168 protein-coding genes, 1 tRNA gene, 1 pseudogene and 2 riboswitches (1 of these 172 only partly in view) are annotated in these 181,603 nt (G+C 70.6%); of the genes and pseudogenes, 117 read left to right on the forward strand and 53 right to left on the reverse strand.

From position 1 onward, the window contains the following. The 12 genes from CWN80_RS02545 to proB all read left to right on the forward strand — a co-directional run. Positions 1-1,133 carry the 3' portion of a TIGR03960 family B12-binding radical SAM protein gene (locus CWN80_RS02545; protein WP_007925113.1) on the forward strand. 862 nt of this gene lie to the left of the window's left edge, so only the last 1,133 of its 1,995 coding nucleotides appear in the window; its start codon lies beyond the left edge, outside the window; its stop codon occupies positions 1,131-1,133. Between the two features lie 79 nt (positions 1,134-1,212). Next, complete coding sequence (locus CWN80_RS02550; protein WP_007925111.1) at positions 1,213-1,401, forward strand: hypothetical protein; 189 nt, start codon at positions 1,213-1,215, stop codon at positions 1,399-1,401. Positions 1,402-1,457: 56 nt separating this feature from the next. Next, on the forward strand, positions 1,458-4,319 hold the full coding sequence (locus CWN80_RS02555; protein WP_128276830.1) for an FAD-binding and (Fe-S)-binding domain-containing protein: 2,862 nt from the start codon (positions 1,458-1,460) through the stop codon (positions 4,317-4,319). A gap of 5 nt (positions 4,320-4,324) precedes the next feature. After that, entirely contained in the window at positions 4,325-5,056 is a 732-nt protein-coding gene (locus tag CWN80_RS02560) for a TIGR03936 family radical SAM-associated protein (RefSeq protein WP_051987817.1), read from the forward strand. A 162-nt stretch (positions 5,057-5,218) separates the two neighbouring features. Beyond that, positions 5,219-8,038: an Rne/Rng family ribonuclease gene (locus tag CWN80_RS02565; RefSeq protein ID WP_128276831.1), complete on the forward strand. Its 2,820-nt coding sequence runs from the start codon at positions 5,219-5,221 to the stop codon at positions 8,036-8,038. Positions 8,039-8,142: 104 nt separating this feature from the next. Then, on the forward strand, positions 8,143-9,630 hold the full coding sequence (locus CWN80_RS02570) for a WXG100 family type VII secretion target (RefSeq protein WP_007925096.1): 1,488 nt from the start codon (positions 8,143-8,145) through the stop codon (positions 9,628-9,630). A 10-nt stretch (positions 9,631-9,640) separates the two neighbouring features. Continuing rightward, positions 9,641-10,228: a hypothetical protein gene (locus tag CWN80_RS02575; protein ID WP_128276832.1), complete on the forward strand. Its 588-nt coding sequence runs from the start codon at positions 9,641-9,643 to the stop codon at positions 10,226-10,228. Further along, positions 10,225-10,803: a hypothetical protein gene (locus CWN80_RS02580; protein WP_007925091.1), complete on the forward strand. Its 579-nt coding sequence runs from the start codon at positions 10,225-10,227 to the stop codon at positions 10,801-10,803. The genes CWN80_RS02575 and CWN80_RS02580 overlap by 4 nt, the downstream gene beginning before the upstream one ends. 149 nt (positions 10,804-10,952) lie before the next feature. Beyond that, the gene (rplU, locus tag CWN80_RS02585; protein ID WP_007925089.1) at positions 10,953-11,261 is read left to right on the forward strand and encodes a 50S ribosomal protein L21; all 309 of its coding nucleotides are present in this window, start codon (positions 10,953-10,955) and stop codon (positions 11,259-11,261) included. A 30-nt stretch (positions 11,262-11,291) separates the two neighbouring features. Further along, positions 11,292-11,555, forward strand: a complete 264-nt coding sequence (gene rpmA, locus CWN80_RS02590; protein ID WP_040880683.1) for a 50S ribosomal protein L27 — start codon at positions 11,292-11,294, stop codon at positions 11,553-11,555. A 93-nt stretch (positions 11,556-11,648) separates the two neighbouring features. Next, positions 11,649-13,157, forward strand: a complete 1,509-nt coding sequence (obgE, locus tag CWN80_RS02595; RefSeq protein ID WP_128276833.1) for a GTPase ObgE — start codon at positions 11,649-11,651, stop codon at positions 13,155-13,157. Continuing rightward, a complete protein-coding gene (proB, locus tag CWN80_RS02600) occupies positions 13,157-14,275 on the forward strand; it encodes a glutamate 5-kinase (RefSeq protein WP_007925082.1) in 1,119 nt (372 codons plus the stop codon). Before obgE ends, proB begins: the two co-directional genes overlap by 1 nt. A gap of 3 nt (positions 14,276-14,278) precedes the next feature. Here proB and pdxY read toward each other — a convergent pair whose 3' ends face one another. Beyond that, positions 14,279-15,133: a pyridoxal kinase PdxY gene (pdxY, locus tag CWN80_RS02605; protein WP_007925080.1), complete on the reverse strand. Its 855-nt coding sequence runs from the start codon at positions 15,131-15,133 to the stop codon at positions 14,279-14,281. Between the two features lie 20 nt (positions 15,134-15,153). On the opposite strand from pdxY, the pseudogene CWN80_RS02610 reads away from it, so the two are divergent. From CWN80_RS02610 to CWN80_RS02645, 8 genes and pseudogenes are all read left to right on the forward strand, one after another. Continuing rightward, positions 15,154-16,452 (forward strand): annotated as a pseudogene (locus tag CWN80_RS02610) (glutamate-5-semialdehyde dehydrogenase); the annotation flags it as partial. A gap of 442 nt (positions 16,453-16,894) precedes the next feature. Next, positions 16,895-17,107, forward strand: coding sequence for a hypothetical protein (locus tag CWN80_RS02615; protein WP_128276834.1), 213 nt, complete (start codon positions 16,895-16,897; stop codon positions 17,105-17,107). A gap of 14 nt (positions 17,108-17,121) precedes the next feature. Beyond that, the gene (nadD, locus tag CWN80_RS02620) at positions 17,122-17,697 is read left to right on the forward strand and encodes a nicotinate-nucleotide adenylyltransferase (protein ID WP_259909008.1); all 576 of its coding nucleotides are present in this window, start codon (positions 17,122-17,124) and stop codon (positions 17,695-17,697) included. After that, the gene (gene rsfS, locus CWN80_RS02625) at positions 17,694-18,095 is read left to right on the forward strand and encodes a ribosome silencing factor (protein ID WP_007925417.1); all 402 of its coding nucleotides are present in this window, start codon (positions 17,694-17,696) and stop codon (positions 18,093-18,095) included. The genes nadD and rsfS overlap by 4 nt, the downstream gene beginning before the upstream one ends. Next, positions 18,092-18,766, forward strand: a complete 675-nt coding sequence (locus CWN80_RS02630) for a histidine phosphatase family protein (protein ID WP_007925416.1) — start codon at positions 18,092-18,094, stop codon at positions 18,764-18,766. Before rsfS ends, CWN80_RS02630 begins: the two co-directional genes overlap by 4 nt. An 80-nt stretch (positions 18,767-18,846) precedes the next feature. Beyond that, positions 18,847-18,922, forward strand: a tRNA-Ala gene (locus CWN80_RS02635). 62 nt (positions 18,923-18,984) lie between these two features. Further along, positions 18,985-20,157, forward strand: coding sequence for a benzoate/H(+) symporter BenE family transporter (locus CWN80_RS02640; RefSeq protein WP_040880759.1), 1,173 nt, complete (start codon positions 18,985-18,987; stop codon positions 20,155-20,157). A 7-nt stretch (positions 20,158-20,164) separates the two neighbouring features. Beyond that, positions 20,165-20,713, forward strand: coding sequence for a DUF488 domain-containing protein (locus CWN80_RS02645; RefSeq protein WP_007925414.1), 549 nt, complete (start codon positions 20,165-20,167; stop codon positions 20,711-20,713). A 3-nt stretch (positions 20,714-20,716) separates the two neighbouring features. Here CWN80_RS02645 and CWN80_RS02650 read toward each other — a convergent pair whose 3' ends face one another. Beyond that, positions 20,717-20,914, reverse strand: coding sequence for a carboxymuconolactone decarboxylase family protein (locus CWN80_RS02650; RefSeq protein ID WP_007925413.1), 198 nt, complete (start codon positions 20,912-20,914; stop codon positions 20,717-20,719). Between the two features lie 67 nt (positions 20,915-20,981). Between CWN80_RS02650 and CWN80_RS02655 the strand changes: the two genes are divergently transcribed. Next, positions 20,982-21,314, forward strand: a complete 333-nt coding sequence (locus tag CWN80_RS02655) for a cupin domain-containing protein (protein WP_040880718.1) — start codon at positions 20,982-20,984, stop codon at positions 21,312-21,314. Further along, positions 21,311-21,742, forward strand: a complete 432-nt coding sequence (locus CWN80_RS02660) for a hypothetical protein (protein WP_007925411.1) — start codon at positions 21,311-21,313, stop codon at positions 21,740-21,742. The genes CWN80_RS02655 and CWN80_RS02660 overlap by 4 nt, the downstream gene beginning before the upstream one ends. A gap of 18 nt (positions 21,743-21,760) precedes the next feature. Here CWN80_RS02660 and CWN80_RS02665 read toward each other — a convergent pair whose 3' ends face one another. Beyond that, entirely contained in the window at positions 21,761-22,606 is an 846-nt protein-coding gene (locus CWN80_RS02665) for an amidohydrolase family protein (RefSeq protein ID WP_007925410.1), read from the reverse strand. Between the two features lie 73 nt (positions 22,607-22,679). Here CWN80_RS02665 and CWN80_RS02670 point away from each other — a divergent pair, with 73 nt between their 5' ends. From CWN80_RS02670 to CWN80_RS02690, 5 genes are all read left to right on the forward strand, one after another. Next, positions 22,680-23,312, forward strand: a complete 633-nt coding sequence (locus CWN80_RS02670) for a SanA/YdcF family protein (RefSeq protein ID WP_128276835.1) — start codon at positions 22,680-22,682, stop codon at positions 23,310-23,312. A gap of 39 nt (positions 23,313-23,351) precedes the next feature. Beyond that, complete coding sequence (gene leuS, locus CWN80_RS02675; RefSeq protein WP_007925408.1) at positions 23,352-26,246, forward strand: leucine--tRNA ligase; 2,895 nt, start codon at positions 23,352-23,354, stop codon at positions 26,244-26,246. Positions 26,247-26,281: 35 nt separating this feature from the next. After that, positions 26,282-27,136, forward strand: coding sequence for a DegV family protein (locus tag CWN80_RS02680; protein ID WP_157986897.1), 855 nt, complete (start codon positions 26,282-26,284; stop codon positions 27,134-27,136). A gap of 128 nt (positions 27,137-27,264) precedes the next feature. Beyond that, entirely contained in the window at positions 27,265-28,095 is an 831-nt protein-coding gene (locus tag CWN80_RS02685) for a ComEA family DNA-binding protein (RefSeq protein WP_128276837.1), read from the forward strand. Next, the gene (locus tag CWN80_RS02690) at positions 28,092-30,548 is read left to right on the forward strand and encodes a ComEC/Rec2 family competence protein (RefSeq protein WP_007925404.1); all 2,457 of its coding nucleotides are present in this window, start codon (positions 28,092-28,094) and stop codon (positions 30,546-30,548) included. The genes CWN80_RS02685 and CWN80_RS02690 overlap by 4 nt, the downstream gene beginning before the upstream one ends. 38 nt (positions 30,549-30,586) lie before the next feature. Here the strand turns inward: CWN80_RS02690 and CWN80_RS02695 are convergent, their stop codons facing one another. Further along, positions 30,587-31,510: a LysR family transcriptional regulator gene (locus CWN80_RS02695; protein WP_007925402.1), complete on the reverse strand. Its 924-nt coding sequence runs from the start codon at positions 31,508-31,510 to the stop codon at positions 30,587-30,589. A gap of 46 nt (positions 31,511-31,556) precedes the next feature. On the opposite strand from CWN80_RS02695, the gene CWN80_RS02700 reads away from it, so the two are divergent. Next, positions 31,557-32,402, forward strand: a complete 846-nt coding sequence (locus tag CWN80_RS02700) for an NAD-dependent protein deacetylase (protein WP_007925401.1) — start codon at positions 31,557-31,559, stop codon at positions 32,400-32,402. Here the strand turns inward: CWN80_RS02700 and lexA are convergent. Continuing rightward, a complete protein-coding gene (lexA, locus tag CWN80_RS02705) occupies positions 32,377-33,132 on the reverse strand; it encodes a transcriptional repressor LexA (protein ID WP_007925400.1) in 756 nt (251 codons plus the stop codon). The genes CWN80_RS02700 and lexA overlap by 26 nt on opposite strands. A gap of 220 nt (positions 33,133-33,352) precedes the next feature. Between lexA and CWN80_RS02710 the strand changes: the two genes are divergently transcribed. The 10 genes from CWN80_RS02710 to CWN80_RS02755 all read left to right on the forward strand — a co-directional run bounded on the left by CWN80_RS02710 (position 33,353) and on the right by CWN80_RS02755 (position 44,934). Then, a complete protein-coding gene (locus CWN80_RS02710) occupies positions 33,353-33,727 on the forward strand; it encodes a LysM peptidoglycan-binding domain-containing protein (protein ID WP_007925399.1) in 375 nt (124 codons plus the stop codon). A gap of 305 nt (positions 33,728-34,032) precedes the next feature. After that, positions 34,033-34,497, forward strand: a complete 465-nt coding sequence (gene nrdR / locus CWN80_RS02715; protein WP_007925398.1) for a transcriptional regulator NrdR — start codon at positions 34,033-34,035, stop codon at positions 34,495-34,497. A 111-nt stretch (positions 34,498-34,608) separates the two neighbouring features. Then, positions 34,609-37,518: a vitamin B12-dependent ribonucleotide reductase gene (locus CWN80_RS02720; protein ID WP_007925395.1), complete on the forward strand. Its 2,910-nt coding sequence runs from the start codon at positions 34,609-34,611 to the stop codon at positions 37,516-37,518. Positions 37,519-37,645: 127 nt separating this feature from the next. Beyond that, on the forward strand, positions 37,646-38,506 hold the full coding sequence (locus CWN80_RS02725; RefSeq protein WP_007925394.1) for an HNH endonuclease: 861 nt from the start codon (positions 37,646-37,648) through the stop codon (positions 38,504-38,506). A gap of 52 nt (positions 38,507-38,558) precedes the next feature. After that, a complete protein-coding gene (locus tag CWN80_RS02730; protein ID WP_007925393.1) occupies positions 38,559-38,984 on the forward strand; it encodes a hypothetical protein in 426 nt (141 codons plus the stop codon). 24 nt (positions 38,985-39,008) lie between these two features. After that, entirely contained in the window at positions 39,009-39,431 is a 423-nt protein-coding gene (locus CWN80_RS02735) for a protein NO VEIN domain-containing protein (protein ID WP_128276839.1), read from the forward strand. 36 nt (positions 39,432-39,467) lie between these two features. Further along, the gene (locus tag CWN80_RS02740; RefSeq protein ID WP_128276840.1) at positions 39,468-41,141 is read left to right on the forward strand and encodes an HNH endonuclease signature motif containing protein; all 1,674 of its coding nucleotides are present in this window, start codon (positions 39,468-39,470) and stop codon (positions 41,139-41,141) included. A 67-nt stretch (positions 41,142-41,208) separates the two neighbouring features. After that, positions 41,209-42,903, forward strand: a complete 1,695-nt coding sequence (locus CWN80_RS02745) for an NERD domain-containing protein (protein ID WP_007925390.1) — start codon at positions 41,209-41,211, stop codon at positions 42,901-42,903. After that, positions 42,900-43,481: a DUF2510 domain-containing protein gene (locus tag CWN80_RS02750; RefSeq protein WP_007925388.1), complete on the forward strand. Its 582-nt coding sequence runs from the start codon at positions 42,900-42,902 to the stop codon at positions 43,479-43,481. The genes CWN80_RS02745 and CWN80_RS02750 overlap by 4 nt, the downstream gene beginning before the upstream one ends. 109 nt (positions 43,482-43,590) lie before the next feature. Beyond that, the gene (locus CWN80_RS02755) at positions 43,591-44,934 is read left to right on the forward strand and encodes a DUF2510 domain-containing protein (RefSeq protein WP_007925380.1); all 1,344 of its coding nucleotides are present in this window, start codon (positions 43,591-43,593) and stop codon (positions 44,932-44,934) included. Between the two features lie 73 nt (positions 44,935-45,007). Here the strand turns inward: CWN80_RS02755 and CWN80_RS02760 are convergent, their stop codons facing one another. Beyond that, a complete protein-coding gene (locus CWN80_RS02760; RefSeq protein WP_007925378.1) occupies positions 45,008-46,381 on the reverse strand; it encodes an L-serine ammonia-lyase in 1,374 nt (457 codons plus the stop codon). Positions 46,382-46,539: 158 nt separating this feature from the next. On the opposite strand from CWN80_RS02760, the gene CWN80_RS02765 reads away from it, so the two are divergent. Then, a complete protein-coding gene (locus CWN80_RS02765; RefSeq protein ID WP_128276841.1) occupies positions 46,540-46,977 on the forward strand; it encodes a hypothetical protein in 438 nt (145 codons plus the stop codon). 16 nt (positions 46,978-46,993) lie between these two features. Here the strand turns inward: CWN80_RS02765 and CWN80_RS02770 are convergent, their stop codons facing one another. Then, positions 46,994-48,478, reverse strand: a complete 1,485-nt coding sequence (locus CWN80_RS02770) for a carboxyl transferase domain-containing protein (RefSeq protein ID WP_128276842.1) — start codon at positions 48,476-48,478, stop codon at positions 46,994-46,996. 42 nt (positions 48,479-48,520) lie between these two features. Here CWN80_RS02770 and CWN80_RS02775 point away from each other — a divergent pair, with 42 nt between their 5' ends. The 8 genes from CWN80_RS02775 to CWN80_RS02810 all read left to right on the forward strand — a co-directional run bounded on the left by CWN80_RS02775 (position 48,521) and on the right by CWN80_RS02810 (position 58,682). After that, on the forward strand, positions 48,521-48,889 hold the full coding sequence (locus CWN80_RS02775; RefSeq protein ID WP_040880715.1) for a hypothetical protein: 369 nt from the start codon (positions 48,521-48,523) through the stop codon (positions 48,887-48,889). Continuing rightward, positions 48,876-49,277: a hypothetical protein gene (locus tag CWN80_RS02780; RefSeq protein WP_007925370.1), complete on the forward strand. Its 402-nt coding sequence runs from the start codon at positions 48,876-48,878 to the stop codon at positions 49,275-49,277. The genes CWN80_RS02775 and CWN80_RS02780 overlap by 14 nt, the downstream gene beginning before the upstream one ends. Positions 49,278-49,325: 48 nt before the next feature. After that, a riboswitch (SAM riboswitch) is annotated at positions 49,326-49,438 on the forward strand. Positions 49,439-49,450: 12 nt separating this feature from the next. After that, entirely contained in the window at positions 49,451-50,767 is a 1,317-nt protein-coding gene (locus CWN80_RS02785; protein WP_007925360.1) for a bifunctional o-acetylhomoserine/o-acetylserine sulfhydrylase, read from the forward strand. Between the two features lie 194 nt (positions 50,768-50,961). Next, positions 50,962-51,264, forward strand: a complete 303-nt coding sequence (locus CWN80_RS02790) for a hypothetical protein (RefSeq protein WP_128276843.1) — start codon at positions 50,962-50,964, stop codon at positions 51,262-51,264. Further along, the gene (locus CWN80_RS02795) at positions 51,264-52,505 is read left to right on the forward strand and encodes a hypothetical protein (RefSeq protein WP_128276844.1); all 1,242 of its coding nucleotides are present in this window, start codon (positions 51,264-51,266) and stop codon (positions 52,503-52,505) included. Before CWN80_RS02790 ends, CWN80_RS02795 begins: the two co-directional genes overlap by 1 nt. A 55-nt stretch (positions 52,506-52,560) precedes the next feature. Then, positions 52,561-53,829, forward strand: a complete 1,269-nt coding sequence (locus CWN80_RS02800) for a GNAT family N-acetyltransferase (RefSeq protein WP_128276845.1) — start codon at positions 52,561-52,563, stop codon at positions 53,827-53,829. Between the two features lie 91 nt (positions 53,830-53,920). After that, positions 53,921-57,703, forward strand: coding sequence for an ATP-dependent RNA helicase HrpA (hrpA, locus tag CWN80_RS02805; protein ID WP_007925355.1), 3,783 nt, complete (start codon positions 53,921-53,923; stop codon positions 57,701-57,703). A 67-nt stretch (positions 57,704-57,770) separates the two neighbouring features. Beyond that, positions 57,771-58,682: a proteasome assembly chaperone family protein gene (locus CWN80_RS02810; protein ID WP_007925347.1), complete on the forward strand. Its 912-nt coding sequence runs from the start codon at positions 57,771-57,773 to the stop codon at positions 58,680-58,682. Positions 58,683-58,686: 4 nt separating this feature from the next. Here the strand turns inward: CWN80_RS02810 and CWN80_RS02815 are convergent, their stop codons facing one another. Continuing rightward, positions 58,687-60,360: a DNA polymerase gene (locus tag CWN80_RS02815; protein WP_007925346.1), complete on the reverse strand. Its 1,674-nt coding sequence runs from the start codon at positions 60,358-60,360 to the stop codon at positions 58,687-58,689. A gap of 93 nt (positions 60,361-60,453) precedes the next feature. Between CWN80_RS02815 and CWN80_RS02820 the strand changes: the two genes are divergently transcribed. From CWN80_RS02820 to CWN80_RS02915, 21 genes are all read left to right on the forward strand, one after another. Continuing rightward, on the forward strand, positions 60,454-61,176 hold the full coding sequence (locus tag CWN80_RS02820; protein WP_128276846.1) for an EcsC family protein: 723 nt from the start codon (positions 60,454-60,456) through the stop codon (positions 61,174-61,176). A gap of 97 nt (positions 61,177-61,273) precedes the next feature. Further along, on the forward strand, positions 61,274-62,806 hold the full coding sequence (locus tag CWN80_RS02825) for an alanine/glycine:cation symporter family protein (protein ID WP_007925344.1): 1,533 nt from the start codon (positions 61,274-61,276) through the stop codon (positions 62,804-62,806). Positions 62,807-62,920: 114 nt separating this feature from the next. Then, the gene (locus CWN80_RS02830) at positions 62,921-63,325 is read left to right on the forward strand and encodes a YkvA family protein (protein ID WP_007925343.1); all 405 of its coding nucleotides are present in this window, start codon (positions 62,921-62,923) and stop codon (positions 63,323-63,325) included. Between the two features lie 86 nt (positions 63,326-63,411). Next, positions 63,412-64,470, forward strand: coding sequence for a DUF4192 domain-containing protein (locus CWN80_RS02835; RefSeq protein ID WP_007925342.1), 1,059 nt, complete (start codon positions 63,412-63,414; stop codon positions 64,468-64,470). 72 nt (positions 64,471-64,542) lie between these two features. Continuing rightward, positions 64,543-64,653: riboswitch (SAM riboswitch) on the forward strand. 13 nt (positions 64,654-64,666) lie between these two features. After that, a complete protein-coding gene (metX, locus tag CWN80_RS02840) occupies positions 64,667-65,851 on the forward strand; it encodes a homoserine O-acetyltransferase MetX (RefSeq protein ID WP_007925341.1) in 1,185 nt (394 codons plus the stop codon). A gap of 48 nt (positions 65,852-65,899) precedes the next feature. Then, the gene (locus CWN80_RS02845; protein ID WP_007925340.1) at positions 65,900-66,298 is read left to right on the forward strand and encodes a universal stress protein; all 399 of its coding nucleotides are present in this window, start codon (positions 65,900-65,902) and stop codon (positions 66,296-66,298) included. Positions 66,299-66,473: 175 nt separating this feature from the next. Next, the gene (locus tag CWN80_RS02850) at positions 66,474-68,039 is read left to right on the forward strand and encodes an RNA polymerase sigma factor (protein WP_083853624.1); all 1,566 of its coding nucleotides are present in this window, start codon (positions 66,474-66,476) and stop codon (positions 68,037-68,039) included. 114 nt (positions 68,040-68,153) lie between these two features. Further along, positions 68,154-69,077, forward strand: a complete 924-nt coding sequence (locus tag CWN80_RS02855; protein ID WP_007925338.1) for a tyrosine-type recombinase/integrase — start codon at positions 68,154-68,156, stop codon at positions 69,075-69,077. 35 nt (positions 69,078-69,112) lie between these two features. Further along, positions 69,113-69,616 carry a hypothetical protein gene (locus tag CWN80_RS02860; protein WP_128276847.1) on the forward strand — a complete coding sequence of 168 codons (504 nt, stop codon included), beginning with the start codon at positions 69,113-69,115 and terminating at the stop codon, positions 69,614-69,616. A gap of 152 nt (positions 69,617-69,768) precedes the next feature. Beyond that, on the forward strand, positions 69,769-70,062 hold the full coding sequence (locus tag CWN80_RS02865; protein WP_007925337.1) for a hypothetical protein: 294 nt from the start codon (positions 69,769-69,771) through the stop codon (positions 70,060-70,062). Beyond that, a complete protein-coding gene (locus CWN80_RS02870) occupies positions 70,055-70,369 on the forward strand; it encodes a hypothetical protein (protein ID WP_128276848.1) in 315 nt (104 codons plus the stop codon). The genes CWN80_RS02865 and CWN80_RS02870 overlap by 8 nt, the downstream gene beginning before the upstream one ends. Next, positions 70,366-70,620: a hypothetical protein gene (locus CWN80_RS02875; RefSeq protein ID WP_007925330.1), complete on the forward strand. Its 255-nt coding sequence runs from the start codon at positions 70,366-70,368 to the stop codon at positions 70,618-70,620. Before CWN80_RS02870 ends, CWN80_RS02875 begins: the two co-directional genes overlap by 4 nt. Continuing rightward, entirely contained in the window at positions 70,620-72,014 is a 1,395-nt protein-coding gene (locus tag CWN80_RS02880) for a DNA primase family protein (RefSeq protein ID WP_007925327.1), read from the forward strand. Before CWN80_RS02875 ends, CWN80_RS02880 begins: the two co-directional genes overlap by 1 nt. A gap of 274 nt (positions 72,015-72,288) precedes the next feature. Beyond that, positions 72,289-72,882: a hypothetical protein gene (locus CWN80_RS15305; RefSeq protein ID WP_157986898.1), complete on the forward strand. Its 594-nt coding sequence runs from the start codon at positions 72,289-72,291 to the stop codon at positions 72,880-72,882. Then, complete coding sequence (locus tag CWN80_RS15310) at positions 72,879-73,145, forward strand: WhiB family transcriptional regulator (protein ID WP_007925324.1); 267 nt, start codon at positions 72,879-72,881, stop codon at positions 73,143-73,145. Before CWN80_RS15305 ends, CWN80_RS15310 begins: the two co-directional genes overlap by 4 nt. Before the next feature lie 121 nt (positions 73,146-73,266). Continuing rightward, complete coding sequence (locus tag CWN80_RS02890; protein ID WP_007925321.1) at positions 73,267-73,944, forward strand: hypothetical protein; 678 nt, start codon at positions 73,267-73,269, stop codon at positions 73,942-73,944. Next, complete coding sequence (locus CWN80_RS02895) at positions 73,941-74,219, forward strand: hypothetical protein (RefSeq protein ID WP_128276849.1); 279 nt, start codon at positions 73,941-73,943, stop codon at positions 74,217-74,219. Before CWN80_RS02890 ends, CWN80_RS02895 begins: the two co-directional genes overlap by 4 nt. Further along, complete coding sequence (locus CWN80_RS02900) at positions 74,216-74,500, forward strand: hypothetical protein (protein WP_007925319.1); 285 nt, start codon at positions 74,216-74,218, stop codon at positions 74,498-74,500. Before CWN80_RS02895 ends, CWN80_RS02900 begins: the two co-directional genes overlap by 4 nt. 14 nt (positions 74,501-74,514) lie before the next feature. Beyond that, complete coding sequence (locus tag CWN80_RS02905) at positions 74,515-75,462, forward strand: hypothetical protein (protein WP_007925313.1); 948 nt, start codon at positions 74,515-74,517, stop codon at positions 75,460-75,462. Positions 75,463-76,270: 808 nt separating this feature from the next. Beyond that, positions 76,271-76,906, forward strand: a complete 636-nt coding sequence (locus CWN80_RS02910) for a hypothetical protein (RefSeq protein ID WP_128276850.1) — start codon at positions 76,271-76,273, stop codon at positions 76,904-76,906. 48 nt (positions 76,907-76,954) lie between these two features. Continuing rightward, positions 76,955-77,179 carry a hypothetical protein gene (locus CWN80_RS02915; RefSeq protein WP_007925309.1) on the forward strand — a complete coding sequence of 75 codons (225 nt, stop codon included), beginning with the start codon at positions 76,955-76,957 and terminating at the stop codon, positions 77,177-77,179. A 568-nt stretch (positions 77,180-77,747) separates the two neighbouring features. On the opposite strand, the gene CWN80_RS02920 is transcribed toward CWN80_RS02915, so the two are convergent. The 5 genes from CWN80_RS02920 to CWN80_RS02940 form a co-directional block, all read right to left on the reverse strand. Next, on the reverse strand, positions 77,748-78,020 hold the full coding sequence (locus tag CWN80_RS02920) for a hypothetical protein (RefSeq protein ID WP_007925307.1): 273 nt from the start codon (positions 78,018-78,020) through the stop codon (positions 77,748-77,750). Further along, positions 78,017-78,409, reverse strand: a complete 393-nt coding sequence (locus tag CWN80_RS02925) for a hypothetical protein (protein WP_128276851.1) — start codon at positions 78,407-78,409, stop codon at positions 78,017-78,019. Before CWN80_RS02925 ends, CWN80_RS02920 begins: the two co-directional genes overlap by 4 nt. A 444-nt stretch (positions 78,410-78,853) precedes the next feature. Beyond that, positions 78,854-81,151, reverse strand: coding sequence for a transglutaminase TgpA family protein (locus CWN80_RS02930; RefSeq protein WP_128276852.1), 2,298 nt, complete (start codon positions 81,149-81,151; stop codon positions 78,854-78,856). Continuing rightward, complete coding sequence (locus CWN80_RS02935) at positions 81,148-82,362, reverse strand: DUF58 domain-containing protein (protein ID WP_128276853.1); 1,215 nt, start codon at positions 82,360-82,362, stop codon at positions 81,148-81,150. The genes CWN80_RS02930 and CWN80_RS02935 overlap by 4 nt, the downstream gene beginning before the upstream one ends. A 10-nt stretch (positions 82,363-82,372) precedes the next feature. Further along, positions 82,373-83,335: an AAA family ATPase gene (locus CWN80_RS02940; RefSeq protein WP_051987848.1), complete on the reverse strand. Its 963-nt coding sequence runs from the start codon at positions 83,333-83,335 to the stop codon at positions 82,373-82,375. A gap of 354 nt (positions 83,336-83,689) precedes the next feature. Here CWN80_RS02940 and mraZ point away from each other — a divergent pair, with 354 nt between their 5' ends. From mraZ to CWN80_RS03045, 21 genes are all read left to right on the forward strand, one after another. Next, a complete protein-coding gene (gene mraZ / locus CWN80_RS02945) occupies positions 83,690-84,121 on the forward strand; it encodes a division/cell wall cluster transcriptional repressor MraZ (RefSeq protein ID WP_007925298.1) in 432 nt (143 codons plus the stop codon). A gap of 164 nt (positions 84,122-84,285) precedes the next feature. Then, positions 84,286-85,290: a 16S rRNA (cytosine(1402)-N(4))-methyltransferase RsmH gene (gene rsmH / locus CWN80_RS02950; RefSeq protein WP_007925297.1), complete on the forward strand. Its 1,005-nt coding sequence runs from the start codon at positions 84,286-84,288 to the stop codon at positions 85,288-85,290. A gap of 3 nt (positions 85,291-85,293) precedes the next feature. Next, positions 85,294-85,824 (forward strand): cell division protein FtsL, encoded by a 531-nt coding sequence (ftsL, locus tag CWN80_RS02955; RefSeq protein WP_007925296.1) that lies wholly within the window; start codon positions 85,294-85,296, stop codon positions 85,822-85,824. Positions 85,825-85,837: 13 nt separating this feature from the next. Then, entirely contained in the window at positions 85,838-87,964 is a 2,127-nt protein-coding gene (locus tag CWN80_RS02960) for a peptidoglycan D,D-transpeptidase FtsI family protein (RefSeq protein WP_128276854.1), read from the forward strand. A gap of 11 nt (positions 87,965-87,975) precedes the next feature. Beyond that, the gene (locus CWN80_RS02965; protein ID WP_007925294.1) at positions 87,976-89,514 is read left to right on the forward strand and encodes a UDP-N-acetylmuramoyl-L-alanyl-D-glutamate--2,6-diaminopimelate ligase; all 1,539 of its coding nucleotides are present in this window, start codon (positions 87,976-87,978) and stop codon (positions 89,512-89,514) included. Continuing rightward, complete coding sequence (locus CWN80_RS02970; RefSeq protein WP_040880710.1) at positions 89,511-90,917, forward strand: UDP-N-acetylmuramoyl-tripeptide--D-alanyl-D-alanine ligase; 1,407 nt, start codon at positions 89,511-89,513, stop codon at positions 90,915-90,917. Before CWN80_RS02965 ends, CWN80_RS02970 begins: the two co-directional genes overlap by 4 nt. Further along, on the forward strand, positions 90,914-91,996 hold the full coding sequence (gene mraY / locus CWN80_RS02975) for a phospho-N-acetylmuramoyl-pentapeptide-transferase (protein WP_128276855.1): 1,083 nt from the start codon (positions 90,914-90,916) through the stop codon (positions 91,994-91,996). Before CWN80_RS02970 ends, mraY begins: the two co-directional genes overlap by 4 nt. After that, positions 91,975-93,492 carry a UDP-N-acetylmuramoyl-L-alanine--D-glutamate ligase gene (gene murD, locus CWN80_RS02980; RefSeq protein ID WP_007925289.1) on the forward strand — a complete coding sequence of 506 codons (1,518 nt, stop codon included), beginning with the start codon at positions 91,975-91,977 and terminating at the stop codon, positions 93,490-93,492. Before mraY ends, murD begins: the two co-directional genes overlap by 22 nt. A 2-nt stretch (positions 93,493-93,494) precedes the next feature. Beyond that, positions 93,495-94,769: a putative lipid II flippase FtsW gene (ftsW, locus tag CWN80_RS02985; protein WP_128276856.1), complete on the forward strand. Its 1,275-nt coding sequence runs from the start codon at positions 93,495-93,497 to the stop codon at positions 94,767-94,769. After that, positions 94,766-95,878, forward strand: a complete 1,113-nt coding sequence (gene murG, locus CWN80_RS02990; RefSeq protein WP_007925280.1) for an undecaprenyldiphospho-muramoylpentapeptide beta-N-acetylglucosaminyltransferase — start codon at positions 94,766-94,768, stop codon at positions 95,876-95,878. Before ftsW ends, murG begins: the two co-directional genes overlap by 4 nt. After that, positions 95,871-97,313 carry a UDP-N-acetylmuramate--L-alanine ligase gene (gene murC, locus CWN80_RS02995; protein WP_128276857.1) on the forward strand — a complete coding sequence of 481 codons (1,443 nt, stop codon included), beginning with the start codon at positions 95,871-95,873 and terminating at the stop codon, positions 97,311-97,313. Before murG ends, murC begins: the two co-directional genes overlap by 8 nt. Further along, positions 97,310-98,053 carry a cell division protein FtsQ/DivIB gene (locus tag CWN80_RS03000; RefSeq protein WP_007925277.1) on the forward strand — a complete coding sequence of 248 codons (744 nt, stop codon included), beginning with the start codon at positions 97,310-97,312 and terminating at the stop codon, positions 98,051-98,053. Before murC ends, CWN80_RS03000 begins: the two co-directional genes overlap by 4 nt. 147 nt (positions 98,054-98,200) lie before the next feature. Next, positions 98,201-99,511, forward strand: coding sequence for a cell division protein FtsZ (gene ftsZ / locus CWN80_RS03005; protein WP_128276858.1), 1,311 nt, complete (start codon positions 98,201-98,203; stop codon positions 99,509-99,511). Positions 99,512-99,627: 116 nt separating this feature from the next. Beyond that, on the forward strand, positions 99,628-100,359 hold the full coding sequence (locus tag CWN80_RS03010) for a purine nucleoside phosphorylase YfiH/LACC1 family protein (protein WP_040880709.1): 732 nt from the start codon (positions 99,628-99,630) through the stop codon (positions 100,357-100,359). Continuing rightward, positions 100,356-101,060: a YggS family pyridoxal phosphate-dependent enzyme gene (locus tag CWN80_RS03015; RefSeq protein WP_007925272.1), complete on the forward strand. Its 705-nt coding sequence runs from the start codon at positions 100,356-100,358 to the stop codon at positions 101,058-101,060. Before CWN80_RS03010 ends, CWN80_RS03015 begins: the two co-directional genes overlap by 4 nt. Before the next feature lie 50 nt (positions 101,061-101,110). Beyond that, on the forward strand, positions 101,111-101,584 hold the full coding sequence (locus CWN80_RS15735; RefSeq protein WP_007925271.1) for a cell division protein SepF: 474 nt from the start codon (positions 101,111-101,113) through the stop codon (positions 101,582-101,584). 42 nt (positions 101,585-101,626) lie between these two features. Next, positions 101,627-101,902 carry a YggT family protein gene (locus CWN80_RS03025; protein ID WP_007925270.1) on the forward strand — a complete coding sequence of 92 codons (276 nt, stop codon included), beginning with the start codon at positions 101,627-101,629 and terminating at the stop codon, positions 101,900-101,902. A 72-nt stretch (positions 101,903-101,974) separates the two neighbouring features. Continuing rightward, positions 101,975-103,039 (forward strand): DivIVA domain-containing protein, encoded by a 1,065-nt coding sequence (locus tag CWN80_RS15925; RefSeq protein ID WP_007925269.1) that lies wholly within the window; start codon positions 101,975-101,977, stop codon positions 103,037-103,039. A gap of 194 nt (positions 103,040-103,233) precedes the next feature. Beyond that, positions 103,234-103,992 carry a TraR/DksA family transcriptional regulator gene (locus CWN80_RS03035; RefSeq protein WP_007925268.1) on the forward strand — a complete coding sequence of 253 codons (759 nt, stop codon included), beginning with the start codon at positions 103,234-103,236 and terminating at the stop codon, positions 103,990-103,992. Further along, entirely contained in the window at positions 103,965-104,579 is a 615-nt protein-coding gene (lspA, locus tag CWN80_RS03040) for a signal peptidase II (RefSeq protein WP_128276859.1), read from the forward strand. The genes CWN80_RS03035 and lspA overlap by 28 nt, the downstream gene beginning before the upstream one ends. Further along, positions 104,576-105,511, forward strand: a complete 936-nt coding sequence (locus tag CWN80_RS03045) for an RluA family pseudouridine synthase (RefSeq protein ID WP_007925264.1) — start codon at positions 104,576-104,578, stop codon at positions 105,509-105,511. Before lspA ends, CWN80_RS03045 begins: the two co-directional genes overlap by 4 nt. A gap of 129 nt (positions 105,512-105,640) precedes the next feature. On the opposite strand, the gene CWN80_RS03050 is transcribed toward CWN80_RS03045, so the two are convergent. Further along, complete coding sequence (locus CWN80_RS03050) at positions 105,641-107,173, reverse strand: AMP-binding protein (RefSeq protein WP_238148037.1); 1,533 nt, start codon at positions 107,171-107,173, stop codon at positions 105,641-105,643. Positions 107,174-107,345: 172 nt separating this feature from the next. Here CWN80_RS03050 and dnaE point away from each other — a divergent pair, with 172 nt between their 5' ends. Both dnaE and CWN80_RS03060 read left to right on the forward strand, forming a co-directional pair. Further along, entirely contained in the window at positions 107,346-110,945 is a 3,600-nt protein-coding gene (gene dnaE, locus CWN80_RS03055) for a DNA polymerase III subunit alpha (RefSeq protein ID WP_128276860.1), read from the forward strand. Next, a complete protein-coding gene (locus CWN80_RS03060) occupies positions 110,942-113,086 on the forward strand; it encodes a S9 family peptidase (RefSeq protein ID WP_238148038.1) in 2,145 nt (714 codons plus the stop codon). Before dnaE ends, CWN80_RS03060 begins: the two co-directional genes overlap by 4 nt. A gap of 15 nt (positions 113,087-113,101) precedes the next feature. Here CWN80_RS03060 and CWN80_RS03065 read toward each other — a convergent pair whose 3' ends face one another. From CWN80_RS03065 to CWN80_RS03085, 5 genes are all read right to left on the reverse strand, one after another. Next, a complete protein-coding gene (locus CWN80_RS03065) occupies positions 113,102-114,196 on the reverse strand; it encodes a DUF4185 domain-containing protein (RefSeq protein WP_007925258.1) in 1,095 nt (364 codons plus the stop codon). Between the two features lie 114 nt (positions 114,197-114,310). Next, positions 114,311-114,916: a response regulator gene (locus tag CWN80_RS03070; RefSeq protein ID WP_007925256.1), complete on the reverse strand. Its 606-nt coding sequence runs from the start codon at positions 114,914-114,916 to the stop codon at positions 114,311-114,313. Next, the gene (locus CWN80_RS03075; RefSeq protein ID WP_128276861.1) at positions 114,913-116,058 is read right to left on the reverse strand and encodes a sensor histidine kinase; all 1,146 of its coding nucleotides are present in this window, start codon (positions 116,056-116,058) and stop codon (positions 114,913-114,915) included. The genes CWN80_RS03070 and CWN80_RS03075 overlap by 4 nt, the downstream gene beginning before the upstream one ends. Next, positions 116,055-116,813 (reverse strand): ABC transporter permease, encoded by a 759-nt coding sequence (locus tag CWN80_RS03080; protein ID WP_007925255.1) that lies wholly within the window; start codon positions 116,811-116,813, stop codon positions 116,055-116,057. Before CWN80_RS03080 ends, CWN80_RS03075 begins: the two co-directional genes overlap by 4 nt. Beyond that, a complete protein-coding gene (locus CWN80_RS03085; RefSeq protein ID WP_007925254.1) occupies positions 116,810-117,808 on the reverse strand; it encodes an ABC transporter ATP-binding protein in 999 nt (332 codons plus the stop codon). The genes CWN80_RS03080 and CWN80_RS03085 overlap by 4 nt, the downstream gene beginning before the upstream one ends. Positions 117,809-117,970: 162 nt before the next feature. Here CWN80_RS03085 and CWN80_RS03090 point away from each other — a divergent pair, with 162 nt between their 5' ends. The 3 genes from CWN80_RS03090 to CWN80_RS03100 all read left to right on the forward strand — a co-directional run bounded on the left by CWN80_RS03090 (position 117,971) and on the right by CWN80_RS03100 (position 119,766). Further along, a complete protein-coding gene (locus CWN80_RS03090; protein ID WP_128276862.1) occupies positions 117,971-118,351 on the forward strand; it encodes a hypothetical protein in 381 nt (126 codons plus the stop codon). A 98-nt stretch (positions 118,352-118,449) separates the two neighbouring features. Beyond that, positions 118,450-118,899, forward strand: coding sequence for a hypothetical protein (locus tag CWN80_RS03095; protein ID WP_007925252.1), 450 nt, complete (start codon positions 118,450-118,452; stop codon positions 118,897-118,899). A gap of 39 nt (positions 118,900-118,938) precedes the next feature. Continuing rightward, positions 118,939-119,766, forward strand: coding sequence for an MOSC domain-containing protein (locus CWN80_RS03100; RefSeq protein WP_007925251.1), 828 nt, complete (start codon positions 118,939-118,941; stop codon positions 119,764-119,766). Positions 119,767-119,772: 6 nt separating this feature from the next. Here CWN80_RS03100 and CWN80_RS03105 read toward each other — a convergent pair whose 3' ends face one another. Together CWN80_RS03105 and CWN80_RS03110 are read right to left on the reverse strand one after the other, a co-directional pair. Further along, on the reverse strand, positions 119,773-121,215 hold the full coding sequence (locus CWN80_RS03105; RefSeq protein WP_007925250.1) for an HNH endonuclease signature motif containing protein: 1,443 nt from the start codon (positions 121,213-121,215) through the stop codon (positions 119,773-119,775). A gap of 131 nt (positions 121,216-121,346) precedes the next feature. Next, positions 121,347-121,727, reverse strand: a complete 381-nt coding sequence (locus CWN80_RS03110) for a hypothetical protein (RefSeq protein WP_007925249.1) — start codon at positions 121,725-121,727, stop codon at positions 121,347-121,349. Positions 121,728-121,818: 91 nt separating this feature from the next. Here CWN80_RS03110 and CWN80_RS03115 point away from each other — a divergent pair, with 91 nt between their 5' ends. Beyond that, positions 121,819-122,541: an alpha/beta hydrolase gene (locus tag CWN80_RS03115; RefSeq protein WP_007925248.1), complete on the forward strand. Its 723-nt coding sequence runs from the start codon at positions 121,819-121,821 to the stop codon at positions 122,539-122,541. A 3-nt stretch (positions 122,542-122,544) separates the two neighbouring features. On the opposite strand, the gene CWN80_RS03120 is transcribed toward CWN80_RS03115, so the two are convergent. The 3 genes from CWN80_RS03120 to CWN80_RS03130 form a co-directional block, all read right to left on the reverse strand. Beyond that, the gene (locus CWN80_RS03120) at positions 122,545-123,765 is read right to left on the reverse strand and encodes a kynureninase (RefSeq protein ID WP_007925247.1); all 1,221 of its coding nucleotides are present in this window, start codon (positions 123,763-123,765) and stop codon (positions 122,545-122,547) included. Then, positions 123,762-124,547, reverse strand: a complete 786-nt coding sequence (gene kynA / locus CWN80_RS03125) for a tryptophan 2,3-dioxygenase (protein ID WP_007925246.1) — start codon at positions 124,545-124,547, stop codon at positions 123,762-123,764. The genes CWN80_RS03120 and kynA overlap by 4 nt, the downstream gene beginning before the upstream one ends. 91 nt (positions 124,548-124,638) lie before the next feature. Next, positions 124,639-125,985, reverse strand: coding sequence for an MFS transporter (locus CWN80_RS03130; protein WP_007925245.1), 1,347 nt, complete (start codon positions 125,983-125,985; stop codon positions 124,639-124,641). A gap of 151 nt (positions 125,986-126,136) precedes the next feature. On the opposite strand from CWN80_RS03130, the gene CWN80_RS03135 reads away from it, so the two are divergent. Next, the gene (locus CWN80_RS03135) at positions 126,137-126,772 is read left to right on the forward strand and encodes a DUF6318 family protein (protein ID WP_128276865.1); all 636 of its coding nucleotides are present in this window, start codon (positions 126,137-126,139) and stop codon (positions 126,770-126,772) included. A 290-nt stretch (positions 126,773-127,062) separates the two neighbouring features. Further along, a complete protein-coding gene (locus CWN80_RS03140; RefSeq protein ID WP_128276866.1) occupies positions 127,063-127,698 on the forward strand; it encodes a hypothetical protein in 636 nt (211 codons plus the stop codon). A gap of 38 nt (positions 127,699-127,736) precedes the next feature. Here the strand turns inward: CWN80_RS03140 and fahA are convergent, their stop codons facing one another. The 6 genes from fahA to CWN80_RS03170 all read right to left on the reverse strand — a co-directional run bounded on the left by fahA (position 127,737) and on the right by CWN80_RS03170 (position 133,246). After that, the gene (gene fahA / locus CWN80_RS03145) at positions 127,737-128,969 is read right to left on the reverse strand and encodes a fumarylacetoacetase (protein WP_128276867.1); all 1,233 of its coding nucleotides are present in this window, start codon (positions 128,967-128,969) and stop codon (positions 127,737-127,739) included. A 16-nt stretch (positions 128,970-128,985) separates the two neighbouring features. Continuing rightward, positions 128,986-129,822: a hypothetical protein gene (locus CWN80_RS03150; RefSeq protein ID WP_128276868.1), complete on the reverse strand. Its 837-nt coding sequence runs from the start codon at positions 129,820-129,822 to the stop codon at positions 128,986-128,988. Next, entirely contained in the window at positions 129,819-131,030 is a 1,212-nt protein-coding gene (locus CWN80_RS03155) for a homogentisate 1,2-dioxygenase (protein ID WP_007925233.1), read from the reverse strand. The genes CWN80_RS03150 and CWN80_RS03155 overlap by 4 nt, the downstream gene beginning before the upstream one ends. Before the next feature lie 102 nt (positions 131,031-131,132). Continuing rightward, entirely contained in the window at positions 131,133-131,804 is a 672-nt protein-coding gene (locus CWN80_RS03160; protein WP_007925232.1) for an IclR family transcriptional regulator, read from the reverse strand. 40 nt (positions 131,805-131,844) lie between these two features. After that, a complete protein-coding gene (locus CWN80_RS03165) occupies positions 131,845-132,786 on the reverse strand; it encodes a MerR family transcriptional regulator (RefSeq protein ID WP_007925231.1) in 942 nt (313 codons plus the stop codon). Between the two features lie 22 nt (positions 132,787-132,808). Next, positions 132,809-133,246: an SRPBCC family protein gene (locus tag CWN80_RS03170; RefSeq protein WP_007925230.1), complete on the reverse strand. Its 438-nt coding sequence runs from the start codon at positions 133,244-133,246 to the stop codon at positions 132,809-132,811. A 140-nt stretch (positions 133,247-133,386) separates the two neighbouring features. Between CWN80_RS03170 and CWN80_RS03175 the strand changes: the two genes are divergently transcribed. Genes CWN80_RS03175 through CWN80_RS03205 form a run of 7 tightly spaced genes read left to right on the forward strand, consistent with a single transcriptional unit; the run spans position 133,387 to position 140,486 of the window. Continuing rightward, a complete protein-coding gene (locus tag CWN80_RS03175) occupies positions 133,387-134,676 on the forward strand; it encodes an NAD(P)/FAD-dependent oxidoreductase (RefSeq protein WP_238148039.1) in 1,290 nt (429 codons plus the stop codon). After that, positions 134,673-135,437 (forward strand): DUF1365 domain-containing protein, encoded by a 765-nt coding sequence (locus CWN80_RS03180; protein ID WP_238148040.1) that lies wholly within the window; start codon positions 134,673-134,675, stop codon positions 135,435-135,437. Before CWN80_RS03175 ends, CWN80_RS03180 begins: the two co-directional genes overlap by 4 nt. Continuing rightward, entirely contained in the window at positions 135,434-136,693 is a 1,260-nt protein-coding gene (locus CWN80_RS03185; RefSeq protein ID WP_007925227.1) for an SAM-dependent methyltransferase, read from the forward strand. Before CWN80_RS03180 ends, CWN80_RS03185 begins: the two co-directional genes overlap by 4 nt. After that, positions 136,690-137,442 (forward strand): SDR family NAD(P)-dependent oxidoreductase, encoded by a 753-nt coding sequence (locus CWN80_RS03190; RefSeq protein ID WP_007925226.1) that lies wholly within the window; start codon positions 136,690-136,692, stop codon positions 137,440-137,442. Before CWN80_RS03185 ends, CWN80_RS03190 begins: the two co-directional genes overlap by 4 nt. Beyond that, on the forward strand, positions 137,439-138,818 hold the full coding sequence (locus tag CWN80_RS03195; RefSeq protein WP_007925217.1) for a cryptochrome/photolyase family protein: 1,380 nt from the start codon (positions 137,439-137,441) through the stop codon (positions 138,816-138,818). The genes CWN80_RS03190 and CWN80_RS03195 overlap by 4 nt, the downstream gene beginning before the upstream one ends. Continuing rightward, positions 138,815-139,537 carry a CPBP family intramembrane glutamic endopeptidase gene (locus tag CWN80_RS03200; RefSeq protein WP_007925215.1) on the forward strand — a complete coding sequence of 241 codons (723 nt, stop codon included), beginning with the start codon at positions 138,815-138,817 and terminating at the stop codon, positions 139,535-139,537. The genes CWN80_RS03195 and CWN80_RS03200 overlap by 4 nt, the downstream gene beginning before the upstream one ends. 7 nt (positions 139,538-139,544) lie before the next feature. After that, positions 139,545-140,486, forward strand: a complete 942-nt coding sequence (locus CWN80_RS03205) for an NAD(P)H-binding protein (RefSeq protein WP_007925213.1) — start codon at positions 139,545-139,547, stop codon at positions 140,484-140,486. 28 nt (positions 140,487-140,514) lie between these two features. Here the strand turns inward: CWN80_RS03205 and CWN80_RS03210 are convergent, their stop codons facing one another. From CWN80_RS03210 to CWN80_RS03220, 3 genes are read right to left on the reverse strand one after another with little or no spacing between them, the layout of a single operon-like run. Then, positions 140,515-141,477, reverse strand: coding sequence for a hypothetical protein (locus CWN80_RS03210; RefSeq protein WP_128276870.1), 963 nt, complete (start codon positions 141,475-141,477; stop codon positions 140,515-140,517). Further along, entirely contained in the window at positions 141,474-142,103 is a 630-nt protein-coding gene (locus tag CWN80_RS03215) for a DUF6318 family protein (RefSeq protein WP_007925210.1), read from the reverse strand. Before CWN80_RS03215 ends, CWN80_RS03210 begins: the two co-directional genes overlap by 4 nt. Positions 142,104-142,160: 57 nt before the next feature. Continuing rightward, complete coding sequence (locus tag CWN80_RS03220) at positions 142,161-142,613, reverse strand: hypothetical protein (protein ID WP_007925208.1); 453 nt, start codon at positions 142,611-142,613, stop codon at positions 142,161-142,163. 9 nt (positions 142,614-142,622) lie between these two features. Between CWN80_RS03220 and CWN80_RS03225 the strand changes: the two genes are divergently transcribed. Further along, positions 142,623-143,084 carry a hypothetical protein gene (locus tag CWN80_RS03225; RefSeq protein WP_007925205.1) on the forward strand — a complete coding sequence of 154 codons (462 nt, stop codon included), beginning with the start codon at positions 142,623-142,625 and terminating at the stop codon, positions 143,082-143,084. 4 nt (positions 143,085-143,088) lie between these two features. Here CWN80_RS03225 and CWN80_RS03230 read toward each other — a convergent pair whose 3' ends face one another. Together CWN80_RS03230 and CWN80_RS15930 are read right to left on the reverse strand one after the other, a co-directional pair. After that, complete coding sequence (locus tag CWN80_RS03230) at positions 143,089-143,658, reverse strand: DUF6318 family protein (RefSeq protein ID WP_128276871.1); 570 nt, start codon at positions 143,656-143,658, stop codon at positions 143,089-143,091. Positions 143,659-143,846: 188 nt separating this feature from the next. Further along, on the reverse strand, positions 143,847-143,975 hold the full coding sequence (locus CWN80_RS15930; RefSeq protein ID WP_272948427.1) for a hypothetical protein: 129 nt from the start codon (positions 143,973-143,975) through the stop codon (positions 143,847-143,849). Positions 143,976-144,090: 115 nt separating this feature from the next. On the opposite strand from CWN80_RS15930, the gene CWN80_RS03235 reads away from it, so the two are divergent. Then, a complete protein-coding gene (locus CWN80_RS03235) occupies positions 144,091-144,684 on the forward strand; it encodes a hypothetical protein (protein WP_128276872.1) in 594 nt (197 codons plus the stop codon). A gap of 150 nt (positions 144,685-144,834) precedes the next feature. Here the strand turns inward: CWN80_RS03235 and CWN80_RS03240 are convergent, their stop codons facing one another. Continuing rightward, positions 144,835-145,524, reverse strand: a complete 690-nt coding sequence (locus tag CWN80_RS03240; protein WP_007925201.1) for an NUDIX hydrolase — start codon at positions 145,522-145,524, stop codon at positions 144,835-144,837. Positions 145,525-145,603: 79 nt separating this feature from the next. Here CWN80_RS03240 and CWN80_RS03245 point away from each other — a divergent pair, with 79 nt between their 5' ends. The 3 genes from CWN80_RS03245 to CWN80_RS03255 are packed head-to-tail and all read left to right on the forward strand — an operon-like array spanning position 145,604 to position 147,967. Next, positions 145,604-146,389, forward strand: a complete 786-nt coding sequence (locus CWN80_RS03245; RefSeq protein ID WP_040880700.1) for a T3SS (YopN, CesT) and YbjN peptide-binding chaperone 1 — start codon at positions 145,604-145,606, stop codon at positions 146,387-146,389. 20 nt (positions 146,390-146,409) lie between these two features. Further along, a complete protein-coding gene (locus CWN80_RS03250; RefSeq protein ID WP_238148045.1) occupies positions 146,410-147,702 on the forward strand; it encodes an ADP-ribosylglycohydrolase family protein in 1,293 nt (430 codons plus the stop codon). A gap of 46 nt (positions 147,703-147,748) precedes the next feature. After that, entirely contained in the window at positions 147,749-147,967 is a 219-nt protein-coding gene (locus CWN80_RS03255) for a protein-tyrosine phosphatase family protein (protein ID WP_051987832.1), read from the forward strand. Here CWN80_RS03255 and CWN80_RS03260 read toward each other — a convergent pair. Then, on the reverse strand, positions 147,951-148,595 hold the full coding sequence (locus CWN80_RS03260) for an NAD(P)-dependent oxidoreductase (RefSeq protein ID WP_007925199.1): 645 nt from the start codon (positions 148,593-148,595) through the stop codon (positions 147,951-147,953). The genes CWN80_RS03255 and CWN80_RS03260 overlap by 17 nt on opposite strands. 24 nt (positions 148,596-148,619) lie before the next feature. Beyond that, positions 148,620-149,669 carry an LLM class flavin-dependent oxidoreductase gene (locus CWN80_RS03265; protein WP_007925198.1) on the reverse strand — a complete coding sequence of 350 codons (1,050 nt, stop codon included), beginning with the start codon at positions 149,667-149,669 and terminating at the stop codon, positions 148,620-148,622. Positions 149,670-149,846: 177 nt separating this feature from the next. Between CWN80_RS03265 and CWN80_RS03270 the strand changes: the two genes are divergently transcribed. Together CWN80_RS03270 and CWN80_RS03275 are read left to right on the forward strand one after the other, a co-directional pair. Beyond that, on the forward strand, positions 149,847-150,914 hold the full coding sequence (locus CWN80_RS03270; RefSeq protein WP_128276874.1) for an NADH:flavin oxidoreductase: 1,068 nt from the start codon (positions 149,847-149,849) through the stop codon (positions 150,912-150,914). A 135-nt stretch (positions 150,915-151,049) separates the two neighbouring features. Then, the gene (locus CWN80_RS03275; RefSeq protein ID WP_007925195.1) at positions 151,050-151,502 is read left to right on the forward strand and encodes an SRPBCC family protein; all 453 of its coding nucleotides are present in this window, start codon (positions 151,050-151,052) and stop codon (positions 151,500-151,502) included. A 132-nt stretch (positions 151,503-151,634) separates the two neighbouring features. On the opposite strand, the gene CWN80_RS03280 is transcribed toward CWN80_RS03275, so the two are convergent. Genes CWN80_RS03280 through CWN80_RS03290 form a run of 3 tightly spaced genes read right to left on the reverse strand, consistent with a single transcriptional unit; the run spans position 151,635 to position 155,220 of the window. Continuing rightward, positions 151,635-153,737: a xanthine dehydrogenase family protein molybdopterin-binding subunit gene (locus CWN80_RS03280; RefSeq protein ID WP_128276875.1), complete on the reverse strand. Its 2,103-nt coding sequence runs from the start codon at positions 153,735-153,737 to the stop codon at positions 151,635-151,637. Then, positions 153,734-154,723 (reverse strand): FAD binding domain-containing protein, encoded by a 990-nt coding sequence (locus tag CWN80_RS03285; protein ID WP_007925193.1) that lies wholly within the window; start codon positions 154,721-154,723, stop codon positions 153,734-153,736. Before CWN80_RS03285 ends, CWN80_RS03280 begins: the two co-directional genes overlap by 4 nt. Continuing rightward, the gene (locus CWN80_RS03290) at positions 154,720-155,220 is read right to left on the reverse strand and encodes a 2Fe-2S iron-sulfur cluster-binding protein (protein WP_007925188.1); all 501 of its coding nucleotides are present in this window, start codon (positions 155,218-155,220) and stop codon (positions 154,720-154,722) included. The genes CWN80_RS03285 and CWN80_RS03290 overlap by 4 nt, the downstream gene beginning before the upstream one ends. Positions 155,221-155,371: 151 nt before the next feature. On the opposite strand from CWN80_RS03290, the gene CWN80_RS03295 reads away from it, so the two are divergent. Next, positions 155,372-155,785: an RDD family protein gene (locus tag CWN80_RS03295; protein ID WP_157986899.1), complete on the forward strand. Its 414-nt coding sequence runs from the start codon at positions 155,372-155,374 to the stop codon at positions 155,783-155,785. Positions 155,786-155,816: 31 nt separating this feature from the next. On the opposite strand, the gene CWN80_RS03300 is transcribed toward CWN80_RS03295, so the two are convergent. The 3 genes from CWN80_RS03300 to CWN80_RS03310 all read right to left on the reverse strand — a co-directional run bounded on the left by CWN80_RS03300 (position 155,817) and on the right by CWN80_RS03310 (position 158,598). Then, positions 155,817-157,052: an MFS transporter gene (locus CWN80_RS03300; RefSeq protein WP_007925170.1), complete on the reverse strand. Its 1,236-nt coding sequence runs from the start codon at positions 157,050-157,052 to the stop codon at positions 155,817-155,819. A gap of 75 nt (positions 157,053-157,127) precedes the next feature. After that, positions 157,128-157,691, reverse strand: a complete 564-nt coding sequence (locus CWN80_RS03305) for a hypothetical protein (RefSeq protein WP_007925168.1) — start codon at positions 157,689-157,691, stop codon at positions 157,128-157,130. A 25-nt stretch (positions 157,692-157,716) separates the two neighbouring features. Next, on the reverse strand, positions 157,717-158,598 hold the full coding sequence (locus CWN80_RS03310) for a DnaB-like helicase C-terminal domain-containing protein (protein ID WP_007925166.1): 882 nt from the start codon (positions 158,596-158,598) through the stop codon (positions 157,717-157,719). Positions 158,599-158,800: 202 nt separating this feature from the next. On the opposite strand from CWN80_RS03310, the gene CWN80_RS03315 reads away from it, so the two are divergent. Continuing rightward, positions 158,801-159,649, forward strand: coding sequence for a hypothetical protein (locus CWN80_RS03315; RefSeq protein ID WP_128276877.1), 849 nt, complete (start codon positions 158,801-158,803; stop codon positions 159,647-159,649). Positions 159,650-159,851: 202 nt separating this feature from the next. On the opposite strand, the gene CWN80_RS03320 is transcribed toward CWN80_RS03315, so the two are convergent. Continuing rightward, positions 159,852-161,879: an SIR2 family protein gene (locus CWN80_RS03320; RefSeq protein ID WP_007925163.1), complete on the reverse strand. Its 2,028-nt coding sequence runs from the start codon at positions 161,877-161,879 to the stop codon at positions 159,852-159,854. Between the two features lie 127 nt (positions 161,880-162,006). Here CWN80_RS03320 and CWN80_RS15615 point away from each other — a divergent pair, with 127 nt between their 5' ends. Beyond that, complete coding sequence (locus CWN80_RS15615; RefSeq protein WP_202865215.1) at positions 162,007-163,074, forward strand: DUF262 domain-containing protein; 1,068 nt, start codon at positions 162,007-162,009, stop codon at positions 163,072-163,074. Then, positions 163,041-164,519, forward strand: a complete 1,479-nt coding sequence (locus tag CWN80_RS15620) for a DUF4268 domain-containing protein (protein WP_202865216.1) — start codon at positions 163,041-163,043, stop codon at positions 164,517-164,519. Before CWN80_RS15615 ends, CWN80_RS15620 begins: the two co-directional genes overlap by 34 nt. 107 nt (positions 164,520-164,626) lie before the next feature. Here CWN80_RS15620 and CWN80_RS15625 read toward each other — a convergent pair whose 3' ends face one another. The 6 genes from CWN80_RS15625 to drmD are packed head-to-tail and all read right to left on the reverse strand — an operon-like array spanning position 164,627 to position 178,801. Next, a complete protein-coding gene (locus tag CWN80_RS15625; protein WP_051987830.1) occupies positions 164,627-164,866 on the reverse strand; it encodes a phospholipase D-like domain-containing protein in 240 nt (79 codons plus the stop codon). Continuing rightward, positions 164,848-165,363 carry a phospholipase D-like domain-containing protein gene (locus CWN80_RS03330; RefSeq protein WP_051987828.1) on the reverse strand — a complete coding sequence of 172 codons (516 nt, stop codon included), beginning with the start codon at positions 165,361-165,363 and terminating at the stop codon, positions 164,848-164,850. Before CWN80_RS03330 ends, CWN80_RS15625 begins: the two co-directional genes overlap by 19 nt. After that, positions 165,353-167,410: a DUF1998 domain-containing protein gene (drmB, locus tag CWN80_RS03335; protein ID WP_007925159.1), complete on the reverse strand. Its 2,058-nt coding sequence runs from the start codon at positions 167,408-167,410 to the stop codon at positions 165,353-165,355. Before drmB ends, CWN80_RS03330 begins: the two co-directional genes overlap by 11 nt. Further along, a complete protein-coding gene (gene drmA / locus CWN80_RS03340; RefSeq protein ID WP_128276878.1) occupies positions 167,407-171,165 on the reverse strand; it encodes a DISARM system helicase DrmA in 3,759 nt (1,252 codons plus the stop codon). The genes drmB and drmA overlap by 4 nt, the downstream gene beginning before the upstream one ends. Continuing rightward, positions 171,162-175,181 carry an Eco57I restriction-modification methylase domain-containing protein gene (locus CWN80_RS03345; RefSeq protein WP_040880720.1) on the reverse strand — a complete coding sequence of 1,340 codons (4,020 nt, stop codon included), beginning with the start codon at positions 175,179-175,181 and terminating at the stop codon, positions 171,162-171,164. Before CWN80_RS03345 ends, drmA begins: the two co-directional genes overlap by 4 nt. Continuing rightward, entirely contained in the window at positions 175,181-178,801 is a 3,621-nt protein-coding gene (gene drmD / locus CWN80_RS03350; protein WP_238148052.1) for a DISARM system SNF2-like helicase DrmD, read from the reverse strand. The genes CWN80_RS03345 and drmD overlap by 1 nt, the downstream gene beginning before the upstream one ends. Positions 178,802-178,844: 43 nt before the next feature. Between drmD and CWN80_RS03355 the strand changes: the two genes are divergently transcribed. After that, a complete protein-coding gene (locus tag CWN80_RS03355; RefSeq protein ID WP_128276879.1) occupies positions 178,845-179,600 on the forward strand; it encodes an ImmA/IrrE family metallo-endopeptidase in 756 nt (251 codons plus the stop codon). 3 nt (positions 179,601-179,603) lie between these two features. Further along, complete coding sequence (locus tag CWN80_RS03360; RefSeq protein WP_040880697.1) at positions 179,604-180,137, forward strand: hypothetical protein; 534 nt, start codon at positions 179,604-179,606, stop codon at positions 180,135-180,137. Between the two features lie 21 nt (positions 180,138-180,158). Here CWN80_RS03360 and CWN80_RS03365 read toward each other — a convergent pair whose 3' ends face one another. Further along, complete coding sequence (locus tag CWN80_RS03365) at positions 180,159-181,277, reverse strand: UvrD-helicase domain-containing protein (RefSeq protein ID WP_007925140.1); 1,119 nt, start codon at positions 181,275-181,277, stop codon at positions 180,159-180,161. Between the two features lie 19 nt (positions 181,278-181,296). Continuing rightward, positions 181,297-181,603: integrase core domain-containing protein (locus CWN80_RS03370; RefSeq protein WP_157986901.1), on the reverse strand; the 307-nt coding region annotated here is incomplete at its 5' end.

Genomic DNA, 181,603 nt, shown 5'->3' on the forward strand with positions numbered 1-181,603 from the left:
GCTTCTGCCAGGCCGGCATGATCACCCGACCGGTCCGGGAGCGCTCCATCACCGGCATCGGCGAGATGGTCGAGGCCGGCCTGGCCGCCACCGGCTTCGAGGAGGTCGGGCTGCTCTCCCTCTCCAGCGCCGACCACACCGAGATCGGCGACATCGCCAAGGGGCTCGCGGACCGCTACGAGGGGACCAACACGGGCCTGTCCCTGCCGAGCACCCGCGTCGACGCCTTCAACATCGACCTGGCCAACGAGCTGACCCGCAACGGGCGCCGATCCGGCCTGACCTTCGCCCCCGAGGGCGGGTCGGAGCGGATCCGCAAGGTCATCAACAAGATGGTGACCGAGGAGGACCTCATCCGGACGGTGTCGGCGGCCTACGGCGCCGGCTGGCGTCAGGTCAAGCTGTACTTCATGTGCGGTCTGCCCACCGAGACCGACGAGGACGTGCTGCAGATCGCCGAGGTCGCCAAGCGGGTCATCGAGACCGGCCGCGAGGTCGCCGGGCACAACGACATCCGGTGCACCGTCTCCATCGGCGGCTTCGTGCCGAAGCCGCACACCCCCTTCCAGTGGGCCGCCCAGCTCGGCGCCGAGGAGACCGACGAGCGGCTGCACAAGCTGCGCGACGCGATCCGTGCCGACAAGCGCTACGGCCGGTCCATCGGCTTCCGCTACCACGACGGCAAGCCGGGCATCGTCGAGGGCCTGCTCTCGCGCGGTGACCGCCGCGTCGGGCGGGTCATCGAGCAGGTCTGGCGCGAGGGTGGCCGCTTCGACGGCTGGAGCGAGCACTTCTCCTACGACCGATGGATGTCCGCGGCCGAGACCGCCCTCGAGGGCACCGGCGTCGACGTCGCCTGGTACACCACCCGCGAGCGGGAGGAGTCGGAGGTCCTGCCCTGGGACCACATCGACTCCGGTCTCGACAAGGAGTGGCTGTGGCAGGACTGGCTCGACGCGCTCGACGAGACCGAGGTCGACGACTGCCGGTGGACCCCGTGCTTCGACTGCGGCGTCTGCCCGCAGATGGGGACCGACATCGAGATCGGTCCGACGGGCAAGAACCTGCTCCCGCTCACCGTCCTCGGGGCCGGCAAGCAGGACATGGTCGCCCCGTCCGGGCAGACGGGCTGACCCGGGGCCGACGGGAGACTCCCTTCGTCCGGTTGTCGTGGCAGGCTGGACCGGACACCGTCGAGCAGGGGGAGCAGACATGTCCGTCACGACCGGGATCGTGATCGTCGCCGTCATGGCGATCGCCTACGGCATGGGCTTCGCCGTGCTGCCGATGCAGGACTGGCCGCGGCAGCGACGCTCGAGCTACACCCTCGGCGGCGCCGGACTGATCGCACTGCTGGCGATCGTCCTCGTGCTCGTCCCGTGGTTCATCCCCGGCGACTGACCCGGCCTGCGAGACCGGTCCGCGCCGCCTCCGGCCGAAGGGGGACAATGCCCGGCATGACGACGCCGACCCTGCTGACCGAGGCCCTGCGTCGTGAGGGCGTGGCCGACGCACGGACCGATGCCCTGACGATCGGCATGTACGCCACGGACGCCGGCATCTACCGCGTGCCGCCGCGGGCGGTGGTCTTCCCGCGGCACACCGACGAGATCGAGGGCACCCTCGCCGTGGCCCGAGAGCTCGGCATCCCCGTCACCGCCCGTGGTGCCGGCACCTCGTGCGCCGGCAACGCGGTCGGCCCCGGCATCGTCATCGACACCGCCCGTCACCTCGGCCGGGTCCTGGAGGTCGACGGCGACAGCGCGACCGCCCTCGTCGAGGCCGGTACCGTGCACGCCACCCTCCAGGCCGAGGCCCGCCGGGTCGGGCTGCGTTTCGGCCCCGACCCGAGCAGCCACAGCCGCTGCACCGTCGGCGGCATGATCGGCAACAACGCCTGCGGCAACCGCGCGCTCGGCTACGGGCGGACGAGCGACAACGTCGTCGGCCTGGAGATGCTCACCGCGGCCGGCACCCGGCTCTCGGCGACGACGGGAGCGGCGGGGGGACCCCCTTCGCTCACCGGTGACGACGCCCTCGTGGCCCGGCTGACGCAGCTCGCCGACGACCACCTCGGCACGATCCGCACGCAGTTCGGGCGCTTCGGCCGGCAGGTCTCCGGCTACGCGCTGGAGCACCTCGCCCCCGAGCGCGGCCGCGACATCGGCCGCATGCTCGTCGGCTCCGAGGGGACGCTCGCCCTCGTGACGCAGGCCCGGGTGCGTCTCGTCACCGACCCGCCGGCCACGTGCCTGACGGTCCTCGGCTTCGAGGACATCTACGCCGCCGGCGACGTCGCCCACCTGCTCAAGGGGCTGGGCGCCGTTGCGGCAGAGGGCATCGACTCGCGCATCGTCGACATCGTCCGGCGCCGTCGCGGCCCGCACGCCGTGCCCGACCTGCCGCGCGGTGCCGCGTGGCTGCTCGTCGAGGTCCCGGGGGAGACCCCGGCCGCCGCGCGCGCCGGTGCCGAGCAGGTCTGCCGCGAGATCGCGCACGTCGACGCCCTCGTCGTCGACGACCCGGGCCAGGCCCGCGCGCTGTGGAAGATCCGTGAGGACGGCGCCGGCCTCTCCTCGCGATCGCCGCGCGATCGGCCCGCCCACGCCGGGTGGGAGGACGCCGCCGTGCCGCCAGAGCACCTCGGCGACTACCTGCGGGCCTTCGACGCGCTGCTCGAGGAGCACGACGTGCAGGGCCTGCCCTACGGGCACTTCGGCGACGGCTGCCTGCACATCCGTCTCGACGTCAACCTCGACGCCCCCGACGGCCGCGATCGCTACCGGCGACTCGTCGAGGACGCGGCCGACCTCGTCGCCGCCCACGGAGGCTCGCTCTCCGGGGAGCACGGTGACGGCCGGGCCCGCTCGGCCCTGCTGCCGCGCATGTACGACGCCGAGACGATGGCCCTCTTCGGTGCCGTCAAGCACGCCTTCGACCCGAGCAACCTGCTCAACCCGGGTGTCCTCGTCGACGCTGCGCCCGTCGACGCCGACATCCGCATCCCCGCAGCCCGCAAGGTGAGCCTGCCGCTTGCCTTCGCCTACCCCGAGGACGACGGCGACTTCAGCCAGGCCGTCCACCGCTGCACCGGCGTCGGCAAGTGCCGGGCCGCTGGCACGTCGAGCACCGTCATGTGCCCGAGCTATCTCGCGACGGGGGAGGAAAAGGACTCCACCCGGGGCCGCGCCCGCGCGCTGCAGGAGATGCTCAACGGGTCGACGATCACCGATGGCTGGCGCTCGCCCGAGGTGCACGACGCCCTCGACCTGTGCCTGTCGTGCAAGGGCTGCGCCAGCGACTGCCCCACGGGCATCGACATGGCGACGTACAAGTCGGAGACCCTCCACCAGACGTACAAGGGCCGGGTGCGACCGCGCAGCCACTACTCGCTCGGCCGGCTGCCGCAGCTCGCCCGGGTCGCCGCCAGGCTGCCGCGGGTTGCCAATGCGATGACCTCCCTGCCCGGCATCAAGCGGCTCACCCTGCCCGCGGCGGGCGTCGACCCGCGCCGGAGCATCCCGACCTTCGCCCGGCAGACCTTCCGCACCTGGGCGCAGGGCGAGGGGCTCGTCGCCTCCGCGGCCCAGGCCGCCGGCACCGCCCACCCAGTCGCGATCTTCGTCGACTCCTTCACCGACCACTTCTCGCCCCAGGTCGGCCGGTCGACCGTGGCGCTGCTGCAGCAGGCGGGGTTCACCCCCTTCGTCCCGGCGGAGGCGCTGTGCTGTGGGCTGACCTTCATCTCCACCGGTCAGCTCGACGCCGCGAAGAAGACCCTGACCGATGCCGCGCGCGTCCTCGCGCCGGTCGTCGCGGCGGGCATCCCCGTCGTCGGCATGGAGCCGAGCTGCACCGCCGCGCTGCGCCACGACCTGCCGCGGCTCGTCGACTCGCCGGCCGCTCGTGAGGTCGCCGGGGGAGTGCGCACGGTCGCCGAGGTGCTCACCACCGCCATCGACGCAGGGCGCTGGGCCGCCCCCGACCTCTCCGGCACCGAGGTCGTGGCCCAGCCGCACTGCCACCACCACGCGGTGATGAGCTGGGCGGCCGACGAGGCGCTGCTCGCCCGCACGGGCGCGACGGTGACGCGGCTGGGCGGCTGCTGCGGGCTGGCGGGCAACTTCGGCGTCGAGCTCGGCCACTACGAGGTGTCGGTCAAGGTCGCCGAGCAGCAGCTGCTGCCGGCGATCGAGGGGGCCGGCTGCGACACGGTCGTCCTCGCCGACGGCTTCAGCTGCCAGACCCAGATCGCCGACCTCACCGAGCGGACCGGCGTGCACCTGGTCGAGCTGCTCGCGCGCGGCGCCTACGCTTGACCCCCATGTCCCCGCAACGCACCCCCGACGGCCCGCCCCCACCCCCGGCGGTCCAGAAGTTGCGCATCCAGTACGCCCGCCGCGGGCGGCTGCGCTACTCCTCGACCCGTGACTTCGGCCGTGCGCTCGAGCGCGCGCTGCGACGCTCGGGGGTGCCGATGGCCTACTCGGCCGGCTTCCACCCGCACCCGAAGATCTCCTACGCCAACGGCGCTGCGACTGGGGCGGCGAGCGAGGCGGAGTACTTCGAGATCTCGGTGACCGAGCGGGTCGACCCCGATGCGCTGGCCACGGCCCTCGACGCGGCCCTGCCTGACGGGCTCGACATCGTCTCGGTGGTCGAGGCCCAGCCGGGTGCGCTGGCCGACCGCCTGCAGGCGAGCCGGTGGTTGCTGGAGTTCCCCGGTGTCGAGCTGGCCGACCTCGAGCGGGCCGTCGCCGGGTTCCTCGCGCAGGAGCGGGTGGAGGTCAGCCGGATGTTCAAGAAGGGCGTGAAGTCCTACGACGCGCGCGAGCCCGTCATCCGGGCGGAGACCGGTCTGTCGGACGAGGGCTGTGCGATACTGACGATGGTCGTGCGGCACACCACACCTGCCGTTCGCCCCGACGACGTCCTCAGCGCGATCACCGCTGCCACCTCGTTCGCGCCGCCGCGATCGCCCAAGGCGACCCGACTGGCGCAGGGGATCTGGAGCAGCGAGACCGAGAGCGTGGCCGATCCACTGGCCGCCGACTGAGACGCCGCCGGCCCCGACGGGGTGCCGCGCTGAGCGCGAGCCCGGCCGAGGCAACACGGACTCTTTCGCGGGCCAGGCGCCCGCCACGCCGCACGGCGGCCGGGTCGCACCCCTCTCAGGGGTGCCGGTGTCGGGACACGGCCGTGGTGCAGGAGGTGCCACATGGCCACCGACAACGACACGCCCGTCGACGAGTCGACGCAGGCAGCCCAGCCCGAGACGGACACGCCCGAGACGCAGGAGCCGCAGTCGGCGCCCGCAGCCGTCGTGCCGTCCTTCGGCCTCCTCTTCCAGCAGCCGACCCCGGTCGTCGCCCCGCCGCGCCGGCGCGAGCCGGAGCCGGAGGACGTCGCGGACGAGGACGACAAGAGCAGCGACCAGGACGAGTCGCGCGACGACTCCGGTGACGACACCCCGGGCGAAGGGGGCGGCCGCCGCCGTCGTCGTCGCGGCGGGCGCGGTCGCAACAGCCGCTCCGGCGACGAGGGCGCCGACGAGTCGGGCGAGGCTCCCGCCGACTCCTCCGATGACGACACCTCGGACGACGACTCCGCGGACGACTCCTCCGGTGGTGGCCGCGGCCGCGGGCGCTCGCGCGGCCGGGGTGGCCGGCAGGCGCAGGGCGATGACGCATCCGACGACACCGACTCCTCGGACGACGGGTCCGACGACGACTCCGACGACTCGGGCTCGTCCGACGACTCCGGTGACGAGGGCTCCGGCAGCTCGCGTCGACGTCGCCGGCGCCGCCGTGGTGGCGGCGGTGGTGGTGGTGGCAACGGTGGCCAGGAGGACCCGCCCGGCACCGTGACCAAGGTCCGCGAGTCGCGGCGCAACGAGCCGCAGGCGATCAAGGGCAGCACCCGTCTCGAGGCGAAGAAGCAGCGTCGCCGCGAGGGCCGTGAGGCCGGTCGTCGCCGCACGATCATCACCGAGGCGGAGTTCCTCGCCCGGCGCGAGAGCGTCGAGCGGGTCATGGTCGTGCGCCAGCACGGCGACCGCACCCAGATCGGCGTCCTCGAGGATGGCGTGCTCGCCGAGCACTACGTCTCCCGCGAGACGACGTCGACGCTCGTCGGCAACGTCTACCTCGGACGCGTGCAAAATGTGCTGCCGAGCATGGAGGCCGCCTTCATCGACATCGGCAAGGGCCGCAATGCGGTGCTCTACGCCGGTGAGGTCAACTGGGAGGCGCAGGGCGTCGGCAACGGCCAGGCGCGCCGGATCGAAAATGCGCTCTCCTCGGGTGACTCGGTCCTCGTCCAGGTGACCAAGGACCCGGTGGGCCACAAGGGTGCGCGCCTCACCTCGCAGATCTCGCTGCCCGGCCGCTACGTCGTCTACGTGCCCGAGGGCAGCATGACGGGCATCTCGCGCAAGCTGCCCGACACCGAGCGCTCCCGCCTCAAGGGGATCCTCAAGCAGGTCGTCCCGGACAGCGCGGGCGTCATCGTCCGGACCGCTGCCGAGGGTGCCTCGGAGGCCGAGCTGACCGCCGATGTCGAGCGGCTCACCAAGGCCTGGGACAAGATCAGCTCCAAGGCCGAGGCCAAGAAGGGCAAGAAGGGATCCGCCGGCGGCGCCCCGGTCCTCCTGCACGCCGAGCCGGACATGACCGTGCGGGTCATCCGCGACATCTTCAACGAGGACTTCGCCAAGATGGTCGTCTCGGGCGACGACGCCTGGCGCGAGATCAAGGGCTACGTCGACGACGTCGCACCGGACCTCTCCGACCGCCTGGAGAAGTACACGGGCGAGGGCGACGTCTTCGCCGCGCACCGGATCGACGAGGCGATCGCCAAGGCGATGGACCGCAAGGTCTGGCTGCCCTCCGGCGGCTCGCTCGTCATCGACCGCACCGAGGCGATGACGGTCGTCGACGTCAACACCGGCAAGTTCACCGGCTCCGGGGGCAACCTCGAGGAGACGGTGACGAAGAACAACCTCGAGGCGGCCGAGGAGATCGTGCGTCAGCTGCGGCTGCGCGACATCGGCGGCATCATCGTCGTCGACTTCATCGACATGGTCCTCGAGTCCAACCGGGACCTCGTCGTCCGCCGTCTGCTCGAGTGCCTGGGCCGTGACCGCACCAAGCACCAGGTCGCCGAGGTCACCTCGCTCGGCCTGGTGCAGATGACCCGCAAGCGGGTCGGTGCCGGTCTCATCGAGGTCTTCTCGCAAGAGTGCGAGCACTGCCAGGGTCGGGGCATCATCGTCCACAGCGAGCCCGTCGCCCACGACCCCGGTGGTCACGCCGGCGGCAACCACGGCGGCAACGGTGGCGGTGGCGGCGGCAAGTCCCGTCGTGGCCGGTCGAAGGGGGACAAGGACTCCTCGGCGCAGCGCCAGGAGCCGGTCGAGGAGCAGACCGACGCCAACGGCCGGACCGCGGCCCAGATCGCGGCGGCGGCCCACGCCGCGGCGATCAAGAACATCGCCGGCGAGGCGAGCGAGGACGACGTCGCCGACCTCGCGACCACCGACTCCGCCGCCGACGCGCCCGAGGTGACGTCGGGGCCGGCGCCGGTCGAGGAGCCGGCGCAGGAGGCGCCGAAGCGTCGTCGCGGCGGTCGCCGGGCGGCCTCCACCGCCGGCGCCCCGGTGGCGCTCGAGGCGGTCGACCTGACCGGCGCGGGCGAGGAGTCGACCCCGCCAGCCCCGGCCGAGCCGGAGCAGCTGGCGCTGCAGCCCGCGGCCGATGTCGTGCCCGAGCCCGTCGAGAGCGCTGTCGAGCCCGAGCCGCAGGAGGCGCCGAGGCGTCGCCGCGGTGGCCGCCGTGCCGCGTCGAGCTCGGGTGCCCCGGTGGCGCTCGAGGCCGTCGACCTCACCGCGCCGGCCGAGCCCGCAGCGGCACCCCTGACCAAGGTCGCCGGTGAGTCCGGCGAGGCGCCGACGACACCTGTCGCCGACCCGGAGCCGGCCGCGCCGGCGCGACGCAAGCGCAAGCGCGTCACCTCGGAGGCCGGCCCGCCGAAGGCCTGACGCACCGAGCCGCACCGACCGACGGCCCATGGGGGAGCGCTCCCCATGGGCCGTCGGCGTGCACGTGGCTAGCCTTCACCTGACCAGCAGGGGGAAGGGACACCGTGGACCAGCTGACGCACGGCGCCGACAGCGACCGACTGCGCGCCATCGGCGACGCACTCGTGACGCTGGCGGGGCGCACCCGGACCGTCGAGGGCGACGGCACCGCGCAGGCGATGCTCCTGGCGATGCATTGGACCGGCGACGACGCCGACCGATTCGGCCAGTCGTGGGCCACCGCCCGCACCCGGCTGGCCGAGGCGGCCGATCTGCTCGACACCTACGGCGGCCGCGCCCGGACCCAGGCGGCCGAGCAGGAGGCCGGTAGCGCGGGTGCCACGGGCGGGGGCCCCCCTTCGTCAGCCGGACCGAGGCTCCCCATGACGCCGCCGTTGGCGGCGGCCGACCTCTACGACGAGCTCGAGGACATGACGCCCCAGGAGCGGGCCGACTACCTCGAGAGCGACGAGTTCCGCGACCTCGCGGTCGCGGACCCGGAGGGGACCAAGGAGGCGCTCGACCGGGCCTTCGACGACGGGCTTTTTGCCGACGACCCGGTCGCCTACGCGGACTACCTCGAGCAGTACTGGATCGACCGGGCCCTGCAGCAGGCGGGCATCGACCCGGCGGAGTGGGACCCGAGCCAGGGCTTCGACGGCAACCGCGACATCGTCTCGGCGGTGTACGAGTACTACGGCGAGCTCTACCTCGCCAACCCCGATCTCGAGTGGGCCGCGATGGCCAACATGATCGGCCCGAGCTTCGCCGGCGGCTTCGCCGACCTCGACCTCGCCCGCGACGTCGCCCAGGGTGTCCTCGCCGGCGCACCCCTGCTGCCACCGCCGCACGCGGGCAACCTCGCGGTGCTTGCCTCGCTGAGCGACGCCGACCTCGCCTTCTACGAGTCGACCCTGCTGTCGATGCAGCAGGAGATCTTCTTCGACCAGGGGTCGATGCACCAGGCCTACGTCGACGGGGGCATCGCCGAGATCGAGCGGATGCACGCGGCCGGCGTCATCGACGACAACGCGATGCAGGCCTGGTACGGGATCGACTCCGGCGACCCCGCCCGGGTCGACGACGGCAACCACCGGCTGCTGTGGCGGGAGCAGAACCAGATCATCGTCGACGACTACCAGACGATATACAGCCACTTCCCGACGGGCCCCGCGGTCACCTACGGCATCACCCTCATCGGTGAGCCGACGATCCCCGGTGCGCAGACCTTCGGCGAGGTCTTCCCGGTGACCTTCGACGTGGAGACCCCGGGGCCGCACACCATCCCCTTCACCGGCATCGACAACCCGCTGCAGGGGACCGTCACCGTGACGACCCCGCTGCCGGAGGGCAATGTCGCCGACCAGTCCTCCCGCTGGGCACTCATCGAGCAGGACACGTGGCCGGCCTTCGCCGACCTGACCGACGAGGAGATCCGCGCGATCGTCGAGTCGGACTTCGACACCCGCCTCGACGAGGCCCGACCCGTCAACAACGTCGACCGCATCGTCGCGCGGATCCTGTCCGGGTTCGACGCCGACGTCCGACAGTAGGGTGCTGGACATGACCGACCGCTCGACCTTCTCGGCAGCCGGGGTGGACCGCATCCACGCGACCGGACGTGCCGTGATCGACCTCGCTGCCGGCTGGCCGACCCGCGACACGGTGCTCGGCGGCGAGGCCGGGCCGGTCTGGGACGTCGACGCGCCGCTCGACCGACCGATCACCGTCGACGTCGTGGGCCCGCTCGGCGCGCTGCGCGTCGAAGCGACGACGATCCGACTGCTGGTCGGCGGTGACGAGCTCGTCTCCGTCGTCGGGCTGACCCGCTCCTTCGACGACGGGCAGCGAGCCGCCGACGAGCTGCGCCGGACGGCCGAGGTCCTCGGCCTCGCTCCCGAGCCGACCACCGCGCTCGTCGATCGGGTCGTCGACGGTCCGGTCGAGCGCCGTCGCCGGCACGGGCTGCACGGGGGGCAGGCCCTGGGCATCCGCGGCGGCGTCACCCTCCACCGCCTGCCCGCCCGCGGGCAGGCCCCCGCCCTCGAGGTCCTCGAGTGGTCCTTCACGCCTCTGGCTGACCAGGCCCCACCGGCCGAGGGGCCGGCGTCGGCGGACCCGTCCGCGCAGGACACGTGGCTGCGGCTGTGAGGCGTGGCGCCGTCGCCGGGCTGCTCGCGCTCGCCCTCGCGGGGTGCACGATCACCCGAGGGTCGGCGGAGGGGCCGACGACCGGCTCGGGGGACAACTCGTCCTTCAGCGAGGCCGGGGTCGAGCACATCGAGACCGAGCGCCGCGCGCTCATCGACCTGTCCACGGCGCTCACCGCGGACGACCTGGGGGCCGACGGCGGCATCCTGCGCGACGTCGACGTGCGCGGTGAGGACCCGATCGAGGTCGTCGTGCGCGGCACGGGTGGCGAGGTCGTCGTCCAGGCCGACGTCATCCGGGTGCTCGTCGCCCCGGGCGACCGGCAGGTGCAGAGCATCGCCCTCTTCGAGTCGCCGGCCGATGCCGATGCCCTGGCGACCCGCCTCGAGGAGGTCGGGGGACAGGTGGGCATGGACCGGGCGGGGGTCGACTCCGCCGCCTCCTCCGCGCGGGGTGGCAGCGTCGACACCTGGCTCAATGGCGGTGACCTCCTCGGCTTCACCGTCGGGCTGCACCCGGTGCTCGGACCGGGGGAGGCGCCCGTCCTCGAGCACCAGCTGACGCCGCCGGGCTGACCTCCCGTCGTCGGTTTGTCCGCCAGCGGGTCTCGCCGGTACTCTTGGTCTTTGGTGCGCCCACCGAGCGGACGCTTCATGCCCCGGCATGAGGACTGTTGGCCGGTCAGACAGAGCGAGTGCACCTGAAGCGAAAGTGAGTTCCACTGATGTACGCGATCGTTCGCGCGGGTGGCCGCCAGGAGAAGGTCTCCGTCGGCGACACCATCCTCATCAACTCGATCAAGGGCGAGGCCGGCGACAGCGTCGACCTGCAGCCGATCCTCCTCGTCGACGGGTCCACCGTGACCAGCGACGCCGACAAGCTGGCCAAGGCCAGCGTCACGGCCGAGGTCGTCGGTGCCGCCAAGGGCCCCAAGATCACGATCATGAAGTACAAGAACAAGACCGGCTACCGCAAGCGCCAGGGTCACCGCCAGCCGCTCACGCAGCTGAAGATCACCGACATCAAGGCCTGAGCCTCCTTCAACAGTTAGGAACCTACTGACATGTCTTCCAAGAAGGGTGTGTCCTCGTCCAAGAACGGACGCGACTCCAATGCCCAGCGCCTGGGTGTCAAGCGGTACGGCGGCGAGCTCGTCGGCACCGGTCAGATCATCGTCCGCCAGCGCGGCACCCACTTCCACCCGGGCGACAACGTCGGCCGCGGTGGCGACGACACGCTGTTCGCCCTCGCTGACGGCGCCGTCACCTTCGGCTCCAAGCGCGGCCGCAAGACCGTGAGCGTCCTGCCGGTGGACTCCGCCAGCTGACGCGACACCATGCGTGTGCGAAGGGGGCGGGTCCGCTGACCTGCCCCCTTCGCCGTACCCGCTCCACCCCACACACCAAGGAGAGGTGAGGTCGTGACGACCTTCGTCGATCGCGTCACCCTGCACGTCGAGGCCGGCAAGGGTGGTCACGGCGTCGCCTCCGTGCACCGCGAGAAGTTCAAGCCGCTCGGCGGCCCGGACGGCGGCAACGGCGGCCACGGCGGTGACGTCGTCCTCGTCGTCGACCCGCAGGTCACGACCCTCCTCGACTACCACCGCAGCCCGCACCGCCGGGCGACCAACGGTGCCCCCGGCGCCGGCGACGAGAAGAACGGCGCCAACGGCGACGACCTCGTCCTGCCCGTGCCCGCCGGCACGGTGATCACCGATGCGTCGGGCGACGTGCTCGCCGACCTCGTCGCACCCGGCGCGACCTTCGTCGCGGCCCAGGGCGGGCGCGGTGGCCTGGGCAACAAGGCCCTGTCGAGCCAGCGTCGCAAGGCGCCCGGCTTCGCGCTGCTCGGCGAGCCGGGGGAGAGCCGGGACATCGTCCTGGAGCTGAAGTCGCTTGCCGACGTCGCCCTCATCGGCTTCCCGAGTGCTGGCAAGTCCTCGCTCGTCTCCGTCCTCTCCGCGGCCCGGCCCAAGATCGCCGACTACCCCTTCACGACGCTCGTGCCCAACCTCGGCGTCGTCACGGCCGGCGACATGCGCTACACCGTCGCCGACGTGCCCGGCCTCATCCCCGGTGCCAGCGAAGGGCGTGGGCTCGGCCTGGAGTTCCTCCGGCACGTCGAGCGCTGCTCCGTGCTCGTCCACGTCATCGACTGCGCCACGCTCGAGCCGGGCCGGGACCCGATGACCGACCTCGACGTCATCGAGGCCGAGCTGGCCGCCTACGTCGCCGACGACACCCTCGGCGGCACGCCGCTGTCGGAGCGCACCCGCATCGTCGTGCTCAACAAGGCCGACGTGCCCGACGCCCTCGACCTCGCCGAGATGGTCAAGGCCGACCTCGAGGGGCGCGGCCTGGAGGTCTTCGTCGTCTCCGCCGTCGCGCACACCGGGCTCAAGGAGCTGACCTTTGCGATGGCCCGCCACGTTCAGGCTGCGCGTGCCGAGACGGAGGTCGAGATCGCGCCGCAGCGGGTCGTCCTGCGCCCCAAGGCGGTCGACGACGCCGGCTTCGTCGTGCGTCGCGAGGTGACGTCCGACGGCGAGGTCTTCCACGTCCTCGGCGACAAGATCACCCGGTGGGTCTTCCAGACCGACTTCGCCAACGACGAGGCCGTCGGCTACCTCGCCGACCGGCTCAATCGGGCGGGTGTCGAGGAGGAGCTGACCAAGGCCGGCGCGGTCGCGGGCTCCACGGTGCTCATCGGCCCGGAGGACAACGCGGTCGTCTTCGACTGGGAGCCGACCCTCGTCGGCGGCGCCGAGCTCCTCGGCCACCGCGGTCAGGACCTGCGCTTCGAGGACAACACGCGGCGCACGACCAAGGAGCGCCGCGAGGAGTTCCACGCCCGCAAGGACGCCCAGACCGCGGCCCGCGAGGGGCTGTGGACCGAGCGCCAGGCCGGACACTGGACCGAGGACGACTGATGGCCGATGCACGGCGGGCCATCTCGCGTGCCCGGCGCATCGTCGTCAAGGTCGGCTCGTCGTCGCTGACCAGCGCGGCCGGGGGAGAGCTCGACATCGCCCGCCTCACCGCGCTCGTCAACGCGCTGTCCGGTCGGCGCAGCGAGGGCGCCGAGATCGTCCTCGTCTCCTCGGGCGCCATCGCGGCCGGCATCGGCCCGCTCGGCATGAGCACGCGACCGAGCGACCTCGCGCGCCAGCAGGCCGCGGCGAGCGTCGGCCAGGGCGTGCTGCTGTCGGCCTACGACCGGGCCTTCGGTCGGCACGGCCACACCATCGGGCTCGTCCTGCTCACCGTCGACGACGTCACCCGACGCACCAGCTACACCAATGCCAAGCGCACCTTCGACTCCCTCCTCGACCTCGGGGTCGTGCCGATCGTCAACGAAAACGACACCGTGGCCACCCACGAGGTCCGCTTCGGCGACAACGACCGGCTCGCCGCGCTCGTGGCCCAGCTCGTCGGCGCCGACGGGCTCGTCCTGCTCACCGACGTCGATGCCCTCTACACCGCCAAGCCCGGTACCCCCGGCGCCGAGCGGGTGGCGGTCGTCACCGAGCCCGCCGAGCTCGAGGCGATCTCCATCGGCGGGACCGGGTCGGCGGTCGGCTCCGGCGGCATGACGACGAAGGTCGAGGCGGCGACCATCGCAGGCGCCGCCGGGATCCCCACCGTGCTCACCTCCGCCGACCAGATCGCCGGAGCCCTCGCCGGCGAGGACGTCGGCACCGTCTTCCACCCCCAGCGGCGCAGCCGCGGGTCGCGCGCGCTCTGGCTGGCCCACGCGACGACCCCGCGCGGGTCGGTGCAGATCGACGAAGGTGCGGTCACCGCCCTTCGCGATCGTGGCCGCTCGCTCCTGCCGGCCGGCATCACCGGGGTGACCGGCTCCTTCGTCGACGGCGATCCCGTCGACGTCGTCGGGCCCGACGGCGCGGTCATCGCCCGCGGGCTCGTCAACTACACCTCCGGCGAGCTGCCGCACCTCATGGGGCGCAGCACCAAGGAGCTCGCGGCCGAGATCGGGCCGCAGTACGAGCGTGAGGTCATCCACCGAGACCACCTCGCGCTCCTGTGAGCGTCAGCGCACCCGCGTGACCTCGAACTGCATCCGCGGGTGGGCGTAGGCCTCCTGCGCCTGGACCAGCTGCAGCTCACGCCGACCCGAGTCGAGCGTGAGCTGCAGCAGGTCGAAGACGGACGAGACGGTGCGCCCCAGCGACTCCTGCAGCGACTGCGTGCGCAGCCAGTGGCTCGTGAAGAGCGCGGCGGTGACGTCGCCCGAGCCGTTGGCCTTGAGCGGCAGGTGCGGGGTGCGCACGATCCACGCCTCGTCGTCGTGGCAGGCGAGCATCTCGATCGTCCCCTCGGGACGGTCGGGGCGCAGGACCGAGGTGACGAGCACGGTGCTCGGCCCGATCTCGCGGGCGGCGTCGACCGAGGCGAGCGTTTCCTCCAGCGTCTGCGGCTCGGTGTCGGTGAGGAAGCCGAGCTCGAACTGGTTGGGCGTGATGAGGTCGGCCTGCGGGACGACCTTTTCCCGCAGCAGCACGGGGATCGACTCGTGGACGAAGCAGCCGGACTTGGCATTGCCCATCACCGGGTCGCAGGCGTAGATCGCGGCCGGGTTGACCGCCTTGACCGCGGCGACGGCGTCGAGGATCGTCGCGCCGATGCCCTCACCACCCTGGTAGCCCGAGAGGACCGCGTCGATCTCGGCGAAGGCCTCGCGCTCGCCGATGCCCGTGACGACGTCGGCGACGTCGGCCGGGTCCATGAGCGGGCCGCGCCACGCGCCGTAGCCGGTGTGGTTGGAGAAGTTGACCGTGTGCACCGGCCACACCTCCACACCGAGGCGCTGCATGGGGAAGACGGACGCGGAGTTGCCGACGTGTCCGTAGGCGACGTGGGACTGGATGGACAGGATCGTGGTCACCTCAGCATCATCGCACTGCCCGCCCGTACCCTGTGCGCATGACCGACACCCTGACCCTCGAGCCCACCGCCGTGGTGCGTGACCTGGCCGAGCGTGCGCGGGTCGCCTCGCGGCGCCTGGCCCTGCTGACGCGGGCGGAGAAGGACGCGGCGCTGCTCGCCCTGGCCGATGCGGTCGCCGCCGCGACCGACGAGGTCGTCGCCGCCAATGCGGAGGACCTGCGGCGCGGGCGCGAAGGGGGCATGGCCGCCGGTCTGCTCGACCGGCTGGCGCTCGACGCGGACCGGGTCGCCGCGGTGGCGCAGGCGCTGCGCGACCTCGCCGCGCTGCCCGACCCGGTCGGGGAGGTCGTGCGCGGCTCGACCCTGGCCAACGGCCTGCAGATCCGGCAGGTGCGGGTGCCGATGGGCGTCGTCGGGATGATCTACGAGGCCCGCCCCAATGTCACCGTCGACGCGGCGGGGCTCGGGCTGAAGTCCGGCAACGCGATGATCCTGCGCGGCGGCTCGGCCGCCGCGAGCACCAACCGGGCGCTCGTGGGGGCGCTGCGGTCCGCCCTTCGCCAGCACGGGCTGCCGGAGGACGCCGTGCAGCTACTCGAGGGCGGCCACGACGCGGTCCAGGCCCTCATGACCGCCCGCGGTCTCGTCGACCTGCTCATCCCGCGGGGAGGAGCCTCCCTCATCCAGGCCGTGGTGCTCGAGTCGACGGTGCCCGTCATCGAGACCGGCGTGGGCAACTGCCACGTCTACGTCGACGTGGCCGCCGACCGGGGCAAGGCCCTGGCCATCGCGCTCAACGCCAAGACCCACCGGCCGAGCGTGTGCAATGCCGCGGAGTCGCTCCTCGTCCACCGCGATCTCGCCGCGGACTTCCTGCCCGAGGTGCTGCGGGTGCTCGCCGAGGCGGGCGTCGTCCTGCACGGTGACGAGGCGACCCGCGCGGCCGCCCCCGAGGGCGTGCGGGTGGAGCCGGCCACGGACGAGGACTTCGACTGCGAGTACCTCGCTCTGGAGATGTCGGTCGCGGTCGTCGACGACGTCGACGCCGCGATGGAGCACGTGCGGCGGCACGGGAGCGGCCACACCGAGGCGATCGTCACCGAGGACCGCGCCGCGGCCCGCAGGTGGACCACCGAGGTCGACGCGGCCGCCGTGCTCGTCAACGCGTCGACGCGGTTCACCGACGGCGGGGAGTTCGGCTTCGGCGCGGAGATCGGCATCTCGACGCAAAAGCTGCACGCCCGCGGGCCGATGGCCCTGCCCGAGCTGACGACGACCAAGTGGGTCGTCGAGGGGGACGGTCAGATCCGGCGCTGAGCCGACGCGCGGCACCGCCCGAGCAGGGCATCGCCACGAGACAGGTCGAGGGCCCTCTCCGTCGGGAGGGGGCCCTCGACCGCTGTCCGTGACACGGCCCGCAGGCCCTGTGGCGACGGCAGCGCGGCGACGGGCACGCAGGCGCGTCGTCGCGGGGTCACGTGGACCAGGAGGCGCCGACGCCGCCGAGTCGCCGGTGACACCACGGTGGCGCCGTGGGTCGTGCGTGCGTCGTTATCCCTGTGGTCCGGACGGCCGTCATGCGGCCGCGGTGTGAGGACTGTTCTACGCGTACTCCGGTGCTCGCTGCAACGGGTGAGCGGTCGCATCGCCGAGCGGACATCACCCACAGCGGTGTCCACAGGCAGCGGGCGTCATCCTCGGCCCTGCACACAGGCCTGTGGATGAAGACGGTGGACAACGGGCGGGTAGCATGGGGCGCATGCTGAGCACTCTTGCCTCCCTCGCCGCCGAGGCCGAGCACCACACCGAGCTCCCGGTCCCGCCCGTCGTCTACGGTCTCTTCGCGCTCCTGATCTTCGCGATGATGCTGGGCGTCCTCTTCGCCTTCCGCCAGGCGGCGACCAAGATCCCGTCCGCGCACAACACCGTGGCCCACGACGACCACGAGACGGCCGCCGGGGAGCACCACTGAGCAAGCGGCTCGGCGTGATGGGTGGGACCTTCGACCCCATCCACCACGGTCACCTCGTCGCTGCGAGCGAGGCCGCCTCCCGCTTCGGTCTCGACGAGGTCGTCTTCGTGCCGACCGGCGAGCCGTGGCAGAAGGCGGACACGCAGGTCAGCCCCGCCGAGCACCGCTACCTCATGACGGTCGTCGCGACCGCGTCCAACCCGAGCTTCACCGTGAGCCGGGTCGACGTCGAGCGCGACGGGCCGACCTACACCATCGACACGCTGCGCGACCTGCACCGGCTGCGCCCCGATGACGAGCTCTTCTTCATCACCGGCGCCGACGCGCTCGCGCAGATCCTGTCGTGGAAGGACGTCGACGAGCTGTGGGACCTCGCCCACTTCATCGGCGTCACGCGCCCCGGGTACACCCTGAGCGAGTCGGGCCTGCCCGAGGACAAGGTGACCCTCCAGGAGGTGCCGGCCATGGCGATCTCCTCCACCGACTGCCGCCAGCGCGTCAGCGACGGCGAACCGGTCTGGTACCTCGTGCCGGACGGCGTCGTGCAGTACATCAACAAGTACGAGCTCTACACCGACGACCGGGAGTGACCCAGACCGTGGCAGCAACCCAGCAGGCCATCGACCTCGCGACCATCGCCGCACGCGCGGCGGCCGACAAGCACGCGAGCACCATCACCGGGCTCGACGTGTCCGGCCAGATGCCCCTCACCGACATCTTCCTCGTCGTCTCCGCGGACAACGAGCGCCAGGTCCAGGCGATGTCCGAGGCGATCGAGGACACCCTGCGCGAGGAGGCCGGCGTCAAGACGCTGCGCCGCGAGGGCCACGGCCCCGGCCGCTGGGTCCTGCTCGACTTCGGTGACATCGTCGTGCACGCGCAGCACGACGAGGAAAAGGACTTCTACGACCTCGAGCGCCTGTGGCGCGACTGCCCGCACCTCGACCTCGGGGTCGTGGGCTCGCGCCAGGACGAGTCCGGGGCGTGACCGAGACGACCCGACGGCTGTCCGCCGAGGCCGACGCCGGGTCGAAGGGGGAGCCCCGTCGCCTCATCGTGCTCCGGCACGGCCAGACCGGATCCAACCTCAAGGGCATCTGGCAGGGGCAGCTCGACCACGAGCTCACCGACCTCGGGCGGGAGCAGGCGCGGGCCGCGGCGGCGGCCATCGCCTCCCTCCGGCCCACCCGGGTCGTCTCGTCCGACCTCGTGCGGGCCCGGGACACGGCGGAGGAGGTCGCCGCGGCGAGCGGTGGCCTCTCCGTGGCGCTCGACGAGCGTTGGCGCGAGATCCACGCGGGCGGCTGGCAGGGCCTCACAGCCGCGCAGGTGTACTCGCAGTACCCGCAGGACGCCGACAAGCTGATCAGCGGCGAGGACTTCAAGCGCGGCGGCCACGGCGAGTCCCTGGCGGACGTCGCCCGACGCACCCGGAGCGCTCTCGACGAGCTCGTCGCCTCGATGGACCCGGGGGAGTGCGTCGTCATCGCCACCCACGGCGTCACCGGCCGCTCGCTCGTCGCCGAGCTCGTCGGCCTCGACCAGACGACGGCCTGGCGGGTCCTCGGCGGCTTCGGCAACTGCCACTGGGCGAGCCTCGAGGAGGGGCGCGCAGGGTGGCGGATCACCCAGTGGAATGCCTCCGCGGAAGGCCTATGAGCGTAGTGCCGTCGCCGATTTGGTGATGGAGGGGGGCATGTGGGTATGCTTCCGCAGTCCCCTTCACGGGGAACCCACTCGGGGCTGTAGCGCAGTTGGTAGCGCACCTCCATGGCATGGAGGGGGTCAGGGGTTCGAATCCCCTCAGCTCCACCAGTGGTCGACGAAGGCCCGGACCAGTAGGTCCGGGCCTTCGTCGCACCGTCTAGCGTGTGCGCATGCCGCAGGAGAGCAGCCGCCCGGTCGCGGCCGGAGTCGTCACGGCCCTCGTCGGCTTCACCAGCGCCTTCGTCGTCGTCCTGCAGGGCCTGACCGCCGTCGGTGCCACCCCCGCCCAGGCCGCCAGCGGGTTGCTGGCCGTCACGATCCTCATGGGGCTGGGCTCGATCGTGCTGTCCGTGACGACCCGCATGCCGATCACCGTCGCCTGGTCCACACCGGGCGCCGCGCTGCTCGCCTCGAGCGGCGCCGTCGACGGCGGGTGGCCGGCCGCCGTGGGTGCTTTCGTCGTCACCGGCGCGCTCGTCGTCGCCACCGGGCTCGTCCCCGCCCTCGGCGCGCTCATCACCCGGATCCCGGCCTCTGTGGCGCAGGCGATGCTCGCCGGCATCGTGCTGCAGCTGTGCCTCGGTCCGGTGACCGGCATGGCCGCCAACCCGTGGGCGGTCGGGCCCGTCGTGCTCGTGTGGGTCCTCGCGCTGCGCTTCCTGCCCCGGTGGGCCTCACCCCTCGCCTTCGTCGCTGCAGCCGTCGTCATCGTCGTCCACCTCACGTCGATGGGAACGCCCATGGACGCCGCGGCCCTCGTGCCGCGACTGGAGCTGACCGCGCCCGCCTTCACCATCGGGGGACTGGTGGGCATCGCCCTCCCGCTCTACCTCGTGACGATGGCCTCGCAGAATGTCCCGGGCATGGCGGTGATGCGCGGCTTCGGCTACGAGGTGCCGTGGCAGCGCTCGATGCTCGTCACCGGTGTCGGCACGATCGTCGGCGCACCGGCAGGCGGTCACGGCATCAACCTCGCGGCGATCAGTGCTGCTCTCGCGGCCGGTCCGGAGGCCGGGGAGGACACCTCGCGTCGCTGGATCGCCAGCGTGACCTCTGGCGTGCTCCTCGTCCCGATCGGCATCGCCTCCGCGGCCTTCGCCACCCTTGTCTCCCTGGCCCCCGAGGGTGTCGTCCCGGCCGTCGCCGGGCTGGCTCTCGTGGGGACGCTCGCGGTCTCGCTCAGGGCAGCCCTCGCCGAGCCCGCGGACCACGTCCCGGCTGTCACCACCTTCGTCATGGCCGCCTCGGGGATTGCCATCGCCGGCATCAGCGCCGCCTTCTGGGCCATCGTCGCGGGCCTGGTCGTCAGGGGTGTCTTGCGCTCGCACCGCGCGCGTGCATGATGAGGGGGTGAGCACCGTCCACACGATCGGTCACTCGACCCGCCCCATCGACGAGTTCATCGCGCGGCTGCGCGGGCTCGGCATCACGCGTGTCGTGGACATCCGCACCGTGCCCAAGTCGCGGCACAACCCGCAGTACTGGCACGACGCGCTCGAGGCGTCCCTGGCGCAGGCGGGTCTCGGCTACACGTACGTCAAGGAGCTGGGCGGACTGCGCAAGCGCCGACCGGACTCGGTCAACACGCAGTGGCGCAACGCATCCTTCCAGGGCTACGCCGACCACATGGGCACCGAGGAGTTCGAGCGGGGTCTGACCCGGCTGCTGGAGATCGCCGAGGAGGAGTCGCCGGTCATCATGTGTGCCGAGGCAGTGCCGTGGCGCTGCCACCGCTCGCTCGTCGGTGACGCGCTGCTCGTGCGGGGCGTCACCGTCCTGGACATCATCGGGGACGGCGCGCCCAAGGAGCACACGCTGACCTCCTTCGCCGTCGTCGACGGCACCCGTCTGACCTACCCGGGCACCGCCGACGAAGGAGTGAGCCTCGACGAGGAGTGAGGCTCAGCGGGCCTGCGAGTGGTACTCGTGGTTGGGGACCATGCCCAGAGCGCTCGAGACGCGGTTGGTCATGTTGAACATCCCGATCACCTGGACCGCCTCGAGGATCTCGTGGTCGTCCAGACAGGCCTCGCGCATCGGCTCCAGGTCGGCGGCCTCGGGGACACGGAGGAAGGAGATCGCACGCTGTTGTTGACCCATGACGGCAACGTACCGGCTCCGTGAGGGTGCACGATGGGAGGGCACATCCCCCGTCGAAGGAGTCGTCGTGGAATCGCTGTCGTTGACCGAGCTGGCGCAGGAGCACCTGGGCAAGGCGCGAGAGGGGTCCGCGGGGCGCAGCGCCGTGACGGTCCACGGGCACCATGACTTCGTGCTGCGCCAGACGCTCATCGCCCTGCTGCAGGACAAGGCCCTCGCCGAGCACGACAGTCCGCGGGAGGCGACGCTGCAGGTCCTGCAGGGTCGGGTGCGGCTGACCGCCGGGGAGGAGACCTGGGAGGGCGGCGCGGGCGAGCTGCTCATCATCCCGCCAGCCCGTCACGACCTGCTGGCACTGGAGGACGCCGTCGTGCTGCTGAGCGTCGGCACCGGGGCGTGACTCCTGCTCGCACGCTCGTCGCCCTCGGCGCGCTGGGTGTCGTCCTCGGTGGACTCGTCGCGGCCGTCACCGGGCCGATGGACTGGGCGAAGGGGAGCTGGGCTGCGGCCTATCTCGTACTCGTCGTCGGTGTGGCCCAGTACGTCATGGGTCGGTTGCGAGCGGTCGACGCCACGAGTGACCGGGTCGGTTGGGTGCAGGTGGCCGGGTGGAACCTCGGCAGCCTCCTGGTCATCGGCGGCACCCTCGTCACGACTCCGCTGCTCGTCGACCTCGGGTCGGTGCTGCTCGTCGTCGCCCTGGTCCTCGCACTGCGAGCACGAGTCGCACGAGTGCCGGCAGCGGCCGCGCTGGCCTACCGCGCGATGCTGCTGGTGCTCGCTGTGAGCATCCCCGTCGGCATCGTGCTGTCCCACCTGCGCAGCTGAGCGACGCGCGGCAGACCGTCAGCGGATCCCGAAGAGCCGAGCAGCATTGTCGTGCAACGCCTTGCGCTCCCAGTCCTCGCCCAGGCCAAGCCGGCGGACCGCGTCCACCGCGTGCTCGTAAGGGTAGGGGATGTTGGGGAAGTCGCTGCCGAAGAGCACCCGGTCGCCGAGCGCGACGAGGTCGTCCATGCGCTCGCGGGGGAAGGGTGACGTGGCCTGGGTGAAGTCCGTGAAGGCCATCGTCGTGTCGAGGTGCACATCGGGGTGCTCGGCGCAGATGTCGAGGAAGTCGCCGTAGTCGGGCATGCCCATGTGGGCGATGACGAGCACGAGACCCGGGTGGCGCTGCAGCAGGTCCCGGACGGACTCCGGCCCCGTGAAGCGGCCGGGTGCCGGGCCGTTGCCCGCGTGCATGACGATCGGGGTGCGGCTGCGCTCCAGCACCGGCCACACGTCGTCCAGGAGCGGGTCGGCCAGCGAGTAGTCACCGACCTGCACGTGCGCCTTGAAGATCCGCGCACCCGCCTCGATCGCGGCCGCCGTGTAGTCCGCGGCACCGGGCTCGGGGTAGAAGGTCGCGGAGTGCAGGACGTCGTCGTGCTTGGCTGCGAACTCGCTCGACCAGTCGTTGAGCCACTGCGCCATCGCGGGGCGGTGGGCGTAGTTCAGCGAGGTGAAGGCGCGCACACCCAGCGCCCGCAGGGCAGCCAGGCGGCCCCCTTCGTCCTCGCGGTAGGTGATCGGCCACGGCCGCCCGATGAGGGGCCCGGCCGAGTCGAAGTAGGCCCACACCTTGTCCAGCACCCGCTGGGGCATGAAGTGGGTGTGGATGTCGATGATCTCCGGGAGATCGGGCGCGCTCATGGCCACACCCTAGGCACTAGGTTGCGGGCATGGAGCTGAGGGGACGACGCGGGTGGTGGGCCCTGGGGGCGTCGTGGCGCTCGCCGTTATCGCGGTCGGGGCACCCAACGTCTGGGTCGCGCGCAGCGCGTCGGGGCAGGTCCACGGGCTCGCCGACGCACCCGACCGCTCGGTGGCGATAGTCCTCGGTGCCGGGCTGACCGAGGAGGGCCGGCCCACCCCCTTCCTCGAGGATCGGCTGGACATCGCTCGTCGGTTGTACGAGCAGGGCAGCGTCGACGCGATCCTCGTCAGCGGCGACAACCGGACGCACTCCTATGACGAGCCGACCGCCATGCGCGACCACCTCGTCGAGGCGGGTGTCCCGACCGACCGGGTCGTCATGGACTTCGCCGGGCGCGACACCTACGACACCTGCGTGCGGGCCAAGCGGATCTTCGAGGTCCCCGACGCGATCATCGTCTCGCAGAGCTACCACGTGCCCCGCGCGGTCGCGGTCTGCAACGCCATCGGCCTGGACACGGTCGGGGTGGGGGACGACCGCGCGCGCCGCTTCGCCGGCCCCTACCGCGCGGGCGAGCAGCGCGAGTACCTCGCCAACGTCAAGGCGGCGCTCGACGTGCTCAGCCGTCGCGACCCCGTCCTCGGGGACGTGGAGCCCGGCATCACCGATGCGCTGGCACAGGCCCGGACGGACGACAAGTAGTCTGAAGCCCGATCGTCAACCCCGGGAGAAGCACCACAGATGAGCGAGACGCCCTACCGCTACACCGCGGAGATGGCCGGCCGGATCGAGACCGGCTGGCAGGACCGCTGGGAGGAGCTCGGCACCTTCCGCGCCCCCAACCCCGCCGGTCCGTGGGCCGAGCCGGAGCGGGTGCAGCAGCACGAGGGCCACCAGCTGATCCTCGACATGTTCCCCTACCCCTCGGGGGCGGGTCTGCACGTCGGTCACCCCTTGGGGTACATCGCCACCGACGTCTACGCGCGCTACCAGCGGATGCTCGGCAAGAACGTGCTGCACTGCCTCGGCTACGACGCCTTCGGCCTGCCCGCCGAGCAGTTCGCCGTCCAGACCGGTCAGCACCCGCGGGTGACCACCGAGGCCAACATGGACACGATGCGCCGCCAGCTGCGTCGCCTCGGCCTGGGGCACGACGACCGGCGCGCCTTCGCGACGATCGACCCGGACTACTACCGCTGGACGCAGTGGATCTTCCTGCAGATCTTCAACGCCTGGTACGACGAGGACGCCGTGCGGCCCGACGGGGGCCGTGGCCGGGCCCGGCCCATCGCGGAGCTCGTCGAGGCCTTCGCCTCCGGTGAGCGGCCCCTGCCGGAGGGGGAGACCCGCACCTGGGCGGACCTGTCGCCCAAGGAGCGGTCCGACGTCCTCGACGGCTACCGCCTGGCCTACTCGGCGGAGGCCCCGGTCAACTGGGCCCCGGGCCTGGGCTCGGTCGTGGCCAACGAGGAGGTCACCTCCGACGGCCGGTCCGAGCGGGGCAACTTCCCCGTCTTCCGCACCAACCTGCGCCAGTGGATGATGCGGATCACCGCCTACGCCGACCGCCTCGCCGACGACCTCGACCGGGTCGAGTGGCCGGACAAGGTCAAGGCGATGCAGCGCAACTGGATCGGCCGCAGCGAGGGCGCCCAGGTGATCTTCACCGCGACCGGCACCGACGGCGCCGAGCACCCCATCGAGGTCTTCACGACCCGCCCGGACACCCTCTTCGGCGCGACCTTCATGGTGCTCGCCCCGGAGCACCCCCTCGTCGACGCGCTCGTGCCGGAGGGCGGCTGGCCCGAGGGCACGCTGGACGCGTGGACGGGTGGGGCGGACACCCCCTTCGCCGCGGTGTCGGCCTACCGCGAGGAGGCCCGGCGCAAGAGCGACGTCGAGCGGCAGATCGAGACCAAGGACAAGACGGGCGTCTTCACCGGCGGGTGGGCGACCAACCCGGTGAGCGGTGCCCGCATCCCCGTCTTCGTCGCCGACTACGTCCTCATGGGGTACGGCACCGGCGCGATCATGGCCGTGCCGTCGGGTGACCAGCGCGACTTCGACTACGCGACCGCCTTCGGTCTCGACATCATCCCGACCGTGGCCGCTCCCGAGGGGCACGAGGGTGCCTGGAGCGGCGACGGCGAGATCATCAACTCCGTGAGCGACTCCATCTCGCTCGATGGTCTGACCGTCGCCGAGGGCAAGGCCGCGATCACCACCTGGCTCGAGGAGCACGGAGTCGGTCGCGGCACCGTCAACTACAAGCTGCGCGACTGGCTCTTCTCCCGTCAGCGCTACTGGGGCGAGCCCTTCCCGATCGTCTTCGACGACGACGGCGTCGCGCACGCCGTCCCCGAGTCGATGCTGCCCGTCGAGCTGCCCGAGGTCGACGACTACAGCCCGCGGACCTTCGACCCGGACGACGCGAGCAGCCAGCCCGAGCCGCCCCTGGGTCGGGCCACGGAGTGGGTGGAGGTCGAGCTCGACCTCGGCGACGGCCCGCGTCGCTACCGCCGTGAGACCAACACGATGCCCAACTGGGCCGGCTCCTGCTGGTACTACCTGCGCTACCTCGACCCGGCCAACGACGAGGCGCTCGTCGACCCGGCCAACGAGGCCTACTGGGTCGGGCCGCGCGAGACGCCGGTGCCCGGCGCGCCAGCCGGCACCCGCGACCCGGGTGGCGTCGACCTGTACATCGGCGGGGTCGAGCACGCGGTGCTGCACCTGCTCTACGCCCGCTTCTGGCACAAGATCCTCTTCGACCTCGGTCACGTGAGCAGCGAGGAGCCCTTCCGCCGGTACTTCTCGCAGGGCTACATTCAGGCGCACGCCTACCGCGACGACCGCGGGCAGCCGGTGCCGGCGGCCGAGGTCGTCGAGGACGCGAGCGCGCCGACGGGATTCACTTGGCAGGGCCAGCCGGTCACCCAGGAGTACGGCAAGATCGGCAAGTCGCTGAAAAACGCGGTGAGTCCGGACGAGATGTACGAGCAGTATGGTGCCGACACCTTCCGCGTCTACGAGATGTCGCTCGGCCCGCTCGAGCAGTCCAAGCCGTGGGAGACCCGGGCCGTCGTCGGCAGCCAGCGCTTCCTGCAGCGGCTGTGGCGCAATGTCGTCGACGAGGAGACCGGCGAGGTCCGCGTCACCGACGGTGCGCTCGACGCGCAGACCGAGCGACTGCTCCACCAGACGATCGCAGCGGTCGGCGCCGACTACGCGTCGCTGGGCTTCAACACCGCCATCGCGCGGCTCATCGAGCTCAACAACGCGCTGACCAAGCTGGGGGAGGTGCCGCGTGCCGCCGTCGAGCCGCTCGTGCTCATGGTGGCGCCCATCGCGCCGCACCTCGCCGAGGAGCTGTGGTCGCGGCTGGGTCACGAGCACTCGCTGAGCGCGGAGCCCTTCCCCGTCGCCGACGAGAGCAAGATGGTCGAGGCGAGCGTCACCTGCGTCATCCAGATCAAGGGCAAGGTCCGCGACCGCGTCGAGGTGCCGAGCGACATCGGTGAGGACGAGCTGCGCGAGCTGGCCCTGGACCGCGACAAGATCAAGGCGGCGACCGAGGGCGGCATCCGCACGGTCATCGTCCGGGCGCCCAAGCTCGTCAACGTCGTCCCGGCCTGAGGGTTCGCGCAGGTGAGCGACGCTACCCTCGGCGGGTGAGCACCGCCGTCGTCACCGACTCGACCACCTCGCTGAGCCCGCAGCTGCGCAGCGAGCACGGGATCACCGCCGTGCCCCTGCGCGTGGTCGTCAACGGCCGCGACCGCGCCGAGGACGATGCCGACATCGACTGGGTCGTCGACGGGCTGCGGCGCAAGGCCGACATCAGCACCTCACGTCCCTCGCCCCTCACCTTCCTGCGGGCCTACGAGCAGGCGGCGAAGGGGGGAGCTGACGCGATCGTCTCGGTGCACCTGAGCTCCTCCCTGTCGGGGACCGTCGACTCGGCCCGCTCGGCGGCGCTGGAGTCCCCGGTGCCGGTCCACGTCGTCGACTCGCGCACCATCGGCATGGCGGTCGGGCTGGCCGCGATCTCGGCGAGCCGCGATGCGGCCGCTGGCCGTGACGTGGCGGAGATCGTCGAGCGGCTGGAGCGACGGGTCGGCGCCTCGTCGGTGCGCCTGCTCGTGCACAGCCTCGACCGGCTGCGTCGTGGTGGCCGGATCGGGGGCGCCCAGGCGCTGCTCGGGTCGGCGCTGGCGGTCAAGCCGGTGCTCCACGTCGTCGACGGGCAGGTCGAGCCCCTCGAGCGGGTGCGCACCGCCGGTCGTGCGATCGCCCGGCTGCAGGCGCTGACCGAGGAGGCCTGCCGCGACCTGCCGGACTGGGCCGACGGGGTCGAGGTCGCGGTCCAGCACATCGACGGCGACGAGCGGGCCGCCGCACTGGGGAGTGCGCTGGCAGCCACCGTTGACGGTCACGTCGAGACGACGACGCTCAGCGCCGTCGTGGCCGCCCACGTGGGTCTGGGGACCATCGGCGTCGCCGTCGTGCCCCGCTGCCGCGACTGAGCCGACTGAGCCGACTGAGCAGAGCGGGGCGGGCCCGCTGGTGCACAGGTCCGGGCTGGGTCGGGCGCTCGTCCACACCGTCGCACTGACCCGGGTCGGCACGGCCCGACCTGCCTAGCGTCGCAGGCATGAGTCGTGCCAGTGAACCCTCCGCCCGGGTGGCCGAGATCCTCGAGGAGGACCGGCCACGTCGACCGCTCGAGCTGCCACCAACCCTCGCGACGGGGCGCTACGTCGTGGGGCGTCAGGCGGTGCTCGGGGTGGCCCTCGTCGTCGCGCTCGCCGTGGCGATGCTCGGCGGTCGATATCTGCTGGCGCGGGGCGACGCACAGCCGCAGGCCGTGGCTCCGCAGCCGGCGGCGACGTCGGGGACCGGGGACGTCGGAGCGGAGGGCGAGACGTCGGGGGCCTCGGCCGGCGGCTCTCCCTTCGCCTCGGGTGGCGCCACCTCCCCAGGTGCCGTGTCAGGGGTGGGGAGCCCGTCGAGCGCGGAGGTCACCGTGCACGTCGTCGGGCAGGTGGAGCGACCGGGTGTGGTGACGCTGCCGGCGGGCTCGCGTGTGGGCGCAGCGCTCGACGAGGCCGGTGGCACCACCTCGCGCGCCGACCTCACGGGGGTCAACCTCGCGCGACCGCTCGTCGACGGCGAGCAGGTCGTCGTGCCCCGCCCGGGGGAGACCGTGACGGCGGCCCCGGGAGCACCCGACGCGTCGGGGGCTCCAGCGGGCGCACCCGGGGCAGGTGGTGGCGCAGCCCCGGGCACGGGCGGCCTCGTTGACCTCAACACCGCCGACCTGGCGACGCTCGAGACCCTGCCGGGCGTGGGACCGGTGCTCGCCCAGCGGATCCTCGACTGGCGCACCGAGCACGGACGCTTCACGGCGGTCGAGGAGCTCGGTGAGGTGAGCGGCATCGGCGACAAGATCTACGCGCAGCTCTCGCCCAAGGTCACGGTGTGAGTGGGGCGGCAGGGCAGCCCGAGACCGCGCAGCGGCCCCCGCCGGCCCTCGACCTGCGCCTGCTCGTGCCCTGCCTGAGTGCCTGGGCGCTCGGAGCCTGGGCGCTCTCGTGGCCGGGCTCGACCCGGGTCGTGGGGGCGGGTCTGGCCGCCGGGCTCGTCGGCCTGCTGTGGCTCGGGGGAGTGCGCTACCGGGGGCGGCACGCGGCACCCTCCTGGCGCCGGGACGGGCCGGCCGTGCTCGGACTGACCTGTGTCGCCAGCGTGCTCGTGCTCGGTGCCTCCGCGGCGCACGAGGCCACCCGCCACGTCGGCCCGATCGACGACCTCATCGCGGAGCGGGCGATGGTCCGGGCCCAGGGGGTCGTGCTCACCGAGCCGATCGTGCGGGCCGGGCTGCCCTCCGGTGACGAAGGGAGCGCCGCCGCGCCCCGCGTGCTGCTGCGGGTGCGGCTGGAGTCGGTCACCGCGCGAGGAGTGACGACCCGGGTCCGCGCACCGGTCTTCGTCAGGGCGCAGCAGCCGTGGGACGAGGTCGGGTGGCACGATCGCATCGAGCTCACCGGGCGGTTGGCGCCGGCGGAGCCGCAGGACCCCGAGGTGGCCCTGCTCAGCCCGCGTGGGCCGCCGCAGCCGGTGGGGGAACGCTCGCCGGTGCGGGCCGCGGCGGAGCACCTGAGGACGGGGATGCGCGAGGCGATGGAGCCGCTGCCCGCCGACGCCCGAGGCCTGCTGCCGGCTCTCGTCATCGGGGACACCTCCATGACCCCGCAGGACCTCACCGACGACATGCTGCTCGTCGGCATGAGCCACCTCTCCGCGGTGAGCGGGTCCAACGTGGCCGTCGTCCTCGCCGCTCTCATCGGCGCCGCCCGGGTGAGTGGGCTGCCGCGACGGTGGCGGCCCTGGCTCGCGGCGGCGGGCCTGGCCTTCTTCGTCGTCCTCGCCCGACCCGAGCCGAGTGTCATCCGCGCCGCGACGATGGGGGCGATCGGCCTCCTCGGCATGAGCATCACTCGGCGCGGAGCCGGCACACCTGCCCTGTGCACCGCCGTCCTGGCGCTCCTCGCCTACGACCCCTGGCTGGCGCGCTCCTACGGCTTCGTGCTCTCCTCGCTCGCCACGCTCGGGCTGCTGCTGCTCGTGCGGCCGTGGTCGGATGCGATCAACGCGCGTCTGCCCAGACGCCTGCACCTGATCGGCCCTGCCGTCGCCATCCCGGTCGCCGCGCAGCTCGTGTGCGGGCCGGTCGTCGTCCTCCTGCAGGGCGACGTCAGCCTCATCGCCGTCGTCGCCAACCTGGCAGCGGCTCCCTTCGTCGCCCCGGCCACGGTCCTCGGCGTCAGCGCCGCCCTCGTCGCCGTCGTGAGCACCTCCCTGGCGAGCCTCGTCGGGTGGTGCGGCGCGCCCTTCGCCCTGGCGATCGCGTGGACGGCCCGGCTGGCCGCCGACGTACCCGGGGGAGCGCTGCCGTGGCCCGACGGGCCACCGGGCGCGGTGCTGCTCACCGTCGTCACCGCCGTGCTCGTGCTGAGTGCGCCCTGGCTGGTGCAGCGGGCCCGGGGGAGTCCGCTCGTCGCGATCGCCCTCGCCGTCGTGCTCGCGATCGGTGCCCTGCCGACGCGGGTGTGGACGTGGCCGCCCGACGGGTGGCGGCTCGTCGCCTGCGACGTCGGGCAGGGTGACGGCCTCGTCCTCGCCTCCGGGCCCGGACGGGCCGTCCTCGTCGACGTCGGGCCGCAGGACGGTGGCATCGACGGGTGCCTGCGACGCCTGCAGGTGCGCACGCTGGACGCCGTGGTGCTCACGCACTTCCACGACGATCACGTCGGGGACCTCGAGGCCGCGATCGGTGACCGGCCGGTCGGGCGGGTGCTCGTCACCCCCGTCGAGGACCCCGCGTGGGCTGTGCGGCAGGTGCGACGGATCGCGACCGAGCACGGTGCGCCCGTCCAGCCGCTCGTCGCCGGCGACCGTCTCGTCATCGGTGACGTCACCGCGTCGGTGTGGTGGCCGGCGCGGGTCGTGCCCGGGGGCTCGGCAGCCAACAACGCGAGCATCGTGCTGCACGTGCGCGTTGGCGAGACCGACGGGGCGGGCGACACCGAAGGGTCGGGTGGCCTGAGCGCTCTCCTCCTCGGTGACATCGAGCGCGAGGCGGGCCACGCGATCCTCCTCGCGCTACGACGCGACCCGGCGCTGGCCGCGGCGGCCGACGACCTCGACGTCGTCAAGATGCCGCACCACGGGTCGAGCAACCTCGACGAGGACCTCATGGACGCCGTCGTCGCGCCGACCGCTGTCATCAGCGTCGGCGCGGACAACACCTACGGGCACCCGACCCCCACCGCGCTGCAGTGGGCTGCGCGCCACGGCACCCGCGTCGTGCGCACCGACGAGCACGGCGACATCGCGGTCCTCGACGCTGGGGCTGTCGTGACGAGCCGTCGATGACGGCGGGCGCACGCGTCCGTCCGCGGGATGGCCCTCGGTCAGCTGACGACGGAGACGTCGACCGCCTGGGCCGAGACCGTGAGGGCCTCGAGCGTCGCGGCGACGGCGGGCACCTTGAGCAGGTCGTCGGTCGTCACGACGTGGATGCGGCGGCGGCTCTGCGGGTCGAGCGGGCGGATGCTCACGTCGGGGTTGGACGTCGCTGCCCGGATGAGGTCGGGGATGAGGGCCACCCCGAGACCGGCGGCGACGAAGCCCTGGACCGCGACGTAGTCCTCGGTCTCGAAGGCGACCTTGGGGGCGAAGCCGGCATCGTGGGCGATCGTCAGCAGGTGGCCGCGGCAGCGGGCGCACCCGGCGATCCACTCCTCGTCCGTCAGGTCGGTCATCGAGACCGTCTCCTTGGCGGCGAGCGGGTGGTCGCGGGGGAGCGCGACGCGCACCTCCTCGTCGAGGAGCGGATGGACGACGAAGCCCTCGAGGTCCTCCCCGCGACCCAGGTCGCTGCCGTCGTAGCTGAAGGCCACCGCGAGATCGACGTCGCCGGCACGCAGGGCGGCAAGCGACTCGGGCGGCTCGGCCTCGGTGAACTGCACGGACAGGTCCGGGTGGGCGGCCCGCACGGCGGCGAGGGCCCGGGGCACGAGGGTCACGGACGAGGACGGGAAGGCCATGAGGCGCACCCGTCCGGAGCGCAGACCGGCGATCGCGGCGACCTCTTCCTCGGCGGCGTCGAGCGCGGCGAGCACCGGCGCGGCGTGGCGGGCGAGGACGGCGCCGGCCTCGGTGAGCCGCACGGAGCGGCCGACCTTTTCGACGAGGACGGTCCCGGTGCGTTGCTCCAGACGCTTGACCATCTGGGAGACGGCGGGCTGGGAGTACCCGAGCGCGAGCGCGGCAGCGGTGAAGCTGCCCTCCTCGGCGATGGCCCGCATCACGCGCAGCCCTGCGGCGTCGATCATGGGGCCCATCGTAGGTCGGCCCGGAGCGGCCGCCCATACTGGTCGGGTGATCGACGCCATCGCGGCGGCTCTGTCCGTCGGCCCCGCCCTCGTGCTGACGGGCGCGGGCATGTCGACGGACTCGGGGATACCCGACTACCGGGGACCGGACGGCACCCGACGAGTGACCCCGATGCACTACGGGGAGTTCGTCGGCAGCAGCCAAGCGCGCCAGCGGTACTGGGCGCGCAGCTACGTCGGGTGGCGCCGATTTCACGCCGCGCGGCCCAACGCGGCGCACCACCTCGTCACGCGGTTGCAGGATCTCGGTGCGGTCGGCCCGGTCATCACGCAAAACGTCGACGGTCTCCACCAAGCAGCCGGGACGCGAGACGTGGTCGAGCTGCACGGCAGCCTCGTCGAGGTCGTCTGCCTCACCTGCGAGGCGCGCGAGGACCGGCGCACTCTCGATGCGCGGATGTCCCGGGACAACCCCGGCTTCGACGTCGACAGCGACGAGATCAGGCCCGATGGTGACGTGCGCCTGGAGAGCGTCGACGTCGAACGCTTCGTCGCACCGCGCTGCCTTGTGTGCGGGGACGACACGCTGAAGCCGGACGTCGTCTTCTTCGGTGGGTCCGTGGCCAAGCCGCTGGTCCAGCACTGCTACGACCTCGTCGACGCGGCGCCGAGCCTGCTCGTGCTCGGCAGCTCGCTGCAGGTGATGTCGGGCCTGCGCTTCGTGCGTCACGCGGCGAAGCGGGGGATTCCCGTCTTGCTCATCACCCGGGGCCCCACCCGCGGCGACGACCTCGTCGACCACCGGGTGGATGGCGAGCTCGCGCCGTCGCTCCGGCACCTGGTCGGCGCCGTCGAGGACCTCGCGGTCAGAGGCGGCGCAGCACGGCGGTGACCTTGCCGAGGATCGTCGCGTGGTTGCCGTCGATCGGGTCGAAGGCCGGGTTGTGGGGGAGCAGCCAGACGTTGCCGTCGGTCCGCTTGAAGGTCTTGACGGTCGCCTCGTTGTCGAGCATGGCCGCGACGATGTCGCCGTTGTCTGCATTGGGCTGCTGGCGCACGACGACCCAGTCGCCGTCGCAGATGGCCGCGTCGATCATCGAGTCGCCGACGACCTTGAGCAGGAAGAGCGAGCCTTCGCCGACGATCTGCTTGGGCAGCGGGAAGACGTCGTCGACGACCTCCTCCGCGGTGATCGGCACACCGGCGGCGATCTGACCGAGCACGGGCACGTAGCTCGCCTCGGGGCGCTCGTCGCCGGAGCCGGTCGGGTCGACGACCTCGTCGTGGGTGCTCGCGCCGCCGCGCATGCCGTCGGTGAGGTCGGTGACCTCGGCCGTGACCGCGGGGGTGGAGTCGTCGGGGGAGATGACCTCGATGGCGCGGGGCCGGTTGGGGTCGCGACGCAGGTAGCCCTTGCGCTCGAGGGAGGAGAGCTGGTGGGCCACCGAGCTCGGGCTCGTCAGGCCGACGAGCTCGCCGATCTCGCGCAGGCTCGGCGGGTAGCCCCGGCTGGCGACGGCATTGCGGATCACCTCGAGCACCTTGCGCTGCCGGGCGGTCAGCCCGTCGCCGGTGTCCCGCTCGGGCAACTGGTGGATGTTGTCCTTGCCCTTGCCGCTCATGGTCTCGACCCCTTCGTCCGTGTCCGGTCCCGAGCTCGCGGCCTTCCGTTGTCGGTGGTCGCTGGTCAACTTCTCGGTGAGATCGACCCTAGGCCGATCGAACAAGCATTTCAAACACGTGTTCGAGCGTGTTGTTGATTTTCTTCGAACACCCGTGCTAGACATCGTACAGACGTTCTATCGAACACCGGTTCGACGGAATCGCCACGAGGAGGACCGCATGACTGCTCTCACTGCCACCCCGATTTGCATCGACGCGCCGGCACGCACGCGCCACCTCATCTCCGTGCCGACCGGTGACGCCGTCGTCGAGCGCCCGGCCTCGCGCACCCGCCTGACCCGTCGCGGCCGCCTGGTGATCACCCTGACGACGGTCGCCGTGGCGAGCGTCGCGGGCGCGAGCCTCGCCTTCGGTGGCACGCCAGCGGCGACGCAGGAGGTCACCGTCGAGCCGGGGCAGACGCTCAGCGAGATCGCCACGACCGAGCTCGCCGGTCTCCCCACCGCGGAGGCGGTGACTCGCATCCAGGTCGCCAACAACCTCTCGACCACGCACGTCCACGCCGGGCAGACCCTGACGATCCCGGGGCACTGACCCCCTTCGTCACCACCATCCCCCGAGCCACTCGACCCGGCCCGGGTAGGCCATCGGCCGTCTCCACGCACCGTGGGGGCGGCCGATGTGCCGTTCATCGACTGTTTTTCCGGGGGACTTGCGTCACGTCCGCCGGAGGCGTCTAATGGTCACTACATCTAGTGGTTACACGGTTGTCATTCGTCCACATATAGTGCACAGGCGGAGACCGTTTCTCCACAGGCGAGCGGGGTTCGTCCCCAGTTTCGTCCACCGCACCATCCACAAGCAGCACCACATCGCACGTCCAGCGAAGGGAGATCACCGTGCACTGCCCGTTCTGCCGGCACACCGACTCCCGGGTCATCGACAGCCGGACGACCGATGACGGCAGCGCCATCCGGCGTCGTCGCCAGTGCCCGGAGTGCAGCCGCCGCTTCACGACCCTCGAGAGCGCCAGCCTCACGGTGACGAAGCGGTCCGGTGCCGCCGAGCCCTTCAGCCGGGCCAAGGTGCTCGCCGGCGTCCGCAAGGCCTGCCAGGGCCGACCGGTCACCGAGGACCAGCTCGCCCTCCTGGCCCAGCGGGTCGAGGAGAGCATCCGCTCCCAGGGCAGCGCGGAGATCGACGCCCACGAGGTGGGCATGGCGATCCTGCCGCCGCTGCGTGATCTCGACGAGGTGGCGTACCTGCGCTTCGCCTCCGTCTACCAGTCCTTCGACTCGCTCGAGGACTTCGAGTCGGCGATCGCCACGCTCCGCGAGGAGCACGCCGCCGTCACCACCCCCTAGACCCCCGGGGCCGGCACGCCGTTGGGCTGTCGGTACCCGGTGACACCTTTGAAGAACGACCGCAGCACAGCTGAAGCAGACCGCCACCACACGGACCGAGGAGAGAGCAGCATGACCGAGACCGCCGGCAAGTCCAGCGCCCGTCGCGGGTCCCGCACCAAGGGCCTGACGATCACCCGCATCCACACCACGGAGGGTGTCCACCCCTACGACGAGGTCGTGTGGGAGAAGCGCGACGTCGTCCAGCAGAACTGGAAGACCGGCGAGACGATCTTCGAGCAGCGCGGCGTCGAGTTCCCCGACTTCTGGTCGGTCAACGCCTCCACGATCGTCACGACGAAGTACTTCCGTGGTGCGGTCGGTTCGCCGCAGCGCGAGTCGGGTCTCAAGCAGCTCATCGACCGGGTCGTCCTCACCTACGTCAAGGCGGGCAAGGAGCACGGCTACTTCGCGACGGACGCTGACGCCGAGATCTTCGAGCACGAGCTGACCTACGCGCTGCTGCACCAGATCTTCAGCTTCAACTCGCCCGTGTGGTTCAACGTCGGCACGCTGAGCCCGCAGCAGGTCAGCGCCTGCTTCATCCTCTCGGTCGATGACTCGATGGACTCGATCCTCAACTGGTACAAGGAGGAGGGCTTCATCTTCAAGGGCGGCTCCGGCGCCGGTCTGAACCTCTCCCGCATCCGCTCCTCCAAGGAGCTGCTCTCCTCCGGTGGCACCGCCTCCGGCCCGGTCTCCTTCATGCGCGGTGCCGACGCCTCCGCGGGCACCATCAAGTCCGGTGGCGCGACGCGCCGCGCGGCGAAGATGGTCGTCCTGGACGTCGACCACCCGGACATCGAGGAGTTCGTCGAGACCAAGGCGCGCGAGGAGGACAAGATCCGCGCGCTGCGTGACGCCGGCTTCGACATGGACCTCGGTGGCGCCGACATCACCTCGGTGCAGTACCAGAACGCCAACAACTCCGTGCGCGTGACGGACGAGTTCATGCGCGCGGTCGACGAGGGCACCGACTTCGGCCTGACCTCCCGCAAGGACGGTTCGGTCATCGAGACCGTCGACGCCCGTGAGCTCATGGGCAAGATCGCCAAGGCCGCGTGGGAGTGCGCCGACCCGGGCATCCAGTACGACGGCACGATCAACGACTGGCACACCAACCCCGAGACCGGCCGCATCACCGCCTCCAACCCGTGCAGCGAGTACATGTCCCTGGACAACTCCTCCTGCAACCTGGCCTCGCTCAACCTGCTGAAGTTCCTGGGGGACGACGACACCTTCGACGCCGCGCGCTTCCAGGCGGTCGCCGAGCTGGTCATCACCGCGATGGACATCTCGATCTGCTTCGCGGACTTCCCGACGGAGTCGATCGGCCAGACCACCCGCGACTACCGCCAGCTGGGCATCGGCTACGCCAACCTCGGCGCGCTGCTCATGGCGACCGGTCACGGCTACGACTCCGACGGTGGCCGGGCGCTCGCCGCGGCGATCACCTCGCTGCTCACGGGTGCGTCCTACAAGCGTTCGGCGGAGCTGGCCGGCATCGTCGGCTCGTACAACGGCTACGCCCGCAACGCGGACGCCCACAAGCGCGTCATGCGCAAGCACCAGGCGGCCAACGACCAGATCCGCACGATGCACACGATGGACAAGGACATCCACGCCTACGCCACCAAGGCGTGGGACGCGGTCGTCAAGACCGGTGAGAAGAACGGCTACCGCAACGCCCAGGCGTCGGTGCTCGCCCCCACCGGGACCATCGGCTTCATGATGGACTGCGACACCACCGGCATCGAGCCGGACTTCTCGCTCGTGAAGTTCAAGAAGCTCGTCGGTGGCGGCTCGATGCAGATCGTCAACCTGACGATCCCGCGCGCGCTGAAGAAGCTCGGCTACGCCGAGGAGACCATCGAGGCGATCGTCGAGTACATCGCCGACAAGGGTCACGTCATCGACGCCCCGGGCCTGAAGCCGGAGCACTACGAGATCTTCGACACCGCCATGGGCGCGCGGGCCATCGCCCCGATGGGCCACGTGCGGATGATGGCTGCGGTGCAGCCCTTCCTCTCCGGTGCGATCTCCAAGACGGTCAACCTGCCCGAGAGCGCCACGGTCGAGGAGATCGAGGACGTCTACATGCAGGGCTGGAAGCTCGGCCTCAAGGCGCTCGCGGTCTACCGCGACAACTGCAAGGTCGGCCAGCCGCTGTCCGACGGTGGGTCCACCGCCAAGGACGCCAAGGCTGGTGCCGAGGCCGCTGCTGCCGAGACGGAGAAGGTCGTCGAGTACCGCCCGCTGCGTCGCCGCCTGCCCAAGCGCCGCACCTCGCAGACGACGAGCTTCGCCGTCGGTGGGGCCGAGGGTTACCTGACCGCCGGCACCTACGAGGACGGCGAGCTCGGCGAGATCTTCCTGAAGTTCGGCAAGCAGGGCTCGACCTTGGCCGGTCTGATGGACGCCTTCTCCATCGCGATCTCGATCGCCCTGCAGCACGGTGTGCCGCTGGAGACCTACGTCGAGAAGTTCACCAACCTGCGCTTCGAGCCGGCCGGCATGACGGACGACCCGGACGTGCGGATGGCGCAGTCGATCATGGACTACGTCTTCCGTCGCTTGGCGCTGGACTACCTGGACTTCGACACGCGGTCGTTCATGGGCATCCACACTGCCGAGGAGCGTGCGCGTCAGCTCGAGACCGGCTCGTACGAGGCCACCACCTCGGACGACGACGAGAGCTACGACGACGACAGCTACTCGCAGGGCGTGCCCACCACCGAGGCGAAGGAGGCCAAGGCTTCGCCGGCCAAGGACGAGGAGGCCGACGTCACCGTCCAGTCCGGTGCCGGCGCCGCCTCGGCCCGCGAGGTCGACGCCACGGTCCACTCCTCGGCCGAGCTGCTCGAGAAGTTCCAGGGCAAGACCGCCGACGCCCCGATGTGCATGACCTGCGGCACCAAGATGCGTCCCGCCGGCTCCTGCTACGTCTGCGAGGGCTGCGGCTCGACCAGCGGCTGCAGCTGATCTGCAGTAGTTGACGAAGGGGGGCCAACCGGCGAGTCCGGTTGGCCCCCTTCGGCGTGCCCGAGCTGGCAAGCTCGGACCCATGGGCTGAGACCTGCACTTCGAGCGTGAGTTTCGGTCAGCCGCGATGGGGTGGCTCGACCGTGCGACGTCGGCAGAGCGCGACTGGCTTCGCTCTGAGGCACTGCGGGAGTTCCAGTTCGAGGGAGTCAGAATTCCGTTGCTTGACGCTCAGCGCGGGATCCGGAAGCCGGCCGACGCGCAAGCGGCCCTGTCGATACGCACGGTCTACCGCGCCGAGGGGGCCCATCGGCCCTACGAGGATGCGGTTGGGGCGGACGGTCGCCTCCGTTACAAATGGCGAGGCACAGACGCCCTGCACCCGGAGAACAGGGCGCTACGGGCCGCCATGAATGCCTCGTTGCCTCTGATCTGGTTCTTCGGGGTTGGGCCGGGAGACTACAAGCCCATCTACCCCGTCTACATCGAGGCCGAAGAGCCGGCTCAGCACCAGTTCGTCGTAGCCATCGACGAGAGCCAGCGGGAGTCCTTGTCCGAGGTGGACGAGCACGTACGACGATACATCCGGGCCGAGCGCAACCAGAGGGTTCACCAACGGGTCTTCAGGTCAACGGTGATGCGGGCTTACGAGACCCGGTGCGCGGTGTGCGCACTCAGGCATGGCGACCTGTTGGACGCTGCGCACATCGTCGAGGACGGTCACGAGCTCGGAGTTGCCTCTGTGCGAAACGGGCTCGCGCTGTGCAAGATTCACCATGCCGCCTTCGACTCCGGCATTTTGGGCATCCGCCCAGACCACGTCGTCCAGATCCGGCGTGATTTGCTCGAGGAAATCGACGGACCGATGCTTCAGCACGGACTGAAGGAGCGACACAACGAGCAGCTCATGGTGCTTCCTGCTCGGCGGGCTGAGCACCCCGACCCGTTGCTGCTCGAGATCGCGTATGAGTCCTTCCGTGTCTCCTAGCTGACCTGCTGGCGGAGGGTCTCTATGGTGCTCTCACAGGGCAGGAGGGTGCGTGGCTGAGTCGGGCGACTGGACGGACGAGGAGAACGGAATCCTCGTCAGCGCGTACTTCGACATGCTCCGTTCAGAGCTTCAGGACGAGAGGTTCGTCAAGGCGCAGGTGAACCGCCAGCTCCAAGACGTCATGGATCGCGGTCGAGGATCGATCGAGTACAAGTTCATGAATGTCAGCGCGGTCCTGCGAGAGATGAGCTTCCCCTTCGTCAACGGGTACAAGCCCTACCCCAACATCCAGGCTTCTCTGCGGGATGCAGTCCGGGAGGAGATCTTGCGTCGGCCGGAGCTCACGAACCTCGCCTTCGACAAGATCACCCGCGCCATGCCGGACGTGAGCGGATCGGCTGCCTGGGTCGAAGGGGAGGCTCCCTCCCTCGGCCTGGATGTCTTCAGAGCTGGGCCGGGGCAACACGTGGGTTGATGGGACTTCGTGGAGCTGGAGGCGATGAATCGTGCGTTGGGTGCTGCCGGTGAACGAGCGGTCCTGGAGCGGGAACGGCAGCTGCTCACCCGGATGGGCGAGCACACCCTGGCGGCGCGGGTCGAGCACGTCAGCCAGACCGTCGGTGACGGCCTCGGGTTCGACATCCGGTCCTTCGAGCCCAGCGGGGCTGACAAGCTGATCGAGGTCAAGACGACGACCCAGGGAGTGCATTGGCCGATGGTCATCACCCGCAACGAGGTCGACGTGAGCGTCTCAGAGGCGGAGTCCTACCACCTCTACCGACTCCACGACTTCCGGCCGGAGTCGGTGCGCTTCTACTCCCTTCGTGGGGACCTGCGTGCGAGCTGCGACCTACGACCGGAGTCCTACCGGGCCCTGCCGTCGCGGAACGAGGTCAAGGGGCAAGTGCCGCCCACGGCCTAGCCCGGGGTTGTCGGTGGCCGCTGCGACCATGGACACATGTTCGAAGACGAGCTGGCCAAAGTGGAGGAGTCCTTCCGGGGACTGGGGCAGATCCGTGAGCGCGCGGGGGCGCAGGCGGGCAGGGCCGACGAGCAGACGCTGACGCGGATGCTCCAGGCGACCGAGCGCCTCAGACGGGCAGCCGACGCGCTCGAGCTGACCTTGCTGGGCCACGCATCGCGGTTCGGTGAAGAGGTCGGCGAGGACCACGTCTACCGCCCGGTCCGCCTGCCGGAGGGAGAGGTCGCCGAGTTCGCCGTCGACGCGCTCGGTCTCGCCCTCGGGGCAGGTGCGGGGGAGGCGGGGCGACGGTGCGACCTGTCGGCACGCGCCATCACCGACCTGCGGCGCCTCGCCGACCTGGTGGCGGATGGGCGCATGCGGGAGCGGTCCCTCGAGGTCGTCGCCAAGGAGACCCGCGAGGCGGGCCCCGACGCGGTGGCAGCGGTCGTGGACCACCTGCTCGACCCCCTTCGTGGCCGGCCCGGCAGCACCCGCGCCACGGGCCTCGACGAGCGGGAGCTGCGCAAGGCGACTCGCCGCATCCTCCAGCGGGTCGAGCCGGAGCTCCTCGCCGACCGTGCCCGGCGCAACCGGCGCAATGCACTGTACGTCGCCTTCAGCGAAGGCCCCGTCGGTTGCACCGACCTGCACGCCACCCTCCCTGCCGAGACCGCACTCGCGCTCAAGGAGGCGATCGACGCGGTCGCCAAGCAGCTGCGCCAGGCCGACCCCACCCTCGCCGCCGGTGCGTCCCGGGCCCAGGGCCTGGCCGATCTCGCCCTGCGTGGCGTCGAGGTCACCCCGCACGTTCGCCTCGGGCTGCCGATCATCACCTCGGCCGCGTCGCGGCTCTCGTTCGCCCCCTACGCAGGGGGCGAAGGTCGACCGGCTGCCGGTGACGCCGCCCACGCCCTCCACGGACCGACCGCCGTCGAAGGGCGCTTCGTCACCGGCGAAGGACCTGACGCCGTGGACGTCGTACCGGAGGAGTGGGCCGGCAACGCGATCACCGCGCAGGTGGCCGCCGGTCCCGGCCCCGACGGCCAGCGCACGTGGGTCAGCGGCTGCGACATCCCGGGGGTCGGCTTCATCCCCGCCGACGTCGTCGCCGCGCTCACCACGCACCTCGACACCACCGTCTCCCGGGCGCTCGTCGACGCCCGCACCGGCGTCCTCGTCGAGACCTCCGACCCCCGCTACGTCGTGCCACGCGCGATGCGTGACTTCGTCACCACCCGCGACGGCACCTGTCGCATGTGGGGCTGCACCCGCCGCGTCGCCCGCGGCGCCGAGCAGGCGGCCGACCTCGACCACGCCCTCCCGTACCCGCAGGGGGCCACCAGCCCCGCCAACCTCTCCGGGCTCTGCCGGCACCACCACCGGGTCAAGCACTCACCGCGCTGGACCCACACCCTCCACGAGGACGGCCGGGCCGAGTGGACGAGCCCGGCGGGGGTGCCCGCCAGCACCTTCCCCGCCCACTGGGTGCATTCCCTCGACGAAGGGGAGGTGCACGTCAGCGCATGGGCGGCCGGTGAGCCGACGCTCGGCCCTGATGACGGGGGTCAGCTCGTCGTTGCACCGGCTTTGCCCCCCGTGGAGGGGGCGAAGGGGGGAGGGGAGGAGCTGGTGGCGCCAGCGGTGGAGTGCGGCCCGGTGCCCTTCTGAGAGAGACGAGATCGGTCACGAGCCCGAGCCAACCCACCTTGACTCGGCACGACGCTACGTTGGCCCCATGCCACGGCTGATCCCCGAAGACCCGCCCTTCACGACGGACTCCGAGCGGCACGTGTGGGAGGGGCTGCGCGACTCCCTTCGTCCCCAGGACGTGCTCCTCGCCAACTACCGCCTCACCGACCTCACCAAGGACCACGAGGCCGACCTCGTCGTCGTCATGCCCGACGTCGGTGTCGTCGTCGTGGAGGTCAAGGGCAACGGGACCCGCATCGACGACGGCCAGTGGACGATCAAGCGCCGCGGCGCACGACAACCCATCGACCCGGTCGGGCAGGTCCGGGACACGAAGTACGCCATCCGCCAGTACGTCGAGACCGACCCCCGCTGGGCCGACTCGTCCCGACGTCGGATCCGCTTCGCCCACGCCGTCGTCACCCCCTTCGTCAGCCTCGGGCTGGACTTCGACCTGCCGGACTGCCCGCGCTGGATGATCCACGACCGTGGCGACATGGCGACCCTCGCCGAGCGCCTCGCCGACATCCCGCTCGGCTTCGAGACCCACACCGCCGTGCCGAGCCTCGACGACTGCGAGGTGATCGTCGACATCCTCACCGCGCGGGGCAGGGGCGTTGCCCCGACGGTCGTCGACGAGGCCGACGAACGCCAGGCGCGGGCCGACCACCTCACCCAGGAGCAGTCCCTCGTCCTCGACGTCACCCGCCTGCTGCGCCGCATCGAGATCCGCGGCGGCGCCGGCAGCGGCAAGACCGTGCTCGCCCTCACCCAGGCCAAGCAGCTGTCCGCAGGTCAGCGAGGCCGCACACCCGAACGGGTCGCCCTCCTGTGCTACTCCATCGGCCTCGCGACGTACTTCAAGCGCGAGGTCGCGACCTGGCCCCGCCGCCAGCGGCCCTCCTTCGTCGGCACCTTCGAAGAGCTCGGCAACCTCTGGGGCGTGCCCTCCGGGACCCGCGACGACCCGAACTACTGGGAGGAGACCTTCCCCCGACTCATGGCCGGCCGGGCCGCCGAGCTGCCGCCGGGGGAGCGGTACGACAGCTTCGTCGTCGACGAGGCGCAGGACTTCGCCGAGTCGTGGTGGCGGCCGATCATCGGTGCGCTCACCGACGAGAGCGACGGCGGGCTCTTCCTCTACTCCGACGAAAACCAGCGCCTCTTCAACCGCTTCGGCCGGCCTCCGGTCCCGCTCGTGCCGCTCGTCCTCGACCACAACCTGCGCAACACCAAGCAGATCGCCGCCGCCTTCCGACCGCTGGCGCCGCTGCGGATGCGCCTCGAGGGCGGTGACGGCCCGCAGGTGGAGCTCGTCCACGCCACGTCGCGGGAGGCCCTGACCCTCGCCGACGACCAGGTCGACGTCCTGCTCGACGAAGGGTGGGACCCCCAGCACGTCGCCCTGCTCACCACCGGCGCACGACACCCCGTGCAGGCGGAGCGGCAGGAGGAGTACGGGCAGCGCGGGTACTGGGACACCTTCTGGGACAACGACGACGTCTTCTACGGGCACGTGCTCGGGGCGAAGGGGATGGAACGTCGCGCCGTCGTGCTGTGCATCAACGAGTCGGGGACCCGCGAGCGTTTTCGCGAGCGCCTCTACGTCGGGCTGTCGCGCGCGACCGACCGACTCGTCGTCGTCGGGGACCTCGATGTGATCCGGCTCGCGGGCGAGGAGGTGGCTCGGGCGCTCGCCGACGCAGGTAGCATCTCCGGCGAGACACAGGGGGCATCATGACCGAACACGCGCCGGGCTGGTACGAGCACGACGGCGAGCGACGCTACTGGGACGGCACCCGGTGGACGCACTCGACGTCTGCGCCGCCGCCGACGTCGACACCGTCGCCCACCTCCGCGTCTGCGTCGCCGACGACCGGTGCCGCGACCCCGGCCAGCCCGCCGCCCCCGCCGAGCAGTCAGGTGGTGCCCTACACCGCACCCACCCACGGGCAGGCACCTCCTCCCGGTGCGGGGCAGGCCCCCTTCGGCCAGCAGTCCTACTCGCAGCAGCCCTACCCCCAGCCGCCGCACGTCGGCCCGGCCGGCGCGATGCCCGCGCCCCGCAAGGACCCGGCGATCTCGCTGATCCTGTCCCTCTTCATCCCCGGCGTCGGGTCGATGGTCAACGGTGACGTCGGCGCAGGCGTGGGGTTCCTCGGCCTCTACATCTTCGGGCTCGTTCTGGTCATCTGCCTCGGCTGGATCCTCATCGGCTTCATCGGGCTGCCGCTCATGGTGGTCGCCTGGGGCTGGGGCATGTACCACGCGTACCAGGGCGCGGTGGAGCTCAATCGCCGCAACGGGTACCAGTCCTGAGTCCGAAGAGCAACAACTGGGGAGTTCTCCCCATGTCCACAGGGTTGAGCGCAGGTACGCTGGGCTCGCACACAGAGATCGCATACGAGAGATACGGAGAGGGCCTGCGATGAGCAACTGGGCTGCCGGTTGGTATCAGGACCCTGACAATCAGGGGCAGATTCGTTACTGGGACGGCAATGGCTGGACCGAGCACCGTCAGGCGACGCCCGACGGCTTCGCTGCCGACCAGCCGGGTCCCGACTCCTCGGGCACGGGGACGCGTCAGGACACCGTCGGGTCCACGAGCGAGGTCGACGAGGCCACGCGTGTGCGTCCCAACGCCGACCGGTCCTCCGAGACCGAGGCGATCTCCACCGACAGCACCAGCTACGGTGCCGCCGCGGGTGCCGCCGGCGGCTACGGTGCCTCCTCCTACGGTCAGGACCAGGGCTACGGCCAGTCCTCCTACGGTCAGGACCAGAGCGGCTACGGCCAGCAGGGCGGGTACGACCAGCCCTCCGCCTATGGCCAGCAGCAGGGCTACGGCCAGCAGGGCGGGTACGACCAGTCCTCCGCCTATGGCCAGCAGCAGGGCTACGGCCAGCAGCAGTACGGCCAGGGCGGTGCGCCGGGCTCCAAGAGCAAGGTGCCGCTGATCGCCGGTCTCGGTGTCCTCGGCCTGATCCTCCTGCTCGTCCTGGGCTTCCTCGGCCTCAAGCTCATCGGTGGTAGCGACGACGAGCCCACCGCGCAGCCGTCGACGACCTCCCAGCCGACCGACTCGACCCCGACGGACTCCTCGTCCACGGACTCGACGCCGACCGACTCCTCGTCGAGCGACTCGTCCACGACCGACTCGAGCCCGACGGACTCGTCCTCGAGCGACTCCGGCCCGGTCTCCAGCGTGACCAAGGGCCGTGCCGCCAAGTGGGGCACCACCTACAAGGGCAGCGGCCACAGCGTCGTCAACGTCCCCGGTGGCGACGGCGCCGGCCTCATGGAGTTCACCTACGACGGTCAGAAGTACGACAGCCTGAGCATCAAGGGCCTGGACTTCAACGACAAGAACTCCGAGTACATCCTCACGTCGAGCGACGCGGCCAAGGGCACGGTGGCGTACAACCTCACCGGCTACAACACGAGCACGACGAAGATCGAGATGGACACCAAGGGCTCGTGGACCGTGAAGTTCACGAAGATCGACAAGGCCCCGACCTTCGGCTCGACCGAGAAGGGTGACGGCTCCAAGGTCTTCAAGTGGGACGGCAAGAAGTCCGACATCGCGGTCAAGTACACGCAGCCGAAGGACTCCTTCATCGGCAACATCAAGGTCGAGGCCGTCGGTGCCTCCGACTACCCGGACCGCCTGATCAGCGAGTACGACAGCTACGACGGCACCACCACGGTCCAGGAGGGCACGAAGTACATCGTCGTCCAGGCCGCGGGTGACTGGGAGATCAAGAAGAAGTAAGGTCCCCCGCCGCACGCACGAAGGCGCCGCTCCCGATGGGGGCGGCGCCTTCGTCGTGTCGAAGGGGGAGGCCTCAGCACTCGATGACGTTGACGGCCAGACCGCCGCGAGCGGTCTCCTTGTACTTGACCTTCATGTCCCGACCGGTCTCGCGCATCGTCTTGACGACCTTGTCGAGCGAGACGACGTGCGAGCCGTCGCCGCGCAGCGCGGTGCGGGCCGCGGTGATCGCCTTGACCGAGGCGACGGCATTGCGCTCGATGCACGGGATCTGCACGAGCCCGCCCACGGGGTCGCAGGTCAGGCCGAGGTTGTGCTCCATGCCGATCTCCGCGGCATTTTCGACCTGGGCGGGGGAGCCGCCAAGCACCGCGGCCATCGCGCCGGCCGCCATCGAGCAGGCCGAGCCGACCTCGCCCTGGCAGCCGACCTCGGCGCCCGAGATCGAGGCATTTTCCTTGTAGATGACGCCGATCGCCGCCGCGGTGAGCAGGAAGCGGCAGATGCCGTCCTCGTCCGCGCCCGGCACGAAGTCGACGTAGTAGCGCAGCACGGCCGGGATGATGCCGGCCGCTCCGTTGGTCGGTGCGGTGACGACCCGGCCGCCAGCGGCATTTTCCTCGTTGACGGCCAGGGCGTAGAGGCACAGCCAGTCCATGCCGCGCAGCGGGTCGCTGCTGCTGCCCTCGGCCCGCAGCCGCTGGTGGAGCTGGGGCGCGCGCCGGCGCACCTTGAGGCCGCCGGGCAGGACCCCTTCGGTGCGGGTGCCGTTGTCGATGCACTCCTGCATGACCGACCAGATGTGCAGCAGCTCCTGGCGCACCTCGTCCTCGGTGCGCCACGACAGCTCGTTGTCGAGCATGACCTGGGCGATCGACAGGCCGGTCTCCCGGCAGATGGCGAGCAGCTGGTCGCCGGTGGTGAAGGGGTGGGCGACGGGCGTCGTGTCGGCGACGATCTTCGTCGAGCCCGAGGCGTCCTCGCCGACGACGAAGCCGCCGCCGACGGAGTAGTAGGTGTGCGCGCTGATCGGCTCCTGCGCGTCGCCCCACGCCGTGAAGGTCATGCCGTTGGGGTGCAGGGGCAGCGCCTTGCGCCGGTGCAGCACGAGGTCGTCGTCCTCATGGAAGTCGATCTCGTGCTCGCCGAGCAGGCTCACCCGGTGCGAGGAGCGGATCTGCTGCAGCCGACCGGCCACCGAGCGGGGGTCGCAGACCTCCGGGCGCTCACCGGACAGGCCGAGCAGGACCGCGGTGTTGGAGCCGTGCCCGTGACCGGTCGCTCCGAGCGAACCGAAGAGCTCGGCCTTGACCCGACGCACCTGCGGCAGGACCCCTTCGTCACGCAGACCCTCGACGAACATCACGGCGGCCCGCATCGGGCCGACGGTGTGGGAGCTCGACGGGCCGATGCCGATCGAAAACAGGTCGAAGACGCTCAGTGCCACGGGTGGCTCTCCTGGGGTGCTCGTGGGTGGGGCACGGACGGCTCGACGCGGGTGGTGGGGCGCCGTGCCGTGGCTCACACTACCCACCGCGTCGACTGCGCCGGGCCGCTGTGGAAAACCTCGCGGCGGGCTGCGCCGACCCGGCCACACTGCAGGGCATGAGCTTCGACGACCTGCCCCGTGACTGGCCCACCCGACCCCTGACCGACCCGACGATCGCCCGCGACGTCGTCGATCTCGTCGTGCGCGAGAGCGACCGCGAGAGTGGCTCGCTGACGATCGTGCTGTGCGACGAGACCTGCCGCATGATCCAGCCGATCACGATCGGCGAGCTCGGCGGTACCGACCTGCCACCGAGCGAGCGGCGCCGCCCCTTCGACCTCGTCGTCGGTGGCCTCGTCGAGCGTCTCGGCGGCCTCGTCGTCGCGATCGGCCGGCCCCACGGCCTCGAGCCCGACGACGAGGCACGGGCCTGGCACGAGGCGGCGATCGCCTCCTGCCGCGAGCTCGACGTGCCACTGCTCGCGACCTACCTGGCGACCGATCGCGCCGTCGTCGAGATGCCGGTGTGGGACGGGCTGGCGATCGCCGGCTGACCGCCCGACCCCCGCCTCACTCGTTCGCGGACCGAGCGAGCAGTTCGTCGACCTGGGCGACCACCTCCGCGCCGATCGCCCGGGCGAAGCCCTCCGGGTCCTCGTGGGCCGCGGGGGACTCCTCGACGATGACGTCGACGAGCCCGTCCTCGCGCATGTGTCGGGCGCCGACCCGCTGGCGGGCGGCGAGCAGAGCGGCGTGCTCGGTGTCCTTGAAGACGATGGCACTCGCCCCCTCCGGCGGCAGCGGCGACAGCCAGGCATTGCCGGCGGCGACGACCCGCTGCGCGGGCAGCAGCGCCAGCGCGCCCCCGCCGGTGCCCTCGCCGAGGAGCACGGACACGCTCGGTACGTCGAGCGCCGTCATGTCGGCGATGCACCGGGCGATCTCCCCGGCGAGCGCGCCCTCCTCCGCCCGGGGGGAGAGGTCGGCGCCGGGGGTGTCGATGACCGTCACGAGGGGCAGGCCGAGCTCGCGGGCCATCCGCATGCCGCGACGTGCCTCACGCAGCGCGGCCGGTCCCATCGACTCGGCGACCTGGTAGCGGCGGTCCTGGCCGACGAGCACGCACGGCCGCGAGCCGAAGGAGGCCAGGGCGAGCATGACCCCCTTGTCCGACTCGCCGTAGCCCGTGCCGTTGAGCGGGATGACGTCGTCGGCGGCGTGCCGCAGCAGCTCCCGCACACCGGGGCGGTCCCCCCTTCGGGTCGTCTCGATGGCCCCCCAGACCGCGGCGACCTCCTCCTCGTCCGGCTCCGGCCGCGAGACGAAGGGAGCGATCCGCCACGCCGGGTGCTCGGTCGGGTCGGCGTGCCGATGGGTCGTCGCCGACAGCATCGTCAGGGCGCGCGCCGCGATGCCGGCCAGCTCCTCGAGCGGGACGACGGCGTCGACGATGCCCTTGTCGACGAGGTTTTCGGCGACTTGGACGCCCTCCGGGAAGGGGACGCCGTTGACCGTCTCGTAGACGACCGGGCCGAGGAAGCCGATGAGCGCCCCGGGCTCGGCGATCGTCATGTGCGCCAGCGACCCCCACGAGGCGAAGACGCCGCCGGTCGTCGGGTGCCGCAGGTAGGCGAGGTAGGGCAGGCCGGCCGCCTTGTGCGCCACGACCGCGGCCGAGATGTCGACCATCGTCATGAAGGCCGGGGTGCCCTCCTGCATCCGCGTACCACCGCTGGCGGTCGCCGCGATGAGCGGCAGCCGCTCGGTCGTCGCACGCCGGACCGCCGAGACGATCCGGCCCGCGGCCGCCCGTCCGATCGACCCGCCGAGGAAGCGGAACTCGCCGACGATGAGGGCGACGTCGTGACCCTGGATCCGGGCCCGTCCGGTGAGGATCGACTCGTCGGTGCCGGCGCGCTCGGCCGCGGCCGCCATCGCCGACCGGTAGGTGTCGTCGAGGCCGGAGGTGTCGATCGGCTCGTCCCACGTGACGAAGCTGTCCGGGTCGACGACCGCGTCGATGAGCTGCTGGGCACCAGGGCGCTGGGGACTCATGGCAGTGATGGTGCCACCCACGAGGGTGGGTAACCTTGCCCGGTGCTTGTGCCCCTGACCACTGCCGTGATGGTCGCCGTCGCCGCCCTCGGGCTCGTGGCCCTGATCTACCTCGCGCTCGACCGCCCCGTCGACGACGGGCTCCTGCTCGTCGCGGCGCTCGTCGAGCTGGGTCTGCTCGTGCTCGCCGTGACGACGGCGGTCGTCCACGGCCGCGTCACCGGGACGGGGGAGGGCGCGACGATGCTCGCCTACGCCCTGACCCTCCCGATCATCCCGCCGGTCGTCGTCTTCATCGCCCTCAAGGAAAAGACCCGCTGGGCCATGGGCGTCGTCATCGCCGGTGCCTTCACCGTCGGGGTCATGACCTACCGCATCCTCCAGATCTGGCAGACCAGTGGCCCCGCCTGAGGTCAGCACCGGCACCGGGCCCGGCCGGGTCGTCGTCGCCGTCTACGGAGTGCTCGCGCTCGCCGCGACCGGGCGCTCGATCCTGCAGATCACCCAGTACTTCGACCGGGCCCCGCTCGCCTACGTGCTGTCGGCGTGCGCCGCCCTCATCTACGTCGTCGCGACCATCGCCCTGGCGAAGGGGGGACCCTCCGGTGCCCGCGTGGCCACCGGCGCGATCCTCGTCGAAGCCGTCGGCGTCGTCACCGTCGGGACCCTGTCCTTCGTGCGGCCCGAGCTCTTCCCCGACAAGACCGTCTGGTCCCACTACGGGTCCGGCTACGGCTACCTGCCGCTCGTCCTCCCCTTCGTCGGGCTGTGGTGGCTCCACCGGGTGCGCGCCCGCTAGGTGAGACGGAGGCTGGTGCGCGCCAGCCCTTTTCCTATCATCGCAGCAGGTCTTGAGCGCCAGCGCGAAGCCCCGGCTCGCTGGCCGGCAACCCTCCTCCGCGGTGGGGTGCCCCGGGAGACGACCTGGTCCGCGACGTCCGTCGCGGTCAAGCGCGCACTCAAGGAGCAGACATGTCCGACCCCTCCATCTGGAGCTTCGAGACCCAGCAGATCCACGCCGGCCAGGCGCCCGACCCGACGACTGGTTCGCGGGCGCTGCCGATCCACGCGACGACCTCCTACGCCTTCAAGGACACCGAGCAGGCGGCGAACCTCTTCGCGCTCAAGGAATTCGGCAACATCTACACGCGCATCATGAACCCCACCCAGGACGCGGTGGAGCAGAAGATCGCCGCCCTCGAGGGTGGCGTCGGCGCGCTGCTCACGGCGTCGGGCATGTCCGCGACGCACCTCGCCCTGGTCAACATCGCCGAGGCGGGTGACCACATCGTCGCCAGCGCCGCGCTCTACGGCGGCACGATCAACCTGCTGAAGTTCACCCTGCCGAAGTTCGGCATCGAGGTCTCCTTCGTCGAGGACCCGAGCGACCTCGAGCAGTGGCGCGCGGCGGTCAAGCCCAACACCAAGGCCTTCTTCGGCGAGACGATCGGCAACCCCAAGCCGGTCGTGCTCGACATCGCCGGCATCGCCGAGGTCGCCCACGAGGCCGGGGTGCCGCTCGTCGTCGACAACACGATCGCCACGCCTTACGTGCTGCGCCCCCTCGAGCACGGTGCGGACGTCGTCGTCCACTCGGCGACGAAGTACCTCGGCGGCCACGGCACCGCGATCGCCGGCGTCATCGTCGACGGCGGGGCCTTCGACTACGCGGCCGACCCGGAGAAGTTCCCCAACTACAACCAGCCCGACCCGAGCTACCACGGGCTGCGCTTCGGCCCCGACCTCGGCGTCAACGGCGCGCTCGGGGCCAACCTGTCCTTCATCCTCAAGGCACGCGTGCAGCTGCTGCGCGACATCGGCCCGGCGATCTCGCCCTTCAACGCCTTCCTCATCGGGCAGGGCATCGAGACGCTCAGCCTGCGCATCGAGCGGCACCTCGACAACACCCGCAAGGTCGTCGACTTCCTCTCCGGCCACGCGCAGGTCGAGGCGGTCAACTGGGCGTCCATCGAGGGCTCGGCGAGCTTCGAGCAGGCGCAGCGCTACACGCCGAAGGGGGCCGGTGCCGTCATCTCCTTCGAGATCGCCGGCGGCCTCGAGGCAGGCAAGAAGTTTGTCGAGGGGCTCACCCTGCACAGCCACCTGGCCAACATCGGTGACGTGCGCTCGCTCGTCATCCACCCGGCCTCGACGACCCACTCGCAGGGTCCGGAGGAGGACCGGCTCGCCGCCGGCGTCACCCCCGGCCTCGTCCGTCTGGCGGTCGGTCTCGAGAGCATCGAGGACATCGTCGCCGACCTCGAGCAGGGCTTCGCCGCCGCGAAGTGATCTTCGGTCCCTGAGGAGGCGAGGAACCTCGGTCCCTGAGGAGGCGAGGAACCTCGGTCCCTGAGGAGGCGAGGAACCTCGGTCCCTGAGGAGGTGAGGAACGAGCCGTCTCGAAGGGCCATCTCGAAGGGCGCACCGAGGGGCCTGTGGAGAACTCCACGGGCCCCTCGGCGTTTTTTCCTAGCGTGTGGGGCATGGGCGGACAACGCATCTCCATCGACAGCGAGGGCATCGCGGGGCTGGGTCGACAACTGACGGCGATCGCCGACTACCTCGAAGAGAAGGCGGCCAAGGCCAACAACGAGGCGGTCGAGACCTTCGGCTTCCCGAGCTGGACCGGCACCCAGGCCTACGAGGCGGCCATCGGTGACTACGAGCGCCGGCGCAAGCAGGCCTGCACGCAGCTGCGTGCGCTCGCGCGCCTCGCCCAGGACGCCGGGTCCTGGTACGTCGAGACCGAGGACCTCGTCGACGAGCGCAACCGGGGGGTCCTCTGATGGCGCTCGAGGACCCGGGGACGATCGAGGAGGGCGACCCCGCCGTCATCCGCGCCGAGGCCGACGAGCTCAAGACCGTAGCGGCCAACATCCACACCGTCGTCAACCTGCTGCGCACCGTCTCGACGAAGGGGGTGTGGGACTCGTGCTCGGGGACGATGTTCGAGCGGGAGGTCGGCACGACGCCGAGCGACCTCGTCGCCACCGCCAACCGGCTGAGCGGTGCCGAGCGGATCATCCGCCCCTACGCCGACCGGCTCGAGGAGAGCCAGGCGACCCTCAAGCGGCTCCGGGGGCGCTACGACACCAACACCGCCACCGCGCAGGCCCGCAAGGAGCGCCTGGCGACGATGACGCCGGAGGACCCGGAGTACGTGACGGTCGAGCGGGAGTACCGGGCCGCCGCCAACTCGCGGGAGATGAACCGGCGCGGCTTCGCCCGTGAGGCCGACGCCGCGGCGGCCGACGAGCACGCCGTTGCCGCGAGCCTGGCCGTCGTGGGGTCGGACCTGTCGGACGAGCGGCTCTACAACACCTTCGAGCAGTCGAGCCGGGTCGGGACGAGCTCGCTCGCCACCAACCCGGTCTCAGGCTTCGTCAAGCCCATGGGCGTCCTGGCCGCGGGCGATCCGATCGGCAGGTTCGGCCGCCGGGCCGTGTACGGCGAGGGCAGCTACTCCGACGTCGGCAAGAGCACCTATCTCGCGGCCGTCGACACGATGATCCCGCTGAGCCGGCAGATCAAGACCGGGCGGCGCATCAAGGCCGCCGACCGGGCGGCGGAGCTGCGCAGCATCCGGGCCGCCGACAAGTCGACCAACCCCATCGCCCACCGGCGTATCGGAGCGGATGCCAAGAGCTGGGCGAAGCACAAGGCGGCCACGTCGAAGGTGCGGGGGAGGCACAAGGCGACCGACTGGGCCAGGGAGACCTCCGGCATCAACTTGGCCGACGACTTCGCGACCGACTGGGCAGCCGTCGCCGGGTCGGGCCACGTCCGCAAGGGCGGCGTCATCGTCACCTACGGCGTCCGCAAGACCAACCACACCGTCTCCCGGGTCGAGTCGGGGATCTCCACCGGGCAGTCCATCGACGCCGCGGCCGACAAGGTGACCGAGTCCCCGTCGGAGCGGCAGGAACGTGAGGCGGCCGCCGAGCGAAGGGAGGAGGCGCAGAGGTCGCGACGGGCGGGGGCGATCGACGACCTCACCGGGTCGCACCTGGTCTCACCGGTGCCGTAGGGGAGGATCAAAAAAGGCGTTGCCGCGCCCTTCGCCCCGGTGCGAGCGTGACCTCATGACGAGCGACATCGCGATCACCCGCATCGACCCTGCCGACGAGAGCCAGGTCGAGGCCCTGCTCGAGCTCGACACCCTCGTCTGGGCCGACAGCGCGCGCCGACCGCGCGAGGCACAGCTGCGCGACACCCCGCAGCGAGCGGGCTTCGTCGCCACCCGCGGGGGAGAGCCTGCGGGCACCGCCGGGTCCTGGGACGTCGAGGTCTCCGTGCCGGCTGCGGGAGGCGAGGGGGCCTCCCTTCGTCCCGCGGAGGGGCTGACGTGGATCGGGGTGCACCCCGACCACCGGCGGCGCGGGGTGCTCACCGCCGTCATGGGCCACCACCTGCGGTGGACCCGCGACGAGCAGGGACGCTCGCTGTCCGTGCTCAAGGCGTCGGAGCACATGATCTACGGTCGCTTCGGCTACGGGGTGGCGAGCACGGTGCTGCGCTCGAGCTTCGGGCGGGGCACGAACTTCGCCGCGCCGCCGCAGGTGAGGGAGCTCGCCGACGCGACGACCCTGCAGACCACGACGGCGGGCCCCGACCAGGCGGACCGGTGGCACGACCTCGCCCGAGCGGCCGCCACCACCGGTGCTGGGCAGGTCGTGCGCAGCCGCGAGGACTGCGCCCGCCTGCTCTACGACAGTCCCGAGAGCCGCGGCGACCGCGAGCCCGCGCGCCTGCTGTGGGCGACCCGCGACGGTCGCGACGTCGGCGCCGCGTACTTCCACCGCACGCCGCGCTGGTCCGACGGACGACCCGAGGGGGAGGTCGGCGTCTTCTTCCTCCTCTCCACCGACGTCGGAGCCCGGCTGGCGCTCGCCGACCGGCTCGTCGACCTCGACCTCATGGGCAGCACCGTCTACTGGGTGACCCTCGACGACCCGCTCGTCACGTGGCTGCCCTCGCCGCGTGCCCTCGGCGGAGGCGGACCGAGCGACTGCCTCTGGCTGCGCATCGTCGACCTGCCGACCGCCGTCACCGAGCGCGGCCACGCCGCCGACCTCGACGTCGTCGTCGAGGTCGGCGACCCGACCCTGCCCGAGCAGGCCGGTCGTTGGCGCTGGACGGCCACGCGCGGTGGCGTCGGGGCGCTCGAGCGCACGGAGGCAGCCGCCGACGTCACGCTCGACATCGGTGACCTCGGGGCCGTGTGGCTCGGCGGTCAGACCATCGCGGCCCGCGCCGCCGCCGGCTACGTCACGGGTGACCCGGCCGCGGTCGCCGCGCTCGACGCCGCGCTGCGCACGCCGGTCGGGCCGGTGACGACGATCGACTTCTGACCTTCGGGATGGCGCCCTTCGAGACGGTCGCCGGGCGACCGCCCACGCGGGGCGTGGGACCCACTCAGGGGCCGTGGATATCCTGACTGTCATGCCTGACTCCGCCCTGCGTGCACCCGTCGCGGCGGAGGACCTGCACTACAACGAGGAACTGCCGGTCGTCGCGCGCAAGGACGACATCGCCGAGGCGATGCGCGAGCACCAGGTCGTCATCGTCGCGGGGGAGACGGGGTCGGGCAAGACGACCCAGCTGCCCAAGATCGCCCTCGAGATCGGGCGCGGTCGTGCCGGCCAGATCGGCCACACCCAGCCGCGTCGGATCGCCGCGCGCTCGGTCGCCGAGCGGATCGCGCAGGAGATGCAGGTCGAGCTCGGCGGGCTCGTCGGCTACCAGGTCCGCTTCGCCGACCACAGCAGCGACGGCACGGCGGTCAAGGTGATGACCGACGGCATCCTGCTCAACGAGATGCAGCGCGACCGTGACCTGCGCCGCTACGACACGATCATCATCGACGAGGCCCACGAGCGCTCGCTCAACATCGACTTCATCCTCGGCTACCTCAAGCAGCTGCTGCCGCGTCGCCCCGACCTCAAGGTCGTCATCACCTCGGCGACGATCGACCCGGAGCGCTTCGCGGAGCACTTCAGCGACGAGATGGGCGAGCCCGCACCGATCATCGAGGTCTCCGGCCGCACCTACCCCGTGGAGGTGCGCTACCGGCCCCTCGGCGAGGACGACGACGATGACGGCGACCAGGTGACCGGCATCTGCCGGGCCGTCGAGGAGCTGTGGACCGAGCCCGAGTCCGGCGGCCCGCGCGATGCCCTCGTCTTCCTCTCCGGCGAGCGCGAGATCCGCGACGCCCAGGAGGCCCTGTCGGGGATGCAGCTGCCCGACACCGAGATCATCCCGCTCTACGCACGCCTGTCCGCCGCCGAGCAGCACCGGGTCTTCGCGCCCCACTCCGGGCGACGGATCGTGCTGTCGACCAACGTCGCCGAGACCTCGCTGACCGTGCCCGGCATCCGCTACGTCATCGACACCGGCACCGCGCGCATCTCCCGGTACAGCCAGCGGACCAAGGTGCAGCGCCTGCCGATCGAGCGCATCTCGCAGGCCTCGGCCAACCAGCGCGCCGGTCGCTGCGGACGCGTCGCCGAGGGCGTGTGCATCCGCCTCTACAGCGAGGAGGACTTCGCGGCACGAGCGGAGTTCACCGATCCCGAGATCCTGCGCACCAACCTCGCCAGCGTCATCCTCCAGATGACCTCCCTCGGTCTGGGCGACATCGCGCGCTTCCCCTTCATCGAGCCGCCGGACTCCCGTCAGATCACCGACGGTGTCCGTCTGCTGCAGGAGCTGCAGGCCTTCGACACGGAGACCCGGGCGAAGGGGGCCCGTCGCCTCACCCCGACCGGCAAGACCCTCGCCCGCCTGCCCGTCGACCCACGTCTCGGGCGCATGCTCATCGAGGCCGACCGGCTCGGCTGCACCACCGAGGTCCTCGTCATCGTCGCCGCCATGTCGATCCAGGACCCCCGCGAGCGGCCCACCGAGCAGCGCGCGCAGGCCGACCAGCAGCACGCCCGATTTCGCCAGGAGGGGTCCGACTTCGCGAGCTGGTGGAACCTGTGGGTCTACCTCAAGGACCAGCAGAAGGCCTTGTCCGGCAGCGCATTCCGCCGCATGTGCAAGCGGGAGTACATCCACTTCCTGCGCACCCGCGAGTGGCAGGACCTGCACAGCCAGCTCGTCCGCGCCGCCAAGCAGCACAAGATCGACACCCGGCAGCGCACGTCCGCGCCCGACGCCGAGCCGGACTGGGACCGGGTCCACCAGGCCCTGCTCACCGGGCTGCTCAGCCACATCGGCCTGCGCGACGAGGACAAGCGCGACTACCTCGGTGCCCGGGGTGCCCGCTTCTCGATCCAGCCGGGCACGACGAACTTCAAGCGGCAACCCCCCTTCGTCATGGCGGGGGAGCTCGTCGAGACCAGTCGGCTCTGGGCCCGCTCGTCGGCCCGCATCGACCCCGTGTGGGCCGAGCGCGCCGGCGCCCACCTCGTCAAGCGGACCTACTCGGAGCCGCGCTGGAGCAAGAAGGCCGCCTCCGTCATGGCGACCGAGCGGGTCACCCTCTTCGGCGTGCCGCTCGTCGTCGGGCGCCCCGTCTCCTACGGCAAGATCGACCCCGTCGCCAGCCGTGAGCTCTTCATCCGGCACGCCCTCGTCGAGGGGGAGTGGGACGCTCACCACGACTTCCTCGCTGCCAACCGCAAGCTCGTCCGGCGCCTCGAGCAGCTCGAGGAGCGGGCCCGGCGACGTGACCTGCTCGTCGACGACGAGGACGTCGTCGCCTTCTACGACGAGCGGATCCCTGCCGAGGTCGTCTCCGGCGCCCACTTCGACAGCTGGTGGAAGTCCGCCCGTCGTGAGCAGCCCGACCTGCTCACGCTGACCGAGGACCTGCTCACCCGCGACGACGCCGAGGCGGTGAGCGGTCGCGACTACCCGCGCCGCTGGCGCACCGACGGGCTCGAGCTCGCCGTGACCTACCAGTTCGAGCCCGGCTCCGAGGACGACGGCGTCACCGTCCACGTGCCCGTGCAGGTGCTCAACCGGCTGACCGCCGACGGCTTCGACTGGCAGGTCCCCGGGCTGCGGGCCGACCTCGTCACCGCGCTCATCAAGTCACTGCCCAAGGCGACCCGCCGCCACCTCGTCCCCGCCCCCGACCACGCGCGGGCCGCGCTCGCCGAGCTCGACCCCGATGCCGGCACGTCGATCACCGCACAGCTGTCGACCGTGCTCGGCCGCCGCGGCGGCATCCGCATCGACGAGGGGGAGTGGGACTGGACCAAGGTCCCCGACCACCTGCGCATCACCTTCGCCGTCGAGGACTCCCGGCGTCGCCGCCTCGGCCGCGGCAAGGACCTCGAGGCCCTGCGTGAGGAGCTCGCCGGCCACGTCCAGCACGGCATGTCCCGGGCCGGGGCCTCCATCGAGCGCACCGGCCTGACGACCTGGGACCTCGACGACCTGCCCGAGACCTTCACGACGAAGTCCGGCAAGCACACCGTCGTCGGGTACCCCGCCCTCGTCGACGAAGGGAGCAGCGTCGCCGTCCGCGTCCTGCCCGACGAGCAGCAGGCGCTCGGTGCCCACCGCGCCGGCGTGCGCCGGCTCCTCCTGCTCGGGACGGCCCCGCCGTGGAAGCGGGTGCTCGCCCGCCTGACGAATGCGCAGAAGCTGGCGCTCGCCGACAACCCGCACGGCTCCGTCCCCGCCCTGCTCGACGACGCCCTCGCTGCCGCCGTCGACGACATCGTCAGCCAGCACGTCACCGGCCCGGTCCGCTCGCGGGCAGCCTTCGACGAGGCGCTCGCCGCCACCCGCACCCACGTCGCCCAGCGGGTGCTCACGGTGGTTGCCGAGGTCGAGCCGGTGCTCGCGCAGCGCACCGAGGTCCTCGCCCTCCTCGACCGGATGACCGCGCCCGCGGTCGCGGTGACCGTCGCCGACGTGCGCGCCCAGCTCGACGGCCTCCTGCGACCGGGCTTCGTCGCCGACACCGGTCTGGCCCGCCTGCCCGACCTGCGGCGCTACCTGCGCGGGATCTCCCTTCGTCTGGAGCGGGCCGCGGACAACCCGCGCCGCGACGCCGGCCACCAGGAGAGCATCGACGCCGTCGAAGGCGCCTACGCCGACCTGCTCGACGCGCTGCCACCGCTGCGCCGCAGGTCCCCGGACGTCGTCGCCATCGGGTGGATGATCGAGGAGCTGCGCATCTCGCTCTTCGCGCAGTCGATCGGCACCGCGCAGTCGGTCTCCGCCAAGCGGGTGCGGGCGGCCATCGCGGCCGTGCCGACCTGAGGGGGGAATGGCCACGGCGGAAGCGTCGTTGCGACAATGAGTGCTTCACCGACCAGGAGGACCTGACGTGACCGAGCGCCTCTACCGCTACGAGGTCGACACCGACCCCGCCATGCTCCTGCCGGGGCCGTTGGTCGTCGCCTTCGACGGCTTCTTCGACGCCGGCATGGCCCAGCGACTCCTCGTCGAGCAGCTGCTCGAGGCGGGCGACGCGACCGTCGTCGCCTCCTTCGACGTCGACTCGCTCATCGACTACCGCAGCCGCCGCCCGGTCATCACCTTCGACGCCAACCGGTACGTCGACTACGACGACCCGGCTCTCCTGCTCTACCACCTGCTCGACCGCGACGGGCAGACCTACTACGTCCTCACGGGTCCGGAGCCGGACTACCGGTGGGAGGCGGTCATCGAGGCCATCACCGCGATCATGGACGACCTCGGCATCACCCTGGTCGCACACGCCCACGGCATCCCCATGGCCGTGCCGCACTCCCGACCGGTCGGCATGACGGTCCACGGCACCGACGAGCGTCTCATCGGTGAGCACAAGCCGGTCTTCGGCACCGTCCAGGTGCCCGCCTCCCTCGCCGCGCTGCTCGAGATGCGCCTCGGGGAGTCCTCGCGCGACGCCGTGGGCTTCAGCATCCACGTGCCGCACTACCTCGCGCAGTCGACCTTCCACGACGCCGCCCTCACCGCGCTCAACGCGATCGTCGACGTCACCGGGCTCAACCTGCCCAACGACGCCCTCGTCGAGGCCGCCCGGGAGGGGCGCATCCAGATCGAGCGCGAGGTCGAGGACAACGACGAGGTCCGCGAGGCCGTCCAGGCGCTCGAGCGCCAGTACGACGTGCACCTGCGTGGGCTGGAGCGCCCGAGCCTGCTCGCCGGCGAAGGGGAGGACCTGCCCTCCGCGGACGAGATCGGCGCCGACTTCGAGGACTTCCTGCGCACGGTCGACGAGACCGACAACCCCTGAGGCGCTACTTCGCCTCCGACCACCGCCGCACGACGGAGGTGTCGGCGACGAAGTGGACCTGGTCGCCACCGAGCCAGCGACGAGCGGCGTCGGTGAGCGAGCGGTCGACGAGGGCCGCGGCCTCCTCCGCGTGCTGCTGCGGCACGTGCACGAGCAGCTCGTCGTGCAGGCACAGCACGATCCGGCCGCCCAACGGCCGCACGGCCACCCGGACCGTCGCCGCCCACGCCTTGAAGAGCTCGGCGGCCGAGCCCTGGATCACCGCATTGCGGGCGAAACGACCACGGGCGGCCGCCACCCCCTCCCGACCGGCGTCGTCGAGGCCGTCGGCGCCGAAGTCGGTGCGCACCAACCGCCCGCCGTACGTCCGGACCGGCTCACCGCGTCGCCCGCGCTCCTGCGCGCGCTGCAGGTGTGCCATCGCCACGGGGTACTCGCGCTCCAGGCCGGCGAGAGCCTCGGCCGCCGGGCCGGAGCGCTGCCCGTACATGGCCGCGAGGACCGCGATCTTGGCGACCGGTCGCTCCACCCCGAGACGCTGGGCGACCGGGGCGTAGAGGTCGTCGGCGCGCGTGGCCGCGGCGAAGGCCGGGTCGCGCGAGACCGCGGCGAGCACCCGCGGCTCGACCTGGCCCAAGTCCGCCCGCACGAGGACGTGGCCCTCGTGGGCAGCCACCGCGGGGCGCAGCTCCGCCGGTAGGTTGTGCAGCCCCGCCTGCGCGGTCATCCGGCCGGCCGCCCCGTCGCACGCCGCCCACGCGCCGCGCAGCCGGTCGTCGGGCCCGACGTGCTCGCGCAGCCACCGCCAGCCGTAGGTCGTCGCGATCCGCTCGCGCTTGCGCCACTCCAGCAGGGCCGGGACGACCGGGTGGGCGCTCGCGTGCGCCTCGAGGACCCACTTGCGCGTCGAGGGGACGTCGATGCCGGCCCGAGCGAGCAGCGCCTTGACCTGGGCCGGGTTGCGCAGGTCGACGTGGCCGGTGCCGGGGACCGCGGCGAGCACCGGCGCGTCGCGGGCCGCGCGAGCCGCGAGCTCCTCGTCGAAGGTGCTCGGCTCGGGGCCGGCTGCGTCGGTGACGAGCCGGCGGATCGTCTCGCGGTCGATCGGCAGCCCGGTGCGGGCCAGCTCGACGCACAGCACCGCCGTCGCGGACTCGGCGTGCGCGGCGGCGATCGCACGAGGACCGCGGGCGGTCATCCCTTCGTGCTGGCGGGCGGCGACCTGCCGGGCCGCCTCCGCAAAGGCGGCGCACCGCTGCGGCGTCGTCAGCCAGGCACCCGTCACGGCGTCGGCGCGCAGGTGACCGTCGTCGCGCACCAGTTGCTCGGGGGGCACCTCGTCGGCCAACAGGTCGAAGAGGTCACCCGTCGGGGCCGTCGGGGCGGTCGTCGGGTCGAGCCCGTGGGCGGCAGCCCAGGCCAGCTCGGGCCCGGCCGGCCAGCCGCCGTGCGCGAGTCGGTGCACCTCCGCGACGTCCCACGTCCGGTCGAGGGTCGCGCCGGCCGCGACGAGCGGTGCGACGGAGGCCGCCGACCAGGTCACCCAGCGCACGCCGGGGGAGAGGACGGCGACGAGCGAAGGGAGGTCCCTCCCCAGCACCGCCGGCCCGTCCGGAGGCAGCACCGCGCCGACGCCGTCGACCCCGACGACGACGGCTCCCGGCTGCTGTCCACCCACGCTGCGTGAGGCTACCCGGGCCCTCCGACCACGCCGCCGAGCACGCACGTCGTGAGCATGCGGGGCAGGCGGACTGCGTGGCAGGATGCCGACATGGGATTCATCTCCGACCGACTCGGCTTCGGCCGCAAGCAGCAGGTGCAGGACACCCGGACCGCGCTCGAGCAGGCGCGTGAGCCCGAGCGGCAGGGCGCCCTGGCGAGCTCCTCGATCAAGCTCGTCGAAAACCTCCTCGACACCGGCATCGACGGCCGTGGTCCCTTCGACTCGGCGGCCACGATGGCCGACAAGGCCCTGGCCAAGCACGGCGGCAACGCCGACAAGGCGATCGACGAGATCATCGCCGACACCCTCAAGCTCGCCGGCGCCTCCGGCTTCGTCACCAACCTCGGTGGCTTCGCGACCATGGTCGTCGCGCTGCCGGCCAACGTCCTCGGCTTCTACGTCCTCGCCACCCGCATGGCGGCCTCCGTCGCGCGGGTCCGCGGCTACGACCTGAGCCAGCCCGAGATCCGCTCGGCGGTCCTGCTCAGCCTCGTCGGCGCCGACGCCCAGGATCTCCTCGCCAAGGCCGGCGTGGTCGCGCCCACCGGCCGGCTCGCCAGCATGGCCGCGCAGCGTCTCCCCGCCCCCGCGCTCATGGTCGTCAACAAGGCGGTCGGCTTCCGCATCCTCTCGTCCGCGGGCAAGGGCGTCTTCGCCCGCTTCGGCAAGGCGGTGCCCGTCGTCGGTGGCGCCGTGGGCGCCGGCATGGACCTGTGGCTGATGAAGCAGCTCGCCGACCACGTGCGCAAGGAGTTCCCGCCCGCCTCCTGATCGTCGCGACGCGCCGGTGCCACCCCGTCGGGTGGCACCGGCGTCGTGGCGCTGGTAACTTCCGCCGGGCCCACGCCCGCTCAACGGAGAGTTGCCCATGTCCTTCGCCGAACTCGTGGAAGGCGCCAACGGCGTCGTCTGGTCCATCCCGCTCGTTGGGCTCTGCCTGCTCGCCGGCCTCTACTTCACGGTCCGCACCCGTCTCGTCCAGGTCTTCGGGATCCCGGACATGATCAAGCAGTTGCGCGAGGGGGAGTCCTCCGTCGACGGCACCTCCTCCTTCCAGTCCCTGATGATGTCGCTGGCCAACCGCGTCGGCATGGGCAACATCGGTGGTGTGGCCACGGCTATCGCCTTCGGTGGCCCCGGCGCCGTCTTCTGGATGTGGACTGTCGCCTTCCTCGGTGCGGCGACCTCCTTCATCGAGTGCACGCTGGGCCAGATCTACAAGGAAAAGGACCCGGACACCGGTGAGTACCGCGGTGGCCCGGCGTACTACTTCGAAAAGGCCTACGCCCACAAGGCGCGCACCCTTTCGCTCGCCTACGCCGTGACCTTCGCGATCTTCACCGTCTTCGCGATGAGCTTCTTCCTGCCGGGTGTCCAGGCCAACGGCATGTCCTCGGCCCTGAACTCCGCGTGGGGCATCCCGACCTGGGCCACGGCCATCGGCATCGTCATCGCGCTCGCCTTCATCGTCATCGGTGGCGTCAAGCGGATCGCGACCTTCGCCGCCTTCGTCGTGCCGCCGATGGCGATCCTCTACATCCTCGTCGCGCTCGTCGTCTTCTTCGTCAACGTCGACCAGATCGGGCACGTCTTCAGCGAGATCTTCTCCGGCGCCTTCGGTGCCCACGCGGTCTACGGCGCGATCATCGGCCAGGCCGTCAAGTGGGGTGTCCAGCGCGGCATCTACTCCAACGAGGCCGGTCAGGGCACGGGCCCGCACCACGCCGCGGCCGCCGAGGTCTCGCACCCGGCGAAGCAGGGCTTCGTCCAGGCCTTCGCCGTCTACATCGACACCCTCTTCGTCTGCACCGCGACGGCCTTCATCATCATCTCGACGGACATGTACTCCGTCTTCGAGGGCGAGACCTACCCGGGCCCGACCTTGTACGAGGGTTCGGTCGGCACCGACGTCGAGCCCGGGCCGGGCTTCGTCCAGGCCGGCCTCGACAGCTTCGTCCCCGGTGCCGGGTCGGGCTTCGTCGCCCTGGCTCTCGTCTTCTTCGCCTTTACGACGATGGTCGCCTACTACTACATGGCCGAGGTCAACCTCGCCTACCTCACCCGCAAGATCCGCAACGGCGTCGTGCGTCGCGGTCTCATCCGGGCCCTGCAGGCGCTGATCCTCGTCTCCGTGGCGTACGGCGCCACGACGACGGCCGGGTCCGCCTGGGGCTTGGGCGACATCGGCGTCGGCACGATGGCCTGGCTCAACATCCTGGGCATCCTCCTGCTGCAGATCCCGGCGCTCAAGGCGCTCAAGGACTACCGCGCGCAGAAGAAGCAAGGTCTGGACCCGCAGTTCGACCCGCGGGAGCTCGGGATCGAGGGCGCGGACTTCTGGGTCGAGCGGGCCGAGGGGCGCGTCGCGCAGGGCACCCCGGCCGGGGCCGAGCGCGACTGACTCGGCCTGGCGCCGCCATGGCGCTGCTCACCTGACGGAATCCCGGCCGGGCGCGCTACGTTGGATCCAGCGGAGCGTGCCCGGACCGGGGACGCCCGAGCAGAGGAGACCGCCATGGCCACCCACCGCGTCCGCAACGCCGCCCACCTTGCCTCCGCCGTCCGCAGCGCGACCCGTCCCGGCGGGCCGACCCTGTGGCAGCGACTGCGCGCCGTGCCGCGGATGATCCGCGCCGTGCGCTCGGGCCAGTACACCGGACTGAGCTCGACCCGGCTGCTCATGATGCTCGCCGGCGTCGGCTACGTCGTCTCGCCCGTCGACATCGTCCCCGAGGGCCTGCTGCTCGCCTTCGGCCTCGTCGACGACGTGCTCGTCATCGGGTGGCTGGCGACGACCCTCGTGCGTGAGACCGAGGACTTCATCGCGTGGGAGCAGGGCGCCACCGCGGCCCCGGCCGGTGCGCACCACGGCGCCCCGCAGTGGGAGCAGCCGATCCCGTCGTACGTCGTCCCCGACTGATCCACAGGTCCGGAGGCGTCCGAGCGGCCCTCCACAGCCACGACTGGCCCCTGCCGGCGCGCGTCGGCAGGGGCCAGATTCGGTGTATGACACAGATCGTGAGACCCCGCGACGCCGCCGAGCTCGCCGTCCTGATGCCCTACCAGCTCGGGTTCCACCCCGGGCCCTCCGTCTGCCTGACGCTCATGCGCGAGCGGCGCCTCGGTCTGCTCCAGCGGCACGACCTCGTCGCCGAGCCGGACGTGGCTCGGCGTGTGGCCGCGGAGGCCGTCGCCATCGCGCTCCGGGAGGGGGCGAGCAGCGTGCTGCTCATGGCCTTCGAGGACGACGAAGGGCAGTCCCTTGCCCTGCGAGCGGCGATGACCGCGGCGGCTCTCGAGGCCGGGCTGCCGGTGCACCAGCACCTCGTCGTCCGCGACGGCCACTGCCACACCGTCGACGGCCCGGGGGCGGGCCGTGCCCTGCGTCTCCCACGACCCGAGGACGTGCCGGCGGTCGCTCCCTTCGTCGAGGCGGGGGTCTGCCCGGTACCCAGTCGGGATCACCTCGTGCGGGGGGTCCTCGCGGAGCGGGACGAGACGAGGGCGGCCGCCGTGGCCGTGGCGGCCAGCCCGCTGGGCGTGCGTCCCCGGGTCCCGGAGATCGCCACGGCCTGGACCCGGCTGCTCGACCCCGACGCCGGGGCCCGGCCCGTAGGCGACCTGGCCGACCGCGACCTGCTGGTGATCGCGAGGTCACTGCAGCTCGTCCCGTGGCGCGATGCCCTCCTCGCCGTGCTCTGTCCCGGGACCATGCCCCTGACGGGGGTCGACGAGCACTGGATCTCGCTCGCGCTCGAGGTCACGAGGTGGTGCCCGTGGGTCCTCGGGGACGACGAGCTCGTGCCGGAGGTGGGGGAGCACCGCGACGGGGTGCTCGCCGTCCGCACCCGGCTGCTCGAGCTGGCGCGTCTCGTCCCGGCCGAGCTCACCCCACCCCTGCTGACCAGCGCGGCGCACCTCGCGTGGTGGACGGGCGACGGCACGGTCACGGGGGTGTGCCTCGAGCGGGCTCTGCAGGTCGACCCCGACTACCGGCTCGCGGGGCTCATGCTCGAGCTGCTCTCCCACGGGGTCCGGCTGTGGGAGACGCCCAGAGTCGCCTGACCGGAGCAGGCCTCGTCCGCGCTGCGGACCCGGCTCGATCCGGCCGCCCGAGTGAGGTTAGAGTTGGCGCCAGGTCATGAGTGTCAGCGTCAAGCCCCGGCTAGCTGGCCGGCAACCCTCCTCGCGACGGGGTGCCCCGGGTGATGACCCGGCCGCATCGGAGTGATGTGGCAAGGCGAGACCCGGGAGCCCTCTCATGAGCGTATCCACCACACGGCCCACCACCTCTGCCCTCTGGCGTGACGACCACCCGTCCGGCGACCGCCTCTTCCAGCCCATCGGTGACCTCGTCGTCGAGTCGGGCGAGGTGCTGCCCGACGTCGTCCTGGCCTACGAGACGTGGGGACGGCTCTCGCCCTCCCGCGACAACGCGGTGCTCGTCGAGCACGCGCTCACCGGTGACAGCCATGTGGTCGGTCCTGCGGGCGAAGGTCACCCGACACCGGGATGGTGGCCCGGGCTCGTCGGGCCCGGCGCCCTCCTCGACACCGACGACTTCTTCGTCATCGCGATCAACGTGCTCGGTGGGTGCCAGGGCAGCACCGGCCCCGCGTCCCCCGGACCAGACGGCCGTCCGTGGGGCAGTCGCTTCCCGCGGCTGACCATCCGCGACCAGGTGACGGCCGAGGCGCGCCTTGCCGACGCCCTCGACATCCCGAGCTGGCACACCGTCATCGGTGGCTCGATGGGCGGCATGCGCACGCTCGAGTGGGTCGCCTCCTACCCGGACCGGGTCGGTACCGCGGTGGGCCTCGCATCGACCGCCTACGCCACGGCCGAGCAGATCGGCTGGAGCCAGACGCAGATCCACGCCATCCGCAACGACCCGTGGTTCGCCGGCGGCGACTACTACGGGCACCCGCAGGGCCCGGAGGTCGGCCTGGGCATCGCGCGGCGGATCGCACACATCACCTACCGCAGCGAGATGGAGCTGCACGACCGCTTCGGTCGTGATGTCCAGGACGAGGCGCCGGGGGAGAGCGGCCGGCCGCGCTACGCGGTCGAGAGCTACCTCGACCATCACGGGGGCAAGCTGGCGGCGCGCTTCGACGCCAACTCGTACATCGTGCTGTCCGAGGCGATGAACTCCCACGACATCGGACGCGACCGGGGTGGCATGGCGGCGGCGCTGGCCCCCTTCACCGGCCGGCTCGTCGTCGTCCCGGTGGACTCCGACCGGCTCTACCCGCCCCGGCTCTCGGACGAGATCGCGCGGGCCCGACCGGGCACGGAGCAGGCGATGATCCGCTCCGTCGTCGGCCACGACGGCTTCCTCACCGAGGTCGACCAGGTGGCCGCGCTCCTGGGCCAGGTCGTCGCAGGACGGCCCCTCGTCGACACGAGGAGCCGGAGTGAGACAGGTCACGGCGGTGCGGTGTAGCGTCTGGCCAAGACCCGTCCAGCAGCACTAGCCAGTCGAGGAGCAACGATGACCATCGTCGTGGGGTACGTGTCCACCAAGGAGGGCGAAGCCGCCCTGGAGCGAGCCTTCGAGGAGTGCCGTCTGCGCAAGGACAAGCTCGTCGTCATCCACTCCGACCGCGGTGGCGCCGGACTGAGCGGCGACAGCGCCCGCAAGAACGAAGAGGACCTCAAGCAGGTCCGCAGCCGCCTCGACGAGGCCGGTGTCGAGGGCGAGGTGCGGGGGCTCGTCCGCGGCAAGGAGCCGGCCGAGGACCTCATCGTCGTCGCCGAGGAGACCGGCGCCAGCCTGATCATCATCGGACTGCGCAAGCGCACGCCGGTCGGCAAGCTCATCCTCGGCTCCAACGCGCAGCGAGTGCTGCTCGACGCGCCCTGCGACGTGCTCGCCGTCAAGGCGCGCTGAGACACGGACACCGATCAGCGGGCACCCCGACGGGGTGCCCGCTGACGCGTTGACGCAGACCTCGTTTTATAATGGTGATGAGCCCAGCGCACAGCGACCGGGCGAGTCGGGTCGACGGGGTCACACGCCACCCCCCTTCGATGCCGGCGGAATCCCCCGTGACGAAAGGTTGTTGGTGACTGCTGTGTCCCCACGGTCGGACGAGGCGCAGGACTCCCTCCCCAAGGAGTTTTCGCACCCATCGCTCCAGGAACTGGTCCGTGTGGGCCACACGACCGGATCCATCACCAGCGACCAGCTCCAGGCCGCTTTCACCGACGCGAAGGTCAGCCCGAGCCGGGGCAGGGTCGTGCTGCGCGCGCTCGGTGACCAAGGAATCGAGGTTCAGGTGCCACCGTCCACCCCCGCCAAGAAGACTGCGGCGAAGAAGACCACCGCGAAGAAGGCCGCGACCAAGAAGGCCGCCGCCCCCGCGAAGAAGGCTGCCGCCACCAAGACCGCCGCTGCCACGAAGAAGGCTGCGGCGCCGGCGAAGAAGACCGCCGCCAAGAAGGCGACCGCCACCAAGGCTGCTGCCGCTGCTGCGGCCGAGCCGGTCAAGAAGGCTGCGCCGGCCAAGACGGCCGCCGCGAAGAAGGCCGCCGCCAAGAAGGCCGCGGCCAACCCGACGACGACGACCGCCGAAGAGCCGGAGCCCGGTGAGGACGACGTCCTCCACGAGGACCCCAAGGCGGCGAAGAAGCCCGAGCAGGAGCCGGACGAGAAGTCTGGCTTCACGATCAGCAACGACGACGAGGACGACGCGCCCGCCCAGCAGGTCGTGACGGCCGGCGCCACCGCCGATCCGGTCAAGGACTACCTCAAGCAGATCGGCAAGGTCGCACTCCTCAACGCCGAGCAGGAGGTCGAGCTCGCCAAGCGCATCGAGGCCGGCCTCTTCGCCGAGGAAAAGCTCGCCTCGGGCGAGAAGATCGAGATGAAGTTCAAGCGTGAGCTGTGGTGGATCGCCCAGGACGGCAAGAACGCCAAGAACCACCTGCTCGAGGCCAACCTGCGCCTCGTCGTCTCGCTCGCCAAGCGCTACACCGGTCGCGGCATGCTCTTCCTCGACCTCATCCAGGAGGGCAACCTCGGCCTGATCCGTGCGGTCGAGAAGTTTGACTACACCAAGGGCTACAAGTTCTCGACCTACGCAACGTGGTGGATCCGCCAGGCGATCACCCGTGCCATGGCCGACCAGGCCCGCACCATCCGCATCCCGGTGCACATGGTCGAGGTCATCAACAAGCTCGCTCGTGTGCAGCGGCAGATGCTCCAGGACCTGGGCCGCGAGCCCACGCCGGAGGAGCTGGCCAAGGAGCTGGACATGACGCCCGAAAAGGTCGTCGAGGTCCAGAAGTACGGTCGCGAGCCGATCTCCCTGCACACCCCGCTCGGCGAGGACGGCGACTCCGAGTTCGGTGACCTCATCGAGGACTCCGAGGCGGTCGTGCCGGCGGACGCCGTGAGCTTCACGCTCCTGCAGGAGCAGCTGCACTCCGTGCTCGACACGCTCAGCGAGCGCGAGGCGGGCGTGGTCTCGATGCGCTTCGGCCTGACCGACGGCCAGCCGAAGACGCTCGACGAGATCGGCAAGGTGTACGGCGTGACGCGCGAGCGCATCCGTCAGATCGAGTCCAAGACGATGAGCAAGCTGCGTCACCCGAGCCGCTCGCAGGTCCTGCGCGACTACCTCGACTGAGATTCACAGTCAGTCGGTGGCTGAGGCCCGGTTTCATGGGCTTTTCGTGCCTGACGGGAGACACGCTAGCACCGCACAGCGCATGTAGTCGAGATATCGACCTAGAATGGCTGCATGAGCGTGTCCCCGTCGGTCATCGAGCTGCAGGCCCTGGCGCAATCTTGGGCCCTGTCGCTGCGCGCTGACCGTAAGAGCCCGCAGACCCTCAAGGCGTACGGCGACGGCGTGCGGTTCTACCTCGCGTGGTGCCTCGAACAGGACGCCGAGCCGCTGCAACGCGCCTCGATCCGCGCGTGGGTGACCGACCTGCTCGACTCCGGCGCGGCCGCCTCGACGGCGCGCAGCCGGCAGCTGGCGGTGCGCCGGTTCTCCGCGTGGCTCGAGGACGAAGGGGAGATCGCCGCCGACCCCTTCCTGGGAGTCAAGGCGCCCAAGCTCGACCAGACGGTCGTCGAGCCTCTGACTGAGGACGAGCTGCGTGCGCTGCTCAAGGCGTGCTTGCCGGCGAAGGGGTCGACCCGTGCCGAGGCGATGCGCGACCGGCGCGACGAGGCGATCATCCGCCTGATGCTCGAGACCGGAGCCCGTGCGGGGGAAGTCGTCGCCATGTCGCTGGCCGACGTGGACCCGCAGACCTCGACGGCGATCATCCGGCGCGGCAAGGGCGGCAAGGGTCGGGTCATTCCGCTGAGCGCCAACGCGGTGATGGCGATCGACCGCTACCTGCGCCACCGACGAGAGCACCGCCTGGCCGAGTCCGAGCACCTGTGGCTGGGGGATCGGGGCAAGCAGTTCCGCTACGACGGGCTGCACAAGTCGCTGAAGATGCGCGCCGAGCGGGCCGGGATCGACCGATTCCACCCGCACATGCTGCGCCACACCGCCGCGCACCGCTGGCTGGCTGCCGGCGGGTCAGAGTCCGGTCTCATGGCCGTGGCCGGCTGGACCCGCCCCGACATGCTCATGCGCTACACGAAGGCGCAGGCGTCGGCACGCGCTGCCGAAGAGGCCAAGCGGCTGAACCTGGGGGAGTTGTGAGCGCAGCGAAAATCCAAGAGTCTGACAATTTTGAGGTGCGCCGGCGGGAGCAGAACGATCACATCCGTGCCTTGCTCGCGGCTCTCGACGCCGGTGCCCGTGCTCGACGACGCCGGTTCACGGCGGTGGAGTTCACATGCGCCGGATGCCACGAGGCAGTGTTTGAGGTAGTCAACCTGACGCCTTACAGAGTGCTGAGGGCGCGTGCCAGGGCCTCTGATCTGGTGCCTGAGGGGACGCCGACGATCGCGCAGGTTACGGCGGCGTCGGATGCCGTCGGACTCTCCGGTGCGGAGAGGGGGACCTTGATGTACGAGGCATTCAGTCCACAGGGTGGCAGTCGGAGCCACCGCCGCGGCGAACGCGTGTTCTTCCCGCTCGCGTGGCCGCGACCTGCCAGTGAGGACGGCGGTGATGCCGTCGTTACGAGCATCTGCAGGTGCCAGTCGCACGAGATGTCGCTGAGCCATGTTTATGACGCGTTGGAGGGACGGCAGGCACGGGTGATCCTGCCCGGTCCGCGGCCTCGACACGCCTGACAATCAGCGACGTAGAGAATCGCGCAGAACACCGTATGATGTCCTCGGGACCCGAGTAAGTCGGGCCTCATAGAACGTCAGGTGGCAGAGGCCGCGAACGCTGACACGAGCACGACGGCAGTCAGTCAGACCCTGAAGAGGGTGACTGACCCATGCCCGCCTCTACCCCCGCCGAGCGCGCATTGCTCTCGAGCATCGCCGCCCACACCAGTTGGGCCAACACCGAAGACCGTTCCGCCCGCACCGCCCCCGCGCGCCGGGCCCTCGATGCGAAGTTCCTCGAGCAGGCCGGGGGAGACCCTAAGCGCGCGGAGCACCTCCGCAAGGCGCACTTTCAGCGACTGGCCCTGAAGTCGGCGCAGTCTCGTCGCCGCGCCCGTGAGGCGACCGAGGCCGCCCGTTCCGCCGAGGCTGAGCTCGAGGCCCTGGGCGGTGCCCATGCCTGAGCGGACAGAAGTGCGCCCCCCGGCCGGCGAAACCGAGGGGCAGAAGACCACACGGGCGACGCGTTGTCTTGACGTCAAGATTACCGCCGACCTGGCCGCCCGCGCACGCAGGCACGACCACGGCGTGCTCGTGCTGGCAGAGCGTCGGGACGGCATCGTCACTTCGCAGGTGTTCGCTGACCTGGCCGCGGCTGAGCGCAAGGTCTGGCGCACGCGTGAGCGTGGCCTGTCGGCGTCGCTGCAGCTCGTGCGGCTGGTGCCTGTGGTGCATCTCGACCTCGACGGGCTGGGCGGTGACGGCCGATGACGACGCCGAGGAACGTCCTCGAGGAGTGGCCGCCGTCGCGTTGGGACGACTACTGCACCGGCTGGTCTGCCGGCTACCTCGAGGGACTCGACCGCGGCCGTGCACTGGCCGACGCCGAGGCCGCTGCTCGTCACCGCGCGGCTGCTGACGTGGTGCTGGCGATGACCCGCACGCCCGAGGTCGACCGGGCCGAGTCTGCTGCTCGTCGTGCGCGGATCGACGCCCGGTTTGCGGCTAAGGGCGGTGCCTGATGGAGAGCATCGACGCTGACCGTTTCGACGAGCTGGGCCGCGAGACGTCCGGTTCTGGTGAGCAGCACTCTGGGCAGGTGCGCATGGCGTACCGGCTGGCCGGGTCACACCGTGACCGGCTGCTGTACGTGCACGGCATTGGCTGGCACGTCTACGACGGCACGCGCTGGTGTGAGGACGACAAGGGAGCAGCGCCGCGGGCGGTGCTCGAGGTGCTGCGTGATGCCCTGGCCGAGTCCGTCGGTGACAAGCAGCTGCGGGCCGACGTCGCCAAGTGCGAGAGCAAGGCCGGCGTAGAGGGCGTGTTGGGCATCGCTGCCGCCCTGGTGGAGTTCGCCGCGACGGTCGACGACCTCGACGCCGACCCGTACCTGCTCAACGTCGCCAACGGCACGTTGGACCTGCGCACGATGCACCTGCAGGCCCATGACCCGGCCGACCGGCTCACGCGCATCACGGTGGGCGCGTACTGGCCCGACGTCGACCCCGGCGAGTGGGGCACGTTCCTCGCGTCGGTGCTGCCCGATGCGGACGAGCGCGCGTATCTGCAGCGGGTGATTGGTCAGGCCCTGTACGGGCGCGTGACTGAGCACCTGTTCCCTGTGCTCATCGGTGAGGGTGCCAACGGTAAGGGCACGTTCTACGGGGCTGTTGAGGCCGCGTTGGGCGACTACGCGACCGTCATCGACCCGTCGCTGCTCATGGCGTCTGAGAAGGGCCGTGCGCCCGGTCCTGAGTTGATGGAGCTGCTCGGCACGCGTCTGGTGTTCGGGTCGGAGACAGAAGAGGGCCGCAAGCTCGATGAGCCGACGATGAAGCGGCTGACGGGCGGCGACAAGCTGACCGCGCGCCGGCTGTACCGCGAGCCGGTCACCTGGACCCCTTCGCACCAGATCGTCTATGTGACGAACCACAAGCCGGAGGTCAAGGGCAACGATCCGGCCGTGTGGCGTCGCATCCGCGTGGTGCCATTCGAGGTGGTTGTGCCCGTCGGGCAGCGTGACGGCAAGTTGCCTGAGCGGCTGCTGCTGCACGCTGACGCGATCCTCGCGTGGGCCGTGGCCGGCTACGTCGACTACCGCGAGCACGGCATGTGCGAGCCGGCGACGGTGGTGCAGGCCACGGGCGAGTACCAAGCCGACAGCGACGCGGTGGGCCGGTTTCTGGCCGAGGGCTGCATGGTCGGGCCGGCCTCAACCTCGACGACCCGCGAGCTGTTCACCGCTTGGCAGCGGTGGGCGGTCGCGGACGGTGCGGAGGTCATCACCGAGAAGGCGTTCGGCAAGGAGTTGGACCGACGCGGCTACCCGGCCAAGAAGACGAAGCGGGGCATGACGCGTACCGGATTGGCCCCGTTCGCGGCTGACGACCTGGCCGGGGGTGAAGGGTGGTGAAGGGTTTCCCCAACTTTCCCCGCGTAGGGGACATAGAAAAAGTGCGGGAAACCCTGCACCACCCTGCACCTTCCCCCATTTTCCGGGGATCTTGCGCCTACGCCGGGTGCGACCTCGAGGCCCGACCCGAGCGGGTCATGTGCCCGATGCACTTCACGCACGAGCCGTCCGTGAAGACACCCGACCCACCACCGTCCTGCCCCCGTCACGGGCACGACCTGGCCCCGGATCGGTGCTCGACCTGCGAAGACCTGACGACCAAGGAGAGGGGCGCGTGATGCGAGAGAAGGACGAGGCGACCGCCTGGAGGTTTGACTACCTCACGCCCTACGGGTGGCACCCGTGGTCTGAAATCTCCATGCACACGCTCAAGGAGCATGGCGGCTACGAGCACGGCTGGTACGCGCGTGCCCGCGCAGAGTGTTTGGTCTACAACCACACGCCCCCCGCCGCGGGCTGCTCGTGTGGGTACTACGCCGTCACCGAGATGTCAGACCAACTGGCGCAGCAGCTCGATTGGCTGGACGCTGAGCGCAGCCTGGCGATGGAGAACACTGGCGTTCGCCCGGACTGGTTCGTCATCACCTTGTCGCGTGTGACGATCACCAACTGGCGCCACTGCCCCAAGCGGAGCTCCTGGTCTCCCGGCGATGACCCGCCGGGCACCATCCGGGGGCAGCGGATGCGATACGAGCGCATCCTGGTGGACCGCGAATGGCCCTCGAGCACGGTCCCGAAGGACCCGAACCTCCAGAGGATCGGGTTCCCCACGCCCGAGTACGTGCCGAACCTCGCCGAGTACGTCCGCGAGCAGGGCCGCGCGGAGATCGACGCAGTCCTCGACGACTACCTCGAAGGGCGATCGTGAGCGCCCGCGACGCCCTAGACCGGGCCCTGCTCGACCTGGCAGCCGACGGCCGGCGACCCCGCTGCGCCGAGCCGGCAGACCACGCGTGGTGGACGAGCGAGGACCACGACGAGCGAGCCCGAGCTGCTCGGCTGTGCCGAGGCTGCCCGGTCCTGCGCCTGTGTGCCGAGTCAGCCGAGGACGAGGGCGAGCTGTTCGTCTGGGCCGGCGTCGACCACGGCACCCGACCGATTAAGAAGACCGCAACGAAGGAGACGCGATGACCGCACGCAACACACACCCGCTCCGTCGGTGCCGCGAATGCGGCCGCCGACGTCGAGGTCTCGGCAGCATCTGCGCCGGCTGCGCCAGTCGCCGTATGACCCGGAAGACGGTGACGAGCAAGTGAGCACCAAGGAAAACCGACCCGAGTTCTGCCAGCGGCTGCAGGACGACTTCTCCAACTTCGAGCGCGCCTACTACGCAAGGCGAGGTGTCGAGAGTGGCGTTTACCGACCAATGTTCTATCCGGCAGACGCGCATCCTGTCGGCCCGGCCGTCTCGGAGCGCGACGGGTGGAGAGTGTCGTTCTACACCGGCGCGGGCCGCGTGGGTCGCGCCTACCCGGCTCACGTCAACGTCAGCGGGCCAGACACGCCGGACTTCAGTAGCTACGACCTGGTGAGTCGGCGTTCTGCGACCTGCGACCACGAGTGCTGGCCGATGCCCCACCCACGGTGCGGGTGTGGAGTATGGGCGTCAGCGACGGTCACAGACGCGATCCATCAGCTCCGTGGGGCTCGCCGCCACCCGGGTTGGGAGCGTTGGCGCCTGGACGCCGATGCGCGGTTCATCGTTTACCCGGTCCGGCTCGAGACGGTGCGGACCTCTCGTGACTCGGTCCGTGGCCCCGTCGAGCTCGTCGGGGCGTCCGCGCAGATCACCGGGCCGATCCTGACCGTGCACCCGGGGTGCGCTAACGACTGGATGCTCAAGTATCGAGGGCTCGAGGTCGAGACCGTCGGCGATCACGCGCGGGACCTGATCGCTCACCTCGAGGCGATGGCCGAGGTGAGCCCATGAGTGAGCAGATCGAGCACCGCGAAGGCTGCCGCGGTCCGGAGATCGTCGTCTTCACCGGCTTCGCTGGCGATGAGGTCACGAAGTGTCGCGCCTGTCACCGCTCTGTGATCGCCGGCGGAGCCACGCCCCTTCACCCGCTGGAATACGCCCCGTCCGGCACGCGGCTCGTGTGCCGCGTGCACTACCAACCTGTCCGTCCCAACGGCAGCGGGTGCAAAGCGTGCGCCCTCGAAAACGCGCAACAGCGCAACCGACGAAAGAAGGAACAGCCATGACCACCAACATCGACCGAGACGAGTACGTGCGTCTGCTCGAGCAGCAGAACGACGTGCTGCGAGCCGAGAACGCCGAGCTGCGGCGACTCTCGACCCAGGGCGACACCGACAGCGCGGCCTACCAGCGCGGAGCCAGCCAGGCCCGTGAGCGGTACTCGATGCACCCCGCGGAGTCCGCCACAGGGGAAGGCGTCGATACCGCCCGAGACCGCGCCCGAGCCCGATACGCCAACCGTCCCAAGTTCAGCGACGGCCACGGCACCTACACCACCTACAACTGAGAGAAGGCACCCCAATGAGCACCAAGAAGACCAAGAGCGCCCCCGTCACCGGGGCCGACATCACCGCCCACATCAACGACGTGATCCACGCGCCGGCCACCCGGCTCGAGGAACTCGCCAAGAAGATCACCGCCAAGGTCACCGACCTCGAGACCGCCATCCGGCCGCCCTCGACCGACGCCCTCCTGCAGGAAGTCACCGCCGCCGACGTCGACCTCGACGACCTGGCCGACCGTCTCGCCCAAGTCGTGGAAGAGGCTGCCACTTCACGAGCCCGCAGCGAGCAGAACCGAGCCACCGCCGACGCGTACCGGCAGCAGGCCCGAGCGATCCGGGCACAGGCCGAGGACGCCCGCGCCGACGCCCACCGGGACGTCATCGGCTACCTCGACGAGCAGATGCAAGACGTCGTCGCTGACGTGCGCACGCTGGCCGAGCAGCACCCGCAGCTCATCGGTCTGGCGCAGGTGCAGGCCAACCCCAGCCTGCTCGGTGCGTCGCAGGAGCAGGGCCGAGTGATGGGCGTCTACCGCGCCATCCGGGCAGCCCAGCGCGAGGCGTACAAGCGCGAGCGTCTCTCGCAGGGAGCCGACTGGGTACGCGTCAACGCCCGCTCCGGGCTGCTGCGGGATGCCATCGACCACGAAGCGCACTGGGTCAACGAGCGCCGCGCCATCGGCTCCAGTCGCTCCCGGCTCGCCAGTCACGCCGGCTCGCACCGCAGCACCGCAGCGGCCTGGTACACCGACGTCGACCCGCTGCCCTGGCCCCCGATGCGGCCCTCTGCCGACCACGCAGGGGACGACCTGTGGACGTGGCTCGTGTGGGCCGTCGAGAACGCGCAGCTGTGGGTTCCCACGGTCGACGAGCTCGAGGACGCCGACGCCGACAATCAGCGGATGCTCGACCGTCCGCCCGTCGCACGGCCGCAGGGACGACCGTCTAGCCGGCGCACCGCCTGACCGTCCACCAACGCCGCCTGCGTCTTTCTGGCCGAAAGATTCGCGGACCGCGCTGGCCGAGAGGCGCACCGCAGCCACCCTCACATCGACAGGACGAGCAACGATGGCAAGCGACCCACGACGAGCGAACAGCACCAAGCGCGACCGACTCAAGCGCCGAGTGTGGAGAGAAGAGAACGTCTGCCACCTGTGTGGTCAGTGGGTCGACAAGCGGCTGCCTCGATACCTGCCAGGCTCACCGACCCTCGATGAGCTTGTGCCGATCTCATTCGGTGGTTCACCCTTCGAGCGCGAGAACGTCAGGCTTTGTCATTTTTGGTGCAACCGAGTGCGCGGGACGTCGCCGGTCAGCATGGCGCGCGAGCGACTCACCAACCCACCGCCACGGTTCGGAGCCGACGGACAACGCATCTCGACCGAGCTCGAGCCCGTGTCATCACGGTCGTGGCTGGGGTAGGGGCATGGCCCCTTCCCTCCCCGTGGAGCCGTCTAAGCGCATACGTCGGGCGATATCCCCCCTGAGCCTGAAAAGTTCCGGGGGGACGTTCTCAGGCTCGAATTTGCCGCCTTTGGAGCGGCCGATGGCGCTTGCTCGACGACTTGGGGCGCCAGGTAGAACGGCTACATTCGCACCATGTCTGTGGAGGGTGTCCCTACGACACCGCATGAAGCCATTGAGGCCCTTCGAGCGACTTTCGCCGAACTCGACGAGTGGCGGGCAGTGGTCCGAGCACCCTTGGTGCCCGCGCCGGGGTCACAGCTGTGGCGGGATGATCGCTATATGCCTCGGGCGCCAATGTCCGCTCAGGTGTCCTCGAAGATCGGCGCGTGTGTCGACCACCTGCAGGCATTCAGGGTGTTGTGCGACGCCGAGAGTTTTCACTCTTCGGCGACGTACAACCTCACGCGGACGGCGCTCCTTACCGCAAGTGAGGCGTACTGGGTTCTGGGACCAGAAGATGCGCGGGTGCGCATCCGACGCGGCCTTTGGCTGTCCGACTTTGATGACAGCGAGCAGCTGAACTATCTGATGCAGGTGGCAAAGATCCCGCAGTCGTACAAGAGACGAGTTGCCACCGCTGCGCTGGCTGTGAAGGTGCGTCGAGCCGGCATCAAGGTGTACGCCGGGGCGCTGCCGGGCCCTGGGCCGACCACGAATTTGGACGTTATTCGATGGTCTGCCACCGATCTGCAGCCCGGCCTGCCGCATTGGGCGGAGCAGGCTGCAGAACAATGGCGCGTCGGCAGCGGCCACGCGCACGGATGGACATACGCGGCGCTAACCGGTGCGCAACCAGCGGCAGGTGCCGGGCGTATCGGCGTAGTTCGAGATATTCAGGTCGGAGGAAACCCTGTGCTCGCCTGGCAGCGGTACTACGTGCCGTTCGTGACCTTGCAGGCGGTGTTGCGCCGATGGCGAGAGTTGGCCGCTGCTCCCGCCTGATGCGAGGCGCCGACCTGGGGTGTCGGCGCGGCTCGCTACCGTCGGGGCATGGGACGAGACGACGCACTGAGCCGATGGTGGTCCGACCTGACGACCGAGCAGCAGGCGACCGCGCGAGCGATGCGCGCGGGCGACTCGATGCCGAGCTACATGCTGCGGACCCTGACCCATGCAGGCATCCCGCAGGCTGCCGCTTGGTGGCCCGCGAGCGAGTCAGGTCCGACGTTCACCGTGCCTGAAGAGGTTGTCAGGTTCGTTGCAGAGCAGCGGTAGCCGCCGCAGGTGATGCACCTGCATCACCTGCGCCCCCACCCCCACGCGCGGACGCGAGTGCGCGTCTCCGACTGGGGAATTTCCCCAGGTCGTCCCCACGCGCGTGCGCGAGAGAGGTACTTGCAACGGATCAGACGGAGTACTCGGCCCTCTCAAGCAGATGTGTGGTCGTGCAAGGCGCGGGCCCTACGGGCAGGGCTGTGGCGAAACCCCCCCCAAAGAAGCCGACTCCGCGTTGTTTCCGCCCACGCCCTCTAGCCCGCCCTCGATTCGAGAGCGAGCTGTAGTCAGACCCGACGACGGCCGTGCACTGCCATGCCGTCGGGCGACGCGTGCCGGCTCACGCGTCTGGGAGTCATCGCCGGGCGGTGCTCGAGTTGGTTCGGGGGTCCGCGTGTAGTGCGGACCCCAGGTGTCTCCACACTGTGGAGACCCCTAGCGCGGCTGAGTCGCTGTTGAGCGCCGCGCGAGGCCGGGTGGCCCTGGCAGGCACACGGGCTGGCTCATTCGCAGTGTTGCGATTGAGAGACCGTGCGCGAGCCGGAGTGACCCGACGAAGGGGGCGGGTCTAGTCGAGACCTCGATACACGCGCGTGTTCGCGCAACGCCCGCAGACGCGGGTGTGCGAGGGTCGGGCGTCGTCGTCGCGGAAGTGCAGGCGTCGGCTCAGCTTCCCGCTCCACCGACCGCAGAGCGCGCGCACCGAAATGCCGTAGGCGAACGCCATTTCGGTGTCCTCACGGTGATAGACGTGCAGGATGACCGGGGTGTCATCGCTGCTGACACCCTTCGTCGATGGGCGGGTCTGCCGATCTGGCACACCCTTCGTCCGGGCGCTCACTTTGCGGCCTCGATGCGGTCGGCCAGCATGGTGAGGTAGCCGGCGAGCTGCCGAGCCTCGTGGGCGCGGAGGAAGACCTCGCCGTCGGGGACCGAAAGGGCGACGTGTGGCGCGTCGTCCGCAGACCCGGGGTAGCGGAGGCTCTCGTGGAACATCGCGGTGAGCGTCGCGCCGGGGACGATCACGGAGCCGGCCTTGTCCTCTGCGGGGAAGAACCAGTCTCGGGATGCGCCTCCCGTCGCCGGGGTGTAGCGGGCAAAGCTGGCGTGCTCGCCGACGCATTCGCCCGTGCGGCACTCCTCGCACCACGGCTGGGGCGTGAAGTCCGAGTCACTCCCTGCAGGAGCGGGTGCGTCCGTACCAGTGCCACCGTTCGTCTGGTCGCTCATCGGGTCACCTCGAGGAACCAGGCGACCGTCACGACGACGAGCGAGCCGAAAAGGCCGATGGTCTGGGAAGCGGCAACGGCCGCGGGTAGGGTGAAGTCCACGTTCAGCACCTCCATGCTGTCCGTCTGGCCCTCGGTAGTTTCCGCTACGCGGGGGCCGCCCCGTTAGTCGGGGATATTTCGCACTACAGCGCTTGAAACCGAGTGGCGATCTGCCGCCAAACCCGCCGTGTCGCACAGTGCTGAGGTCGTCCCTAGTGCGCGACTACCTCGACTGATCGACGTCGACGCGCCCACGTGGCGCGTGACACCACGAGCCCCGGCTCCGCACGAGTGCGACACTCCTGCGGAGCCGGGGCTGATGTGCGTCACCCCATCGTGCGGCGGGTGGGCCGGCGCCGGACGACGGGGGAGTCAGCGCCGGGAGAGTTGGGCGAAGGGGGAGTCAGCGCTGGGGGAGGCGACGCAGGATCGCCCGGCCCAGGGACCGCCAGGCGTCGACCCCCTCCTGGGGCCACAGCAGCGAGCGTGCCCGGGGCAGACCCTGACGGGTCGAGCGCACCCGGTGCACGACGGCCGTGACCTGGGCGCTGATGTCCGGCAGGTCGGCGCCGGGCGCGCCGTAGCGGGCGCGCTCGAGCGTCGCGACGACCTCGTCGAGCTGTCCCTGCAGCGGCGCGTCCAGGTGCATGCGATGACCGATCCACGCGCCGGCCTGACGCGGGGTGGAGCCGACGGGCGGCCGGATGCCGAGGTCGTCGAGCTGGGCGACGAGCTCCTGCCACTCACGCTCGACCCGCTGGGCGTCGTCGGCCGCCGTACGTCGGCGGCGTCGTCGGGCCAGGACCGCGGTCACCGGCATGATCGCCGCGAGGGCCAGCACGGCGACGAGGCCGACGAGCCACCACAGCCACCGAGGGGTGCCCGTGTCCGCACCGGCCTGGGGGTCGACGGCGGTGGCATCCTCCACCTCGGAGCTCGTCGTGGAGGTCGACGTCGACGAGTCGGAGGTGCTCGTCCCGGTCTCGTCGGTGTCCGTCGAGTCGGAGCTGGCGATGCTGTAGCCCGGGACGCTGGCCGCCCGCTGGCCCGGCGTCGGCTCGAAGCGCACCCAGCCGACGCCTTCGAAGTACAGCTCGGGCCAGGCGTGGGCGTCGCTGGCGCGGACCACGCGCGCGCGGCCGTCCGGGCTCGACCCGGGCAGGAAGCCGACGACCACCCGCGCGGGGATCCCGCGGGCCCGGGCCAGCAGGGTCATCGTCGCGGCGAACTGCTGGCAGTAGCCGACTCCGGTCTCGAGGAAGTGCACGATCGGGTCGCGGCCCTCGGGCATCGCCGGCAGGTCGAGGCTGTAGCTGTAGGAGGCACTGCGCAGGTGCTCCTGGATCGCCTGGGCCGCCTCGAGGGGCGTGGCGTCGACCGGGGCGAGCGACTCGGCCAGCTCGGTGATCTCGACGGCCGACCCGGGGTCGAGGGAGACGTAGGCGTCCCGGTAGGCGGTGGTGTCGACGACCTCGGTCTGGCCGTCGTCGCGCAGCACCGAGTCGGCGAGGTCCTCCTCCTGGGGGTCGAGCTCGATGAAGGAGGCGGAGTAGGTCCCGGGCGTGCGCTGCACCCGAGCCGTCCCGTCAGCGCCGACCGACCAGGCGATGCCCCCGAGGTCGGCCGAACGGGTGAGCCACGGCAGCGGCAGCTGCGGCGCCGCGACGCCGTTGTCCTCGACGAGGATCGTCCGCTGCTCCCGGTCGACCGACTCGGGGACGGTGCGCACCGGGTCCCTCGGGGTGAAGCCCTCGCGGGGCTCGAGAGCCCGCGAGCGCATCTGGCCGAAGCCGTCGGTGAAGTCCTCGACGACCGCGACGCGCAGCGGCTGCGGGGTCGGGTCGTCGGTCGTGTAGCGCATGACCGGGGTCTGGCTCGGCGACTCGAGACTGCGTCGCAGGTCGAGCTCGGTCGAGAGCCGGATGCCCGTGCCCGCTCCCGCTCCATCTCCTCGGCCGAGACCGTCGAGCACGTAGCGGGTCGGCAGGTGCGGGACGAAGCCCGCGGCCACCATCGCCGCGACGACCGCCACGGCACCCACCCCGGCTGCCTGCCAGCGGTGCGAGCGGGCGGCGACCCCGTCGCCGTCGCCATCGGCCATCAGGGGGATCGACGTGGTCCACCCGCGCAGGTCGACGTCGGACTGGTGCGCGACCATCGCCAGCCACAGCGCGGCGGCGACGACGAACCACACCCAGTGGAGGGACCCGCCGGAGTTGGCCGCCGAGACGAGGAAGAGCGAGAGCAGGGGCAGCCCGGCCACAGCCGGGCTGGCCGCAGCCGTGCTCGCGAGGTCGACGGCGAGGGCGACGACGACGACGATGATGACGAGGCAGACGACGATGCCGGGGGTGGCCGGCGCCGGTGCAGCGTAGGTCGTGATCGTGTGGTGCGCCTGCTCGAGGTGCCCCACGAGCGCAGTCCACGTCTGCGGGGTGGGGACGACGACGAAGCGCGTGGTGTCGCCGAGCTGGGAGACGAGCACGTACAGCCCGGCGACGAGGGTCTGGCCGAGGACGATGACGCCCGAGCTCATGGTGAGGCTGCGCAGGAGCATGCCGGCGGCCGCGACGACGATGACGCCGAGCACCGCGGGCACGACCCAGGGCGGGGTGTCGAAGAGCCGCACGAGGGGCAGGGTGACGGCGGTGGTCGCCGCGGCGGAGAGCAGGCCGGCGACGATCCGCGCCTCGCCCCTCACCGGATCGCTCCCATGCCGACCGTGGCGCGTGCCCACACCTCGGGCAGCGAGGCCCCTGGCGAGACGACCTGGGCCCGCCACCCGCCGAGCGCGAGCTGCTGGGCGGTGGCCCCGGCGGGCCCCCCTTCGTCCTGACCGTGGGCGAAGCCGCCGCGATCGATGACCAGGGCGATCCCGTGCCGGGAGCGGCCCGTGCACATCGCGGCGACGTCGTCGTCGAGGGCGCCCACGACGACGACGACGAGGCCGCCACCGTGGTGGGCGAACTCGTCGAGGGCCTCGACGATCCCGCTCGGAGAGGTCGTCTCGTGGGGCTGGACCGCTGCGAGCTCGTCGAGGGCGTGGTCGATGCCCTGCACGGGTAGCACCGTGCCGGAGGTGTCGGAGGTGAGGCACAGGTGCACCTCGAAGCGCTCTCGCAGGAGCAGGGTGGCGACGGACGCCACCGCGGTCACCGACCACTCGAATGAACCGCCGTCGCCCGTGCCGGCGTGCACGGCGGCCCGGTCGTCGAGGAGCACGAGCACTCGCCGCCTCGTGGGCTGCTCGTCCTGGCGGACCATCGTCTCGCCGGTGCGCGCCGTCGAGCGCCAGTGGATGCGGCGCAGGTCGTCGCCCATGCGGTACTCGCGCACAGCGACGTCGTCCTCACCGTGCAGGGCGATCCTCGGGGAGGTCGTCGTCTCGCCACCGCTGCCCGCGGCGACACCGCGCACCGGGGAGAGGGGCACGACGCGGGGCAGCACGACGAGGGTCGCCTCGCCGGGGACCGTCACCCCCCGCGTCGCCAGGCCGAAGGGGTCGTCCACACGCAGCGTGAGCGGTCCGATGCGGTGGTGGCCGCGCACGTGCGACCGCACGCGGTAGGTCAGCTGGCGGGACTCGCCGCCGTCGAGCCGCGGGACGAGCAGGTGTGGCCGGTCACCGAGCGCATAGGCGAGCCCCTCCTCGCCGCGCAGCAGCGGGGTCGGCAGCCGGCCGTCGTTGCGCACCCGCACGGTCACGTCGGCGTGGGCGTCCGTCGTCACCCGGGTGGGGTGGACGACCCGGGTGATGTCGAGGTCGAGCTCGCGTCGCGAGAGGAGCACGGCGAGCCCCGGCAGGAGCACGAGCAGCAGCCCGATCTTCGTCAGGTCGTGCAGACCCAGGACGAGACCGGTGGCGACGACGAGAGCCCCCGCGCCGACGAAGAGGCGCCCCCGGAGCGTCACCTGCGTCTCCTCACCGGGAGGCGGGCACGCGCGTGCGGCGCACGAGCTCGGTGACGATGTCGAGGGGCTCGCGGCGGGCGAGCTGGGCCTCGCTGCTCAGGAGCAGACGGTGGGCCAGGACGACCGGCGCAATCGCCTGGATGTCGTCGGGCAGCACGTGGTCGCGGCCCTCGAGGGCGGCTCGGGAACGGCCGGCGCGCAGCAGGTGGAGGGTGGCGCGCGGGGAGGCGCCGAGCCGGATGAGGGAGCTCGTGCGGGTGGCGGCGGCGATGTCGACGACGTACTGCCGCACGGCGCTCGCGGCGTGGACGGTGCGCACCGCGCGGATGAGCCGCGCGATGCCGTCGGCGTCGGTGACCGGCTGGAGCTGGTCGAGCGGGGAGCTCGCACCGTGGTGGTCGAGCATGGCGACCTCGGCCGCGCTCGTGGGATAGCCCATCGACAGCCGGGCCATGAAGCGGTCGCGCTGGGCCTCGGGCAGGGGGTAGGTGCCTTCCATCTCCACCGGGTTCTGCGTCGCCATGATGATGAAGGGCCGCGGCAGCTCGTAGGTCGTGCCGTCGACGGTCACCTGGGCCTCCTCCATGCACTCGAGGAGGGCGGACTGCGCCTTGGGCGAGGCGCGGTTGATCTCGTCGCCGATGACGACGTTGGCAAACACCGCGCCGGGGCGGAACTCGAAGTCGTGCTGGTCCTGGTTGTAGATGCTCACGCCGGTGATGTCGCTCGGCAGCAGGTCGGGGGTGAACTGCACCCGACGGACAGAGGCGTCGATGCTGCGCGCCAACGTCTTGGCGAGCATCGTCTTGCCGACGCCCGGGACGTCTTCGACGAGCAGGTGCCCCTCGGCGAGGAGCACGGTGACGGCGGTGCGCACGACGTCGGGCTTGCCCTCGATGACGGCGTTCATGGCGTCGGTGAGCGCGCCACCCACCCGCACCACGTGCTCGAGGTCCGCGCTGGGGACGGCCATCGTCGGGGTGCTCTCCCTGCTGAGGGTCACGTGGTCTCCGATCCGGACGAACGATGCCGCCCCACTTCGCTCCGCTGTGCACCCGACCCTACGTGGCCCGGCGCGCCTCGCCCCCGAATACCGGCGACCGAGCCACTGACGGCAGGACGTGGGTGCGCCGAGGCCCCCGCGGAGGAGTCGGCGACGGATATTTCGCCCCACTTTGCACCACCCTTGATTTATCAGGGAAAACTCAGCATCTGATCGGCGAAAACCTGCCTGAGTGGGTGTCTTTTGTCTCATGGGTGGAGTAAAGTGGGGCAACAAGGAAGAGCAGGGAGCCATGCGGGTCGAGACGAAGGGGAGGTGGCCGCGATGTTCCTCGGTACCCACACCCCGAAGCTCGACGACAAGGGCCGGCTCTTCCTCCCCGCCAAGTTCCGCGACAAGCTCGCCGGCGGCCTCGTCATGACCCGCGGGCAGGAGCGCTGCCTCTACGTCTTCCCCATGGACGAGTTCGCCAAGATCACGCAGAAGTTCCAGGAGGCCCCGACGTCGAGCAAGGCGGCCCGCGACTACATGCGCGTCTTCCTCTCCGGCGCGAGCGACGAGATCCCCGACAAGCAGGGCCGGGTCACCGTGCCGGCCGCGCTGCGCCAGTACGCCGGCCTCGACCGTGACTGCACGGTCATCGGGACCGGCTCGCGCGTCGAGGTCTGGGACACCGCCGCGTGGGAGGAGTACCTGGCGAGCACCGAGCAGGCCTTCGCCGACCAGTCCGAGGAGGTGATCCCCGGACTCATGTGACAGCTGCTGCCATCCGGCCTCCAGCCGTGACGGCGCCGACCCGACTTCCCCCGGGCCGGATCGTCCCGGATGGGGACCAGGTGGCAGCAGCGAGCACCAGCCGGAGATCACCACCCCACCCCGCACCACCACCCGACACCACCGACGAGCACGAAGGGAGCACCGTGGAGCACGACGCCGACCGTGACCTGACGACCGACGACCGCGACGCGGCCTCCCGCCACGTCCCCGTCATGCTCGACGAGGTCCTCGAGCTCCTCGCGCCCGCGCTCTCCACGCCGGGCGCGATCCACGTCGACGGGACCCTCGGCATGGGCGGCCACGCGCAGGCCGTGCTCGAGTCCGACCCGCAGGTCCGCCTCATCGGCATCGACCGCGACCCGCAGGCGCTGCGCCTCGCGGGGGAGCGGCTCGCCCCCTTCGGCGACCGGGTCACCCTCGTGCACGCGGTCAACGACGAGATCGGCGAGGTCCTCGACGACCTCGGCATCGACACGGTGACCTCCGCCTTCTTCGACCTCGGCGTCTCCTCGCTGCAGCTGGACGAGACCGAGCGCGGCTTCGCCTACGCGCACGACGCGCCCCTCGACATGCGGATGGACCCCACGACGGGCGTCACGGCCGCCGAGGTGCTCAACACCTACGACGCCCGGGACCTGGCCCGGGTGCTGTCGGAGTTCGGCGAGGAGCGCTTCGCCCGCAAGATCGCCGGCGCGATCGTCCGCGAGCGGGAGGTCGCTCCCTTCGACCGCTCGGGGCGGCTCGTCGAGCTGCTCCGCTCGACCATCCCCATGGCCTCGCAGCGCGGGGGTGGGCACCCGGCCAAGCGGACCTTCCAGGCCCTGCGCATCGAGGTCAACGAGGAGCTCGCCGGGTGGTCCCGGGCGCTCCCGGTGGCGCTGCGGCGGCTCGCGGTCGGTGGGCGCCTCGCCGTCCTGTCCTTCCACTCGCTCGAGGACCGCATCACCAAGAAGGCGCTCGCCCGCGGCGCGACGTCGACCTCGCCGGCCGACCTGCCCGTCGAGCTGCCTGAGCACGCGGCCGAGCTGCGGCTGACCACCCGGGGTGCCCTCACCCCGAGCGAGCACGAGCTCGCCACCAACTCCCGATCCGCCTCGGTCCGACTGCGTGGGGCCGAACGCATCCGTCCACCGAGAGAAGGCGCGTAAGAGATGAGCCAGTCGACCGTCGCCACCACCGTCGCCCGCCGAACCCCGGCCCGTCGGGAGCGCGCCTCGCTGCAGGTCGTCACGCCCGCCGACCGGTCCGGGTCGCCGTGGTTTGCCGTCCTGTGCGTCGCCCTCCTGCTCGCCGGTCTTGCCGCCGTGCTCGGGCTCAACACCTCGATGGCCCAGGACTCCTTCAAGGTCTCCGCGCTCGAGGCCCGCTCGGCGAGCCTCGCGGACACCGAGGACTCCCTCGCCCAGTCGATCAACGCCAAGTCCGCGCCGCAGAACCTGGCGACCCGCGCGGACGAGCTCGGCATGGTGCCGGCCCAGTCAGCGGCCTTCATCGACGTCGACCAGGGCAAGGTGCTCGGCGTGGCGACGGTGGCCGAGAAGCCCGACGGATTTACGGTGGGAGCAGCGGCCACGAGCACCGCGGACGAGGCGGACAAGAGCTCGACGAGCACGAAGAAGACCGCCGACGAGAGCATGAAGAAGCAGAGCAGCACCAAGAGCAGCAGCTCGACCAAGGACTGAGAGGGGGAGCGCGGTGAGCCAGCGCCGACCCGAGGACCCCCGGAGCACGGGCCGGCCCACGCGCTCGGCCCGCCCCGGGCCGGCCGCGAAGAAGACGGCCGCCCCGAAGGGTGCGGCCAAGACATCGGCGGCCAAGACGTCGGCGGCGAAGAAGGCCTCCGCGAAGAAGACCTCGGCACCCCCACCCGCGACGAAGGCGGCCGCGAAGAAGACCGCGCGCACGACCGCCTCGCGCCCCGCGGCGTCCCGCCCGGCCACCCGACCGACGCGCGGACCACGCCCTTCGTCGACCCGACCGGCCACGCGACCGGCGACGGCCACCCCAGCCGTCGGCAGCCCGCGCGCCCGCATGCGCGCCCTCATGGTCGTCTCGCTCATCGTGCTCAGCCTCTTCGCCGCACAGCTGCTGCGCATCCAGGGCTTCGACTCCGACGCGGTCGCCGCCGACGCCCTGCGTCAGCGGACGCACACCGAGGCGATCCCGGCGCACCGCGGCACGATCTACGACGTCAACAACACCGTCCTCGCGCAGAGCCAGGAGCGGCGCACCGTCATCGTCGACCAGACCGCGGTGCCCGAGTACAAGAAGACGGTCGACGGCGAGCGCACCACCGTCGGCGTCGAGGGCGCGGCCGAGGACCTGGCCGAGATCCTCGGCGACCCGGCCTCCGAGATCGAGCCCAAGCTCACCGGCGACCTGCGCTACCGGCCGCTGGCCAAGAACATCTCGCCGCTCACCTGGCGCAAGATCAACGCCCTGGGCATCCCCGGCATCTACTCCGAGCGCTCCTCGCAGCGCACCTACCCGCAGTCGACGACCGTCGCCTCGCTCGTCGGCTTCGTCCAGCCGCAGGACCAGAGCGCCGGCGGTGGCCTCGAGCTCCAGCTCGACGACGTGCTCAAGGGCACGCCCGGACAGGCCACGTACGAGATCGCGCAGGACGGCTCGCGCCTGCCCAATGCCTCCGACGACGTCACCTCCGGCACGGCCGGCAAGGACGTGCGCCTGACGATCGACAACGACATCCAGTGGTACGCGCAAAATGCCCTGGCCGACAAGGTCAAGGAGACCGACGCGCTCTCGGGCACGATCGTCGTCCAGCGGGTCACCGGTGAGCTCGTCGCCCTGGCGTCCTACCCGACCTTCGACCCCAACAACCTCGGGGACGGCAAGGGCGTCTACAGCAACCTCGCCTTCAGCGACGTCTTCGAGCCCGGCTCGACGTCGAAGATCATGACCGTCGCGGCGGGGCTCGAGGAGGACACGATCACCCCGGAGACGCCGATGATCCTCCCGGGGTCGGTCAACCGCGGCAACCGCACGCTCAACGACTCGCACCCCCACCCCGACGAGTACCGGACGGTCGCCGGGGCCCTGGCGCAGTCGAGCAACACCGGCACGATCCTCATCGGCGAGACGATGGAGCCCAAGACCCTCGAGGAGTACCTGCGCAAGTTCGGCTTCGGGTCGACGAGCGGGTCAGGATTCCCGGGGGAGTCGGCGGGTCTGCTGCCCAAGGCGGAGACGTGGAACGGCTCCCAGCGGGCGACGATCACCTACGGCCAGGGTGTGTCCACGACCGCGATCCAGGTGACCAACGTCTTCCAGGCCATCGCCAACGACGGCGTGCGGATCAGCCCGACCTTCGTCAAGGAGGTGAGTGACGGCCAGGGCGGGTGGGACCCCGCGCCGGCCGGCACGCGCACCCAGGCGGTCTCCAAGGAGACGGCCAACGAGGTCTCCCGGATGCTCGAAGGCGTCGTCTCCGAGGAGGGCACCGCGCCGCAGGCCCGCATCGAGGGCTACCGGGTCGCCGGCAAGACCGGCACCGCCGACCGGTACGACTCGCGCACGGGCGGGTACTCGGGCAAGACGGCGAGCTTCATCGGCTTCGCGCCGGCTGACGACCCGCAGCTCGTCGTCTCGGTCATCCTCCAGCGCCCGATCAAGGGCTACTACGGCGGCACCGTCGCCGCCCCGGTCTTCAAGGACGTCATGACCTACGCACTCCAGCACGAAAAGGTCCCGCCGACACCGCAGGACGAGAAGGCGCCCAAGGTGCGCACCAAGCTGTCCAAGCGACCGGCCGACGACACCCCGGGTCTGCTGAAGGACCGGGGTACGCCCGGCGACGGGTAGGGTCGGCCGACGTGTCTTTTCCTCGCCCAGAGCGGGTCCGCCCGCTGACCCTGCACACCGTCGCCGACCTCCTCGGCGACGGTGCCCGGCTCACCCACGGTGACCTGGCCACCGAGGTCACCGGCGTCTCGCTCGACACCAAGACCCTGCAGCCCGGCGACCTGTGGGCCGCCCTCCCCGGGGCCCGCGCCCACGGCGCCGACTTCGTCGACCAGGCCCTCGCGGCCGGCGCCGTCGCCGTCCTCACCGATGCCGACGGGGTTTCCCGCCTCCGGGCGAAGGGGGTCGAGCTGCCCCTCGTCGAGGTGGAGCGGCCCCGCACCGTGCTCGGCCGGGTCGCGGCCGCGGTCTACGACAGCGCCGCCCGACGGCCCAAGATGTTTGGCATCACCGGCACCAACGGCAAGACGACGACGGCCTACCTCATGGTCTCGGCGCTCGAGGCGCTCGGCCGCACGACGGGGCTCATCGGGACGATCGAGACCCGCATCGGCAGCGAGCGGATCAAGTCGGTGCGCACGACCCCGGAGACGACCGACCTGCACGCGCTGCTGGCGACCATGGGGGAGCGCGGCGTCGACGCCTGCGTCATGGAGGTCTCCAGCCACGCGCTCACGCTGCACCGCGTCGACGAGGTCGTCTACGACGTGGCCCTCTTCGCCAACCTCAGCCAGGACCACCTCGACTTCCACGGCACCATGGAGGAGTACTTCCGGGCCAAGGCCAGCCTCTTCACCCCCGAGCGCTCGCGCCGCGGCGTCGTCTGCATCGACGACGAGTGGGGCCAGCGCCTGTCCCGCGAGGCGAGCGTCCCCGTGACGACCGTGACCTCGCGCCTGGACGCCGAGGCCGACTGGGTCATCGGGGGAGACCCCCGGCAGCCGCTCGTGCGCCTCACCCGACGCGACGAGACCGTGCGGCTCGAGTCGGCCCTGCCCGGCGACTTCAACCGGGTCAACACCGCGATGGCCGCCGTCGCGCTCATCGAGTCGGGTGTGCCCGCCGACCAGGTCGCCGAGGCCGTGCTCACCCGCCCGGAGGTGCCCGGCCGGATGGAGATCGTCGCTCCGAGCACCCCCTCCGACGAGCTGCCTCTGGCGATCGTCGACTTCGCGCACACCCCGGATGCCGTCGGCGCGGCCCTGGCCGCGCTGCGCCCGCAGACCAACGGCCTGCTCGTCGTCGTCCTCGGTGCCGGCGGCAGCCGGGACCCGGGCAAGCGCCCCGGCATGGGGGCGGCCGCGGCGGCGCACGCCGACGTCGTCGTCGTCACCGACGACAACCCGCGTGACGAGGACCCCGAGGTGATCCGTGCCGCCGTCGCCGACGGCGTGTGGCCCCGCTCGCGGGCTCGGCTCGAGATCGTCGCCGGGCGGGTGGACGCCATCGAGCGCGCCGTCGCCATCGCCCACGAGTCCGGCCCCGGCGCGACCGTGGCCGTCCTCGGCAAGGGCCACGAGCAAGGACAGGAAGTGCGCGGCGAGGTCCGCGACCACGACGACCGGACGGTCCTGCGGGCCGCCCTCGACCGCCGGAGTGCCACCGGATGATCCCCATGACCTTGGGCGCCGTCGCCGACCTCACCGGCGGGCGCCTCCACGGATGCACCGTGGCCGAGGCCGACGCGCTGCTCGTCGACGGCCCCGTCGTCACCGACTCGCGCGAGGCCGGCCCCGGCAGCCTCTACGTCGCCCGCGTCGGCGAGAGCGCCGACGGGCACGACTTCGTGCCCGGTGCCGCCTCGGCCGGCGCCGTCGCCGCGCTGACCACCCGCGAGGTCGACGGGCTGCCCTGCGTCGTCGTCGACGACGAGCAGGCCGCCTTCGTCGCCCTGGCACGACACCTCGTCGACTCCCGACCCGACCTGACGGTCATCGGGATCACCGGCTCCTCCGGCAAGACAAGCACCAAGGACCTGCTCGGCGCCGTGCTGGCCACCGACGGCGAGACCGTCGCGCCGGTCGGCTCGTACAACTCCGAGGTCGGCGTGCCGCTCACGGTCTGCCGGATCACGCCCCGGACCGCCCACCTCGTCGTCGAGATGGGTGCCCGCGGCATCGGGCACGTCGAGTACCTCACGCGCATCGCCCCGCCCCGCATCGGCATCGTGCTCAACGTCGGGCACGCCCACGTCGGCGAGTTCGGCTCCGTCGACGCGATCGCGCAGGCGAAGGGGGAGCTGCCCGCCGCCCTGCCTGCCGACGGGGTCGCCGTGCTCAACGCCGACGACGAGCTCGTCGCCGCGATGGCTGACCGCACCTCGGCCCGGGTCGTGCTCGTCGGCGAGGCGGAGGGCGCGCACGTTCGTGCCACCGAGGTCACCGTCGACGAGACGGGACGCCCCTCCTTCACCGTCGTCGCCCCCTTCGGCACGGCCCGCGTCGATCTCGGCCTCGTCGGCCGCCACCACGTCGGCAACGCCCTGGCCGTCATCGCCGCTGCCCAGGCCGCCGGCATGACGCTCGAGCAGATCGTGCCGGCACTGGCCGCGGCCCGTCCCGCCAGCCGCTGGCGGATGGAGGTCACCCGCCGCGACGACGGCGTCGTCGTCGTCAACGACGCCTACAACGCCAACCCCGACTCGATGTCCGCGGCCCTGCGCAGCGTCGCCGGCATGGCGACGACCGGGCGCCGCTGGGCGGTCCTCGGTGCGATGCTCGAGCTGGGGGAGACCTCCGACGAGCTGCACGCCGCCGTCGGGCGCGAGGCGACCGACCTCGGCTTCGACGAGATCCTCGTCGTGGGCGCGTCGGCGTCGCCGATCGCCACCGGGGCGAAGGACAATGGCCCGCGGGAGGACGTGCGGGTCCGGGTCGTGGACGACGCCGAAGCCGCCGAGGCCGTGCTCGCCGACGAGCTCGCCGTGCCGGACGTCGCCTTGTTCAAGTCGAGTCGGGACGCCGGGCTACGGTGGCTCGGAGACCGCATCATCCAGAGGGAGGCCCGCTCGTGAAGGCAGTGGTCATCGCGTCCGTCCTGTCCCTCGTCGTCGCCCTGCTGGGGACGCCGATGTTCATCCGCTACCTCGTCAAGCAGGGGTACGGGCAGTTCATCCGGGACGACGGCCCCACCTCGCACCACACGAAGCGCGGCACCCCGACGATGGGCGGCGCCGTCATCATCCTCGCGACGGTCATCGCCTATGCGCTCGCGCACGTCGTGACCTGGCACCCGCCGACCGTCAGCGGCCTGCTCGTGCTCTTCCTCATGGTCGGCCTCGGCGCCGTCGGTTTCGCCGACGACTACATCAAGATCAGCCGGCAGCGCAGTCTCGGGCTGCGGTCAGGGCAGAAGCTCATCGGTCAGACCGCCGTCGGCGTGATCTTCGCGATCCTCGCGCTGCAGTTCCCCAACGAGGCCCTGCGGCGACCGGCGTCGACGAGCATCTCCTTCGTCCGCGACACCGCGATCGACCTCGCCTTCGCCGGGCCGGTCATCGGGACGATCCTCTTCATCCTCTGGGCCAACCTCATGATCGCGGGCACGTCCAACGGCGTGAACCTCACCGACGGTCTCGACGGGCTCGCCACGGGGTCCTCCGTCATGGTCTTCGGCGCCTACGTCGTCATCTCGATCTGGCAGTTCAACCAGAACTGCCAGATCAGCCCCGTGGCCAACTGCTACGACGTGCGTGACCCGCTCGACCTCGCGGTCGTCGCCGCATCCGCGACCGGCGCCTGCTTCGGCTTCCTCTGGTGGAATGCCTCCCCGGCCAAGATCTTCATGGGCGACACCGGCTCGCTCGCGCTCGGCGGTGGTCTTGCCGGCCTGGCGATCCTCTCGCGCACGGAGCTGCTCATCGTCATCCTCGGCGGGCTCTTCGTGACGATCACCCTCTCGGTGATCATCCAGGTCGCCTCCTTCAAGTCGACCGGCAAGCGGGTCTTCCGGATGGCGCCGCTGCAGCACCACTTCGAGCTGCTCGGGTGGCAGGAGGTGACGATCGTCATCCGCTTCTGGATCATCGCGGGGCTCTTCGTCGCCGGCGGCCTGGCGATCTTCTACGCCGAATGGGTCGTGGGGACGCCGTGACCCGGGCCCGCTCCCACGACGAGCGGCTGGCGGGGCTGACCTCCCACGAGGCGGACTGGGCCGGCCTGCGGGTCGTCGTCACCGGCCTCGGGGTCTCCGGCTTCGCCGCTGCCGACGCCCTGATCCAGCACGGCGCCCACGTGCGCGTCGTCGACGCGCAGACCCCGGTGGAGGGCACCCCGATGGGCCAGCGTGCCCAGATCCTCGAGGTCCTCGACGCCGAGCTGCACCTCGGCGACGGAGCCGAGACCGCGCTGCCCGTGCCGGCCGACGAGATCGACCTCGTCGTCACCTCGCCCGGATGGCCGCCGCACCAGCCGCTGCTCGCCGCGGCCGCCGCCGCGGGCATCCCGATCTGGGGCGACGTCGAGCTCGCCTGGCGCATGCGGCCGCGCGAAGGGGGAGCCCCCTGGCTCCTCGTCACCGGCACCAACGGCAAGACGACGACCGTGCAGATGCTCACCTCCATGCTGCGGGCCGCCGGCCTGCGGGCGGCGAGCGCTGGCAATGTCGGCACCCCGGTGCTCGACCTCGTCCAGGACCCCCAGCCCTACGACGTCATCGCCGTCGAGCTCTCGAGCTTCCAGCTGCACTGGAGCCACTCCCTTCGCCCGCGTGCCGCGGCCTGCCTCAACATCGCACCGGACCACATCGACTGGCACGGCTCGCTCGAGGAGTACGCCGCCGCCAAGGGCAAGGTCTACGCCAACACCGAGATCGCCTGCGTCTACAACGAGCAGGACCCCGCGACCCGGCGCCTCGTCGAGGAGGCCGACGTCGTCGAGGGGTGCCGGGCGGTGAGCTTCACCCTCGGCAGCCCCGGGCCCTCGATGCTCGGGCTCGTCGAGGACGTGCTCGCCGACCGGGCCTTCGTCGAGGACCGCGCCACGACGGCGGCCGAGCTCGGCAGCCTCGCCGACCTGCAGGGCGAGGCCCCCAGCGTCGCCCCGCACCTCGTCGCCAACGCCCTCGCCGCCGCGGCGCTCGCCCGCGCCCACGGCGTCCCGCCCGTGGCCGTCCGCGACGGGCTGCGGGCCTGGCAGCCAGAGCCCCACCGCATCGCGCACGTCGCCACCGCCGGCGAGGTGCACTGGGTCGACGACTCCAAGGCGACCAACCCGCACGCCGCGCAGGCCAGCCTCACCGCCTACGCCAAGGTCGTCTGGGTCGCCGGGGGGCTGCTCAAGGGGGCCGACGTCGACGAGCTCGTCGCCGCAGCGGCCGACCGGCTGCGGGGCGCCGTGCTCATCGGGCGCGACCGCGAGCAGATCGCCGCCGCCATCGCCCGACACGCGCCGGATGTCCCCGTCATCGACGTCGCCGCCACGGACACTGGAGCCATGGACCTCGTCGTCCGGCACGCGGGGGCACTCGCCCAGCCGGGAGACGTGGTGCTGCTCGCCCCGGCGGCGGCGTCCATGGACATGTTCGACAACTACGGAGCCCGCGGAGACGCCTTCGCCGACGCGGTGGATCGCTACCTGCAGGAGGGGTGAGTGTGAGCAGCAGCGCAGCAACCGGTCGCGGCACCGGCGCGCGATCGGCTCGCACCCGGCTCGAGCAGTGGGCGGCGCGCTTCGAGTCGCCGATGACGACCTACTACCTCCTGCTCGGGGTCGTCGGCCTGCTCGTCGGCATCGGCCTGGTCATGGTGCTCTCGGCCTCGATGATCGTCTCGCTGAGAGAAAACGACAGCTCCTTCACGATCTTCCTCAAGCAGTTCGTCTTCGCGGTCGCGGGGGGGCTGGCGCTGTGGTGGGCCTCGCGGCGGAGCGTCGCCTTCTGGAAGCGTTTCGCCCTGCCCGCGGTCCTCGCCTCCATCGTCCTGCTCGGGCTGGTCCTCACCCCCCTCGGCTTCGGCTTCCAGGGCAACCGCAACTGGATCGGGGTGGGCTCGCTGTCCATCCAGCCGAGCGAGATCGCCAAGATCGGCCTCGTGCTCGGTGGTGCGCTCGTCCTCGAGCGCAAGCAGGCGCTGCTCGGCTCGATCAAGCACGCGCTCATCCCCTTCGTCCTCCCCGGGGCGCTGGTCATCGTCGGGCTCGTCATGCTCGGTCACGACCTCGGCACCGCCATGGTCATCGTCGCGATCGTCGTCGGCATGCTCTTCGCCGCGGGAGTGCCGCTGCGCTGGTTCGGCGCCGGGCTCGGGGTGCTCGCCGTGCTCGGCTACGCCGCGCTGACCCTCGGCAACAGCCGGATGGAGCGGATCAACGTCTGGCTCAACCCGGAGCAGTGCGCCCCCGGCACCGAGCTCTTCTACGGCATCTGCCGCCAGTCGGTCCACGGCCGCTACGCCCTCGCCGACGGGGGCTGGCTCGGCGTCGGCCTCGGGGCCAGCCGCGAGAAGTGGGGCTGGCTCTCCGAGCCGTACAACGACTTCATCTTCGCGATCATCGGTGAGGAGCTCGGCCTGCTCGGCACGCTGGCGATCCTCCTGCTCTTCGCCAGCTTCGCCCTCGCCGGACTGCGGCTGGTCACCCGCACCGACGACTACTTCGTGCGGCTGGCCACCGCGGGCATCTGCACCTGGGTGCTCATCCAGGCGATCATCAACATCGGCGCCGTCATCGGGATGCTCCCCGTCATCGGCGTGCCGCTGCCCTTCGTCTCCTCCGGCGGGTCCTCGCTCGTCACCTCGATGCTCGCCGTCGGCATCCTGCTGAGCTTCGCTCGTGCCGAGCCGGGCTGCTCTGAGATGATCGCGGCCAAGCCCTCCCGGGCGCGCGCCCTGCTCGCCCGGTTCCCCAGCAGGAGGACATCCACGCGATGACGCCCGACCGCCCCTCACGCATCCTGCTGGCGGGAGGTGGCACCGCGGGACACGTCTCGCCGCTGCTCGCCCTCGCCGACTGCCTCCGTCGCCGTGACCCCGGCGTCGAGATCCTGGCCCTCGGCACGAGCGAGGGCCTCGAGGCACGGCTGGTGCCCGAGCGCGGGTACGACTTCGCGACGATCCCCAAGGTGCCGCTGCCGCGCAGGCCCTCCGGTGACCTCGTCCGGCTGCCGGTCAACCTGCGACGTGCGGTGGCGGCCGCTGGTCGGGCCATCGAGCAGGTCGACGCCCAGGTCGTCGTCGGCTTCGGTGGCTACGTCTCCACGCCGGCCTATCTCGCGGCGCGCAAGGCCGGGGTGCCGATCGTCATCCACGAGCAGAATGCGCGGGCAGGGATCGCCAACAAGGTGGGGGCCCGCTTCACCGACCACGTCGGCGTGACCTTCCCCGGGACCAAGCTCGCCGGTGCCCGGGTCATCGGGATGCCGCTGCGCCCGGAGATCGTCGCCCTCGACCGCGAGGCCACCCGGGCCGAGGCACGCGCGGGGCTCGGCCTGCGCGACGACCTGCCGGTCCTGCTCGTCACCGGTGGCTCGCTCGGCGCCAAGCGGCTCAACGACGCCTTCGCCGCGAGCGTCGCGACGTTCCGCGATGCCGGTATCCAGGTCCTCCACGCGACCGGCGCCGGCAAGGACTTCGTCGCCCTCGGCGGCGACGAGTCGGTGCCCTACGTCGTCATGCCCTACGTCGACCGCATGGACCTGGCCTACGCGGCCGCCGACGCCGTCGTCTGCCGCTCGGGCGCCAACACCGTGTGCGAGCTGACGGCCGTCGGGCTGCCCGCCGTCTACGTGCCGCTGCCCATCGGCAACGGCGAGCAGCGGCTCAACGCCGCCGGCGTCGTCGCCGCCGGTGGTGGACTGCTCGTCGAGGACGCCGACGTCGACCCCGGCTGGGTCGCGCGGGAGGTCGTCCCGCTGCTGCAGGACGCGGAGCGGATCCGCGAGATGTCCCGCGCCGCGGCGTCGGTCGGCCACCGGGATGCCGACGAGACCCTGGCCGACATGGTGACCACCGCGTGGGTCGACGGGAGCCGGCATGAGTGAGTCCGTGCTGCCGCCCGTGCCGCGCAACGAGCGCTTCGACGTCCTCGCCCCCCGTGTGCCCCTCGCCGACCTCGGCTCCGTGCACGTGCTCGCCGCCGGCGGCGCCGGGATGTCGGCCATCGTCCGGCTGCTCGTCGACGCCGGCGTGCCGGTCAGCGGGAGCGATGCCCACGACTCGCCGCTGCTGCGTCGTCTCGGTGAGCTCGGTGCCCGGGTCAACGTCGGCCACGACGTCGCCCACCTCGAGGGCGCCGACACCGTCGTCGTCTCGTCGGCGATCCGCGAGGACAACCCCGAGCTCGCCGCCGCGCGCAGCCGAGGGCTGCGGGTGCTGCACCGCAGCCAGGCCCTCGCCTCCGTCATCGGTGAGCAGACCGGCGTGGCCGTCGCCGGGGCCAACGGCAAGACGACGACGAGCTCGATGCTCACCGTCGCGCTGCTCGAGAGCGGGCAGCGTCCTTCCTTCGCGCTCGGCGGGGAGCTGTCGACGCACGGGGTCAACGCGGCGCTGGGGGAGGGGACTCCCTTCGTCATCGAGGCCGACGAGTCCGACGGCTCCTTCCTCGCCTACCGGCCCGAGGTCGCCATCGTCACCAACGTCCAGCCCGACCACCTCGACTTCTACGGCAGCTTCGCCGCGGTCGAGGCGGCCTACCTCGAGTTCGCGCAGAGCATCGCCCCGGGCGGGCTGCTCGTCGCCTGCGCCGACGACGCCGGGTCCGTCCGGCTCGCCGAGCGGGCGGCAGCCGCCGGGGTGCGGGTGCTGCGCTACGGCTTCGCCGAGGAGGCCGAGGTGCGCCTCGTCGACCCCGTGCTCGACGGCACCCGGGCCGGCGTGACCCTCGTCGAGGGCGGGCAGCGGCGCGAGCTCGAGATCGCCGTGCCCGGCCGGCACAACCTGCTCAACGCGGCCGCGGCCTACGCCGCCGCGGTCCACGGACTCGGTCTCGAGCCGCAGCCCGTGCTCGATGGGCTGGCGGCCTACGGCGGCACCCGCCGGCGCTTCGAGACGAAGGGGGAGGCCCGGGGCGTCAGCGTCGTCGACGACTACGCGCACAACCCCGGCAAGGTCGAGGCGGTCGTGCGCACCGCGAAGGAGATCGCGGGTGAGCACCGGCTCTTCGTCGTCTTCCAGCCGCACCTGTACTCGCGCACGCGCGACTTCGCGGAGGGATTCGCGGCCGGTCTCGAGCCGGCGGACGAGGTGCTGCTGCTCGACGTCTACGGAGCGCGCGAGGACCCGGTGCCCGGAGTCAGCTCCCAGCTCATCGCGGCTCCCCTCGAGGCAGCAGGCCGCTCCGTCCGCGTCGTCGGGACCGATGAGGCCGTCGCGGCCGTCGCCGCGCAGGCGCGTGCCGGCGACCTCGTCCTGACGGTGGGGGCCGGCGACGTCACCCACCTCGGCCCGAGGTTGCTCGAGGCACTGCGTCGATGAGTCGGGGGAGCGGGACGCGGGAGGCGACCGAGGAGCGGTTTGCCGAGCGAGCGGCGCACGCGCGCACCCAGCGGGTCCGGCGGTGGCTGCTCGTCGTGGTCGCGGTGGTCGTCACCATCGCCCTGGCGTGGGCGGTCGGGTTTTCCTCGCTGCTCGACACCCGGGAGGTGAGCGTCACCGGGGCCGACCCTGCGGACGCGGCGAGCATCGAGCGGATCGCCGACGAGCAGGTGGGCCGACCGCTCGTGCGGGTCGACGGTGACGACCTCGCCCGACGGATCACCGACGAGGTCCCCGGGGCCGCGCACGTGACGGTCGAGAGGAGCTGGCCGCACACCCTCAACCTCAAGGTGACGTCGAGAGTCCCGGCGCTCGCCGTCGAGCGCGGGGAGCGGGACTTCGAGCTGCTCGACCTCGACGGGGTCGTCATCCGCCACGTCACCTCGGCCCCCGAGGACGTGCCCACCGTGACGGCCGAGGACGACGCCGAGGTGTCCGGCCACGGGGTCAAGGCGGCGCAGGGGATGCTCGCCGCGCTGCCCGCGGAGATGCGCTCCAAGGTCAAGGACGTCCGGGTCGACTCCGCGGACCAGATCAGCTTCCGCCTGGGCTCGACCCGGATCATCTGGGGCGACGGGTCGAAGCCGGAGGTCAAGGTCGAGGTCATCCGGATCCTCCAGGCCAAGAAGGCCAAGACCATCGACGTCTCGGCCCCCGACACGCCCGTCACGAGCGGGTAGTGTGGCGACACGCGGGTGCAGCGTTTGCCCATGCGGCTCGGGCCGCATAACGTCACCCGCACACCGAGCGTGACCAAACTGTAACCCTGAAGTTCACCTTGAGCTTTCGGGGTGAGGCACCACCGAGCAGCAGCAACAGGAGTCCCCGTGGCATCAGCCCAGAACTATCTGGCCGTTATCAAGGTCGTCGGCATCGGCGGCGGTGGCGTCAACGCCGTCAATCGGATGATCGAGGTCGGCCTCAAGGGTGTCGAGTTCATCGCGATCAACACCGACGCCCAGGCGCTCCTGATGTCGGACGCCGACGTCAAGCTCGACGTCGGTCGCGAGCTGACGCGCGGTCTCGGTGCCGGTGCCGACCCCGAGGTGGGCAAGAAGGCTGCGGAGGACCACGCGGAGGAGATCGAGGAGGTCCTCAAGGGGGCCGACATGGTCTTCGTCACCGCGGGCGAAGGGGGCGGCACCGGCACCGGTGGCGCGCCGGTCGTCGCGAAGATCGCCAAGAGCCTCGGTGCCCTGACCATCGGTGTCGTCACGCGCCCGTTCACCTTCGAGGGGCGTCGTCGCGCCAACCAGGCCGAGTCCGGCATCGGTGCGCTGCGCGACGAGGTCGACACCCTCATCGTCATCCCCAACGACCGGCTGCTGTCGATCAGCGACCGCGCGGTGAGCATGCTCGACGCCTTCCGCAGTGCCGACCAGGTGCTGCTCTCCGGTGTCCAGGGCATCACCGACCTCATCACCACGCCCGGCCTGATCAACCTCGACTTCGCCGACGTCAAGTCCGTCATGCAAGGGGCTGGCTCGGCCCTCATGGGCATCGGCTCGGCGAGAGGTGAGGACCGCGCCGTCCAGGCCGCCGAGCTCGCGATCTCCTCGCCGCTGCTCGAGGCCAGCGTCGACGGTGCCCACGGCGTGCTGCTGTCGATCCAGGGCGGCAGTGACCTGGGCCTCTTCGAGATCAACGAGGCAGCGCGCTTGGTGCAGGAGGCCGCTCACCCCGAGGCCAACATCATCTTCGGTGCGGTCATCGACGACGCGCTCGGCGACGAGGTGCGCGTGACCGTCATCGCCGCCGGCTTCGACGGGGGCGTCCCGCAGCAGCGGCCCGACGACCGGGCGCTCGGTCAGGTCCAGTCCGGTGGGCAGTCGCGTCAGGCACCCACCCAGCAGCGCCCGGCCCAGCAGGCCCCCGCGCAGCCGCAGCAGCAGGCGGTCCCGGCCCAGCAGCGCCCGGCCCAGGCCCAGCCGCAGCAGCAGGCCGCCCCGGCCCAGCAGGCCCCCGAGCAGCCGCAGCAGCAGGCGGCCCCGGCCCAGCAGGCGCCCGCTCAGGCCCAGCCGCAGCAGCAGGCCGCCCCAGCCCAGCAGGCTCCGGCCCAGCCGAAGCAGGCCACCCCGCCGCGCCAGGTGACCTTCGACGACGGCGACGACCTGGACGTCCCGGACTTCCTCAAGTGACCTCGGGCCGCTGAGCGGCCCGGGCATCGCCCGCAGGGCCCCGACACCACGGTCGGGGCCCTGCGTCGTCCCGGTGACATGTGCCGGCGCTCGGCGGCGAGAGGTAGGTTGCAGACGTGTTCGGCTGGAGAGATGACGACGCAGGACTGGTGCGGGCCTTCACGGACCGCCGCGACGGGGTGAGTGCGGCCCCCTTCGCCGGGCTCAACCTCGGGGCCCACGTCGGCGACGACCCGACCGCCGTCGCCCGCAACCGCGCCGCCCTCGAGGCCGCGCTCGGGCTGCCCACGTTGTGGGCCGATCAGGTCCACGGCAGCGAGGTCATCCACGTGACCTCCGACGTGCTCACGGCGCCCCGTACGGAGACCGGTGCCGTGGGCACCGGAGACGCCATGGTCACCGCCGAGCCGGGCATCGCCCTCGGCGTGCTCGTCGCCGACTGCACCCCGGTCCTCGTCCACGACACCGGCAGCTGCCTCGTCGGGGTGGCCCACGCGGGGCGACCCGGCATGGTGGCGGGGGTCGCGCTGCGGCTCGTCGAGGCGATGCGTGACCTCGGCGCCGTCGACTTGCGGGCCACGGTCGGGCCTTCCGTCTGCGGCCGCTGCTACGAGGTGCCCGACGAGATGCGCTCGGCCGCAGCCGCCGTCGCGCCCGTCTCCGCGGCCGTCACCTGGTCGGGCACGCCGGCCATCGACGTGGCGAGCGGGGTCGTCGACCAGTTGGCCGGTGCGGGAGTGCCCGTCGAGTGGATCGCCGGGTGCGCCCGTGAGGAGGCCGACCTCTACTCCTACCGTCGCGACGGTAGAACCGGTCGCTTTGCCGGCGTCATCGGGAGGGCGGCATGACCGGGCCACGTCGGCAGGAGCTAGCCACCAACCTCGCGCAGGTCGAGGAGCGGATCGCGGCGGCCTGCGCCTCCAGCGGCCGCGAGCGAGACGACGTCCACCTCGTCGTCGTCACGAAGCACTTCCCCCGCAGCGACCTCGACCTGCTCGCCGACCTCGGCGTCACCGACATCGGGGAGAACCGCGAGCAGGAGGCTTCCGCCAAGCTCGACGACGGGGGAGTGCCCCCCGGGGTGCGGACCCACTTCATCGGTCAGCTGCAGTCGAAGAAGGCCAATGCCGTCACGCGGTGGGCCGACGTCGTCCAGTCCGTCGACCGGCTCAAGCTCGTCGGGGCGCTCGCCCGCGGCGCCGAGACCGCCGGCCGCGAGGTCACCGCCCTCATCCAGGTCAACCTCGACCCCGACGCCGATGCCCACCGGGGCGGAGCGGACCCGGCCGAGGTGCCCGCCCTCGCCGACGCGATCGCGGGGTCCTCCCTTCGTCTCGGAGGGCTCATGGCCGTCGCTCCGCTCGGTGGCGACCCGGACGCGGCCTTCGCGCTGCTCGCCCGGCTCCACGAGGCGCTCGTCGCCGACCACCCGTCGGCCTGGATGCTCTCGGCGGGGATGAGCGGCGACCTCGAGTCCGCAGTCCGGCACGGTGCGACACACCTGCGTGTCGGGACGGCAATCCTCGGAACTCGTGCGTCACACCGGTAACTTCGGTGACACCGACGAGGCCCCCGGTAAGACGTAAGGACTTGAGAGACATGACGGCACTGCGCAACGCGATGGTCTACCTCGGACTCGCCGAGGACGACAAGCGCTACGACGACTACGACGACCAGTACGTCGACGACTACGAGAGCGGCCACGAGGTCCTCGAGGAGGAGCGACCCGCAGAGGTCACGCCGCTGCGCCGCGTCCCCACCGCTCCTGCCGTGCACGAGGTGGAGGTCACCCAGATGAACCGCATCACGACGATCCACCCGAGCACGTACAACGACGCGCGCGCCATCGGCGAGAGCTTCCGCAGCAACACGCCGGTCATCATGAACCTCACCGACATGGACGACTCCGACGCCAAGCGTCTCGTCGACTTCGCCGCCGGCCTCGTCTTCGGCCTGCACGGCTCCATCGAGCGCGTCACCAACAAGGTCTTCCTGCTCTCGCCCGAGCACATCGAGGTCGACGCCGAGGGCGGCGAGGCGCAGCAGCCGCGCGCCCTCTTCAACCAGAGCTGACCCTCCCAGCGGGGCCACAGGCCCCCGGCCTAGGCTGAATCCATGTCGATCGTCCGCGATGTGCTGCACCTCGTGCTGTACATCTACTTCCTCGTCCTCATCGGTCGTCTCGTCCTCGACTGGATCCAGGTCTTCGCCCGGCAGTGGCGCCCCAAGGGCGTCATCCTCGTCGTCGCCGAGGCGATCTACACCCTCACCGACCCGCCGCTCAACGCGATCCGCAGGGTGGTCAAACCGATCCGCTTCGGCGGGGTCGCGATCGATGTCGCCTTCCTGCTGCTCATCCTCGCGGTCTCGGTGCTGCTGAGCATCGTCTAGGCTGAGGGTGATGCCCGTGCGCGCTCTGCGTGGCACTGGCGTGCAATCTGTCCGAACGCATACGGAGGAACAATGGCGCTCACGCCCGAGGACGTCCTCAACAAGACCTTCACCCAGACCCAGTTCCGTCGTGGGTACGACGAGCGCGAGGTCGACGACTTCCTCGACGAGGTCGTGGCCGAGATGCGCCGCATGGTCAAGGACTCGGAGGACCTGCGGGCCCGTGCCGCCGACGGGTCCGGCGCCCCGGCTCCGGTCGCGGCCGCCGCTGGTGGATCCGGTCAGGCCGACGAGGCGCTGACCCGCGAGAACCGCGACCTGCGTGCCCGGCTCGACGACCTGCGCACCCGCTTCGAGAAGGAGACGGCTGCGCGCGCCGCGGCCGAGAAGCGCGCCGGCGAGCTCGAGCGCTCCGCCCGGGCCAACGACGAGCAGGCCAAGGGCGACAACGCCAAGGTCGACAAGGCCCAGCTGGGTGCCGACGAGCGCATCGCGACCGTCAATGCCCGCGCCCAGGAGGCAGAGGAGCGCGCCCAGCAGCGCATCCAGGCCGCCAACGCGGCCGCCGAGAAGGCCGAGGCCGAGGCCAAGCAGCGTCAGGAGGCTGCCGCCGCGCAGCCCGCGGCCCCCGCCGCGGCCGCGACCGATGGTGGAGCCGGTCAGATGGCCGCTGCCGCCGGTGGTGGCGCCGGCGCGTCGGGCCTCATCGCCCTCGCCCAGCGCCTGCACGACGAGCACGTCGCCGAGGGCCAGAGCCAGCGCGACAAGCTCATCGCCGAGGCCCAGCGCAAGCACGACGAGCTCGTGTCGACGGGTCAGGGCAAGCACGACGAGTTCGTCAAGACCGGTCAGGGCAAGCGCGACCAGTTCATCGGCGAGGGCACGACGCAGCGCGACAAGCTCATCTCGGACGCCCAGACCAAGAGCACGACGATGGTCAGCGAGGCCGAGGCGCAGCGCAAGAAGATCCTCGACGACCTCAACGCGCAGAAGACGAAGATCGAGGCGCAGATCGCCGAGCTGACGACCTACGAGCGCGACTACCGTCGCAAGCTCAAGGACTTCATCAGCACGCAGCTCAAGGGCCTGGAGTCCACACCGGCTCTCGCGCCGGAGACCACCTCCAGCAAGAGCTGAGCGGATCAGCACGACCCGCAGAGGCGGCGGTCTCCCCACTCAGGGAGGCCGCCGCCTCTGGCAGCTGTGAGACGCCGGCAGATGGCCTCTCGGAGAATGACGCGCGCTGATCCCGCGATCTGCGCCAAAACGTCGTACCCTTCGTTGACTCTGGTCCGTGCAGGGGTACGGGCCAACCCGATCTGAGGACGGTCATGGCGACGAAGAAGACGGCCACGGGAGCAGCGGAGCGTGTGAAGAGCGCGGCCCGGGCCACGGTGAAGAGGGTCTCGTCGAAGAAGGAGCCCGAGGCGAAGGGGACCACCGCGAAGAAGTCCACGGCCGCGAGCGCGAACGGCAGCACGACGTCGAAGGGCGCCACGAAGAAGGCGACCACGAAGAAGACGAACGCCCCGAAGAAGACGAGCGCCACGAAGGCCGCCGCGAAGAAGACAGCCGCGAAGAAGGCGGCCGCCACGAACAAGGCCGCGCCGAAGAAGGCGTCCACCTCGAAGAGCACGACGAAGAAGGCTGCGGCGCAGAAGACCGCAGCGAAGAAGGCTCCCGCCAAGAAGACCGCGGCGCAGCTCGTCGTCCGGGAGGACGAGAGCCCGTGGACCGCCAAGGAGCTCAAGGAGGTGCGGGCCGAGCTCGACACCGAGATCCAGCGCCTCACGGCGGAGATCAGCTCCGCGGAGACCGACCTCAACGAGTTCCTCAAGGAGCCGATCGATGGGGCCGGCGACGACCAGGCGGATGCCGGGGCCAAGTCCTTCGAGCGCGAGCACGAGCTGAGCCTCGTCGCCGGGGCCCGCACGGGCCTGGAGCAGAACCTCCACGCACTCGCCCGACTCGAGGACGGGACCTACGGGATCTGCGAAAACTGCGGCAATCCGATCGGCAAGCTTCGACTCCAGGCCTATCCTCGTGCGACCCTGTGCATGACATGCAAGAGTCGACAGGAGCGGCGCTGAGCGCCCCACACACCCCAGACGACGACACCCCGGCGCCCGCCTCGCGCTCCGGGGTGCTTCGTTGGTACGTCCTCGCCGCCCTCGCGGCGCTCATCCTCGACCAGGCGAGCAAGGTCTGGGCGCTCGGAGCACTCACCGACGGGAGGTCCCTCCCGCTCATCGGTGACGTCCTCTCCCTTCGTCTGATCCGCAACTCCGGCGCCGCCTTCTCCATCGGTGACGAAACGACGTGGCTCATGACGCTCGTGGCGGTGGCCGTGACGGCCGCCATCCTGTGGGCGACCCCACGGATCGGCTCCTCCCGGTGGGCCCTGTCGCTCGGGCTCGTCCTCGGCGGCTCCCTCGGTAACCTCTACGACCGGTTCTTCCGCGAGCCTGGGCCGCTGCGCGGACACGTCATCGATTTCATCGACTACGGCGGGCTCTTCGTCGGCAACGTGGCCGACATCGCGATCGTCGCCGGAGCGGTGCTGCTCATCTGGCTGGTCTTCGCCAACATCGGCATCGACGGCACCCGCCCGCAGCACGCGGCCGGAGCGCACGAGGATGCTGTCGACGACCGCAACGACCAGGAGGAGACACCGTGACCGATGTGCGCAACGTCCTCGTCCCCGACGGTCTTGAGGGGGAGCGCATCGACGCCGCGGTGGCGCGCCTCTTCGGCCTCTCCCGCACCCGCGCGGCCGAGCTGGCCGCCGACGGCAAGGTCCTCGTCGAGGGGAGCGCCGTCGCCAAGTCCGCCCGCGTCAGCGCCGGTGAGCACATCGAGGTCACCCTGCCCTCCGTCGACGACAGCCCGACGCTCGCCGTCGTCGCCGAGCCGGTGCCCGGCATGCGGATCATCCACGACGACGAGGACATCGTCGTCGTCGACAAGCCCATCGGCGTCGCGGCGCACCCGAGCGTCGGCTGGTCCGGCCCGGACGTCCTGGGCGGTCTCGCCGCCTCCGGGTACCGCATCACGACGAGTGGCGCGAGCGAGCGACAGGGCATCGTCTCGCGGCTGGACGTCGGCACTTCAGGCCTCATGGTCGTGTGCAAGAGCGAGCACGCGTACTCGGTGCTCAAGCGGGCCTTCAAGGAACGCACGGTCGACAAGACCTACCACGCGCTCGTCCAGGGCCTGCCCGACCCGCACGTCGGCACCATCGATGCGCCGATCGGGCGCCACCCGAGTGGCGACTACAAGTTCGCCGTCATGGACTCCGGCAAGCACGCGATCACCCACTACGAGCTCCTCGAGGCCTTCCGCCACGCCTCCCTGCTCGAGATCAAGCTCGAGACCGGGCGCACCCACCAGATCCGCGTGCACATGGCCGCCTTGCGCCACCCGTGCGTCGGTGACCCGACCTACGGCGCCGACCCGACGTTGGGCGCCCGACTCGGTCTCGAGAGGCAGTGGCTGCACGCCATGGGGCTCGGTTTCGTCCACCCCGGTACGGGCGACTACGTGCACTTCGAGAGCACCTACCCGCAGGACCTGCAGACGGCCCTGGACCGGCTCGCCGACCTGTCCTGACGGGGTGAGGCTTCGTCGGTCCTGCGGGGCACGACCGGCTCGAAGACGAGGAAGGTCCACAGCTGACCGTCAGCACGCCGAAGGGGGGCGCCACCACCACGGTGGCGCCCCCCTTCGTCATGGGCTGGGTCAGTTGACCCGACGGTCGCGGCCCTCCCAGTAGGGAGCGCGCAACTTGAACTTCTGCAGCTTGCCGGTGGCCGTGCGGGCCAGCTCGTCGCGGAACTCGATGGTCGTCGGCGCCTTGTAGCCGGCCGCCTTGGACTTGCACCACGCGATGAGGTCGGCCTCGGTCGCCTCCGACCCCTCCGCGACGACGACGAGGGCCTTGATCGTCTCGCCCCACTTGTCGTCGGGGACGCCGATGACTGCGACCTCGGTGACGTCCGGGTGGGAGAAAAGCACGTCCTCCACCTCGATCGACGAGACGTTTTCACCACCGGTGATGATGACGTCCTTCTTGCGGTCGCTGATCGTCACGTAGCCGTCGTCGCCGATCGTGCCGCCATCACCGGTGTGGAACCAGCCGCCCTCGAAGGTGCGCTCGGTCTCCTCTGGCAGGTCGTGGTAGCCCTCCATGACGACGTTGGAGCGGGCCAGGAGCTCGCCGCTCTCCTCGTCGAGCTTCATCCGGCAGCCGATGGCGGGGGAACCCGCCCGCACGAGCTTGCCGGCACGCTCCTCGGGGGTCAGCTCGTCCCACTCGGCCCGGGTCCGGTTGATCGTCAGCAGCGGAGAGGTCTCGGTCAGGCCGTAGATCTGGATGAACTCCCAGCCCAGCTCCGTCTCGACGCGGGCGATCGTCTGCGTGGGCGGGGGAGCGCCGGCGACGATGATGCGCACCCGGTCGCGGCCGGGGATCTCGCCCTCCCACTCCTGCGCCGCGGCGAGCACGGAGTTGACCACGGCAGGCGCGGCACACATGACGGTCACGCCGTGGCGCTCGACCCGGCGCAGGATCTCGGCACCGTCGATCTTGCGGATGACGACGTGCTGCGCCCCCACACCGGTCATGGCGAAGGGCATGCCCCACCCGTTGGCGTGGAACATCGGCAGGGTGTGCAGGTAGACGTCACGGTCGCTGATGCCGGCGTGCAGGCCGAAGGTCACCGCATTGGTCCAGATGTTGCGGTGGGTGATCCGCACCCCCTTGGGGCGCGCGGTCGTGCCGGAGGTGTAGTTGATCGTCGCCGTGGCCGCCTCGTCCGGCTCCCACTCCCGCGGCTGCGCGGTGGCCGGGTCGATCCCGCCGAAGAGGTGCTCGTCCTCGCCCAGGACGAAGGTGTGCTCGGCCTGCACCTCGTCGATCAGTGAGGTCAGCTCGGGGTCGATGTAGAGCACGCGCGCGCCGGAGTGCTCGACGATGAACTTCACCTCCTCGGGAGCGAGGCGGAAGTTGATCGGGACGAGGACCCGGCCCGAGCCGGCGACGCCGAAGAAGCTCGTGAGCAGCCGCGCCGAGTTGTGCGAGACGACGGCGACGCGGTCGCCGACCTCGATGCCCAGGGAGTCGAGGTGGGCCGCCTGCGCATTGGCGAGCTGCCGCATGCGGGCATAGGTCACGCCCTCGAGCGGAGGCGCCGGCTGGTCCGGCTCGTCGACGACCGCCAGGCGCTCGCCGTAGACGGCGGCCGCGCGGTCGATGAAGTCGTTGACGGACATCGGCACGATCATCCGGTGGAACCTCCATGCGGTGTGGACGACTCTGTCGAGGCGACGTTAACCCCCTTCGTCCGCGGTGACCGCACGTCTCGGGCGGCGGCGCGCCGAGCGGTGCGCGGGAGGCGGCCGGCGGCGTGCCGGGGTGTCGGTGGGGCGATCTAGACTCGGGTCGATGTCCGAGCTGCCGCGTTCCGAGAACTTCGTCCACCTGCACAACCACACCGAGTACTCGATGCTCGACGGGGCCGCGCGGATCAAGGACATGTTTTCCACCGCCCAGGAGATGGGCATGCCGGCGATCGCGATGACCGACCACGGCTACCTCTTCGGCGCGCACGAGTTCTGGAAGACGGCGCAGTCCTACGACGTCAAGCCGATCATCGGGCTCGAGGCCTACGTGGCGCCGGGCACCCACCGCACGGACAAGAACCGCGTCAAGTGGGGCGACGAGCGCACGCGGCCGGGCGACGACGTCTCCGGTGGTGGCGCGTACACCCACATGACGCTGCTGGCGCGCAACAACACCGGCATGCACAACCTCTTCACCATGGGGTCGCGGGCCTCCCTGGACTCGGTCTTCGCCAAGTGGCCGCGGCTGGACCGCGAGCTGCTCTCCCAGTACGGCGAAGGGCTCGTCGCGACGACCGGCTGCCCGTCGGGGGAGATCCAGACGCGGCTGCGGCTGGGGCAGTACGACAAGGCGATCGAGGCGGCCTCGGAGTTCCGCGACATCTTCGGCCGCGAGCACTACTTCCTCGAGCTCATGGACCACGGCAACCAGATCGAGCGGCGCGTCCGCGACGACCTCATGCGCCTGGCCAAGGACCTGCAGCTGCCGCTCCTCGCGACCAACGACCTGCACTACGTCAAGCAGGAGGACGCGATCGCCCAGGACGCGCTCCTGTGCATCAACTCCGGCTCCAAGCTCCACGACCCCGACCGCTTCAAGTTCGACGGCGAGGGCTACTACCTCAAGTCGCCGGCCGAGATGCGCCACCTGTGGCGCGAGCTGCCCGAGGCGTGCGACAACACCCTGCTCGTCGCCGACATGTGCGAGGTCTCCTTCGTCGAGGGCGAAGGGCGGTACATGCCGCGCTTCGACTGCCCGCCGGGCGAGGACGAGGAGTCGTGGTTCGTCAAGGAGGTGCAGACGGGCCTGCACAAGCGCTTCCCTGACGGCATCCCCGAGTACGCGCAGCGGCAGGCTGACTACGAGATCGACGTCATCGTCGGCAAGGGCTACCCGGGCTACTTCCTCGTCGTCGCCGACTTCATCAACTGGGCAAAGGACAACGGGATCCGCGTCGGCCCCGGCCGAGGGTCCGGTGCCGGCTCCATGTGCGCCTACGCCATGGGCATCACCGACCTCGACCCGATCCCGCACGGCCTGATCTTCGAGCGCTTCCTCAACCCCGAGCGCAAGTCGATGCCCGACTTCGACGTCGACTTCGACGAGCGTCGGCGCTCCGAGGTCATCCGCTACGTCTCCGACAAGTACGGCGACGAGCGGGTCGCGATGATCGCGACCTACGGCACGATCAAGGCCAAGCAGGCCGTCAAGGACGCCGCCCGGGTCATGGGCCACCCCTTCAACGTCGGCGAGCAGCTGACCAAGGCGATGCCCGCCGACGTCATGGGCAAGGGCGTGCCGCTGGCGAAGATGTGGGACTCGGAGCACGACCGCTTCGGGGAGGGGCAGGAGTTCCGCCAGCTCGTCGAGTCCGAGAAGCACCTCGGTGAGGTCGTCGACCTCGCGAAGGGCCTCGAGGGCCTCAAGCGCCAGTGGGGCGTGCACGCCGCCGGCGTCATCATGAGCAGCGAGCCGCTCATCGATGTCATCCCGATCATGCGGCGGCTCCAGGATGGCCAGGTCCTGACGCAGTTCGACTACCCGACGTGCGAGACGCTCGGGCTGGTCAAGATGGACTTCCTCGGCCTGCGCAACCTGACGATCCTCGACGACGCCCTGATCAACATCAAGGACAACCGGGGCGAGGAGATCGACCTCGACGCCCTGAGCAAGGACATGACCGACAAGGCGACGTACCGCCTGCTGTCGCGGGGTGACACCCTCGGCGTGTTCCAGCTCGACGGCGGGGGCATGCGCACCCTGCTGCGCCTGATGCAGCCGGACAACTTCGAGGACATCTCCGCCGCCCTCGCGCTCTACCGACCCGGCCCGATGGGCGTCAACGCCCACACCAACTTCGCCCTGCGCAAGAACGGCCGCCAGGAGGTCGTGCCGCTCGACCCCCAGCTCAAGGGCAAGCTCCAGCCGCAGATGGAGGAGGCCCTCGGCCCGATCCTCGGCACGACCTACGGCCTGTGCATCTACCAGGAGCAGGTCATGGAGATCGCGCAGAAGCTCGCGGGGTACACCCTCGGCAACGCCGACCTGCTGCGGCGAGCCATGGGCAAGAAGAAGAAGGAGGTGCTCGACGCCGAGTACATCCCCTTCTCCGAGGGCATGAAGGCCAATGGCTACAACGAGGCCTCGATCGCCGCGCTGTGGGGCGTCCTCGTCCCCTTCTCCGACTACGCCTTCAACAAGGCGCACACCGCCGCCTACGGCCTCGTGTCCTACTGGACCGCCTACCTCAAGGCCAACTACCCGGCCGAGTACATGGCCGCCCTGCTCACCTCCGTCGGCGACGACAAGGACAAGTCGGCGCTCTACCTCAACGAGTGCCGTCGCATGGGCATCAAGGTCCTGCCGCCGTCGGTCAACGAGTCGCAGGGACGCTTCTCGGCCGTCGGCTCCGACATCCGCTTCGGTCTCAACGCCATCCGCAACGTCGGCCGCAACGTCGTCGACGGGATCATTGCGGCCCGCGAGGAGAAGGGGGCCTTCACCTCTTTCGACGACTTCCTCGCCAAGTGCCCGGCCGTCGTCTGCAACAAGCGGACCGTCGAGTCGCTCGTCATGGGCGGAGCCTTCGACGACCTGGACCACCCGCGTCAGGGCCTGGTCATGGTCCACGAGGAGTACGTCGACGCCTTCGTCGGGGTCAAGCGGCAGGAGGCCGTCGGCCAGGACTCCCTGTGGGACATGTTCGGCGGTGACGACGAGGCCGAGGCCGGCCCGGCGGGCATGGAGGGCATGGGGTTGCGCCCCGTGCCCCAGGTGGAGTGGGACAAGCGGACCAAGCTGGCCAACGAGCGCGAGATGCTCGGCCTCTACGTCTCCGACCACCCCCTCTTCGGTGTCGAGCACGTGCTGCAGCGGGCCGCCGACACCTCGATCGCGGCGCTGACCCAGCCCGACTCCGGCATCAAGGAGGGCAGCCACGTGACCATCGCGGGGCTCGTCACCGGGCTGAGCGTCAAGCGGACCAAGAAGGGCGACCTCTGGGCCATCGCCACCGTCGAGGACCTCGAGGGCGCCATCGAGTGCCTCTTCTTCCCCAAGACCTACCTCACCGTCCAGACGATGCTCACCCAGGACATCGTCGCGGTGGTGCGCGGCCGGGTGAATGCCCGCGACGACTCCGTCTCGCTCTACGCCGAGGACCTGACGATCCCCGAGATCACCGACGGGCCGCGGGGTCCGGTCGTCCTCACCCTCGACTACGCGCGCGCGACCACCGGTCGGATCGAGGAGGTCAAGCAGGTGCTCGCCCAGCACCCCGGCAGCACCGACGTGCAGATCAAGCTCGTTCAGCCCGGCCGGTCGGTGACGATGTCGGTCGATGCCGCCTACCGCGTCGAGCCGACGGAGGCCCTCATCGGGGACCTCAAGGTGATCCTCGGCGCCCGGGCGGTGAGCGCATGAGCGAGCGAATGAGCGGTAGCACGACGCCGCCGGTCGCCGCGCAGAAGCCGTGGACCCGCACCCACCACGGCGAGGAGGTCGACGACCCCTACGAGTGGCTCCGAGACGGTGACGATCCGCAGGTGCTGTCGTACCTCGAGGCGGAAAACGCCTACGCGGAGGCGCTCACCTCCCACCTCGCGCCGCTGCGCCAGCAGCTCTTCGACGAGATCAAGGAGCGCACTCTCGAGACCGACCTCAGCGTCCCGGTGGCCTCCGGGGGCTGGTGGTACTACTCGCGCACCGTCGAGGGCAGCCAGTACGCCATCCAGTGTCGGGCGCCCCTCGTCGACCGGGCCGCCGTGCCCGAGCTGGACCCGACCCGGCCGCTGCCGGGCGAAGAGGTCCTGCTCGACGGCAACGAGCTCGCTGCCGGGCACGAGTTCTTTTCCCTCGGGGGCTTCGAGGTCAGCGCCGACCACTCCCGCATGGCCTACGCCGTCGACGTCACGGGCGACGAGCGCTTCGACGTCGTCGTCATGGACATCGCCAGCCGAGAGGTCATCGACCGCGCCGTGGTCGGCGCCGGATACGGGCTGGCCTTCTCGCGCGACGCCCGGTACCTCTTCCACGTCGCCGTCGACGAGGCCTGGCGCCCGCACGAGGTGTGGCGCCACGAGGTCGGCACCGACCGTGGTGACGACGTGCTCGTCCACCGCGAGGACGACGAGCGATTTTGGATGGGGCTGGGCACCAGCCGCGACGAGCGCTGGGTGGTGCTCGGCCTCGGCAGCAAGACGACCTCCGAGGTCCACCTCATCGACGCGCACGACCCCACGGGGCCGATGCGCTGCGTGGCCGCCCGTCGTGAGGGCGTCGAGTACGACGTCGAGCCGGCCGGCGACCACCTGCTCATCATCCACAACGAGCGACAGCCCGAGGGCGACCTCGCGTGGGCCCCGCTCGACGCGACGACCCACGAGCAGTGGCAGCCCCTGCTCGAGCGCACCGACGGCGAGCGCTTCGTCGGCATCGACGCCTTCGACGACTTCGCCGTCCTCTCCCTCCGCGTGGACGGACTGCCGGCCCTGCGCGTCCTGCCCCGGCAGGTGCGGTCCACTCCCTTCGCCGTGGGTGACTACGGTCCGGCGACGGACGTGACCTTCGACGACGAGCTCCACTCCGTGCACCTCGGCCCCGTCGCCGACCCGGACGCAGACCGCATCCGGGTGGTCCACGAGTCCTGGGTGTCGCCCCGGTCGGTGCTCGACGTCCACGTGGCCACGGGGGAGCGGGTCGTCCTCAAGCGGCACCAGGTGCTCGGTGGCGTCGACCTGGACGACTACGAGCAGCAGCGCGTCTGGGCCGTCGCGCCGGACGGCACGCACGTGCCGGTCTCCCTCGTGCGGCGACGCGGTGTCGTGGCCGACGGCAGCAACCCCGGTCTGCTCTACGGGTACGGCAGCTACGAGATGAGCTTCGACCCGTACTTCTCCATCGCCCGGCTCTCCCTGCTCGACCGCGGCGTCGTGTGGGCCGTGGCCCACGTCCGGGGCGGTGGCGAGCTGGGGCGCCAGTGGTACGACGACGGCAAGATGCTGCTCAAGCGCAACACCTTCACCGACTTCGTCGCTGTTGCCGAGTACCTCCACGACAGCGGGTGGGTGGCCCGCGACCGCCTCGCCATCGAAGGGGGCTCCGCCGGCGGCCTGCTCGTCGGCGCGGCGACCAATCTCGCCCCGGACCGCTTCGCCGCGGTGCTGGCGGCGGTGCCCTTCGTCGACGCGCTGACGACGATCCTGCGGCCCGATCTCCCGCTCACCGTCGGCGAGTGGGAGGAGTGGGGCAACCCGCTCGAGGACCCCGAGGTCTACCGGTACATGCGCGGGTACAGCCCGTACGAAAACATCGCGCCGGTCGAGTACCCCCCGATCCTCGCGACGACATCGCTCCACGACACCCGGGTCTACTTCACGGAGCCCGCCAAGTGGGTGGCTCGCCTGCGTGAGGTGACGCGTCACGACGACGAGCGTCCGATCCTGCTGCGCACCGAGATGAGCGCCGGGCACGGTGGGCGCTCCGGCCGCTACGACGCGTGGGAGCAGACGGCCTGGGAGTGGGCCTGGGTCCTCGACCAGATCGGGGCGACCGAGCGGCGCTGACCGCCGGGCGGTCCGTCACTCGAGGTCGAGGGTGATGAACTTCGGCCGGTAGAGGGTCGGGTCGCGCTGCAGCTCGCCGAAGTCGAAGGTGTTGACGTTGTACGAGATGAGCAGCTCGCCGTCTCGCGAGATCTCCGGGTGCCCGTGCGCGTTGTACGTGAAGTGCTGGCCGACGCCGGACTCAGGGGTCTCGTAGATCGTCTGCGGGTCCTGCCACGGACCCTCGGGCGCACACGCCGTCCAGGCCTGGATCTTCGGGCTGAAGGGGGCGGAGGTGTCCGACGAGATCATCAGGTACCCGTCGCGGTAGCGCGTCACGCTCAACTCGTTGGCCACGCCGTCGGTGAGGCGGGCGCTCTGGGTGACGTCGCTGCTCCACCCGTCCTGCGTCCGGTACTCCCAGCGGGACCGGTCCGTCAGGTTGCCGGCCGGGACCCGCGCCAGATGGAGGTGCTTGGTGGCCTCCAGGTCCTCGACCCCGTAGACGTAGGTGTGGGTTGGGGTCGACATGACGCCGGCGCCCCACGCGACGTGGTCCGAGGCGTCGCCCGGGTCGATGATCTCGGTGACCTTGAGATCGGGCAGGGACACGCGCGCCATCGCATTGCGCTCCCACGCAAAGCCCTGCCCCCCGGCCTGCCCGCTCACCTGGCGCGTCAGCGAGAGGAAGACGACGAGCTCGTCGCCCTGCACGACGGCATCCTGGACCCAGTAGTAGCTGTCGTCGCTCGGGTCGGGGAAGAAGGACTCCGGACCGGCGGAGGTGCGGGTGCTCAGCCGGCCGGACTCGCTCTCCGCCACGAGCGCGTTGTGGACCATCGCCATGCCCGGCGCCGGTCGGCCCGACGACGACACCTCACCGATGAAGGAGTCGCTGAAGAGCCACAGGGTCCGGTCGTCGGGCAGCCGCACGGAGTACGTCGAGTCACCGCCGATCCACCCGGGGCCGGTGAGGTCGAAGCGCGCATCCTCCGTCGGGGCGGGCGTCGCCCAGGCGAACCGCGCCGACGTGGCTTCACAGGACCCGTCACGCTCGTCGGTGCAGCCGGCCAGCAGGCCACCACCGAGCACGAGCACGGCGACGAGCGCAGTCCAGCGTGTTCGGCGCATCAGGCTCCTCGGGGTGGTCGGCTCACAACGTACTGCAGCCTGCTGGGCAGGCAGACCACCTGGCGAGGGTTCCGCGCCTCGACCGCCGGCGGTCCCGCGGCAGCACGCCAGGCATCACAGCCAGCCGAGGTCCTGGGCGCGCCGGGCCGCCTCGACCCGGTTGCTCGTGCCGGTCTTGCCGATCGCGGAGGACAGGTGGTTGCGCACGGTGCCGGGGGAGAGGTGCACCCGGGCAGCGATGGCGGGGGCGGACAGCCCGTCGAGCGCCACGGCAAGGACTTCGCGCTCGCGCTCGCTCAGCGGGTTGGGTCCGCCGATGACGACCTCTGTGGCGAGGGAGGGGTCGACGACCCGGCCGCCGCGCGCGACCGTGCGCACGGCCTCCGCCAGCTCGTCCGAGGGAGTGTCCTTGACGACGAAACCGCTCGCCCCGGCGTCCAGGGCCCGGCGCAGGTATCCGGGGCGACCAAACGTCGTGACGATGAGCACCTTGGTCCCGGGGACCTCCTCGCGCAGGAGACCGGCGGCCGCGATCCCGTCGAGCCCGGGCATCTCGACGTCGAGCACGGCGACGTCCGGCCGGGTGCGTCGGGCGGCCTCGACGACCTCGTCCCCGGACCCGACCTCGGCGACGACCTCGAGGTCCTCCTCCAGCCCGAGCAGCGCAGCCATGGCTCCGCGGACGAGGGCCTGGTCGTCGGCCAGCAGCAGGGTGATCACGGCAGCTCCACTCTCACTCTCGTGCCCGGGCCGTGCGGGCCCGGGATGCCTTCGGTGACGTCGAGGGTCCCCCCGACGCGGGCGAGCCGCTCGCGCAGCCCGGTCAGTCCATTGCCCTCGCGGCGCCCTCGCAGACCGCGTCCGTCGTCGACGACCTCGAGCCAGGTCGGCCCCCACGCGATGTCGGCGCGCCGGGCCCCGCTGTGGCGGATGACATTGGTCGTGGTCTCCCGCAGGGCCCACGCCACCGTGATGCGGTGGGCCGGGTCGACGACGTCCACGTCGGCCGGGACGGAGGCCTCGATCCCCGCGTCGCGCAGGGCCTCGACGGCGGTGTCGCGCTCGTCCGCCAGACGGGTCACCCGCAGACCGGCGACGGTCGCGCGGATCTCGGCGAGGGACTGCCGGGTCAGGGAGCGGATCGCAGCGATCTCGGCCTTGGCGCGCTCGGGGTCGCGGTCGACGAGTCGCTCGGCCAGGTCCGCCTTGAGCGAGACGACGGTCAGCGAGTGGCCGAGGACGTCGTGGACGTCGCGGGCCACCCGGTCGCGCTCGGCAGCGACCGCCAGGGTCCGCTGCATCTCCTCCCTGCGCTCGTCGCCCTCCATCATCCGCCGCAGGAGCAGCCCGAACCCGCCGATGAGCATCGGGATGAAGAGGAGGGGCCACAGCTCGCGCAGGTCGTTGGTGAAGAGCAGGACGAGGATCGTCCCCAGCCCGACGGCGAGCACCCCGGGCGCCGCCCATCGCCGCGGCCAGCCGAAGGCGGCGAGGCTCGCGAGGAAGGCGCTCATCCCGAAGACCTCGAGCCCGATGATCAGGGACAGCAGGCCCATGCACGCCACCATCGCGGCGAAGCCCCCGAAGGCCCACCAGCGCCGGAGCCGGGTCCAGCAGCCGTGCACGCCCATCTGCGAGTGGATGAAGGCCGTGATGTAGACCGCGGCAAAGAGGACGAGCAGGCCCCAGCCGACCACTCGCAGGAGCGGGCGGTCGACGGTCACCTGCGCGACCTCGTTGGCCGGGAAGAGCAGGAAGACCAGCCACACGGCCGCCAGCAGCCACCCGTGGCGGGCCCACGGGTCGACCACCTCGGCGGACAGGTCGTCCGCGAGGTGGCCGGCGTCGGAGGTGTCGGTCACTGCCGGTCCCGACCTCGGCGCACGAGGTAGACCGTCAGGAGAGCGAGGATCAACGTCCACACGCCCACGTTAACGAGCGGCACCCAGAGCGCCTCGTGGGAGAGGTTGCCGTCCATGTCGACCGAGTACCCCTCGGTCAGCGGGTACCGGGCCAGCGAGACGATGCCGTAGAGCGGGGTGAACTTCGCGATGGTCAGCATGACTCCCGACAGCGGGATGAAGATGTTGCCGAGGAAGGCGAAGATCACCAGCGACCCGCTCGCCGCACCGACCGCCGACTCCGACGTGAAGGCGAGCCCGAAGACCAGCCCGTAGAGCGCGAAGAGGCACGCGCCGAAGAGCGTGATGCCGGCGGTCGCCAACCAGACCCAGGCATCTCCCTCCGCGCCGGTGGCGGAGCCGATGGCGTAGATCAGGCCGATCGGGATGCACGCGACGACCATGGCCACGAGCGCCTTGGCCCCGACGTACGACGCATCGCGAAGGGGGGTCAGCCCCAGCTGTCGTCCCCAGCCCTGCATGCGCTCGACCGCCGAGGAGCCGCCGACGGAGACCGTCGCGGTGACGGCGCCGTAGACCGCCATCGAGATCATGATGTACAGCGCCACGTTGCCGCGCCCGATGTCCTCCTGGGCGAAGGTCTGGGCCGCGCCGAAGACGACGTACATGAAGGCCGGCAGGACCGCGATGAAGAACAGTCCGACGTAGTCGCGCGCCAGGCGCTTGAGCTCCAGGCTGATGATCGTGGGGTTCATCGGGTCTCCTCGGTGTCGTCCTGGGTGTCGGTGGTCTCGTCGAAGGCATCACGCGTGATCGCGAGGAAGGCCGCGTCGAGCGAGGCGGTCGTGACCTCGAGGTTGCTGCCCCCGAGATCCGTCAGCAGCAGTCGAGCCAGCGCGTCGGAGTCCTCGCCGACCGCCGTGATGCGGGCTCCCGATGTGGTGACCGAGCTGACCCCCGACAGCCCGCGCAAGCGATCGACGGTGGCGTCGACGTCACCCCTGCGGACGTCGGCGCTCACCGTACGACCGCTCACGCGGGCCCGGATCTCCTCGGTGGTGCCGTCGGCGACCACCCGTCCGCCGGCCATCATCACGATGCGGTCGGCGAAGTTGTCGGCCTCCTCGAGGTAGTGCGTGGCGAAGAGGACCGTGCGCCCGTGCCCGGCGTCCTCGTGCATGGTGCGCCAGAAGTCCCGTCGGGCACCGACGTCCATCCCTGCCGTGGGCTCGTCGAGGATCAGCAGGTCGGGGTCGGGCAGCAGGGCCAGGGCAAAGCGCAGCCGCTGCTGCTCGCCGCCGGACAGCTTCGAGACCCGTCGGTTCGCCTTGTCCGCCAGCCCAGCCCGCTCGAGGACCTCCTCGATCGGCTCGTGCCGGGCGAAGGTCGAGGCGACGTAGCGCACCGTCTCGCGGGCGGTGAGGTCGCGCAGCAGGCCGCCGGTCTGCAGCACGGCCGAGACCCTCCCTTCGTGCACGGCGCGGCGCGGGGAGGATCCGAAGGAGGTGATCCGCCCGGTCGTCGGCTCGGTCAGCCCGAGCACCATGTCGAGGGTCGTCGTCTTGCCGGCCCCGTTGGGCCCCAGCACGGCGAGGACCTCACCGGGCGAGACCGTCAGGTCGACACCGGCCACGGCGCGCACGGTCTCGCCGCGGGAGCGGAAGCTCTTGGTCACGCCCTCGAGGAGGATGCCGTCGGCTGCGGGGCGGGTCGCGGCCGGTGGGCTCGTCGTCTGCTGCGTCGTCGTCATGGGGGCAAGCCTCGCGGCGAAGGGGGTATCCCAGCCATGCCCCGATGTCACGACTGCGCAATGACAGGTGTCATGGTGCAGACACCTCTCAGGCTGACGGAGCATCATGGGGGGCCAGGCCCCGGTTGCCCGACCGGGCGTACCGACACGAGGAGGCCTTCGATGGGCGCAGCAGTGGAGATCAGCACCGGGACGATCGCTCCGGAGCACCTCGCGGGCAAGCACGTGATGCTCGGGACGCGTGACCTGGGCGTCTTCGACGGGTCGAGCGGCACGCTCCACTTCGAGATCCCGTCGGGCAAGCACGTGCTCTTCCTCAAGGACGGACTGACGACGTCGGGGGCAGTCGCCTTCCGGGTCCAGGCAGGGCACTGCGCACAGATCGTCGTCAAGGACAGCGAGGCGGGCATCTTCAGCGCCTTCTTCGGCGGGTGGTTCGCGCTCGAGCGGTCCGGCGACCACCTCGAGGCGCAGCACCACCTCGAGGACGGCGTGCCCGGGGCGGAGGAGATCTCGCCGGACGAGGTGCCTGTCAGCGCTTGACCGCATGGCCCGGTCGAGCTGCCCGTCCTGCCCTGCCCTCCTCCGGCCGGCGGGTGCCGCCGCGCCGACGGGCCGGGTCGTGCGGCACGATGTCGCCCATGAGTGACGAGGACCTGACGTCGGCGACCGGCGAGCTGGAGCTGCGCGCGGCCCGAGTGGGCATGGTCTTCGTGCTCCTGGTGTGCGCCGGCTTCGCGGTCATCGGCCTGTGCCTGCTCGCCGGTGACGGGCTCGTCCAGATGCTGGGTATTGCGCTCCTCGTCTTCTTCGGTGCGGTCGGCATCCCCACGGCGCTGTGGCGGCTCATCCGCCCCTCGGTCGAGGTGCGCGTCGACCCGACGCGCGGGGTGTGGATCCGTGAGCTCGGCGGGTGGACCCCGTGGTCGGACATCGTCTCGGTCGGTCGCGGGAAGGTCGAGTCCAGACCGGTCGTCGAGCTGCACCTGACCGAAGGGGGCACGGTGCGTGTCCCGCCCACGGTGGCCCGTCGTCCGCAGGAGGTCTTCGCGATCCTGTCGCGCGAGCACTCCCGGGCTCGCGCGCGCTGAGCACGGCGGGCGGGGGGCGGCCTCGCCTACGATCGCCTCATGCATGTCACCGGCCTGTGGATCCACCCCGTCAAGTCCCTCGGCGGCCAGGCGATCGACTCCGCCCGCGTGGAGCCGTGGGGGCTCGAGGGCGATCGTCGCTGGGGTCTGGTCGACCCGAGCGGCGAAAAGGTCACCGCCCGCGACCTGCACGCCCTCCTGCGGCTGCACGCGGAGCAGGTCGACGACGAGACGATCCGCATCCACGACGGGGGCGAGAGCATCCTCGTCGACATCCCCCTCGGTCTCCCGCCGATCCCGGTGAGCCATGCGCGGCAGGGGTTCGCCCCGCCGGCCGACCAGGACGTCAGCGAGTGGATCAGCGAGCGGGTGGGGCGCCCCCTTCGCCTCGTGTGGCAGGAGGAGCCGACTCAGCGACGGATGTCCGGTGCGCACGGTGGCCTGGTTGGAGACACGCTGTCCCTCGCCGACGCGGGCCCCGTGCTCCTCACGTCGGAGGCCTCGCTGGCCCAGCTGCAGGAATGGGTCGACGCTCGCGCTGCAGAGGACGACCCGGGCGCAGGTGCGGCCTTGCCGCTGAGCATGGTCCGCTTCCGGCCGAATGTCGTCATCGACGGCGGTGAGCCCTTCGACGAGGACGGGTGGGGGACGCTGCGGATCGGGGAGGTCAGGTTTCGCACGGCCGAGGTCTGCGACCGTTGCGTCATGACGACGATCGACCCCGAGACGATCGTCGCCGGCAAGGAGCCCATCCGGACTCTGGCACGCCACCGGACATGGGATGGCAAGACGTGGTTCGGCACCCGGTTGGTGCCCCTGGACGAAGGGCGCATCGCTCTCGGCGACGAGGTCGTCCCCGGCGACTGAGGTCTCCTACGTCCGCCGGTGGAAGGACAGGGCGACCGTCCGCTGGTCTCGCCGGGTGATCGAGTGCGACCACATCCCGCTGTCGATCATGTGGTGGTGGCGCCCGCAGAGCGGGACGGCGTTGTCGAGATCGGTGAGGCCGCCGGCTTCCCACGGCCTGAGGTGGTGGGTCTCGGTCCAGGCGAAGGGCCGATCGCACCCTTCGGCAGCGCACTCGTCGTAGCGTCCGGCGAGCGCCATCCGCTGGTTGTCGCTGAAGAGGCGCCGCTGTCGCCCGAGGTCGAGGGGGACGGAGTCGCCGTCGAGGACAGCGGGGAGGATGCCCGCGCCGCAGGCGAGGCGGCGGGCGGTCCCGGCGCTCATGACGTCATGGACGTCCGTGCCGGCGGCCCGGGTGCCGAGGTCGCCGAGCAGGTCGCTCAGGCGGGTCGTCACGAGCATCGTCGCCGAGACCTTGGTGTGCAGGTGGTCGGTCGGGATGCGGGTCAGTAGGTCGGCCAGCGCCAGCCCGCGGCGGTGCGCCCAGTCGAGGTGGCGATCGGCATGGCTCGTCACGAGCGACCGGTCGCCGTCGGTGGGGGCCGAGTCAGCGGCAGTTGCGTCCTCGGACCGGCGTCGAGGCGCGGTCATGGCGTCGATGACCTTCTTGAGCATCATCCCCGAGACCCAGGGGACGGTGAACTGCCCGGTCATCGTCCCGTCGCAGTTGTCCTTGATCCAGAAGGATGCCTTGTCCCGCGCAGCCTCCTCCTCGTCGGCGACGAGGTCGTCCTCGTGCTGGTCGACGGTCTCGACCCGCGACTCGAAGACCTCGATGATGCGTCGCGATGCCCGGCGCACCTGGCTGGGGGAGCGGTTGGTGCAGAGCTTGAGCAGGGCCAGCTCGCACTGTCGCCGCTGCTCGTCGGTCGTCGCGTCGGGGAGGGTGTCGAGCGCCCGCATGATGACCTTGGCGTGGGCCGCGCTGATGCGGCCCTCGTCGAGTGCCGCGCCGGTCGCGGTGAGGTGAGGTGTCCGTCGCCCTCCGTCTCCGTCGCTCGCGCCACCGGCCCCACCGCCCGCGCCAGGGCCGCCGCCCGGGTCACCGTCACCGCCGTCCCCCTTCGGCCGCTCACCCAGAGCATCGGCCAGGGCCGCATGACCCGCAGCGTCCGCACGGTCGGTCCGGGTGGTGCGGGCGAACCAGCTGGGGGTGTCGAGCTGCCCGGACCCCTCGTGCGCTCGCCGCTGCGAGGCCTGTGCCGTCAGCCGCAGCTGCACGGCCTCGACGCGGCGCTTGAGCCGCTCGACCTCGGCGATCTGGGCGCGCAGCTCGGCCGGGCCGAGAGCGTTGTCGGTGAGGCGGTCCATCATCGAGTCCACCTCGCGGTGGGCTGCCCGCAGGAGCGAGTCGAGGCTCGGGGTGAAGTCGATGGGGTGCCGCGCAGCGGCCAGGTCGATGAGGCTCAATGACCGCCCCATCGCCTCTTCGACCGCCCCTGTCAGCTCCATACGGAGACACTAGTCGAACACATGTTCGAGATCAAGACCCGTGGGGATTCCTTCTTCAGCGACCTCCGGCGCCCCAAGCCACCGCTGGCTCAGGCCATCTGCGGCACGACGACGAGGGCCAGCCACATGCCGATGCAGCAGCCGAGGGTCGTCAGGCCGAGCCCGATCATCTGCGCCGTGCGCACCCCGGGAGTCCGACCGAAGCGGACCGCGGAGTAGGCGACCATCGTCACGAAGCTCCCGATGAGCAGGCCCGCGATGACCGCGACGAAGGCGGCTGCTGCGGCGGCGAAGGGCGCCGCCGGACGGGTCGAGATGTCGGCGTCGTCGGCCTGGAAGGTCGTCACGAGCACGACGAGCGGGTACATGCCGCAGAGGACGAGGAGCGCGACCGACGGCACGACGTGGATCCACCCGCGGTCGGCGTGGACGGGTGCGGTGGGTGCGGATCGAAGGGGGAGTGCGGCCATGTCTGCGACGCTACGAGGCGCACCTCGCCCGGGTCACTGGGTAACGGTGCTCATTCCCGGGGCGACACCGGCACAGTGGGAGGCTGATGGCATGACCACCGAGGACGACGCGCTGGACCGCCTGCTCGCTGCGGGTGCCCGTATCGACGCCCCGAGCACGCCCTGCGGGACCGGGCCCGACCACGTCCACGAGACATACGGACCGGCCGCGGCACGCACCCTCGTCGTCGTGCACGGCGGCTACTTCCGGCCGGGCGTCGACCGGACCCACGCGAGACCGATGGCGCGCGCGCTCGCAGATCTCGGGTGGCGGGTCGTCCTCGCCGAGTACCGCCGCGTGCCGGGCGATCCCGACGCGACGCTCGAGGACCTGCAGCGCCTCGACGAGCACCTGCGGCGGACCGGCCACGACGTCGCCGCATGGGTGGGCCACAGCGCCGGAGGCGCCCTCGTCATGTGGCGCGCACTGCACCCCGACCTGCCGCCGGTGCGTGTGCTCGCGCTGGCCCCGGTCGCGGACTTCGACACTGCCGTCACCGATCGCCTCGGTGGCGACGCCGTCCGCGACTGGGTGAGGGCCACCCCGGACCGGGCGCCTGACGTGTACGCCCGGCTCGACCCGAGCCGCCTGCGCTCGGCCGACCCTGGTGCGGCGGGCCGCGTCGCAGTGCTTCACGGCGACGAGGACGCGAGCGTCCCCCTTCGTCAGAGCGACGGATGGGCACGCACGGTGCTCACCGGAGCCCACCACTTCGACGTCGTCGACCCGGCGTCGCCGCACTGGCCGGCCGTCGTGGCCGCGTTGCCCGGCTGACCCTCAGCGGGTGAGTGCCGCCTCGATCCGCAGCAGCGCCTCGGCCACCTCGCCGTACGACGTGTTGAGGGGCGAGAGCCCGAGCCGGATCCCGTCGGGCTCGCGGAAGTCGGGGACGACGTCGTCGTCCCACAGCGCCCGGTAGACCTCGCGGAAGTCCTCGTGCGCGATGGTCACGTGGCCCCCTCGCGTGGCGTCTTCGCGGGGAGAGACGAGCCGCACCCCCAGCCGGGCCAGTCGCTCGTCGACGGCCGCGATGACGAAGCGACCGAGGCCAGCAGCCTTGTCCCGCACCGCTCCCAGACCCACCGACTCGATGAGGTCGACGGTGTCCTCGATGCCGACCATGCCGAGCACCGGGGGAGTGCCGGAGATGAAGCCGCGCATCCCCGCGCCCGCCTCGTAGCCGGGCCCCATGACGAAGGGAGCGGCGTGTCCCATCCAGCCCTGGATGGGCTGCCGCAGCCGGTCCTGGTGGCGCGCAGCCACGTAGCCGAAGGCGGGCGCACCCGGCCCGCCACCGAGGAACTTGTAGGTGCACCCGACCGCGAGGTCGACGCCGTGCGCGTCGAGGTCGCTGGCGACGACGCCGACGGAGTGGCACATGTCCCACAGCACGAGGGCGCCAGCCTCGTGCGCGAGCCGGGTGATCTCGGGCAGGTCGGCGATCCATGCCGACTTGTACGCGACGTGGGAGAGCAGGACGACACCGGTGCGGTCGGTCAGGGCGGAGGCGACGAGGTCGGGGGTGACCCCCTTCGCCGGGTCCGGCTCGAGCCACACGAGCTCGGCACCGGTCTCGGCCGCGATGCCCTCGGCGACGTAGCGGTCGGTGGGGAAGTTTTCGGTGTCGAGGACGATCTCGGGGCGCTGCGGGCCGGCGGCGGCGACCGCCGCTCGCAGCAGCTTGTAGAGCATGACGGTCGTCGAGTCGCCGACGACGGTCTGGCCTGGGGCGGCGCCGAGGCAGACCTCACCGATGCGGTCACCGAGGCGCAGCGGCAGCTGCATCCACTGCTCGTCCCACGAGCGGATCAGGCGGTCGGCCCAGTCGTGCTCGACGAGCCGGGTGATCCGCTCGGCGGTGGCCCGCAGCGGCCGTCCGAGGGAGTTGCCGTCGAGGTAGGCCACGAGGCCCGCCGACGGCAGGTAGAGGTCACGTGTGTGACGAAGGGGGTCACTCGCGTCGAGCTCGGCGGCACGGGTCCGCAGGTCGGTGGTCATGCGCCGATCTCCGTCCGCACGGCGAAGAGCTCGGGGAAGAAGGTGAGGTCGAGCGCTCGCTGGAGGAATCCGACGCCGGAGCTGCCGCCGGTGCCGGTCTTCATGCCGATGGTGCGCTGCACCGTCTTGAGGTGGCGGAAGCGCCACAGCTGGAAGTTGTCCTCGAGGTCGACGAGCTCTTCGCAGGCCTCGTAGACGTCCCAGTGCTGCTCGGCGTCGCGGTAGATGTCGGTGAGGACGGCGACGAGCTCGGCGTTGAGCTCGTGCGCGGTCGTGACGTCGCGCTCGAGGACCCTGGTGGGGATCGGGTAGCCGCGGCGTGACAGGTAGCGGAGGAACTCGTCGTAGAGGCTCGGCGCCTCAAGCAGCTCGCTGAGCACCGCGTGGGCCTCGGGGTCGGTGGTGTGGACGGGCAGCATGCCGGCGTGCTTGTTGCCGAGGGCGAACTCGACGGCGCGGTACTGCCAGGACTGGAAGCCCGAGGCGTGGCCGAGGTAGGGGCGAAACTCCTGGTACTCCGTCGGGGTCAGCGTCGCGAGCACGGACCACTGGTCGGTCAGCGTGCGCTGGATGTGCTTGACGCGGGCGATGCGCTTGAGGGCGATGCGCATCTCGTCGGCGGCGAGCAGCTCCATGGCCGAGCGGGTCTCGTGGAGCACGAGCTTGAGCCACAGCTCGCAGGTCTGGTGCTGGACGATGAAGAGCATCTCGTCGTGGTGCTCGCTCATGGGGTGCTGCGCGTCGAGGAGCGTGTCGAGGGCCAGGTAGGACCCGTAGGACATCTCCTCACGGAAATCGCGGTGAACGCCTGCCTCGATGTCTCGTGTGTTGCCGGTCACCGCCTCAGACTAGGCGCTGCGGCCCGCGGTCAGGTCAGGCCTGCTCGACGTCGGGGAGGCGTCGGGACGAGATGACCCCGAGCACGCCGAGGGCGGCGAGGAAGAGCAGCGTCCCGATGATGCTCCAGCCGGCGATCGCGGAGCTGACGGCACCGACGACGAGGAGCACCAGGCCCATCGCCGAGTTGGAGACGGCGACGTAGGTGGTGCGCTGGTCGCCCTCGGCCATGTCGACGACATAGGTCTTGCGCCCGACACGCACGCCGGTGTGGAGCAGTGTCACGAGGAAGTAGGCGGTGACGAAGACGGCGTAGGTGAGCAGGCTGCCGCCGTCGAGGTCGAGCGTGGTGTCGAGGAGGACGAGCGTGACGAGCACCAGCGAGGCGAGGGCGGCGCCGAAGGTCATGAGCCGCTTGCTCGAGCGGTCGGCCATGCGCCCGAAGGTGCGACCGCCGAGCAGCGAGGCCAGCCCCGACGCGATGATGAAGCCGCCGAGGCCGGTGAGCGCCGGCGCGCCGGCCTGCACGGCGAGGGTGACGATGAAGGGCGGGCTGAGCGAGGAGACGAGCAGGAAGCTGCGGACGGTGACGAAGTTGCGGAAGGTCGCGTCCTCCCGCAGCAGCGTGATCGTCTCGGCGAACCAGTTCTGCCCGTCGTCTGCCCCGTCGCTGTCCGGTCCCTGAGGAGGCGCGCCAGCGCCGTCTCGAAGGGTCACCGGCTCCCGCACGCTCGCCCACACACCGGCGACGAGCACCCAGAGCACGGCGCCGGCCCCGAGGATCGCGGCGAGGGTCTGTGCATCGAGGTCTTCGCCGAGGGCGCGGACCGCCAGCCCGAGGGTGATGGCGACGAGCCCGGAGGCGGTGGTGGCGAGGCCGTTGATCTGGCCGCGCTCTCCCTTCGGCACGACCCTGGCCTGCACGTCCTTCGAGGCGATCGACGTCAGGCACCGGCCGAGGGAAAAGACGGTGAGCGCGACGAGGATCGTGAGTCCGGCGGCCAGCCCGCTGCCGAGCGCGGCGGTCGCGGCCATGACGGCGACGGCCGCGGCCTGGACGAGTGCGCCGGCGACGGTGACGAGTTTGCGACTGCGGACCCGCACGACGAAGGGGGTGAGCAGCGCCTGGGGGAGCATCGACCCCGACTCGCGGATGGGGACGAGTGCACCGGTGAGCGCGGCGGGCACGCCGATGGCGTGGAAGAGCCACGGGAGGACCGTCGAGGCGCTGACCGCTTGGTCGCCCGAGGACTGGAGCGCGTTGGCTCCGACGAGACGAAGGGAGTTGCCCGGCACGTCCCGCCGCACGTCGTCGGGGAGCTCGGCCTCCGCGTCGAGGTCACGTGTGATGAGCAGTGCGTGGAGGCGTTGGGTCGTCGTCACCGCGTCAATGTAGACCGAGGTGCCGACGGTGGGGCTGGCGGTGGATGGTGGGTGGCTCCGCCCTGTGGACAACTCGAGGTGCGAACCTCGGCATTTTCTCTAGTGTGGATCGTCGAGAGGGCCCGGGTGACGGGCCCGGGGAAGGATCCACGTGCGCGCTGTCCGACGTCCTGCTGTCCTGCTGAGTGCCCTGGCATTGGCCGTGGGTGGGCTGTCCGGTTGCGGGGATGACGAGCCCGATGGCTCCGACACGATGACCATCGAGCCGCGGGACCCGTCGAGCTCGACGGGTTCGTCGGGGGCGTCGAGTGCGAGCTCGTCGTCGAGCTCTGGGAGCAGTTCGTCGTCGACCAGTGCGAAGGGTGATGCCCCCGAGATCCCGGCGGAGGCGAAGAAGCACACGGATGAGGGTGCGGTCGCGTTTGCCGAGCACTATTGGTCTGAGACTGGACGTGCGCTGGAGGCCTCCGACACCACTCATTTGAAGGAGCTGTCCTCCGATTGCCTGCCTTGCGACGAGTATGTCGGCACGGTCGAAGCGGAGAAGAGGAAGGGGCAACGCGCCGATCGCAATCCGATTTCGATCAGGTCCAGCACGTCGACGGACGAGACCGATGGGAAGTCGGAGAAGGCTGTCACCCTCGAGGTAGATGACGCGGCCTACGAGATGCTGGACAAGTCCGGCAAGGCTGTTTCGAGCGTTGACCCCGTTAGTTACGACCTCATTGTGTACCTCGACAAGCGGGGTGCAACCTGGACTGTGGTCGATCTGTTGGCTCTCACATGAGGTACCGGGCACTGCGACTCTTGCTGGTGCTCGGTCTTGCGATTGGCGGTGGTTTGGGTCCGACCGAGGCTTGGGCCGAGCCGACTGAGCCGATGCCCAAGACGAACAACCACCGGATCAGGACACTTGCCACCGTAGAGCGGCAGGTCGCTTCTCAGGAACGCCATCAGCAACGTCACTCTGGTCAGTCAAGGGGCAGGAGTCCGCTGGGTGTGGACGCAAAGGCCGTTAGATGGGAGTCCAGATCGAAGACCTGCACTGGCGGAGGGCTCGACCCAATGTGCAGCGGCGTGATCATCGACTGCCGGATGCGAGGTGGCGGCACACCGCGTCTGGTGTGGCAGCGGCCGGTCGGTACCGACGAGTGGTTCGGTCCTCAGCAGACCTGCCTGCCGGGGACACCCCCTCCACCCGACATCAACGACCCGACCATCCCGCGCACTCCACCCCCTCCGCCCACGCCGACGATCACGCAGATCCGTGAGGCCTTCCTCGAGCTGCCCTTCGCCAAGCCGAAGACCTCGATGCAGCCCGTCGGCAACAAGACCCTCGTCGGGCTGCCGACCTACTACCGCGCCACCTGGCCGAGCGCGGGCGGCCTCAAACCCGGCGACGTGAGCAAGCCGGTCAAGCTCCTCTCGTGGTCGATCGAGTTCAAGATCGCGTCCAAGGACTACCGCTACGACTACGGCGACGGCAGCACGTCCTCGTGGACGAGCAGCGCGGGCGGGCGGTACCCCGACGGCGACATCAAGCACACCTACGACAGCACCGGGACGCGCGAGGTCAAGGTGGACGCCCGCCTCGTCGGGCAGTACCGCGTCAACGGCGGCGCCTGGCAGGACCTGGGCGCGGTCGCGGACCTCCAGGACGAACCCGTCACCGAGTTGGAGGTCGTCGGGACCCGGACCCGTCTCGTCAGCTGAAGCCGACGCTGATCCCGCACCATCGAAGGGAGCGACGCTCACCTAGCCGGCAGGATCGTCCCCACGCACTCACCGAAGTCGATGACCGACCCGTCAGCGCCCGGCGCGCGCCCCCGCAGCACGACCGTCTGACCGTCCTCGAGGAAGCGCTGCTCGCGCCCGTCGGCGAGCACGAGCGGCTCCTTGCCACCCCACGACAGCTCCATGAAGGAGCCGCGCTGGTCCCTCCCTTCGCCTGAGACCGTGCCGGAGCCGAAGAAGTCACCGGGCCGCAGGGAGGCGCCGCCCACGCTCATGTGCGCGACCATCTGCGGCGCGGTCCAGTACATCGTCCGGTAGGGCGGGTGCGAGACGACTTCGCCGTCGAGCTCGACCTCCAGCGTGATGTCGAGGGCCCAAGACTCGCCCCCTTCGTCGAGGTAGTCGGCGAGGGCGTGCTCTCGCTCGGGCGGCGCCACCCGCGCAGCGGCCAACGCCTCCCACGGCACGACCCACAGCGAGATCGACGAGGCGAAGGACTTGCCGAGGTAGGGCCCGAGCGGCACGTACTCGAAGGCTTGGATGTCGCGGGCCGACCAGTCGTTGAAGAGCACCGCACCGAAGAGGTGCTCCGCAGCGGCCTGCGCCACCGAGACCTCACCCTCGGGAGCTGACCCACCCACGACGAAGCCCATCTCGGCCTCGATGTCGAGGCGGCGCGACGGGCCGAAGCTCGGGGTCCCGCCCTCCTCCGGCCGCAGCCCCTTGGGCCGCGGCACGTCGGTCCCCGACGGCACGACGGTCCCGGCGCGGCCGTGGTAGCCGACGGGCAGGTGCTTCCAGTTGGGCAGCAGCGGCGCCTGGTCCGGACGAAACATGCGCCCGATATTGGTCGCGTGCTGCTCCGATGCGTAGTAGTCGACGTAGTCGGCGACGGTGAAAGGCATGTGCATCGTCACCTCGGCGACGGGCGTCGCCGCAGCCGCGACGACGCCGTCGAGTCCGTCGGTCGTCACGACCTCCTGCAGCCACGTCCGCAGTGGCTGCCACACGGTGTGACCGGCCGCGAGCAGGGCGTCGAGATTGCTCCCGGACGCCGCGTCACCCACCTCGACGGGCAGTGCGGGACCGCCGGCAGTGGCCACGGCCGGCACGAGGTCGCGCAGCGAGATCGCCGCGTCGCCGAGGCGCACGCCCAGTCGCGGGTCACCACCGGCGGGGGAGAAGGAGCCGTAGGGCAGGTTGTCGGGCCCGAAGCCCTCGGTCGACAGTCGTTGTGCCGCAGTCGTCATGGAGTCGTGCCTCTCGTCAGGTCGCGGGGAAGAGATCACGTCGGTGCAGGCTGTCGGCAGGTTCGCCGACGCTGCAGGTGCCGAAGCTGGTGAAGGAGGCGCGCCACGCCCCGTCCGAGGCGGCCGCGGCCGCGCCGAGCCGCGCCGGGTCGGTCTCGGCGAGCCAGCCGGCGATGACCTCCCGGCCCTCGCCGGCGCGCGCAGCCTGCGTGGCGAGCGCGATGTTGAGGAAGCCGTGGTGGGTGAAGCCCGTCTCGGCGTTGGTGTGGCGCACCGCTTCGTGCAGCCCGGCCGTGAGCTTGAAGGGCAGCCCGGCGGCCACCGCAGCGACGAGGACGTCGCCGAGCTCCTGCGGGGTGGGGAAGAGGTGCGCCTCGATGCCACCCGTCCGGTACTTCAGCCGAAGGGGGGTCCCCGCCAGCAGGTCGAGGGCGCCCTGCGTGACCTGGGCTGTCGTCAGCTCCACGTAGACCGGCAGGGCGGTCACCGCCGCGGCCTCGCGGATCTGGGCCTCCCACACCGACCGGTCGTCGGGGGCCGTCTTGAGCTCCACGGCCACGACCCGCAGCTCGGGTGCCACCCCCTTCGCCATCCTGAGGGCCTCGCCGAGCCGCCCCGCCGGCGTGACCACGGAGACCTCGACCGGACCACCGGAGAGGTCGCAGCTGGCGGCGACCCGCTGGGCCTGCGGCAGGTCCGCCAGCGACAGCACGGCCGGGCCGACGGCGTCGTCGAGCAGCGTCGAGCGGCGCGCGACGTGATCGGTCACGGCCTGCGACACGGGCGCCAGCCCGGGCGGGAAGGTCGCGGCGTCGTCGAAGAACGCGACGAACTGCTCGGGCACGGTGCTCATGCGTCGCCCACCCATCGCCCGCCGGTCCACGACCGCGCGTAGATCCCGTCGTCGACGGCCAGGCCCCCTTCGCCGAGGTCGAGCGGACGGAAGGTGTCGACCATGACGGCCGTCTCGTCGAAGTACTCCACGCCGAGCGAGGCCTCGACGGCACCCGGTTGCGGGCCGTGCGCGTGGCCGCCGGGGTGCACCGAGACCGACCCCTTGCCGATGCCCGAGCCCTTGCGCGCCTCGTAGTCGCCGTCGACGTAGAACATGATCTCGTCGCTGTCGACGTTGGAGTGGTAGTACGGCACCGGCACGGCGAGCTCGTGGTAGTCGACCTTGCGCGGCACGAAGTTGCAGACGACGAAGTTGTGGCCCTCGAAGACCTGGTGGACCGGCGGCGGCTGGTGCACCTTGCCCGTGATCGGCATGTAGTCGCGGATGTTGAAGACGTAGGGGTAGAGGCAGCCGTCCCAGCCCACGACGTCGAAGGGGTGCTCGGTCACCGTGTGGATCGTGCCGGTGATGCCGCTCGGGCCCCGCCCGCGGTGCTTGATGTGCACGTCGACGTCCTGCTCGTCGACGAGCAGTGGCTGTGTCGGCCCGCGCAGGTCGCGCTCGCAGTAGGGCGCGTGCTCGAGCAGCTGGCCGTAGCGGGAGAGGTAGCGCTTCGGCGGGGCGATGTGGCTGCTCGCCTCGATCGCGTAGAGACGCGCGGCCTCGCCCTCGCGCAGCACCCACCGGTGGATCGTCGCGCGGGGGATGATCGCGTAGTCGCCCTCGGCGACCTCGAGCGCGCCGAACTGCGTCTCGAGCAGCGCAGATCCGCGCTCGACGTAGACGCACTCGTCACCGATGGCGTTCTTGTACAGCGGGGACGTGAGCCCGACGTGGGCGTAGGAGATGCGCACGTCACCGTTGCCGAGGACGAGCCGACGACCGGTCACCGCGTCCGTCCCGGCAGCCTGCTCGTCGGTGAAGAGGTCGTGGAGCCTGAGGTGCCGGGGGAGCAACGGCTCGTTGGGCGTGAGCGTCTGGTCGGGCAGCTCCCACGGTCGCGCCCCGACGATGCTCGACGGGATGTGCCGGTGGTAGAGCAGCGAGCTGTCGGAGCTGAAGCCCTCTTCGCCCATGAGCTCCTCGGAGAAGATGCGCCCGTCGTCGTCCTTGAAGAGGGTGTGCCGCTTGCCCGGCACGGGTCCGACCTGGCGGTAGTGGGCCATGGGCTGTCCTTCACGTCGTTGTGCGGAGAGCGGATCAGAGTGTGCGCTCAGCGCACATCCTAGCGCGCGTAGGTACCGCGTGACCATGGCCCGATCGGGGCCTCAGAGGTGGGTGACGGCCTCGCGGGCGTGCTGGACGAAGGGGAGCAGGGTCGCCACGTCGAGGTCGCCGGGACGGCCCAGGCGGATGACGCCGATGGCGCCCTCCACGTCGTCGGCGATGCTGCCGGTGCCGATGGCCAGGCCGAGCGCGCCGGGCTGGATCTGTCCGTCCGACAGGGCGTGCCCGTCGGCGCGAGCGGTCTGCACGGCCTCGGGGTCGTCGGGTTGCGGCGGTCGCTGGGCCAGGATCGCGATGCCGTCCGCACCCGAGCTCAAGGGGTGGCGGGTCCCGATCTGGTAGCTGATGCCGATGGCCCCGCGGACGCTCGGCTCGGCCACGGCGATGGCGACCGACTCGTCGCCGTCGGCGATGGAGACGAAGGCGGTGCACCCGCTCTGGTCGGCGAGCTCCTGCACGATCGGCTGGGCCGCGAGTCGGTACTGACTCATGAACCGGCCCGCGTAGGCGAGGGCGCCGCTGCCGAGGCGGTAGCGGCCGTCGGCCCCCTTCGTCACGAGGTGACGCTGCTCGAGGGTCGCGAGGATGCGGTAGGCGCCGGCGCGGTGCACCCCGAGCTCGTCGGCGAGCACGGCCGGGGAGATGCCGTCCGTGCGCCGGGCGACGACGTCCATCGCCTCGAGGCCGCGGTCGAGCGTCTGCAGGGTGCTCATGATGTCGGGCAGTGTACGCAGCGGCTGCCGACGCGCGCCCTCAGAGCAGACCGGCCACCTGCGCCGCGGCGGGCCCCACCGCGTGACCGAGCCGGGTGGCCCCCTCGACGTCGTCCTGATGGCTGCCGCCCACGCAGACGGTCACCCCGTGATGGTCGGCCAGGGCCTTGGCGAGCGTGCTGGCCGTGCGAGCGTCCGGGCGCCGCGGCACGCCGATGACCACGCACCGCGCGGTGTGGGCCGTCACAGCCGCGGTCCAAGCGTCGGTCGGCAGGTCGGCTCCCAGATAGACGACGTCGACGCCCAGCCGACGCAGGGCCACGGCGAAGGCGAAGACGCCCAGCTCGTGGTACGCCCCGGCGGGCAGGCCGACAATCACCCGTGGCCCGCCGACCCTGCTGGCGGCGGCGTCGAAGGCGGCAGCGAGCCGCCGCAGTACCGCGTGCGCGACGAGGTGCTCCCCGGCGACCGTGACCCGGCTGTCGGCCCACGCCTCCCCGAGCTCGACGAGCGCGGGCATCAGCCAGTCGTCGACGACCGCCTCGAAGGAGCCGGTCGCGAAGCGCTCGTCGAGGACCGCGGCGACCCCGGCCGGGTCCATCGCGGCGGCCGCGTCGATGAGTCGTCGGGTCGCGTCGGCGCCGGACGAAGGCGGTGTGCTGAGGTGCGACGGAGGAGCCTCGAAGTGGGCCTCACCCGCCGGTGTGGTCGCGGCGGCCGGTGGGGGTGTCGGGTCAGGCCGACCTGGTGCTGACCCTATACCGCTGTGGCGTCGGCCCGCCTCTGCCGCAGCATGGCTCGCCGTCCAGCCGTCGGCGACGAGCTCGGCCATCGTGCGCAGCCGCGCCAGGGCCTCGTCGTCGTAGAGGCGGTAACCGGCGTCGGTGCGCTGCGGCTCGACCACGTCGTAGCGGCGCTCCCAGGCCCGCAGCGTGGCGGCGGAGACGCCGGTCAGCTCGGCGGCGCGTTTGATCGTGTACATCGACAGCGGTCCTCTGGCTCCTTCACAGCCGCGGCAGCACCCGGGCGAGGGCCTGCTCGGCGTCGTCACCCAAGCGGGTCAGCGGGCGCCGGAGCAGCGGCGTGGCCAGCCGGGCGAGTCCCTTGAAGCGGAAGTCGGCCTCGTAGACGAGCGCGCTACCCCTCCCGCCGACACCCGGCCGGATCGACATCCGGTCGTGCACGACGACGCTCGAGTTCTCCCCGCGCATGACGACGAGCCGGTCCGGCTGCAGGTCGACGGTGACGTAGGTCAGCTCTGTCTCGCGTCCGCGGAAGACCGACCGGTTGCGGTAGCGGCTGCCGACGCCTCCGTCGCCCTCCACGAGGGTCGTCTCGAGCGTGCCGGGATCCCACTCCTCGCTCGTGGTGAAGTCGCTGAGGTAGGCGAAGACGGCACTCGGGGGAGTGTCGGGGGCAGTGATCGTGCGGGTGATCTTCACGGCGAACCATCCTTGGACAAAGGTTTGACATGTGGGCTGCCGCCAGCCTACCTTTTGGACAAAGGTTGAACAATCCTTGTGGTCCCTCGGCGACGAACCCGAGAGGTCCCCCCCCTTCGTCCCCGGTTGGAGCGCACGACGTGACAGAGCCCCGAGACCGAGCCTCTCGACCCACCGCAGCCATCATCGGCGGCGGGGTCTCCGGCCTGACCGCCGCCCACGTCCTCTCCCGGTCCTACGACGTCACCCTCTTCGAGGCCGACGAGCGCCTCGGCGGACACGCCCACACGCACACCGTGGACACCGCCGCCGGCCAGGTCCGGGTCGACTCGGGCTTCATCGTCCACAACGAGCGCACCTACCCCCACCTCCTGCGGCTCTTCCGTGAGCTCGACATCGCGACGCGGCCGACCGAGATGAGCATGTCGATCACCTGCGACGGGTGCGGCCTGTCGTGGGCCGGGGGACGCGGCCCAGCAGCGGTGCTCGCCCAGCCACGACGGGCGGCCGACCCCCGCTTCGTGCGGATGCTCTGGGAGATCCCGCGCTTCCACCGGGCCGCACGAGCCCTCCTGCACGGACCGGCGGAAGGGAGGTCCCCGCACGACCCGACGTGGGGCGAGTTCCTCGAGGAGGGCGGCTTCTCGTCGTACTTCGTGGCGCACTTCGCGCTCCCGCTCGTCTCCTGCGTCTGGTCGTCCGGGGACGATGACTCGCTCGGCTACCCCGCCCGGCACCTCTTCGCCTTCCTCGAGCACCACGGCATGCTCAGCGTCTCCGGCTCGCCCACGTGGCGCACCGTCGTCGGCGGATCCGCCACCTATGTCGACGCTCTCGCCGCGCGACTGGGCGAGGTGCGCACCAGTGCTCCGGTCACCTCCGTGACGCGACACGACGACGGCGTCGACGTGCGCACCGCCGCCGGGGTCACGTCCTTTGACCGGGCGGTCGTCGCGACCCACGCGGACCAGGCGCTCGCGCTGCTCGCCGATGCGACACCGCAGGAAGAGGAGGACCTCGCCGCCATCCGGTACTCCCGCAACGCGACCGTGCTGCACCGCGATGCCAGCCTGCTCCCGACGGCACCGAGGGCCCGGGCCTCGTGGAACTACCGCAGCGCCACGTGCGGCGGCGCCGACCGCCCCCGGGTCACCTACTGGATGAACCGGCTGCAGGGCTTCGACGAGACCGGTGACCAGCTGCTCGTGTCGCTCAACTCCGCTGACGACTTCGCCGAAGGGAGTGTCGTCGCTCGGATGGACTACGCGCACCCGGTCTTCACCCGCGAGGCGGTCGCTGCTGCCGCCCGCCTGCGCACCGCCGGCGGCGACCGGCTCGCCTTCGCCGGGGCGCACCTGGGGTGGGGCTTCCACGAGGACGGGTGCCGGTCGGGGGTCGAGGCCGCGCAGCGTCTGGGGGTGTCGTGGTGACGACCGCGCCCACGCTCATCTCGCTGCCGACCCTGCCGAGCCTCGTCGTCGGGACGGTGAGCCACCGACGACGGACCCCGATGGAGCACGCCTTCACCCACCGGCACTACCAGTGGCTCGTCGATGTCGACGACCTGCCGCGGCACCGGTGGCCGCTGTCGCTCCTCACCCGCATCACCGCCGATGGCCACCTCGACGACGGCCGGCTCGGCGGGGGGATCCGCGGCGACCTCGAGCGGTTCCTCGCCCGCCGCGGCACGACCCTCGCGGCGGACGACCGGATCGTCATGCTCACCCACGCCCGTGTCCTCGGGCACGTCTTCGACCCGCTCACCGTCTACTGGTTCCTCGCGCCCGACGGAGGGCTGCGCGCCACGGTCCTCGAGGTGCACAACACCTACGGCGAGCGGCACGCCTACCTGCTCGAGCTCGACGACCGAGGGCGTACGCGCACCGACAAGCAGTTCTACGTCTCGCCCTTCAACGACACCCGCGGCACCTACGATGTGCGCATGCACCTCGACGCCGACCGGGTCGCGGTCACCGTCGCGCTCGACCGCGACGGCGAGCGGGTGCTCACGGCGACGACCACCGGGGCGATCCGGCAGGCGTCTCGAGCTGCGGTGGTGCGCACCGCCCTTCGCCACCTGCCCATGACCTGGCGGGTCACCGCCCTGATCCGACTGCACGGCGTCTGGCTGTGGGCCAGGCGCCTGCCCATCCAGCCCCGCAGCCCCCACCACCAGGAGGACCTGAGATGACTGCCCCCGCCCTCGACCGACCGCTGTGCCTGCGGCGGCCCTCCCTCCGACCGTGGTGTGTGCGCGCGCACCTGGCCCGCCCGATCCTCACCACCGTGCTCGGCCGGGTCCCGGTGCGGGTCACCCTGCCGGACGGAAGCGCTCTCGGCGGTGCGGCGGACGACCCGACCGCGCCGACCCTGCGGATGCTGCGCGCCACCGCGCTCTACGAGCGGATGGCGCACCACCCCAAGATCGGTCTGGGCGAGGGCTACATGGCCGGCGACTGGGACGCCGCGCCGGGCACCGACCTCGCCGACGCGCTCGTGCCCTTCGCCGAGCGGCTGCCGACCCTGGTGCCGCCGGTGCTGGCTCGGATGCGCCGGGTCGTCGACCGGCGCATCCCGGCCGCCACCCGCAACACGCTGACGGGGTCGCGCGCCAACATCGAGGCGCACTACGACCTGAGCAACGAGCTCTTCGCCGCCTTCCTCGACGAGACGCTCAGCTACAGCTCGGCCATCTTCGACGAACGCCGACCGGTGGCCGAGCAGACCCTGGCCGACGCGCAGCGCGCCAAGATCGAGGCGGTGCTCGACGCCGCAGACGTGCGGGCCGGCGCCCGGGTCCTCGAGATCGGGACCGGGTGGGGGTCACTCGCGATCGCTGCCGCCCGGCGGGGGGCCCACGTCACGACGATCACGCTGTCGGGCGAGCAGGCCGAGCTTGCCCGACAGCGCATCGCGGCTGCCGGGCTCGCCGACTGGGTCGAGGTCCGGCTGCAGGACTACCGCGAGGTGACCGGGCAGTTCGACGCGATCGTCAGCGTCGAGATGATCGAGGCGGTCGGCGAGGAGTACTGGCCGACCTACTTCCGCGCGATCGACGACCTGCTCGCCCCCGGAGGGGTGGCCGCGATCCAGTCGATCCTCATGCCGCACGAGCGCTACCTCGCGACCCGGCGGTCCTTCGGCTGGATCCAGAAGCACATCTTCCCCGGCGGTCTGATCCCCTCGACCCGGGCGATCGAGGAGACGACCGAGCGGCACGCCTCGCTGCGGGTGACGAGCGCGCGCCACTTCGGTCAGGACTACGCGGTGACGCTGCGCCGGTGGCGCGAGCGCTTCCTGGAGCAGTGGCCGACGATCTCCGCGGCGGGCTTCGACGAGACCTTCCGGCGCACGTGGGAGTTCTACCTCGCCTACTGCGAGGCCGGCTTCGCCGCCGGCTACCTCGACGTGGCACAGATCCGCCTCGAGCGCGAGGTGCTGTTGTGAGCAGCCTGGTGGGGCAGCGGGTCTGGCTCGTCGGGGCGTCGAGCGGCATCGGCGCGGCTCTCGCCGAGGAGCTGCACGAGCGCGGCGCGATCGTCGCCGTGAGCGCGCGCCGGGCGGATCGGCTCGACGAGCTGTCCCGCGGGCGCTTCGCCACGGTGCCGGTGGACGTGACCGACCACGCCGCGGTGCTCGAGGGGGCACGGCAGGTGGGCGAGACCATCGGGCCCATCGACACCGTCGTGTGGTGTGCCGGCTACTGGCACACCTTCGACGCGACCGACTGGCAGGCCGAGGAGTTCGCCCGGCACGTCGAGGTCAACCTCCTCGGGCTCGGGCACGTCGTCGACGCGACCGTGCCAGAGATGGTCGCCCGCGGCCGTGGTCACCTCGTGGGCGTCGCCTCGGTCGCCGGATACCGCGGCCTCTCCGGGGCCGAGGCCTATGCCGCGACGAAGTCGGCCCAGATCACCCTCCTGGAGTCGATGCGAGCGTCCTTGTCCGCGAAGGGAGTTCGCGTCACGACCGTCTGCCCCGGCTTCGTCCGGACGGAGATGACGGAGAGCAACTCCTTCCCCATGCCCTTCATCATCGACGCCGACGAGGCGGCGCGCGAGATCGCCGACGGCCTCGAGTCGGGCCGACCCGAGATCGTCTTCCCGTGGCCCATGGCGGTGACGATGAAGCTCGCCCGCCTCCTGCCCGTCCGGGCTTGGACGGTGCTGTCGTCGCGCCTGGCGGGCCGAGCATGACGAGCGTGCTGTGGTTTCGCCGGGACCTGCGCCTCACCGACCACCCGGCGCTCCTCGCCGCCCACGACGAAGGGGAGGTCCTGCCCCTCGTCGTGCTCGAGCCGGGCCAGGTGGCCGACGAGCGCCCGCCGGCGCGGCGGCTGCGGCGCTCGCTCGCCGCACTGCACGGGGCGACCGGGGGTGCGCTCGTGGTCCGGGTCGGCGACCCCGTCCACCTCGTGCCACGAGTCGCCGAGGCGGTGGGTGCGGAGCGGGTCCACATCACCCGGGACACGACCCCGCAGGGGCGCGAACGTGACGCCGCAGCCGCCGACGAGCTCAGCGCTTCGGATCGCGAGCTGGTGACGACCGGCAGCCCCTACGCCATCGGGCCGGGCCTGGTCCGCACGAGTGAGGACACGCCCTACAAGGTCTTCACCCCCTTCGCCCGGGCCTGGCGGGACCACGGCTGGCCTGAGCCCGCGGGGCGGCCCGACGTCGAGTGGAGGCGCGAGGCCGACCTGCTCGAGGGTCTCGGCGACGACGCACTCCCGGCGGTGCTGGCCGCGGCCGACGAGGAGGCGGTCGACGGACGGGCCGGGGAGGAGGCCGCCCTGGAGCGGTGGCGTACCTTCCTCGACGACGACCTCGCCGACTACGGCACCGCACGGGACCGACCCGACCTCGACGCGACGAGCCGGATGTCGGTGCACCTCGCCCACGGCGAGATCCACCCGCGCACGATGCTCGCTGACCTCGCCGCCCACCCGGACGGCGGCTCCGAAGGCCTGCAGCGCTTCGTCACCGAGCTCGCCTGGCGCGAGTTCTACGCCGACGTCCTCTGGCACCGACCGGACTCGGCCTGGCGCGACCTGCGGGGTGCGCTCGCCGACCTGCCCTACGACGAGGGCCCGGAGACCGACCGGCTCGTCACGGCCTGGCGCGAAGGGCGCACCGGGTACCCCTTCGTCGACGCGGGGATGCGTCAGCTCGCCGCCGAGGGGTTCATGCACAACCGGGTGCGGATGGTCGCCGCGAGCTTCCTCACCAAGGACCTGCACGTGTGGTGGCCGGTCGGGGCACGCCACTTCCTCGACCACCTGCTCGACGGCGACCTCGCCTCCAACAGCCACGGCTGGCAGTGGGTCGCCGGCACCGGGACGGACGCGGCGCCGTACTTCCGCGTCTTCAACCCCGTGCGGCAGGGCGAGCGATTCGACCCCGACGGTGCCTACGTGCGCCGCTGGGTGCCGGAGCTCGCGCACCTGCCCGGCGCGACGGCGCACTCCCCGTGGGACCACGACGAGGGCCATGCGCACGGCTACCCGCAGCGGGTCGTCGACCACGCGGAGGAGCGACGTGAGGCGCTGGACCGGTACGAGCGGACTCGGGCATGATCCACCCCGTGGTGGAGCTGCGGGCATTCATCTCAGCAGCGGTTGTCGCGCCGGTGCCGCGTGATCACCGGGAGCCCGACGCGCTGGTGCGCCGACGCCGGGTGGTCAGCGCGCTGACCCTCATCGTCGGGGCGGTCGTCCTCGCGGTCACCCTGCGCATCCCGCCGGGTGACGAGTCCTTCTACGTCGGCGGGCTGGCGCTCGCCGCGGTGTGGGCGGTCGGGGGCCTGGCGGCCGGGAGGTTGCACCTCGGGTGGGCGCACACGCGCGATTCCGGACTGGCACGACCGGTGGTGCAGCCCGTGGCACTGGCGCTGCTCTCCGTCGGGGTCTTCGTCGCCGGCGCCGTCGTCGTCGGCGCGGTGCCGTGGCTGGCCGACCGGGTCGACGCGGTGCTCGACCACGCCCGCTACGGCTCGCTGCCGATTGTCTGGCTCATCACCGTCGTGACGGGGGTCGGCGAGGAGCTCTTCTTCCGCGGGGCCCTCTTCGCCGCGGTCGGTGGTCGGCACGCGCTCGCCGTGACGACCCTCGTCTACACACTCGTCACCGCCGCCACCGGTAACGTCATGCTCACCTTCGCCGCCCTGCTGCTGGGGTTGCTCACCGGGGCCCAGCGTCGGGTCACCGGGGGAGTGCTCGCCCCGATCATCACCCACGTCATCTGGTCCAGCTCGATGCTCGTGCTCCTTCCACCCGCCCTCGACCTCCTGAGGTAAGCCACCCATGACCGAAAACTCCACGCCCTCCGCCGCGGCGGAAGAGCCCGGCACCGCACTCGTCACCGGCGCAACCGGCTACATCGGAGGGCTGCTCGTGCCTCGGCTGCTCGACGACGGCTGGACGGTGCGGGTCCTCACGCGATCGAGCGAGCGGCTGCGCGGCCGCGACTGGATCGACCGCGTCGAGGTCGTCGAAGGCGACGCGACATCAGGCGATGACCTGCGCCGGGCCCTCGCGGGCACCGACGTCGCCTACTACCTGCTGCACTCGATGGACGGGCACGGTGACCTCGCCCGGCGGGACCGCCAGCTCGCGGAGGGCTTCGTCGCGGCGGCGAGCGAGGCCGGGGTGGGGCGCATCGTCTACCTCGGCGGGCTCCATCCCGAGGGCGCGGACCTGTCGGTGCACCTCGCCTCGCGCGTCGAGGTCGGTCAGGTGTTGCTCGACGGGCCCGTGCCTGCCGCGGTGCTCCAGGCGGCGGTCGTCCTCGGTGACGGCTCGGTGTCCTTCGACATGCTGCGGTACCTCACCGAGCGGCTGCCCGTCATGGTGGCACCGCGATGGTTGCGCAATCGCATCCAGCCGATCGCGGTCGACGACGCGCTGCACTACCTCGTGGGTGCGGCGAGTCTGCCGGCCGAGGTCAACCGGACCTTCGACATCGCCGGACCCGAGGTGCTCACGTACGAGCAGATGATCCAGCGCTTCGCCGCGGTCACCGGACTGCGTCGTCGACTGGTCCTCCGGGTGCCCGTCCTCACACCGTGGCTCGCCAGCCACTGGGTCAGCCTCATCACCCCGGTCGATGCCGGCGTGGCCAAGCCGCTCGTCGGCAGCCTCGTGCACGAGGTGGTCCGCCGCGAGGAGGACCTCGACGACCTCGTGGGGGTGCCCGAAGGGGGTCTGCTCGGCTTCGACGACGCCGTCCGCCGGGCGATGGGCTGAGCGTGACGCGACAGGGGGGCCGCGCGCGTCAGCTCGTCAGTCGGGTGCGGGTGCCGACGACCTCGAGGGTGTCGACGGGCTCGTCCTGGAGGTCGGCGGTGGTCGCGATGTCCTGCCAAGTGCCGCCGTTGACGCGGTACTGGCCGGTGAGGCGGGCGTCGACCTTGACGTCCATGTCACCGGTGTCCGTGTAGGTGTGGGTGACGTCGCCGTCCGGGTAGGTGCCGCCGGCGCTGCTCGTCCACCGGGATGTCGTGTCGTCGCCGAAGTCGTAGCGGTAGTCGCGCGCTGAGATCTTGAACTCGACGGTCCACGACAGCAGCGTGACCGGCTTGCTGACCTCGCCCGGCTCGAGTCCTGCGTCGTCGGGCCACGAGGCCTCGTAGTACGTCGGCAGGTTGATGAGGGTGCGCATGCCCTTGGGCTGGACCGAGACGCTGGGTTGGCTGAAGGGCAGCTCCTTGAAGGCGGTCTGGATCTGGGCGAAGGTTGGTACGGGCGGCGGCTCCACGGCGACGGTCACCGGCGGCTCGCTGGGGGCTCCCGGGATGGTCACGGAGTCGGGGACGCCGCACGAGACGCGCACCGCGTCCCAGGGTCCGTTGTTGACCCGGACGTAGGTGACGGTGGGTGGGTCGAAGTAGTTGGGGTCGCCGGACTGCGTGATGCACCCGGTCCGCGCGCCGTCGCAGTTGGCGGTGCCGGGCGTGCAGGGGCCGTACTTGACCTCGATCTTGTCCTTCTGCGCTGCTCCTCGGACGTGGGGCTTGGCGATGTTGGCTGACAGGGGTGTGCCTTGGGGGCGGATGGGAGTTCCGCCTGCGTCGGCGCCCTTGGCCGTACCGGGGGATATCCCGTGAGTTTCAGCCGAGAGTTCAGCCGCCGAGTCCGTCAGCGTGCCTTCCGGGTCGCCCGTGAGCGCGGGTGGCATCGCCACCATCCCGGCGATGATCGCAGTCAAGGCGAAAGATCTATGAACTGACTCGGTCATGTGACGACCCAATCTTGGATGTGCCACCGACCGCTCTTCCACACGACGTGCTCGGTGAGCGTGTACTGCGTCGCCTCGACGGTGCCGTTGGACTTGCCCTTGGAGTCCACGCGATCGTGTTCGTCGACCTTCACCGACATGGAGACCTTGTAGCCCTCGTCTGGGCGCTTGGTGGCCTCGACCTTGCTGACGTGGTATGGGTTCTTGCTCCGGGTCCAGCCCTTGGCCGCATCGTTCTTGATCTTGTCGACGCCATTCGAGCAGATCGTGCAATCGGTTGCGCCGAGCGCTTTTAGCGTGGAGGTGTCGCCCGTGTGGGCGGCCTCCCCGTACGTCATGAAGTAGTACTCCCCGAAAGCTGCCGCGCCCTCCTTCGTCTCCTCCCGAGCTTCCTCGGGCAGGTCAGCAGGCAGGTCATCACTGCTCGTCCCACCGCTCGAGCTCGACCCGCTGCTCGAGGACCCGGACCCCGATGTGCTCGACCCCGACGCCCCGGAGCTCGAGCTCTGCGAGGTCGGCTCCTTCGTCTCGAAGGGCTCGGTCGGCTCCTCGTCACCGCACGCGGCGAGCGCGCTGACCATGACCAGAGCGGCTGCGCAGGCGGCGGTGCCTCGGTGAAAACGCACGGGGACTCCCCTTCGTCGACGGCGAGGCGCGCCGTCGCGGGCCCCCTGAAACTGTCATCAACGGTAGCCATTTGTCGGCCTTTCGCATCTCGAAGATCCACAGGCACACCCCATCGCGGTGCTTGCGTCAACCGGCCACATCCGGTCTGCTGGAGGTGGGCTGCGACAGGGGGTTGCGGCCGAAGGGGGAGCAGTCATGCGACGCAGCATCACCTGGTGGGCCGTCCCGGTGGCCGCCGTGGCCCTGACCGCCTGCGGGTCCGACACGCCGACCCGGACTACCGAGACGAGCACCGCGAGCTCACGGACGACGACGACCTCGTCGACGACCACGACAGCTGAGCCGAGCTCGTCCAGCAGCACCTCGGCGACCGCGACCACGTCGACGACGACATCGCCGACGTCGTCGTCGACGACGAGCCCGCCATCGACCTCCTCGAGCACCGGAGGCGCTGCCACGACGATCTCCACGGTCTGGGTCGACGACTCGTGGACCGTGGAGCAGCTCACGGACGACCTGTGCGCCCAGGGGGCGGCCTCACCGAATCGACCTTTTCGAAGCAGGACGAGATCTTCACCTGCGGCCCGACCGCGGCGAGCGCCAAGGCCTGCACCTTCGCCGACGGGGGCAAGACGACGTGCATCACCGACCCCTTGGGGCGCAAGGCGATCCGCTTCACCTCGCCGACCGTCGACAACTGGGACGGGCAGATGCACCCGCGCGGCCAGGAGGTCATCCCGATGTACGTCGTCCTCGACGACGACACGACGTGCGCGGTCGCAAGCCACGACCACGGTCAGCACTGGCAGGGGAGGTTCAGCTGGTACCCGTGCAGCGACGGCTCCGAGCTGCTGACGGACGAAAAGATCGAGGACACCTTCGACAGCGATGCCGCCGCGTGGACCGTCGATCGCTCCGTCGACCAGGGCAAGCCGACGTCGACGCGGGTCAAGACCGCGGTCTACGCGGGCACGCGCTGACGGGTCAGCTGACGGTCCAGGCCTTCATCTCCCAGCCGTCCGACCACTCGAGCTGAGCCGTCACGGTCTGGCTCTCCGCGTCGACGGACTCCACGGTCTTGCCGGAGGAGTCGACCCGCTCGTGCGCCTTGACCTTCACGTCGAGCGTGACCTCCACGCTCGCCCTCGGGTCGCCCGTGGCCTTGACCTCGGTGATGGTGTAGGGGTTGGTGCTGAGGGTCTGCCCCTTGCTGTGATCGGCATCGATCTGGGCCACGGCGTCGTCGCAGGCCGTGCAGTCGCTCGCGCCCAGGGACTCCAGCGTCGTCGTGTCTCCGGACTCGCCCGCCCGGCCGAGGACGTCGACGTAGTGATATGCGAAGGTCTCGGCGCCCGAGCGCGTCTTGTGCCCGGCGACCGGGGGCAGCATGTTGCCCGTGTCGACCACGATGGCGTCCGACGTGCTCGACCCGCTCGCGGAGGGCGAGCTCGATGTGCTGCCGGACTCGCTGGATACGGCCGTGGACGTCGGGTCCGAGCCGCCTGCGGTGCTCGTGTCCTCGGCGCACGCAGTGAGCGCGACGGCCACGGTCATGGCAGCCGCGCTGGCGGCAGCCCCCCGATGAAAACGCACGTGTCATCCCCTTCGTCGACGGGCAGGGCGTGTCCACCGCCCTGCACAACTGCCGTCCACGGTACTGATCGGTCTGGGTCCTGCCATGTCGGGGGAGGTGACGACCGATCGCCCCGCCGGTCGGCCGGCGGAGTGTGGCGCGCGGCGGGTCAGCGGGGCGGCTGCTCGACGTGGGTCGGGCCCGTCATCAGGGTCCGCTCCACCCAGGCCATCGCAAAGGGGAGCCCCGCGATGGACAGCAGTCCGGTCGCCGAGAGGGCGACCCAAGTGAGATCCATACCTCCACGGTGGCACCACCCGGCCCGCGGGGCGTGCCGAACCGCCAGCCCGCGCCAGTCGAGACCGGATCTTGACCCTCCTGCCCGGGGGCGTGCTCCTTGCGATGATGGCGCCATGTCTGTGCAGCCCGGCCACCATGAGGGCCGTCGAGTCCTGCCCGGAGGGGTGAGCCCGGCCTCCTTCGTCGTCATGACCGGGGTCGGGGTGTTCTTCGCGATCCTGCCCGCCGTCGTCAAGGCTCCGTGGTGGCAGGGGATCCTGGCCGTCCTGCTCGTCGTCGGCCTCTTCACCGTCGTCACGGCCCGGGAGACTCAGCGCACCGTGACGATCACACCCACTGAGGTGCGCGAGCGTGGTCTGGTGGGCACCCGGGTCATCCCGCGCTCGGCCATCGCCGAGGTCGTCGTCGTGCGCGAGCTGCAGCTGAGCGGCGTTGGTGGCCTCGTCGGGCTGCTGGGCGATGATGGCCGCTGCCTGCGCCGGTGGCAGACCAGCCTGTGGCCGCCGGAGACGATCGACGCCCTCGTCATGGCCGGCCGCAGCCACAACGTCGTCGCCGGGCAGAGCGTGGAGGACGTGCGCCGGCGGTGGCCTCGACTGCTGCGGTGGCAGTGGGTGCACCGACCGCTCGCCATCACGCTCGCCGTCGTGGTCGGCGTGGCCGTCATGGCAGCCGTCCTGGTGGTGATCACCCGGCTTACCACCTGAGCCGGACCCGACCGTGGGGCACCGTCAGGTGATCAGCAGGGCAGGGGCGACCGGCGAGCCGCCGGTACGTCGCGGGTCGAGCTGAGCCATCTCCTCCTGCGGGGTGCGTCGCGTCCACCTGCCCCGGGTGTCGCTCGACGCCCGAGGCCGCTAGGCGATGCGGTAGAGCGTCGCCGGGCGGCCTCGCTGGGCGGCCGACCGGACGACCTCGCCGCCTCGGGTCACGGGCGTGAGCTGGGGCTTCATCCGTCGGGCGAAGTTGTCCTTGTGCAGCTCTTCGCCGATGACGGCCTCGTGCACCTTGCGCAGCTGGTGGAGCGTGAAGGGCTGCGGGAGGAAGCCGTCGGGGTCCGGCGGGGGGCTGTCGTTGCGGTAGCGGAACTCGTAGCGCTCGCGCAGCGATTCGACTGCGGCAGAGACGATCTCGTCGTGGTCCCAGAGCATGTCCCGGCCGGTCGCGGCGGCCACCTCGTCGACGGGGAGGAGCTCTCCCTTCGCTCCCGTCAGCTCGAGCTCGGGCATGGAGACGGAGTAGGCGACCGAGATCGCCCACGTGCGGTCGTCGCGGTCGGGTGCGTCGAAGAGGCGCAGCAGGCGCGGGGGCGTGACCTCGGTCGGGCGCACGCCGACCTTGTGCTCGAAGACCTCGCGCACGGTCTCGTCGATGGTGTGCCGCTCGCGGAGGAATCGGCCGGGCAGCACCCGGCCGTCCGGGTCGGTGCGCTCCTGGACCAGGACCCGCAGGGCCGCGTCGTCGGTGCCCGGGTCGGTGACCGTGAGGACCGCGAGGTCCACGGTGACGCCGGGGCGGGGGTAGCTGTCGAGGGTGCGGCGAGCCATGTCGTGCACTTTAGCGCGGTTGAGGTGTTATAGTTAGCTCATTCAAGGGGTTAAATGAATGGGAGGGGATGTGATGACCATGACCGAGCAGGAGATGGCGGCGGGCGTCGAGGAGATCCACGCCGCGTGGAAGGCCTTCGAGCGCAAGCTGCTGACGCTCGTCGAGGCGATGGCGCACCCGCAGGACCGGCTGGTCCTCGAGGTGGGGGAGCAGGTGGAGGTCCCGATGGTGGCCTTCCGCATGCAGAGCGGCGCGCTCTGCGCGACCGTCGGTGACGACGAGTACACCGAAAACCACGCGATCGGGCGGGAGCCGCTCGTCCACCGGGCGATCATGGTGCTGCGCAACATCGTCGGCGTGCCGCACCCGCAGCTGCTGACGCACAGGGCGGATGGTCCGGTCGCGCAGATGTCGCCGGTCCTCGGTCTGGCCTGGACGGGGGGCCTGCGCACCGCTCCCGACGTGTACGCCGAGACCGACCGGGAGGCGCTGGTCGACATCGTCGAGGACGCTCTCAATGGCGTCTACGACGTCGGCCGCGACGAGGACGACGACCTCTATCTCGAGCACCTCGGCCAGCGGGTCTGGGTGCAGGTGCTGCCGGATGCGCCGGCCACCGTGATCAGCACCCGCGTGGCCCACGGGGCGCGCTCGCGCCGGCAGGCCGCGGTCGAGGTCGGGATCCTCAACCGCTCCAACCCGTGGATCTGGTGGCAGGTCATCGGTCGTGACATCGTCCAGACGGCGACGGTCGAGACCATGCCCTTCGCCCCGCACCACCTGATGACGACCATGGCGGTCTTCCTCGACGCCATGACGACCCGAGACGACCTGGCGCTGCGCGTCGGGGGAGAGGTGGCCTGATGCGACTCACCAGTGCACAGATGGACCGCGCCTGCGGTGCCCCTCTCTGCTCCGCGGTGGGCGATGCCCTTGGCGCCGGCTACGAGTTCGGTTGCGCCGCAGTCGGACCCGACGGTCCCGCCATGATCGGCGGCGGCCTCGGCAACTTCGCCCCGGGCGAGTGGACCGACGACACGGCCATGACCTGGCCGGTCCTCGCAGCCGCGGCGAAGGGGGTGGACCTCGCCTCCCCGGAAGCGCTGGACGAGGTCGCCCAGGGTTTCCTCGACTGGTACGCCTCCAGCCCGGCCGACATCGGCACCCAGACCCGCCAGGTCCTCTCCTCGCTCCGCCACACCTCGCCCCGTCACGCATCGCCCCGTCAGACCTCGCTCCCTGAGGAGCTTGCTCTGCAAGCGTCTCGAAGGGAGTCCCTTCGAGACGGCGCTGGCGCGCCTCCTCAGGGACCGGACGAGCCCCTCGCCACCCGCATGGCCCAGGCCGCCGCGGACCTGCACGCTCGGACTGGCCGCACCGGCGGCAACGGCTCGCTGATGCGCACTTCACCGGTCGCGCTGGCGCACCTCGACGACCCGCAGCGCCTCACGGCGGCCGCTGAGGCGGTCTCGGCGCTGACCCACACGGACGAGCGCGCGGGGCAGGCGTGCGCGCTGTGGTCGCACGCGATCCGGCACGCGGTGCTCGAGGGGGAGCTCGACGTACAGGTCGGGCTGCCGTACCTGTCCGACGAAGCGCAGGGCTTCTGGACCGCCCGCATCACCGAGGCCGAGGCACAGGAGCCGGCGACCTTCACGCCCAACGGTTATGTCGTCACCGCGTTCCAGGCTGCGTGGTCGGCGATCCGCCACACGCCGGTGCCCGACGAGATGCCCTGCCGGCACCTCCAGCACACGCTCGACACCGCGATCCGCATCGGCAACGACACCGACACGGTCGCGGCGATCGCCGGCGGCCTGCTCGCCGCTCGGTGGGGTGCGTCCGCGGTCCCGGCCGAGTGGCGTCGGATCGTGCACGGCTACCCGGGGCGCACTGCGGAGGACCTCGCCGAGGCGGCCACCCTGGCCGTGCGGGGTGGCCGCCCCAATGCCTACGGCTGGCCCGGGGTGGAGCGCATCGACTACCACCAGGCCCGCCGCTCGGTCCTCGTGCGGCACCCCTTCGACGACGGCGTCTGGCTCGGCAACGTGCTGGCCCTCGACGAGCTGCCCGAGGAGATCACCGCGGTGGTCAGTCTCTGCCTCACCGGCTCACGGCAGGTGCCGGCGGGCATGGTGCACGTGCCCTTCCGCCTCATCGACGAGCCAGGGGCCTGAGGCCAACCCCAACCTCGACGCCGTCCTCACCGACGCGGCCCGCACGGTGGCCTCCCTTCGGGCCGAAGGCCACCGGGTGCTCATCCACTGCGTCGCGGCCCAGTCCCGCACGCCCACCGTGGGCATCGCCCACGCGCTGGAACTCGGGGTCGACCTCGAGACGGCGACGCGGGAGGTCGTCGCCGCGCTGCCGGAGGCGTCGCCCAACCGGGGATTCCGGGCGGCGCTGGAGAGCTACGCGCAGGGGGTCAGTGGGCGACGGTGAACCGCTGCCGGCGGTGCTTGCCCTGCTCGATCTCGTCGACGAAGGCCAGGGCGAAGTCCGTGCCGGAGATCTCCGAGTTGCCCTCGGCGTCGGTGACGAGCTCGTCGCCGCCGAGCCGGTAGCTGCCAGTCGTCTCGCCGGGGGCGAAGGAGCCGAAGAGCGCGGCCGGGGAGACGTAGAACCAGTCGAGCTCCTGCGGGCCGGCGCGCAGGGCGTCGAGCACCTTGGCGTGGGAGAGGGCCTCGGGCTTCCAGTCGTCGTGGAAGTCCGGGGTGTCGACGAGGCGGGGACCGCCCTTCGTCACGTGGAGTGAGCCGGCACCGCCGACGAAGGAGAGGCGGGCACCGTGCTCGATGGCGGCAGCGGTGAGCCGGGCGACGTGGTCGACGAGCGGGGAGCCGCCGACGTCGGCGCCGTGCGTGGCGACGACGAGGTCGTCGGCGTCGGTGGCGGCCTGCGCGAGGACGACGTCGTCGGTCAGGGAGCCGGTGCGGTACTCGACGCCTTCGGCCTGCTCGGCCGGGGCGGTGCGGCTGTAGGAGATGACCTGGTGGCCGCGGGAGGCGGCTTCGCGGGCGATGTTGCCGCCGGCGTAGCCGGTGCCGCCGAAGATGACGATGGTGCTCATGGTGTTCCTATCGGTTGGGGTTGGTCAGGCGGGGAGGGGCTCGACGGGGCCGTCGCTGTTGCGGCGCCACCCGAGCTCGGGGGCGACGTGCTGGGCGAAGGAGTCGAGGATGTGCAGGTTGTAGTCGACGCCGAGCTGGCTCGGGATGGTGAGCATGACGGTGTCGGCGGCAGCGATGGCCGCGTCGGCCTTGAGCTGCTCGACGAGCTGGTCGGGCTCGGCGGCGTAGGTCTTGCCGAAGGTCGAGCGGAAGCCGTCGATCATGCCGACCTGGTCGCTGCTGCCCTGGCCCTGCAGGCCGAAGAAGTGCCGGTCGAGGTCGCTGACGATCGGGAAGATGCTGCGGGAGACCGACACCCGCGGCGCCCAGTCGTGGCCGGCCTCGCGCCATGCGGCCTGGTAGAGCGCGATCTGCTCGGCCTGCAGATCGGCGAAGGAGGCTCCGGTCGCCTCGGTGAGCAGCGTCGAGCTCATGAGGTTGACCCCCTGGCGGGCGGCCCACTCGGCGGTCTCGCGGCTGCCGGCCCCCCACCAGATGCGGCGGTCGAGGCCGGGGGAGTGCGGCTCGACCCGCAGCCGGCCGGCGGGGCCCTGCGTCGGGTCGGCGTCGACGACCTGGTCGCCGCGGATCGCGGACATGAAGGTCTCGAAGTGCTCGCGTGCGCGGTCGGCGCCGCGCGGATCGCGAGCACCGGTGTGGCCGAAGGCTTCCCACCCGCGCAGGGCGGGCTCCGGTGACCCCCGACTCACGCCGAGCGCGACCCGGCCTCCGGAGATCAGGTCGAGGGCGGCGGCCTCCTCGGCCAGCTGCAGCGGGGTCTCGTAGCGCATGTCGATGACGCCGGTGCCGACCTCGATGCGCCGGGTGCGAGCGGCGATGGCCGAGAGGACCGGCATGGGCGCCGCGCCCTGCCGCGCGAAGTGGTGGACACGGAAGTAGGCGCCGTTGACGCCGATCTCGTCGGCACCGACTCCGATCTCGACGGCGTCGCGCAGTGCCTGACCGGCGTCGGGGTCACCCGGCCCGCTGCCGTGCCCGTAGTGCCCGAAGCTCAAGAATCCGAAGGCATGCATGACCGGTGTAACTAGTTGTCTCGGCAACTAATTCCCGGGGTGGCCGGGGAGTATCCGCGGAGGCGAGTGGCGTGGACTCGGCACCCCGCAGGCACCCCGCGTGGCTCGGGTCCGGAGGCCGCCACCAGATCTCGACCTTCGTGGAGAGGTGCGACGGCGGCTTGCGAGGATGGCGCCATGACCCTCCACGACCGCCTCGACCTGGCCCACGGCCCCGCCTGGGCCAACCGGCTCGCCCTCGCCCCTCTCACCAACACCCAGAGCCATGCGGACGGCACGCTGTCGCAGGACGAGTACCGCTGGCTCGTCGCCCGGGCCGAAGGAGGATTCGGCCTGACGATGACCTGCGCGACCTACGTGGCCCCCGCGGGGCAGGCCTGGGCGGGTCAGCTCGGGATCAGCGACGAGAGGCACCTGGAGGGCCTGACCCGCCTGGCCGACGGCATCCGGGCCGCCGGCAGCGTCTCCTCGGTGCAGCTGCACCACGGCGGTCGACGCTCCGACCCGGCCGTCACCGGTGTGCCGAACGTCGCTCCGTGGGACGACTTGGACAAGGACATCCGTGCCCTGTCGACCGGGGAGGTGCAGCAGGCGGTCGAGGACTTCGTCCTCGGGGCGCAGCGAGCCGAGCGCGCCGGCTTCGACGGCGTCGAGGTCCATGGTGCCCACGGCTACCTCATCTGCCAGTTCCTCGACGGACGCCACAACCATCGCACCGACGGCTACGGCGGGTCGCTCGAGGACCGCTCGCGGATGCTCTTCGAGGTCCTCCGCGGGATCCGCGAGCGCACGCGCCCCGACTTCCAGGTCGGGCTGCGGCTCACCCCACAGGGCAACGGCATCGTCCTCGACGAAGGTGTCGCCGTCGCCCAGCAGGTCCTCGACTCCGGGCTCGTCGACTACCTCGACATGTCGCTGTGGGACGCCTTCCTGACCGTCGACGACGAGGGTGACCTGCTCATCGACGCCTTCACCGGCCTCGAGCGCGGCGAGACCCGGCTCGGCGTGGCGGGCAAGATCCGCTCCGCGCAGCAGGCGCGCTGGTGCCTGTCGAAGGGGGCCGACTTCGTCGACATCGGCCGGGCGGCGATCGTGCACCACGACTTCCCGAAGCGCTCCGCCGACGACGACGCCTTCACCATGGCGGCGCTGCCGGTGACCCGCGAGCACCTGCACCGCGAGCGGGTCAGCGAGACCTTCGTGGAGTACCTCGATGCGGGGTGGCCGGACTTCGTGGCCGGCTGAGCGGCGACCGCCCCATGGTGGCGGCGTACGGGCGGCACCATGGTGCGCGAGAGGGCCGACGTCGACAGGTTGCACCACACCGCACCCGCGACGAGACTCGGGGTCGACACCCCCGCCAACCCGTAGGAGCTGGGTATGAGTGAGAACACCACGGTCATCAACGCCTCGATCGACGACGTCTGGTCGGTGCTGAGTGACGGCTGGCTCTACCCGCTGTGGGTCGTCGGCGCCTCGCGCATGCGCGACGTCGACCCGGACTGGCCCGCTGTCGGCAGCCGCATCCACCACTCGGTGGGCGCGTGGCCCGCATTGATCCACGACCACACACGCGTGCTGGCCCAGCAGCCGCACGAGTCCATCACCCTGCGTGCTCGCGCCTGGCCGATGGGTGAGGCCAAGGTGCACATCACAGTGACCCCGGTCGACGACCGGACCGAGGTGACGATGGTCGAGGACGTGGTCTCCGGGCCGGGTCTCCTCGTGCCCGGGATCGCGCGACAGCCCGGCCTGAAGTGGCGCAACTCCGAGACCCTTCGCCGGCTGCGCCTGCTCGTGGAGGGGCGCGCCGGCAGGACGCAGACGCGCTGACGAGGAGTTCTCGCGCGCGGTCTGCCCGTCGAGGGGAGCCGAGCGGCCTTCGTGTCGCGCCGGCCTCTGGGGCTCAGCCGGCGTCGACGGGCTCGACGGGCCCTCGCGGAGAGCGCCTGAGCGGCGGTGCGCCTACCGCGCCACGCTCTGCGGGTCGCCCCTGAGGAAGAGGTCGGGCGTCAGCGGAAGTTCACGCACCCGTATACCGGTGGCGTGATAGGTCGCGTTGGCCACCGCTGCCGAGGCACCCACGATGCCGATCTCGCCGACGCCGCGCGAGCCCATCGGGTTGATGTGCTCGTCGGTCTCGTCCAGCCACACCGCCTCGATGTCGGCGACGTCCGCGTGCGCGGCGACGTGATAGCCGGCGAGGTCGTGGTTGACGACGTGAGCCCAGCGTTCGTCGAGCACGCTGTGCTCGTGCAGGGCCATCGACAGGCCCATGACCATCGCGCCGGTCAGCTGGGAGCGCGCGGTGCGCGGGTTGATGACCCGCCCGACGGAAAAGACGCCGAGCATGCGCGGCACCCGCACCTCGCCGGTGTCGGCGTGCACCCGCACCTCGGCGAACTGCGCCCCGAAGGAGTGCGGCGCGAAGCGCTCGGTGAGATCGCTCTCCGGCTGCTCCGCCTGCGTCGTCGCCCCCGCGGCGGGCGTGCGCCCGTGCTCCGCGCGGAAGGCACGCGCCGCGGTGACGACGGTCGTGCCCCAGGAGGAGATACCTGTCGAGCCACCCGCGAGGCTGCCCGTCGGCAGGTCGCTGTCGCCGATCCGCAGATCAACGTCTTCGACCGGGCACTCGAGCGCGTCGGCGGCGATCTGCGCGAGGGCGGTCCACGTCCCGGTGCCGATGTCCGTCGCCCCGATCTCCACGCGGTATCGATCGCCGTCGTACGTCACGCGGGCCACGTTGCCCGTCATCATCAGTGCCGGGTAGGTCGACGCGGCGACGCCGGTCCCGACGAACCAGTCGCCCTCCCGTCGTCCCGGTCGCGGGTCGCGGTCGGCCCAGCCGAACCGCCGCGCTCCCTCGCGCAGGCACCCGACGAGGTCGCGGTGGGTGAAGGGCAGGCCGGTGTCCGGGTCGATCGCGGTGTCGTTGCGCACGCGCAGCTCGATCGGGTCGAGCTCGCAGGCGATCGCCAGCTCATCCATCGCGACCTCCAGGGCGTGCATGCCCGGGCACTCACCGGGCGCGCGCATCCAGAAGGGGACCGGCACGTCGAGCGTCGCGAGCCGGTGGGTCGTGCGGCGGTGCGGCGCTGCATACATCGTGCGCGTAGGTGCGGCCGTCTGCTCCGCGAACTCGTACAGTCGCGCGCTCTGCTCGACGACGTCGTGGGAGATCGCCGACAGCCGACCCTGCCGGTCGCTGCCGAGGCGCACCCGGGAGATCGTCGGGGTCCGATAGCCCGTGAGGGTGAACATCTGCTGGCGGGTCACGCAGAAGGAGACCGACAGGCCGGGCAGCCGCATGGCGGCCATCGCGGCGAGCACCTCGTGGGAGTGCGGCTTGCCCTTGGAGCCGAAGCCACCACCGACGAAGGGGGCGAGCACCCGCAGCTGCTCCGGCTCGAGTCCGAGCAGGGGGGCGAGGGCGGATTGCGCGGTGTGGGCGCCCTGGATGGAGTCCCACAGCGTGAGGTGCTCCTCCTGCCACAGGGCCACCGTCGTGTGCGGCTCCATGGGGTTGTTGTGCTCCATCGGCGTCGTGTACGTCTGCTCGAGCCGTACCTCGGCCGCCTCGAACGTGGCGTCCACGTCACCGCTCGCGGTGTCCGTCTCGTGGCCGGCGTTGACCTCGTCGGGCGCGTAGAGGTCGTCGCGCTCGGCCGACAGGGTGGCGTCGACGGGTTGCTCCTCGTAGGTGACCTTCACGAGGGAGGCGGCCTCGCGGGCCGTCTCGCTGGTGCGCGCCACGACGGCACCGATGAGCTGACCGCGGAAGGCGACCTCGTCACTCTGCAGGATGAGCATCTCGGTGTCGTCGGAGCTCGCGAGCCGCGGGGCGTTGAGGTGCGTCAGGGTGAGGATCACCCCGTCCAACGCCTCGGCGGCGCTGGTGTCGATGTCGGCGATGCGGCCGCGGGCGATGGTGGCCTGCACCGGGTGCAGGTGCACCCGCTCAGACTGCTCGTGGTCGGCGGCGTAGGGCGCGGTGCCGGTGACCTTGGCGACGGCGTCGTGGCGGGCCCGGTCGGTGCCCATCGCGCGGGGCGTGATCATGTCGGTCATCGGACCTCCTCGGTGAGGTCGCGCAGGACCGAGACCATGGTCCGGCGCAGCATCGGGATCTTGAACCCGTTGTCGGGCAGCGGGCTCGCGTCGGTGAGCTCCGCCTCGGCTGCCTCGGCGAAGGCCGCCGCGTCCGGAGCGCGGCCGCGCAGCGCGTCCTCAGCGGCGCGGGCTCGCCAGGGCTTGTGGGCGATGCCGCCGCAGGCGATGCGCAGGTCGGCGATCCTCCCTTCGTCCACGTGGACGGCCGCGGCGACCGAGACGAGGGCGAAGGCGTAGGAGGCCCTGTCGCGCACCTTGCGGTACTCGGAGCGACGGGCGAAGGGGGTGGCCGGCACGTCGACGTCGGTGATGAGCTCACCGGCGGCGAGGACGGTGTCCCGCTCGGGGTGTTCGCCGGGCAGGCGGTGGAAGTCGTCGAGGGGGATCTCGCGAGGCCCGTCCGGTCCTTCGACGCGCACGATGGCGTCGAGCGCGAGCATTGCGACGGCCATGTCGGAGGGGTGGACGGCGACGCAGGCGTCGGAGGCGCCGACGACGGCGTGGTCACGGGTGTAGCCACCGATCGCGGAGCAGCCGGTGCCCGGCTCACGCTTGTTGCACGGCGTCGTCACGTCCTGGAAGTACGGGCAGCGGGTGCGCTGGAGCAGGTTGCCGCCCGTGGTGGCGAGGTTGCGCAGCTGTCCCGAGGCCCCGGCGAGCAGGGCACGAGAGAGGACGGGGTACCGCTCACGGACGCGGGGGTCGGCCGCGAGGTCGCTGTTGCGCACCGTGGCGCCGATGCGCAGGCCACCGTCGGGGAGGTCCTCGATGCCGTCGAGCGGCAGCCGGCTGACGTCGACGAGCAGCTGCGGTGACTCCAGGCCCAGACGCATGTGGTCGACCAGGTTGGTCCCGCCGGCGAGATAGCGCGCCTGCGGGCCGGACGTCGCGAGGGCGATCGCGCCCGCGACGTCCTCTGAGCGGCGGTAGTCGAAGGGCTTCACGACGAGACCTCCCGGATGGCGGAGCGGATGCCGCCATAGGCCCCGCAGCGGCAGAGGTTGCCGCTCATGCGCTCGCGGATCTCGTCGTCGTCCGCGGAGGCGGTGCTCGTGAGGTCCTCGGTGACATAGCTGGGGCTGCCCTGCTCGAGCTCCTCGAGCATCCCGACCGCGGAGCACACCTGGCCGGGTGTGCAGAAGCCGCACTGGAAGGCGTCGTTGTCGACGAAGGCCTGCTGCACCGGGTGGAGCCCGTCCCGGGCAAGACCGGCGGCAGTGACCACCTCTGCGCCGTCCTGGGCGACGGCGAAGGTCAGGCAGCTCGTCGCCCGGCGACCGTCGAGCAAGACGGTGCAGGCGCCGCACTGGCCGTGGTCGCAGCCCTTCTTGGGCGAGGTGACGCCGAGATGCTCACGCAGCGCGTCGAGCAGGCTCGTGCGGGTGTCGAGCGTGAGCGAGCGACGTTCGCCGTCGACCACGAGGGTGATGTCGGTCTCCATGGCAGTCCTTGGCGTCGGGGTTGGGGCGATACCTCATCGTACGGCTGGAGGGCACATCCTGCGTCCTGGAAAGGGCGGTAGCACCGCCGCCGTCGTCACCCTGCGGCGTAGCCGAAGAGCCCTACGGCGGCCGCGCGCATATCCTCTCGTCGTGTCCTCAGCTCCGTTGCCCAGGCCGTCGAGGTGGCGACGGCTGCTCGCCTGGTCCATCGACCAGCTCCTGCTCGTCGTCGGGTACGTCGGTCTCGTCGGGGCGGTCGCGGCCAGCGTCGAGGTGAGCGATGGGCAGGCCGTCTTCGTGCTGCTCGGGTCGGCCTTCGCCGTCCCGCTCCTCTACGGCGCGGTGTGCCGAAGGGGGCGCACCCTTGGCTGTCTCGTGGCGGGCACCGCCTTCGTGCACGTCGGTAGCCAGCGGCGGGCCACGTGGGGTGGGACGGTGCGCACGGTGCTCCTGCGGTGGTGGTTGCCGCTGCTCGGGATCTTCGTCGTGCTGTCGCTCTTGTCGCTGGACTCGGGGGGCGGCGACGTCTGGGAGTCGGCCCACGAGTCGCGCCGCGTGCGTTGACCCCACGTTCGCCTGAGGGGCGGCGTGGTCGTCAGGCGGACCTGTCGGTCGACGCCGTTGCTGCCTGCCCGCTCCGCACGACGTCCACCAGACGAGCGACCGCGGTCAGCAGGGCCAGGGCAGCGAGCACGACGAGCGGGGCGGACGGGCCGATGGGGTCCTCATAGGTGTTGAGCACGAAGGGCAGGGCGAAGCCGGAGTAGGAGACGACGTAGAAGAGCCCCGTCACCAGACCGCGGGCGTCGCGCGGCGCGAGCCGCTCGACGTCCTGCAGTCCCTGCCCGAGGCACAGCCCGTAGGCGCAGCCGAGGATGACTGCCGTGAGCGCGAAGGTCACCGGGCTCATCCGGCCGCCCGCGGCGGCGCCGATGGCGAACCCGAGCGCTGCGAGCCCTGCGCCGATGACGCCCAGCGCACGCCAGTGCCCCCAGCGACGCGTGCCGATCTGGGTCAGCAGTCCGGTGCCGAGCGCCAGGATGCACGCCACCGCGATGAGCAGCGGGCCGCTGAAGCGGTCACCGATCCGCCCGGTGAAGACCATGACGGCGGAGATGACGCATGCAAAGACCCACAGCCCCATCGGCAGCGCCGCGATGAGGGCTGGGCCGATGCGTCGTCCATCGACGAAGGGAGTGCCCCGCACCTCGTCGTCGTGCACCGCGACGTCCTCGGTCTCGGTGACCGTCCGCAGCACGATGAGCGCGAAGCAGCCGGCGGTGAGCAGGACGGGGATCGCGTAGGCCGCGACGAGCCCGGCGCGACCCGGTAGTGCGGTGGTCAGGAGTGCGGTGACCACGGGACCGATCGCGAATCCACCGGTGAGGACGACGCCGGCGCGGGCGGCCCCCTTCGCCGCGTCCTGGTCGGCAGCCCACGCGGTGCCGGCACTCGCGACCATGCCCACGCCGAGGCCGACGACGAGCCGGCCGATGACGACCCCGACGAGCGTCGGCCAGATGAGCATGACGAGGTTGCCGGCGCACGCGAGGGCCAGCCCGGCCAGCACGACCGGGCGGCGACCGACGCGGTCGGAGACGCCACCACCGAGCAGCAGGCTGGGCAGCAGACCGAGGGCGTAGAGGCCGAAGGCCGCGTCGAGACCGGGCCGGGAGATGTGCGCGAAGTCCTCGAGGACGGGCACCAGTGCAGCGAAGTGGTTGGTCGCCCACCCCGCCGACAGCAGGGCGGCGAGGGTGATGAGACCGGTGCGACGGTGCGCGGAGGTGGTGAGGTCTGCCGGCGGGTCCGCGGGGCGGGTGTCGGTCATCGGGTCCTCCTGGAGGGGCGCTTCGGCGACGCCCGCGGGGAGCCTAGCCCGCCCCTCCCGGCGAGGGTCCGCCGGCTACCGCGGCCGACAGCCGACGTCGAGCCGGGGCCCGCCGGCGAATGTGCGCGCCAGCTCGTTCGGCACGAGCAGCCGCGCGCCGTGAGTGCCAGATGAGCCGGCGGTCACGACCTCGGCGAAGGGCGTCCACTGCCCGTCCACGCCTCCGCGACAGGTCCACGCGGTGCGGGGAGCGTTGCGGATGAAGGGTACGAGCACCGTGGTCAGCACGTCCTGCAATGTCGCGTCGCCGGCGAGCTCGGCCTGCCGGTGCAGGTCGAGCAGATCGCCCGGGTGGGCGTCGACTCGCTGGGCGTCGACGAGCAGACCAGCGGGGTCGCGGGGCTCGAGCAGGGGGCCGACGATGGTCCAGCGGTCCGCGTCAGGCGCGCGGCGCGCGGCCTCCTGGCGAGAGATGACAGCTGGCCGGGTCGCCGGCTGCATGTCCCACCAGGCGTCGCACCGGCTGCAGTGACGGATCTGCACCCCGGCGGCGGTCGCGACCTGACGCACGCTCGTGTGCCGTGCGCCGCGGGTGCACGCGTCGACGCAGACTTCGCACGCGCCCTCGTACCAGGACATCCGTCCCCTCTTTCCTCGCACGTCGCTAGCCCGTCATCTCCCACACGGAGGACATCTGCCAAGCGGGGTCGGCCTCCTCGACCCCCGGCGGGTTGACGAAGCCCGCGGTGCTCTCGTCGAAGGTGACGTCGACGCTGCCCAGCGCGCCGTAGCGGTGCTTCGCGACGTGGACGGTCGCGTCGAGCGGGTCGAACTCCAGCTCGGGCCGCTCGATGAGCAGGACGTTGTCGACGACGTCGATGACCTCGTCGTAGTCCCGCAGGTCGCTCAGCTGCGGGGTCCTGCGCTGCTCCCCGGCGCGCGGGTTGTGCAGGCTCGAGACGAGGACGAGGGCGAAGTGCTCGCGACGTGCCCAGTCGGCCATGTAGGTCACGTCGTGGCGCACGGTGTCACCGAGCAGGGCGATGCCGTCGGCGACCACGAGCTCCACGTCGTCCTCGTGGCTGACCATGCCCACGGAGTCGGGGAGCGTGCCTGCCGGTGGGCAGTCGGCGTAGATCGACAGCGGCGCGTCGGCGAGACGCTGCTGGCACTCGCTCAGGCGCTCGCGGTGCCGGTCGGACAGGTCGCCGGAGCGTAGGTGGCGCAGTGGGATACGCGTCTCTGCGGCGATGATGCGCAGCGAGACCTCGATCTCGGGGGCGTCGGGGGCGAGGATCACGGTCTGCTTGCCGTGGTGCAGCGCCGCTGAGCGGGCCAGCCCGGTGGCGAAGCGAGAGGCCCCCTCACCTGAGCGTGACGCGACGATCGTCGTCTGCCCGGGGTGCAGGCCTCCGGCGAGGAGCTGGTCGAGCTTGACGAGGCTCGTGGGGACCTTACGGCTGCCGAGCGGCCAAGCCGACCCGATCAGGCGGGCGATCGTCAGGTCGAGGGTGTCATCGCCGAGGGCGTCCGCTCGTGTGTCCATCCCACAGAGGCTATGGCAGGTGGCTGACGGGCAGGTGGCAGCGGCCATGATGTACACCGTTTTTTGAGAATTTGCAGACGCTCAGAATGCCTTGACAGGCAGGGGTTTTCGAGTTGGTGAATACCTCCCATGGGCACTAAAATAGGAGACGAAGCAGCGGGGGAAATACGCAGCTTCATCCCATGTAACCGAAAGGCTCATCATGAGTTCTGTCTGGCTTGTCATGTCCGATTTCGGCCCGGCTGAGGGTGAAGGATTCCACGTCACCGAGGAGGCCGCTCGCGCTCGTGCCGAGGAGAAGTCGCGGGAGGACCGGGCCGCGTACGACGCGGTCAAGCAGTGGCTCGAGATCCCGGTCGACGAGTTCCGGGCGATCCGTGGGATGCCGAGTGCCTACGACGTCCTCGAGGTCCCGGACACGGTGTACGAGATCCACCGGGGCGGGAGCGTGCCCGACGTGGCGTGGGTGCTCATCGTGGACGGGGCAGTCGCCGTCGCCTGCGGCTACCGCGTGACCCGCAAGGGTGCCGAGGACCTGTTGCTGAACCGTGAGATCGCCGAGTGGGAGGCCTGGGTGAACGCGGCGGAGGAGGGAGAGACCGACGAGTCCTTCCCTCGCTGGTGGCGCGACGGGGCGGATGCCGAGCTCATCCGTCTCGAGCGGCACGCAGGCCTTGGAGCCGGCGAGCGGCCGACTGCCCGGGCGCTCGAGGTCAAGGAGAAGGTCTTCGAAGGGTCGGGCGCCCCCGAGCCGCAGATGAGCGTGCGGGAGGGGACGACCACCTTCACCTGGGAGACGCCGGACGACGGTCTCCTCGAGGTGCGGGTCGCCGACACCGGCAAGGCGGTGACGACGATCCACCGTGACATGGCGCGGCCCTGCGTCACGGTGATCCAGGAGGACGTCGTGATGCGTGCGCGGCAGGCTCTCGGGATCCACCCGATCTGGCCGAAGGTGATCCGGGAGGGCAGGCAGGCTGCCATCGCCGCCCACGACGTCGTCGGAGTCGGCGTCGGTGGCGGTGGCGACCTCGATGACCTGGACATCTGACGTGACCTGCACATGAGGCGCGATGGTGCGGGGCGAACATTCTTCGTCACGCACCATTCGCTGTATTCGGGATATTCCTGAAAGGCTCTCACCGGCATTGTGTGTGAGGATATTGTTCGGGGTGAACACGTCACATGGAGCGAAAATGAATGTGCAGGAATTGGTGGGCGTCGAAAAGGTTCTTCTGTCCTACGTCGTAGGGTCATTGCCCTCGGCCAGTCGCGCCTCCGTGGCCGTACCGACGGGGCTCACCACGGCGCGACGGGCAGTCGCCCACATGTGCAGCAGCGCCACACTTGCCGCGGGGCGACTCCGCCTGCTTTATCCCGAGCTCGTCGAGGACTCGTCGCAGCGGTGCCCATGTCTCGCCGCTTGGCGTGTCCACGGCGATCTGTCGGAGACGCTCGGCGAACTCTCTGTCCGAGGGCTCGAGGAGGCTCCCGAAGCGCTCGTCGAGCACCCAGGACGAGTCGCGCGAGGCGAAGACCCCGACGAGGTCGAGCAGGATCTCGAGCGTCCTCGGCCCACTGCCGATGCCCTGACGTGTCAGGTCGACCCAGTCGAGCTGGCCCTCCCACAGCCGAGTCTGTCCGGGACTCGTCGGACCCGCGTCCAGCACTGTCCCGTAGTCCCCGTCACGAGCCTGTCCGTGCTCATCTCGATAGGCATCCACCTCGTGGATGAGGCGCAAGACGTTGGGGTCGGTCATCGACGCACCGACCACCATCAGATGCTTCGTGAGCAGGAGTGACTGCAGTAGGGCAGCGCTCGGGCGGTTCGCCGCGTCGTACCGGACCATGTGACGTCGGGTGAGGACGATGGTGGCCGGGTGGTCCACGTCGCCGTGCATCTTGAGCACCCATCGCCGCTGACCGATGGCCGACGTGTGGGGCAGGACGACGTCGGCGGCGTGACCAGCGGCGCGCATGGCTGACTCGAAGAGGGCGTCGTAGTTGGTCGTCACGACATTGGCGACGTCGAGACCTGCGAGCAGCGTGTGGACGAGCGAAGGGCGCGTGACCTCACTCGTGATGTCGGCGACGCTCTGCTGGAAGCCATGCGGCTTCAACTGCTGGATGAGCTGGGCCCGGTCGGTGATGTCGAGACCGTCGAGGACTTCTCGGTCACCGGGGTCCAGGCTCTTGCCGAGCTGGACGATCAGCTCGTGCCAGGTCGGCAGCCCCGCGGGGATGCTCACCCCGGCGCCGAGGAATAGGGCCAGCTCTCCGGCCCGTGCCTTGCTCGCCAGGTCCTTCGCCTTGCCTGCGAGGGGGTGGTCTGACGCAGCGCGAACACGGGCATGCTGCGCGGCCGCGTACACGGCCGGGTCCGGCGTGACCAGAGCGATGTCGAAGGGAAGGTTCTTCAGTGTTTCTGTGAGGCCGCGGATGAGGTGCTCGATCACCTCGCCCTGCTGATCGCCGCGACCGCCCTGTCCGATGCCGAGGACGGGCATGGCGATGAGGGGGAGCGGACGACGCCCCTGGGGTGTGCCCTGTGCCTCCAACGAGCCGGGCGTGAGCACTCGCCAGGGGTGCGTCTGGGCGATGTCGTACAACGCGGCACGCACCCGGCGCAGGACTGCGTCGACGTCACCAGAGGCGACGTCGACGAACCAGCAGCTCGACTCGCCCCAGCGCGCCCACCCTTCGTTGAGACGAGCCGGCTTTGCATCCGCCTCGGGCGACGCCGCATCCCAGTGAGGCTCAACGGTGACGTCGACGTCGGTGGGGATGATCGCGACGTCGTGCGTGAGGTGCTCGATCCTGCCGTGCACGACGAAGAGGTGGCTCGGATGATGCCCGAGCTGCCGGCGTGCCCGCTCGTACTTCTCGAGGAGCTGCTTCGCCTTGGCCGGGTCCTTCTTCGCCAGCGCCGGGTTGGACTCCGTGTTGACCTCGATGTCTGCGAGTTTGATCTGGCGTCCGAGTTCGTCGACGGAGGCTCTCGTGATGAGGTCCTCGTAGAACTCACCCGGTCGTTTGGTCACGGAGTCGACGGCGCGGACGACCTCTGGAGGGAAGTTCCGATCGAGCAGTTCGGCCAGCGTGGTCTTGGTGTCCGTGACGATGATGTCGTGGAGCCACCCACCCATGATCGCGTGGTCGCCCTTGTCCTTGAGCTTGTCGACGACCGGGCGCAGGTGCCGCGTGACGTAGTCGCGGCCGAGCTTGTCCCTCTGCCCTGCGTGCATGTCCCGGGCGAGGCGCTCGGGCCTATCGGGTGTCATCACGGGTACTCCTCGGGGTCGAGCGCAACAGGGGCTTATTTAGAGTGACACTCCCACCTCGCGATGCTGTGAGGACGTCCGAGCCGAGTTCCGGTTCTGACGCCGTGATTCCGGCAGGATGCGAAGCGTGGAGACTTACAAGCGCACGCCACTCGACCTGTTCGACATGCCACAGCACTTCGTCATCCCGCTCTTCCAGCGCCCATACGTCTGGCGGGAGGAAGAACAGTGGGTGCCACTGTGGCAGGACATCCAGAGAGTGGCCGACGTTCGTCTGGCACAGCCACACCTGCGTCCCCAGCATTTCCTCGGTGCCGTGGTCATGCAGAGCCAGCAGCTGCAGGGCAACCGACTGCCGTCGTGGAATGTCGTCGATGGTCAGCAGCGCATCACGACTCTGCAGTTGCTCATGGATGCCACACAGGCAGTTCTGGCCGGCAGTGACCACGCCGATCGGCTAGAGTCGTTGACCCACAACCCGCAGCGGTTCGCTGGCGACAGCCCACTCAAGTTGCGCCACCTCAACATCGACCGGCAGGCCTTCGACGAGGTCATGACCGCCGAGACACCCATCGACCACGCGTCACTCGACAACTCGGAGAGTCTCGTCGTCCAAGCCCACCACTACTTCGTCGGTGCGGTCGAGCAGTGGCTGGGGGACCCGGACTCGGACGCGTTCGGCCCGCGGGCCAAGGAAATCACCGACGTCCTCGTGGAAGGACTCACTCTCGTGTCGATCGAGCTCGAGTCCTCCGAGAAATCTCAGGAAATCTTCGAGATCCTCAACGCGCGTGGCACCCCACTGACCGCAGCAGACCTCGTGCGCAACTTCGTCTTCCAACGCGTTGAGGCCGAAGGGGGAGATGCCGAGCGGATCTACCGCCAGGAGTGGCCCTTCGAGAAGAAGTTCTGGACGAAGGAGGTCAGTGTCGGGCGGTACTTGGTCAGCCGCAGCTCGCTCTTCCTCAACCAGTGGCTCATGTCCCGGACGGGTGAGGAGGTGAGCCCGCAGTCGACGTTCACCCGGTTCAAGGCCTACGTCGAGCATCACCCCGAGCGGACCATGGCGGAACTGTTGCCGGTCATCAAGCAGCAGGCCGACCAGTACCAGCGTGGACCGAGGCCGCGGCCCGCCCGGGGGGCGAGCTGGACGTCGTCGAGATGGCCATGTACCGCATGCAGGCGAGTGGGTTAGAGCTGCTCAAGCCTCTCTTGCTCTGGCTGCACGCGCCCGGACGTGACGTCCCGGGAGATGTCATCAACCGTGTTGTGACTGCGGCAGAGAGCTGGGTCGTGCGGCGGCAGTTCCTGCGAATGACCACCTCTGCCCTGGGTCGCGTGGTCGCGGACATCATCGCGGCTCACGATTCGGCGCCAGCAGACGAGTTGGCGGACCGGGTCGTGGGCCACCTTTCGCGCCTGGATGTGACGAGCACCTACTGGCCGGGTGACGATGAGGTCCGTCAGGCGCTCTCCCGAGAGGCGGTGTACCGGCGGTACCCACGAGCCCGCATGAGGATGTACCTCGAGGCCATCGAAGACGCCTACCGCGCCGAGACACGTCAGCCGCAGGTGGAGCGGATCGGTCTGCCGATCGAGCACATCTTGCCGCAGAAGTGGCAGGACTGGTGGCCCGTCGAGACAGCGGAGGAAGAACTCGAGCGGCAGGAGAGGGTTCACCGTCTCGGCAATCTCACCCTGTTGACGTCTTCCCTGAACTCGAAGGTGTCCAACGGCCCGTGGGCGGACAAGCAGACGGCGTTGTTGCGGCACAACACGATCACGATGACCGGGCGACTCGTCGACAGCGCTCAGCAGGTCTCGTGGGACGAGGGACGGATCGATGATCGGACCGGCGAGCTGATCGACGTCCTGCTCCGCGTCTGGCCGGTCCCGGAGGGCCACGAGGGCCGGGTGGCCGACCCGCAGACAAAGGCGGGAGACTGGGTCGAGCTCAAGCATCTCGTCGAAGGTGGCCTGATCCAGGTGGGCGACACCCTGACCTCGACGCACCGGGACTTCGCCGGCCGCGAGGCGACCATTGGTGATGACATGCTTCTCCACCTTGACGGCAAGGCCTTTGAATCCCCGTCGGGTGCGGCTCGGCATCTGCGTCAGAGCGCCACGAACGGGTGGTACTTCTGGTCGATCGCCGATGGTCGACGGTTGCGGGACGTGCGGCAGGAGTTTCTCGGTGAGCCACAGACATCGGGCAGACCTGCCGTCTACCGGGAGTTCTGGTCGTTGGCACTGGAGCGCATGCGCGATGATCATCCGACCTGGACGCGCGGCACCACGTCGACCGGACCATGGATCGATGCCTCGGTCGGCAGCTCGGGAGTCACCGTATCCACCGTGTGGAGGAGGACCGGCCTGGAGGTCCAGCTCTACTTCAATTCCGCGGACGCCGCGCTGAATCATCAGAGGTTCGAGGCGCTCTTCGATAAGCGCGCGGAGGTTGAGTCCCACTTGGACCAGTCACCGGAGTGGGACCCCATGGACGGCAGGAAGGCAGCTCGCGTCACCTTGGTCTCCACCTTCACATCCATCGACGACCGCGCGTCGTGGGACGACGCTATCGAGTGGCTGATCAGCGCTCAGTCCCAGTTCCGCGATGCGTGGACAGTCGTCGGGCCGTGACTTTTTCTCACGCTGGGTGGAACGCTCGCTCTCGGACTGAATGCGTCAGGTTCTGCCGCCAGTACCCGAGGTTGCGTCCCTCAGCTGAGGGCGGCCAACACGCTGCACTAGGTCCGACGCACCACTTCGTATATGTACTGCTCCAGATTCTGCATCTGACTCTCGATGGATGCCGTCAGAGCGGGATCGTCGATGCGCAGGCCCAGTTCGACGTTGTGAAACTCGGCGCTCTTCGAGAAGTTCGCGCTGGTGATGACGAGGGTGCGGTGGTCGATCGCGAAGAACTTCGCGTGAGTTCGCACCTGCTTGCCCTTCAGAGGTCGCGACCTCAGCACGGTGGCGCCCACGAGTTCGCCGCGATCTGCTGAGTGGTGGGTTTCCAGGATTCGGGTTTGTGGTCCGCGGCATCGCGATCGACGTATACGCGCACTGACAGGTCGGGCCGAGCCGCCGCGTCACGCAAGGCGTCCCACTGAGCAGACGAGCGTTGGAAGTTGAATGTGGCACACACAATAGATTCGCGCGCGTTCGCTACCAGCTGGTGGAGGGACGAGGTCAGCGAGCCCGTCTGCGCCAATCCCTTCGGAGTGGTCCAGATGGTGCTGATCGGGCTGTACTGGCTCCGGGCTTCGTGCACGACTCGGAGGACTTGGACGAGTCCCTCGCGGTCCTCCTTGAGGCCTGCCTGCGTGAGGAGCTTGCCCACCTCGAGGTGCCGAGAGGGAGAGATCATCTGCAGGGCCTGCGAGGCCGAAGCGCCTGACCCGAGTCGCTCGGCGAGCTTCGCTGCCTCGTCCGCGGTCAGCTGGCGAGCCAGGGACAAGCGTGCGGCGTCACCAGACATCAGGTCGACCGAAGAAGCCGAGGTCGGAATCAGGCAAGGACAGGAGGAATCTCCGGTCGAGGAAGCGGTTGCCCTTTTCGCAGGAGGTCTCCGAGACGAAGGTGCAGCAGTGGCAGGCTGCCCCGTGCAGGAAGTCCTCGGGGTCCTGGGGTGTACGGGATGAGCAGATCGGGTCGGAGGAGCAGCGAGACGTCACCCGAAGGGAGTCGTGCACCAGGGCCGCGAGCCGCGCTTCCTCGCTGAGGCGAACCAAGCCTCCCAGAGTTCCGTCGCTGTCCGAGGCGGTCGTGCAGATGATCATCCCCGCGGCTGGCTCACGCTCGGCGGTTCCCTTCCACGCATAGAGACGCTCACTGATGCTGGCCCCGCCGTAGCCACTCGACATCGCCATCTGCCGGATGAGGGTGTGGCTCAGGCTGTGGACCAGCCAGTACCGCGGTGGCTGCAGTCGGTCGTGATGATCGGCGATGTCGGAGGTCTCCGAGTACCGGTTGCGGAAGTTCCTCTCGTGGGCGGCGACATGGTGGGCCCAGAGCTCGCTCGCTTCGACCCGGGCCTCCCACTCGGAGACCATCTTCTCGTCGAGCTGGATGAAGATCCCCTCGCCGCGATCCTCGGTCGCCACGGTCCAGCGTGGGCGACCGTTGCGGTTGAGCCTGACCAGACGTGACGTCGAATCGTTGATGCGGTCGAGCTCGTCGATCCGCGTGAACCCGAGTACCGCGTTGACCTTGCGGAGGCGATCGACCGCCAGGACCCGCGCGATGCCCGGAGCCATGTCGGCGGCGACCTTCCTCGGAGAGAGCGTCAGACCGCTTGCCTTGTTCTCGTGACGTTCGCCCGGCGGGTCATCCTGAAGATAGCGCCACTCCGGCTCGAGAAGTTCGACGGGATCCCAGCGTTCCTTCCGTGCGAGCCGGTCATCCTCGCTCTCGGCCGGGGAGAGGGCGAGCTGCACGAGCTCGGCCACCTCGTCGTCGGAGAGGGACGACACGTCGATGCTCTCCCGGAGGATGCGTCGCATCATCTTGACGTTGTCGCCGAACTCCTCGAGGTCTTCCGCATGACGGGCAGCCACTGTGAGCGCCAGCTCCTGCAGAGTTTCCTCTGTGGTGGAGTCCGGCATGACGATGATCGAGGTCACGGCGGGGAACCACAGGTTGGAAGCCCCGACAAGCATCACACGTGCTTCCTTGGAGCACCCCTTCGGTTCGAACCCGTCGAGGTGAGGATGGCGACCACGACAGCGAGGCAGCCGCTCACGACCGGCCTCGCCCAGCGCCAAGGTCATGGATCTGCTAGCTCCGCACGAGCGGCATTCGATGATCGCGTTGGCGCCACGCCCCGACGTGAGCTCGCGCATGGCCAGGATGGGCACCTCCACGTCGGGCTTGCCGCATGACCCGCCCTCGTGAACCCACCACTCGTAAGGGAACTCGTCGAGGTGCCCGTTCTCGCACGCCAAGAGGTACCGCGCGGTGACCACCGGCTGGTTCTTCAGCTTGCGCCCCTTCGCCGCCAAGGTGCTCTGGCGCTGTCCCCGTCGGGTTCGGCCGGGACACCCAGCGTGCGTGAACTGTGCCAGATCAGGTCGTCGGGCTCGCTCGTTGGCATACTCCCAGACAGACAGCGGCGCTAATCGGTCGCACCCCGTACAGCGCATCCACTGAGGGAAGACAATGCTCTGCACACCGAGGTCAACGCCCTCCTTCGAGGAGGCGATCTCCTTCGGCGACCAGGGAAAGCCCCGCAGCTCACCGATCTGGTTGCCGAGCATCGTGCGGACCGTCTGGAGGAGTCGCGGGGCGTGGATCGGCCGCGAGCCGTCGCGGCGCGCGTACACCGGCTCCCACTCGTCATAACCACAGGGCATCACAGTGAAGTGGGGGAGGTCGATGATCGATCCGGGACCGTAGGTGTAGAGCAGCGCCGAAGGGCGCTGACTGCCGACCCGGGCGTAGTTCTTCTTGGTCCCGTCCTCCTGCTGTGCCGCGGCATCGCCCAAGGCATCGGGGGCCCGTCCGGCATCGTGGATGAAGTCGGTCATGGGTTCCGGTCCTTCCCTTGGGCTGCCCAGACCGGTGCGCCGGGCGGGGCCACGTAGTAGAGCCGTTCCTTGATCGGGCTGACGAGGAGATTGATCTCGGGCTGGACCTCACGCATCGAGTTGGCGACGACGAAGGGTGCCTCACCGGCCAACGCGTCCCGCGATGTCACGTTCTCCGCACTCCGCAGCAAGGGCGCGTGGGTCGAGGTGTCTCTGACTTTTTCGTAGGTGAGGGAGAGCGACCGATCACGCAGCGTGGTGCGCCGCTGCTCCCAAGTGTCCAGTCGGTTGACCAGACGGCTGCGGGCCCATTGGGCCGAGGTCTCGTCCGATGCTGCGGTGACTCGCTCCGTCATCGAGTCGATGAGGGCCTCCAGAGCTGGACGACGGTCGGCGACTCGGGCCGCACCCGCTTCCGGGGACAGCGACGTCGCATGGGCGCTCCGGCCCGCGTCGAGGACACGGGCGGCGCTGACGAGGACTCCGTCGAGCCCGCGCTCCATCGCCGTGACGGAGAAGGGAGTGACGGAGAGCGCCTCGACCTGGGCGTAGAAGGTCTCGTGGTAGTGCCGGAACTGCTCGAAGTGCGCGAGGTCGCGGGGGCGGGACCAGTTCCCAAGAGTGACGACGAGACCCGGCCGGTCGGCGGCACGTCCCACACGTGAAGAGGCCTGGATGTACTCGGCGGTGTTCTTGGGCTGACCGACGACGAGCATCAGGCCAAGGCGCTGCACGTCGACCCCGACCTGCAACATCGAAGTGGCCAGCACTACGTCGTAGGGATGGATCCGCCGACGCGCCACCTCCTTGCCGGCACGCGAGTCCTCGATCCGAGTGGCGAGTGCCTGGCTGGTGTCGTAGGCAGGGTCGAACTGCAGACCCATCTGGTCGAGGGTGCCGGTGATGTCGGCCCCCGAGACGCGAGCCGTCAGTTCCGCCGTGTGCAGACCGAAGGCGGAGCCGAACCTCCGCGGGAGATCCACTCCCGGGCGGCCCTTGGCCAGCGCGGTCTGCACGTCGTCCTGGATGTACCTCGCAAGTCCCGCCAGCTCGCGTGTGGCGCTGAAGTAACCGACCAGCGTCATGTAAGGATCGGCGGTCTCGGGTTCCGCGTCGAAGAGGAGCTGGCCGGTCGCCAGCAGGGTCTCGACAAGGCGGATCTCGGCGACGGTGAACCGCACGCCGGTCGTCGAGACGCCGAGATACCTGCGACCAGGGGAGTCTTGCGTGGGCTTGATCTCGGTGGAGAAGAAGGTCTCTGACGCGTCGATGACCTGTGGTGGGAAGAAGGTCACGGCTCGCCCGTAAAGGCTACGGACCTGCTCCGGAGCGTTGCGCACTGTCGCCGACGACGCAACGATCAGCGGCTTGATCGCATGGCCGGCGGCGTTGCGCCACGTCGAGAGGGTGTCGATGACAACCTCGAAGAGGCCGACGGTTGTGCCGAGGGCGCCGGTGATGAGGTGCAGCTCGTCCTGGATGATCAGGTCTGGTGGGCGGAGCCGGCCGTGTGGCAGCCGCCGGCCACCGCCCTTGGCTTGCTGGTGCTTGTTGTTGAGCTTGATCGTGCACGACTGCGAGTCGGGGTGGACGAAACCGTGCAGCTCGCACCGCTGGCTGACGTAGCCGAAGAGGGCCGCGGCCTCCCCCTCTCGGGCTAGTCGCGCGAACTTGTCGACCGTGGCGATGACGAAGGCAGGCGCCAGTCGGTAGATCTCCTCGTCGACGGTCAGGACAGGCAGTCCCTCGTCGACGGATCCGCCCTCGGAGAAGGGGCAGCGGCCGAACTTGTCACCGCAGCGGACGAAGACCCGCCCGGCGTCCTCATCCACCTTGACGTTGGCGGGGGCGATCGAGTGACCGCACCACGGGCACCGCTTGAACTGCAGGACGGGCAGGCGCTTCGTCCTGCCGGACTGGGCGTCGGAGACCGTCGCCGCGGCCTCGCTGATGCGCTTGGGCGTGACATCAGTTCCGACCCAGAGGCCGATCCGGAAGGGGGTCTGGCCCCACGTCGCGGTGTCGGCACGGCGTGCGACTTCGGCTGCGCAGACGAGGGTGGTCGCCCGCTGGAACTGCTGCGCGGTGAGCAGCCGGAGGGTGTACCTCATGAGGACCGCGACGCCCTCGGTGCCGTCGAGTGGTCCGTCAGTGGACTCGACGACTCCCTGCCGGCGCCGCACCGCGAAGGTGTAGGCGGCGAGGCCGAGGTAAGCCTCGGTCTTGCCGCCACCGGTGGGGAAGAAGAGGAGCTCCACGCTCGGGATGGGACCGGAGCGTCTCGGTGAGGTGGGCTCGCTGAGGGACCGGAGTTGCATGAGGACGAAGGCGAGCTGGAAGGCGCGCCATGAGTGGGCGCTCTCCTCCCTGGCGTCCACGGCCCGGGTGATGGTGTCCAGGTCGGCGGGCGCGTCGCCGGTCCGTCCCTGCGCGATCTGGCTGCGGACTCGTTGCTCGGCCATGACGGAGTTCATGAAGGAGAAGCAGCGTCGTGCCTCATCGTCCTCGACGAGGAAGTCGATGCCGTCGACGAGTTGGGTGTGCACTGCCCAGGCCTCCTCGATGGCCTCGTCCGCCGTCGACCGCAAATGGTCCGGAAGGGTGCCGGCGAGATCCTGCTGCTCGCCCAGCCACGCGGCATAACCATCAGCAATGGGACGCAGCCCGGCCTCCAGGGCCCCGGGGGTTGCCTCCGCGAGCTGTCGCATGTCGAGGAGTGCGTCGTCGATGCTCTGCGCCGTGACCTGTGGAGTCTCGGCCTGGGGAAGCCATGTCGTCTCCACTCGGACCGCTGCGCGTTGGTCGTCATCGCCCTCGGGAGTCGTCCAGGTCGCCGAGCAGGTCCGGCCGATGGCGAACTCGAGCCGGTCCCGGTACTGCAGCCGAAGTCGTTGCACCTCGGGATCAGGGTCGGGTCGAGTGTCGGTGAGGACATCACGGACTGGGAGGAAAGTCGCGTCACCGTCGGCCTCGACAGCAAGGTGGGTCTGGTAGAGCCAGGCATGGACGGGGATCGTCGGCGGCGTCTCGAGGTCGTTGCAGAGGGCCACCTCGACGATGCGTCGGCCCAGCTCGGTGTCATCGGTGATGTCGACCCGGAGGGTCACTGACTCCTCGATGGTCAGTGTGTGCGTCTGCCCCGAGGTCATGTCCGCCAGGCGAAGGGGGACCGCGTGCTGGTGATGCGTGCGCCGGTAGTGACGGCGTTCCTGCGTCGGCTCGGGAGGCGCGCCGTTCTTGGGGTTCGTCTCGACGGCGACCTTTTCGGCTGAGTAGGTACCCCACGTGGCCGTCACGGTGACGGCCGGGCAGGCAGCGGCGACCTGGAACCGGAGTCCCATGGAGGCGGGGATCGTCAACCCTCGACGGATCGGGGTGTCCTCGGCGCCGGTGTCCTCGTCGGAGTCGATGGCCGAGTCGTCGACATTGGTGACCGGGAGCCCGCGGACGTCACGCGCGTCATGCTCGTCGCCCAGTTCGATGGTGTCGTCATCTTGGGAGTTCTGGTCCGTGGCGCCGTCCGTGCTCGGAGCCGCACCCTGTCCGGCCGTGAGCCGTACGGGGGCGATGCGCCCGACGAGGTAGCGTCCGTCCGGCTTGATCGGGAGGAGCTCGTCAGGACCGCCGGCCGGTCCTACGAGCTCGCGATGGAGGACTCGGGTCAGGGACTCCCGTGCGGTCCACGAGGAGCCGTCCGGGTCCATGGGTGGCGTCGGCGAATCGAGGCGATTGGCAGGGCCGGGCGTCGTGCTCATCGAGTGCCTTCCTCCGCTGCGCGGCGATGGTTTTCTTCGAGCAGGCGGTCGAGGATCGCAACTCGTGCGGCGGGAGAGACCGTCCACCGCGTCATCTGGCGGTACGTGTGGAACCCGTGGTCGAGCGGCACGTCGTCCCAGCCGTACGCCGCCATCACCGCGTGGTCGAGGTCGACGTGGATCTCCCGCACCCGGGCGACATCAGCATCGCTGTCGGAGGCAAGGTCGGGGTCGTTGACGAGGTTGTAGAGCGCGGTGAGCCCGAGCTCTCGACGCAGCATGATCTCGCGTCGGTCCTCGTCAAGGCGACGTCCGACGACTCCCAGCCTGGCGTAGTTAGATGGGCGCGGGAAGGTCTCGAACACGTCGGACGGGGTGTACCTGACCCCAGTTCCGAGTGTCGAGGCATGAGTGACGGCCCAGAGCTGGTTAACGGAGGACGAGAGTACCGCCTGGTCAACGAAACTGTCCGTGGCGAAAACCACCAGTTGTTCGCTGGGCACCCCTGAGATTGGCACCCTGACAGGCATTACGGTCTTGCTGACTCGCGCGATGGCGAGGCATTCGTGCACGTCTGCGAGGGCCTTCCGCATGGCGGGCCTCGGATTCCAGAATTTCCACCACTCGTGGACCATGCGGGGGTACTTGTTGCCGTCTTTGGCAATCCGTTCGGGCTTCACGGCGGCGTCTAGGTGCTGCCAAGGGATGGCATAGCGTTCAGCTTCCTCTTGGCTTCGTTCTCCCATGTCGATGACCCACCTGGAAGGTGAGCCGTCGGGGCGGGAGTTCAGGTCTTCGCCGTTGAGGTATGGGAAGAGCACATCGGCATTAGCCGGGTCTGCGTCGATCCAAGCAAGCGCAACCTCGGGCTGGAGGACGAATCCCTTTCCCAAGGCGTAGCAGCCGATAAACGCAGTGTCCTCGTTCTCCTTCAACCGCGAGGGATGACCGGAGACTCGCCCCTCGGGCTCAAGCAGGGTGGAGACCGCTCGCACAGGCTCGTCATCGCAGACGCGCGTGATGGCGTTAGCGACCGTGGCCGTGGTACCCCAAACAGCGGCATATTCGAGATTGGCGCTCTTTGCCGGCCAAGACCGCGACCGGACTGCGCGGATGATGGTGAAGCCATCGGAGACCAAGCGGTCGAGACCAACTTCCCGGGTGTCACCTTGAGCAAGCGTGTTGGTCGCGATGAGTCCGATAACCCCGTTGGGGCTGAGTAGCGTAACAGCCCGCAGGAAGAAGTACGCGACGAGGTCTGCGTTGCCCTTCTGCCCCTGTGCCAAGATATTCACCAGCCACTCGCGAAGGTTGGAACCCAACGCGGGGGAGAGTTTTTTCCCTCCGAGGAAGGGCGGGTTGCCGATGATGGCGTCGAAGCCGCCGCGCTCCATGACGTCGGGGACTTCGAGCGGCCAGTGGAGCGGCTGCCACCGCTCGTAGTCGGTCTGCACGGCTGGCGTGAGACCGGCTTCCACCCGACGCGCGAGGAGGCTGTTGTCGCTGCCGTCGTCGGAGCGGACGACGGCCCGGAGGTCGGCGTACGCCTCGTCCAGCGCCCGGCCGCGCTTGCCGCCGAGGCGCAGGCCCGTGGCGATCACAGCGTCGGCGACGCGCTTGAGAGGCGCCACCTCGCCGCGGAAACGGGCGAGCTGGCGGCGCTTCGCCCGACCATCGCGCTGGGCGTCGCCCTCCGCGATGACCCCGCGCAAGGCAGAGCGGAGGCGGAGTGCCTGAGAGAGGTGCTCGTCGATGTCGAGGCTGAGGTCGAGCTCGTTGTCGTCGGTCAGGCTCCACCGCCCGGCATCCTGCCGTGAGTGCGGCTCGATGTGCAGCTCCTCCAGCTGGCGCAGGTTCGTCAGGCCGAGCAGGGAGTTTCCGACGATGATCTTGTCGTCGACGAAGGAGAAGGGCTCGTGGCGGTCCAGAGAGACGAGCCACAGGGAGAGCTTGCACATCTCGACGGCCATCGCATTGATGTCGGCTCCGTAGAGGCAGTTCGCCACGACGAGGCGGACCGCCTGGATGCGCACGTCTTCAGCCGATCCGTGGACGGACTGCTCGTGGCGTTGCCACGACTCGACGAGTCGTGCACCGAGGTACCGGGCAGCTGCCACGAGGAAGGCTCCAGAGCCGCAGGCGATGTCGGCGATGCGCAGGTCGAGCAGGTCCTCGGGTGGGAGGATCTGCCACTGGTCCCGGTCATTGGTCTGGTGTGGCCCGGGGCGGTAGCACAGCGGATCGAGAGCGTGCTGGACCACCGATTCGGCGAGATCGCGAGGCGTGTAGTGAGCGCCGGCATTGCTGCGCGAGGGGGTCTCGACGACGAGGAGGTCGCCGGGATGCGCCACGACGGGGCGACCCCGCAGATCACGTCGGATCGCGCCGATCCACGGGCGCAATGCCTCGCGGACCTGCTCGTCATGAGGAGCCACCGCGCGCAGTGCCTGCTCGACTCCTTCCATGGAGTCAGACGACGCGAGCGCCTTCTTCAGGGCTGCCTTCGACTGCAGGGTGCTGGCAGGCTGATGTGTCTTGGCCCAGGCGATGATCGCCGCGGCGAGCTCTCCGTCGGGGTCGCTGGATGCGCCGTGCCGCTCAGCGAGATCGTCCAGGACGGAGACTGGCACCTCGGGCTCGGAACCTTCCTTGCCGATCAGGCCGACGGTCAGAGAGGTGGCGCGCGTGCAGGTGTAGCCGAGCAGGCCTTCGTAGATGTAGCCGATCTGCTCGACATCGATGTCGCGGAAGGAGATCCGGCGTGCGTCCTGACCGGACAAGCGAGCGACCTGGACGGCGTCGAGGACAGCTCGCATGACGCGATCACTGACCATCACCGAGAGGCCGCCACTCGAGGTGGTCGTCGTCAGGAAGGTGAAACGTTCCGGGTCAAACAGCGAACCTCCGTACGCGGGCAGGCGCATGTCCTCGAAGGTCGAGCCCCTGTGCAACGCAGTCGAGGTCGCGAGCAAACGGTGCCACGTCTGGTGGGTCCCGTCGAGGGCCTCCTCACCTTCGTGGCGCGCTCGGTCATCGAGATGATCCAACTGCGTGGCCAGCCCGTAGCCGGCGGAGTAGAGGGATCCCTCTGGCAGGAGCCCACGCTCCTCGGCGAAGAGCAGGAAGACGACTCGCATCATGACCGTGACGGCGGCCTCGTAGATCTCGGCCCCGTCGTCGGGCAGGGGATCTGGGTCGCCGAGGGCGCGGGCGGTCGCCCCAGCCCTCGAGAAGTCCGAGATCACGAGCTCGACGGCACGCCTGACCTGCACACCGAGTGAGGTGGTGATCTCCTCTGCTGCGGCGACGGACTCGACGAAGAGTGCTGGCAGACGGTCAGCCTCGGCGCCGCCGATCAGACGGAGCGGGTCGACGAGGTGGAGGAAGGCATCACGGACGGTGGTTTCCTCGATCCACGTTAAGGCATCGACGATGCCTGAGGCGGCAAGACCCCCTTCGGCAGCGCTGACGAGCGCCCACCACCGGCCATCGGAGACGATCCCGATCGGCACTCGGCTCGCGCGGAGCATGATCTCCATGCGGTCGATCGGTGAGGTGGCCCACCCGTCGTCCAGGTGATCGCGGAGCGAGAGCACCGGGTCGACGACCCACACGAGTGCCTCCGCATCTCCCAACGTCGTCGTGGGGGAGACGGTCACCGACTGGTCGGGGGACGACACGGTCGCCGCGGCCGGTGTCGATCCTGAGTCCACCTGATCCCAGCCGACGACCTCATTGAGCACGGTGTGGACCCAGCGGTCCCGGACCTCGCGGTAGCGCCCGAGATCGCCGTCTGGGTCGATGCGCCAGGCATCCCACGCTGCGTCCAGCGCCGGCTTGGTGTCGGTGAGGGTGGCCCGCTGGTGCTCCGTCAGCGTCGGCATCCCCTGGGGCCACAGGCGGGTGAGAGCAGGGACCGAAAGGAAGGGACCTTCGGCGTCGACGAGACTCAGCCACGCGCGATGCTGTTCCGAGGCCTTGGGCGCACGCCGTCTGGATGAGACGCGACCAGCCATCACGCTGCACCTCCTCGGGCAACCGCGTCCTCCGGGGTGAGGGCGAAGACGACTCCGGCGGTGCTGACGAACTGCCGGACGTCCTCGTACCTCTCGCGGATCGCAGCGAGCTCGCGCCGCTCTTCGTCGTCAAGTTCCGCAGCCCTGGCCTGCATCTTGACGAGGTCCCTTTGGCGCTGGCGCTGCTGGTCATCGGCGAAGAGCATCGTCGACTGCGCCTCGATCTGCTCGGAGAGCTCAGCCACAGACTCCTCGAGCACGCCTCGGAAAGCTGCATAGATGCCCCGCGCACGCTCCTCGTCTGCTTCGGCGCGTGCGGCGAGATCGCCCGTGACGGCTGATTGCTTCTGCGTGGCCCGCTGACGCACGGCTTCCTCCAGTCGTGTGCGCATCCTCGACGTGGTGCTGGTGCTGCCATTCCACTCGTCGGCCAGTCCGGCCCGGACGTCGTGGCTGGCGAGCTGGAGGCCGGGGCTGTCGAGGGCGGTGTCGAGCAGCTCCTCGACCTTGGCCTCCGCCATCGTATGGCCACGAAGCCGGATGCCGGTCAGGAACACCTCTTCGTGGAGCCTCAAGCCTCCACGTCCCACGAGGACGAGCCGGGAGACCGTGGCGACGCACGACGTGGGCAGCCCGTCAACGACGACGGCGGTGACCCGGTGCAGGTCGCTCGAGCCGCCGGTGAGGGCGCTGCGCAGGATGCGTGAGGCCTTTTGCATGAGGGCATGACCGAGATGGACGTGGACGAGGTCGTCGCGGCGTCGCCCACCTCCGTCCAGGTCATCGGGGGCGGTCATGGCTGAGTCGTCGAAGGTGATCGGGCGAAGGACTCCGGGTTCGCGTCGGGTGTCGAGTCCTTCCAGGGCCTGCTGCCAGTTGGACCCCAGAGTCGGCACCGCGAACACCTGGGCGTCGGTGAGGTCGTCATCGATGACCTTGAGCGGAGGTTGATTCGCCACAGTCAGGGCGGTGTCGACCACTCGTCGGGAGGCAAAAGGGGTGAGGTGCATGCGTACCTTGTTTGCCTCGTAGTTCCGCGACAGTGCGGTCAGTTCCTTGTTCAGGTTGAGGTTGCTCGAGAGGGCGCGGTTCACGCCGTCGCTGCTGTCATCGCTCGTCGACGGAGCCGTCCTGGAGCGGTTGGGGTGGAAACGCTCCTGAATCTGCGAGTCGATCACCTGGTTGACACGGCCCAGGTCGGACGCGATGGTGTCGACCTTGCTCGCGATGCGCTGGAGGAAGTCGAGGTCCGCTCCGTAGGTGCTCGCTGTGGCCACGGGGGCGAAGGTGAAGACCTCAGGACTCTGGGTCTGGCCGTAGCGGTCGATCCTGCCGATGCGTTGCTCCAGTCGCGAGGGGTTGAAGGGGACGTCGAGGTTGACCATCCGGTGGCAAAAGTCCTGCAGGTCGATCCCCTCGCCGGCGGCGTCCGTGGCCACGAGGACGCGAATGTCCTCCTTGGTCGGCTCGGTGGTGAACCGCTCGCGGATGATCTCGCGCGTATCCGTGTCCGTCGACCCCTCGATGGCGGCCACGCGGTCGCCGTATCCGCGCTGCTCGAGCACTCCCATGACCCACCTGAGCGTGGCGGAGTACTCGGTGAAGATGACGACGCGCTCGTTTGACCAGTGCTTGCCATCCGGTCTGCAGATGCTGTCGAGCCATTCGACGAGCGCGCTGAGCTTGGCGTCCGGCTGGTGCTGGTAGCTCTCGCCCCAGGCCAAGAGCTCGTCGATTTCGTCGTCCGTGGCTGACACCAGCGGGTCGGTGCCCTTGCTCTGGCGCAGAGCGGTCAGCTCAGGCTGCTCGACGTGACCCTCCTCCTCGTCGCTCTGGCCGGTGCCGAGCACCTCGTCGTAGTACGCCTCATCGATGTCGTCGGGCCAGCCCGCCCCGGCGTCCGCGGCGAGGTAGTGCTGCAGGGTGAGGGCGAACGCCCACGGGCTGGAGAGAAAGCGCTTCTTCAGGAGGAGGGCGACGATGTCGCCGGCCCGGCGGCGACCGTTTGCCTGTGCGCTGGACTCCAGCACCCGGGTGAGCAGAGCGAAGGCGTCCTCTTCCCCCTTCGCCGGGGTGAAGGGGATTTGCTTGACCTGACGCTTCTTGAAGCCCATCTCTGGTAGGTCGGACTTCAACCGTCGGACCTTGATCTCCTCAAGGGCACGCTGGTCGACCTTCGCGCCGCGGGCAAAGCGCCGGTTATCGATCATCTCGAGGAGGGCGGTGAAGGACTCGGTGTGGCCGTTGTGCGGAGTCGCGCTGAGGAAGAGGCGGTGCTCGCAGACGCCAGCGAGCTCGCGCACGGCTATGGTCCGCTTGCTGTCGACGGCGTAACCGCGACCTCCGCCGACACCACTCGGGCTGGCCGGAGCGACGTGGTGGGCTTCGTCGACGACGAGCATGTCGAAGGCATAGCGCTTGGCGGTGCTGGCGCCGGTCACGCCCGCGTAGACGTCCCTGAGCATGCGCTGCGCTCGGGGTGTGGGCAGCCACGCCATGCTGACGATGATGCGGGGGTACAGGCGGAAGGGGTTGGCCGCCAAGCCATGTGTCCGGCGGGTCTGGGCCAAGGTGGCCGAGTTGACGATCGTGAAGTCCAGCCCGAACTTCTCCTGCATCTCGTCCTGCCACTTCACGGCAAGGCTCGGTGGGCACACGATGATGACCGAACGCGCTCGGTGGCGTAGGAGCAACTCCTGGATGACGAGTCCGGCTTCGATGGTCTTGCCGAGCCCGACGTCGTCGGCGAGGAGCAGGTTGGTCCGGGGCGCAGCCAAGGCTCGCCGCAGCGGCTCGAGCTGATACGGCTCGACGTTGGCGCCTGAGCGGTACGGCGCTTGGTAGGCGTGCTCGTCCGCCGAAGTCACCGCGCCCCAGCGCACGGCGTCGACGAAGGCTCCGAGCGTGTTGGGGTCGTCGAAGGTCTCGGCGCTCAGAGTCTCGGGAAGTCCCCGGTCGGGGATGATCGACTGTCCGACCTCAAGCTCCCACACGACGGTTGCCTCTTCGCCCAGCCGGTCCTCGTCCAGGGACTGGAGCGAGACAAGGTGCTGCAACTCGGATGCCGTCTCGTCGGCCGGGCTGCGCAGGAGGCCCTGCGTGGTCACCTCGGTCACCGCCCACGTGGACCCGCGGACGGAGACCACATGGCCAGCCTGTGGAAGCTCAGGCCGCGGCTGTCGGCTCGCGGTGGCACTGTTGGTGCTGGTGGCAGCTGAGACAGTCACCGGTGACCTCGAATTCACGGGAAGGAGGACGCTGGCCGAGCCAACGCCACTTGGGCTTTCTGGTGTGGACTCTGACACACAGTTGCGAAAATCGCAACACACCCCTAGTGTGGGTCGCATGGAAACCCCCGTGGAACGCGTGCGCCTTGTCATGGAACGCACCGGATTGAGCCAGGGGGAGTTCGCCCAGCAGGTGGGATTGGACGCCTCGAAGATGTCGAAGTCCCTTGCGGGAGCTCGTCGGTTCAGCTCTCTGGACTTGGCCAGGATCGCCGAGTTTGGCCATGTCTCCGTCGACTGGCTCCTCACGGGGGAGGAGGACGCGGTCGCGATGGCGGCGCGCGCCGAGGGTGGTACCAACATCGGAGGTGCCGCAGCTATGGCTGCTCGCATCACGGAGCTCCGTAGCAGTGCTGTTGCACTGGGGCGCGGGCGAGTGACCACGAAGGTCGAGATGCCTCGCTCAGGTCAGTGGGCGGCGGACGGAGAGGCTCTGGCGCTCTCGGCGCGCGAAGCCATCGGCGGCGAGGTGCATCTGGCCGACGACCTGGCCTCCGAGATCGACCGTCTCTTCGGGGTGGATGTCGGGATCATGGACCTTGGTGATGCCGTGGACGGCCTCTGTGCTCGGACAGACGAGGCCGTGGCGATCTTGGCAGCGCCGACCCCCATCTTCGCAAGGCAACGTTTCACCCTGGCCCACGAGCTGGGTCACGTACTGGCGGAGGACGACCAGGGGATCCACGTCGACGAAGACGTCTTCGCCGCCGGTCATCGGGAGAGCGAGCAGCGCGCCAACGCCTTTGCGGCAGCGCTCCTTATGCCGGAGGCCTATCTCCGCGAGGTCGTGGTCGACTCGTTGGATGACGTCGCCTTCGCCAATCTGGTGCTGGATCTCAAGGTGTCGCCGAGTGCGCTGGCGATCCGGCTCAAGAGACTGAGGCTGGTGGACGGCATGACGCAGACGGCGCTGCAGTCCATGACCATGCGTGAGGCTCAGGCGTTGGCTGACCGCGGGGCCGAGGCCTCCGCGGCGAGCCAACTCGCGATGCAGGATCGACCGCCACCGACGCTCGGTCGCGACCTGTATGAGGCATATCTGGACGGTGACACCACTCTGCGCCCCTACGCCTCGTTGCTGGGCACAGACACTGAGTCGCTGCGCGCGTCGCTCGAGAGCGCAGGCTCCTGAGAGATGGCGGCTGCGGTCTTCCCGGACAACACGGTGCTGTGCAACTTCGCGTGCGTGGGGCGAGTCGACCTCCTAGGTGATCACCTGCGGGGACGTGGCCGCTGGGTAGAAGCGGTTGCCGCAGAAGCGGAGGCCTCCGCTGGCCATCTGCCCGACCTTCGGAGGCTCATCGAGCGAGGGTGGCTCGGGGAGCCGATCGAGATCGTCGAGCCTGCCGATGTGCGTGCAGTCGAGCATTTGCGCGTCACCGTCTTTGGCGGCACGCGCGTCCGACCACTGCAGCACCTCGGCGAGGCGCAGTCATGCTTCTTGCTGACCAGCGATGACCAGTGGAGTGATTCGGTGTGGGTAACCGATGACCGGGATGCCTTCGAGTTCGCCCAGAGCCGGGGGATCCTCACCAGAGGCACCGTCGAACTGTTTCGCGCACTAGTGGCGGATGGCGACCTGACCCCGGACGGCGCGTTTGCGGTGCTTCAGGACATCTACGCCGAACGCGGGCTGCGGATACCGAGTTCTCCTCGAGAGCTGCTTTAAGAGTGTCGACGAAGTGGTGAGTCAGCCGCGGCGGCCGTGCCTGCGGAGTTCGTCGGGGAGTGGCCTGGAGTGCACGACCGACAGCTCTCGGTTGGCGCGGGTGAGGCTGGTGTACAACTGCCCGACACGACCGACGTTGCGCGGGAAGTCTCCCGGTTCGACGACCACGACGGCGTCGAACTCCAGGCCTCGAGCAGTCGTTGGGGTCATCACCTTGATGGACTTGCTTGCCTTGACCCACGTGTGGTGAGGCTTGCGCTTCCAGCCGGCTTTCAGCAGGTGAGTGTGGAACTCGTCCAACTCGTTGCGAAGAACGATGACCGCGACCTGACCTGTCGAGTGAGCGGACCGAAGACGCAGCGCCTCCTCCTCGACCAGGCCATTTCTGGCTCTGTGAGTGGGCGCTCGCCGTACCGCCGGTGCCGTGCCGCCGCTCTGCAGAGACTTGGTGCCGCGTTGAGAAGCAGGGAGCAATGGTCTAGCGAAGTCCAGGATGGCCTGAGTCGACCGGTAGCCGCGGGTGAGGGTGACTGGTTCACAGTCCCCACCCGCAGGACCCGTCAGCCCTAGTGTGTCGATGACCCGCTGCCACGACCCGTACCCGACGTCGTTCCTACGCTGGTTCATGTCTCCGACGATCGTGAAGTTACCCGTGGTGCGGGCACGAAGGATCTCCCAGGTCAGCGGCGAGATGTCCTGCGCTTCGTCCACGAGCACGTGATCGAAAGTGCGCGAAGGGCCCTGAACCGCGACGGAGATCGCTGCCAGAAGAGGTTGGAGAGAGCGCCTGCCGCGTGCTGCTCCGAAGGATGGCAGATCTCTGGTGAAACCTCGGAGCGCCTCCGGCACCCCGATCGGCACGTTGGAAATCGTCGTCCCGTAGCGAATCGCCGTATACACGGACGCCAGATTCGCCTCATGGGATCCCTTGCCCCGGGCCCATCCTTCACTACTGCCGATGATCTTCGTGGCCGACTGCGCCAACGACATCAATGACGCGTCGACCTCATCCACCCCGTAGTCGATGGATCCCTCGAGCTTGTGGGAGGCTCCGATCGTGTTCTCGAAGAACATGGCCAGGCTCTGGATGCTGACGTCGCGTTCGGCCAGCCCACGCAGCGCAGAATGGGACTGCTGCACGGATAGGTGACAGTGGTAGTCACGCAGCCTGGTCGGCTGGTGTGGTCATGGTTGTCTCGTATTCGGTGGGCGTCAATCGGCCGAGGCGGTCTTGTCGTCGTCGGCGGTGGTAGGTGCGTTCGATCCAGGTGACGATCGCGATCCGCAACTCGTCGCGGGTGTCCCAGCGGCGTTGGTTGAGGACGTTCTTTTGCAGGAGGGCGAAGAAGGATTCCATCGCGGCATTGTCACCGCAGGCACCGACTCGGCCCATGGACCCGACGAGCTGGTGGCGGCCCAGGCGGTGGACGTATCGGCGGCTTCGAAATTGACCAGATTCAATCGAT

The sequence above is a fragment of the Janibacter hoylei PVAS-1 genome, assembly GCF_004025845.1.
Taxonomy (GTDB): domain Bacteria; phylum Actinomycetota; class Actinomycetes; order Actinomycetales; family Dermatophilaceae; genus Janibacter; species Janibacter hoylei.

Coding starts and splice junctions, on each gene's coding strand:
- CWN80_RS03315 (WP_128276877.1), top strand. CDS start 158,801: ATGAGTTCTGTCTGGCTTGTCATGTCCGATTTCGGCCCGGCTGAGGGT.
- CWN80_RS02665 (WP_007925410.1), bottom strand. CDS start 22,606: ATGAGCGCGCCCGATCTCCCGGAGATCATCGACATCCACACCCACTTC.
- CWN80_RS02745 (WP_007925390.1), top strand. CDS start 41,209: ATGCCACGGCTGATCCCCGAAGACCCGCCCTTCACGACGGACTCCGAG.
- CWN80_RS02870 (WP_128276848.1), top strand. CDS start 70,055: ATGCCTGAGCGGACAGAAGTGCGCCCCCCGGCCGGCGAAACCGAGGGG.
- CWN80_RS03205 (WP_007925213.1), top strand. CDS start 139,545: ATGACCGAAAACTCCACGCCCTCCGCCGCGGCGGAAGAGCCCGGCACC.
- CWN80_RS03115 (WP_007925248.1), top strand. CDS start 121,819: ATGACCACCGAGGACGACGCGCTGGACCGCCTGCTCGCTGCGGGTGCC.
- CWN80_RS03095 (WP_007925252.1), top strand. CDS start 118,450: ATGAGTGACGAGGACCTGACGTCGGCGACCGGCGAGCTGGAGCTGCGC.
- CWN80_RS02905 (WP_007925313.1), top strand. CDS start 74,515: ATGAGCACCAAGAAGACCAAGAGCGCCCCCGTCACCGGGGCCGACATC.
- CWN80_RS02830 (WP_007925343.1), top strand. CDS start 62,921: ATGGCCACCCACCGCGTCCGCAACGCCGCCCACCTTGCCTCCGCCGTC.
- CWN80_RS03160 (WP_007925232.1), bottom strand. CDS start 131,804: ATGAGCACCCTGCAGACGCTCGACCGCGGCCTCGAGGCGATGGACGTC.
- CWN80_RS03100 (WP_007925251.1), top strand. CDS start 118,939: ATGCATGTCACCGGCCTGTGGATCCACCCCGTCAAGTCCCTCGGCGGC.
- CWN80_RS03110 (WP_007925249.1), bottom strand. CDS start 121,727: ATGGCCGCACTCCCCCTTCGATCCGCACCCACCGCACCCGTCCACGCC.
- lexA (WP_007925400.1), bottom strand. CDS start 33,132: ATGAGCGGCAAGGGCAAGGACAACATCCACCAGTTGCCCGAGCGGGAC.
- rpmA (WP_040880683.1), top strand. CDS start 11,292: ATGTCTTCCAAGAAGGGTGTGTCCTCGTCCAAGAACGGACGCGACTCC.
- CWN80_RS02790 (WP_128276843.1), top strand. CDS start 50,962: ATGGGCGGACAACGCATCTCCATCGACAGCGAGGGCATCGCGGGGCTG.
- CWN80_RS15925 (WP_007925269.1), top strand. CDS start 101,975: ATGGCGCTCACGCCCGAGGACGTCCTCAACAAGACCTTCACCCAGACC.
- CWN80_RS03320 (WP_007925163.1), bottom strand. CDS start 161,879: ATGACACCCGATAGGCCCGAGCGCCTCGCCCGGGACATGCACGCAGGG.
- CWN80_RS02555 (WP_128276830.1), top strand. CDS start 1,458: ATGACGACGCCGACCCTGCTGACCGAGGCCCTGCGTCGTGAGGGCGTG.
- murD (WP_007925289.1), top strand. CDS start 91,975: ATGGGTCGTGGGGACGCCGTGACCCGGGCCCGCTCCCACGACGAGCGG.
- mraZ (WP_007925298.1), top strand. CDS start 83,690: ATGTTCCTCGGTACCCACACCCCGAAGCTCGACGACAAGGGCCGGCTC.
- CWN80_RS03185 (WP_007925227.1), top strand. CDS start 135,434: ATGACTGCCCCCGCCCTCGACCGACCGCTGTGCCTGCGGCGGCCCTCC.
- CWN80_RS02800 (WP_128276845.1), top strand. CDS start 52,561: ATGACGAGCGACATCGCGATCACCCGCATCGACCCTGCCGACGAGAGC.
- CWN80_RS03080 (WP_007925255.1), bottom strand. CDS start 116,813: ATGAACCCCACGATCATCAGCCTGGAGCTCAAGCGCCTGGCGCGCGAC.
- CWN80_RS03090 (WP_128276862.1), top strand. CDS start 117,971: ATGGGCGCAGCAGTGGAGATCAGCACCGGGACGATCGCTCCGGAGCAC.
- CWN80_RS02565 (WP_128276831.1), top strand. CDS start 5,219: ATGGCCACCGACAACGACACGCCCGTCGACGAGTCGACGCAGGCAGCC.
- CWN80_RS03150 (WP_128276868.1), bottom strand. CDS start 129,822: ATGAGCACCGTGCCCGAGCAGTTCGTCGCGTTCTTCGACGACGCCGCG.
- CWN80_RS03310 (WP_007925166.1), bottom strand. CDS start 158,598: ATGGACACACGAGCGGACGCCCTCGGCGATGACACCCTCGACCTGACG.
- CWN80_RS03275 (WP_007925195.1), top strand. CDS start 151,050: ATGAGTGAGAACACCACGGTCATCAACGCCTCGATCGACGACGTCTGG.
- CWN80_RS03200 (WP_007925215.1), top strand. CDS start 138,815: ATGATCCACCCCGTGGTGGAGCTGCGGGCATTCATCTCAGCAGCGGTT.
- CWN80_RS02970 (WP_040880710.1), top strand. CDS start 89,511: ATGATCCCCATGACCTTGGGCGCCGTCGCCGACCTCACCGGCGGGCGC.
- fahA (WP_128276867.1), bottom strand. CDS start 128,969: ATGACGACTGCGGCACAACGACTGTCGACCGAGGGCTTCGGGCCCGAC.
- CWN80_RS02835 (WP_007925342.1), top strand. CDS start 63,412: ATGACACAGATCGTGAGACCCCGCGACGCCGCCGAGCTCGCCGTCCTG.
- CWN80_RS02820 (WP_128276846.1), top strand. CDS start 60,454: ATGGGATTCATCTCCGACCGACTCGGCTTCGGCCGCAAGCAGCAGGTG.
- CWN80_RS02825 (WP_007925344.1), top strand. CDS start 61,274: ATGTCCTTCGCCGAACTCGTGGAAGGCGCCAACGGCGTCGTCTGGTCC.
- drmD (WP_238148052.1), bottom strand. CDS start 178,801: ATGCGAGCAGCCATAGCTGCGGCACCTCCGATGTTGGTACCACCCTCG.
- dnaE (WP_128276860.1), top strand. CDS start 107,346: ATGTCCGAGCTGCCGCGTTCCGAGAACTTCGTCCACCTGCACAACCAC.
- CWN80_RS02720 (WP_007925395.1), top strand. CDS start 34,609: ATGACCGAGACCGCCGGCAAGTCCAGCGCCCGTCGCGGGTCCCGCACC.
- CWN80_RS02615 (WP_128276834.1), top strand. CDS start 16,895: ATGCTGAGCACTCTTGCCTCCCTCGCCGCCGAGGCCGAGCACCACACC.
- CWN80_RS02770 (WP_128276842.1), bottom strand. CDS start 48,478: ATGAGTCCCCAGCGCCCTGGTGCCCAGCAGCTCATCGACGCGGTCGTC.
- CWN80_RS02940 (WP_051987848.1), bottom strand. CDS start 83,335: ATGGCCGTCCCCAGCGCGGACCTCGAGCACGTGGTGCGGGTGGGTGGC.
- CWN80_RS02865 (WP_007925337.1), top strand. CDS start 69,769: ATGCCCGCCTCTACCCCCGCCGAGCGCGCATTGCTCTCGAGCATCGCC.
- rplU (WP_007925089.1), top strand. CDS start 10,953: ATGTACGCGATCGTTCGCGCGGGTGGCCGCCAGGAGAAGGTCTCCGTC.
- CWN80_RS02695 (WP_007925402.1), bottom strand. CDS start 31,510: ATGATCGACGCCGCAGGGCTGCGCGTGATGCGGGCCATCGCCGAGGAG.
- CWN80_RS03290 (WP_007925188.1), bottom strand. CDS start 155,220: ATGGAGACCGACATCACCCTCGTGGTCGACGGCGAACGTCGCTCGCTC.
- CWN80_RS02755 (WP_007925380.1), top strand. CDS start 43,591: ATGAGCAACTGGGCTGCCGGTTGGTATCAGGACCCTGACAATCAGGGG.
- CWN80_RS02900 (WP_007925319.1), top strand. CDS start 74,216: ATGACCACCAACATCGACCGAGACGAGTACGTGCGTCTGCTCGAGCAG.
- CWN80_RS03280 (WP_128276875.1), bottom strand. CDS start 153,737: ATGACCGACATGATCACGCCCCGCGCGATGGGCACCGACCGGGCCCGC.
- murG (WP_007925280.1), top strand. CDS start 94,766: ATGACGCCCGACCGCCCCTCACGCATCCTGCTGGCGGGAGGTGGCACC.
- drmB (WP_007925159.1), bottom strand. CDS start 167,410: ATGACCGACTTCATCCACGATGCCGGACGGGCCCCCGATGCCTTGGGC.
- CWN80_RS03230 (WP_128276871.1), bottom strand. CDS start 143,658: ATGACCGTGGCCGTCGCGCTCACTGCGTGCGCCGAGGACACGAGCACC.
- CWN80_RS03240 (WP_007925201.1), bottom strand. CDS start 145,524: ATGGCTCGCCGCACCCTCGACAGCTACCCCCGCCCCGGCGTCACCGTG.
- CWN80_RS02740 (WP_128276840.1), top strand. CDS start 39,468: ATGTTCGAAGACGAGCTGGCCAAAGTGGAGGAGTCCTTCCGGGGACTG.
- CWN80_RS03050 (WP_238148037.1), bottom strand. CDS start 107,173: ATGTCCGTCAACGACTTCATCGACCGCGCGGCCGCCGTCTACGGCGAG.
- CWN80_RS15930 (WP_272948427.1), bottom strand. CDS start 143,975: ATGGATCTCACTTGGGTCGCCCTCTCGGCGACCGGACTGCTGTCCATC.
- leuS (WP_007925408.1), top strand. CDS start 23,352: ATGAGCGAGACGCCCTACCGCTACACCGCGGAGATGGCCGGCCGGATC.
- CWN80_RS02685 (WP_128276837.1), top strand. CDS start 27,265: ATGAGTCGTGCCAGTGAACCCTCCGCCCGGGTGGCCGAGATCCTCGAG.
- CWN80_RS03210 (WP_128276870.1), bottom strand. CDS start 141,477: ATGACCGAGTCAGTTCATAGATCTTTCGCCTTGACTGCGATCATCGCC.
- CWN80_RS03000 (WP_007925277.1), top strand. CDS start 97,310: ATGAGTCGGGGGAGCGGGACGCGGGAGGCGACCGAGGAGCGGTTTGCC.
- CWN80_RS02640 (WP_040880759.1), top strand. CDS start 18,985: ATGCCGCAGGAGAGCAGCCGCCCGGTCGCGGCCGGAGTCGTCACGGCC.
- CWN80_RS03165 (WP_007925231.1), bottom strand. CDS start 132,786: ATGTACACGATCAAACGCGCCGCCGAGCTGACCGGCGTCTCCGCCGCC.
- CWN80_RS02560 (WP_051987817.1), top strand. CDS start 4,325: ATGTCCCCGCAACGCACCCCCGACGGCCCGCCCCCACCCCCGGCGGTC.
- metX (WP_007925341.1), top strand. CDS start 64,667: ATGAGCGTATCCACCACACGGCCCACCACCTCTGCCCTCTGGCGTGAC.
- CWN80_RS03245 (WP_040880700.1), top strand. CDS start 145,604: ATGACCGAGCAGGAGATGGCGGCGGGCGTCGAGGAGATCCACGCCGCG.
- CWN80_RS03265 (WP_007925198.1), bottom strand. CDS start 149,669: ATGCATGCCTTCGGATTCTTGAGCTTCGGGCACTACGGGCACGGCAGC.
- CWN80_RS02650 (WP_007925413.1), bottom strand. CDS start 20,914: ATGGGTCAACAACAGCGTGCGATCTCCTTCCTCCGTGTCCCCGAGGCC.
- CWN80_RS03085 (WP_007925254.1), bottom strand. CDS start 117,808: ATGACGACGACGCAGCAGACGACGAGCCCACCGGCCGCGACCCGCCCC.
- CWN80_RS03155 (WP_007925233.1), bottom strand. CDS start 131,030: ATGGCCCACTACCGCCAGGTCGGACCCGTGCCGGGCAAGCGGCACACC.
- proB (WP_007925082.1), top strand. CDS start 13,157: ATGGCCGATGCACGGCGGGCCATCTCGCGTGCCCGGCGCATCGTCGTC.
- CWN80_RS03360 (WP_040880697.1), top strand. CDS start 179,604: ATGGCGGCTGCGGTCTTCCCGGACAACACGGTGCTGTGCAACTTCGCG.
- CWN80_RS03345 (WP_040880720.1), bottom strand. CDS start 175,181: ATGGCTGGTCGCGTCTCATCCAGACGGCGTGCGCCCAAGGCCTCGGAA.
- murC (WP_128276857.1), top strand. CDS start 95,871: ATGAGTGAGTCCGTGCTGCCGCCCGTGCCGCGCAACGAGCGCTTCGAC.
- CWN80_RS03270 (WP_128276874.1), top strand. CDS start 149,847: ATGACCCTCCACGACCGCCTCGACCTGGCCCACGGCCCCGCCTGGGCC.
- drmA (WP_128276878.1), bottom strand. CDS start 171,165: ATGAGCACGACGCCCGGCCCTGCCAATCGCCTCGATTCGCCGACGCCA.
- CWN80_RS02550 (WP_007925111.1), top strand. CDS start 1,213: ATGTCCGTCACGACCGGGATCGTGATCGTCGCCGTCATGGCGATCGCC.
- CWN80_RS03250 (WP_238148045.1), top strand. CDS start 146,410: ATGGACCGCGCCTGCGGTGCCCCTCTCTGCTCCGCGGTGGGCGATGCC.
- CWN80_RS03305 (WP_007925168.1), bottom strand. CDS start 157,691: ATGTCCTGGTACGAGGGCGCGTGCGAAGTCTGCGTCGACGCGTGCACC.
- CWN80_RS02735 (WP_128276839.1), top strand. CDS start 39,009: ATGAATCGTGCGTTGGGTGCTGCCGGTGAACGAGCGGTCCTGGAGCGG.
- CWN80_RS03015 (WP_007925272.1), top strand. CDS start 100,356: ATGACCGGGCCACGTCGGCAGGAGCTAGCCACCAACCTCGCGCAGGTC.
- CWN80_RS03025 (WP_007925270.1), top strand. CDS start 101,627: ATGTCGATCGTCCGCGATGTGCTGCACCTCGTGCTGTACATCTACTTC.
- CWN80_RS02855 (WP_007925338.1), top strand. CDS start 68,154: ATGAGCGTGTCCCCGTCGGTCATCGAGCTGCAGGCCCTGGCGCAATCT.
- lspA (WP_128276859.1), top strand. CDS start 103,965: ATGCAAGAGTCGACAGGAGCGGCGCTGAGCGCCCCACACACCCCAGAC.
- CWN80_RS03035 (WP_007925268.1), top strand. CDS start 103,234: ATGGCGACGAAGAAGACGGCCACGGGAGCAGCGGAGCGTGTGAAGAGC.
- hrpA (WP_007925355.1), top strand. CDS start 53,921: ATGCCTGACTCCGCCCTGCGTGCACCCGTCGCGGCGGAGGACCTGCAC.
- CWN80_RS02880 (WP_007925327.1), top strand. CDS start 70,620: ATGGAGAGCATCGACGCTGACCGTTTCGACGAGCTGGGCCGCGAGACG.
- ftsL (WP_007925296.1), top strand. CDS start 85,294: ATGAGCCAGTCGACCGTCGCCACCACCGTCGCCCGCCGAACCCCGGCC.
- CWN80_RS03235 (WP_128276872.1), top strand. CDS start 144,091: ATGTCTGTGCAGCCCGGCCACCATGAGGGCCGTCGAGTCCTGCCCGGA.
- CWN80_RS03260 (WP_007925199.1), bottom strand. CDS start 148,595: ATGAGCACCATCGTCATCTTCGGCGGCACCGGCTACGCCGGCGGCAAC.
- CWN80_RS02875 (WP_007925330.1), top strand. CDS start 70,366: ATGACGACGCCGAGGAACGTCCTCGAGGAGTGGCCGCCGTCGCGTTGG.
- CWN80_RS02895 (WP_128276849.1), top strand. CDS start 73,941: ATGAGTGAGCAGATCGAGCACCGCGAAGGCTGCCGCGGTCCGGAGATC.
- CWN80_RS02785 (WP_007925360.1), top strand. CDS start 49,451: ATGTCCGACCCCTCCATCTGGAGCTTCGAGACCCAGCAGATCCACGCC.
- CWN80_RS03300 (WP_007925170.1), bottom strand. CDS start 157,052: ATGACCGACACCCGCCCCGCGGACCCGCCGGCAGACCTCACCACCTCC.
- CWN80_RS15620 (WP_202865216.1), top strand. CDS start 163,041: ATGGCCATGTACCGCATGCAGGCGAGTGGGTTAGAGCTGCTCAAGCCT.
- CWN80_RS02795 (WP_128276844.1), top strand. CDS start 51,264: ATGGCGCTCGAGGACCCGGGGACGATCGAGGAGGGCGACCCCGCCGTC.
- CWN80_RS03330 (WP_051987828.1), bottom strand. CDS start 165,363: ATGTCTGGTGACGCCGCACGCTTGTCCCTGGCTCGCCAGCTGACCGCG.
- CWN80_RS02725 (WP_007925394.1), top strand. CDS start 37,646: ATGGGGTGGCTCGACCGTGCGACGTCGGCAGAGCGCGACTGGCTTCGC.
- CWN80_RS03060 (WP_238148038.1), top strand. CDS start 110,942: ATGAGCGAGCGAATGAGCGGTAGCACGACGCCGCCGGTCGCCGCGCAG.
- CWN80_RS02925 (WP_128276851.1), bottom strand. CDS start 78,409: ATGAGCGACCAGACGAACGGTGGCACTGGTACGGACGCACCCGCTCCT.
- CWN80_RS02575 (WP_128276832.1), top strand. CDS start 9,641: ATGACCGACCGCTCGACCTTCTCGGCAGCCGGGGTGGACCGCATCCAC.
- CWN80_RS03195 (WP_007925217.1), top strand. CDS start 137,439: ATGACGAGCGTGCTGTGGTTTCGCCGGGACCTGCGCCTCACCGACCAC.
- CWN80_RS02765 (WP_128276841.1), top strand. CDS start 46,540: ATGAGCTTCGACGACCTGCCCCGTGACTGGCCCACCCGACCCCTGACC.
- CWN80_RS02710 (WP_007925399.1), top strand. CDS start 33,353: ATGACTGCTCTCACTGCCACCCCGATTTGCATCGACGCGCCGGCACGC.
- CWN80_RS02845 (WP_007925340.1), top strand. CDS start 65,900: ATGACCATCGTCGTGGGGTACGTGTCCACCAAGGAGGGCGAAGCCGCC.
- CWN80_RS15735 (WP_007925271.1), top strand. CDS start 101,111: ATGACGGCACTGCGCAACGCGATGGTCTACCTCGGACTCGCCGAGGAC.
- CWN80_RS03120 (WP_007925247.1), bottom strand. CDS start 123,765: ATGACCACCGACCTGCGGACCCGTGCCGCCGAGCTCGACGCGAGTGAC.
- CWN80_RS02915 (WP_007925309.1), top strand. CDS start 76,955: ATGGGACGAGACGACGCACTGAGCCGATGGTGGTCCGACCTGACGACC.
- kynA (WP_007925246.1), bottom strand. CDS start 124,547: ATGTCCTACGGGTCCTACCTGGCCCTCGACACGCTCCTCGACGCGCAG.
- CWN80_RS02750 (WP_007925388.1), top strand. CDS start 42,900: ATGACCGAACACGCGCCGGGCTGGTACGAGCACGACGGCGAGCGACGC.
- CWN80_RS03065 (WP_007925258.1), bottom strand. CDS start 114,196: ATGCGCCGAACACGCTGGACTGCGCTCGTCGCCGTGCTCGTGCTCGGT.